237 protein-coding genes, 3 tRNA genes and 2 pseudogenes (2 of these 242 only partly in view) are annotated in these 224,763 nt (G+C 54.3%); 116 read left to right on the top strand and 126 right to left on the bottom strand.

The window, feature by feature from the left end; genetic code table 11:
• From OGY07_RS19350 to OGY07_RS19250, 21 genes are all read right to left on the bottom strand, one after another.
• A protein-coding gene (locus tag OGY07_RS19350) for a hypothetical protein (RefSeq protein WP_286602577.1) crosses the window boundary here: on the bottom strand, positions 1-26 show its 5' portion. 148 nt of this gene lie to the left of the window's left edge; only the first 26 of its 174 coding nucleotides appear in the window; it begins with the start codon at positions 24-26; the stop codon falls past the left edge of the window.
• A gap of 86 nt (positions 27-112) precedes the next feature.
• Complete coding sequence (locus OGY07_RS19345) at positions 113-370, bottom strand: DNA polymerase III subunit theta (protein ID WP_205612840.1); 258 nt, start codon at positions 368-370, stop codon at positions 113-115.
• 315 nt (positions 371-685) lie between these two features.
• Entirely contained in the window at positions 686-889 is a 204-nt protein-coding gene (locus OGY07_RS19340) for a hypothetical protein (protein ID WP_286602574.1), read from the bottom strand.
• A 168-nt stretch (positions 890-1,057) separates the two neighbouring features.
• Entirely contained in the window at positions 1,058-1,876 is an 819-nt protein-coding gene (locus tag OGY07_RS19335) for a DUF551 domain-containing protein (protein ID WP_286602572.1), read from the bottom strand.
• Entirely contained in the window at positions 1,873-2,292 is a 420-nt protein-coding gene (locus OGY07_RS19330; RefSeq protein WP_286602570.1) for an HNH endonuclease, read from the bottom strand. Before OGY07_RS19330 ends, OGY07_RS19335 begins: the two co-directional genes overlap by 4 nt.
• Entirely contained in the window at positions 2,292-2,942 is a 651-nt protein-coding gene (locus OGY07_RS19325) for an ead/Ea22-like family protein (protein WP_286602568.1), read from the bottom strand. The genes OGY07_RS19330 and OGY07_RS19325 overlap by 1 nt, the downstream gene beginning before the upstream one ends.
• Complete coding sequence (locus OGY07_RS19320) at positions 2,939-3,091, bottom strand: hypothetical protein (protein WP_286602566.1); 153 nt, start codon at positions 3,089-3,091, stop codon at positions 2,939-2,941. The genes OGY07_RS19325 and OGY07_RS19320 overlap by 4 nt, the downstream gene beginning before the upstream one ends.
• Positions 3,088-3,258: a DUF2737 family protein gene (locus OGY07_RS19315; protein WP_286602563.1), complete on the bottom strand. Its 171-nt coding sequence runs from the start codon at positions 3,256-3,258 to the stop codon at positions 3,088-3,090. The genes OGY07_RS19320 and OGY07_RS19315 overlap by 4 nt, the downstream gene beginning before the upstream one ends.
• The gene (locus OGY07_RS19310) at positions 3,239-3,544 is read right to left on the bottom strand and encodes a hypothetical protein (protein ID WP_286602561.1); all 306 of its coding nucleotides are present in this window, start codon (positions 3,542-3,544) and stop codon (positions 3,239-3,241) included. The genes OGY07_RS19315 and OGY07_RS19310 overlap by 20 nt, the downstream gene beginning before the upstream one ends.
• Entirely contained in the window at positions 3,544-4,113 is a 570-nt protein-coding gene (locus OGY07_RS19305; protein WP_286602559.1) for a hypothetical protein, read from the bottom strand. The genes OGY07_RS19310 and OGY07_RS19305 overlap by 1 nt, the downstream gene beginning before the upstream one ends.
• Positions 4,113-4,934, bottom strand: a complete 822-nt coding sequence (locus tag OGY07_RS19300) for a PD-(D/E)XK nuclease-like domain-containing protein (RefSeq protein WP_286602556.1) — start codon at positions 4,932-4,934, stop codon at positions 4,113-4,115. Before OGY07_RS19300 ends, OGY07_RS19305 begins: the two co-directional genes overlap by 1 nt.
• On the bottom strand, positions 4,931-5,239 hold the full coding sequence (locus OGY07_RS19295) for a hypothetical protein (RefSeq protein WP_286602554.1): 309 nt from the start codon (positions 5,237-5,239) through the stop codon (positions 4,931-4,933). Before OGY07_RS19295 ends, OGY07_RS19300 begins: the two co-directional genes overlap by 4 nt.
• Before the next feature lie 81 nt (positions 5,240-5,320).
• A complete protein-coding gene (gene kil, locus OGY07_RS19290; protein ID WP_286602552.1) occupies positions 5,321-5,467 on the bottom strand; it encodes a host cell division inhibitory peptide Kil in 147 nt (48 codons plus the stop codon).
• Entirely contained in the window at positions 5,452-5,580 is a 129-nt protein-coding gene (locus OGY07_RS19285) for a protease FtsH-inhibitory lysogeny factor CIII (protein WP_286602550.1), read from the bottom strand. The genes kil and OGY07_RS19285 overlap by 16 nt, the downstream gene beginning before the upstream one ends.
• Positions 5,581-5,663: 83 nt before the next feature.
• Complete coding sequence (locus OGY07_RS19280; protein ID WP_286602548.1) at positions 5,664-5,936, bottom strand: hypothetical protein; 273 nt, start codon at positions 5,934-5,936, stop codon at positions 5,664-5,666.
• A gap of 313 nt (positions 5,937-6,249) precedes the next feature.
• Positions 6,250-6,588: an XkdD/Y8K6 family phage-associated protein gene (locus tag OGY07_RS19275; RefSeq protein WP_286602546.1), complete on the bottom strand. Its 339-nt coding sequence runs from the start codon at positions 6,586-6,588 to the stop codon at positions 6,250-6,252.
• Between the two features lie 36 nt (positions 6,589-6,624).
• Entirely contained in the window at positions 6,625-6,825 is a 201-nt protein-coding gene (locus tag OGY07_RS19270) for a hypothetical protein (RefSeq protein ID WP_286602544.1), read from the bottom strand.
• A 42-nt stretch (positions 6,826-6,867) separates the two neighbouring features.
• On the bottom strand, positions 6,868-7,113 hold the full coding sequence (locus OGY07_RS19265; protein ID WP_286602542.1) for a DUF7446 family protein: 246 nt from the start codon (positions 7,111-7,113) through the stop codon (positions 6,868-6,870).
• Between the two features lie 42 nt (positions 7,114-7,155).
• Complete coding sequence (locus OGY07_RS19260; RefSeq protein WP_286602541.1) at positions 7,156-7,347, bottom strand: hypothetical protein; 192 nt, start codon at positions 7,345-7,347, stop codon at positions 7,156-7,158.
• Positions 7,348-7,355: 8 nt separating this feature from the next.
• Entirely contained in the window at positions 7,356-7,631 is a 276-nt protein-coding gene (locus OGY07_RS19255) for a transcriptional regulator (RefSeq protein WP_286602540.1), read from the bottom strand.
• A gap of 382 nt (positions 7,632-8,013) precedes the next feature.
• Positions 8,014-8,676, bottom strand: coding sequence for a LexA family protein (locus OGY07_RS19250; protein ID WP_060569013.1), 663 nt, complete (start codon positions 8,674-8,676; stop codon positions 8,014-8,016).
• A 118-nt stretch (positions 8,677-8,794) separates the two neighbouring features.
• Here OGY07_RS19250 and OGY07_RS19245 point away from each other — a divergent pair, with 118 nt between their 5' ends.
• The 41 genes and pseudogenes from OGY07_RS19245 to OGY07_RS19050 all read left to right on the top strand — a co-directional run bounded on the left by OGY07_RS19245 (position 8,795) and on the right by OGY07_RS19050 (position 33,896).
• The gene (locus tag OGY07_RS19245) at positions 8,795-9,010 is read left to right on the top strand and encodes a helix-turn-helix transcriptional regulator (RefSeq protein WP_060569012.1); all 216 of its coding nucleotides are present in this window, start codon (positions 8,795-8,797) and stop codon (positions 9,008-9,010) included.
• Positions 9,011-9,112: 102 nt separating this feature from the next.
• Entirely contained in the window at positions 9,113-9,394 is a 282-nt protein-coding gene (locus tag OGY07_RS19240) for a CII family transcriptional regulator (RefSeq protein WP_080067749.1), read from the top strand.
• A gap of 34 nt (positions 9,395-9,428) precedes the next feature.
• Positions 9,429-10,067, top strand: a complete 639-nt coding sequence (locus OGY07_RS19235) for a GIY-YIG nuclease family protein (protein ID WP_286602535.1) — start codon at positions 9,429-9,431, stop codon at positions 10,065-10,067.
• 534 nt (positions 10,068-10,601) lie between these two features.
• Positions 10,602-10,957, top strand: a pseudogene (locus tag OGY07_RS23515) (phage replication initiator YdaU family protein); the annotation flags it as partial.
• Positions 10,954-11,646 carry a replication protein P gene (locus OGY07_RS19225; RefSeq protein WP_286602533.1) on the top strand — a complete coding sequence of 231 codons (693 nt, stop codon included), beginning with the start codon at positions 10,954-10,956 and terminating at the stop codon, positions 11,644-11,646. The pseudogene OGY07_RS23515 and the gene OGY07_RS19225, both read left to right, overlap by 4 nt.
• A 138-nt stretch (positions 11,647-11,784) precedes the next feature.
• Entirely contained in the window at positions 11,785-12,477 is a 693-nt protein-coding gene (locus tag OGY07_RS19220) for a helix-turn-helix domain-containing protein (RefSeq protein WP_286602531.1), read from the top strand.
• Complete coding sequence (locus OGY07_RS19215; protein ID WP_286602528.1) at positions 12,474-12,770, top strand: hypothetical protein; 297 nt, start codon at positions 12,474-12,476, stop codon at positions 12,768-12,770. Before OGY07_RS19220 ends, OGY07_RS19215 begins: the two co-directional genes overlap by 4 nt.
• 28 nt (positions 12,771-12,798) lie before the next feature.
• Positions 12,799-13,008, top strand: coding sequence for a hypothetical protein (locus OGY07_RS19210; RefSeq protein WP_286602527.1), 210 nt, complete (start codon positions 12,799-12,801; stop codon positions 13,006-13,008).
• A gap of 11 nt (positions 13,009-13,019) precedes the next feature.
• Complete coding sequence (locus OGY07_RS19205; protein WP_286602525.1) at positions 13,020-13,193, top strand: phiTE_015 family protein; 174 nt, start codon at positions 13,020-13,022, stop codon at positions 13,191-13,193.
• Between the two features lie 2 nt (positions 13,194-13,195).
• Positions 13,196-13,381 carry a Lar family restriction alleviation protein gene (locus OGY07_RS23405; RefSeq protein ID WP_192502473.1) on the top strand — a complete coding sequence of 62 codons (186 nt, stop codon included), beginning with the start codon at positions 13,196-13,198 and terminating at the stop codon, positions 13,379-13,381.
• Positions 13,362-13,799: a recombination protein NinB gene (locus OGY07_RS19200; protein ID WP_286602523.1), complete on the top strand. Its 438-nt coding sequence runs from the start codon at positions 13,362-13,364 to the stop codon at positions 13,797-13,799. Before OGY07_RS23405 ends, OGY07_RS19200 begins: the two co-directional genes overlap by 20 nt.
• A complete protein-coding gene (ninD, locus tag OGY07_RS19195) occupies positions 13,796-13,960 on the top strand; it encodes a protein NinD (RefSeq protein ID WP_286602521.1) in 165 nt (54 codons plus the stop codon). Before OGY07_RS19200 ends, ninD begins: the two co-directional genes overlap by 4 nt.
• Positions 13,936-14,112 (top strand): NinE family protein, encoded by a 177-nt coding sequence (locus OGY07_RS19190; RefSeq protein ID WP_286602519.1) that lies wholly within the window; start codon positions 13,936-13,938, stop codon positions 14,110-14,112. The genes ninD and OGY07_RS19190 overlap by 25 nt, the downstream gene beginning before the upstream one ends.
• 2 nt (positions 14,113-14,114) lie before the next feature.
• On the top strand, positions 14,115-14,513 hold the full coding sequence (locus OGY07_RS19185; protein ID WP_286602517.1) for a phage protein NinX family protein: 399 nt from the start codon (positions 14,115-14,117) through the stop codon (positions 14,511-14,513).
• Positions 14,506-14,691 (top strand): protein NinF, encoded by a 186-nt coding sequence (locus tag OGY07_RS19180; protein WP_286602515.1) that lies wholly within the window; start codon positions 14,506-14,508, stop codon positions 14,689-14,691. Before OGY07_RS19185 ends, OGY07_RS19180 begins: the two co-directional genes overlap by 8 nt.
• Positions 14,666-15,274, top strand: coding sequence for a recombination protein NinG (locus OGY07_RS19175; protein WP_286602513.1), 609 nt, complete (start codon positions 14,666-14,668; stop codon positions 15,272-15,274). Before OGY07_RS19180 ends, OGY07_RS19175 begins: the two co-directional genes overlap by 26 nt.
• Entirely contained in the window at positions 15,271-15,537 is a 267-nt protein-coding gene (locus OGY07_RS19170; protein WP_286602512.1) for a DUF7740 domain-containing protein, read from the top strand. Before OGY07_RS19175 ends, OGY07_RS19170 begins: the two co-directional genes overlap by 4 nt.
• Before the next feature lie 170 nt (positions 15,538-15,707).
• The gene (locus tag OGY07_RS19165) at positions 15,708-16,835 is read left to right on the top strand and encodes an HNH endonuclease signature motif containing protein (protein ID WP_286602509.1); all 1,128 of its coding nucleotides are present in this window, start codon (positions 15,708-15,710) and stop codon (positions 16,833-16,835) included.
• Between the two features lie 854 nt (positions 16,836-17,689).
• A complete protein-coding gene (locus OGY07_RS19160; RefSeq protein WP_060568996.1) occupies positions 17,690-17,983 on the top strand; it encodes a hypothetical protein in 294 nt (97 codons plus the stop codon).
• Complete coding sequence (locus OGY07_RS19155; protein WP_286602507.1) at positions 17,970-18,311, top strand: hypothetical protein; 342 nt, start codon at positions 17,970-17,972, stop codon at positions 18,309-18,311. The genes OGY07_RS19160 and OGY07_RS19155 overlap by 14 nt, the downstream gene beginning before the upstream one ends.
• Before the next feature lie 11 nt (positions 18,312-18,322).
• Positions 18,323-18,790 carry a glycoside hydrolase family protein gene (locus OGY07_RS19150; RefSeq protein ID WP_286602503.1) on the top strand — a complete coding sequence of 156 codons (468 nt, stop codon included), beginning with the start codon at positions 18,323-18,325 and terminating at the stop codon, positions 18,788-18,790.
• Positions 18,790-19,128 (top strand): DUF7940 domain-containing protein, encoded by a 339-nt coding sequence (locus tag OGY07_RS19145; protein ID WP_060568993.1) that lies wholly within the window; start codon positions 18,790-18,792, stop codon positions 19,126-19,128. Before OGY07_RS19150 ends, OGY07_RS19145 begins: the two co-directional genes overlap by 1 nt.
• Positions 19,125-19,412 carry a hypothetical protein gene (locus tag OGY07_RS19140; protein WP_060568992.1) on the top strand — a complete coding sequence of 96 codons (288 nt, stop codon included), beginning with the start codon at positions 19,125-19,127 and terminating at the stop codon, positions 19,410-19,412. Before OGY07_RS19145 ends, OGY07_RS19140 begins: the two co-directional genes overlap by 4 nt.
• Before the next feature lie 269 nt (positions 19,413-19,681).
• Positions 19,682-19,891 carry a head fiber protein gene (locus OGY07_RS19135; RefSeq protein WP_286602495.1) on the top strand — a complete coding sequence of 70 codons (210 nt, stop codon included), beginning with the start codon at positions 19,682-19,684 and terminating at the stop codon, positions 19,889-19,891.
• Between the two features lie 58 nt (positions 19,892-19,949).
• Complete coding sequence (locus OGY07_RS19130) at positions 19,950-20,159, top strand: hypothetical protein (RefSeq protein ID WP_286602492.1); 210 nt, start codon at positions 19,950-19,952, stop codon at positions 20,157-20,159.
• Position 20,160: 1 nt separating this feature from the next.
• On the top strand, positions 20,161-20,751 hold the full coding sequence (locus OGY07_RS19125; protein ID WP_286602490.1) for a terminase small subunit: 591 nt from the start codon (positions 20,161-20,163) through the stop codon (positions 20,749-20,751).
• Positions 20,705-22,225, top strand: a complete 1,521-nt coding sequence (terL, locus tag OGY07_RS19120; protein ID WP_286602488.1) for a phage terminase large subunit — start codon at positions 20,705-20,707, stop codon at positions 22,223-22,225. Before OGY07_RS19125 ends, terL begins: the two co-directional genes overlap by 47 nt.
• 59 nt (positions 22,226-22,284) lie before the next feature.
• Positions 22,285-23,760, top strand: coding sequence for a DUF1073 domain-containing protein (locus OGY07_RS19115; RefSeq protein WP_286602729.1), 1,476 nt, complete (start codon positions 22,285-22,287; stop codon positions 23,758-23,760).
• A 52-nt stretch (positions 23,761-23,812) separates the two neighbouring features.
• The gene (locus tag OGY07_RS19110; RefSeq protein WP_286602486.1) at positions 23,813-24,499 is read left to right on the top strand and encodes a phage head morphogenesis protein; all 687 of its coding nucleotides are present in this window, start codon (positions 23,813-23,815) and stop codon (positions 24,497-24,499) included.
• 133 nt (positions 24,500-24,632) lie between these two features.
• Positions 24,633-25,937, top strand: coding sequence for a DUF2213 domain-containing protein (locus OGY07_RS19105; protein WP_286602484.1), 1,305 nt, complete (start codon positions 24,633-24,635; stop codon positions 25,935-25,937).
• Between the two features lie 3 nt (positions 25,938-25,940).
• Positions 25,941-26,420 carry a structural cement protein Gp24 gene (locus OGY07_RS19100; protein WP_286602482.1) on the top strand — a complete coding sequence of 160 codons (480 nt, stop codon included), beginning with the start codon at positions 25,941-25,943 and terminating at the stop codon, positions 26,418-26,420.
• A 3-nt stretch (positions 26,421-26,423) separates the two neighbouring features.
• Positions 26,424-27,464 carry a major capsid family protein gene (locus OGY07_RS19095; RefSeq protein ID WP_060568986.1) on the top strand — a complete coding sequence of 347 codons (1,041 nt, stop codon included), beginning with the start codon at positions 26,424-26,426 and terminating at the stop codon, positions 27,462-27,464.
• A 3-nt stretch (positions 27,465-27,467) separates the two neighbouring features.
• Complete coding sequence (locus OGY07_RS19090; protein WP_072197050.1) at positions 27,468-27,815, top strand: hypothetical protein; 348 nt, start codon at positions 27,468-27,470, stop codon at positions 27,813-27,815.
• A gap of 12 nt (positions 27,816-27,827) precedes the next feature.
• Positions 27,828-28,259: a DUF4054 domain-containing protein gene (locus tag OGY07_RS19085; RefSeq protein WP_060568985.1), complete on the top strand. Its 432-nt coding sequence runs from the start codon at positions 27,828-27,830 to the stop codon at positions 28,257-28,259.
• Positions 28,259-28,690 (top strand): hypothetical protein, encoded by a 432-nt coding sequence (locus OGY07_RS19080; RefSeq protein ID WP_286602478.1) that lies wholly within the window; start codon positions 28,259-28,261, stop codon positions 28,688-28,690. Before OGY07_RS19085 ends, OGY07_RS19080 begins: the two co-directional genes overlap by 1 nt.
• Positions 28,680-29,051 carry a hypothetical protein gene (locus OGY07_RS19075; protein ID WP_060568983.1) on the top strand — a complete coding sequence of 124 codons (372 nt, stop codon included), beginning with the start codon at positions 28,680-28,682 and terminating at the stop codon, positions 29,049-29,051. The genes OGY07_RS19080 and OGY07_RS19075 overlap by 11 nt, the downstream gene beginning before the upstream one ends.
• The gene (locus OGY07_RS19070) at positions 29,048-29,563 is read left to right on the top strand and encodes a phage neck terminator protein (protein WP_286602475.1); all 516 of its coding nucleotides are present in this window, start codon (positions 29,048-29,050) and stop codon (positions 29,561-29,563) included. Before OGY07_RS19075 ends, OGY07_RS19070 begins: the two co-directional genes overlap by 4 nt.
• Positions 29,560-31,050, top strand: a complete 1,491-nt coding sequence (locus tag OGY07_RS19065; RefSeq protein ID WP_286602473.1) for a DUF3383 domain-containing protein — start codon at positions 29,560-29,562, stop codon at positions 31,048-31,050. The genes OGY07_RS19070 and OGY07_RS19065 overlap by 4 nt, the downstream gene beginning before the upstream one ends.
• An 11-nt stretch (positions 31,051-31,061) precedes the next feature.
• Positions 31,062-31,496 carry a phage tail fiber protein gene (locus OGY07_RS19060; protein ID WP_200120049.1) on the top strand — a complete coding sequence of 145 codons (435 nt, stop codon included), beginning with the start codon at positions 31,062-31,064 and terminating at the stop codon, positions 31,494-31,496.
• Complete coding sequence (locus tag OGY07_RS19055) at positions 31,496-31,906, top strand: hypothetical protein (RefSeq protein WP_286602464.1); 411 nt, start codon at positions 31,496-31,498, stop codon at positions 31,904-31,906. Before OGY07_RS19060 ends, OGY07_RS19055 begins: the two co-directional genes overlap by 1 nt.
• Positions 31,907-32,117: 211 nt before the next feature.
• Positions 32,118-33,896, top strand: coding sequence for a lytic transglycosylase domain-containing protein (locus OGY07_RS19050; RefSeq protein WP_502872444.1), 1,779 nt, complete (start codon positions 32,118-32,120; stop codon positions 33,894-33,896).
• Here OGY07_RS19050 and OGY07_RS19045 read toward each other — a convergent pair whose 3' ends face one another.
• On the bottom strand, positions 33,897-34,343 hold the full coding sequence (locus tag OGY07_RS19045) for a hypothetical protein (RefSeq protein WP_286602457.1): 447 nt from the start codon (positions 34,341-34,343) through the stop codon (positions 33,897-33,899).
• An 89-nt stretch (positions 34,344-34,432) separates the two neighbouring features.
• On the opposite strand from OGY07_RS19045, the gene OGY07_RS19040 reads away from it, so the two are divergent.
• The 9 genes from OGY07_RS19040 to OGY07_RS19000 are packed head-to-tail and all read left to right on the top strand — an operon-like array spanning position 34,433 to position 40,513.
• Positions 34,433-35,248 carry a hypothetical protein gene (locus OGY07_RS19040; protein WP_286602454.1) on the top strand — a complete coding sequence of 272 codons (816 nt, stop codon included), beginning with the start codon at positions 34,433-34,435 and terminating at the stop codon, positions 35,246-35,248.
• A complete protein-coding gene (locus OGY07_RS23510) occupies positions 35,245-35,547 on the top strand; it encodes a phage baseplate plug family protein (protein WP_286602452.1) in 303 nt (100 codons plus the stop codon). The genes OGY07_RS19040 and OGY07_RS23510 overlap by 4 nt, the downstream gene beginning before the upstream one ends.
• Positions 35,540-36,406 carry a hypothetical protein gene (locus OGY07_RS19030; protein WP_286602450.1) on the top strand — a complete coding sequence of 289 codons (867 nt, stop codon included), beginning with the start codon at positions 35,540-35,542 and terminating at the stop codon, positions 36,404-36,406. The genes OGY07_RS23510 and OGY07_RS19030 overlap by 8 nt, the downstream gene beginning before the upstream one ends.
• Positions 36,396-37,088 (top strand): phage baseplate protein, encoded by a 693-nt coding sequence (locus OGY07_RS19025; RefSeq protein WP_060568973.1) that lies wholly within the window; start codon positions 36,396-36,398, stop codon positions 37,086-37,088. Before OGY07_RS19030 ends, OGY07_RS19025 begins: the two co-directional genes overlap by 11 nt.
• The gene (locus tag OGY07_RS19020; protein ID WP_286602446.1) at positions 37,085-37,444 is read left to right on the top strand and encodes a contractile injection system sheath initiator; all 360 of its coding nucleotides are present in this window, start codon (positions 37,085-37,087) and stop codon (positions 37,442-37,444) included. The genes OGY07_RS19025 and OGY07_RS19020 overlap by 4 nt, the downstream gene beginning before the upstream one ends.
• Positions 37,441-38,670, top strand: a complete 1,230-nt coding sequence (locus tag OGY07_RS19015) for a baseplate J/gp47 family protein (protein WP_286602444.1) — start codon at positions 37,441-37,443, stop codon at positions 38,668-38,670. Before OGY07_RS19020 ends, OGY07_RS19015 begins: the two co-directional genes overlap by 4 nt.
• A gap of 9 nt (positions 38,671-38,679) precedes the next feature.
• The gene (locus OGY07_RS19010) at positions 38,680-39,318 is read left to right on the top strand and encodes a baseplate wedge 1 family protein (RefSeq protein ID WP_286602442.1); all 639 of its coding nucleotides are present in this window, start codon (positions 38,680-38,682) and stop codon (positions 39,316-39,318) included.
• Positions 39,319-39,320: 2 nt separating this feature from the next.
• Positions 39,321-40,079: a gp53-like domain-containing protein gene (locus OGY07_RS19005; protein WP_286602440.1), complete on the top strand. Its 759-nt coding sequence runs from the start codon at positions 39,321-39,323 to the stop codon at positions 40,077-40,079.
• A gap of 2 nt (positions 40,080-40,081) precedes the next feature.
• Positions 40,082-40,513: a tail fiber assembly protein gene (locus OGY07_RS19000; protein WP_286602437.1), complete on the top strand. Its 432-nt coding sequence runs from the start codon at positions 40,082-40,084 to the stop codon at positions 40,511-40,513.
• Between the two features lie 50 nt (positions 40,514-40,563).
• Here OGY07_RS19000 and OGY07_RS18995 read toward each other — a convergent pair whose 3' ends face one another.
• A complete protein-coding gene (locus OGY07_RS18995) occupies positions 40,564-41,679 on the bottom strand; it encodes an acyltransferase family protein (RefSeq protein ID WP_286602435.1) in 1,116 nt (371 codons plus the stop codon).
• Positions 41,680-41,822: 143 nt separating this feature from the next.
• Here OGY07_RS18995 and OGY07_RS18990 point away from each other — a divergent pair, with 143 nt between their 5' ends.
• Positions 41,823-42,212 carry a HumD family translesion DNA polymerase gene (locus OGY07_RS18990; RefSeq protein ID WP_286602433.1) on the top strand — a complete coding sequence of 130 codons (390 nt, stop codon included), beginning with the start codon at positions 41,823-41,825 and terminating at the stop codon, positions 42,210-42,212.
• Positions 42,213-42,454: 242 nt separating this feature from the next.
• Here OGY07_RS18990 and OGY07_RS18985 read toward each other — a convergent pair whose 3' ends face one another.
• From OGY07_RS18985 to cusR, 3 genes are all read right to left on the bottom strand, one after another.
• A complete protein-coding gene (locus tag OGY07_RS18985) occupies positions 42,455-43,000 on the bottom strand; it encodes a bactofilin family protein (protein ID WP_157845128.1) in 546 nt (181 codons plus the stop codon).
• A gap of 715 nt (positions 43,001-43,715) precedes the next feature.
• A complete protein-coding gene (locus tag OGY07_RS18980) occupies positions 43,716-45,146 on the bottom strand; it encodes a Cu(+)/Ag(+) sensor histidine kinase (protein ID WP_205611723.1) in 1,431 nt (476 codons plus the stop codon).
• A complete protein-coding gene (cusR, locus tag OGY07_RS18975; RefSeq protein ID WP_042285734.1) occupies positions 45,136-45,819 on the bottom strand; it encodes a copper response regulator transcription factor CusR in 684 nt (227 codons plus the stop codon). Before cusR ends, OGY07_RS18980 begins: the two co-directional genes overlap by 11 nt.
• Positions 45,820-45,989: 170 nt before the next feature.
• On the opposite strand from cusR, the gene OGY07_RS18970 reads away from it, so the two are divergent.
• From OGY07_RS18970 to OGY07_RS18940, 7 genes are all read left to right on the top strand, one after another.
• On the top strand, positions 45,990-47,372 hold the full coding sequence (locus OGY07_RS18970) for an efflux transporter outer membrane subunit (protein ID WP_286602423.1): 1,383 nt from the start codon (positions 45,990-45,992) through the stop codon (positions 47,370-47,372).
• Positions 47,373-47,459: 87 nt separating this feature from the next.
• Positions 47,460-47,792: a cation efflux system protein CusF gene (cusF, locus tag OGY07_RS18965; RefSeq protein WP_286602421.1), complete on the top strand. Its 333-nt coding sequence runs from the start codon at positions 47,460-47,462 to the stop codon at positions 47,790-47,792.
• Between the two features lie 32 nt (positions 47,793-47,824).
• A complete protein-coding gene (locus OGY07_RS18960) occupies positions 47,825-49,087 on the top strand; it encodes an efflux RND transporter periplasmic adaptor subunit (RefSeq protein WP_286602419.1) in 1,263 nt (420 codons plus the stop codon).
• An 11-nt stretch (positions 49,088-49,098) separates the two neighbouring features.
• Positions 49,099-52,248 (top strand): CusA/CzcA family heavy metal efflux RND transporter, encoded by a 3,150-nt coding sequence (locus tag OGY07_RS18955; protein WP_286602417.1) that lies wholly within the window; start codon positions 49,099-49,101, stop codon positions 52,246-52,248.
• Between the two features lie 526 nt (positions 52,249-52,774).
• Positions 52,775-53,470: a flagellar brake protein gene (locus OGY07_RS18950; RefSeq protein ID WP_060568958.1), complete on the top strand. Its 696-nt coding sequence runs from the start codon at positions 52,775-52,777 to the stop codon at positions 53,468-53,470.
• Positions 53,471-53,496: 26 nt separating this feature from the next.
• On the top strand, positions 53,497-54,084 hold the full coding sequence (locus tag OGY07_RS18945; protein WP_060568957.1) for a helix-turn-helix transcriptional regulator: 588 nt from the start codon (positions 53,497-53,499) through the stop codon (positions 54,082-54,084).
• Between the two features lie 93 nt (positions 54,085-54,177).
• Complete coding sequence (locus OGY07_RS18940) at positions 54,178-54,942, top strand: EAL domain-containing protein (RefSeq protein ID WP_060568956.1); 765 nt, start codon at positions 54,178-54,180, stop codon at positions 54,940-54,942.
• Positions 54,943-55,131: 189 nt separating this feature from the next.
• Here OGY07_RS18940 and OGY07_RS18935 read toward each other — a convergent pair whose 3' ends face one another.
• Complete coding sequence (locus OGY07_RS18935; RefSeq protein WP_286602415.1) at positions 55,132-56,307, bottom strand: coiled-coil domain-containing protein; 1,176 nt, start codon at positions 56,305-56,307, stop codon at positions 55,132-55,134.
• A gap of 300 nt (positions 56,308-56,607) precedes the next feature.
• Here OGY07_RS18935 and OGY07_RS18930 point away from each other — a divergent pair, with 300 nt between their 5' ends.
• From OGY07_RS18930 to OGY07_RS18895, 8 genes are all read left to right on the top strand, one after another.
• A complete protein-coding gene (locus OGY07_RS18930) occupies positions 56,608-57,693 on the top strand; it encodes a YncE family protein (RefSeq protein ID WP_060568954.1) in 1,086 nt (361 codons plus the stop codon).
• A 59-nt stretch (positions 57,694-57,752) separates the two neighbouring features.
• The gene (locus OGY07_RS18925; RefSeq protein WP_286602410.1) at positions 57,753-59,936 is read left to right on the top strand and encodes a TonB-dependent receptor; all 2,184 of its coding nucleotides are present in this window, start codon (positions 57,753-57,755) and stop codon (positions 59,934-59,936) included.
• Positions 59,937-60,058: 122 nt separating this feature from the next.
• A complete protein-coding gene (locus OGY07_RS18920; RefSeq protein WP_286602407.1) occupies positions 60,059-62,032 on the top strand; it encodes a PhoX family protein in 1,974 nt (657 codons plus the stop codon).
• Between the two features lie 102 nt (positions 62,033-62,134).
• Positions 62,135-63,523, top strand: coding sequence for a phenylalanine transporter (pheP, locus tag OGY07_RS18915; protein WP_199956479.1), 1,389 nt, complete (start codon positions 62,135-62,137; stop codon positions 63,521-63,523).
• A 227-nt stretch (positions 63,524-63,750) separates the two neighbouring features.
• Positions 63,751-64,986, top strand: a complete 1,236-nt coding sequence (locus OGY07_RS18910) for an MFS transporter (protein ID WP_286602405.1) — start codon at positions 63,751-63,753, stop codon at positions 64,984-64,986.
• A 15-nt stretch (positions 64,987-65,001) separates the two neighbouring features.
• Complete coding sequence (locus OGY07_RS18905; RefSeq protein WP_286602401.1) at positions 65,002-66,027, top strand: sugar phosphate isomerase/epimerase family protein; 1,026 nt, start codon at positions 65,002-65,004, stop codon at positions 66,025-66,027.
• Positions 66,020-67,162 carry a Gfo/Idh/MocA family protein gene (locus tag OGY07_RS18900; RefSeq protein WP_286602399.1) on the top strand — a complete coding sequence of 381 codons (1,143 nt, stop codon included), beginning with the start codon at positions 66,020-66,022 and terminating at the stop codon, positions 67,160-67,162. Before OGY07_RS18905 ends, OGY07_RS18900 begins: the two co-directional genes overlap by 8 nt.
• Positions 67,163-67,237: 75 nt before the next feature.
• Entirely contained in the window at positions 67,238-68,209 is a 972-nt protein-coding gene (locus OGY07_RS18895; protein ID WP_286602396.1) for a LacI family DNA-binding transcriptional regulator, read from the top strand.
• Position 68,210: 1 nt separating this feature from the next.
• On the opposite strand, the gene OGY07_RS18890 is transcribed toward OGY07_RS18895, so the two are convergent.
• From OGY07_RS18890 to OGY07_RS18870, 5 genes are all read right to left on the bottom strand, one after another.
• Positions 68,211-69,458: a mechanosensitive ion channel family protein gene (locus tag OGY07_RS18890; protein WP_286602394.1), complete on the bottom strand. Its 1,248-nt coding sequence runs from the start codon at positions 69,456-69,458 to the stop codon at positions 68,211-68,213.
• Positions 69,459-69,559: 101 nt separating this feature from the next.
• Positions 69,560-71,131: a PglL family O-oligosaccharyltransferase gene (locus OGY07_RS18885; RefSeq protein WP_286602392.1), complete on the bottom strand. Its 1,572-nt coding sequence runs from the start codon at positions 71,129-71,131 to the stop codon at positions 69,560-69,562.
• A gap of 290 nt (positions 71,132-71,421) precedes the next feature.
• Positions 71,422-72,075 (bottom strand): oxygen-insensitive NAD(P)H nitroreductase, encoded by a 654-nt coding sequence (nfsB, locus tag OGY07_RS18880; RefSeq protein ID WP_042285692.1) that lies wholly within the window; start codon positions 72,073-72,075, stop codon positions 71,422-71,424.
• Between the two features lie 99 nt (positions 72,076-72,174).
• Positions 72,175-72,543 carry an MmcQ/YjbR family DNA-binding protein gene (locus tag OGY07_RS18875; protein ID WP_042285689.1) on the bottom strand — a complete coding sequence of 123 codons (369 nt, stop codon included), beginning with the start codon at positions 72,541-72,543 and terminating at the stop codon, positions 72,175-72,177.
• The gene (locus OGY07_RS18870) at positions 72,543-73,124 is read right to left on the bottom strand and encodes a TetR/AcrR family transcriptional regulator (protein WP_200033616.1); all 582 of its coding nucleotides are present in this window, start codon (positions 73,122-73,124) and stop codon (positions 72,543-72,545) included. The genes OGY07_RS18875 and OGY07_RS18870 overlap by 1 nt, the downstream gene beginning before the upstream one ends.
• A 189-nt stretch (positions 73,125-73,313) precedes the next feature.
• Between OGY07_RS18870 and OGY07_RS18865 the strand changes: the two genes are divergently transcribed.
• From OGY07_RS18865 to OGY07_RS18855, 3 genes are all read left to right on the top strand, one after another.
• Complete coding sequence (locus OGY07_RS18865) at positions 73,314-74,447, top strand: MBL fold metallo-hydrolase (RefSeq protein WP_042285686.1); 1,134 nt, start codon at positions 73,314-73,316, stop codon at positions 74,445-74,447.
• Positions 74,444-74,791 (top strand): RamA family antibiotic efflux transcriptional regulator, encoded by a 348-nt coding sequence (locus OGY07_RS18860; protein WP_042285684.1) that lies wholly within the window; start codon positions 74,444-74,446, stop codon positions 74,789-74,791. Before OGY07_RS18865 ends, OGY07_RS18860 begins: the two co-directional genes overlap by 4 nt.
• A gap of 109 nt (positions 74,792-74,900) precedes the next feature.
• Positions 74,901-76,526 (top strand): alpha/beta hydrolase-fold protein, encoded by a 1,626-nt coding sequence (locus tag OGY07_RS18855; RefSeq protein ID WP_200033618.1) that lies wholly within the window; start codon positions 74,901-74,903, stop codon positions 76,524-76,526.
• Here the strand turns inward: OGY07_RS18855 and OGY07_RS18850 are convergent.
• From OGY07_RS18850 to betI, 5 genes are all read right to left on the bottom strand, one after another.
• Positions 76,455-76,703: a DUF1158 domain-containing protein gene (locus OGY07_RS18850; RefSeq protein WP_042285680.1), complete on the bottom strand. Its 249-nt coding sequence runs from the start codon at positions 76,701-76,703 to the stop codon at positions 76,455-76,457. The genes OGY07_RS18855 and OGY07_RS18850 overlap by 72 nt on opposite strands.
• Positions 76,704-76,772: 69 nt before the next feature.
• The gene (locus OGY07_RS18845) at positions 76,773-77,888 is read right to left on the bottom strand and encodes a YbdK family carboxylate-amine ligase (protein WP_042285676.1); all 1,116 of its coding nucleotides are present in this window, start codon (positions 77,886-77,888) and stop codon (positions 76,773-76,775) included.
• A 97-nt stretch (positions 77,889-77,985) separates the two neighbouring features.
• Positions 77,986-79,662 (bottom strand): choline dehydrogenase, encoded by a 1,677-nt coding sequence (gene betA, locus OGY07_RS18840; RefSeq protein ID WP_286602384.1) that lies wholly within the window; start codon positions 79,660-79,662, stop codon positions 77,986-77,988.
• Positions 79,663-79,675: 13 nt separating this feature from the next.
• Positions 79,676-81,148, bottom strand: a complete 1,473-nt coding sequence (gene betB / locus OGY07_RS18835) for a betaine-aldehyde dehydrogenase (protein WP_042285671.1) — start codon at positions 81,146-81,148, stop codon at positions 79,676-79,678.
• A 13-nt stretch (positions 81,149-81,161) separates the two neighbouring features.
• Positions 81,162-81,755 (bottom strand): transcriptional regulator BetI, encoded by a 594-nt coding sequence (betI, locus tag OGY07_RS18830; protein ID WP_042285669.1) that lies wholly within the window; start codon positions 81,753-81,755, stop codon positions 81,162-81,164.
• A 126-nt stretch (positions 81,756-81,881) separates the two neighbouring features.
• Here betI and OGY07_RS18825 point away from each other — a divergent pair, with 126 nt between their 5' ends.
• Positions 81,882-83,915: a choline transporter gene (locus OGY07_RS18825; protein WP_286602381.1), complete on the top strand. Its 2,034-nt coding sequence runs from the start codon at positions 81,882-81,884 to the stop codon at positions 83,913-83,915.
• 163 nt (positions 83,916-84,078) lie between these two features.
• On the opposite strand, the gene OGY07_RS18820 is transcribed toward OGY07_RS18825, so the two are convergent.
• The 8 genes from OGY07_RS18820 to OGY07_RS18785 all read right to left on the bottom strand — a co-directional run bounded on the left by OGY07_RS18820 (position 84,079) and on the right by OGY07_RS18785 (position 92,919).
• Complete coding sequence (locus OGY07_RS18820; protein WP_042285664.1) at positions 84,079-84,864, bottom strand: SDR family oxidoreductase; 786 nt, start codon at positions 84,862-84,864, stop codon at positions 84,079-84,081.
• A 33-nt stretch (positions 84,865-84,897) separates the two neighbouring features.
• On the bottom strand, positions 84,898-85,695 hold the full coding sequence (locus OGY07_RS18815) for a glucose 1-dehydrogenase (protein ID WP_200033623.1): 798 nt from the start codon (positions 85,693-85,695) through the stop codon (positions 84,898-84,900).
• Positions 85,696-85,747: 52 nt separating this feature from the next.
• Entirely contained in the window at positions 85,748-86,815 is a 1,068-nt protein-coding gene (locus OGY07_RS18810; RefSeq protein ID WP_042285659.1) for an ABC transporter permease, read from the bottom strand.
• A 17-nt stretch (positions 86,816-86,832) separates the two neighbouring features.
• Positions 86,833-88,377 (bottom strand): sugar ABC transporter ATP-binding protein, encoded by a 1,545-nt coding sequence (locus tag OGY07_RS18805; RefSeq protein ID WP_042285657.1) that lies wholly within the window; start codon positions 88,375-88,377, stop codon positions 86,833-86,835.
• A gap of 1 nt (position 88,378) precedes the next feature.
• Entirely contained in the window at positions 88,379-88,999 is a 621-nt protein-coding gene (locus OGY07_RS18800; protein WP_286602374.1) for a DUF2291 family protein, read from the bottom strand.
• A gap of 43 nt (positions 89,000-89,042) precedes the next feature.
• A complete protein-coding gene (locus OGY07_RS18795; protein ID WP_286602371.1) occupies positions 89,043-89,978 on the bottom strand; it encodes a D-ribose ABC transporter substrate-binding protein in 936 nt (311 codons plus the stop codon).
• Between the two features lie 127 nt (positions 89,979-90,105).
• The gene (locus OGY07_RS18790) at positions 90,106-91,626 is read right to left on the bottom strand and encodes an FGGY family carbohydrate kinase (RefSeq protein WP_286602369.1); all 1,521 of its coding nucleotides are present in this window, start codon (positions 91,624-91,626) and stop codon (positions 90,106-90,108) included.
• A 342-nt stretch (positions 91,627-91,968) separates the two neighbouring features.
• Positions 91,969-92,919 carry a sugar-binding transcriptional regulator gene (locus tag OGY07_RS18785; RefSeq protein WP_181821818.1) on the bottom strand — a complete coding sequence of 317 codons (951 nt, stop codon included), beginning with the start codon at positions 92,917-92,919 and terminating at the stop codon, positions 91,969-91,971.
• A 382-nt stretch (positions 92,920-93,301) separates the two neighbouring features.
• Here OGY07_RS18785 and OGY07_RS18780 point away from each other — a divergent pair, with 382 nt between their 5' ends.
• A complete protein-coding gene (locus OGY07_RS18780; protein ID WP_042285644.1) occupies positions 93,302-94,132 on the top strand; it encodes a transketolase in 831 nt (276 codons plus the stop codon).
• Positions 94,125-95,066, top strand: a complete 942-nt coding sequence (locus OGY07_RS18775; RefSeq protein ID WP_042285642.1) for a transketolase family protein — start codon at positions 94,125-94,127, stop codon at positions 95,064-95,066. The genes OGY07_RS18780 and OGY07_RS18775 overlap by 8 nt, the downstream gene beginning before the upstream one ends.
• Here the strand turns inward: OGY07_RS18775 and entD are convergent.
• Both entD and OGY07_RS18765 read right to left on the bottom strand, forming a co-directional pair.
• A complete protein-coding gene (gene entD / locus OGY07_RS18770) occupies positions 95,063-95,686 on the bottom strand; it encodes an enterobactin synthase subunit EntD (RefSeq protein ID WP_181821817.1) in 624 nt (207 codons plus the stop codon). The genes OGY07_RS18775 and entD overlap by 4 nt on opposite strands.
• Before the next feature lie 47 nt (positions 95,687-95,733).
• Complete coding sequence (locus OGY07_RS18765; protein ID WP_286602361.1) at positions 95,734-98,007, bottom strand: TonB-dependent siderophore receptor; 2,274 nt, start codon at positions 98,005-98,007, stop codon at positions 95,734-95,736.
• Positions 98,008-98,250: 243 nt separating this feature from the next.
• Here OGY07_RS18765 and fes point away from each other — a divergent pair, with 243 nt between their 5' ends.
• The 3 genes from fes to entF are packed head-to-tail and all read left to right on the top strand — an operon-like array spanning position 98,251 to position 103,598.
• Positions 98,251-99,453, top strand: coding sequence for an enterochelin esterase (fes, locus tag OGY07_RS18760; RefSeq protein ID WP_286602359.1), 1,203 nt, complete (start codon positions 98,251-98,253; stop codon positions 99,451-99,453).
• 30 nt (positions 99,454-99,483) lie between these two features.
• Positions 99,484-99,702, top strand: coding sequence for an MbtH family protein (locus tag OGY07_RS18755; RefSeq protein ID WP_042285631.1), 219 nt, complete (start codon positions 99,484-99,486; stop codon positions 99,700-99,702).
• Positions 99,699-103,598 carry an enterobactin non-ribosomal peptide synthetase EntF gene (gene entF, locus OGY07_RS18750; protein ID WP_286602355.1) on the top strand — a complete coding sequence of 1,300 codons (3,900 nt, stop codon included), beginning with the start codon at positions 99,699-99,701 and terminating at the stop codon, positions 103,596-103,598. The genes OGY07_RS18755 and entF overlap by 4 nt, the downstream gene beginning before the upstream one ends.
• Positions 103,599-103,655: 57 nt before the next feature.
• Here the strand turns inward: entF and fepC are convergent, their stop codons facing one another.
• From fepC to fepD, 3 genes are read right to left on the bottom strand one after another with little or no spacing between them, the layout of a single operon-like run.
• Positions 103,656-104,459: an iron-enterobactin ABC transporter ATP-binding protein gene (fepC, locus tag OGY07_RS18745; RefSeq protein ID WP_286602353.1), complete on the bottom strand. Its 804-nt coding sequence runs from the start codon at positions 104,457-104,459 to the stop codon at positions 103,656-103,658.
• Positions 104,456-105,448, bottom strand: coding sequence for an iron-enterobactin ABC transporter permease (gene fepG / locus OGY07_RS18740; RefSeq protein WP_042285627.1), 993 nt, complete (start codon positions 105,446-105,448; stop codon positions 104,456-104,458). The genes fepC and fepG overlap by 4 nt, the downstream gene beginning before the upstream one ends.
• Positions 105,445-106,449: a Fe(3+)-siderophore ABC transporter permease gene (gene fepD / locus OGY07_RS18735; RefSeq protein ID WP_042285624.1), complete on the bottom strand. Its 1,005-nt coding sequence runs from the start codon at positions 106,447-106,449 to the stop codon at positions 105,445-105,447. The genes fepG and fepD overlap by 4 nt, the downstream gene beginning before the upstream one ends.
• Before the next feature lie 107 nt (positions 106,450-106,556).
• On the opposite strand from fepD, the gene entS reads away from it, so the two are divergent.
• Positions 106,557-107,792 carry an enterobactin transporter EntS gene (gene entS / locus OGY07_RS18730; RefSeq protein ID WP_042285620.1) on the top strand — a complete coding sequence of 412 codons (1,236 nt, stop codon included), beginning with the start codon at positions 106,557-106,559 and terminating at the stop codon, positions 107,790-107,792.
• Positions 107,793-107,823: 31 nt separating this feature from the next.
• Here the strand turns inward: entS and fepB are convergent, their stop codons facing one another.
• A complete protein-coding gene (gene fepB, locus OGY07_RS18725) occupies positions 107,824-108,795 on the bottom strand; it encodes a Fe2+-enterobactin ABC transporter substrate-binding protein (protein WP_373322620.1) in 972 nt (323 codons plus the stop codon).
• Between the two features lie 159 nt (positions 108,796-108,954).
• On the opposite strand from fepB, the gene entC reads away from it, so the two are divergent.
• From entC to entH, 5 genes are read left to right on the top strand one after another with little or no spacing between them, the layout of a single operon-like run.
• Positions 108,955-110,130 carry an isochorismate synthase EntC gene (gene entC / locus OGY07_RS18720; RefSeq protein WP_286602349.1) on the top strand — a complete coding sequence of 392 codons (1,176 nt, stop codon included), beginning with the start codon at positions 108,955-108,957 and terminating at the stop codon, positions 110,128-110,130.
• Positions 110,131-110,139: 9 nt separating this feature from the next.
• Complete coding sequence (gene entE, locus OGY07_RS18715) at positions 110,140-111,747, top strand: (2,3-dihydroxybenzoyl)adenylate synthase EntE (RefSeq protein ID WP_042285617.1); 1,608 nt, start codon at positions 110,140-110,142, stop codon at positions 111,745-111,747.
• Positions 111,748-111,760: 13 nt separating this feature from the next.
• On the top strand, positions 111,761-112,618 hold the full coding sequence (locus tag OGY07_RS18710; protein WP_286602347.1) for an isochorismatase: 858 nt from the start codon (positions 111,761-111,763) through the stop codon (positions 112,616-112,618).
• On the top strand, positions 112,618-113,373 hold the full coding sequence (entA, locus tag OGY07_RS18705) for a 2,3-dihydro-2,3-dihydroxybenzoate dehydrogenase EntA (RefSeq protein WP_042285615.1): 756 nt from the start codon (positions 112,618-112,620) through the stop codon (positions 113,371-113,373). Before OGY07_RS18710 ends, entA begins: the two co-directional genes overlap by 1 nt.
• A gap of 2 nt (positions 113,374-113,375) precedes the next feature.
• On the top strand, positions 113,376-113,789 hold the full coding sequence (gene entH, locus OGY07_RS18700) for a proofreading thioesterase EntH (protein ID WP_060568928.1): 414 nt from the start codon (positions 113,376-113,378) through the stop codon (positions 113,787-113,789).
• 37 nt (positions 113,790-113,826) lie between these two features.
• On the opposite strand, the gene OGY07_RS18695 is transcribed toward entH, so the two are convergent.
• The 3 genes from OGY07_RS18695 to OGY07_RS18685 are packed head-to-tail and all read right to left on the bottom strand — an operon-like array spanning position 113,827 to position 116,137.
• A complete protein-coding gene (locus OGY07_RS18695; RefSeq protein ID WP_286602342.1) occupies positions 113,827-114,939 on the bottom strand; it encodes a M20 family metallopeptidase in 1,113 nt (370 codons plus the stop codon).
• A 14-nt stretch (positions 114,940-114,953) separates the two neighbouring features.
• Positions 114,954-115,418 carry a YjiG family protein gene (locus tag OGY07_RS18690; RefSeq protein WP_060568926.1) on the bottom strand — a complete coding sequence of 155 codons (465 nt, stop codon included), beginning with the start codon at positions 115,416-115,418 and terminating at the stop codon, positions 114,954-114,956.
• The gene (locus tag OGY07_RS18685; protein WP_042285602.1) at positions 115,418-116,137 is read right to left on the bottom strand and encodes a nucleoside recognition domain-containing protein; all 720 of its coding nucleotides are present in this window, start codon (positions 116,135-116,137) and stop codon (positions 115,418-115,420) included. The genes OGY07_RS18690 and OGY07_RS18685 overlap by 1 nt, the downstream gene beginning before the upstream one ends.
• A gap of 301 nt (positions 116,138-116,438) precedes the next feature.
• On the opposite strand from OGY07_RS18685, the gene cstA reads away from it, so the two are divergent.
• Both cstA and OGY07_RS18675 read left to right on the top strand, forming a co-directional pair.
• Entirely contained in the window at positions 116,439-118,544 is a 2,106-nt protein-coding gene (cstA, locus tag OGY07_RS18680; RefSeq protein WP_060568925.1) for a pyruvate/proton symporter CstA, read from the top strand.
• A 55-nt stretch (positions 118,545-118,599) separates the two neighbouring features.
• Positions 118,600-118,797, top strand: a complete 198-nt coding sequence (locus OGY07_RS18675; RefSeq protein WP_042285592.1) for a YbdD/YjiX family protein — start codon at positions 118,600-118,602, stop codon at positions 118,795-118,797.
• A gap of 74 nt (positions 118,798-118,871) precedes the next feature.
• Here the strand turns inward: OGY07_RS18675 and OGY07_RS18670 are convergent, their stop codons facing one another.
• The 4 genes from OGY07_RS18670 to dsbG form a co-directional block, all read right to left on the bottom strand.
• Positions 118,872-119,489, bottom strand: coding sequence for an IbrB-like domain-containing protein (locus tag OGY07_RS18670; protein ID WP_042285588.1), 618 nt, complete (start codon positions 119,487-119,489; stop codon positions 118,872-118,874).
• Entirely contained in the window at positions 119,474-120,697 is a 1,224-nt protein-coding gene (locus OGY07_RS18665) for a phosphoadenosine phosphosulfate reductase (RefSeq protein WP_042285585.1), read from the bottom strand. Before OGY07_RS18665 ends, OGY07_RS18670 begins: the two co-directional genes overlap by 16 nt.
• 151 nt (positions 120,698-120,848) lie before the next feature.
• Positions 120,849-121,751, bottom strand: coding sequence for a DNA-binding transcriptional repressor CitR (gene citR / locus OGY07_RS18660; protein ID WP_060568923.1), 903 nt, complete (start codon positions 121,749-121,751; stop codon positions 120,849-120,851).
• Between the two features lie 203 nt (positions 121,752-121,954).
• Positions 121,955-122,701, bottom strand: coding sequence for a thiol:disulfide interchange protein DsbG (gene dsbG / locus OGY07_RS18655; protein WP_060568922.1), 747 nt, complete (start codon positions 122,699-122,701; stop codon positions 121,955-121,957).
• Between the two features lie 375 nt (positions 122,702-123,076).
• On the opposite strand from dsbG, the gene ahpC reads away from it, so the two are divergent.
• Positions 123,077-123,640 (top strand): alkyl hydroperoxide reductase subunit C, encoded by a 564-nt coding sequence (gene ahpC / locus OGY07_RS18650; protein WP_000052802.1) that lies wholly within the window; start codon positions 123,077-123,079, stop codon positions 123,638-123,640.
• 240 nt (positions 123,641-123,880) lie between these two features.
• On the top strand, positions 123,881-125,446 hold the full coding sequence (ahpF, locus tag OGY07_RS18645; RefSeq protein WP_042286200.1) for an alkyl hydroperoxide reductase subunit F: 1,566 nt from the start codon (positions 123,881-123,883) through the stop codon (positions 125,444-125,446).
• A gap of 76 nt (positions 125,447-125,522) precedes the next feature.
• On the opposite strand, the gene uspG is transcribed toward ahpF, so the two are convergent.
• Positions 125,523-125,951 carry a universal stress protein UspG gene (gene uspG, locus OGY07_RS18640; protein ID WP_042285573.1) on the bottom strand — a complete coding sequence of 143 codons (429 nt, stop codon included), beginning with the start codon at positions 125,949-125,951 and terminating at the stop codon, positions 125,523-125,525.
• Between the two features lie 224 nt (positions 125,952-126,175).
• On the opposite strand from uspG, the gene OGY07_RS18635 reads away from it, so the two are divergent.
• The gene (locus OGY07_RS18635) at positions 126,176-127,414 is read left to right on the top strand and encodes a zinc-dependent alcohol dehydrogenase (RefSeq protein ID WP_060568921.1); all 1,239 of its coding nucleotides are present in this window, start codon (positions 126,176-126,178) and stop codon (positions 127,412-127,414) included.
• A gap of 3 nt (positions 127,415-127,417) precedes the next feature.
• Here OGY07_RS18635 and yldA read toward each other — a convergent pair whose 3' ends face one another.
• From yldA to citC, 10 genes are all read right to left on the bottom strand, one after another.
• A complete protein-coding gene (gene yldA / locus OGY07_RS18630; protein ID WP_275477531.1) occupies positions 127,418-127,507 on the bottom strand; it encodes a small membrane protein YldA in 90 nt (29 codons plus the stop codon).
• Between the two features lie 230 nt (positions 127,508-127,737).
• Complete coding sequence (gene rnk / locus OGY07_RS18625) at positions 127,738-128,148, bottom strand: nucleoside diphosphate kinase regulator (RefSeq protein ID WP_060568920.1); 411 nt, start codon at positions 128,146-128,148, stop codon at positions 127,738-127,740.
• A gap of 182 nt (positions 128,149-128,330) precedes the next feature.
• Complete coding sequence (gene rna, locus OGY07_RS18620) at positions 128,331-129,137, bottom strand: ribonuclease I (RefSeq protein WP_269535033.1); 807 nt, start codon at positions 129,135-129,137, stop codon at positions 128,331-128,333.
• 115 nt (positions 129,138-129,252) lie between these two features.
• Positions 129,253-130,716, bottom strand: coding sequence for a citrate/succinate antiporter CitT (citT, locus tag OGY07_RS18615; RefSeq protein ID WP_042285563.1), 1,464 nt, complete (start codon positions 130,714-130,716; stop codon positions 129,253-129,255).
• Positions 130,717-130,740: 24 nt separating this feature from the next.
• Positions 130,741-131,649, bottom strand: a complete 909-nt coding sequence (gene citG, locus OGY07_RS18610; RefSeq protein WP_286602318.1) for a triphosphoribosyl-dephospho-CoA synthase CitG — start codon at positions 131,647-131,649, stop codon at positions 130,741-130,743.
• A complete protein-coding gene (gene citX / locus OGY07_RS18605) occupies positions 131,621-132,172 on the bottom strand; it encodes a citrate lyase holo-[acyl-carrier protein] synthase (protein WP_042285557.1) in 552 nt (183 codons plus the stop codon). Before citX ends, citG begins: the two co-directional genes overlap by 29 nt.
• Before the next feature lie 3 nt (positions 132,173-132,175).
• Positions 132,176-133,708, bottom strand: coding sequence for a citrate lyase subunit alpha (citF, locus tag OGY07_RS18600; protein ID WP_042285554.1), 1,533 nt, complete (start codon positions 133,706-133,708; stop codon positions 132,176-132,178).
• Positions 133,709-133,718: 10 nt separating this feature from the next.
• Positions 133,719-134,627, bottom strand: a complete 909-nt coding sequence (citE, locus tag OGY07_RS18595) for a citrate (pro-3S)-lyase subunit beta (protein ID WP_042285551.1) — start codon at positions 134,625-134,627, stop codon at positions 133,719-133,721.
• Positions 134,624-134,920: a citrate lyase acyl carrier protein gene (citD, locus tag OGY07_RS18590; RefSeq protein WP_042285548.1), complete on the bottom strand. Its 297-nt coding sequence runs from the start codon at positions 134,918-134,920 to the stop codon at positions 134,624-134,626. The genes citE and citD overlap by 4 nt, the downstream gene beginning before the upstream one ends.
• Complete coding sequence (gene citC / locus OGY07_RS18585; protein WP_286602305.1) at positions 134,917-135,993, bottom strand: [citrate (pro-3S)-lyase] ligase; 1,077 nt, start codon at positions 135,991-135,993, stop codon at positions 134,917-134,919. Before citC ends, citD begins: the two co-directional genes overlap by 4 nt.
• Positions 135,994-136,381: 388 nt before the next feature.
• Between citC and dpiB the strand changes: the two genes are divergently transcribed.
• Entirely contained in the window at positions 136,382-138,043 is a 1,662-nt protein-coding gene (gene dpiB / locus OGY07_RS18580) for a sensor histidine kinase DpiB (protein WP_286602303.1), read from the top strand.
• Positions 138,012-138,689 (top strand): two-component response regulator DpiA, encoded by a 678-nt coding sequence (gene dpiA, locus OGY07_RS18575; RefSeq protein WP_042285538.1) that lies wholly within the window; start codon positions 138,012-138,014, stop codon positions 138,687-138,689. Before dpiB ends, dpiA begins: the two co-directional genes overlap by 32 nt.
• Before the next feature lie 120 nt (positions 138,690-138,809).
• Here the strand turns inward: dpiA and dcuC are convergent, their stop codons facing one another.
• Positions 138,810-140,195, bottom strand: coding sequence for an anaerobic C4-dicarboxylate transporter DcuC (dcuC, locus tag OGY07_RS18570; RefSeq protein WP_042285536.1), 1,386 nt, complete (start codon positions 140,193-140,195; stop codon positions 138,810-138,812).
• A 461-nt stretch (positions 140,196-140,656) separates the two neighbouring features.
• On the opposite strand from dcuC, the gene pagP reads away from it, so the two are divergent.
• Positions 140,657-141,223 carry a lipid IV(A) palmitoyltransferase PagP gene (pagP, locus tag OGY07_RS18565; protein ID WP_286602300.1) on the top strand — a complete coding sequence of 189 codons (567 nt, stop codon included), beginning with the start codon at positions 140,657-140,659 and terminating at the stop codon, positions 141,221-141,223.
• A 173-nt stretch (positions 141,224-141,396) separates the two neighbouring features.
• Positions 141,397-141,606, top strand: coding sequence for a transcription antiterminator/RNA stability regulator CspE (cspE, locus tag OGY07_RS18560; protein WP_000034826.1), 210 nt, complete (start codon positions 141,397-141,399; stop codon positions 141,604-141,606).
• Between the two features lie 54 nt (positions 141,607-141,660).
• On the opposite strand, the gene crcB is transcribed toward cspE, so the two are convergent.
• Positions 141,661-142,044, bottom strand: a complete 384-nt coding sequence (crcB, locus tag OGY07_RS18555; RefSeq protein ID WP_042285528.1) for a fluoride efflux transporter CrcB — start codon at positions 142,042-142,044, stop codon at positions 141,661-141,663.
• Positions 142,045-142,135: 91 nt separating this feature from the next.
• Here crcB and OGY07_RS18550 point away from each other — a divergent pair, with 91 nt between their 5' ends.
• A complete protein-coding gene (locus OGY07_RS18550; RefSeq protein WP_286602298.1) occupies positions 142,136-142,924 on the top strand; it encodes a deaminated glutathione amidase in 789 nt (262 codons plus the stop codon).
• 128 nt (positions 142,925-143,052) lie between these two features.
• A complete protein-coding gene (tatE, locus tag OGY07_RS18545) occupies positions 143,053-143,256 on the top strand; it encodes a twin-arginine translocase subunit TatE (RefSeq protein WP_042285523.1) in 204 nt (67 codons plus the stop codon).
• Between the two features lie 98 nt (positions 143,257-143,354).
• On the opposite strand, the gene lipA is transcribed toward tatE, so the two are convergent.
• The 11 genes from lipA to OGY07_RS18490 form a co-directional block, all read right to left on the bottom strand.
• On the bottom strand, positions 143,355-144,320 hold the full coding sequence (gene lipA / locus OGY07_RS18540) for a lipoyl synthase (protein WP_286602295.1): 966 nt from the start codon (positions 144,318-144,320) through the stop codon (positions 143,355-143,357).
• A gap of 207 nt (positions 144,321-144,527) precedes the next feature.
• On the bottom strand, positions 144,528-145,481 hold the full coding sequence (locus OGY07_RS18535; RefSeq protein WP_286602293.1) for a YbeF family transcriptional regulator: 954 nt from the start codon (positions 145,479-145,481) through the stop codon (positions 144,528-144,530).
• 294 nt (positions 145,482-145,775) lie between these two features.
• Positions 145,776-146,417, bottom strand: coding sequence for a lipoyl(octanoyl) transferase LipB (lipB, locus tag OGY07_RS18530; RefSeq protein ID WP_042285513.1), 642 nt, complete (start codon positions 146,415-146,417; stop codon positions 145,776-145,778).
• Between the two features lie 97 nt (positions 146,418-146,514).
• On the bottom strand, positions 146,515-146,778 hold the full coding sequence (gene ybeD / locus OGY07_RS18525; RefSeq protein ID WP_004100153.1) for a DUF493 family protein YbeD: 264 nt from the start codon (positions 146,776-146,778) through the stop codon (positions 146,515-146,517).
• A 107-nt stretch (positions 146,779-146,885) separates the two neighbouring features.
• Entirely contained in the window at positions 146,886-148,097 is a 1,212-nt protein-coding gene (gene dacA / locus OGY07_RS18520) for a D-alanyl-D-alanine carboxypeptidase DacA (protein ID WP_042285511.1), read from the bottom strand.
• 149 nt (positions 148,098-148,246) lie between these two features.
• Entirely contained in the window at positions 148,247-149,353 is a 1,107-nt protein-coding gene (rlpA, locus tag OGY07_RS18515) for an endolytic peptidoglycan transglycosylase RlpA (protein ID WP_286602287.1), read from the bottom strand.
• A 10-nt stretch (positions 149,354-149,363) separates the two neighbouring features.
• Positions 149,364-150,476, bottom strand: a complete 1,113-nt coding sequence (mrdB, locus tag OGY07_RS18510; RefSeq protein WP_042285504.1) for a peptidoglycan glycosyltransferase MrdB — start codon at positions 150,474-150,476, stop codon at positions 149,364-149,366.
• Positions 150,477-150,478: 2 nt separating this feature from the next.
• The gene (gene mrdA, locus OGY07_RS18505; protein ID WP_286602285.1) at positions 150,479-152,380 is read right to left on the bottom strand and encodes a peptidoglycan DD-transpeptidase MrdA; all 1,902 of its coding nucleotides are present in this window, start codon (positions 152,378-152,380) and stop codon (positions 150,479-150,481) included.
• A gap of 29 nt (positions 152,381-152,409) precedes the next feature.
• A complete protein-coding gene (gene rlmH, locus OGY07_RS18500; protein WP_042285498.1) occupies positions 152,410-152,877 on the bottom strand; it encodes a 23S rRNA (pseudouridine(1915)-N(3))-methyltransferase RlmH in 468 nt (155 codons plus the stop codon).
• A 3-nt stretch (positions 152,878-152,880) separates the two neighbouring features.
• A complete protein-coding gene (gene rsfS, locus OGY07_RS18495; protein WP_012904988.1) occupies positions 152,881-153,198 on the bottom strand; it encodes a ribosome silencing factor in 318 nt (105 codons plus the stop codon).
• Between the two features lie 260 nt (positions 153,199-153,458).
• A complete protein-coding gene (locus OGY07_RS18490; RefSeq protein WP_042285494.1) occupies positions 153,459-154,070 on the bottom strand; it encodes an adenosylcobalamin/alpha-ribazole phosphatase in 612 nt (203 codons plus the stop codon).
• A gap of 96 nt (positions 154,071-154,166) precedes the next feature.
• Here OGY07_RS18490 and cobD point away from each other — a divergent pair, with 96 nt between their 5' ends.
• Positions 154,167-155,252 carry a threonine-phosphate decarboxylase CobD gene (gene cobD, locus OGY07_RS18485; protein ID WP_286602282.1) on the top strand — a complete coding sequence of 362 codons (1,086 nt, stop codon included), beginning with the start codon at positions 154,167-154,169 and terminating at the stop codon, positions 155,250-155,252.
• On the opposite strand, the gene nadD is transcribed toward cobD, so the two are convergent.
• The 4 genes from nadD to leuS are packed head-to-tail and all read right to left on the bottom strand — an operon-like array spanning position 155,227 to position 160,088.
• Positions 155,227-155,868 (bottom strand): nicotinate-nucleotide adenylyltransferase, encoded by a 642-nt coding sequence (gene nadD, locus OGY07_RS18480; RefSeq protein WP_286602280.1) that lies wholly within the window; start codon positions 155,866-155,868, stop codon positions 155,227-155,229. The genes cobD and nadD overlap by 26 nt on opposite strands.
• A 1-nt stretch (position 155,869) precedes the next feature.
• A complete protein-coding gene (gene holA, locus OGY07_RS18475) occupies positions 155,870-156,901 on the bottom strand; it encodes a DNA polymerase III subunit delta (RefSeq protein WP_042285484.1) in 1,032 nt (343 codons plus the stop codon).
• Positions 156,901-157,491 carry an LPS assembly lipoprotein LptE gene (gene lptE, locus OGY07_RS18470; RefSeq protein ID WP_060568908.1) on the bottom strand — a complete coding sequence of 197 codons (591 nt, stop codon included), beginning with the start codon at positions 157,489-157,491 and terminating at the stop codon, positions 156,901-156,903. Before lptE ends, holA begins: the two co-directional genes overlap by 1 nt.
• 14 nt (positions 157,492-157,505) lie before the next feature.
• On the bottom strand, positions 157,506-160,088 hold the full coding sequence (gene leuS, locus OGY07_RS18465) for a leucine--tRNA ligase (RefSeq protein ID WP_060568907.1): 2,583 nt from the start codon (positions 160,086-160,088) through the stop codon (positions 157,506-157,508).
• Positions 160,089-160,301: 213 nt separating this feature from the next.
• On the opposite strand from leuS, the gene OGY07_RS18460 reads away from it, so the two are divergent.
• Entirely contained in the window at positions 160,302-160,784 is a 483-nt protein-coding gene (locus OGY07_RS18460; RefSeq protein ID WP_042285476.1) for a zinc ribbon-containing protein, read from the top strand.
• A gap of 39 nt (positions 160,785-160,823) precedes the next feature.
• On the opposite strand, the gene rihA is transcribed toward OGY07_RS18460, so the two are convergent.
• From rihA to miaB, 10 genes are all read right to left on the bottom strand, one after another.
• Positions 160,824-161,759: a pyrimidine-specific ribonucleoside hydrolase RihA gene (gene rihA, locus OGY07_RS18455; RefSeq protein ID WP_286602275.1), complete on the bottom strand. Its 936-nt coding sequence runs from the start codon at positions 161,757-161,759 to the stop codon at positions 160,824-160,826.
• Between the two features lie 117 nt (positions 161,760-161,876).
• Positions 161,877-162,602, bottom strand: coding sequence for a glutamate/aspartate ABC transporter ATP-binding protein GltL (gene gltL, locus OGY07_RS18450; RefSeq protein WP_042285471.1), 726 nt, complete (start codon positions 162,600-162,602; stop codon positions 161,877-161,879).
• The gene (gene gltK, locus OGY07_RS18445; RefSeq protein ID WP_042285468.1) at positions 162,602-163,276 is read right to left on the bottom strand and encodes a glutamate/aspartate ABC transporter permease GltK; all 675 of its coding nucleotides are present in this window, start codon (positions 163,274-163,276) and stop codon (positions 162,602-162,604) included. The genes gltL and gltK overlap by 1 nt, the downstream gene beginning before the upstream one ends.
• A complete protein-coding gene (gene gltJ, locus OGY07_RS18440) occupies positions 163,276-164,016 on the bottom strand; it encodes a glutamate/aspartate ABC transporter permease GltJ (protein ID WP_042285465.1) in 741 nt (246 codons plus the stop codon). The genes gltK and gltJ overlap by 1 nt, the downstream gene beginning before the upstream one ends.
• 162 nt (positions 164,017-164,178) lie before the next feature.
• On the bottom strand, positions 164,179-165,087 hold the full coding sequence (locus OGY07_RS18435) for an amino acid ABC transporter substrate-binding protein (RefSeq protein ID WP_286602270.1): 909 nt from the start codon (positions 165,085-165,087) through the stop codon (positions 164,179-164,181).
• Between the two features lie 364 nt (positions 165,088-165,451).
• The gene (gene lnt, locus OGY07_RS18430; RefSeq protein WP_286602267.1) at positions 165,452-166,990 is read right to left on the bottom strand and encodes an apolipoprotein N-acyltransferase; all 1,539 of its coding nucleotides are present in this window, start codon (positions 166,988-166,990) and stop codon (positions 165,452-165,454) included.
• Between the two features lie 23 nt (positions 166,991-167,013).
• Entirely contained in the window at positions 167,014-167,892 is an 879-nt protein-coding gene (gene corC / locus OGY07_RS18425) for a CNNM family magnesium/cobalt transport protein CorC (protein ID WP_042285457.1), read from the bottom strand.
• 118 nt (positions 167,893-168,010) lie between these two features.
• Entirely contained in the window at positions 168,011-168,478 is a 468-nt protein-coding gene (ybeY, locus tag OGY07_RS18420) for an rRNA maturation RNase YbeY (protein ID WP_060568904.1), read from the bottom strand.
• Positions 168,475-169,521, bottom strand: coding sequence for a PhoH family protein (locus tag OGY07_RS18415; protein WP_042285455.1), 1,047 nt, complete (start codon positions 169,519-169,521; stop codon positions 168,475-168,477). The genes ybeY and OGY07_RS18415 overlap by 4 nt, the downstream gene beginning before the upstream one ends.
• Positions 169,522-169,675: 154 nt before the next feature.
• Positions 169,676-171,100 carry a tRNA (N6-isopentenyl adenosine(37)-C2)-methylthiotransferase MiaB gene (gene miaB / locus OGY07_RS18410; protein ID WP_042285454.1) on the bottom strand — a complete coding sequence of 475 codons (1,425 nt, stop codon included), beginning with the start codon at positions 171,098-171,100 and terminating at the stop codon, positions 169,676-169,678.
• A 145-nt stretch (positions 171,101-171,245) separates the two neighbouring features.
• Here miaB and ubiF point away from each other — a divergent pair, with 145 nt between their 5' ends.
• Entirely contained in the window at positions 171,246-172,421 is a 1,176-nt protein-coding gene (gene ubiF / locus OGY07_RS18405; protein WP_286602262.1) for a 3-demethoxyubiquinol 3-hydroxylase, read from the top strand.
• A gap of 7 nt (positions 172,422-172,428) precedes the next feature.
• Here ubiF and OGY07_RS18400 read toward each other — a convergent pair whose 3' ends face one another.
• The 9 genes from OGY07_RS18400 to nagB form a co-directional block, all read right to left on the bottom strand.
• Positions 172,429-173,013, bottom strand: coding sequence for a hypothetical protein (locus OGY07_RS18400; RefSeq protein WP_286602259.1), 585 nt, complete (start codon positions 173,011-173,013; stop codon positions 172,429-172,431).
• A 121-nt stretch (positions 173,014-173,134) separates the two neighbouring features.
• Positions 173,135-173,209, bottom strand: a tRNA-Gln gene (locus OGY07_RS18395).
• Between the two features lie 44 nt (positions 173,210-173,253).
• Positions 173,254-173,328, bottom strand: a tRNA-Gln gene (locus tag OGY07_RS18390).
• A gap of 44 nt (positions 173,329-173,372) precedes the next feature.
• Positions 173,373-173,449: transfer RNA gene (locus OGY07_RS18385), tRNA-Met, on the bottom strand.
• Between the two features lie 221 nt (positions 173,450-173,670).
• Positions 173,671-175,335: an asparagine synthase B gene (asnB, locus tag OGY07_RS18380; protein WP_181821787.1), complete on the bottom strand. Its 1,665-nt coding sequence runs from the start codon at positions 175,333-175,335 to the stop codon at positions 173,671-173,673.
• A gap of 252 nt (positions 175,336-175,587) precedes the next feature.
• Positions 175,588-176,340, bottom strand: a complete 753-nt coding sequence (gene nagD / locus OGY07_RS18375; RefSeq protein ID WP_286602256.1) for a ribonucleotide monophosphatase NagD — start codon at positions 176,338-176,340, stop codon at positions 175,588-175,590.
• 46 nt (positions 176,341-176,386) lie between these two features.
• Positions 176,387-177,607 (bottom strand): DNA-binding transcriptional regulator NagC, encoded by a 1,221-nt coding sequence (gene nagC / locus OGY07_RS18370; RefSeq protein ID WP_286602254.1) that lies wholly within the window; start codon positions 177,605-177,607, stop codon positions 176,387-176,389.
• A gap of 8 nt (positions 177,608-177,615) precedes the next feature.
• Complete coding sequence (gene nagA, locus OGY07_RS18365; RefSeq protein WP_042285443.1) at positions 177,616-178,764, bottom strand: N-acetylglucosamine-6-phosphate deacetylase; 1,149 nt, start codon at positions 178,762-178,764, stop codon at positions 177,616-177,618.
• 59 nt (positions 178,765-178,823) lie between these two features.
• Entirely contained in the window at positions 178,824-179,624 is an 801-nt protein-coding gene (gene nagB, locus OGY07_RS18360; protein WP_042285441.1) for a glucosamine-6-phosphate deaminase, read from the bottom strand.
• A 341-nt stretch (positions 179,625-179,965) separates the two neighbouring features.
• Between nagB and nagE the strand changes: the two genes are divergently transcribed.
• The 4 genes from nagE to OGY07_RS18340 all read left to right on the top strand — a co-directional run bounded on the left by nagE (position 179,966) and on the right by OGY07_RS18340 (position 186,009).
• A complete protein-coding gene (nagE, locus tag OGY07_RS18355) occupies positions 179,966-181,918 on the top strand; it encodes a PTS N-acetyl glucosamine transporter subunit IIABC (protein ID WP_181821784.1) in 1,953 nt (650 codons plus the stop codon).
• A 210-nt stretch (positions 181,919-182,128) separates the two neighbouring features.
• Complete coding sequence (gene glnS, locus OGY07_RS18350) at positions 182,129-183,796, top strand: glutamine--tRNA ligase (RefSeq protein ID WP_286602249.1); 1,668 nt, start codon at positions 182,129-182,131, stop codon at positions 183,794-183,796.
• 423 nt (positions 183,797-184,219) lie between these two features.
• Entirely contained in the window at positions 184,220-185,626 is a 1,407-nt protein-coding gene (chiP, locus tag OGY07_RS18345; protein WP_042285435.1) for a chitoporin ChiP, read from the top strand.
• A gap of 50 nt (positions 185,627-185,676) precedes the next feature.
• Entirely contained in the window at positions 185,677-186,009 is a 333-nt protein-coding gene (locus tag OGY07_RS18340) for a ChiQ/YbfN family lipoprotein (protein ID WP_042285432.1), read from the top strand.
• A gap of 39 nt (positions 186,010-186,048) precedes the next feature.
• Here the strand turns inward: OGY07_RS18340 and tcuC are convergent, their stop codons facing one another.
• The 9 genes and pseudogenes from tcuC to ybfF form a co-directional block, all read right to left on the bottom strand.
• The gene (tcuC, locus tag OGY07_RS18335; RefSeq protein ID WP_042285430.1) at positions 186,049-187,338 is read right to left on the bottom strand and encodes a tricarballylate/proton symporter TcuC; all 1,290 of its coding nucleotides are present in this window, start codon (positions 187,336-187,338) and stop codon (positions 186,049-186,051) included.
• 54 nt (positions 187,339-187,392) lie between these two features.
• Positions 187,393-188,532 (bottom strand): tricarballylate utilization 4Fe-4S protein TcuB, encoded by a 1,140-nt coding sequence (gene tcuB / locus OGY07_RS18330; RefSeq protein WP_286602244.1) that lies wholly within the window; start codon positions 188,530-188,532, stop codon positions 187,393-187,395.
• Positions 188,519-189,922 (bottom strand): FAD-dependent tricarballylate dehydrogenase TcuA, encoded by a 1,404-nt coding sequence (tcuA, locus tag OGY07_RS18325; RefSeq protein WP_199956445.1) that lies wholly within the window; start codon positions 189,920-189,922, stop codon positions 188,519-188,521. Before tcuA ends, tcuB begins: the two co-directional genes overlap by 14 nt.
• 96 nt (positions 189,923-190,018) lie before the next feature.
• Positions 190,019-190,945: a tricarballylate utilization LysR family transcriptional regulator TcuR gene (gene tcuR, locus OGY07_RS18320; protein WP_042285423.1), complete on the bottom strand. Its 927-nt coding sequence runs from the start codon at positions 190,943-190,945 to the stop codon at positions 190,019-190,021.
• 130 nt (positions 190,946-191,075) lie between these two features.
• Positions 191,076-191,522 carry a ferric iron uptake transcriptional regulator gene (gene fur, locus OGY07_RS18315; protein WP_042285420.1) on the bottom strand — a complete coding sequence of 149 codons (447 nt, stop codon included), beginning with the start codon at positions 191,520-191,522 and terminating at the stop codon, positions 191,076-191,078.
• Positions 191,515-191,600, bottom strand: a pseudogene (locus OGY07_RS23505) (fur leader peptide). Before OGY07_RS23505 ends, fur begins: the two are co-directional and overlap by 8 nt.
• A 203-nt stretch (positions 191,601-191,803) precedes the next feature.
• Positions 191,804-192,334 carry a flavodoxin FldA gene (gene fldA / locus OGY07_RS18310; RefSeq protein ID WP_042285419.1) on the bottom strand — a complete coding sequence of 177 codons (531 nt, stop codon included), beginning with the start codon at positions 192,332-192,334 and terminating at the stop codon, positions 191,804-191,806.
• A 150-nt stretch (positions 192,335-192,484) separates the two neighbouring features.
• Complete coding sequence (ybfE, locus tag OGY07_RS18305; RefSeq protein WP_042285416.1) at positions 192,485-192,778, bottom strand: LexA regulated protein; 294 nt, start codon at positions 192,776-192,778, stop codon at positions 192,485-192,487.
• 128 nt (positions 192,779-192,906) lie between these two features.
• Positions 192,907-193,680, bottom strand: a complete 774-nt coding sequence (ybfF, locus tag OGY07_RS18300) for an esterase (RefSeq protein ID WP_200033707.1) — start codon at positions 193,678-193,680, stop codon at positions 192,907-192,909.
• A gap of 189 nt (positions 193,681-193,869) precedes the next feature.
• Between ybfF and seqA the strand changes: the two genes are divergently transcribed.
• The gene (gene seqA, locus OGY07_RS18295; RefSeq protein ID WP_042285411.1) at positions 193,870-194,415 is read left to right on the top strand and encodes a replication initiation negative regulator SeqA; all 546 of its coding nucleotides are present in this window, start codon (positions 193,870-193,872) and stop codon (positions 194,413-194,415) included.
• Positions 194,416-194,438: 23 nt separating this feature from the next.
• Complete coding sequence (pgm, locus tag OGY07_RS18290) at positions 194,439-196,079, top strand: phosphoglucomutase (alpha-D-glucose-1,6-bisphosphate-dependent) (RefSeq protein WP_286602224.1); 1,641 nt, start codon at positions 194,439-194,441, stop codon at positions 196,077-196,079.
• Positions 196,080-196,149: 70 nt separating this feature from the next.
• On the opposite strand, the gene potE is transcribed toward pgm, so the two are convergent.
• The 9 genes from potE to kdpF form a co-directional block, all read right to left on the bottom strand.
• Positions 196,150-197,469 (bottom strand): putrescine-ornithine antiporter, encoded by a 1,320-nt coding sequence (potE, locus tag OGY07_RS18285; RefSeq protein ID WP_042285407.1) that lies wholly within the window; start codon positions 197,467-197,469, stop codon positions 196,150-196,152.
• On the bottom strand, positions 197,466-199,664 hold the full coding sequence (speF, locus tag OGY07_RS18280) for an ornithine decarboxylase SpeF (RefSeq protein ID WP_286602223.1): 2,199 nt from the start codon (positions 199,662-199,664) through the stop codon (positions 197,466-197,468). The genes potE and speF overlap by 4 nt, the downstream gene beginning before the upstream one ends.
• 256 nt (positions 199,665-199,920) lie before the next feature.
• Positions 199,921-200,025, bottom strand: coding sequence for a leader peptide SpeFL (speFL, locus tag OGY07_RS18275; protein ID WP_106875989.1), 105 nt, complete (start codon positions 200,023-200,025; stop codon positions 199,921-199,923).
• A gap of 278 nt (positions 200,026-200,303) precedes the next feature.
• Complete coding sequence (gene kdpE / locus OGY07_RS18270) at positions 200,304-200,981, bottom strand: two-component system response regulator KdpE (RefSeq protein ID WP_042285405.1); 678 nt, start codon at positions 200,979-200,981, stop codon at positions 200,304-200,306.
• Entirely contained in the window at positions 200,978-203,665 is a 2,688-nt protein-coding gene (kdpD, locus tag OGY07_RS18265; RefSeq protein WP_286602219.1) for a two-component system sensor histidine kinase KdpD, read from the bottom strand. The genes kdpE and kdpD overlap by 4 nt, the downstream gene beginning before the upstream one ends.
• Positions 203,665-204,231 carry a potassium-transporting ATPase subunit KdpC gene (gene kdpC / locus OGY07_RS18260; protein WP_042285401.1) on the bottom strand — a complete coding sequence of 189 codons (567 nt, stop codon included), beginning with the start codon at positions 204,229-204,231 and terminating at the stop codon, positions 203,665-203,667. Before kdpC ends, kdpD begins: the two co-directional genes overlap by 1 nt.
• 7 nt (positions 204,232-204,238) lie before the next feature.
• Positions 204,239-206,287, bottom strand: coding sequence for a potassium-transporting ATPase subunit KdpB (gene kdpB, locus OGY07_RS18255; RefSeq protein ID WP_042285398.1), 2,049 nt, complete (start codon positions 206,285-206,287; stop codon positions 204,239-204,241).
• A gap of 17 nt (positions 206,288-206,304) precedes the next feature.
• The gene (gene kdpA, locus OGY07_RS18250) at positions 206,305-207,984 is read right to left on the bottom strand and encodes a potassium-transporting ATPase subunit KdpA (RefSeq protein WP_286602216.1); all 1,680 of its coding nucleotides are present in this window, start codon (positions 207,982-207,984) and stop codon (positions 206,305-206,307) included.
• Positions 207,984-208,073: a K(+)-transporting ATPase subunit F gene (kdpF, locus tag OGY07_RS18245; RefSeq protein WP_042285393.1), complete on the bottom strand. Its 90-nt coding sequence runs from the start codon at positions 208,071-208,073 to the stop codon at positions 207,984-207,986. The genes kdpA and kdpF overlap by 1 nt, the downstream gene beginning before the upstream one ends.
• A gap of 308 nt (positions 208,074-208,381) precedes the next feature.
• On the opposite strand from kdpF, the gene OGY07_RS18240 reads away from it, so the two are divergent.
• The 3 genes from OGY07_RS18240 to OGY07_RS23500 all read left to right on the top strand — a co-directional run bounded on the left by OGY07_RS18240 (position 208,382) and on the right by OGY07_RS23500 (position 210,420).
• Complete coding sequence (locus tag OGY07_RS18240) at positions 208,382-208,588, top strand: YbfA family protein (RefSeq protein ID WP_042285391.1); 207 nt, start codon at positions 208,382-208,384, stop codon at positions 208,586-208,588.
• Between the two features lie 142 nt (positions 208,589-208,730).
• Positions 208,731-210,152: a deoxyribodipyrimidine photo-lyase gene (gene phrB / locus OGY07_RS18235; protein WP_286602214.1), complete on the top strand. Its 1,422-nt coding sequence runs from the start codon at positions 208,731-208,733 to the stop codon at positions 210,150-210,152.
• A gap of 124 nt (positions 210,153-210,276) precedes the next feature.
• Positions 210,277-210,420 (top strand): hypothetical protein, encoded by a 144-nt coding sequence (locus OGY07_RS23500; protein WP_500861408.1) that lies wholly within the window; start codon positions 210,277-210,279, stop codon positions 210,418-210,420.
• Here OGY07_RS23500 and OGY07_RS18230 read toward each other — a convergent pair.
• The gene (locus OGY07_RS18230; protein ID WP_181821774.1) at positions 210,375-211,856 is read right to left on the bottom strand and encodes an MFS transporter; all 1,482 of its coding nucleotides are present in this window, start codon (positions 211,854-211,856) and stop codon (positions 210,375-210,377) included. The genes OGY07_RS23500 and OGY07_RS18230 overlap by 46 nt on opposite strands.
• Before the next feature lie 266 nt (positions 211,857-212,122).
• On the opposite strand from OGY07_RS18230, the gene ybgI reads away from it, so the two are divergent.
• From ybgI to nei, 8 genes are all read left to right on the top strand, one after another.
• Positions 212,123-212,866: a radiation resistance protein YbgI gene (gene ybgI, locus OGY07_RS18225; RefSeq protein ID WP_286602726.1), complete on the top strand. Its 744-nt coding sequence runs from the start codon at positions 212,123-212,125 to the stop codon at positions 212,864-212,866.
• Between the two features lie 21 nt (positions 212,867-212,887).
• On the top strand, positions 212,888-213,544 hold the full coding sequence (gene pxpB, locus OGY07_RS18220) for a 5-oxoprolinase subunit PxpB (protein WP_042285380.1): 657 nt from the start codon (positions 212,888-212,890) through the stop codon (positions 213,542-213,544).
• On the top strand, positions 213,538-214,470 hold the full coding sequence (pxpC, locus tag OGY07_RS18215; protein ID WP_286602212.1) for a 5-oxoprolinase subunit PxpC: 933 nt from the start codon (positions 213,538-213,540) through the stop codon (positions 214,468-214,470). Before pxpB ends, pxpC begins: the two co-directional genes overlap by 7 nt.
• Positions 214,460-215,194, top strand: coding sequence for a 5-oxoprolinase subunit PxpA (gene pxpA, locus OGY07_RS18210; protein ID WP_042285375.1), 735 nt, complete (start codon positions 214,460-214,462; stop codon positions 215,192-215,194). The genes pxpC and pxpA overlap by 11 nt, the downstream gene beginning before the upstream one ends.
• Positions 215,195-215,269: 75 nt before the next feature.
• Positions 215,270-215,998, top strand: a complete 729-nt coding sequence (locus tag OGY07_RS18205; RefSeq protein ID WP_042285372.1) for a DUF969 domain-containing protein — start codon at positions 215,270-215,272, stop codon at positions 215,996-215,998.
• Positions 215,995-216,990: a DUF979 domain-containing protein gene (locus tag OGY07_RS18200; RefSeq protein WP_042285370.1), complete on the top strand. Its 996-nt coding sequence runs from the start codon at positions 215,995-215,997 to the stop codon at positions 216,988-216,990. The genes OGY07_RS18205 and OGY07_RS18200 overlap by 4 nt, the downstream gene beginning before the upstream one ends.
• A gap of 9 nt (positions 216,991-216,999) precedes the next feature.
• Positions 217,000-217,644, top strand: a complete 645-nt coding sequence (gene pcp, locus OGY07_RS18195) for a pyroglutamyl-peptidase I (RefSeq protein ID WP_181821771.1) — start codon at positions 217,000-217,002, stop codon at positions 217,642-217,644.
• Positions 217,645-217,666: 22 nt separating this feature from the next.
• On the top strand, positions 217,667-218,458 hold the full coding sequence (gene nei, locus OGY07_RS18190; RefSeq protein ID WP_181821770.1) for an endonuclease VIII: 792 nt from the start codon (positions 217,667-217,669) through the stop codon (positions 218,456-218,458).
• 26 nt (positions 218,459-218,484) lie between these two features.
• Here the strand turns inward: nei and OGY07_RS18185 are convergent, their stop codons facing one another.
• Together OGY07_RS18185 and OGY07_RS18180 are read right to left on the bottom strand one after the other, a co-directional pair.
• Positions 218,485-219,537 (bottom strand): AbrB family transcriptional regulator, encoded by a 1,053-nt coding sequence (locus OGY07_RS18185; RefSeq protein WP_200033734.1) that lies wholly within the window; start codon positions 219,535-219,537, stop codon positions 218,485-218,487.
• 181 nt (positions 219,538-219,718) lie between these two features.
• On the bottom strand, positions 219,719-221,002 hold the full coding sequence (locus OGY07_RS18180) for a citrate synthase (RefSeq protein ID WP_042285358.1): 1,284 nt from the start codon (positions 221,000-221,002) through the stop codon (positions 219,719-219,721).
• Positions 221,003-221,751: 749 nt separating this feature from the next.
• Between OGY07_RS18180 and sdhC the strand changes: the two genes are divergently transcribed.
• The 4 genes in view from sdhC to sdhB are tightly spaced (at most 15 nt apart) and all read left to right on the top strand, a layout consistent with a single transcriptional unit that may run on beyond the window.
• Positions 221,752-222,156 carry a succinate dehydrogenase cytochrome b556 subunit gene (gene sdhC, locus OGY07_RS18175; protein ID WP_042286197.1) on the top strand — a complete coding sequence of 135 codons (405 nt, stop codon included), beginning with the start codon at positions 221,752-221,754 and terminating at the stop codon, positions 222,154-222,156.
• Positions 222,150-222,497 (top strand): succinate dehydrogenase membrane anchor subunit, encoded by a 348-nt coding sequence (gene sdhD, locus OGY07_RS18170; RefSeq protein WP_042285355.1) that lies wholly within the window; start codon positions 222,150-222,152, stop codon positions 222,495-222,497. Before sdhC ends, sdhD begins: the two co-directional genes overlap by 7 nt.
• Positions 222,497-224,263 carry a succinate dehydrogenase flavoprotein subunit gene (gene sdhA / locus OGY07_RS18165; protein WP_042285351.1) on the top strand — a complete coding sequence of 589 codons (1,767 nt, stop codon included), beginning with the start codon at positions 222,497-222,499 and terminating at the stop codon, positions 224,261-224,263. Before sdhD ends, sdhA begins: the two co-directional genes overlap by 1 nt.
• Positions 224,264-224,278: 15 nt before the next feature.
• Positions 224,279-224,763 carry the 5' portion of a succinate dehydrogenase iron-sulfur subunit SdhB gene (gene sdhB / locus OGY07_RS18160; protein WP_042285348.1) on the top strand. 232 nt of this gene lie beyond the right edge of the window, so 485 of the gene's 717 nt are visible here — the first part of the coding sequence; the start codon lies at positions 224,279-224,281; its stop codon lies off the right edge, out of view.

The following is a 224,763-nucleotide window of genomic DNA, read 5'->3' as shown; positions in this document are numbered from 1 at the left end:
TCTTCCTGGTCATGATTGGCCTTCATTATCTATCTCCATAAAACAAAACCCGCCGTAGCGAGTTCAGATAAAAGAAAACCCGCACTCGGCGGGTTCGTGTTTCTTCAAGTGCTTACTTCTTGGCGTTCTGCTCAGCCATCTCGATATATCGCGGGTCGCTTGCCTTTGGCAGACTTAACGACTGCTCGCGATAGTATCGGACTCTTTCCATGAAATACTCGCGCAGGTGCTCAGGCTGTTCTCTCGCCACCTGCTCAGCGATAACAGGCATGTTCAGGCGCTCTTTGTACGCAACGCCAGAAGCGGCAAGGTCAACATTAACCTTGTCACGATCTTCCTGGCTCTTTGCTGCTATGTTGAACCTTGACATAAATTAACCTTAAGGTTGCCATCCCATGCCGCAATTTCCAGTTTCATGCATCCATTTATGTCCGCACTCTCTACAAACATAGTAGCTTTCCTGGGTTGCACGGCCATTCCGACTCATGTACTCGCCTTGCTCTTCAGGGATATACTCCATGCATTCTAGAGGGGGGTGACGGCGCCCTCTGGGCTGTTTTTCACATACCTTACATGTCATAAAAACCTCCACACAAAAAAGCGAAGGCCATACAGTAGCATGGCCTTATACATTTATCTTTGTATAACATCACTTATATGCGCAGCTTTGCGCTCTGCTGCGGTCTTAGCCATTACCTACCACCGAAGTAATTGTATTGAACGGGCAGGCAACGCCGATTGGGTGGCGACCGTTACAGATAAAGCAACGGATAGTGTTTAGCGGCTCATAAGTGCTTACCACCTGCTCACGTTCTTCATGTTCGCTTAGCGCATCACGAAACGCTACGGAAACGACCTTTCCTCCGAAAGCCTCCATGTGAGCATGCACAGGAGGCTCCTTTCCATCTTCGAACTCAACGACGAATGTCATTTTTGACATCACTTCACCTCCTGCGCCCGTTTGCTATAAACACAGCAATAGCCAAATCCTGGATTGCGGTGAGCATTAACATCCAGCCATAAATTCCGTCACTGAAGTGATATGCGATGGCAGTTATCACGGATTCACCTCCTGCTGCGGTGCTGCTGGCAGTGGCATCCAGTGGGTTACACGTCCGCCATTGTCACTATCGACCAACCACCGCTCACCATTCCATGAACAGTTCCACTGATAGTGGCTTTTACCAAGGTCATTTTGTTCTTCGACATAACACCAATAGCGACCGCAAAAATCCGGCAGCCGCTCGCTTACCGGAATCCAAATATCCGCACTTGCCGAAGAGTTGACAGCCTCATAAGCAACGCGCAACCAGTGGAAAAACACCTCCGTCATCACGCATCCACATTCGACGTCAATGGTTCCTGTCTGCTGCGAGAGCCACTGCTCGAATGGCAGCTTTTTAGACGTCGTAACAGGTTGGCTACCCTGAAGCATGGCGGCGCGGCAGGCGTTCCACATATCTGCTGCAATACAGCAGGAATATTCATCAGGGTTGGCGGTAGGGAGAATGCCATTGATAACCTCGTAATCTGGCTCTATTACTGGCGGTACAAAAGCAGGTACTGGAGCGGAGTAAACAGGCATAACGTCGCTTTGCCCTTTATTTCTCTCGTCAATCAAAGACCAGAACAGCCTGCCTGCCGGATGCTTGAAAATGTACGCCACCGGCTCAGCCTCCAGCGATGCCAGCGCGATACGTGCCAGATCTCGCACAACTTCTGGTGGTGCGTATCTGTCGTTCAGGTCGTCCAACAGGTCACACATCTTCCTGCTGTTGTCTGGGTGAACATCATCGTTAGTGCCAGCCAGCGCGGTAATCACCTCGTCGGCTGCATCAATAATTTTGTGTGCCTGTTCTCTGGTAATAGTGGTCATGCTGTCGCTCCTTCCTGATATTGTTCAAACCAGAAAACAACTGGCTTATCGACTACCTCAACCAGGCCAAAACGCTCTGCCGTTCGGAAATTGACGCTGTAGGCGCGCGCACGCTCTGCCTGAGCGGTTATCTGTTTACGGAAATCTTCAACGGTGAATGTCGCTTTAAACAGATTGCATGGAGCGCAAGCCGGGAAAAGGTTTTCGATAGCGTCATTCTCCGGCCTCCAGAACTCACCAGTTGCGACAGTGCGGCGTACCCCATTTGACTGTCGTTCACCAAACGACCACTTGCGCAGAGCGGCTTCAACGTGGTCGGCATGCCAACCCTTTTCAGGTAGCTCGCAGCCGCAGTAAGCACAGCGACCGCCGAACTTCATGCGCAACTCGGCGCGCTGTTTTTTCGTCAATGCCATCACTCCCCCTTACCGATGCCAGCGGCGGCGAACGCCTGAAGCAACACGCTTTCACAATGAACTACTGCGCTGTTGTATCCGGCACCAAACATGTACGGGTGCTTTTTCCCGTCGCTTTTATTTCCTAACTCATCCATAGGGATTGGGTCGAATTTCACCGATTTCGCGAGCGCCTCCAGTTCTGCTATGCGCTTCTCTGCTGCCTCCATCTGCGATTTATGCAATAGCGCCTGATGTTTGAGCGCGTCCTGCGCTTTTTGAAATTTCATGCCGTAATCGGTCGCGATTTCTTCAATCTCTGCTATGCGCTTCTCGGCTCTGTCTGCCCGCTCACCCTCAGACTCTGCCAGTCCGTGGTAATGCCATTTTTCAGCCTCGTATGCGCTGGCGTAACCGTTGGCGCTGTCCAACTCATCCAGCAGCGCCAGCACTACGTCAGGCACACACAGCCTGAAGAACAACTCATCAGCACTACCGTTTTCACCGATGAAGCCATATTCCATGTTTTTGTGATCTGTGCGCAAAACCAAGGAGCCATCGTAACCACGGCATTCGTATTTGATACTTCCACTTCCGTCGATACGGTCGCCGATACGACCTGGAGTTGCCTTCTCTGCCGCCTCACGCAGCGCCTGTTTGTCGATAGTCATGCTGCACGCTCCAGTAAACTAGCGCAGCGCTCTGCAAATTCTTTGGTTGAACTAAAGTACTTGTATGCTTGATGCCAGCGCTTAAGAGATTCTTTTCCTTGAGCCATTAATTCTTCATCGCTAAGTTTCATTGCCTCTTGCACTGTCATTTCCCACCTCTCAACATCGCATTCAGCCACTTGTTGTTCTGGAGTCGTGTTTTCGTATCGAAAGAGTCACGCTTGAGTAGCTCCTGCTTATCTGGCATTGGCTTGAATTTGTGTCTGGCTATTAATTCGTGAGGTGAAATACCTGGGTCATAAGTTAATCCGTTCATTTTTGAGCCTCGTTAATTTGTATCTCATGGACCTGACGGAATAGATGGAGCGGCAGGTTGCGATTGCTATTTCTTCTGAGGAGAATTTTTCGAAGAGTGATACCTCTGCGCGAGTCCAGCGCTTACCTCGCAAGCGGCTAACCATTTCAGCGCCGATACGTGTCGCCTTAGCCATAACAGCTTTTTCGGTCCGCTCAAGTTTTTCGGCGATAACTTCAACTGGCATGGTTGCCGCTACTTCGCGCAAGAAATCCTCTTCCCATTTCTCCCATGGGATGCATTTCATTAGGCGGTCTCCAAGTCCTTTTTGCGGAGTTGGTAAATTTCGTCGAGCTTTTGATTCAGGTTTGAATCATTACCTATCACGCCTTTAGCTCTGCTGTATGCTGTTTCTAGCTTTGCTGAATCCATATTTAATGCATTCTCTGAAAACCAAGACAATGCAGATTCAGGAGTCGCCTGTTGTTTTACATCCAGCTTTTTGACGCGGTGTTCTGCTCGTTTACCTCGCGATACCGAAAGCATCATTGAGAAATCTGATTCAATATCACTCATTGCATAAATCTTTATACCGCCAACAGCCACACCGCCGAATTTAACCGATGGGTCGCCTACAAGCATAAGAGAGCGTCCAACCCAAGAATGACCATCAGCACCCCAACCACCAATTAACACGCGACGCATTGATTTAGAAGGCTTGTAAGGACGTCCTTCAAATCCTTCAAGGTCTATGAATACTGGTTGCTCTGAGTTACCCGCTCGAACTGCTTTAATAACCGCTGTGATGCTCTGTGTCTGAACATCCTCGAAGTTAATTTGGTCTGACTTTGGAATGATTGTGCGTGAAAGGTCCATTAGAGAATAACCTCATCTGAATATTCATCATCCAGCAGATATGCCGGGACGTTAATTTCATTGGATGGAAGTACAATTCCTTCGTACTTCAGCGAGTCGTTTTCTTTACAGGCAACGAGCTTGTCTAATGCTGCGTACATTTCGCGATAGCCAAGCTCCAGAGATTCTTCACCGATGTAGTACATGCAGTTGCGATATGGCGGTGAGTTTTCGATAGCGAAGAATGCGAACTGGTTGTATTCGATGCCAGTTGCCAACTTGAGAACGTAGAGATAAAAGGCTGCCTGAATGTGGTATTTATACTGACCGAAAGCGTTACTGAATCCGCGCTCAGATGCGTCTCTACAGCTCTTAACGTCGAGAGGGTAGGCGAGGGTGTCAGATAGCCTGTCAAATCTGCATTTGAGCATCAGTCCTGTTTCAGGACACTCTGCAAACATGGATACCTCAGAACATCCTGTGGTGTTCATGTAATCCATGAAATCATTATTCATCCGTGATGATTCGTACATCTTCTGGACAGTATCCACCTCGCTGCCAACCAGAATAAAATCAGCCGGAAATTGCTTTGCGACCTCCTTATACTCCTTGCTCGCCCGAGAGGTTATTTCACAGTGTTTTGCATACTTGTACCGGTACACATCAGGCTCAAGCAAAGCCGCATGAATCGCACTTCCAATGTGCGCTGATTTACTTCCAGTGAATTTGTTGAAGAAGAGATTTGCCGGACTAACGCTAATAGCCTTAACAGATGTTGAACCTATAGCCTCATCAGCATGGTAATCCTCGTTAGGCATTCCATAATAAACTCCAGGCTTCATGCCGCCTCTCCATAAACATGTCTACGCTTGAATATGCCGAATGCATATTCAGCTTTGACCCTTTCCGTAATTGCATCCCAGAACCACTCAGCGGCCTTCTCCTGATAATTGCAGTCGTCATCCTCTAACCAGTCGATGGCTTCCTTTGTGTGCTCGTCAGGTTTATAGGAGCGAAGCATTTCGCTTATTGGGTCGCAACGTTTGCAAAGTCGATCAACTTCACTGTTAATTCGTTCGTAATCTTCGTCAGTAAAATTTGCGATGATTTGCGATATTTCACGTTTATCATTCAGAGTCAGAATCATTATCGTTCTCCTGTTTCTGCTCAGCAGGAAATATGTCTTTCATCAATTCATAAAACTGAGCGTCTGTTAAATCTCTGATGCTCATGATTTGCGGTACCACGGAAGATTGATTGCTGATTTCATTTCTTCGTTAGCTTGTTTCCACATGCGACCATCACCAAGGAATCGAGCGATAACTGCTTTGCTTTGCGCTGCCTTGAGTTTGTTGTGATTTATACTGAGCGACATACATCCTCCAGGCGCTTCCATCCGGCGCGTAATTTGCGAGTGATACGGTCAAGCAGTGATTCTGTTAGTTGGAAGGCACCCATGCGAGCACCTCCCGCGATTGCGTAAATCATGGGTGGTTCCTTATGTTGTGTGTGATTTGCATAGCGCTGCGTTCGTTGAGCGCACTGATATGCAGATATGAAAAAGCCGCTGGTTAGGCGGCTCTTAGTTTCTTGATGTAATTCATGCATGCTGTAGGACTGCAAGTTCGCCATGTGGTTTTATGTTGCATCCGCTTACTTGGTGGGTAATAAGCAACGGTCCCTTGCGGTGTGCGAAAAATGAGAGTGTTTTCTCCCTCTTCGAAATCAACACCATTACGCTGAAAGAATGCCTTCATTCCTTCATGCGCTGCGTTCCTCGCAATCCTTCGTCTCTCTTTAAGCTCTGGCTTCCAGTCTCGCCAGAATTCACCCATATCACCCATACTTTCCTCCAGGCAAAAAAGAGCCGCCCATATAGAGCGGCAAGACTATCAAGGGATGATTTCTCTTTTTAACCAGACAGTTCTTCGTCTCCTGTCATGGTTACGAGCGATATTGCTCCGTGTATTCACTCACTGGAATGAATACACAGTGCTTATTCGCATCGCATTACTACAGCAAATCTTTCGAGATTACTTTGACGCAATAAACCTTCTTCTGTGCGGTCTGCTTTCCGATAGTTATCGAATTCGAAATGCTTAATTACCTATTTAGTTTCTCGTTCGATAACTTCAACTATGTATTTCTTATTATCCATCACTCCACCCCCAGAGCCTTGCTGATGGCTGCGCGAGCTTTGTCAAACGCTGGAGTTAGCTCATCAACTTTGCTTTGTTCTGCCAAATCGTGAAAGTTTAAGATATCGCCCATCTCGTTCATGGCGTTAAGTGACAGTTGCAGAGCTTCGAGCAAATCAGGAGCTGCTGCTATCAGGTTCATGTCATCAGCTTTTACAGATAGTGAAGTGGCACCGTCACTCATGCCAAATGAGTCAATAACATCACCATCCCTGCCTGTTGTTTTGCTGGATAATCTAAGAAACGAGTTGCTTGTCCACCACTCCCACGGTCCTGGAGTCCCCATAAATCTTTTCATATTCACCTCTGTGGCTTGCTGCCAAAAGAAGGCCGACTATGCGGCCTGTTCGACATCTTTCACCAATTTGAAAACGCTTTGCCCGTTAATGCAGTCTTCCCTACCAGAACGTGAGCCATTTAAATGCTTCATCATTGAGCTGCCGTCTTTCCATGCGTAAGTGACCTCAAGAAGAGTGCCATCGAGTGGGCATTCGTAAACCTGTCCAACCTTTTTCATTGGGTATGCGCTTTTCATATCTCACCTCAAATAAGTGGCTTACTGCCAAAAGAAGGCCGACTATGCTTTGTCGGCGAACTCCGCTGGTAATTCATCAACTATCTGATGACTGAGGATTAAGTACTTTCCATCTTTAACCCCATATGCATATTTCTGTTTTTTAATCATCAGATGTTCAGCCACTGCTTTAACTGCTTGCTCAGTAACATCCTCCTTTTTCCCCACCCACATTCCTTTTTCAGTATTCAAGGTTCCCTGAAAAATCTGCCCCGTTAACGGACTGGCACCCATGGTTTTTATTTTCACATTTACCTCGTCATAAGCTGTTTAGCATTTAAGAATGATTATCTAACATGCGGATATAAGCTCATCATCAAATGCATGCTCAGTAGAACCATCCTGAAGCTTGACCAAATACATTGGCCCTGTTTCATCCTGATTATTTGCTTCTTCCTCAGTTAACTGACGTACAATCTCTACAAGAACCGGTCCACGAAATTTTTTATCGCTGTCAGTAGAAGTAAAAATCATAGTTTTCATAAATCACCTCAAATAAGTGGCTTACTGCCTAATTTCATTTTCTGCCGTCCTACACAAGTCACTCCCATTTCACGGGTTGGCTTGCTGTAGTACAGGCGATTTGTTTTCTGTGGTGCTTCCTGCTCTTTCTTATCGCGCAGACTTCCGAGCGAAGTGGCGCGGAGTACGCGATTGCTGCAGTCTTCTGATAACCGTGAAAATGCACGGTCAATTCTTTGTGAATACTGCTTAATTTCTTTGTGCTGGCGAGCACGTTCGAGTTTACGAATCTCTCTGGCTTTCATTGGATACCTCCAGTGGTTGCTTTGGCTGATTGGTGAATGTGACGTTGTGGCTCGCATCGCAGCAGCGCCTACCGCCATCCCGGCTCGCTCATGAGCTGCGCCTCATTCCGCGTTACTTTTGGGCCCGGTCACCAATCACCAAAGCAACATCCTTTGGCGGGGACGAATCATCCCCATGTCATCTTGTTAAAGAGCCTGCCAATCAGTTCCGTTTGGCTACCAGCGTCCTGCTGATGGCTTAACAATACAAAATGTACTGAGTATCGTCAATACAATATGTACTTAAAATTTTCGAGAATGTACGAAGTGTATGAATGTGAAGGGAAAATAAATTTTGTGTATTAAAAAACCCGCCGAAGCGGGTTGAAGGGATGAGTCTAAATTACAGGCCTTGCCATTTGGCTTCTATCACTACGCCAATGATGCGGCAGTTACCATCAATAGGGAACATGTGGTAGCTGGGGTTAAGCGGTTTGAGGTATTTCTGCCCTGCGTCTACTACGTATTTCTTGAAGGTCGCCTCGTTCTCTGAATCCAACTTTGCAACTACAAGTCGTCCGTTCGTTGCCTCGATTGCTGGATCAACCAGTATCTGCATTCCTTCCGGTATGCTTAGGCCGGTGGGCGAAGTCATCGAATCACCCCTTACCGTCAGCCAGAACGACCGTTCGCTCGCATGTGCTGTTGTTTCAGGCCATACCTCAATCTCCTGAAGTTGATAAGGCTCAACAGCTTCACACCAATTTCCTGCGCTAACCCAGCTAATCAGGGGGAATCTCCTTACCTCAGTGTTAGGACGTGGATTGGTGACATTACCCATATCAGAATCTGGATAGTCAACCATCCCATCAGAACTCAGCACCAACTCCTTCAGACCTAGCTGTTTCATGATTGAGGCGATGTCCTCAATGCTGGGTTCGCGCCGACCATTCAGCCAATGCCCTATCGCCCCCTGAGTCTTTCCGAGAGCCTCGGCAAGCTTATCCTGGGTAATGCCAATCTGTTTCATCCTGGCCTTAGCCAGTTCATTCCACGGTGTTTTCATACCACGATTATTACGTGTTGTATTAACTGTCACAATGCACAAAATGTATTAATCCTCTTGCATTATCTCAGTACAGTTTGTATTATTGTTTTACGTACCATCCTGAGGAGATGAACCGATGAGTAATCTTCGGAAAATCCGGGAAACCATGAAGGTTTCTCAAGCCGTTCTGGCTGAAAAGGTTGGGTGTACACAGGGAGCAATTGGGCACTACGAATCGGGTCGACGACATCCAGATTTGAAAATGTGCCGCCAGCTCGTTGATGCCCTCAACAGTTTTGGCGCAAAAGTTCAGTTGGATGATGTGTTTCCACCTGAATTGAACGCAGCTTAAGCAGTACCGCTCTTTAACACTACGGGTCAGGGATGTTTCGTCCCTACAACCAACGCATCAACCGATGCGTATTCAACTATTTAACTATGGAAATAATACGTAATGGAAAACGCAAGTTACAGCAAACCCTCTCAGCGCGATATCGACCGTGCTGAAACTGATTTACTCATCAACCTCTCTACAGTCACACAGCGTGGCTTAGCGAAGATGGTGGGATGTCACGAGTCGAAGATAAGCCGTACTGACTGGCGCTTTATTGCAGCCGTTCTGTGCGCGTTTGGGATGGATTCAGACATCAGTCCGATCAGTCGTGCATTCAGGCATGCACTGGAAGGAATCACAAAAGAAAAACGTCCAGTTGTTGGTAGCAATCTGGACGCTTAAACACACTGTGTTATGTCAAGTAACAGGAGTAATTATGACATACCCGCAAAGCGAATACCAAGTAGTAACTAAGCTTAGTGTGCCGGCTGAATATAAAAGCTCTGGATTTGTTTACGTTATGGAAAACGAAAACATGCCAGGGATTTATAAGATAGGCATGACAACTAACTCACCAGAAGCTCGCGCCAAGGAACTTTCAAGCGCGACAGGAGTTCCTTCCCCGTTCTCAGTGTTAGCTGCATTTCATTCTCAAAACCCAAGGGTTGATGAAAAGCTTGTTCATCAGGTTTTTTCTGACCACAGAGTGAGTGATAGCAGGGAGTTTTTTTCCTTTCCAACATGGGCGGACATCAATGGAGCTCTTTCAGAGATTGAAATCATGGTTGGCCCAGAAAGAAATGCAGACGCTGCTGTTATAGCCATGAACGAGGCCTTCATTTCATTTTCTAATGAACCAGAAATTGATCTCGCAGAAGAGCTTTGTGAGCAGGGAATAGGAGGAGTTGTAGGAAATATGTCAGCAGTAAAAAACTTCCTCTACAGGGCCGGTATCGACTATGTGAAAGGACTAATTAGTCAGCATAACGCCTCGCTTGCATTTCTCCCTGGAGGAGAGGTGGTGCTGGTTAAATCAATAGAGGCTCAGCTCTTTGAGAAAGGAGGGAAGGAATGAATACGGCAGAAATCATTAAATATCCTGGCCCAGAGCCATGCATCACCAGGAGCAACAGAATGGAGAACAAAAAGTTTGGTCATTTCTCTCTATTCAGAAGCCTGCTAAGCGTTGATTGGGCCAAAGATACTGCCAAGTTAGCGTTATGGGTTAGGTTGCTGGGAGAGGCCTCATATCGCAACAGAGTTGTGGAATTTGCTGGCAAAGACTGGAACCTGAGTCATGGTCAATTAGTAACTACGACAGCAATTCTTGCACGCAAACTTCGCGATCAGGATGGCAAAGAAAAGAGCCCTCAGGCAGTAACTAGAATGCTCAATTTCTTCACCAGGGAAGGGATGATAATTACCGAAGGAAACCGCTTCGGGACGGTGATTACCATCACAAATTACACCGCTTATCAGGCGATTTTACCCGATGAACCATCCGATGAACCATCCGATAAAGCCAAAGCCAGTAATGGCGCGCCTTTAAGGTTGGTACCCGATGAACCATCCGATGAACTAAGCGATGAACAGAACAAGAAGGTAACTAACAAGAATAAAAACAGTAAACCCCCTAAATCCCCCAAGGGGGAATCGAATGGGTTTGACCCACTCAGTATTTCCATCCCTGATTGGCTCGACAGAATGGCCTGGGAGGAATGGGTAAAAAACAGGGCTGAAACCAAGAAGCCGATGAAGACTGAACGGACGGTAAGGGCAGCCTTCAAACTCCTGAAAGAATGCCTTGATGATGGTCATAATCCAGCAGACATAATCAACACAAGCATCGCAAACGGATATCAGGGTCTGTTCAAGCCTAAATACCCTGCAAGGAAAAACCTACCTCAGCAGATGCCAACCCAACACTGGAACGACAAAGACGAGTGGGAGAACAACTTCCTATGAAAAACCTTGTCCATGCGATTCACAATCGCGACAGCAACGCACTGGCTAGCCTTGCTGGAGAAAACAAAGAGCCAGATCGCGGAGTCAACAACGAAGCTGAGAGGCAGGTAGATATCCTATTCGACAACCTCAAGCAGCTTTTCCCGGCATCAGTTAGCACAACCCTGAAAGACCCGCGTGACGAAGCGGCTGCAAAGCGGCAGTGGATAGCCGCTTTCGCAGAGAACAACATCCGCACCAAGGAACAACTCAAGGCTGGCATGCAACACGCCAGAGCCAGTGAATCGCCATTCTGGCCCTCTCCCGGGCAATTCATTACGTGGTGTAAAGATGCTGATTATCGCGCAGGGGGACTGCCTGATGCTAATGAACTTCATGACATGGTGATGAAGTATTGCTCACGAAAATCACAGTACGACTCTGCTGAAAGTTATCCCTGGAAGAGTAACCCCTGCTATTGGATGGTAACCAAGCTGTATGACCTTATGCGCTCTTTAAACCTGACTGATGCAGAGTTGAGAAAGCGGTGTTCTGAGGAGCTAAATAAAATGGCCCGTCGTATTGAATCGGGAGAGGATATTCCTGCACCAGTTGCGCAAATCCCTAAGCTACATATCCCGCTTAGCAATGAAAAAGGCCTGGCGAAAATAGCAGAACTGCGGGCAAAGCACAGGCTGGGGGCGAGGTGAAATGGAAAAAGAAAGAACGAGATTTGAAGCGCTTTTCAAAAGTGTATTCAGAAATAAATTCAAGCTGATAAGAACATACACTGGATATGAAGATGCTTTTGTGAATAGCTGTTTTTTCTTCTGGCAGGAGGGGAAGCAGTGAAAGATAAATCATCATCCATCAAATCCTTCATAAAAAACCGACCAGTAACCATCCGTAAAGACATTTTCAAAGCACTTAACATCCCTCAGCGAACTTTGACATGGCATTTAAAAAAGCTTGTCGATTCAGGTGAGGTAATAAAAATCCAGGATGGTTATTACTTCGCAGATGAGGATTCGCTTACAGCATGGCTTGAATCAAAGAAGCCAGGAGAAGAAACTCCGGGAGCAATCATGAACGCAAGAGAAAAAATACTTCACCACCTTGAAACCAACTACCCAACCTCAGCAGCAGAATTCCAGAAGCTCACCAAAGTACCAAAATCCCGAATCACTCAGTTAGTCCGTGAACTCACCGCATCAGGACAGCTAGAAAGCTATAACGCCAAAGGCGGCATTAAGCGATACCGGCTTACTGAGCTTCACCACAATCGAATTGAGTCAATTCTCGGATGGTTCGAGTCAGAGAGGTCCGGCACATCGTCTGACGTTTCTGCGGATTTGGGGCTGGATATCACCACCGTATCGCAAATCCTAGCGTCGCTCAGTAAGCAGGGTGAGCTGTACCGTGAATGGTTAGGCCGCGAGAAGGTGTGGGTGTATAGGAAGTCAGCACCGTTTACTTTTGGATGCGCCAATCAACTTACTGCATTTATCAACCAGAGATTGAGAGAGGTGCGAGCATCATGACGAGCTACCTGATTTATTCCGGATTTTTGTTTAACGCTCTGATAGCGATTGCAGCTATTACCATCGTGTTTGTCTGGTTCATATGGCCGGCTGTAGAAGCTGCAAGCATAACAAGATGTCTGCGAAAAGTTTCTAAGATGTATGGCGGTAAGCCAAGCGCAAAAGACACCTGGAAAACATTCAAACACTGGTACTCAGACCTTCTGTTCGGCCGTAGTTGGGATCGAATCAGCAACCGAAAATTCGAATGGGAAGGCGTAGGTAACTGGAATATTTATAGCGGACAAGATTGATTACACCCCAGCACACTGATGGAGAGGAATGATGACAACCATTGGCGTTCTTTGCGACGAGTGGACAAAAGAACGGTTCAGGCGCCATTACAAGATGGCAAAAGTTATCCGCAACAAGCCCTATCGCAATGACTATCGAAAGTTGATGGCAAGAAACATGCAGAAGAATATCGACAAGATATTTCCGCGCGGTAAAGCGGTCTGGCGCTTACTTAAAATAAGTAAAACCATCTGGTGATGGAGAGGAATATGGACGAATCAAGAAAGGCTTTCGAGCAATGGTGGGAGGAATGGTTTGGCGAAGCACCTCTTACACTATGGGATGAGCTTTGGTGCGGTAATGGATATTCGGCAGAGGATATTGACCACATGTGGGATGCTTGGAAAGGGTCTCGCGCCGCTGGAATTAAAGTGAAGGAGTGAGTATGAGCTTACCAAAACCATGTCCATTCTGCGGAAGCGGAGACGTCAGTATTGATAGTTACAGCGATGAGGCTTGGTTCTACGTCTGCTGTCGCGAGTGTGCTGCAAGTGGACCCGAAGATTCAACGGAAGTTAAAGCGGCTTTAGCTTGGAATCGGAGAGCGGGAGATGAAGAAACAAACGTTTGAACTAAGAAGCCCCATTCATCAGCAGAACGCCATCCAAGCTATTCAGCAAATTTTACCCTCCTACGACAAACCAATCATCGTGACCATCCAGGACAGAAACAGAAGTATCCAGCAAAACAAAATGCTCTGGGCTTGCCTGGGTGATGTCTCGCGTCAGGTTAACTGGCATGGCCGATGGTTGGATGCTGAAAGTTGGAAGTGCATCTTCACCGCAGCACTCAAGAAACAGGATGTTGTTCCTAATCTGAACGGTGATGGATTCGTAGTGTTAGGCCAGTCAACCAGCAAGATGCGCGTCGATGAATTTGCAGAGCTTCTTGAGCTTATCCAGGCATTTGGTGCAGAGAAGAATGTTAAGTGGTCTGATGAAGCCAGATTGGCGCTGGAGTGGAAAGCCAGATTCGGAGACGCGGCATGATTCGATGCGACAGATGCGGAGAGCAGAAAGACGATAAGCGATTCCGTCCAGATCAACCTTACTGGAATCGGTGGTGCATACGGTGCGAAAGGTCACCGGTAGGCGACTTTCCACTACCTGAGACAAAGGAGGATGTGTGGCAAGACAGCGACGAAGCATAACCCAAATCGCAATGGACAATCTGATATTCATCCCCACCAAACGCTCCAGAAACAAACCAAAGCCAGTACCTACCGAATCAGACGTAACAACCTATGACCCTATATGGCCTCTCTTGTCAAAGAGATGGCTGCGCCAACGTGCGAGGAAATAACAATGGACTATTCACAGTTATCAGATTTTGAGATTAACAAGCGCGTTGCACTAGCGGTAGGACTGAGTGAATACATGTTTTTTGATGTTGATGAAGCATGCGCAAGCGGACCCGTATGGACGGTTCCTTCTGGAAATTACTATTTGGGGCTGAAGAGCTCGAAAGGAAATCCATTCGACCCATGCAGCAACGCAGAAGATGCATTCCCAATTATTCATGAACATGGAATCAGTCTTGCCTTCGACAAGAATGAGGATGAATGGGTTGCATGGGGAGACTTTGCTTTTGACTTGGCTGGCTGGGATATGAAAGAGCAGCCAGCAGAATATCAGCATGACCAAAATCCTCTTCGTGCAGCCATGTGCGTTTTTCTGATGCAAAAGGAAGAAGAGCATGCTTAGCCAATCAGAAGCCCAATCCTACGAGCAGCAGAGCATACGTCGAACTTTGTGCGCAGGCTGCATGAAAGAGCTATCGACAGAGGAAACCTACGCATGTGAAGAGTGCGTTAGCGAATGGCTGGTATATCGCGATCCGAATGGAGATATGTCGAATGAGGAAGGTAAGGCGACGCTGTAAGAACGAAGAGTGCAGGGAATGGTTTCACCCTCAACACTCGAACATATGGTGGTGCTCACCGGAATGCGGAACAAAGATAGCACTAGAGCGACGAAGCAAGGAGAGAGAAAAAGCAGAGAAAGCAGCAGACAAGAAACGACGACGAGAATATCAGCAGCAGAAAGACAAGTTAAAGATACGAAAACTCGCCTTAAAGCCCCGCAGTTACTGGATTAAACAAGCCCAACAAGCAGTAAACGCCTTCATCAGAGAAAGAGACCGCGACTTACCATGTATCTCGTGCGGAACGTTCACGTCTGCTCAGTGGGATGCCGGGCACTACCGGACAACTGCTGCGGCACCTCAACTCCGATTTGATGAACGCAATATCCATAAGCAATGCGTCGTATGCAATCAGCACAAGAGCGGGAACCTGGTTCCTTATCGCGTGATGCTTATCGAACGCATCGGGCATGCAGCTGTAGACGAAATCGAATCAAACCACAAGCGCCATCGCTGGACTATAGAAGAGTGCAAAGCGATTAAGGCGGAGTATCAGCAGAAGCTTAAAGACCTGCGTGAAAGCAGAAGCGAGGCAGCATGACAGACATAAGCAGAGAGGTCTGTGAAGAATATCTGGATGCCTTGATCACAGTGGAGTTATCCGTTCGATTCGCACAACTCGAAGACCGCAAGATTAACGCCACCATCCGCGCAACAGTGACCGAGTTACTCAAGCGTATCCGCGACAAGAAAATTCGCGCCATCTTCGCAGGTTTAGCCCGTCAGCCATTCCCTGATGGAGCACTTAAGATGATGCGTCGCCAGTTAGACAGCTTAGTAGGAGAACCCGTATGTGCTCAGTAACTAACATCCAGCAAGTCAAATGGCAGCGTCACGCAGACATGGAGAAGCTCAAGGATATTGATGCGCAGATTGCAGATGCGGAACGTGCTGTGAGCTTATTGGCTGAGCGTCGTAGGGAGCTGGTCAACAGGCTCGGGTTGAATAAACCAGACGGTCCGGAGGTAGCGTAGATGATTACAACCAAACTGATAGAAATCGATGATGAGCAAAAGCTTGAATTGGCTAAGGTCAGAGAGGCTTTATACTACAACCCTGAGACTGGAAATTTCAGTTCGAGACAGCATAACGGAATCCGTACCAGATGCATGATCGGCGATAATGGATATATCTATGTAAGCATCAGGGGAAAGAAATACGCCGCTCATCGGCTGGCATGGTTTTACTTCCATGGGCGATGGCCTAAAGATGAAATTGACCATATCAACGGCAACCCATCAGATAACAGCATACTTAACCTTCGCGAAGCAACACGGACGCAGAACGCGCGAAATAGGCGCTTGGGTAAAAATAACACCTCTGGAATGCGTTGTGTTAGCAAGAACCGAGTCAACGGAAAGTATGCAGTAAAAATATGGCGCTTTGGGCAATGTTTCTCGCTTGGTGAGTATTCGGAGAAATTAGATGCTGCGAAAGTGGCAAACGATTTTCTCAGGAAAACCGACGAAGAATTCTTCAGTGATGTAAGAGCCAAGCATGACCTGCCTGATGATCAGCTTGCACTTCTCGCCACCATTAAGCGAGCAAAAGACCTCGGCTTAAAACCAAGGCTTTTACCTGAAAATAGAGTGTGGGTGTCTCACATGCTTAATGCGTGGGGGCGTTGGGCATATGATGGAATGAGCGAGAAGTCTCAAATAAGTCCAATTGCCAGATTCATGGAGTCGGTGTCAGGTCGGGGGGCCTTAACATCTGATGGAATCGTGGCAATCATGGAGAGTCTTCACAATCGCGGCTACAACGGTGAAGAGCTTATCAAGAAACTAGCGCAAGTCATCGCAAATCTTAAGCACTCGAACACGGATCGCTGCACTGACGAGGAAGGCATGTTTATGGACAGACTCATCCTCAATGTGCTTGGAAGTAAGACGGTGCTTACGAAAGTTGCTGTTAACTATTACGTCTATGGACATCCTGTAGAAACCATAGCGCAGTACCTACAGCGACTAACAAGGGGAGCGCTAACGATGCCACAATCACGTGACCGAGTAAGATGGTGCATTAGTTTAATTGAGGCTAAGATTTACCATGCAGCCATGAGGGAGTTGGAGAAGCATGAAAATGCAAAACTTGTCGCATAAATAAAATTTATCCGAAAAAGCTTGCAAAAAAATTATATCCTGGTAAATTCTCTGTATGCTCGGAGCAAAAGCGAACAGAGCAGCGAAATTGAAATCCTGATTTACCCGGTCGTCGATAATATTTAGGGTCGACATACTGGCTAGATTAGGTAAGAGCCTCGGCAGAAATGTCGGGGCTTTTTTATTGGCGAAATCCGGTAAGGGCATTAGGCAGAACGGCAATCCATATCTTCGGAATAGCGACCGTGAAACGCCGGTATGGAATTGTGACGACGCTCGTCAGTGCTCTTTCCAGTTTTCGTCACGTTAGCGACTTTGCGGTGTTTTTAGAAACCGACCACAAAGATAAATGCAAACGATGATCAATTCCTGGCAGTAGCCTAACGGCTAAACACCAGTGAGGTCTTCCGACTCCTCATCAAAGAATTCGGCGCACTGGCCCGGTGTGATTAATAATGGGCGCACGACATTTCTGAAAGCGCCCTCATCACCAAGCACCAGAACACATACAGATACCCTCTAACTTTCGTGGTTACGGGGATAAGGGCGTTTTGCACAAATAGAAAACCCCGCATCGGCGGGGCTTCGTGAAAATGGGCGACCGTAAGTTGGTGGAACAACCTACAGTCATCTTGCTCATGACGCTAATCACGAACAAAGACCGAGGCCCATATCGTCTGATCAGACGGATGAAACTTAGATCGGATTTGTTCATTACACAAGAACCACATTAATAAATGTGAACAAGTCCCTCACTTTGAGGGTCGCATCTTAGCGGCCTGGCTAGTCTCTTCCCGCGCCGTTTAACGGCCAGGCGCATTTTAAGCAGCCACCTGAGTGGTGGAGACTACGCAATGGCAAACGGAATCGAATTCATTCCGGCTCTGCTTCTCGCGGTCATCATGAATCTGGTTGGCTCACTGGCAAAATATGCTTACAGCTCTCCCGATCAAAGGGTTCCTCTCCTTAATCATGTGCTCGTGTCGCTCTTTGCCGGAATGATGATGTTTTTATTTTCAATGACGAACGGGTGGTCGTTATACGTTATGGGTATTGGTTGTGGTGCTGCCGGCTGGCAGGGCGCATCAATTATAAGGCGTATCCATCCACCTGGATTCGGACCAGATGGTGACAATGATGACAAATAACGTTGAGCTGAAGGTTGGGCGTTATGTTATCGGGATTATGCCTGTGCTTTTTTTCCTCATAACTGCATTCGCCTGTTACAACATCCAGGCGGTTATTGACAATGGTCAGAAGACAATCGCCCAGATGCAAAAAGAAAACAGCAGCCTCTCAAAGCGGTTGGCTGCTTCAGATTTAAAAAGACGAGATGCCGAGCAAGAACTGGCGTCTCAGCAATCAAAGGGTGGTCAGTCACCAGGCGTGGTGATCATCTCTCCTGAAGGTTCAAAAGTTCACACCTTTGATGCACCCAGAGCTTATCCAAGCGTACAGAAAGACCTCATCTTCTGAAGGAACTAATAATGAGCAACATTGTGAAAATCCTCAATTATGAAGAGGGGTATAAAGAGCGCCCGTACATCGATACAGAAGGTTATCCAACTGTGGCCTGCGGTGTGAAGATTGGTCCAAAGGGCGCACCTCTGAGCAATTACACATTCACAGTTCCACGTGAAGTTGGCGATGTATGGCTGGAGTCATTCGTTGCATCAACACTCAAAAAGATGAACGAAAATCCACTCATCATTTCCGCAATGAAAGCATGCAATCAGGAGCGCAAAGACATCCTTGTCAGCATGGCTTATCAGATGGGTGTGCAGGGTCTAGCCGGGTTCAAGAACACACTTGCTATGGTAGCTGCCGGAAACTTCTCTGGTGCTGCATCCGGAATGCTGTCCAGCAAATGGGCAAAGCAAACGCCAAGCCGTGCGAGTCGCCACGCAGAGGTAATGCGAACCGGAACGCTTGAAGCGTATAAGGGGATTATCTGATGAAAATATTCATCGCTTTCTGCCTGGTGGCTATCGTTTTTCTGTTAATGGCGCAGAGATATACCCGTCTTGAATTCGTTGCTCATGCAAAGTTGCTATTTAAAACATGGTCGGTATGGCTTGCATCATTGGGTGCAATGCTTGGAGCGTGGATTCAAAGTTTCCCGGAAGCTGCTATTCAGGCATGGACATTTCTCCCTGAAGACATCAAGGGCTACATTCCTCACGACATCCTCGGTTATATCAGTCAGGGGATGGTGGTGCTGGCAGTTCTTGCTCAGTTTGTTCGCCAGTCAAAGCTGAAGGATAAAGCCGCTGAGCTGAGGGAAGTGAAATGAGTTCGTTAATGGCTGTCGGATGGGAATACATACTTGGTGCCATCGGGATTGTTGGCGCTATTGCTCTCACCTGGTTCACAGCGAAAAGCAAAGGGCAGACAGAGGCAAAAGCCGAGGCTGATGTTAAGAGTGCTAACGCCGAAAAAGAGTCAGCACAGAACATCACCACTAAGCAGGAAGTCACCATCAAGGCGGTGAAAGATGTCGCACAAGCAAATCAATCTCTGTCTGATAGCGCTGCTCGTGAGCGCATGCGGACTTCAAAATACCACTCCGCAGATTAAGTATGTGTATGTAGACAACGCATGCACTGCATTCCTGCCAATCATCACCCATGGTAAAGACCCTGATGTGATGGATAGCAGAACGGTAAAAGCGATAAACACCCATAACGAAACATGGGACAGGCTGTGCGCTAAATGATTTGTGTGACCCTCAAAGGAGCGTGATCCACATCTTGGCAAGCCGGAACTGACGGAAGTGACCAATCACTACTGAGAAGCAGAGAAACCGTTGCGCTAATGGCAACCAACATAATGCTCAGGAGCAAACAATGACACAACGAGTAATCTCCACTGGCGGTGTGCCTGTAAGCGTACCAAGCACCAGTGATGTACCAGGTGCTGCAACCACTACAACAGCAGGCACTGCGAAACAAGCAGCAGCACAGGCAGATTCAGTTGCTACTGATGTGGCTGGTCTGGTGACTGACTTCAATGCGCTGTTAGCAAAGCTTCGTGCTGCCGGAGTTCTCGCTTCCTGATATTTAATTCTGTGAAATGCGATTCGCTCATGTGAGTGGAAAGCAGGAAATGCTGATTATGATAATTGATATCGGATGGCTTCAACTATGGCTATGGTTTGAAGATGATCAAGAGCAACAGCACGTAGGTTATATCAGGGGATTCAGGCCCGAAATGGATGATGACTTTATTTACTTCTACCCGAAGAAAGACTCCCCTAGCATCACAGCAATTAAGAAAGCTTCTGTTGGCGGATTTACAGTGATTCCCATCGAAAAGAGTAAATAACATGGCAAAGCTCACAGACAAACAAGAGCTGTTTGCCCGTGAGTACCTGAAAGACCTCAATGCCACTCAGGCAGCTATCAGGGCGGGATACAGCGAGAAAACTGCCCGCGCCACTGGTAGTGAAAACCTGTCAAAACCTGACATCGCAGATCGCATTGCAGAGTTAAAGGCTGATCGTAATGAACAGGTAGGCGTGGATGCTGCTTATGTGCTCAGACGACTCACTGAAATTGATCAGATGGATGTTCTGGACATCCTCCTTCAAAACGGTGAGCTAAAGCCAATTAAAGACTGGCCTAAAGTATGGCGCACAACGCTATCAGGAATGGATGTCGTAGAGATGGCATCAGCAGATAGTGCTGCTCTCCTGAAGAAAATCAAATGGCCTGACAAGGTGAAGAACCTTGAGCTACTCGGCAAGCATGTAAACGTCCAGGCATTCAGAGAACAAACTGCAACAGAGATTACCGGTGCTAACGGTGGTCCGGTTCGTTATGCGGATATGTCAGAAGAATTACTTGAAGAGAAACTGAAGGAGCTGGGAAATGGCAGACGCTCCAATCAGCTTGAATCGAAACGCTCAGATTTATGAGTTGCACAAAGAACTGGCGATTCGCTCAGCACGTAAAAAACTTCTCGCCTTCACTCTGTACACCAATCCGCAATACGAAACTGGATGGTTTAACGAGCTACTTTGCGCAGAGTTAGATCACTTTCTGGATGAAGTTAAAGCCGGGAACATGCCCCGTCTGATGGTGTTTGCTCCGCCGCGTTCTGGAAAGAGCGAGCTGTGTTCGCGTCGCTTCCCTGCATACGTGTTAGGCCAGCATCCATCATGGAATATCATCTCGTGCTCCTATTCTTCTGACCTGTCAGACCGAATGAGCCGGGACGTTAAGCGCATCATCACATCTGATAAGTATGCTGACGTTTTTCCTGATGTGAAAATACCTTCAGGTCGCAGCCTGGCGGGTGGCATCAACAAAACCGAACTATGGGAGCCAGTGGACGCTAAAGGCGAACTACACGGCGGCTCATATCGTTCTGCGGGCGTTAACGGCGGTATCACCGGTCAGGGTATGAATATCGGGGTAATTGATGATCCCGCGAAAGATTACAAAACCGCATCGTCTCCAACCTATCAGGAAGCGGTGATGGACTGGTACGACACGACATTCTTCACGCGTGTTGATCCAAAGATAAACGGCATCGTCATCATTCTGACGCGCTGGCATCAAAACGACCTGGCAGGCCAATTACTCAAACTAGCAGAAGAGGGCGGTGAAAACTGGCGTGTGGTTAGCTTCCCAATGGAGGCTGAGAAGGAAGAGATTCACGAGCTAAACGGCAACGTGTATCACCTTCGCAATCCCGGTGAAATTCTTTTCCCTGAGCGCATGCCGCAAGAATTCGTCGAGAAATGTAAGCAACGCGGATCACTTGTATGGAACGCCCTGTATCAGCAGCGCCCAACCGCTAAGGGCGGCGGACTGATTAAATCTGAATGGTTCGGTGAATACTCCGTGCTTCCTCCTATGCAGTGGCGAGCCGTCTATGGCGACACGGCGCAGAAAACTAAAGAGGTTAATGACTTCTCCGTATTCGAGCACTGGGGACTAGGCACTGACGGATATATCTACCTGATAGACATGATTCGCGGTAAGTGGGAAGCAGATGAACTACAGCGCCGCGCGGTAGCATTCTGGGATAAATGCAAAACACTCAAGAATGGACCGCTACGCCACATGGCGATAGAGGATAAGTCATCCGGCACCGGCCTGATACAGAACATCCGTAAAAAGGCGATATGCCCAATAAAGGCCATCCAGCGCGATAAAGATAAATACACTCGCCTGATGGACGTGCAGGGCTATATCGAGTCTGGTTACATAAAGTTACCCAGCAACGCACCATTCATTAACGACTTCCTCGTCGAGATGGAAGCCATCAACCCTGATTTCAATACGCACGACGACCAGTTAGATCCGATGATGGATGCCATCGATGAAATGAAAAATGGCAACGGTCCGTTACGCATATCTGAAGAACTTTTGAGGCTCGCATAGTGTTTGAACGCTGGAAAAAGAAAAAAGCTGAGCCTCCAAAGGAAGAGGCAAAGCAGCCCATGTCGTTGGCTAATGCGCTGGCGATGATGAACGAGCAGGAACGCATCAAATCTGAAGGTGAAGTGCTTTGCAAGATTGAGCGATACACGCCGCCGCCGGGAGTTATCCCTGAGCATATTGGCGATGCTGCGCTGGCGATGGACTCCACACCTTACAGTTACCTGAATTCAGCCAATATCACCGCATATGGCTACGGTGGCTTCCCCGGTTATCCATACCTGTCACAGCTCGCTCAGTTGCCCGAGTATCGCAAGATTACCGGAACGATAGCGGAGGAGATGACACGCAAGTGGATTGAGCTGAAGCACATCGGCAAAGATGACGGTGATGATAAGGCCGATAAGATTCGTCAGTTGGATGACGCGTTAAGACGGTTTCAGGTGCGAGAAAAGTTCCGTGAAGCAGCAGAGCATGACGGATACTTCGGGCGAGGCCAGATTTACATCGATGTGAAGACGCCAAGCGGTAACTCTGCCTGGCTGGTTCCTGACGAACTGGACAAGAAGCTCTACATCAGCCCACGCAAGATAACCAAAGGCAGCCTGAACGGTTTCCGAGTTATCGAGGCAATGTGGACATACCCGGGTGTGTATAACGCCGACAACCCACTCAGCCCTGATTTCTTCAACCCGGCTGAATGGTACGTCATGGGGCGCACAGTTCACGCCAGCCGTATGCTGACGATGATTTCCCGACAAGTGCCGGACATTCTCAAGGCGGCTTACAACTTCGGCGGCCTGTCTCTTAGCCAGATGGCAGAACCATACGTGCAGAACTGGCTGAGAACACGTGACAGCGTGAGCGACCTGGTTCACTCGTTTGTGGTGTACGGCCTGAAGACGAACATGCAAAACGTCTTGTCCGGTGTTGCAGACCCCAACCTGTTTATGCGTGCTGAGCTCTTCAATAAGGTCCGCGATAACCGTGGAATGTTCATGGTTGATAAGGAATCTGAAGAATTCTTCCAGTTCGTGACAAGCCTGTCCGGTGTCGATGCTCTTCAGGCGCAAGCACAAGAGCAGATGGCATCGGTATCAAGTATTCCACTGGTTAAGTTGCTTGGCATCACTCCAAACGGCCTCAACGCTTCGTCTGATGGTGAGATTCGCGTCTTCTACGACTCAATTCACGCCATGCAGGAGAATCTATTCAGAAGCCCACTGAAAACCGTGCTGGATGTCATCCAGTTAAACGAATTCGGCGAGATTGACCCTGATATAGATTTCGAGTTCCTGCCGCTGTACGAGCTTACAGAATCCGAGAAAGCCGAGGTCATGAAGCATCAATCTGAGGCAGACAAGAACTATGCCGAAGCCGGAGTATTCGACCTTGACGCAATCAGAAGTATGCGCCAGTCCGACAAGGCCAGCCCATACCACATGATGGAATCCGAAGATGACGAAGAAGAGTACGAAAACGAGTCCATCGAAGAAGGATTCGAGGACCCAGACAACCCTTCGTCCAGTCAGGGCTAACGCAGGCGTTCACGAATGGTATCGTGCTGAGCTTATCAAACTGGTACGGGAGATGAACAAGTCTTACCGTTACTGGCTTGAGGCAGGCTACAAAAACAGCATGGCGATGGATGCCAGCCCGGCGAATGAGTTAAAGCGCAGGCTGGCTAAACTCGGCAAGCAGTGGGAAAGCAAGTTCAATGAGCTTGCGAAGAAACTGGCAGATCGCTTCGTCGATAAGACCCTGCGAAATACTGATGTCTCTCTTCACTCTGCGCTAAAGGCTGGCGGCTTTACTGTTAAGTTCACGATGAATGATGAGCTTAAAACCGCGATGCAGGCCGTCATCAACGAGAACGTCAACCTGATTAAGTCGATACCTGAGCAATATCACACGCAGGTAGAGACTATGGTTATGCAGTCAGTAAGCCGTGGTCGTGATCTTGGTTATCTCACTGATGAACTGGTGAAGCGCTACGGCATCACACGCAGACGCGCAGAGACCATCGCTCGCGACCAGAACAACAAGGCGACGGCGGTCATTCAGTCTGAGCGACAGAAGAAACTCGGCATCACCAAAGGAATATGGCGACACTCTCACGCCGGGAAGCAGCCAAGGCCATCCCACGTGAAAGCAGACGGAAAAGAGTTCGATCTCGATAAAGGCCTGTATCTCGATGGTGAATGGGTGTTACCAGGTGAAGCTATCAACTGCAGGTGCACATGGTCACCAATCATCCCGGGACTGGAGCGAAAATGATTGAGGTGTTCAAGGCATTAGGCCTGACATTGATATTTGGCAGCGTGGTTATAGCGCTTCTTACAATAACCGCATTGAAGAAAAACAACGGTCGCTGAGGCGACTTTTTAATTGCCTGAAGAAAGGTAAATCCATGCCCGTACGCAAAGTTGACGGCGGCTGGCAATGGGGAAATCACGGTAAGGTTTATCCAACCAAAGAAGAGGCAGAAGAGCAGGAGCAGGCGGCTTACGCCAATGGCTACACTGGCGACTCCGCTTTGGCATTCGACAGGGCAACGGTGCGCTCCTTTGACAAGGACGGTCGCCTGCACATCGAAGTGACGCCAATCAGCAAGGCTAACATCTGCCCCTACTATGGCCGCGAAATCCCCAATTCCAGATCGCTAGGCCTACAGCCTGACAAAGTTTACTACCTGCTTCGCGACCCGAAAGAGTTAGCCAAAGCAGCATCGACATTCAACAACATCCCGCTCCTTAACGAACACATCCCGGTTACTGCCGCAGAACCTCAGAAGATGGCTGTGGTTGGCTCTACTGGTACTGATGCTGAGTTTGACGGGACTTACCTCAAAAACTCTCTTGTCGTCTGGGATGCAGATTCTATCGCAGGAATCGAGACGGACGAGAAGAAAGAGCTTTCGTCGGCCTACAGATATGTAGCTGACATGACCCCCGGCGTGCATGAAGGCCAGAAATACGATGGCGTAATGCGCGATATCGTCGGGAACCACGTTGCTCTCGTAATAGAGGGCAGAGCCGGATCCGACGTCGTTGTCGGGGATTCAATACCTACAGGAATGAAATCAATGTCAGAACTTACCAAAAAGTTGATGGCAATTATCACGCCCATGCTGGCAAGTGATGAGAAGCCAGAAGACGTGGAAAAGAAAGTACAAAAGGTTGTCGAGGACGAAGCCACACAGGCAGAGAAAGACAACGAATCAGAGGCTGAACGTCTGAAACGCGAAGAGAAAGAACTCAAAGAGCGTGAAGAACGTGAACGTAAAGACCGTGATCGCGACCGCAAAGAAGCGGAAGACGAGAATGATGACGGCAAAGAGAAAAAGAAAGCCGAAGATGAAGATGACGAAGAGGACAAAGCAGCTATGGATGCCGCATTAATCCGCAAAGCTGAAGAAAACGTGATGGGCCGCATCCGTCAGGCCAATGAAGCGCGTGAGTGTGTTCGCTCTCTGGTAGGCGATGTGAGTCTGGTAGCAATGGATTCAGCAGAGTCTATTTATCGATTCGCTCTTGATTCCATCGGCGCAGACCATAAAGGCGTCCATCCTTCAGCACTGAAATCGATGGTTGAGTTTGCCATCAACCAGAAATCAGAGGTTCGCAAGCCAACCAATGTCATCGGCATGGATTCAGCGGCAACCACTTCCTTCGCCAAAGCATTCCCTGGCGCAACAAAAATGAAACGGAGCTAAGCAATGAGCGGCTTTCAAAGTGTAATTAATCAGCAGCAGGCACCGGGCGTTGAAGGTGATTTCGCGTCTGCTAACCCGAAAGCAAGCCTGCTGGCGGGCGAAGGTGCTCTGGTAGCTGGCACCAATGGTGTAATCGTCGGTCGCTTCGCATGGGTAACCAATGGCGTTGTCAGCAACACCGGCACTGGTGTTCCTGATGGCTTCGTACATCGTGAGGGGCAGGCTTCTATCACTGACTGGTTGGCTGAATCTTCAATGACCATTCAACCTGGATTCCAGATGACTCTGATGACCGCTGGTGACTTCTTGGTGAAAACTGCCGGAGCTGCAACCGTCAAACAGAAAATCTTCGCCAAACTGTCGGATGGTTCCATTACCACTGGCGCAGCTGGTGCAACGATTTCCGGTTATGTAGAAACCAAATTTGTTGTTGGTAGCGCTGGCGCTGCTGGCGAACTGATTCAGATGGGCACCTGGAGCTAATCAATGAATAACGCAGAATTTTTACAACACAAAGCGATGGCTGAACGGGATTACGGTGTAATCCTTCCGGAAGCCAAAGCATATCTGACTGACGCGGAAGCGCGTAGCTATTCCTACGCAATGGATGCCCAGCCAACGCTGGTTACTGCCAGTAACGCCGGTATTCCGTGGTATTTCACCAACTACGTCGATCCGGAACTGATTCGTATCCTGGTTACCCCGATGAAAGCGGTGGAAATCATGGGCGAAACCAAGAAAGGCGACTGGACCACTATGACCGCGCAATTCCCGGTCGTAGAATCCACTGGTCAGGTATCCAGCTATGGTGACTACAACAACAACGGTCAGGTAAGCGCGAACGTAAACTGGGTTGCTCGTGAATCCTACCTGTACCAGACCATCACTCAGTGGGGTGAGTTGGAACTGGACCGCTACGGTGAGGGTCGTATCGCATGGGCTCAGCAACTGAACACCGCTTCCGCTCTGACCCTGAATAAGTTCCAGAACAAATCCTACTTCTTCGGTGTTGCTGGACTGAAGAACTACGGGCTGTTGAATGACCCTAACCTTCCAGCGTCAATCACCCCGGGGGCTACTGGTACTGGTAGCGGCACCACATGGTCAACCAAAGATGGTCAGGCTGTGTACGACGATATTCAGGCGCTGTACACGCAACTTATCACTCAGACCAAAGGTTATGTTGAACGCGATAGCAAAATGACGCTGGCAATGTCTCCGGAGTCTGAAGCCAATCTGACTAAAACGAACATGTACAACGTGAACGTGTCAGATCAGCTGAAGAAAAACTTCCCTAACCTGCGAGTTGTTACTGCTGTTGAGTACAACACCGCATCCGGTCAGCTTGTTCAGCTTATTGCTGACGATCTGGATGGTCAGGATACTGGCTACTGTGCATTCACTGAAAAAATGCGTGCGCATCCAGTGGTTGTTGACCTGTCAGCGTACAAACAAAAGAAAACCGGTGGCACCTGGGGCGCAATCATTCGTCAGCCTCTGGCAATTGCAAGCATGTTGGGAGTTTAATACATGGCAGAAATGGTAAGTGTTGGCTGCAAATTGCCAAACGGCCTTCAGGTAACTATTGATGGCGTAACTGTAATCCTGAAAGGGGCGGCTAGTACCGCCCTTCGTCAGCTTGATGGAGCAATTCCTGAAGGTGCTTTCGGTGTCACTCAGGTTGAAAAAGACTTCATGGACAAATTCATGAAGATGTATCAGGACGCACCCTACATCCAGAACAATGCCATCTTCATCCAGAAAGACGAACGCAGCGTAAAGGCTCAGGGTAAAGAACTGGAAAAAGCCAAAACTGGCCTTGAAGGTCTTGATCCGGAAAAACCGGCTCCTGGCGTTAAAAAGGCTGACACCAAATAGCGGGAGTTGTGAATGGGCGTCGTAATATTTGACCCCGCCGCATTTAAGCTACGCTACCCTGAATTCTCATCTGTCGACGACGCACTCCTTCAGCAGTATTTCACGCAGGCAACCATCTATCTCGATAACACCGACTTTAGTCGCGTGTCGGATTTGGCTGTCCGCGCAATGCTGCTGAATATGCTGGTTGCCCATATCGCCTTTCTGTATTCAGGCGCTAATGGGCAGTCCCCATCCGGATTGGTGGGGAGAATCGACAGTGCTTCAGAGGGTTCAGTTAGCGTTCATGCGGAAATGCCAGGGGTAACAGCAAACTCAGCATGGTACATGCAAACAAAGTATGGCGCTGATTACTGGAATGCTACGGCACCATTCCGCACCTTCCAGTACATAAGCGGGCATTCACCATCCAACTATCCATACGGATATTACCGGAGGTACTGATGGATGAGGTAATGGACGCACTGGATAAGGCAGCAAGCTCGTTTGAAAACCTGCAACTAAAAGTTGGATTCCTTGAAGGTGCAACATATCCGGACGGGACACCAGTCCCTATGGTTGCTGCAACGAACGAATTCGGTAACCCGGCAAACAATCAACCTCCAAGACCATTCTTCAGAAATGCGATTGCAAACCATGAATCTGAATGGCAGGAAGCGACAGCAAAACTGATTGAAAATGGTGGCGAGATAAGAGATGTCCTTTCGTTGCTTGGTGAAATCATCGTTGATGACATCAAAGAGTCGATTCGCACCCTTGATTCTCCTCCATTATCTCCTGTGACGATTGCAAGAAAGGGATTTGATAAGCCGCTGATTGAAACGTCAAACATGTTAAACAGCGTTAGTTATGAGGTGGGCGAAATTGAATCTTAGACAAATAGCCAATAACGCGATCACCAGTATCAACCCCAACATCTCTGCAATTCTGAAGAAGTACGCCGGTGAAACCATCGGCCCCGGACGCAAACCAGTTCCATCTTATCTTCCTGACCAGAACGTCACTATTCAACTACAGCCAATCAGTCGTGGCGATATGCAGCACGTAGACGGCCTTAACTTGCAAGGGCTAGCGAAGGTTATTTACGTCAATGGCAACTACTTCAGCGTGCAGCGTGAAATGGAGCAGGGCGGCGATATATTCGTGATTAACGGTGAGCAGTGGCTTGTCGTCGAACCGGTAGAGCTTTGGCCTGACTGGTGTCGTCTGATTGCTGTGTTGCAGGTGAGCACATGAATGATTTCACTGTAGATGATGTTATCGATGTGTTGGCTGGGTACATTGAGCCGATCGCCGGCACATGCCAGCAAGCTCAGGCTAACCGCGTACCAATGCCAAAAGGCCAGTTCTGCATCCTGACCCCTTTGCGATTCATTCGGTTGTCCACGACGAGAGATATCAAGCAGGACACAGGCTCTCCGTCCACTAGTGCCATGGGGTACACCGAAGTTCGCCAGGCTGATATTCAGGTGGATATCTACGGTCAGGGTGCAGGGGATAGGGCTATTGCACTGGAAACAACATCCACCAGCGGATATGGCTACGACGTCATCAAAGCCATCGATGCCCGGCTTGCTCCGCTTTACTCATCACCTGCCATTCAAGCGCCGATGATCGACGCTGAGAGTCAATGGCAGGAGCGCTACACACTCACGCTATCCCTGCAAGCACACATAACCGTGTCGTTCCCGCAGGATTACTTCGACAAAGCAGAAATTACAACCCAACAGGTGGATGGACGCCAATGAGCACAATCCCTTTATCCGTAGATTTCAATATCACGCCCAATGTCGTTACACCTGCCGGTTCTGCGGTTGATGCTAACGGCCTGATGCTGACCGATAACGAGCTTATCCCAGTAGGTGCAGTGCAATCTTATTTTTCATCATCTGATGTCTCTGCTCTGATGGGCAGTGAATCGAAAGAATTCCTCGCCGCTCAGCAGTATTTCAACGGCTACGAAAACTCATCCGTTATTCCTGGTGAGTTGCTGATGTACCGCATCGTTACTGCTGACGTAGCCGGATATTTGCTGTCAGGCAATCTGAAAGGTGTGGCTCTGGCAACTCTGAAAGCTATTCCTGCAGGAACTATCACACTGTCTGTTGGTGGTGTATCTACTACCAGTGCATCGATTGACCTTTCCACAGCAACAAGCTTCTCTGATATCGCTGACAAACTGGAAACAGGAATCGGAGCAAGCAAAGTATCCGTAGAATGGTTGCCAATTGCTAACCGATTCATCATTCGCTCAGCTACAACAGGCGCAGACAGCGAGGTTTCATTTGCATCAGATGGCGCTCTTGCTACCGGACTGCTGTTAACCGCTGCAACCGCTGCAACGGTTTCTCCTGGCTCTGATGCGATCACCCTGACCGATACGATGAATAACATCATCAACACCAACCAGAACTGGATTTTGTTTAACTCTCTTGTTGAGTTAACTGATGACCAGAAAGGTGAGTTGTGTGCGTGGGCGAACAGCAGCAAAAACCGCTATGGCTACGTTGTGCATGACACGACTCAGGCTGGAACAATTGCCAATAACGCTAACTGTTTCGTTCAGAAGGTAGTTGTGGCTAACGGATACGAGAACATCTTCCCGGTGTACGGCACATATCTGTACAGCGTAACAGCGCTGGCATATGCCGCATCAATTGACTTTGCCCGAACTAACGGGCGCATCTCGTTCAAGTTCCGTGGATTCTCAGGCTTAGCTCCTAACGTGAGCGACCTTGCTACCGCGCAGGCTCTGAAGTCTAACGGTTACAACTTCTACGGCTCCTATAGCCTGAATAAAACAATGGCGCAGTATGCGTCTGATGGCGCGATTACTGGCAAGTTTGTCTGGCTTGATAGCTTCATCGACCAGGTCTGGATTAACGCCAATCTGGTAGGGGCATTTGCTAACCTGTTCACCAATAACCAGTCATATCCGTTCAATGCAACTGGCTATGGTGCGGTATCTGCTGCTGTGATTGACGTTGCCGAGCAAGCTTTAAACTTCGGCGCAATTCAGCGCGGAGTAACTCTGGACAACGCTCAAATTCGCATTGTGAACAACACGGTAGGCAAAGATATCTCTGCGACGCTGTACTCTCAGGGGTGGTTCTTGTACATCCCGACTCAACCAGGTTCGGCGCGTATCGAGCGCGATCTGCAGGGTGTCATTTTCTATTATGTTGATGGACAGCTTATCCAGTCCATTACAATGTCCTCAACCGCTATTTTATAAGGGAATAAACCATGCCTATCGACATTACATCGGCTAACAGTAAGCTGCGAATCGTCGTACCTGCTTACTACCCTGGCGGTTTTGACGTTGACGATTACGCAGCAGACAACATGTTTGAGACTGGTGCGCTTCAGAACAAAGAAGACATGATGTCAGCGGATGGTAAATACCACGCCGGCTTCATCTTCAACCCGACAGAGTTCACCATTAACCTCATGGCGACATCGAACGCCAGTAGCTTGCTTGATGACTGGCTGGCGGCAGAGCGAACAGCAATCTCAGCGTTTGCCTGTAACGCTGTCCTGACTGTTCCGGCATTGAGTGCGAAATGGAACTTTGTTAACGGCGTGCTCTATACCTGGACTCCAACCCCTCCGGGGCGTCGGGTTCTGCAACCTCGTCCGGCAGTATTCCACTTCGAATCAGTAACACGGAGCGCTATCTGATGGCACGTAAAGAGATTCCCTTTATCGTTGAGGATGAAAACCGCGACAAAGGGAAGGAATTTATCATTACTGAAATGTCGGCATGGGATGCCGACTCTCTGGCTCAGGATATTTTCCGGGCAATGGGAGAGTCGAACTATACAAGCATTCCTGCTGATGTGATTGCAATGGGGTGTGCTGGGCTGGCTACGGTCGGCCTTAGTGTAATTTCCGCATCCTCTCCTGATGTAGCCCACACTCTGCGTGACCGTCTGATGTCTACAGTTGAAATCGTCATCACTCACGATGGTCAGCGTAATCGTCGCAAGGTTAATGGTGCTATCGACTTTGAAGAGGTTTCAACTATCCGCTCAGTGCTGGATAAAGTGTTTGAGGTTAATTTCGATTTTTTAACCATCGCCGAAGGGTGAAGTACCCGTTTTTAGAAGAGGAAACCCTTCCGGCAAAATTAGTTTCACCCGTCAATATCTCACCGACTATCAACGCCATTATCTGTTCAGGAAAAGCCACATACACCGAGCTTCAGGAGAAACTATCCGTGCTGGATATGTATAACCTGCTGGAGATTATTTCTGTGGAAAACTTCAATCAGCGCGTATGGCATAAACACCAGGAGCAATGATGATCGTTAACGAGTTGGCCTATAAGGTCACAATTAAGACCGACGAGTTCCTGAACGGCAAGCGCAAGCTGAAGAATGAAGTTAAGGAAATAGAGGGCGATTTTGACCGTTCAAGCCGTAACATCAGCCAGACATTAAAATCCACGACTGGTGAGATGGGTAAATTTGGAACAGCTGCGGTATCGTCATTCAGAGGTGCTTACACGGCTGCTGCTGGCTTTCTTGGTATCAGTGCAGGTCTGTACGGTATCAAGCAGTTATTTACCTCAACAGCGAATGAGATTGTCCGGGCAAGTCAGCAAGCTAAGTTCTTCGGTTCTGACGTGAATAAGATGTTCGGAGTACGCCGTGGATTCCAGCAGGCAGGACTGAATGGTGATGCATTCATTTCTGCTGCTGGCAGTGCAAGAATGGCTCTGGCGAATATTGCTGACCCAACTATCTTTGGTGGCCTTACTGGTGCGGCACAGAACCTGATGGTGCTGGGCGCTCGCACAGGCCTGAATATCAATAAGCTTGGCGACCCGAACAAAGCACTATCCGAGTTTACACGTTACGGTAAAACGCACTCCCAGGAAAACCTGATGCAGGTAATGGCGGCAGCTGGGTTCGATCCGACTGACGCAGCCAAAATTAAATCTGGTGAGTTGAAGTCACTTGTCGATTCAGAGACCAAGAAATCAAATATTACCGCTGCGCAAGTGAAAGAGCAGGAGGCGCTTGTAGCTACTCTTGGTCAGCTTGATTCTGAATTAGACAGGATAAAGCAAGATTTGGCACTGGCATTTGCTCCAGATGTTATGAGTGCAATAAAAGCTTTTGGTGATTGGATACGCGAACACCACGGTGACATCATCGGATTCTTCAAGGACTCAGGAGATAAAATCAAATCATTCACCGATGCAGTTGGAGGGGCTGAGAACGCTCTCAAGATACTAGCCGGACTTTATGTTGGAAATAAAGCGCTTAGTATGACTGGAGGCGGTGGAGGCAAAGGTGCGGGTGGAATACTCGGACTACTGGCTGGAATCTTCTACAGTGGAGATATTGCTGACGCCACAACGCCTGACTCCATCCTAAACATGAGGGATGAGGACAAGCCACTAATTTACCAGAAGCACTGGTTTGAGAGGTTGTTCGGGCTTGATTATGAAGAGACTGTGCCAGGCAGCGCTAAGAATCCATCGGGTAAAACATTAGCTGATAAAAACAACAACCCAGGGAATATTAGGGGAGATTCTGGAGTTGGTGGTTTTAAAGGATTTTCTACTGAGAAGGAAGGTTGGGATGCAATGTCTAACCAGTTGATGCGCTACTACAACGGCCTGACAACTGGTAGGAAATTACGGACAGTTAAGGATATTGTTAGCACATGGGCTCCATCATCAGAAAATGATACTGGTTCATATATCAAGCAGGTTGCTGGGTATATGGGTGTTGGTGCTAACGATGAATTAAATCTGGCTGACCCGAATGTGATGGCTAAGTTGCGAACCGCAATGGCGAAGCATGAAGGATTCGGTAACTGGCAAAATGGACTGAAAATTGGTGGAACTAACCAGTTTCAGAATGAGTATTACCTTCAACAGCAAAAGCTTGCCAATTCACAATCCAGAAACACCACATCAAGCATAGACAACAGCAAGAGCAGCGTGACCAAAATTGATAAGGTTATCGTACAGACAAACCCTCAAACTGTAGATGCCTTGACCCAAAGCGTAAACCAACAGGCACAACGTGCATCAACCAACGTCTCTTACGCCTCAGCTGTAAGATGATCAATGATGACCGTTAGCAGCGGACTTACCAAATAAGACCATTTCATTCAGGTAATCATGGTTTTCCGCTGCCTTCTGTGCTCCTGACATTAGATTTTCATGGAACTCTCCATAAAAACTGTATTCCTCGTCTGTAACATCATAATAGGTAGTGGCCCATTCGCTTTCTATATTATCAAGAATGTCTTTACCTGTTGTTTTGTTAACCAGAGAGAAAGATAACAGACGAACGCAATCATCCACCTGAGATGATATGAAAGTTTTGACATTTTCATAGTCAAAGCGCCTTCCATCAGAACCATATTTGTGAGCCATGCCAACGCATGCAAATGCCGACTCTTTAACGATGTCATTTGAAGGTTGTTGGGTGGCTGCTTTAGTGCAGAACGGTATCGAAAGTGAAGCCGTCACTAAGCAATGAACAAGAAATGATTTATTCATTTTCATACTGATATCTCGCTGTTTATTTAGTTGAGCATATCTCTATTAAAGAGCAAATAATAGCCCGTTATCCGGGTTTTTAACTGGCGGGTAATATGAGCATTATCGACCTGAACACAGCAGATATATTCAACGCTATCGGCGGTGGCTCTCCGCTTTCTATCATCGATAGCGTTCTGCATCCTCAGTATGTGATCCGCAATAGCAAGACCAATGCTGTAGCACTGGAGTTCAGTGGCATGGCATCAATACAGCCCAGCGGAAGGGCTCAGATAACAAACGCTCCTGTTGAGGGTGGCAAGTATCAGTCCATCAACAAGGTGAAAGAGCCGTCAGTGGTGCGGTGTGAAATCATCGTTACTGGCCTTACCGGATTCTCAGGGAATATTCCCAACATTTTTGACCTGACGTTTACCAGCCAGAGCAACACGCTCGACACCATCAAGACGATGCTGGAAACTGCGAACACCTACGACATTGAGACCCCAAAAGAAACACTACAGAGCTATGACCTTGTTGATCACTCATACGAAGTCAATTCTCAGCGCGGTGTAAGCATGCTGACTATCTACCTGTACTTTCAGGAAGTGATGCAGCAAATGGAGGTCATTCTTTCCGGTGCGCAGACAGAGAATAAGCCTACAAACGACAACGTTAGCCAGGGCGTAACCGGAATGGGTGAGGCAACAAAGGATGCCGGCTCATCTCCATCGACTTTAGACGAATTGGGGAAATCGTGGTCGTCTCTGAAGTCATCTGTAAGCGGAATAGTAACTACGACATCAGGCGCTGTTACAGCAGGCTTTCAGAGCGCACTTGATACGGTTTCGAGGCCAGTTCTTGAGGTTGCTAATAGCGCCACTCAGAAAGCAGCAGAACTCGCCAAAGAGATCAACGAGAATATCACATGAGAACAATACCTCTAGAACCAAAGAAATCTCAGTCGATATCCGTTGACCTTGCAGGGCAGCGTTGCACTATCAGGCTGATTCAGCGTGAAAGCTTCATGTATATGGACCTCACAGTTAACGGTAACCCCATTATGCAGGGTGTTGCATGTCTGTATGGGAACAGAATGGTCAGATACAGGTATCTGGGATTTTCTGGCGATCTGGTTTTTCTGGATAACGCAGGTCAACTTGACCCGTCTTATGAAGGTCTTGGTGGTCGCTTTGTGCTGTACTACATAGAGGAGAGCGAGCTTGTATAACCAGCGTTCTCTCAGGTTTGAGTTTACTAACGAAACATCTTCCTTTGATGAGAAAGGGAATAACACAATCTCCATCAGCGAGGTTCGTTCAACAGTATCGTTTCAGTCTGCTGGAAACTTATTTGGCACTCAGGTAAACGTCAGCCTTTTCGGGTTGAGCATGGAGCTTCTGGCATCGTTGTCATCAAAGGCTATGGGGTTGTTCGGTTCTGATACTGAACGCATCAGCATGAAGATTTATGTTGGCGATACTGCGATTTTTGTGGGTTATATGACGTCTTCCATTGCGAACATGAATACCTCGCCCAATTCAGCGCTGATGATAACTGCAACAGCAAACGCTGACCTGCAAAACAAGCCATCGCCGCCATTCTCGTTCAATGGATCTACTCCAGTAACAAGCGTAATCACTGCAATCTGCAAGGCTGCAGGATATAGCCCATACATCACCGGGCTTGATGGATTAGTTGCAACAAACCCTCACTATGAGGGGAGCATATTCAACCAGCTTGAGAAGCTGTGTGACGACTTTGAAATAGCCATGTCGGTAGCATCACCAACAATCACATTCTGGCCTCAGAATGAGAAGAAAGATGATGTTATGCCGCTTATTTCGCCTGAATACGGGCTGATAGGTTATCCGATATTTTCAAATGGTGGAGTGATGTTCCAGACGCAGTTCTCAACACTGTTGACTACCGGTCGCAATGTCAGACTCATCACATCTCTTCCTCACGCAAGCGGCACATACAAGCTAACCAGCGTTAGCCATGAGCTTTCTTCATGGATGCCAGACGGACCATGGCACTCAGTGTGCATCGCGAACAGAATACTAAACGAGGGCGATAATGGCGGATAACCTGTTTACGCCAACCAGTGCGCAGACAAGCGAAGCGGAATCCTTCTCATACATCTTCAAAAGCCTCCTTTCGGGGGCTTTTTTTATTGAACTTGTCCAGGTGGAGGCCATTCGTGGAATTGCGCCAAATCTGGTTGTCGATGTGCTTCCACTGGTAACCAGGACAGACCCTAGTGGGGCGATGATTCAGAATTCACAGATATTCAACGTTCCAGTTTTCCGGCTTCAGCGTGGTGACAGCGCAGTCATCATGAACCCCGTTCCCGGAGATATCGGGATGATTGCTGTGTGCGATCGTGATAACTCAATAGCCAGAGCAAACCGAAAGCAATCCATACCTGGCAGCAAAAGAACGCACAGCAAATCAGATGCTCTTTATCTTGGTGGGTTCCTGAACGGCGAGCCGGCACAGTTTATTGAGTTTGCTGATGGGGCGATAAATATCACCACGCCTAACCCGGTAAACATCATCTGTTCATCAGTGAATATCACCGCACCCGATGGAGTGAATATGACTACTCCTTTGTTAAAGGTTAGTGGAGATATTCAGGACAACTCCGGAACTCAGTCATCTACGGTTAAAAATCTCAGAGACAACTACAACATTCACAAACACCCGGTATCAGGCGTACAAACCGGAAGTTCAACAGTTGACTCAAACACAACGGACAAGCCTACATGACATACAGAACCATGCAGTTAGACACGTCTACGTGGGACTTAACACTGGATGGAAACGGGAACATTGCCATTGCTGATGAAGTGTATTCAGTAGCTCAGGATGTTGCCAGTGCATGCCTGGTATTTTCTGAAGAATGCTATTACGACAACACTCTTGGAATTCCGTGGAAATCCGATGTGCTAGGCAAGCGTCCAACACCTGGTTATGTAGCGCAAAAACTCCAGACTGAGGCCAAAAAACTCCCCATCGTTGACCAGGCACTGGCTACGGTCTTCTTCGATAAAAACACTCGTCGTATGCGCGGCACTATTCGCGTTACGGACATCAACGGTAATACAGCGACGGCAACGATATGACGACTTTAGAAACTGCTGTACCTGATGTAACCATCACTGAGAATGGTCTATCCGTTCCTGACATCTCTGATGTTCTTGCTGGTCGCCTGACTGATATGACAACCGCTCTTGGTGGTGGTGCCAGTCAGTCATTAAGCTCTCCGCAAGGGCAGATCGCACAATCGGACACTGAAATCATAGCGCAGGTATACGATAAGCTTCTTTGCCTTTTTAACCAGGTCAATCCCGATTACTCAACAGGAAGAATGCAGGATGGAATTGGCCGTATTTACTTCATGGATCGCATCTCTGCGCAGGGAACGGTGGTCACTGCAACCTGTATTGGTCAGGTAGGTACAACAATCCCTGCTGGCAGTTCTGCGGTAGACACGAGTGGATATATTTATCAGTCAATCGACAATGCAATAATCCCATCGACTGGCTCGGTTGATGTGCAGTTTGTTAATACTACTACCGGTCCTATTCCATGCGCAGCGGGGGCGCTTAGCCAGATTTACCGCGCAGTATCTGGATGGGATTCTATAACTAACGCTAACCCGGGGGTTGTAGGGGTTGATGTTGAATCACGCATTGCATTTGAAACGCGTCGAAAACAGTCTGTTGCCAGAAATAGTCGTAACCAGGATGCATCAACTCTGGCGGCATTACTAGCCACTAATGGTGTTCTCGATGCATACGTTTGGTCAAACAGAACCGCATCCACGATAATCAAGGGAACAACTAACTTCCCGGTACTGGCGCATTCGATCTACATCTGTGTCTATGGCGGAACTGATGAGGATGTTGCTGAATCAATTTTCCAGACGTACAACCCAGGCGCAAACCTGAACGGAAGTACTCATCACTCCGTTTACGATAACGTTAATTATCTGCCACCCTATCCTGAATATGATATGCAATGGCAGAAAGCAACACCTACTCGGGTTTATTTTAATGTTGAATTAGACAGCTCACTTAATCCTCCAAGCGACATAACATCGCAGGTGAAAGCCATGATTGCTAACGTTTTCAATGGTAGTTACGAAGGAATAGGGAAGGCAAGGATAGGTTCAACCATTAATGCCGGTAAATATTACGCACCTGTGATTTCCATTTCTCCAGATACGGTAGGAATACTGAGTCTTGAAGTATCTCTCAATGGAACAACTTTTGGGCCCGCATCAACCATGGGGATAGATCAGGTACCAACCATTCAGGAATCAGACATCACTGTAACGTTGTCTTAAGAGGTATTCATGTGGGAAGAAACCATTCTCACCCAATATTCCGCAAGTAAAAAACTACTTTCCATTATTGATACGTTCAATCAAGCGGTAAGCCTTGATAACTTTACCGATGAATTTATTTCTAAAGTATGGGACCTGACAACTTGCGAAACATTCGGGCTTGATATGTGGGGTAAGATAGCTGGAATCAGTCGCTACATTAACGCACCGATAGAAAGCAGCTCCTTCGGTTTCAATGAAGCAGATGATGCAGATCCAGATTACCCCACACCATTTAACGACTCACCTTTCTTTGGCGGGATCCAGGAAACGACAAATGTCAGACTTGGCGACGATGCTTACAGAACTCTTATATTCTGTAAGGCATTTACAAATATCAGCATCGCAACAATTCCTGAAATAAATAGATTCCTTAAAATACTCTTCTTCCAGCGAGGAAGGGCCTATTGCGTTAATTATAGAGATATGACTATTGGTCTCACCTTTGAATTTGAACTTGCACCTTATGAAGAATCAATCCTCATGAATTATGACGTAACTCCCGTTCCAAGTGGAGTTCTGGTAAACATTAATCAGATAGTTAGTCCATATTTCGGATTTGCATCTGACGCCTATCCATTCAACGATGGCATATTCTACCGAGATTAAACATGAATCGCACAGACGCACCAGAGAAGCAACCTAAACCTTTTGGCATAAATGGTCAGAGAGATGCAATTCTTCCCACCACTCCATCTGGAGATAACGCAGCATCATATGAGTCTGGTTTCCCACCTATCACGATGACATTGAAGACTGCTGGAGGGAAACCACCCAAAGGGCAGAACATGAATCAGATCCTCTATGAGCTTTCTGCTCTAGGAAGATGGTCAAGCACAGGCGCATTAAACACTTTCGATTCTGCGTTTGCTGCTTCTATTGGTGGATACCCTTCAGGAGCATTCGTTCTTGGCAATGATTTAAAAACAATTTATCGCTGCACGATAGATGGAAACACAGCCGACCCAAACAGCATCACGACAGGATGGGTTAAAGTAGCTAAAGATATTGCTGATATTTTAAGCCTGGGAACGGCAGCATACAAAGATGTTGGAACAGGGACAAATCAAATACCAGACATGACCTCATTTACTGCAGGTCCTGGTTGGATGGAATTTCCATCTGGTAAAATTATCCAGTATGGATATCATCCATCAAGCACTAGTGGCCCAGTAATTATTAACTTCCCCATTCCTTTTCCAACGCAATGTTATGGAGTTACCGGAGGTGGAACTGATTCTAATGCAGCGAACATTGCAGGTTGTCAGGTGATTGATAATGCAGGGTTTTATCTATCTGCGTGGCTTGTCGGTTCTGGGATATTTAACCGAACAGCGACAAACATTGCATGGATATCGGTGGGGATATAATAATGAAATATGCTTTTAGTGCTATCAGTAATGCCTTCTATCCCCTGGAGCTAAAGAGTTCTTATGAGGATGCGGGAAGCTGGCCTGTTGATGGGGTTGGGGTTGACGAAACTGTATTTGCAACATACACCGGAACACCCCCACCAGGAAAGATGAGAGGGAGCGACGAAAACGGTTATCCTATCTGGGTTTCAACGCCACCACTTACTCACGAGCAGCAGATTGCAGTTGCTGAAAACGAAAAAGCGTCACGTATCGATGAAACAAACAGCTATATAAATAGCAAGCAGTGGCCAGGAAAAGCATCTATTGGTCGGCTGAAAGGGGATGAATTAGCACAATACAATTTGTGGCTTGATTATCTTGATGAGCTTGATGCAGTTGATACATCTACTGCACCAAACATTACTTGGCCTGAGCCTCCAATTAAATAATAATTAAATGCTTTTATTTTAGTGCCGCCAAATAAAAGGCGGCACTGTTATTATATTTTCTTGGATAGATTATGACCTATATCTATAAACTTTTTCTCTACCAGATAGTACATTGGTATAGATAGGCTTATTGACACTGAAATTGACATCAAATACATCATTACCGATGACTCTTGTGGGATAAATGGAATATCCTTTCCATAAATCTCTATTATTTTTTTAATCGGGACGTGGATGAGGTAAATAGAGTATGAGCAAGTTCCCATCAATAGCATAAACTTTGGGTACTCAATTTTTGTAGATGTTTCTATGCATATTGCGCAAAAGACTATCAAGCAAGCGATAAACCCAGTATTAGTTATACCTTGGCCTGATTTAAATCCTGTAAGCCACATCATAAAGCATAAAGTTATAACTGGAATAGATAGATATCCAATTATTTTATTTTCGAACACTTCCTTATGAAAGCGCATATAGCACTCAGCAATTAACATACCTAGAACAAAGTCAAATATTATTGGATTTCCAGTAAACCCTAGATAGCTATGATATCCATAGAAAGGAACATGGAATGTATTGGCATTAAAATCTATTGGGTTACCAAAGGAAATAGATAGACACAAATATACAGCCATCAACATGACTATTGAAATATAGCTTCTGTATTTCGTGGAAATTAATAAAGCAAATGAAAAAACTAGATAGAAATACATCTCATAGCCAAGAGTCCATGAGACAATGAGAGTCCCCCATCCATAAAAAGGAGGGCTTATGTTTGGATCAAGCGGTATAAGCAAGAAAGATTTAATGATATTACTTAAGGTAAATTCATAAAGAGTGAAGTGCCCTTCGTTAAAATTATAGCAAAACAAAGAAACATATATACTTAATACAATAAAATATATTGGGTATATTCTAAATATGCGCTTAATCAGAAATGAATAAAACCTAGAGAGTGAATCCCCTGAAGCATTTCTTGTGGAGTAAGTGATTATGAATCCACTTATTATGAAAAATATCTCAACACCAAACGTTGCCTGCATTGTCAGATAGTCTATAAAAGAACCACTCTCTATGTGCCCATACAGAGATCTGTTATGTCCTAAAACGACGATTAAGGCTGCGACACCACGCAAAACCTGTATTCCATTAAGTTGTCTGGTCATGTGTGTAGTTATGAACTTTAAAGTTGTCACTATGAAAATCAGTGTGCCAGGAAAGATTCTAAGTGTAGCACCACAAACGCTATTGATCGACACTAACGATCAGTAATACTGTACATAATCACAGTATTTATCGGAGGTGCATCATGGGATTCCCATCGCCAGCAGCAGACTACGTTGAACAGCGCATATCGCTCGACGAGACGTTAATCAGCAAACCATCGGCTACGTACTTCATGCGGGCAGGGCAAACGTACTGGAGAGAAGGCATCATGTCTGGTGCTTTGCTCGTCGTTGACAGTTCACTGACGCCGTTTGATGGCTCGTTACTGGTGTGTTCAGTTGACAATGAGTTCAGGGTGAAGCGATACAAGCGTTACCCTAAACCACATCTGATTAATCTGGAGACAGGAGTGGCAGAGGAGATACCAAAGCCGACCAGCCTGTTTGATGATGAGTCGCATCTGTTTGGGGTGATCACGTACATCATCAACGATGCGCGTTCTGGTGAGTTTGATGATTGCCCGGTGATGTGAGACAGAAATGAGACACGTAAAGCTTTGCATCGGTTTGCAAGGCTTTACATGTTTTGCGAAGGTGGGACGTGTGAGCGCAGTGGTGATGGAGTAAGTTGTTGTTATCCTAGATAGTCCGAGGAACTTCTAAGCCGTCGGTCGCAGGTTCGAATCCTGCAGGGGGCGCCATTTCCTGGCGCGTTTACCTGTCGGTATTCAGGCCGGACAGCACAAAGCCGCCATCCGGCGCGAATATCTTCCTGTCACTCTTTATAAAAACTGGCCAGGTCGATGGTATTTTCTTTTACCGCATCCATGGCGCTGATAAATTCATTTTTTTGCGCTTCTTCGTCGCTGCGCGGTAAAGAGTTACCGTAAAAACGGCCATTTTTATGAATGGCCAGTGAGTCACTTTTTACCTGACCATTTACCATTCCCTGCGCATTAATGCTGACTTCGCCGCCGATACAATTGCCATTCAGAACGCCGTCGACGGCAATGGCATAGGCTATAATATCCCCTTCAACGTGACCGCTTTTCAGAATATGAACGGTTTTTTCAGAGCGAATAACACCGTCAATGCGGCCATTTACGTGAATATCGCTGGTGGAGTTAAGCTCGCCCTTAATAATACAGGTTTCCGGGATAACGGCGACCGACGGTTCCAGCGGGCTTTGCTGCGTCGGTTTTACCGTCAATTCCACATCGTCGCCGAGGTAAGAAACCTGAGAAGGGTTAAGAGAAGAGGCGATGTTGATGTCTGCATGAGTGTCGGCAAACGTGGTGTTTTGCTCTTTACGTTTGAACATGGTTCTGATCCCCGTCGATGATAAAATTAAATAAACAGCATAAAATAAACCACAGGTTAAAATAATTATGGCAATCACTTTCCATCGCGATTTTATCGTCAGGTAAAAATGTTGATCACCCACGCCATAATGAATAATGAGATACAGCCAAAGCCCCCAAATAAGCCACAGGAGGTTATAATGCATAGACCTTCACCGAACCTCCCTGATTATCCTGATCGCTGTTCATCGGTGTCAGGACGGTAACATTCAGTGAATTAATGCACAATAAAAAATAAGAATGACCTTTTTTGCTTTGCAATAATTTGAATTCTATCGATTTAAAAAATGACAACGTGCGATTAACAATAATGACCGTGATCGGACACGCACAAAATTCTGACGGTAATAACGCTATTCTGTTAATAATTTGCCGGATAAATAGTCAGCGGCCAGACATGCCTTTTTTTTCGGATTTTTTGTTTCAAAGAAGAATAAAAATTGTGCGCCAGGTGGAATTATTTAGCGTAACCGCATTGGCGTGGTCATAGGTTGACGAAAAGGCGGGCGGAGGAAAAACCGTGACGTCAGGAGCCGTGACGTGTTGGACATCGTCCGCCGGGCAATATCATTATGTGTATGAAGTGTTAAAATTTTGTGTGGGTTAAAAATTCACCGCCATTGCCTCCTTTGATTTAGGAGGATTCTTAGCGCTGACGCCACCGGTAGCGACCTGTCAGCGCAGCGCTTTCGGCAAACTCAGCGTAAAGCGGGTCGCGCGGGCGTCAGACGTCACCGACACTTTTCCGTGATGCGCCGTTACAATCGACTTGACGATCGCCAGGCCTATGCCGCTGCCTTCGCCCTTGCGCTGGCGGGAGGGGTCCACGCGATAGAAACGATCAAACAGACGCGGCAGATGTTCCGCCGCAACCGGCGTTCCCGGGTTTTCAACCTCAATGCGCACCCGATCGTCAATCTCTTTTAGCCTGACGATGACGGTTTCGCCGCCAGGCGTATGACGCAACGCGTTTGATAATAAATTGCTCAGCGCTCTGCGCAACATTCCCGGATCGCCGAAAACATGGCACGGGCAGCCCTCAAGGCGCAGCGTGACGCCACGCTCCTCTGCCAGCGCTTCAAAAAAGTCGAACACCTTACTGACTTCCTCGGCCAGATTAAGCGCTTTTTTCTCTGGAATAAGCTGGTGGTTGTCCGCCTGGGCCAGGAACAGCATGTCGCTGACCATTTTTGCCATATGGCTCAGTTCCTCAAGGCTGGAATAGAGCACCTCTTCCAGTTCCTTTTGAGTTCGCGGCTGGCTAAGAACAATCTCCGTCTGCGTCACCAGGTTGGTGATGGGCGTGCGGATCTCATGCGCGATGTCGGCAGAAAAATTAGACTGGCGGGTAAAGACATCTTCAATACGTTCCAGCATGTGGTTGAAAGAGAGCACCAGTCGTTCCAGCTCAATGGGGACATTTTGCGGGTCAAGGCGAACGTCGAGATCTTTCGAGGTAATGTTCTGGATCTGTCGGCTAACGCGGCGAATCGGCGCGTGTCCTTTATAGACCGCGAATAAAACCAGAAAGACGATCACCAGGCTAATGATCGACGCGGTCATGATCAGCTTGTTTTTCAGATCGTTAATGTAATGGAGGTGAAAGTCGATCGACAACGCCATGTACAGAGTATATGCCGGTTTACCGTCAATCTGCGGACCGACCGGCAGGCGGATCATGCGCCAGCTGGCGTGGGTGCCGTGTCCGGTCATTTGCTTCGCTGGCTCGTTGATCAGCCACACGTTGCCGCCGGGAACGGTGGTGTCCGGCTCGGCGGTGGCGAGAAATTGCCGGATGTCCGGCGCGCCAGGCGAATGCAGAAGCGCCCGCCCGCGGGTGTCCTCCAGCGCAATGAGGACGTTTGAATAACCAGCAACCACATTTTGCACAATCTCCAGCCGCCGGGATTCCGGTTCATCGGAATGGCTGAGTATGCGCTCCAGCGTGGCGCTAATTTCATTGAGATCGTTCACGTCCTGTTCGGCAAAATGGACTTTTACCGACTGGATCATGATCCAGGCGAAGGCAAAGAAAGCGGCGACTGTGGCAAGGCTGATAAAAAAAGTCAGGCGTGTCGCCAGGGAAAAAGGTCGCTTACTGCGCATCCGGCACCTCAAGCACGTAGCCCACGCCGCGCACGGTCTGAATCAGTTTGGGTTCGAAGTCATTATCAATCTTGCCGCGCAGACGTTTCACGGCGACATCGATGGCATTGGTGTCGCTGTCGAAATTCATATCCCACACCTGGGAGGCGATCAGCGAGCGCGGCAGTACCTCGCCCTGGTGACGGAGAAAGAACTCAAGCAGGGTAAACTCTTTGCTGGTGAGAGTGATCCGCATTCCGCTCCGGCTGACTTTGCGACTGACCAGATCGACATTCAGGTCCGCCACCTGAAACTGACTTTCAACAATCACCGCGGCGCCGCGCCGCAGCAGCGTTCTGACGCGCGCCAGCAGCTCGGCGAAGGCGAACGGCTTAACCAGATAATCGTCCGCGCCTAATTCCAGTCCCTTCACCCGGTGTTCAATGGTGCCGAGCGCCGTGAGTAACAGAATCGGCATCCCTTTTCCGCCAGCGCGCAGCATACGCACAATATCCCAGCCGTTAACGTCGGGCAGCATAATGTCGAGAATGAGCAGGTCGTAGTCGCCGGTCATCGCCAGGTGATAGCCATTCAGGCCGTTATCCGCAAGATCGACCACAAAGCCCGCTTCCGTCAGCCCTTTGGTCAGATACTCCCCGGTTTTTTTCTCATCTTCGACGATCAGTATCTTCAACGCATCCTCCTTCCGCCGCCTGTTTACGTGGCGTCTCCCAATTCTAGAGAAGTCAGATCGGATAGCAATCGCCTTCCGGGAAAATGACAGCTTTGTCATTTTGCTGTCACCGCCTGAACAGAGAGCGCCAGGTAAAGTTACCCGCATCTTTCCTTATGTTAATCAGGCTTATGTGCACATTCAGGTTTTTTACCCTCAGCACGGCGCTGCTGCTGACAGGATGCTCGCTGGCGCCGGACTACCAGCGCCCGGCCTTACCGGTGCCGCAGCAGTTTTCGCTGAGCCACAACCGTCTGATGACCGCGCCTGCGAACTATCAGGACAGCGGCTGGCGGCAGTTTTTCGTTGATCCTCAAGTCAAAACGTTTATTAGCGAGGCATTGCGTAATAACCGGGATTTACGCATGGCGACGCTGAAAGTGCAGGAGGCGAGGGCGCAGTACCGGGTCACCGACGCCGACCGCTACCCGCAGTTGAACGCAGAAGGCAGCGGAAGCTGGAGCGGAAATCTCAAGGGCGACAGCGGAACCAGCCGCGAATACGACGCGGGACTGAATCTCAGTGTTGATCTGGATTTCTTTGGTCGGCTGAAAAACATGAGCGAAGCCGACCGACAGAACTTTTTTGCCAGCGAAGAAGCCCGTCGGGCGGTCCATATTTTGCTGGTTTCGAACGTGGCGCAAAGCTATTTCAGTCAGCGACTTGCGGCGGCTCAACTTCGGGTTGCCGAAGAAACGTTAGGCAATTATCAGCGTTCTTATGCGCTGGTGGAAAAGCAACTGGTCACCGGTACCAGTAATGTGCTGGCGCTGGAACAGGCGCGCGGCGTTATTGAAAGCACCCGCAGCGACATCGCCAAACGTCAGGGGGAACTGGCGCAGGCCAATAACGCGTTACAGCTTCTGCTGGGCGCCTATGCCCGGCTACCGGAGGAAAACGCCGCTGGCGAGGGCGATCTCCATGCTGTAACCCTGCCGCCTGCGCTGTCGTCGCACATCTTATTGCAACGACCGGACATTATGGAGGCAGAGCATACGCTGATGGCGGCGAACGCCAATATTGGCGCGGCGCGGGCGGCGTTTTTCCCCTCCATTAGCCTGACCAGCGGCATTTCCGGCAGCAGCAGCGCTCTGACGAACTTATTCAGCGCGGCGGGCGGCATGTGGAGCTTCATCCCCAAGGTGGAGCTGCCGATTTTCAATGCCGGTCGTAATCAGGCCAGTCTCGATCTGGCCGAGATCCGTCAACAGCAGTCGGTGGTCAATTACGAGCAAAAAATCCAGAACGCGTTTAAAGAGGTCGCTGACGCGCTGGCGCTGCGCCAGAGTCTGGCCGGGCAGATTCGCGGCCAGCAACGCTACCTCGCGTCGCTGCACATTACCCTGCAACGCGCCAGAGCGCTCTATCGCCACGGTGCGGTGAGTTACATCGACGTGCTGGACGCGGAGCGTTCGTTGTTTTCAACCCAACAAACGTTGCTGGACCTCAATTACGCCCGCCAGGTTAACGAAATCAAACTGTATACCGCCCTCGGCGGCGGCTGGGTGGAATAAATCCCCCGGCAGCGGGCCAGGCCTCCTGTAGCCGGTTCAGGCGCCAGTCGCCGTCCGGCAAAATTCACTCCTTCTGAAAGGTGACTTATGAACAATCTCTTTAAAGCAGTCGTAGTAACGGTTTTCTCTGTGCTGGCAGCCCATGTCCAGGCCAGTGAACATCATCATGACGGGATGATTGCCGCTGAACACAGCCCGGTGGTGAGCGCAACGGGAGTCGTCAAAGCCATAGACGGGGAAAGCAAGAAGGTCACCATTGCGCACGAGCCGATCCCGGCGCTGAACTGGCCGGCCATGACCATGCGCTTTACCCTCACGCCGCAAACGCAGCTTAACGGGATCACGCCTGGCGATAGCGTCACCTTTCATTTTGTCCAGCAGGGGAATATTTCGTTATTGCAGGACATTAAGCGTCAGTAATTTTTCTTTATTTCAACGTTGGGCATGACCTCATGAAAAATATCGCGCTGATTATCGGCAGCATGCTGGCTGGCGGACTTATCGCCGTGGGCGGTTACGCGTATTTCACAGCCGATCGCGGGCCTGACGATGCGTCGTCTACCGCACAAAACGACGCCCGCAAGGTGCTGTTCTGGTACGACCCGATGTACCCGAATACCCGCTTCGACAAGCCGGGGAAATCGCCCTTTATGGATATGGACCTGGTGCCGAAATACGCCGATGAAGAAAGCGCAAACGCCGTCGCGCCGGGCGTGCGGATTGACCCCACACAGACGCAAAACCTCGGCGTGAAAACCGGGGTCGTTCGCCGGGGGGCGCTGACCTTTGCGCAGACTTTCCCGGCGAACGTCAGCTACAACGAATATCAGTATGCGATTATGCAGGCGCGCGCCGCCGGGTTTATCGAAAAAGTCTGGCCGTTGACCGTCGGCGATAAAGTGAAAAAGGGCGCGCCGCTGCTTGAGCTGACCATTCCTGACTGGGTGGAAGCGCAAAGTGAATATCTGCTGCTGAAGGAGACAGGCGGAACCGCCAGCCAGGTTGAGGGGATCCTTGAACGCCTGCGCCTGGCCGGCATGCCGGAAGCGGATCTTCGCCGCCTGATTACCACCCGCAAGATTCAGACCCGCTTCACCCTCACCGCGCCGATCGACGGCGTGATTACCGCCTTTGATTTACGCGCCGGAATGAACATCAGCAAAGATAATGTGGTGGCGAAGATTCAGGGAATGAATCCGGTCTGGGTAACGGCTGCCGTGCCGGAGTCCATTGCGTGGCTGATTAAAGACGCCTCGCAGTTTTCACTGACCATACCGGCCCGTCCCGACATGCATTTCACCTTCCGCAAATGGACGCTGTTGCCGAGTGCGGATGCCTCAACCCGTACCCTGCAACTGCGTCTGGAAGTGGACAACCCCGACGAAGCGCTGAAGCCAGGCATGAACGCTTTTCTTAGCCTCAACAGCCAAAGCGAGCCAATGCTGCTGATCCCGACAAAAGCGCTGATCGACACCGGCAGCGAACAGCGGGTGATTACGGTTGATAATGAAGGGCGCTTTGTGCCGAAACGGGTGTCGGTATTCCAGTCATCGCAGGGATTAACGGCAATCCGTTCCGGCTTGCAAGAAGGGGAAAACGTGGTTTCCAGCGGTCTGTTTTTGATTGACTCCGAAGCGAATATCGCTGGCGCGCTGGATCGAATGCGAGCGGCGTCCACTCCTGACACATCCACGCCCGCCGCGCATGCGCACTGAGGAGAACGCAGATGATTGAATGGATAATCCGCCGCTCGGTCGCCAACCGTTTTCTGATCGTCATTGGCGCGCTTTTCCTTGGCGTCTGGGGAACCTGGACCATTGTGAATACGCCAGTGGACGCGCTACCCGATCTCTCCGACGTGCAGGTGATTGTCAAAACGCGTTACCCAGGGCAGGCGCCGCAAATCGTGGAAAATCAGGTCACGTATCCGTTAACGACCACGATGCTGTCCGTGCCGGGCGCCAAAACGGTGCGAGGCTTCTCGCAGTTTGGCGATTCGTATGTGTACGTCATTTTTGAAGACGGCACCGATCCGTACTGGGCGCGTTCGCGAGTGCTTGAATATCTTAATCAGGTGCAGGGAAAACTTCCCACCGGAGTGAGCGCGGAAATGGGACCGGACGCCACAGGCGTTGGCTGGATCTTTGAATATGCGCTGGTCGACCGCAGCGGTAAGCACGATCTGGCCGAATTGCGTTCGTTACAAGACTGGTTTCTGAAATATGAACTTAAAACGATTCCCGACGTGTCGGAGGTGGCTTCGGTCGGCGGGGTGGTGAAAGAATATCAGGTGGTCATTGATCCGATGAAACTTGCCCAGTACGGCATCAGCCTGGCGGAGGTAAAGGCCGCGCTGAGCACGTCAAATCAAGAGGCGGGCGGGTCGTCGGTCGAACTGGCGGAAGCGGAATACATGGTGCGCGCCAGCGGCTATCTGCAATCGCTGGAGGATTTCAATCATATCGTCCTGAAGACGAATGAAAACGGCGTGCCGGTGTATCTGCGCGATGTGGCGAGGGTGCAAATCGGTCCTGAAATGCGCCGGGGGATCGCCGAACTGAACGGCGACGGCGAAGTGGCGGGCGGGGTGGTGATCCTGCGCTCCGGGAAAAATGCGCGCGAGGTTATCTCCGCCGTGAAGAACAAGCTGGACACCCTGAAACGCAGTTTGCCGGAAGGGGTGGAGATCGTAACAACCTACGATCGCAGCGGGCTGATTGACCGCGCCATCGACAATCTTAGCGATAAGCTGCTGGAAGAGTTCATTGTCGTGGCGCTGGTCTGCGCGCTGTTTCTCTGGCACCTGCGTTCCGCGCTGGTGGCGATCATTTCTTTGCCGCTGGGATTGTGTATTGCATTTATTGTGATGCATTTTCAGGGGCTTAACGCCAATATCATGTCGCTTGGCGGTATCGCTATCGCCGTTGGCGCAATGGTCGACGCTGCGATTGTGATGATCGAAAACGCCCATAAACGGCTGGAGGAGTGGGCGCATCAGCATCCGGGGAAAAACATCGATAACGAGACGCGCTGGCAGGTGATTACGCAGGCCTCCGTCGAGGTGGGACCTGCGTTGTTCATCAGTCTGTTAATTATTACCCTTTCTTTCATCCCTATCTTTACCCTGGAAGGCCAGGAAGGGCGTCTGTTCGGGCCGCTGGCGTTCACAAAAACCTGGGCAATGGCCGGTGCGGCGCTGCTGGCGATTGTGGTGATTCCTGTGCTGATGGGGCTGTGGATCCGCGGCAATATTCCGGCAGAAAGCCGCAATCCCCTGAACCGCTTGTTGATCCGTCTTTACCATCCGCTGCTGCTGAACGTGCTGCGCTGGCCGAAAACCACGCTGCTGTTGGCGCTACTTTCTGTCCTGACGGTTGCCTGGCCGCTCGGCAAAGTGGGCGGCGAGTTCTTACCGCAGATTAACGAAGGCGACTTGCTGTATATGCCTTCCACGCTACCGGGGATCTCGGCGGCGGAAGCGGCCAGCATGTTGCAGAAAACCGATAAGCTGATTATGAGCGTGCCGGAAGTGGCGCGGGTTTTCGGCAAAACCGGCAAAGCAGAAACCGCAACGGATTCCGCACCGCTGGAAATGGTGGAAACCACCATTCAGCTTAAGCCGCAGGATCAGTGGCGTACGGGGATGACGATGGAAAAAATCATTGAGCAACTGGACCAGACCGTTCGTCTGCCGGGGCTGGCAAACCTGTGGGTGCCGCCGATTCGTAACCGCATCGATATGCTTTCCACCGGCATCAAAAGTCCCATTGGCATCAAAGTGTCCGGCAACGTGCTGGCGGATATTGACGCGATGGCCGAACAGATCGAGAACGTCGCGAGAACTGTACCGGGGGTAACCTCTGCGCTGGCGGAACGTCTGGAAGGCGGACGTTATCTCCATATCGACATTGATCGGGAAAAAGCGGCGCGCTACGGGATGACGGTCGGCGACGTACAGCTGTTCGTCTCCTCTGCGATCGGCGGGGCGATGGTGGGGGAGACCGTGGAGGGCATCGCCCGCTATCCGATTAATCTGCGTTATCCGCAGAACTATCGCGACAGCCCGCAGGCGCTACGGCAGTTGCCGATTTTGACGCCGTTAAAACAGCAAATCACGCTGGCTGATGTGGCGGAGGTCAACATCACGTCCGGCCCGTCGATGTTAAAAACGGAAAATGCGCGCCCCACCAGTTGGATCTACATCGACGCCCGCGACAGGGATATGGTTTCCGTGGTGAACGATCTCAAGCAGGCGATTGCGAAAAACGTGCAGATGAAGCCCGGCACCAGCGTCGCGTTTTCCGGACAGTTTGAACTGCTGGAGCGGGCGAATCATAAGCTTAAAATGATGGTGCCGATGACGCTGATGATCATTTTTGTTCTGCTGTACCTGGCGTTCCGTCGCGTTGGCGAGGCGCTGTTAATCATTACCAGCGTGCCGTTTGCGCTGGTGGGCGGGATCTGGTTTCTTTACGGGATGGGGTTCCATTTGTCGGTGGCGACGGGAACCGGGTTTATCGCCCTTGCCGGCGTCGCCGCTGAGTTTGGCGTGGTGATGTTGATGTACCTGCGTCATGCCATAGAGGCCGAGCCAGCGCTGAATAATCCGCAGACCTTCACGGCAGAGAAACTCGACGATGCGCTTTATCACGGCGCGGTACTCCGGGTGCGGCCGAAAGCGATGACCGTGGCGGTTATCATTGCCGGTCTGCTGCCTGTTTTATGGGGCACAGGGACCGGGTCAGAGGTGATGAGCCGCATCGCCGCGCCAATGATTGGTGGGATGATTACCGCGCCGCTATTGTCGCTGTTTATTATTCCCGCCGCCTATAAGCTGATGTGGTTGCGCAGGCATCACGCCGCAGGGAGGAGATAATCTTATTCACATTATCCGGCCCGGTGTCACCGCACCGGTCGGATACCTTCATTTCGTTTGAATGAAATCCCTCGCTGTTTTTCCTCTCCTGTAAGCGTTTTTTTCATCATTTTTTGTATTTATTTTCTCCTGAAAGAGCGGATTAATTCCGCTCGACGTGACTGAGGACATATTCACCAGCGTGTTGCGCAGAAAAACAGCGATGTTTATCGCGTACTGAAAGCCGTTCCCCTCGTCCATTTTTTTATTTCATGGTGCTTCGTTTTTTAGCCGAATTATCCCTTTTTGTAATGAAATTTTCGTTAAGTTGGGATTTTTGCACGCATAAAGTGGGCCAGTTTTACACTTCACTGAATGTTTTTACAAATCAATTAATCAATAAAAATAGCTAAAAACTTAATATCGTGCGAAATATCTGAAAGAGAATCCCTTATGGTAAACAAAAACTATCAGTCAGGAAAATTCTCCTTCTTTTTTATTTTAATTAAATGAGAAGTATCTGGATTACGAAAAATAAGGATTGACTATGGGATTTGGAATGGCAAAGGAAAATAAATTTGAAATCGTGGCCATTATTCGTGAAGAACTTCTCAGAAAAACCAAACTGGAGTTGAAATTCAAGGAAAACAGTGTGGTCACGCAGCTGGAAAAGGTGGACTTTGATTATTTCGTTATTGTTGAACGCAGCGAGGTTATTCCTTCTTCGATCCAGCATTTCATTCTGCATAGCGAAAGAGGCATTATTAAGTTTAACGCCAGGTTTAGTCCCTCGCTGACGGCTAACATGAAGGGCGGGCTAGCGTATTACATTCCTGACGTTATTTTTTTTGTGCAACGTCGGCAACATCAGCGCTTTTCCTTTCTGAAAGGCCAGCATTTTTATTGTCTGGGTCGTTATAAAAACGGCGAAAATTACAGTCTACAAATCAAAAATATCTCCCGCGGCGGCTGTGCGCTAATGTCACCGAGTGTGAATACGCGATTTCTGTATAAAGACGCGCTAATCAAAGGGGCATTGCTTGAATTTGAACAGTTCGGTTCGCTCCACCTGGATCTCCGAGTGGTCAACGTCGTACCCATACAAGAATTTGACGAAAATAATCAGCTTTATGCCAGTCAACAAATCTCCTGCAAATTTCAATTCAAACATCCTCGTGAGGAGTCCGGGGTCGAAAAAGTCATCATTAATATTTTGTTGAGCAATAAGCTTAAAACTTTATAAAAATTTAAACCAGAAGGGAGGCTTTCATGTTAATGAGTGGATGTGGAGATTTTGTGGGTCAGGGCATCTCTGACTATTTAAAAAGTAAACATGTTGAAGTCACGCCTGTCCCCTGGCGGGTTATGGTCAATAACGCCGCGCGTTATCGCCATCGTACGATGATTTTTAATCTCACCAGCCATAAACACGCCTGTGCGGACTTTGTGAATTATTTAAATAAAAACAGATTTAACGTTCACGACAATACGGTGGTGGTTATCGCTGACAGTCGTCTGGCAAAACTGTGCACCGAGTTATTGTATGTTGAAAAGGCCATCGTATTGACGGATAAATCACCGCTACGGGATTACCGACGACTGGCCACACTGGCGAGCGAGTACTGGAGCCCACAGCTATTTCGTTCACAAAAAAGACTCACCGACCGCGAGCAGCAGGTTCTCCGTTTACTGGTGGGCGGTTATTCACCGCAGGAGATCTCAAGCCTGGTCAGCCTGAGTTACAAAACCATCCAGACGCATAAGATGAAAATTATTGTGAAGCTGGGTTTGGCAAACTCTGCGGAACTGAATAAATTGATAGTCAGATTCAACCATCGCTTATCCTTTCTGTCGTAAGTTTGCCTGTAATATTTCTGGTTCAGGTACGACTTCGCGAGGGCGATGCGCGCGGCGTGGTACCCAATGGAAGGATAACATCAGGAGGGAAAAGTGGCAGATTCCGGCGCCGTGCTGAAAGCCTTAAAAGGCGCGAAACAGACTCAGCAGCTTTATATGGTATATCAGCCGATCTTTAATTTGCGCACCGGACGCATTTGCGCATTCGAGGCGTTGATGCGCTGGAACAGCCCGGAAATGGGAATGGTGCCGCCGGATATGTTTATTTCACTGTTAGAAAACAGCGGTCAGTTCCTGGCCGTGGAAGAGATGGTGACGAAAACGCCGTGGGAGACGGCGGCAGGCTGGCCTGAATACCTGTCATTGTCGATCAATTTCTCGGCCCTTGAACTATGTGACCCGCAATTACCCGCGCGGGTCCAGCATAATCTTGCGAAATACGGTCTGGACCCGCGGCGCTGTGAAATTGAGGTCACGGAAACACAGCCTCTGTACGAATGCCAGATCGCGGCGAAAAATATGCGTGAGCTGAAGGCGCTGGGGATCACCTTCGCGCTGGATGACTTTGGCACCGGACACGCCAATCTTGACTATTTGCTGCGCTATCCCTTTGACACCTTAAAGATGGATAAATCGTTTCTTGCGGCGGTGCCGGAAGGGGCGAGATCGGCGCAACTGGTGGAGGGGATAATTTCGCTGGCACATAACGTTGGGGTTGAGGCTCTGGCGGAAGGCGTCGAAGAGGAAGCGCAAAACGATTGGCTGATTGGGATGGGCTGCGATAAAGCTCAGGGATTTTATTTTTCACCGCCGATCCCGCCGGAGGCGATCCCAGCTTTATTAAAACGTTATTCATAGTACAGAGTAAATGGCTGTGCGTTCAGATGACTCCACGGAAAAAAATCCCTCTGCATCACTGAGGGATTCTGCGTAGAGTTGCGCTAAGCCGTATGCCGCTTAAAACGTTTTCTTAAAGCCAATTAAGGCGCTTATCGGGGCTTCAACCCAACAGCAGGGATTTTGTAACACACCGACAAAACGTTGCGGTTAACCTGCCAGCAGTTCCTGCTCGACGTGTTTTACCTGCACTTCCAGCGTATCGCGAAGCGCAGCTAATGCGCGCTCCTGCTCAGCGAAATACGCTTCTTTGTCCTGTACCGATGTCGCCAGACGCCAGGCGTTTTCCGCTTCCAGTTCCGCAATCTCTTTCAGTAACGCTTCTATCTGGCTGCGCAACTGGCGAATTTTTTTCTGCAAATGTTCCAGATTATTCAGCCTGTCGCTGGCCATCATCGGCTCCAGACCGCTTTGCAATTGCGAAAGCAGCGAACGAATTGCCGCCAGATCGGCATTCTGCCGCGCGAGGTTAAGCTTCACCATCATCTGATGCGCCTTCTCTTTAAGATCATCGGCGACCACGTCAGGATGACACAGGCGGCTGGCTTGTCGCCACAGGCGCTTAAGCTCATTGCGTTCGTCCGCGGAAAGACGCTGGTCGCGGGCAAAACGGTGCAGGGCGTCCTGCTGCTGTTCCTGGTATTCCTGATATTCATTGGCCGCGTCTTCCTGCGCCTGACGGGCCGCGCCGTCATCATGGTGGGTAGCGTCGCTTTCCAGCTCGCGGATTTCAGCGAGCAGATCGGCAATCAGTTCCGTTTGCTGCTGAATACGCTCTCGCACTGTTACGGCTTCGCGGGAGGTTGAACTTATCGCCATCCATTGCAGTTTGAGCAGCGCTAACCTTTCGATAGCCAGCGAAATATACTGCTGGCAGGCACGATAATCCTTTTCACGCCGTTGACGTTCCACTTCCTGTTTGCGCCGGGCGCTGGCCGCCAGTTGTTGGCGCAACGCCAGAATCCGGCTCATCAAGGGGCCAAGACGCAGGTGATACTGGTCATTAAATTCGTCGAGGATCTGAATGCGGGTATTACGGGTGTCGATCAGCTCGCGCAACTGGGCTTCCAGCGCCTTAAGCTCCAGCTTGCTGGCGGCAATGGCCGGGTCCTGCCAATGGGTGAGGGCACGTTGATTTTGCAGCCAGGCGGCGATGTCGCGCATGGCATCGCTGAATCGACCCGATTCAATGGCGAGGGCAATGGCGTAAAGAGCAGGATCGCCAGCCTCTTGTTTTAAATGCACAAGCTGCTGCTGGATAATCTGCTGATCTTCAAGTTCGATAGCGCTTTTAACGATTTCGAGTCGTTTAATGATCTTATTCATGACACCCGTAGCCTGGCGTAACCATCCCAAGAATGACGCGATTTAGGTTAAGTCATACTTTTGATATTTATGGAAAAAACAGCAATCTGCATTTTGTGGTCTGTCATGCCTTTTCGTCCAGAATAATTCGCAGAAATTCTCGATTCGCCCATTTTTCGGTGGGCCTCCTCGCGTTCCGAACCCCTGTTTCAAAAAGGGTCTTTTTTAAGCGAAATTTGCTTGCGATGAAAAAGAGAATAAGTATAGTTCTCATTCTCTTTATTATTTTAATGCATTGCCTCTTTCGGTAAGGAACCCGGCATGAAAAAGACCACCACCGTCCTCGCGCTGCTGATCGCGGCGGCGTTAACCGGCTGCGCCACGACGCCGTCGGCCACCGCGACCCCGGCAACGACAGAACATGTGGCCGCGTCAGCGGCTGCGACGGATCTTATTAAGCGCGATCTGGCGGATGGCCTGTACGAAATGGCGCTAAACCCGGCAGGCGATGCGCTGTACGTCGCCAGCGCAGAAGGCTTTAAGGACGTGCAGGGCGGCGTGGTCTATAAGCTGGATGCTAACACTCTGCAAACTCTGGGTCGCAGCCATACCGATCTGAAAAACTTCGGTATGGCGATGTCAGCGGAGGGGAAAACGGTTTATGTCACAAATTCGCTGGACGGCGGGCTGAGCGCAATCAATACCGCAGACGGCAAAGTCAAAAATCGGATTCTGTTCCCGGAGCGTAACCCGGAAGGCTTCCCTTACGGCGCCCGTCAGGTGCTACTGCATAACGGGCTGCTGTATGTGGGCGCGGTTGCCGATCCGGCAGTGATTTGGGTGGTGGACGCCGGTACGCTGAAGCTGAAAACCCGCATCAAAAATACCGGTAAATGGATGACCGGACTGCACTACTCAGACACCACGCAGCGTATTTATGCCGCGAACGGCGGCGGCGAGATCCTGGTGATCAACCCACGCAATCAGCGCGTCGAGAAGCGCTGGAAGCCACTGGGCGACAAACCGGCTCTGCTGCTGAATATGGCGGAAGATCCGCAAACCGGTCGTCTGTTCGTTACCGACAACTCGAAAGCCAAAACCACGTTGGTGCTGGATATCCACAGCGGCAAAGTGCTGAAGCAACTGGACGTGGGGGATTCCTTAGCCGTGACGTTCAACCCGAAACGTAACGAGATCTACATTACCCAGCGTGAATCCGGAAAATTGCTTAGCCTCAACGCGACCGATTACCGCCTGAAAAAAAGCTGGGATCTGCCGCCGAATCCCAACAGCCTGCTGCTTTCTGCGGATGGTCAGACCCTCTACGTCACCGTAAAGCAAAAATTCAATAAAGACCATTCCACCGACGCGCCGGACAGCGTGGTGCGCATTGCGCTGAACAAATAATAACAAGGCCGGGCAGGATGCTGTCCGGCACCGTTTTTTCTTATTTCTATGGCATTCACATGAACAACACCAAAACAGCTCTGGCGCTGACGGTCAGCGCGCTCTCAGTCTCCGCATGGGCGGCAGAAAAGGCGGTTAACCCGGAAGACACCATCGTAGTGCAGGCGGCCACGCGCGGCGACTTCGTTCCCGGCGGCGACACGCCGATGCCTGCGTTTCTTGACGGTCAGGTTGCTAACGGCGGCAGGCTGGGGATGCTCGGTCAGCAGAACGCCATGGACGTGCCGTTCAGCATCATCAGCTACACCGCGAAGCTGGTGGAGGATCAGCAGGCAAAAACCATTGCTGACGTGGTGGCTAACGACGCGGGCGTGCAGTTCGTTCAGGGGTACGGCAACAGCGCCGAAACCTTCCGCATCCGCGGCCTGAAGTTTGACGGCGATGACATGACCTTTGGCGGACTGTCCGGCGTGCTGCCGCGTCAGGTAGTGGATGCCCAGATGGTCGAGCGCATTGAAATTTTCAAAGGGGCAAACGCCCTGATGAACGGCGCGGCAAGCTCCGGCGTGGGCGGGATGATCAACCTTGAGCCAAAGCATGCGGGCGACGCGTCGCAGGCGAAAGTGGGCGTGGACTACACCTCCGATTCACAGATTGGCGCCACGCTCGATGCAGGCCGTCGCTTTGGCGACAACGACCAGTTTGGCGCGCGCGTGAACCTGGTTCACCGCGAAGGTGAAACGACCATTACTGATGACCGCCGCCGTACCACGCTGCTCTCCACCGGTCTGGATTACAAAGGCGACAATTTCCGCACCTCGCTGGATCTGGGCTATCAGAAAAAAACCTTCCACGGCAGCCCGACCAGCGTCAATATCTCCGTGGTCGATTTCATTCCTGCCCCCCCGGACAATAACCGCAATTTCTCGCAGAAGTGGGCCTACAGCGATATCGACAACACGTTCGGGATGTGGCGCAGCGAGTACGACATCACCGACAGCTGGACGGCGTATACCGGTCTCGGCGCGCAGCACGCGCACGAAGAAGGCATCTACAGCGCGCCGAAGCTGTTGGACAAGAGCGGCAGGGCCATGGTCAGCCGACTCGACACCAATCGCATTAGCGACACAGTGAGCGGAATGGCTGGCCTTCGCGGGCAGTTCGACACTGGCTTTGTTTCGCACAAGGTGAACGTTGGTTATTCGGCGCAAAGCAAAAACGAAAAGATCGCGTGGAAAATGTCGAAAACGGCGGAGAATCCGTACACCAATATTTATCACAACGGCGGGGTGGCCGCTCCGGACAGCACAAACTCGAACGGGAAGGGGGGAGATTATAGCGACCCCCGAACCAGCGGGCGTACCCGCACACAAGGCTGGTTGCTGAGCGATACGCTGGGCGTATTCGACGACAAACTGTTGTTCACCGTCGGTGCCCGCCATCAGAAGGTGGTGATTCGCGGCTATGACAAAATGACAGGGGCGGAAAACCCCGCTGACGGTTTTGACGGCAGCCGCTGGATGCCAACCTATGGCGTGGTTTATAAACCGTGGGAGGAAATCTCGCTCTACGCCAACCATACCGAAGCGCTACAGCCGGGAAAAACTGCGCCCAACACCGCCGTTAACTACGGTCAGAGCACCGGCATCGTTCATTCTAAGCAAAATGAGGTCGGCGTGAAGGCGGACTTTGGCCGCGTGGGCGGCTCGCTGGCGCTGTTTGAGATAAAAATGCCGACGGCCATCCTCGACAGTGAAACCAAACATTACGGGCTGGATGCAGAACAGCGTAACCGCGGCGTGGAGCTGAACGTATTCGGCGAACCGACGCTGGGGCTGCGTCTGAACGCCAGCGCCACCTGGCTGCAGGCAACGCTGACCAAAACCAACAACGGGGTGAATCAGGGGAATGAGGCGATTGGTGTTCCGAACTTCTATGCGGTACTCGGCGCGGAGTATGACATTAAACCGGTTGAAGGGCTTACCGCCACCGCGCGGGTGAATCATTCCGGTTCGCAGTATGCCGATCTGGCCAACAGCAAAAAGCTTAATGACTACACCACGCTGGATCTCGGTATGCGCTATCGTTTTGCTGTCAACCAGAGACAGAATCAAATGGTGGTTCGTGCCGGTATTGATAACGTCACCAACGAGAACTACTGGGCGAGCGTGGACGATTCCGGCACCTATATCACGCAGGGCGAACCGCGAACCTTTAAGGTTTCGGTGGGCTACGAGTTCTGAGGTTCCACCTCGTTATCCGGGGCAGGGATGCCCCAACTCCTCTCATTGTTATAAAAATGTAACAAAAGCTTCTTACACTGGTCGCCAACTCCTTACCTCTTGGCCAATGACAGGAAGCCGCTATGGGCAGACCCCTCAAATCCGTTTTTAAAAAAGAACATCGTGACGATATCAACAACCGCAGCGCTAACCCGGTATTCTCTGAGGTGGCGGAGGTATTTCTCTCCCGTCGCCGTTTTTTACAGGCGGGCGCCGTTGCGGGGGCTGCCGTTTCATTCCCCTTTCTGATCAAACCCGAAAATGCCGTTGCCGCGGTATCGAAGCCTTCCGCGCTGGCCAAAGCCGTGTCGCTTGGGTTTACCAGTATCGCTATTTCAACGGAAGACACGGTAAGGGTGCCGGAAGGCTATATTGCCCGCCCGTTCTATCGCTGGGGTGACCCGACGGGGATCAAAAACAGTATGCCGGCATTTAAGCCGGATGCCAGCAACACCACGGACGAACAGGCCGTGCAGGCGGGCATGCACCACGACGGCATGGCGTGGTTCAGCCTGCCGCAGGGGGAACAAAACCCGGAGCATGGCCTGCTGGCGATGAACCATGAATACATCGACAACGGAATGCTGTTTACCGACGGTACGGCGAACTGGAGTCTCGACAAGGCCCGCAAAGGGCAGAACGCGATGGGCGTGTCGGTGGTGGAAGTGAAAAAAACGGGCGGCGAATGGCAGGTGGTTCGTCCGTCTTCGTTCGCGCGCCGTATTACCGTCAATACGCCAATGCAGCTTACCGGCCCGGCGCGGCATCAGGACTTAATGAAAACTGCTGCCGACCCGCAGGGGGAACGCGTGCTGGGCACGATGCAAAACTGCGCCAACGGCCATACGCCGTGGGGCACCTATCTCACCTGCGAGGAGAACTGGTCGGATATTTTTGTCAAAAAAGCCGACCTCAACCCGCTGGAAAAACGCTACGGCATCAGCGACAGCGATGAATCCTACCGCTGGAACGAGGTGGATGACCGCTTCAGCGTCGATAAAACCCCCAACGAGCCCAACCGTTTCGGCTGGGTGGTAGAAATTGATCCCTACGATCCCACCTCCACGCCGCGCAAGCATACCGCTTTGGGCCGCTTCAAGCATGAGGGTGCCGCCGTCACGCTCGCCGCCGATAACCGCGTGGTGGTCTACATGGGGGACGACCAGAAATTTGAGTACATCTATAAATTTGTCTCGGACAAAAAATACGATCCCGCGAACCGTGAAGCCAATATGAACCTGCTGACGTCCGGCACGCTGTACGTTGCCCGGTTCAACGAGGAGGGGAGCGGCGACTGGCTGCCGCTGGTCTTCGGGCAAAATGGGCTGGATAAAAGCAACGGCTTCGAAAGCCAGGGCGATCTGCTGATAAAAACCCGCCTGGCGGCCGACGTGGTGGGGGCGACGAAGATGGATCGCCCCGAGTGGATAGCCGTCGATCCGCACGCCAGCGGCAGCGTCTACTGTACGCTCACCAACAACAGCGATCGCGGGAAGGAGGGCAAGGCGCCGGTCGATGCCGCCAACCCGCGCGCCAACAACGTGTTTGGTCATATTATGCACTGGCACGAAGACGGCGCCGACCCTGCTGCCGACCGCTTCAAGTGGGATATTCTGGTCATGGCAGGACGCACCGACGGCGACGATCCTAAGTCTAAAGGCTCCATGCAGGGCGCGGCGTTCGGCAGCCCGGATGGGCTGTCGTTCGATCACCAGGGCGTCCTGTGGATCCAGACCGACGTCTCCTCCAGCACCATCAATAAGAAAGCGTACGAGGGGATGGGCAATAACCAGATGGTGGCAACCATTCCGGGCACCAATGAGTATCGCCGCTTCCTGACCGGCCCGCGCGGGTGCGAAATCACCGGCATTGCATTTACGCCGGACAACCGCACGCTGTTTATTAACATTCAGCATCCGGGAGAGGGCGGGGATGATATTACCGATCCGGCCAATCCGCGCGCCGTTTCTAACTGGCCTGACGCCAGCTCGAACGGCCGCCCACGATCGTCAACGGTGGTGATTACCAAAGCGGACGGTGGGATCATCGGGTCGTAACGTTTATCCGCCGGGCGCATGCGGTAGCCCGGCGTTAAACTTGCTACCTCCAGCATGAAGTGTTAAAACGTGCCCCTTCTAAAAAAGAGACAGGGGTAGGGCGTGAAAGACGCGTCATCCGCTTCAGGCCGTGGTTGCGCTGAAGCCGCGTCGGATCAGAATCCGACGCTGCAACGTGGTTTGCAAAATCGACATATTCAGTTAATTGCCCTTGGCGGCGCGATCGGTACCGGGCTGTTTCTCGGTATCGGCCCCGCCATTCAGATGGCCGGCCCGGCGGTTCTGCTGGGTTACGGTATCGCCGGGATCATCGCCTTCCTGATCATGCGCCAGCTCGGCGAGATGGTCGTCGAAGAGCCGGTGTCAGGCTCCTTCGCACACTTTGCCTATAAATACTGGGGCCCGTTCGCAGGCTTCCTTTCTGGCTGGAACTACTGGGTAATGTTTGTGCTGGTGGGCATGGCCGAGCTGACTGCCGCAGGCATCTATATGCAGTACTGGCTGCCGGACGTGCCGACATGGATTTGGGCCGCGGCTTTCTTCATCATTATTAACGCCGTTAACCTCGTGAACGTGCGCCTGTATGGCGAAACCGAGTTCTGGTTCGCGTTGATCAAGGTGCTGGCGATTATCGGCATGATCGGCTTTGGCCTGTGGCTGCTGTTCTCCGGCCACGGCGGCGAGCGGGCGACCCTCGACAATCTGTGGCAGCACGGCGGCTTCCTGGCGACCGGCTGGAAAGGGCTGATCCTCTCGCTGGCGGTGATCATGTTCTCCTTCGGCGGGCTGGAGCTGATTGGCATCACCGCAGCCGAAGCGCGCGACCCGCACAAAAGCATACCGAAAGCGGTCAACCAGGTGGTGTACCGTATTCTGCTGTTCTACATCGGCTCGCTGGTGGTGCTGTTGGCGCTCTACCCGTGGGTGGAAGTGAAATCCGACAGCAGTCCGTTCGTGATGATTTTCCACGATCTGAACAGCAACGTGGTGGCGTCGGCGCTGAACTTCGTTATCCTGGTGGCGTCGCTGTCGGTGTATAACAGCGGGGTGTACTCCAACAGCCGCATGCTGTTTGGTCTTTCGGTGCAAGGTAACGCGCCGAAATTTCTCACCCGCGTCAGCCGTCGCGGCGTGCCGGTCAATTCGCTGTTCCTTTCCGGCGCGATTACCTCGCTGGTGGTGTTGATCAACTACCTGCTGCCGAAAGAGGCCTTTGGTCTGCTGATGGCGCTGGTTGTCGCCACGCTGCTGCTGAACTGGATCATGATCTGCCTGGCGCACCTGCGCTTTCGCGCCGCCATGCGCCGCAAGGGACGCGAGACGCAGTTTAAAGCGCTGCTCTATCCGGCGGGGAACTATATCTGTATTGCGTTCCTGGCGCTGATCCTGGTGCTGATGTGCACCATGGATGAGATGCGTCTGTCAGCGATGCTGCTGCCGGTGTGGGTGGTGTTCCTGTTTGTGGCGTTTAAATTATCCCGAAAAAAGTGATCTGCTTTTCTCCCTCTCCCTCAGGGAGAGGGCCGGGGTGAGGACACCCAGCCGCACCCGTTTTAAGCCTGGCGGCACTGCGCCTGCCGGGCCCTTAATGTACCGCTCCACCTTTATCGTGACCCCCCTCCCAATTCTGTTTCGATCCGCAGGATCTTTAATTTGTAATCGATTACTTTTTACTTGATGCATTTTGTAATCGATTACTTTTAAGGGTGAGGCTTATCATGGTGTCAACTGAAAGTAGTGAAAAGGCAATAACACAGCACCGGCTGCTGGTGCCGCGTCTGTCGCTAATGATGTTTCTGCAGTTTTTCATCTGGGGGAGCTGGTCGGTCACGCTCGGCCTGGTGATGACCCGGCACAACATGTCTTTGCTGATTGGCGATGCGTTCTCCGCCGGGCCAATCGCCTCCATTCTTTCGCCGTTCGTGCTCGGGATGCTGGTGGATCGCTTCTTCGCCTCGCAGAAGGTGATGGCGGTGATGCACCTGGCGGGCGCGGCAATCCTGTGGTTCGTGCCGGGCGCGCTGATTGCCGAAAACGGCGCCCTGCTGATTGGCCTGCTGTTTGGCTACACGCTCTGCTACATGCCGACGCTGGCGCTGACCAACAATATCGCCTTTCACAGCCTGGCGAACGTGGATAAAACCTTCCCGGTGGTGCGCGTGTTCGGCACCATCGGCTGGATCGTAGCGGGCATTTTTATCGGCGTCACCGGCGTGGCGTCCAGCGTCACCATTTTCCAGGTGGCGGCAGCAAGCTCCGTGCTGCTGGCGATCTATAGCCTGACGCTGCCGCACACGCCAGCCCCGGCGAAAGGCCTGCCGGTCAGGGTGCGGGATCTCTTCTGCGCGGATGCCTTCGCGCTGCTCAAAACCCGCCACTTTTTCGTCTTCTCCGTTTGCGCGATGCTGATCTCCGTCCCGCTGGGAACCTACTACGCCTACACCGCCTCGTATCTGGCGGATGCCGGCATTGCCGACGTCAGCACCGCCATGTCCTTCGGGCAGATGTCCGAAATCTTCTTTATGCTGGTCATCCCGCTGCTGTTCCGCCGCCTGGGCGTGAAGGTGATGCTGCTGATCGGCATGCTGGCGTGGTTCGTGCGTTATGCCATGTTCGCGCTGGGCGTCAGCGAGGAGGGGCGCATCCTGCTCTATCTCGGCATTCTGCTGCACGGCGTCTGCTACGATTTCTTCTTTGTCGTCGGCTTTATCTATACCGACCGGGTCGCCGGTGAAAAGGTCAAAGGTCAGGCCCAGAGCATGATCGTAATGTTTACCTACGGCATCGGCATGTTGCTCGGCTCGCAGATTTCCGGCGCGCTCTATAACCGCCTGGTGTCCGGGCAGGCCGTGCCGCAGGCGTGGGTGACATTCTGGTGGATCCCGGCGGTGGCTGCCGCGGCGATCGCGCTGATTTTCCTTCTCACGTTTAGGTATGACGATGACAAGGCGTAATGTTCAGGAGGGGGTATGAAAACGATTAAGGGACCGGGTATTTTTCTGTCGCAGTTTATTGGTGAGAAAGCGCCGTTCAACACGCTCGACGGGCTGGCCGAATGGGCAGCGGCGAAGGGCTACAGGGCGGTGCAGATCCCCTGCAATCATCCGCACATTTTTGATGTCGAGAAAGCCGCAGAGAGCCAGGCCTACTGCGATGAAGTTACCGCCAGGCTGGCCGCTCACGGACTGGTCATCAGCGAGCTGTCGACCCATCTGGAAGGGCAGCTCGTGGCGGTGAACCCGGTTTACAGCGACGCGTTTGACCACTTCGCCCCCGCGTCCGTGCGCGGTGACGATGCGGCGCGCCGGGCGTGGGCAACGGAAAAGCTGATGCAGGCGGCGGTGGCGTCCGCCCGGCTAGGCCTGAAGGCCCATGCCACCTTCTCCGGCTCGCTGGCGTGGCCGTTTTTCTACCCGTGGCCGCCGCATAACGAGCAGCGTTTTCAGGAAGCGTTTCAGGAACTGGCAAACCGCTGGCTTCCGATTCTGGACGCCTTCGACGAGCAGGGCGTTGACGTCTGCTTTGAGCTGCATCCGGGGGAAGATCTGCATGACGGCGTGACCTTCGAGCGTTTTCTGGCGCTGGTGGATAACCATCCGCGCTGCAACATACTCTACGACCCAAGCCATATGCTGTTGCAGCAGATGGATTATCTGGCTTTTATCGACATCTACCATACGCGTATAAAAGCGTTTCACGTTAAGGACGCCGAGTTCCGCCCCAGCGGGCGCAGCGGCGTGTACGGCGGCTATCAGCCGTGGATCGGCCGTGCCGGTCGCTTCCGGTCGCTCGGCGACGGGCAGATCGACTTCCGGGGCATCTTCAGCAAGCTGACCCAGTACGACTACGACGGCTGGGCGGTGCTGGAGTGGGAGTGCTGCCTGAAGGAGGGCGATACCGGCGCGAGGGAGGGCAGCGCGTTTATCCGCCGCCACATTATTCCCGTTTCCGGACGCGCGTTTGATGATTTTGCCGCAGGGGGCAACGATGATTAACGTTGGCATTATCGGCAGCGGGTTTATCGGCCCGGCGCATATCGAGGCGCTCAGGCGTCTTGGGTTTGTGCAGGTGGTGGCGATCTGCGACGGTGTGTTTGCCGGGGCGCAGGAGAAAGCGCGCCAGCTTAACGTGCCGCACGCCTGCGCCAGCGTGGAGGAACTGCTCGCGCACCCTGATTTGCACGTGGTGCACAACTGCACGCCGAACCATCTGCACGCGGAGATCAACCGCAAGATCCTGCGTGCGGGTAAGCACGTATTTTCAGAAAAACCGCTGTGCATGACCCCGGACGAGGCGCGCGAGCTGGTGGCGCTGGCGGAGCAGGCGGGCGTGGTGCACGGCGTGAGCTTCGTCTATCGCCAGTTTGCGATGGTGCGCCAGGCGGCGAGTATGATGCGCGCGGGCAGCATCGGGCGGCTGTTTGCCTCGCACGGCAGCTATTTGCAGGACTGGATGCTGCTGGAAACCGACGACAACTGGCGGGTGGATGCGGCGCTGGGCGGCGCATCGCGGGCGGTGGCGGATATCGGCTCCCACTGGTGCGACACGGTGCAGTTTGTCACCGGCAGGCGCATTACGGAGGTGATGGCCGACTTATCCATCGTCTGGCCGACGCGCAAGGCCAGCGTGGGGGGAAACCAGACCTTCTCCCACGACGAGCGGGCGGAGTATGAAGATAAACCGGTCACCACCGAAGATTTTGGTTCGGTGCTGTTCCGCTTTGACGACGGCAGCAAGGGCAGCTTTAGCGTCTCGCAGGTGAGCGCCGGGCGCAAAAACCGCCTGACGTTTGAGGTAAATGGCAGCGAGCGGTCAGTGGCGTGGGATCAGGAAATCCCGCAGCAGTTGTGGATCGGCCATCGCGCGCAGGCCAATCAGACGCTGAGCGACGATCCAGGGCTGATGAACCCTGACGTGGCCGACAGCGCCCACTTTCCCGGTGGACACATTGAAGGCTGGCCGGATGCCTTCAAAAATATGCTGGCGCAGTTCTACCGGGCAGTGCAGACGGGAGCGATGCCGGAGGCGCCGCAGTTCGCAACCTTCCATGACGGCGCTAACGTGATGTATATCATTGACGCCATTGTGAAAAGCCATCAGCAGCAGCGCTGGGTGCGCGTTGAACAATGACACGTCGCCCGGTTCGCCGGGCAACAAATTTATGATAGCCTGCACAAAACGCTAACCGCAGGATGTGTCGTCGTTATGTCTATTCAGAAAATCGCCAGGCTGGCTGGCGTGTCGGTGGCTACGGTGTCGCGCGTGCTCAATAACAGCGATACGGTGAAGGCGAAAAACCGCGAGCGGGTGCTGCAGGCGATCAAAGAGAGTAACTATCAGCCAAACCTGCTGGCGCGGCAGTTACGCACCGCACGAAGCTATATGATTCTGGTGATGGTCTCTAATATCGCGAATCCGTTTTGCGCTGAAGTGGTCAAAGGCATTGAAGCAGAGGCGGAGAAAAATGGCTACCGGATTCTGTTGTGCAATTCCGGTTCCGATATCGAACGTTCCCGTTCGGGCCTGAGCCTGCTGTCCGGCAAAATCGTCGACGGCATTATCACCATGGATGCCTTCTCGAAACTGCCGGAACTCGCGGAACTGATTGGCAACGCGCCGTGGGTACAGTGTGCGGAATACGCCGATGCGGGCGCGGTTTCCTGCGTGGGAATTAACGACGTCGATGCCTCGCAGCATGTGGTCAGTCAGCTTGCCGACAGCGGACGGCAGCGTATTGCGCTTATCAACCATGACCTGAGCTATAAATACGCCCGCCTGCGTGAGCGTGGCTATAAGAGCGTTATTCACCTTCGCGATCTTGATTACCAGGCGGTGGAATACGCCAGCGATCTCAGTTCCGGCGCGGGCAGGAAGGCGATGCAAACGTTACTCCAGAATACCCCGCCGGATGCGGTATTTGCTGTTTCCGACACGCTGGCGGCAGGGGCGCTACGCGCCATTGAACAGGCCGGGCTGCGGGTGCCGGAGGATATCGCCGTGGTAGGGTTTGACGGCACGGAAGTGGCGGAAATGGTTTCACTGACCACCATCGAACAACCGTCGCGGGATATCGGGCGCAAGGCGGTCGAGCTGCTCTTAAATAAGATCGATAATCCGGATGCGCCGACGGAAAGGGTGATGATGAACTGGCGCTATGTTTCGCGCGCCAGTACCTGAGTTATTTCGGCAATGCGCTGGCCAGCGAGCGAATATCGTTGCCGGTCGGCGACTGATGAATGCGTAAACCAAACTCTTCCACCACCGAAAAAATGTGGTCGAAAATATCGGCCTGAATACTTTCATATTCCAGCCAGACCACGGTATTGGTGAAAGCATAAATTTCCATCGGCAGTCCGTGATCGTCCGGGGCGAGCTGGCGCACCATTAACGTCATATCCTGGCGAATGCGCGGATGGTTACGTAAATACTCGTTCAGATAGGCGCGGAAGGTGCCGATATTGGTCATCCGGCGATGGTTTAATACGGATTCCGGCGCATTGCGCTGCTGGTTCCAGGCGTCAATTTCCTGATGACGGGTATCTAAATAGGGTTTCAGCAGTTGCGCTTTATACAGGCGCGCTTTTTCATCTTCATCAAGAAAATGAATGCTGGTGGCGTCAATGTTGATGCTGCGCTTAATACGCCGACCACCGGAAGCCGACATGCCGCTCCAGTTTTTGAACGAGTCAGAGACAAGCGACCAGGTCGGAATGGTGGTGATGGTGTTATCCCAGTTACGCACTTTTACGGTCGTCAGTCCGATGTCGATCACCGCGCCGTCCGCGCCGTATTTCGGCATCTCCAGCCAGTCGCCCAGCTTAAGCATGTCGTTGGCGGACAGTTGGATCCCGGCGACCAGCCCCAGGATTGGATCTTTAAACACCAGCATTAACACCGCCGCCATCGCGCCCAGGCCGCTTATTAAAATCGCTGGCGACTGGCCTATTAACAGCGAAATCATCAGAATGCCAACGATAATCGCGCTAATCAGTTTGATTCCCTGAAAGATGCCTTTGAGCGGAAGCTGAGATGCCGCCGGTAATTTCTGCGACAAATTAAAAATCACGTCCAGCAGGGAGAACAGCGACAGCAGGGCATACATCATGATCCACAGCTGCGCGCAGGTGGTTAACATTTCTGCCGCCTCGCTGCCTTTTTGCAGCCACAGCGCCGCCTGGATATTGACGATGATCCCCTGAAGGGTAAACGCCAGGCGGTGGAATAATTTATTTTGCGTAATAATTTGCAGCCACAGGCGCGAACTGGCGGTGGCGCGTTTTTCGAATGTGCGTAGAACCACCCAGTGCAAAATGATATGCACAATCACGGCGGTGAGGAAAATAATGCCAAAAATCACCACCAGCGACGTGGTGTGATTCATCTCTATACCCGCTAAATCTTCGACCTGGGTAATTAAATCCTGCATAACGTCTCCTTTATAAAACAGCGGCCTATGATGACCGCTGTACGGAGTTTATGCAAATTTTGCCAGCTTCAGGTTCCCGCGACTGGAAGGATGGAACCCTGTTACGACCTGAATCTTTTGTCCCACGGCATCAGACGCTGCGCATATTCTTTTAACGTTTGCGCTTCCTGGTCGCGGCGCAGAAACGCTAAAATAGCAATCTGATCGTTATAGGCGTCTTCTTCCATATGCAGTGTTATCCATTGCGCATTTTCTCCGGCATACCGCTTGAGTTCCGCAAGATCCCCTGATTGATTGTAATGCAGCAGATGTAACTGCGAGAGGGCGCGTTGCCAGCGCAGCTGCATCAGCCAGGGGACATCCAACTGTGCGATACTGTCCGGTGCTTCCAGTCTGCCGGTTTCAAAATTACCCAGCGTTATGCTGGTACGAAAGAGCTGTAGTGAGAGCACGATGCCATACACCGAGAGGGCGGCGAGAACGGGGCGCAGGGGACGAAGAGGTACCTGACAGCGTGAATGACGTCCGTCCGCTGCGGACATAAGCAGTAAAATGGCAAAAAAATGCGCTACTGAATAATAAAGCGGAAATTCGACCTGCGTATGCAGCAAAATTGGCAATGTCGTCAGCAACGCTGCCCACTGCCATACGTTTTTGCGTCGACGAAATAAACTGATCCATCCCATAAAAACAGATAGCCCGCCCATCAGTGCTACCGCGCCACCTTCCCACCAAATAAATAGCGTTTCGTTATGGGGATGCTGCATCATTTCCCTGTTGGGGTTAGCGAAAGGTAGCGTGGCCATAAAATGCTGGTACGTGGATTCAAACATTCCCATTCCCCAGCCTTGCCAGGGATGTATCAGTATCATTCGCAGTGTATATTCCAGCGTTAAGTATCGCTGATGGGTTGAGCTTTCGTGGATTAACGAATCCGATACGGACTGATTAAGCAACTTGCTACCCATAATACAGCCAGCTATGGGCAAAATTACGATCAGAAAACGGCGATATAACGTCGTGCGGTCGCGGAAGGAGTGATGACCGAACAGGAGCGAGGCGCAAATCATTCCGCATACACCGCCAAGCCAGCCGATCCGGGAATGAAACAGTACCAGCGTAGCGGATATTACGAGCAACGATGTACTGAGCACGGCTAAACGTACGAGTTCAGTACGCGGATTAAGCAACGTGCGGCGCTTATCGGCCAGCAAAAAAAGAAGCGCCAGTAATCCCGTTGCCAGAAATGAGGCGGTAACGTTCAACTGCTGGAAAATGCCGGGGGCATAGCCTTTATAATTAACCGCCAGGTCTTTAAGCGGGAAAGGTAATATTTCCGGACAGTAAAACCCGGCCAGTGAAATAGCGGTTTCAATAATTGCTGCGGACGCTAACAGATAAAAAAGCGCGACGATATCTTTTTCGCGTACAGGTTGTTGCACCAGGGCGAGATAAATCAGTACGCCGCCCCATATGCCGACGATGCGGGGGAGGGCAATGGATAATCCGGCATGGGGTGACCAAAGCAGAGGGAGGGTGAACAGGATCGCGCCAGCCAGTAACAGCAGAAATGTTGGAGTAAGCCGCAGTTTATCCGCTTTCAGTAGCAACCAGATGATGAGCGCCTGAAGGCAAATTGCCGACCAGCGCAGCAGATTCATCGGCAGGTTCATGCCGTAATCACCCCTGTTTGGCCAGGGGATGTGAACGATCAAAAGCCAGTACAGGCAGCCCAACCCCAGTGTTACCAGTCTGAGTGAGGGCGGCGCACTCAGGCGAAAAAGAGAGTGAGTGGGGAACATGATAAAACCCGGGAATAAATCATAAGTGTATTTATTCGCCATTGCGGGTGCGAGTAAACTCTGATCCAGTTCAGGACTTATGGCGCGGGGAAGTAATGAGGAATGTCCTGATAATTTGCCAGCCAGCAACGGACTGCTGCCTGGCATTCTTATCTCAATAGTTACACTTCCGTCAGGGTAGTGGATAACGGCAGGCGGGATTTCGGCAGTGAAGCATTGAAATCTTCGACGCTGTGATGACCGACAGGGACCACGACCACGCTGGTGAACCCTTTATCTTTCAGGCCAAATTCGGCGTCAAGGATCTCAGCGTCAAAGCCTTCGATAGGTACGGCGTCCAGCCCCAGCGCGGCGACGCCGAGCAGGAAGTTCCCCACGTTCAGGTAAACCTGTTTTGCCATCCAGTGCGCATCATCGTGAAGGGTTTTACGGTGCATATCGGCGAAGAAGGTGCGGCCTTTGTGGTTAGCCGCTTTTGCTTCGGCGTTCGGGAAGCGACCATCCGCCTCCTCCTGATCGACCACGCGCTCCAGCCAGGCGTCGTCCATCGCCGTTTTGGCGCAGAACACCACCACGTGTGAAGCGTCGAGCATTTTGCGTTCATTAAACACATAGTTTCCGGCGGCAGACTTCGCGACACGCGCCTTGCCTTCGTCGGTGCTGGCGATAATAAAGTGCCACGGCTGAGAGTTGGTGCTGGACGGGCTGTATTGCAGCAGCGTTTTTATCTTTTCTGCCTGTTCAGCGGTCAGTTTTTTGCTGGGGTCGAAGGCCTTGGTGGAATGACGTTTTAAGGCAACTGATACGATATCCATAACTACTCCCGGTTTGTTTTATTACCCCGCAGGGTACAAGGTTCTCCGGCAGATGATAAGTGAGAAAATGCGAAAACAGTTATCGTCTGTCACGACCAATCAGCGCGGGCGGATCCGTTTTTGGTCGCGCTTCGTCAGACCGTCCACCACCAGATTCCACGAATCGTTGACCAGTTCTTCCAGCAGCGACTCGCTGATATCGTCGCCGGGCGTGACGGAAATCCAGTGCTTTTTGTTCATGTGGTAACCAGGCGTGATGCTCGGGTATATCTGCTGATTTAACAGCGATTTTTGCGGATCGGACTTCAGATTAATCACTCTGCGATTGTTCACGTCGGTGGCAATCATGAAGATCTTACCGCCCACTTTAAAGACGTCATATTCCGGGCCAAACGGCCAGCAATGTTCGGTAAACGGAAAAGCCAGCGCCAGACGGCGCGCGCAATCATACAGCGTTTTATCATTCATCAGGACTCCTCGCGGGTGAGGGCGCGCCACATCGCTTCAAAACCGAGAGAGATAAACTCACTGGCGCGAGCCGGTTCGCGAGTGGCAAACTCCATGGTGGTTTCGGCCAGGGTTAAAAACAGCGCGTCGCCGAAGGCGCGATATTCGTCTGACATAAAGACCGGCAGGACCGCACGGTGGCAAAGATCGTGCAGCTCAGGAAACATGGCGTCGGCCTTTTGTTCTGTCTCTTTGGTGATTTTCTCGCTGACCGCCAGTTGGCGTATCGCGCGGTGCCCGTGCGTCTGTTCCAGCCCCCAGCGGATATAGCTGCTCCAGATATAAAAGGTCATCGCTTTGGCATCGGTCAGCGAACGATCCAGCCTGGCGATCATTGACTGACACAGGCTGTGCTTAAGATGGAGGTAAAGTTCGTTAATTAACTCGTCTTTGGTCGCGAAATAGCGAAACAATGTTCCTTCCGCCACGCCTGCATTGCGGGCAATCACGGCGGTAGAAGCCGCGATCCCGGACTGCGCGATTGCCGTGGTTGCTGCCTCCAGTAATGCCAGTTTTTTGTCTTCACTCTTCGGACGAGCCACTACATTTTACCCTTATCAGTCTAAAACCCGAATTGAAACACGGCCTTTGCAGCGCCGCAACGGGGAATGTCAAAGATTGAAAAACGTCTTGACGCGAAATTTCCGATTTCTATAATGAGTGCTTACTCACTCATAATCAAGAGTCAGCCGCGCAGACTACCGGACGGGAGCGCGTTTTCAGGTCAGGATATGAAGCGTCTCACAGTTTGTGTGGTTGTTATGATGATCATTGCCAGTGCCGCAACGTTACCGTTTGTCCTCAATGCTGGCTTCGGTCAGGCGCCGCAAGGGGCTCAGCTCAGCCAGTTTGAACAGTCCGTCAATTATCGTGATGGGCAATTCCATAATCAGGTGCCAGGGCCGGGCTATACCGGAAATAAAAGTCTGCTGGCGGCCTGGTGGGAATTCCTGGTCGCAAAGCGAGAGAACGCGCGACCGGCGCAGCCGTTGCCGCTGGTAGCGACCGATATTGCAGCTCTGCCCGCGGACAGGGACACGCTGATCTGGCTCGGCCACTCGTCGTGGTATTTGCAGCTCGGCGGAAAACGCATTCTGATCGACCCGGTCTTCAGCCGTTATGCGGCGCCGTTTTCTTTTCTCAACAAAGCGTTTGTCGGCGATTACCCCTGGACCGCCCAGGCAATGCCGGCGATCGATCTGCTGATCATTTCTCACGATCATTATGACCATCTGGATTACGCCACCATCAAGGCGTTGATGCCAAAAGTGAAGCGAGTGATTACGCCGCTCGGCGTCGGTTCGCATTTGCGGTACTGGGGTATGAACGGCGACATCATTGAGGAGCGTGACTGGCACCAGTCTGTGCGGGTGGATGACGGGCTCTATATTCACGTACTGCCCGCCCGCCATTTTTCCGGACGCGGCATCAAGCGTAACCAGACGCTGTGGGCCAGTTTTCTGTTTGAAACGCCGGAACAGAAAATTTACTACAGCGGCGACTCTGGCTACGGCCCGCACTTTCGGGCGATTGGCGAACAGTTTGGCGCGATCGACCTGGCGATCATGGAAAACGGTCAGTATGACCCGGACTGGAAATACATCCACATGATGCCGGAGGAAACCGCTCAGGCGGCACAGGATCTGCGCGCCAGAGCCATCTTACCGGGGCATGCCGGACGTTTTGTGCTGGCGAAACACACCTGGGATGATCCTTATAAACGGCTGGCGCTGGCCAGCCGTCATAAACCCTACCGCCTGCTCACTCCGACGCTGGGCGAACCGGTGAAGCTCGACGATCCGGCGCAACAGTTCACGGCATGGTGGGAGAACACGAGCAATTTGCAGGAGAGGAGTGCTGAATGACCATTTCTGCTCAGGTAATCGACACCATTGTCGAATGGATTGATGAAAATTTGAATCAACCGTTGCGTATTGACGATATCGCCCGCCACGCGGGGTATTCCAAGTGGCATTTGCAGCGTCTTTTTATGCAGTACAAAGGGGAGAGTCTCGGGCGCTACATCCGCGAGCGCAAGCTGCTGCTGGCGGCGCGGGATTTGCGCGAATCCGACGAAAAAGTATACGATATCTGTTTGCGCTACGGTTTTGATTCGCAGCAGACGTTTACCCGCATCTTTACCCGCACGTTTAATCAGCCGCCGGGCGCCTACCGCAAAGAGAACCACAGCCGGACACACCCGGCATAGTGTTATCAGGCCGCGACAGGCAGAGTAACATTCCGCTTACAAATCTTATTGCAAACCATTCCCATTTACATTAGCGTGGCTGACACATTTCTTCAGGAACGGTTAGCCAATGAAAATGGCGTGGAGTGGTTTGCTCCTGGGGCTGGGAACCCTGTCGGCTCAGGCGATGTCCTGTTCGACTCCCTCGCTCCACGGCGAGCAGCAGGGAAAATTTGATGCCAGCGGCGAAGTCTGTTTTGTCCTTCCTCCGCTAAACGAAAACTATGTTTCCGCAACGCTGTCCGGCGTCACCGATGCCCGTCTGCTCGACGGTCAAAACCGGCGTATCCGCACATTACTGGAAGACGGCCCCGACGATGGCGAGCATCATTTGCTGTTTTCGTTACCCGTACAGCAGACTACCTCGCTGGTGCTGCATGGTAACGAAGGCGCGCGCTGGCAGTTTAGCTGGCAGATGAAAGAGACGACGCCGCTGCCGCGCACGCAGCGAATTTCCCCGGTCAGCCCGACGCTACAGCGGCTGGAAAAAGCGATTGCCGCCGGGGCGGGAACCGCGGATTTCTGGCAGGATCGGCAGCGTTACGGTACGCCGCTGGTCGAACCTGTCGACGCTAACCATAAACGGATCACCTTTCTCTGGCGCGGCGCGAAGCAAAACGTTTTTCTGTTTGGCTCGCCGGCAGGCGAGCACGATCCGCTGTTTCGACTCGGCCATTCCGACGTCTGGTTTCGCAGCTATGTTGTGCCTGCGGATACGGTTATGCAGTACAAACTGGCGCCGGATGTGCCAAAAGTCAGCGGTTCGCCCCGCGATCAGCGACGCGCGATCCTGGTCAGCGCGCAGGCCGATCCTTATAACCCGTTGCGGATCGGCGATAAGCATGCCGATCGCTGGAACCAGTCGTCGTTAATCGATCTTGGCCCGCCGCGTTTTTGTTCGGCGCAGGCCGCTGCACAGCCGTTGACGCACGGCGCGCTAACCCGTCAGATGCTGAAAAGCGAACGGTTAGGCAATCGCCGGGAAATCGCCCTCTACCGTCCGCGAGTGGCGCAGCCGGCGCGTTGGACGTTGATCCTGTTTGACGGTAAAACCTACCTTGATGACTACCATATCGACCGGATAGTTGACGGTCTGATTGCCCGCCATCAGCTTCCGCCGATCAATGTGGTATTTGTGGACTCGCTCGATCATCCGCGTCGTGGAAAAGAGCTGCCGCCAAACCCGGACTTTGCCGATTTCATGGCGCACGAGCTGACGCCCTGGCTGGCGCAGCAGGGCATATCCCTACAGCGGCAGAAAACGGTGCTGGCCGGGTCCAGCTACGGGGGACTGGCGTCGTCGTGGGTGGCGCTGCGCTACCCACGGCTGTTTGGCAATGTGCTGAGTCTTTCCGGCTCCTACTGGTGGGCGCCGCACGGGGAGGCGCCCGCCTGGCTGACGCGGCAGTATCAGAACTCGCCGCGCTACCCGATTACCTTCTGGCTACAAGCCGGGCGTTTTGAACAGGAAGGGCCGAACGGCGGCATCTATCGCAACACGCTGGCGTTTGAAAAGGTACTCAAAGAAAAGGGCTACACGGTCAGTTTTCATCCGTGGTCGAGCGGGCATGACTACACCGCGTGGTGCGAAGCGCTGGTGCACGGCATGCGCGACTTCACGGGCTTAACCGGCCAGCGAAAACCAGCGACGCCAGACGTAGCGGAGCACAAAATATTCGACAGCGCCAAGCGCTAAAAACCACAGGCAGAACAGCAGCGTATAAAGCTGGTTGAGATCCATAAGATGAAAGGCGTCAACCAGCTTTTGCGCCAGCGTCAGTCCCAGAGACGGGGCGGGCAGCAACAGGCAGGACAGAAAAGCCATCAGCAAAATACCGGCGGCAGTCATCAGCGATTCAAGCGGGTGTTTCATGGCATTGTTAAATGTGAGTTTAAAAAGCCATTGTCCGGGATTACGCCGGACAACGCAAACGCCGTCCTGTTACCCCGCCCAGATCTCGCAATGTTTTTTCACCAGACCAATCAACGACCCGCCATCGGCGACAAATTCCCGCATCTTTTGCGCTTCGCTGCCGCCGTTTCTCACCTGACGGGTCAGGGCCTCGATCGCGCTGCCTGCGCCCACTTTATCCGCCGAGGGGGCGACTTTCTCCAGCAGACGCAGGGTGTCCTCTGACAGTTTATGATGATCGCCGGTATGTACGTCGGTCAGAATGCCGTCCAGTCCGTAACGGCAGGCCTGAAAGCGGTTGAACTTATACAGCAGGTAATCGCGTTCCTGGTGTTTAAACGGTCGCTCGGTCAAAAGCCAGTGCGCGGTCGCCTGAATCAGTCCCGCGATGTTGACGGCATGAGACAAGGTGAGCGGCGTATCCATCACCCGCACTTCCACGGTGCCAAAATGCGGACTCGGTCGGATATCCCAGTGCAAATCTTTAATACTTTCGATCATGCTGGTGTAACTGAGCCGACGGAATAGCCCCTCAAATTCCTGCCAGTTACTGACCCACGGCATCGGACCGTTGTCCGGAAAACCGGAGAAAATATTCAGCCGCGATGAGGCGAAACGGGTGTCAGAACCCTGCATATAAGGCGAAGCGGCAGAGAGCGCGATAAAGTGCGGCACGAAGTGTGACAGCCCGTGCAGCAGATAGATCGCGTCGTCACCGCTGGCGCAACCGACGTGTACGTGCTGACCAAACACGGTCGCCTGCTGAATGAGGTAGCCAAAATTCTCCAGCGTCCGCTGATAGCGCTCGTTATCGCACACTTCCTGCCGCTGCCATTTTTGAAACGGATGGGTGCCCCCGCCACAAATCTCAATATGGTGCTCCGCCGCGGCGTGGAGAATCACCTGCTGCATGGCGGAAAACTGTGCGGCGGCCTGGTCGATGTTGTGACACACATCGGTCGCCAGTTCCAGCATGCTTTCGGTGATGTCATGTTTGACTTCACCGGCGGTGACCCGGTCTTTCACGGCGGCAATCAGCCGCGAAGAATCCTGGCTCAGGTCATAGCCCGGTGGATTAACCACCTGCGTTTCCAGCTCAATGCCGAGGGTGTAGGGTTCGGAGACGTGAAAATCGGGTAACGGCATAACGTTCTCTTTTAAAGGAATGTCTTTTCAGTATAGAAGCGTTATGGGTATTCGGAAGCGGCCTGATACGCGCCGCGTTATCAGACCATACAGACCGTTACCGCCGTGGCGCCTGGCGCACCGGCGTGTCGCCCGCCACGTAATAGCTGGCTGTGCTTTTTGCCAGCGGGGCGCGACCGCGAATAGCATCGGCAAGCTTTTCGCCAATCATGATTGTGGTCGCGTTCAGGTTGCCGGTGATGATTTGCGGCATGATTGAAGCGTCCACCACGCGCAGGTTTTCCACGCCGTGAACCCGGCCTTCGCCGTCCACGACCGCCATTTCATCAAAGCCCATTTTGCAGGTGCCGCAGGGATGAAACGCCGTCTCGGCGTGCTCGCGCACAAACGCGTCCAGTTGTTCGTCGCTCTGGCAGTCGCTGCCAGGGCTTATTTCCCGTCCGCGAAAGGGATCCAGCGCGGGCTGGTTGATGATTTCACGGGTAATGCGAATGGCGTCGCGAAACTCCTGCCAGTCCTGGTCGGTCGACATGTAATTAAACAAAATTGCCGGGTGCTCGCGCGGATCGCGTGATTTAAGATGGACGTGGCCGCGGCTTGGCGAGCGCATAGAGCCGACGTGGCACTGGAAGCCATGTTCTTTAACCGCGTTCGAGCCGTTGTAATTGATCGCGACCGGCAGAAAGTGATACTGAATGTTTGGCCAGGTAAACGCGTCCCGGCTGCGGATAAAACCGCCCGCTTCGAAATGGTTGCTCGCGCCAATGCCGGTGCCGCCAAACAGCCATTCGGCGCCGATCTTCGGTTGATTCCACCATTGCAGAGCCGGGTACAGTGAGACCGGTTTTTTACAGGCGTATTGCAGGTACATCTCCAGATGATCCTGCAGATTTTCGCCGACGCCGGGCAGGTGATGAACCAGCGGAATAGCAAACGCTTCCAGCAACGCCGCGTCGCCAACGCCGGAACGCTGCAGAATCTGCGGCGAAGCAATCGCCCCGGCGCATAACAGCACCTCTTTTTCCGCTGTGGCGGTGGTCGGAATGGTGCCGTCGCCTTCCAGCCACTCCACGCCCACCGCCTTTTTGCCATCAAAGATGATGTGATCGGTCAGCGCGTGGGTGATTATCGTCAGGTTAGGACGTTTTCTTGCCTGATCGAGATAGCCGCGCGCGGTGCTGGCGCGACGTCCCTGCGGCGTTACGGTGCGATCCATCGGGCCAAAGCCTTCCTGCTGGTAACCATTAAGATCGTCCGTGCGCGGATAACCGGCCTGTACGCCCGCCTCGATCATCGCGTCGAACAACGGATTCACATGGGGTTTCGAGGTGGTCACGCAGACCGGGCCGTCGCCGCCGTGATAGTCGTTTGCGCCGATATCGCGCGATTCCGCCTTACGGTAGTAGGGCAGGCAGTGGAGATAGCTCCAGTGTTCGAGTCCGGGTTCGTTTGCCCAGTTGTCGAGATCCATCGCGTTGCCGCGAACATAGCACATGCCGTTAATCAACGAGGAACCGCCCAGTCCTTTGCCGCGTCCGCACTCCATCCGGCGATAATTCATGTGCGGTTCCGGCTCGGTTTCATACGCCCAGTTATAGCGTTTCCCCTGAAGGGGATAGGCCAGCGCCGCGGGCATCTGAGTGCGAAAATCCGCACGGTAGTCCGGGCCGCCCGCCTCTAAAAGCAGAACGGTGGTATTGCTGTCTTCTGTCAGTCGTGTTGCCAGTACGTTGCCGGCAGAACCGGCGCCAATAATGATATAGTCAAAATGCAATGAGACCTCCTGGTTAAAAGACGGACTGGAAGGGGGCCATCTCGATCTGGATGGATTTTACCTGGGTGTAGTTTTGCAGCGTCATCACGCCGTTTTCACGACCAATGCCAGAGTGCTTATAGCCGCCGACCGGCATTTCCGCCGGGGATTCCCCCCAGGTGTTGATCCAGCAGATCCCGGCCTCGAGCTGGTGGATAACCCGATGCGCACGGTTGAGATCCTGCGTGACCACGCCTGCCGCCAGACCATAGTCGGTCGCGTTGGCGCGGCGAATTACCTCGTCTTCGCGCTCATAGGTGAGAATTGACATGACCGGGCCAAAGATTTCTTCCCGTACGATGGTCATCTCGTCGCGACAGTCGGTGAACACCGTTGGCGCAACCCACGCGCCATGTTCAACGTCGCGGCCTTTCAGTGCGCCGCCGCCGCACAGTAGCGTTGCGCCTTCGCGCTTGCCGCTTTCGATATAGCGCAGAACGTTTTCCCGATGCGCGAAGCTGACCAGAGGCCCGAAGTTAGTTGCCGGATCAAACAGATCGCCTGCGCGAATTCGCGCCACGCGGGAGAGGATCGTCTGTTCAAAGGCGCTTTTCATCTTTGTCGGGATAAACACGCGGGTGCCGTTGGTACAGACCTGCCCAGCGCTGTAGAAATTCGCCATCATGGCGATGTCGGCGGCCAGATTAACGTTGGCGTCCTCGAAAATAATCAGCGGCGATTTACCGCCCAGCTCCATCGTGACCTCTTTCAGTGAGGAGGCCGCGGAATGCGCCATCACTTTTTTGCCGCTGGCAACCCCGCCGGTAAACGACACTTTGGCAATGCCGGGATGTTCGGTCAGATACTGGCCCGTTTCCGCACCCGCGCCCGGCAACACGTTAAATACGCCGTCCGGCAGACCCGCTTCGCTGTAGATTTCCGCCAGCTTTAACGCGGTGAGCGGCGTCACTTCGCTGGGTTTGAAGATCATCGCATTGCCCGCCGCCAGCGCCGGAGCAGACTTCCACAGCGCGATTTGAATCGGGTAGTTCCATGCGCCGATCCCTGCCACCACGCCCAACGGCTCGCGGCGAGTGTAAACGAAAGCGGACTCGCGCAGCGGGATCTGGCTGCCTTCCAGTGACGGGATCAGCCCGGCGTAATACTCCAGTACGTCCGCGCCGGTCACGATATCCACGCTGGCGGTTTCGCTGAACGGCTTTCCGGTATCCAGCGTTTCCAGTCTGGCCAGCTCGTCATTGCGTTCGCGCAGAATATCCACCGCCCGGCGCAGAATGCGCGAACGTTCCATCGCGGTCATCGCCGCCCAAATTTTTTGTCCGCGTTGGGCGCTTTTTACGGCGCGATCAACATCGTCACGCCCTGCGGCGTGAACCGTCGCCAGAATATCGCCATTGGCAGGATTGATGGTATCGAAGGTGTGACCGCTGGCGGCGGCGGTATAACCACCGTCTATATAAAGCTGTTGTTCTGCCATTCGCGACATGCGTTCTCCTCGTTTAGTCAGTGGCTTTCGGCAAATGCTGACTGATGAAATGGGTGGTCAGCGCCTGGGCGAGACTCAGATTAAACGGTTCGCCGCTCAGCGCGGCGCGTAGCCAGAGCCCGTCAATCAGCGCCGCCAGTCCGTAACCCGCCTGCTGCGCCTGTTCGCGCGGCAGTTCACGCTTAAATTCGTAGACGATATTCGACAGCAGGCGCTTACTGGCAACCTGCTGAAGGCGATACAGCATCGGCTGATGCATACTGCTGGCCCAGAAGGCCAGCCACGCTTTCATCGCCGCGTGGCTTATCTGCGTGTCGTCAAAATTCCCCGCGACGATGGCCCGCAGGCGCAGTTCGGCACGGGCGCCCTGGAGCGCACGCAGCCGATGCAAAACCGCATGGCGGAGCTGGCTGGTGATGTCGCGCATCGTCGCCTCCAGCAATCCATTCTTATCCCTGAAGTAATGGCTGATGATGCCGGTCGAAACCCCGGCGCGACGGGCGATCTGCGCGATCGTCGCATCGTGCATTCCCACCTCATTGATCGCCTCCAGCGTGGCGTTAATCAGCTGCCGTTGCCGAATCGGTTGCATCCCCAGTTTGGGCATTTTCGGACTCCATTCATCAGTTTTGTTTATCTATTAGAACGGTTTTTGATTGAACGTTCAATATAAATGTGTATTAATTGTTACGTTTTTGATTTCAAATAGTTGCAATAAAAGTGAGGATACTGGATGTCAGACCTTCCCTCGTGCAGAGAAAAAGACAAAATCAATCCGGTTGTTTTTTATACGTCCGCCGGGCTGATTTTGTTGTTTTCCCTGACCACGATCTTCTTTAGTGATTTCTCCGCCGCCTGGATCGGCAAGACGTTGAACTGGGTATCGAAAACCTTCGGCTGGTATTATCTGTTGGCCGCCACGCTGTATATCGTCTTCGTCATTTTTATCGCCTGTTCGCGCTTTGGCTCAGTGAAGCTCGGGCCTGAGCAGTCCAAACCAGAATTCAGCCTGTTAAGCTGGGCTGCGATGTTATTTGCCGCCGGGATTGGTATCGACCTGATGTTTTTCTCGGTCGCGGAACCGGTCACGCAGTATATGCAGCCGCCGGAAGGGGCGGGGCAGACAGTCGAAGCGGCTCGCCAGTCGATGGTCTGGACCCTGTTTCACTACGGCCTGACAGGCTGGTCGATGTATGCGCTGATGGGCATGGCGCTGGGCTACTTCAGCTATCGCTATAACCTGCCGTTGACCATTCGTTCGGCGCTCTATCCCATCTTTGGTAAACGAATCAACGGACCGATAGGACACAGCGTGGACATCGCGGCGGTGATTGGCACCATCTTCGGCATCGCCACCACCCTCGGGATTGGCGTGGTGCAACTGAACTACGGGCTTAGCGTGCTGTTTGATATCCCGGACTCAATGGCGGCAAAGGCGGCGCTGATAGTGCTGTCGGTGATTATCGCCACAATTTCTGTCACCTCGGGCGTCGATAAGGGCATTCGCGTGCTGTCCGAACTGAACGTTGCGCTGGCGCTGGGGCTGATTCTGTTTGTGCTGTTTATGGGCGATACGTCATTCCTGCTCAATGCGCTGGTGCTTAACGTGGGTGATTACGTGAATCGCTTTATGGGCATGACGTTGAACAGCTTTGCTTTTGATCGCCCGGTCGAGTGGATGAACAACTGGACGCTGTTCTTCTGGGCGTGGTGGGTGGCGTGGTCACCGTTTGTCGGCCTGTTCCTGGCGCGTATTTCGCGCGGGCGTACGATCCGTCAGTTCGTTTTCGGCACGCTGATTATTCCGTTCACCTTTACCCTGCTGTGGCTGTCGGTGTTTGGCAACAGCGCGCTGTACGAAATTATTCACGGCGATGCAGGCTTTGCATCCGAAGCGATGGCGCATCCGGAGCGTGGATTTTACAGCCTGCTGGCCCAGTATCCGGCGTTCACCTTCAGCGCCTCGGTGGCGACAATCACAGGCCTGCTGTTCTATGTGACCTCCGCAGATTCCGGCGCGCTGGTGTTGGGTAACTTTACTTCAAGGCTAAAAGACATTAACAGCGATGCGCCAAACTGGCTGCGCATTTTCTGGTCTGTCGCCATCGGCCTGCTGACGCTCGGCATGTTGATGACGAACGGTATTTCCGCGCTGCAGAACACCACGGTCATCATGGGGCTACCGTTTAGCTTCGTCATCTTCTTTGTCATGGCCGGGCTGTATAAATCGCTGAAGGTCGAGGATTATCGCCGGGAAAGCGCCAGCCGACACACCGCGCCGCGTCCGATGGGCGTACAGGATCGGCTGAGCTGGAAAAAACGCTTATCGCGGCTGATGAACTATCCGGGCACGCGCTATACCCGCCAGATGATGGAGACGGTATGCTTCCCGGCGATGGAGGAAGTGGCCCAGGAGCTCACACTGCGCGGCGCCAGGGTAGCGCTAAAAAGCCTGCCGCCGGAAGAGGGCGAAAACCTCGGCCATCTGGATCTGCGGGTATACATGGGCGACGAACGGAATTTTATCTACCAGATCTGGCCGCAGCAGTACGCGGTGCCGGGTTTCACCTACCGTGCCCGCAGTGGTAAATCGACCTACTATCGTCTGGAAACTTTCCTGCTGGAAGGCAGTCAGGGTAATGACCTGATGGACTACAGCAAAGAGCAGGTGATTACCGATATTCTCGACCAGTATGAACGCCATCTGAACTTTATTCATCTGGATCGCGAAGCGCCAGGCAACGGCGTACTGTTTCCCGGCATGTAGATCTAAACGTTTTCTGAAAAAAAACGCTTACTGTTTACATACACAGTAAGAAGAGATGTGGAGAGTCGGGTAACCGCGGGTGCCTGACGCTTTCCGGCTTCAGGCCATTGCTGAGATTCAGAAAAATGAAAGCCCGCAGTCTTCACTGGCTGCGGGCGAATGTTTACCAGCAGATAAACCCGCCATCCACCACCAGATCTACCCCCGTGCAAAACGACGCGGCATCGCTGGCGAGAAACAGCGCCGGACCGGCCATCTCTTCCACCTTCGCCATACGTTGAATCGGCGTCTGGCTTTCAAATTCCCGCGTCTGATGCACCATTTCCGGGCGGGTATTCATTGGCGTGGCGGTATAACCCGGGCTGATGGAGTTGACCCGAATCCCTTTCTCAATCCACTCCATCGCCAGACTTTTCGAAAGATGGATGACGCCGGCTTTCGAACTGTTGTAATGCGCCTGATCAAGGCCCCGGTTCACGATGATCCCGGACATAGAGGCGATATTAATAATGGCGCCGCCACCGCTTTTCAGCATCAGTTCCGCTTCGGCTTTGCACGAGTTCCACACGCCCGTCAGGTTGATATCAATCACCCGCTGCCACTGCTCGCTTTCCATTTCCAGCGCCGGGTTAGCGTTCGCGATCCCGGCGGCGTTAACCGCGATATCGAGGCGACCAAAACGTTCGTGGGTGAAAGCGATGGCCGCGCGCAGGTCGCTGAGTTGCCGGACATCGCCCGCGTAGAGGGCGGCCTGCCCGCCGATGGCCTCGATATTCTGTACGGTCTCTTTCAGCCCGCCGTCTTCCCGCAGGTCAAAACCGACCACGCGCGCGCCCGCGCTGGCAAGGGCCCAGGCTATCATCTGGCCGATACCGCTACCCGCGCCGGTAACGAAGGCGACGCGTCCTTCGAGGTTAAATAACTGCCGGGCAAAATCTTTTGCGATCATAGTGATTTCTCTCCACATAGTCCCCGGCGGGGATTACGACATGATCAGGCCGCCATCAATATTAATGGTCTGCCCGGTAAGGTAACGCGCATCGTCAGAGGCAAGGAAAGCCACCAGCCCGGCGACATCCTCGGGTTTCCCGGCCCGTTTCATCGGGATCCCTTTCACCCATTCCGCCATCAGTTCCCCTTTGCCGTAGCGTTTTTCTTCGCTGCTGAGAATCTCGCCCCACACGCGATCGTTGTAATCCCACATTTCGCTTTCGATAATGCCCGGACAGAAGGCGTTGACGGTGATATTCCACGGCGCCAGCTCGTGCGCCAGGCTCTGGGTGATACCGATAACGCCCATCTTGCTGGCGGCGTAATGCGGGGTGTAGATAAAGCCCTGCCGCCCCTGACCTGACGAGGTGTTGATCAGGCAGCCCTGATTCTGTTTAACCATGTATTTTGCCGCTTCACGACAGCACAGCCATACCCCGGTAGTGTTTACCGCCAACACTTTTTCGAAATCCGCCTTCGGCATCCGGTCGAAATAGTCGATGGTGATGACTCCGGCATTCTGGATGGATACATCGACAGTCCCGAAGCGGGCGGCGGCCTGCTCGTACAGCGACTGCACCTGCGCCTCATCGGTCACATCGACCTGCAGTGACAAGATATCCGCCTGATAGCGCTGGCGCAGTTGCTCTGCGGTGTCGTGGACGCGCTCCGCGTTGGACACCATCACCAGATTTGCGCCGTCGCGGGCGAAGCGTTCGGCGATGCCGGCGCCAATTCCCCGACATGCCCCGGTGATAACCACGGTTTTCCCCTGAAAATTGCGTTGCATATTTTTTCTCCTGTTTAAGCCGGGCAGCCTCCGCCCGGCGGAATGATGCGGTTTAGCTTGATGCGGTTTTTGCCGAGGGCGCCGCCGCCAGCTTTTCTTCATGGCGGCGCATCAGAATGACCTTGTTCTGGAGCTTTTGCTGGAACTGATCGACCACCACGGCGGTGACGATAACCACCCCTTTAATGACCATCTGCCAGAAGTCACTGACGCCCATCATGACCATCCCGTCGGCGAGAAAGACGATGACGAAAGCGCCGATAATGGAGCCGGATACCCTGCCGCGCCCACCCGCCAGCGCGGTTCCGCCCAGTACGGTGGCGCCAATGGCGTCCATTTCAAACATATTGCCGGTCATCGGATGCGCGGTTTGCAGCTGCGAGGCGACAATCAGTCCGACAAAGGCCGCGCACAGTCCGGAGAAGGCGTATACAAAGACTTTTGTTTTAACGATCGGCACGCCGGCAAGGCGCGCGGCGGACTCGTTGCCGCCGATGGCGTAGATATAGCGACCAAGCGGCGTTTTGGTGGTGATCCAATAACCCAGCAGCAGGAAGCCAATCATCAGCCAGATAGGTAGATAAATGCCCAACAGGGTGCCGGAGCCCAGCGTGGCGAAACCGGTGTTGCCCAGCGCCTCCATCCCGTTGAGGTTGGGATAGGTGCTGCCGTCGTTAAACAGCAGGGCGGAGCCCCTGGCGACATACATCATGCCGAGGGTGCAGATAAACGGCGCCACGCCGAAGCGGGTAATTACCGCGCCGTTGATGAACCCGACGAGGATGCCGAACAGGGCGACGCAGAGGATCACCTCCGGCACGTTAAAAAAGAGGATATTACCGCCCCAGATGGGCAGGCCGTTGGTCAACAGCGCGCCCGCCACCATGCCGCAGATCCCGGCAACGGCGCCCACGGACAGGTCGATGCCGCCCGTCAGGATCACCAGCGTCATGCCAATGGCCAGAAGCCCGGTGATTGCCACATGCTGCGTCATAATCAGCAGGTTAGACGTGGTCAGGAAATTCGGTACCATCACGCTAAAGAACGCAATCACCAGCAGCAGCGCGATGAATGTTCTGGCCTTTAGCAGGTACATATAAATCATATATTTCTGGTTCATGATGGATTCCAGCCTGATTAATCTTGTGGGGTAGACGCGGCGATTAACGCCTCGCGCGTGACGGCATCGCGGGGGACATCGGCGGTAATGCGGCCATCGGCCATGACCAGAATGCGATCCGCCAGCGCCATCACTTCGTCGAGTTCAGATGACGAAAACATCACTGCCAACCCTTGCTGCGCCATTTTGCCGATAAGGTGATAGACGTCGGTTTTCGCGCCCACGTCGATGCCGCGGGTCGGTTCATCAAGAAACACCACCTGAGGCTGCGTCATCAGCGCCTTGCCCAGTACCACTTTCTGCTGGTTGCCTCCGCTCAGGGAAGTAATGGGCAGTTCGGGATCGCTGACCTTAATTGCCAGTTGCTGGATCATCTCCTTCACGCTGGCCTGCTCTTTATGCGGGTTCAACCATTGCCAGGCCCGACGAAACCCCTTCAGGCTGAAGTCTGACAAGGTCATGTTGGACTGGATCGACATCATCTGCACCACGCCTTCACCCTGTCTGTCCTCTGGCACCAGCGCCAGCCCTTTTTTCAGTCGCGACTGGAAGTGGGCGTTATCAATGCGTTCGCCGTTGAGGTCTATCTTTCCACTCTGGCAGGGCATCAGGCCTACCAGCCCCTTAAACAACTCAGTGCGCCCGGCGCCCAGCAGACCGTAAATGCCGATCACTTCGCCTTTGCGTAAGCGAAACGAAACGTCATTGAGTTTGTAGCCACCGCTGGGGTGAAGCGCGGTCAGGCCCTGTACGGCAAGCACGGTGTCGCCGTGTGGCGCGGCCTGGTAATCGAAATGTTTTTTCTTGTCGCCCACCATCTGTTCGATGATCCACGGAATGCTGGCGTCACGAACGGGACGTTCGCTGATAAACCGACCGTCGCGGAAAATGGTGATGTTGTCGCCAATTTCCATCAGTTCTTCCAGACGGTGGGAGATATAAATAATGGTCACGCCGCGCCGCTTCAGCTGTTCGATCACGTTGAACAGCACTTTCACTTCAGACTGGCTGAGGGCCGAGGTAGGTTCATCCATGATCAGCACTCGCGTGTCTTTAGACAGCGCGCGGGCGATTTCCACCAGTTGCTGGTGGCCGATGCCGAGTTCCCCTAGCGGCGTATAAGGGTCAACGTCCAGCTCCAGTCTTTCCAGTAAAGATTTCGCCAACGCATACTGATATTTTTCGTTGATTCGTCCTTTCTGGAAAAATTCGTTAGCCATGAAAATATTATCCATGACGTTCATATTGGGAAATAAATTCAGCTCCTGAAAAATAATGCTGATCCCCAGTTTCTCCGCCTGATGCGTCGAATTTAGCGAGACAGGTTGACCATCAAGAAACAGTTGCCCGGAGGAGGGCGTTTCCACCCCGGCGAGCATTTTCATCATGGTCGATTTACCCGCGCCATTTTCGCCAATCAGTACATTGACCTTATTCCGGTAGACCCGATAATTCACATTATCTAACGCCACCACCCCGGGATAAACGCGCGACAGCGCACGGGTTTCAATAATCACTTCAGACTCAGCGCAGTCGGGCGCGACGCGATTATGCGGCTGCATATTATTCCCCTCCTGCCAGGTCGATTTTGGCGGGCGTAATCGCAGGCAGTGTTTGGGGAATATCCCAACTGGAAAATACGCCATACACCTCGACGGATTCGCCGGTTTTCAGCGGCGCCGCCTGGATCATGTTGACGGCCTGCTCGTTAATTGCCCGGCCATATTCGCCGAACAACACCTGGTCGTTGAAATCACCGTAGCTGGCCCCTTTATACGCATCGCGCAACTGCGTGCCGCGCAGCGTCGGACCGATCTGGACGACCACATCGCTGCCGCTCTTATCCGCGACCGTCATCTTGCCGCTGCGTGACGCCGTGTCGAGTTGGCTGATCTTTCCTGCTACCTTGACGTAAAAGAGGCAGGGATTCTCATCCTGAGAACGAAGGCCCAGCTTTTGACAGGCGCTGTCAATGTCTTTTTCCGCGCCCAGCGCCGCCATCAGTTCGGCGACGGGACGCGCCTGCCCGACAATCTGCGGGACAATCTGGTTTTGCCACATTTGGTCAATGTTGGCCATATGGGGATTGGGGGGAGATTTAAGGTCCGCCAGTTCCTGTTGCGAGACGATGCGGCACCCTCCCATGGTCAATACGGCCAGCGCCAGCCAGGCTTTTTTAGACATAATGTTCTCCTCTGCGCCTCGTGAGAGGCGCAACTCCCCGGGATCAGGACTTGATGTTGAAATCCTGGACTTTATCTGCGTTATCTTTAGTGATGAGAATGCCGCGGAACATCACGCGCTGTTTATCGGGTTTCACGCCGTTTTGCAGGTAGTTATCCAGATCGGTCACCCCCTGCGCCGCGATGGCCTGAGCCTGAAGCATCACGGTAGCCTGCAGCGAACCCGCTTTCACCGCGTCGCGTTCGTCGTTGCTGCCGTCAATACCGACGACAATGACGTCGCTGCGGTTAGCGGCTTTCAGGGCGGCGATAGCGCCAAGCGCGACGGGGCCGTTTCCGCAGATAACGCCTTTCACGTCAGGGTGCGCTTGCAGAATGCTGTCCATGATGCGTTTGCCGTCAATCAGCGTGCCTTTAGCATCCTGTTTCGCGACGCTGACCATATCCGGGAACTGGTCGATGACCTGGTGGAATGATTTGGAACGGGTGACGCAGTTATTATCCGCGAGGTTACAGGTCAGCTCAGCGTATTTGCCTTTTTCACCCATTTTTTCCACAAATACGTTGGCGACTTCCGAACCGGCCTGGAAGTTATTATGGGTAATCTGCACCAGCGCCACATCATCTACCGGAATTTCACGGTTGATTAAGACAATCGGTATTCCCGCTTTTTTCGCTTTTTCAATTGCCGCAACGCTGGCCGTTGAGTCAGCGTTATCAAGGATAATGCCCTGAACTTTTTTACCGATGGCGGTATCGATGAGCTCATTTTGTTTTTTCACATCTTCGCTGTGCGAAAGAATTGTGGTCTTGTAACCTAATTCTTGCGCTTTTTCGCTGGCGCCTTTCGCTTCAGAGGCGTAATACGGATTATCCAGCGAGTTGACCATAATCATAATTGTCCCTTTGTCGACGGCATGCGCGGCAAAGGACAACGCGGTCAGGGTAGCAGCGGTTAACAGCGTTAAACGTAATTTCATGACAATGTTCTCTCTGTGTTGTTATTGTCGGGTACGGTGAAACAACGTAAAGCCAGATTTGTTATGGGCCGGAGTCCTCCTTTGTTGAGTGAATGTATTCAGTCAGCCGTTATTCCCTGGTATGGCGTCAGACCGACGAGGCCGGTTTCCATAATGTTCTGTTCACCGCATGGCGCCACGCCTGCCATCGTTGTTGCAGTCGACGGTGGCGCGCCATGTCGGGCTGAAAAGTACTGTGCTCGGTTAAGAGGTCTTTAAGATCGCTTAGCGAGCCGGGGTGAAGCGCTTTGCGCGCCAGCAACGCGGCGCCGATGGCGGAAAGTTCCGGCACATCGCTGCGCATCACCGGACAGCCCAACAGATCCGCCTGGTATTGCATCAACCAGTCATTTTTTGTTGGACCGCCGTCAACCATGAGCGCCGTTAAGCTGAAATCGTCGTGCTGTTGCATGGCAACGACCACGTCTGCTATCTGATAGGTAATAGACTCGAGGGCGGCGCGGATCAGATGCGCTCGCTTTACCCCGCGGCTGAGTCCGCAGATCACGCCCCGCGCGCTGTCATCCCACCAGGGCGCGCCTAGCCCGGTCAGCGCCGGGACAAAGTAAACGCCGAGGGTCGATTCAACGGAAGCGGGAAGGGTGTTAAGTTCATGCGCCAGCTCGTCGTCAGGCAGCTCGCTCAGTCCGGTGCTGTCCGCCATCCAGGCAACCGCGTCGCCGGTGTGCGGAATGTTGCCTTCCAGACCGTAAACAATGCGTTCGCCATCATGCCAGGCGATGGTGGTCGCCAGCGCGTGGATAGTGCACTGCGCCGACTTCACTGGCGCCATGACTGAGGAACCCGTGCCGTAGGTAGCTTTAACACACCCCAGTTCGCCAAGCGCATGACCAAACAGGGCGGCGTGAGAATCGCCAACCATCGACATCACCGGAATACCATCCGGGATCCCGGCCAGCCCACGGGTATGACCAAACAGGCCGCTGGAGGGTTTGATTTCCGGCAGCGCGACGCGGGGGATCGCGAACAGCGCCAGCATCGCCTCATCCCATTGCCCGGTTTGCAGGTTAAGCAGTTGGGTGCGGGCGGCGTTGGAGTAGTCGCAGGAGAAGGCCTCGCCGCCGGTTAAGTTCCACAGCAGCCAACTGTCGATGGTGCCCAGGCAAATTTTTCCCTGTTCCGCCAGTCGCGCACCGTCAGGTATCGATTCCAGCAGCCAGCGCATTTTAGAGGCCGAAAACAGCGGGGCGATGGGCAAGCCGGTTGTGGCTTTAATCAACGGCTCCTGGTTATCCTGGCGCAGCGCCTCACACCAGGCCGCGCTGCGCGTGCACTGCCAGGTGATCGCGGCATTCAGCGGCTTACCGCTGTCGCGATACCAGCCGATGGCGGTTTCACGCTGATTACTGATCGCCAGCGCAACGACGTTGTCTGCGCCGACATGCTGAATGGCCCTGGCGATCACGTCCAGGGATGCCTCAATCAATACCTCGCCGGATTGTTCCACCCAGCCTTCCCGCGGCGTTTGAATCGCCAGCGGCTGAGAGTATTTCGCGACCACGTTGCCCCTGTCGTCTAGCGCGACCGCTTTCGCGTTGGTGGTGCCTTCATCCAGCGCGATAATGAACCCTTTCTTCGCTGTACACATAGATTGTCTCCTGAGTCACATTGCGTCCCGGCGTAGAAGGCAGAATGGCATCCCTCGTTGTCGCGTTTTACTTCATCAGGCTGGCTGTGACGTCGCGTATTTTTGTTTGTGAATATATATTCGGTATTGATTATTTATTTAATACCTTAGCCACAATCGTTGGGCTGAGCTACCGAAAAAATCATCAATTGTGCTGAGAATCACACTTAGAGAGTGAGCAGAATAGCAAAGACCGGTGAAAATTACGTGGAGGTGAATCCTTTCAGTTTATTGAAATTTAAAGATTTTTAATGCCTTTGCGCACAAGGATCGCAACGCAAAGGCAGTACAGTGAGGCGGAATTCAGGCGGTGACCAACTGGCGAGCGGTGGGATAGTCGGTGATCAAAACGTCAATATAGCCGCCGTTCAGCGCCCCCTTAATGGCCGCGACTTTGTCGGTACCGCCAGCCAGCGCCACGACGTTTGGGCATTTTTTCACTTTGTCGAGCGCCATGCCGATCACCGGATCTTCGTCGTCCTGTAAAACAGGTTGACCGCTTTTGTCATAGTAGTGCAGACAGATATCCCCTACGGCACCGCGATCGGCCAGCACCTGGAGCATATCTTCGTGATAATAGTTCCCGGAGGTTTTAAGGAGCTGCGACGGTTCGAGAATGCCGATGCCGACAATGGCGATATCAACGTTATCGAAGCGTGAGATCACATCGGCGACGTCTTTGCTGGCGATAAGCCGGTTTTTCTCTGCCACCGAACCTTCGATACTTTGCGAGGGCAGAAGCCAGGCATCGCAGTTCAGGTGCTGCGCCAGCGTTTGGGTGAGGATGGTAGCCTGCACATTGCCGTTTGGTCCGACGCCGCCGAGAAGTTGAATGACGCCGCCCGCCTTCAGATTTTGTGTATGGACTTCGTCGACCATTGCGCGGATGGTTGAACTCCACGACGAGACGCCAACCAGATCTTTAGGCCGCAGACGGGTTTCAAGATAGTGGGCCGCGGCGGAGCCTATGGCGCGTTTAAGGGCGTGATCGCTGGCATCTTCTTCCGTATCCACCACGATGGCTTGTTTCAACCCGTAGCGTTCTTCGATGCCTTTCTCAAGATTAAGAAAAATATTGGACGGTTGAACGACGCTGATTTTCACCACGCCCTCTTTTTGACAGCGGGTGATTGCGCGGGAGATAAACGACTGAGAAAGCGAGAGAAGCTGAGCAATATCGGACTGTTTGCGACCCTCGAGATAGTAAAGGGTTGCGATTTTAACCAATAGCCGTTGTTCATCCTGCTTTGCCATAGTATTCCCCAAAAAAATTCATCATAGCCAGACACATACGTTCCGTACCGCCATTATCTTAGAGGGTATTATCATACGCGAAAAGACAAAGCTGGTAAGTGTGACAAAGCTCTAAGTTTAACCAATCCTCAAAAACAGCATTGGACAAAGCTGAGAAAAAGGTCGCATAATTGAATAAAGAATCAAGTGTGAATATATATTCAATGTAGCGTTAAGTCAATTGAATATGTCGTTCGTTAATCCAGTTGCGGTAAGGAGACAGAATGTTCCTGAGTATCCTGCAGCGGCACAAGCCATGTCATGCAACGCCTGGGGATGTCTGGTTTTTTTAGTTCCTGGTGGAATAAATATTCCATATTGAAAATAAATTCAGAGGTATTAAATGAATCCCTATAATTACGATATCCAGACGCTTGAGCGCAAGGCGCGAGCCGTGCGCCGCCACATTGTCAGACTCAACGCCAACAGTCCCGCAGGCGGCCACACCGGTGCCGACTTGTCTCAGGTTGAACTGCTGACCGCGCTCTACTTCCGTATTCTCAACGTCGCGCCGGATCGCCTGGACGATGACCAGCGCGACATCTACATCCAGTCTAAAGGGCACGCGGTGGGGTGCTATTACTGCGTGCTGGCAGAAGCGGGATTTTTCCCCGTCGACTGGCTGGAAACCTACCAGCATGCCAACTCCCATCTTCCCGGACACCCGGTTCGCCAGAAAACCCCCGGCATTGAGTTGAACACGGGCGCGCTGGGCCACGGTTTGCCTGTTGCGGTGGGACTGGCGCTGGCAGCCAAAAAAAGCAACAGCGCCCGCCGCATTTTTTTGATTACCGGCGACGGCGAGCTGGCAGAAGGCAGTAACTGGGAAGCCGCGCTGGCGGCAGCGCATTACGGGCTGGATAACCTGATCATCATTAACGATAAAAACAATCTTCAGCTTGCCGGGCCGACCCGCGAAATCCTGAATACGGACCCGCTGGCCGATAAATGGCGGGCGTTTGGTATGGCGGTAACGGAGTGTGAAGGCAATGAGATGGCGTCGGTGGTTGCCGCGCTGGAAGGGCTGAAACAGGCGGGTAAACCCAATGTCATTATCGCCAACACCACCAAAGGCGCAGGGATCTCCTTTATTCAGGGACGTCCGGAATGGCACCACCGCGTACCGAAAGGCGAAGAAATCGCACTGGCACTGGAGGAACTGAAAGATGAGTAATGCAGAACACCTCGCGAACGTGATGGTTCAGGCGTTTATTGATGCCGTGGAAAAGGGCGTCGACCTGGTGCCGGTGGTGGCGGACTCCACCTCGACGGCGAAGATTGCCCCGTTTATCAAACAGTTTCCCGGCAGGCTGGTTAACGTGGGGATCGCCGAGCAAAGCATGGTCGGTACGGCGGCAGGGCTGGCGCTGGGCGGGAAAGTCGCCGTCACGTGTAACGCCGCACCGTTCCTGATTTCCCGGGCTAACGAGCAAATCAAAGTCGATGTTTGTTACAACAACACGAACGTGAAGCTGTTTGGCCTGAACGCCGGGGCCAGCTATGGGCCGTTGGCCAGTACCCACCATTCGATCGACGATCTCGCTGTTATGCGGGGGTTTGGCAATATCCAGATATTCGCCCCTTCGTCTCCGCGCGAATGCCGTCAGATCATCGACTATGCCCTCGGTTATGTCGGTCCGGTGTATATCCGTATGGACGGCAAAGCGCTGCCGGAGTTGTATGGTGAGGACTATCGCTTTGCGCCTGGCGCGGTTGTGACGTTACGCGAAGGTGACGATCTGGCGCTGGTGGCGACAGGGTCGACGGTGCATGAAGTGGTGGATGCCGCCTCGCTGTTAGCCGACGCCGGTATCCATGCGACGGTAATCGGCGTGCCGTCAATCCGCCCTTGTGATACACAGGCCCTGTTGGCTGCGCTGAAAGGGTGCAAGGCGGTAATAACCGTTGAAGAACATAACGTTAACGGCGGGCTGGGCAGTCTGGTGGCGGAGGCGCTGGCAGAAGCGGGCAGCGGCGCGGTACTGAAACGGTTGGGTATTCCGGACGGTGAATACGCTGCGGCGGCGGATCGGCGCTGGATGCGACAACACCATGGCTTTGACGCGCAGTCTGTGGCGAATCAGGCGCGAGAGTTGCTCAACGGTTAACCGCGGGCCAGCGTGATCAGATGCTGTTGGGTGAAATGCCACTGCACGCGCCAACGCAGCGCGCGGTGGCGCAGACGCAGCAGGTTTGCCTGCACGTCGACAATCTCATAGTGGTGAAACCCGGCGTGATGCTGCTCTGACGCTGGCGTGGCTTTAAAGGCGCTCTCTTTGGCGGAAAAGGCCAGCGTCAGCGCCTGTTCAAAGGGCAGGCGACACGCTTTCAGACGTTCCTGCTCAGTCTCCGAAACGAGACTTCTTACCAGTTCTTCCGCCGTCTGCGGCGAAAGCAAGGCTTCTGTATCAACCCCCACTGGCTCTCTGGCGACTACCGCCAGCGCGGTATTGCCGCAGTGGCTGATGCTGCCGAACAGCCCTTCCGGCCATAGCGGCTGACGCCGATCGCCGATGCCCGGTACGCTTTTGACGCCATACTCCCTTAACGCATGTACGGCGGCAATCCGGCCTGCCAGATGCTCGCTTTTACGCTTGCGTCCGGCGTTCATCAGACGCGTGTAGTGAGGGAGCCACAGCAGGTCGCTTTCCTGAAAGCTGGCGGGATCGAAAGTGACGACGTGCAGCGTAAGGTCGGCGAAGGGGAGACGAGAATGGGTGATTTGCATGGGATGATAATAACACCCTTCCGCCCGCGCGGAAGGGTGTGCTGATATCAGAAGTGGGTGTTTACGCTCATATACCACGTACGACCCGGTTCGTTATACGTGTACGCGCCTGCGCCACGCATATACGAGACGTCAGTCGTGCTGCCGGTAGTCTGGGCATTCCCCTCACGCCACAAACGCTTGTCGAAGACGTTATCCACGCCGCCGGTCAGGCTGACGTTCTTGGTCACGTCCCAGGTGGCGCTCAGGCCAACGATGCTGTACGGGCTGACGGACTGTTTGTCTGAACCCGTCACCGGTTTACCCTGGTAGTCGTATTTCTTCGGCTCTTGTTTGCCGTACCAGGTGAAGGTGGACTGCAGCGAGACGTCCTGATGCACCTGCCAGCTCAGCGTTGAGTTCAGCGTGTACTCTGGAATAATCGACAGGCGCTCGCCGGTCTCTTTGTTCTTACTCTGCAGCATGTACGTGATGTTGTTAGTCCAGTTCACCGTTTCACTGACCGGCACGTTTAACGTTCCTTCCAGACCTTCAACCACGGCTTTGGGTACGTTCTCCCACTGGTAAATATCGGTGTAAGTGGTTTTCCCTTTGCTGGTGATGGACGTGCGGTTCATCGGCGCGGTACCCGCCTCAATCTTATTGCGGTAATCATTGCGGAACCAGGTAATGCCCGCCAGCCAGCCGTCGCGTTTGAACTCAAGGCCGATCTCTTTGTTAATGCTGGTTTCAGCTTTCAGGTCATCGTTACCCATCATGTAACAGCCGATGCCGGACGCCGCGCCCGTGGCGTAACAGCCCTGGCCTTTGCTGTACAGAATGTAGTTCGGGTTGGTCTGGTACAGGCTCGGTGCTTTATAGGCGCGGGCGATCCCCATTTTCAGGGTAAAATCGTCGCCGAGGCCCTGTGACAGGTTCAGGGACGGACTCCAGTTGTTGCCGACGATGCTGTGATGATCGAAACGCAGCCCCGGCGTCAGCATGGTGGTGTTGGTCAACTCCATGTTGTTCTCAGCGAACAGCGAGAAGATTTCCGCTTTTGAATACGGGCTGCGATCGGTACTGCTATAGCCCGGAATATCGCCGCCCATAAAGGTTTGCGAGTTGGAAAGCATGTCCTTCATGCGCTGTTGGGTCCACTCGGTGCCCAGCGTCAGGTTCTGGTTTACCAACAGATCCAGTGGAATACTGACTTCACTGTGCAGGGTCACGTCGTTCAGGTCGGCATCAACATATTTCTGTGCGGCCTTCGGATCGAAGATCCCTTCGGTACCGCCCGCCAGACCTTCCGGTGTTCGGGAGTTACGGGTATGTTCATACTGCACCCAGTTGCTGGTGGTGACGCCGTTGTCCCAGCCGCCGTTCCAGGTCAGCGAGTAGTTTTGACGGTACAGACGGTTAGTCTCTTTGCCGTAATTATCTTTCACCAACTGGTTCGTGTTGGTATTTTGCGTATCCCCGGCGTACAGGTTGCCCTGACGACTGTAGCCCGCTTCCAGTTCGAGGGACTGCATCGGCGCGAAGTCCCAGCGCACCACGCCGTTAATATCTTTGTTGATGACCCCTTCGCGTCCGGCGGGCAGGGTATCTGCATAGGTGCCGGTACGCTCTGATTGATGCCCCTGGTTAATGTTGCGCGCGTCGGCCTGGGTTTTATCGAGGTTACCGTACAGACGGAAGCTGAAATCCCCGCCGAGCGGGCCGTTCAGGCTGAAGTTGGTGCGCTTGGTCGCGCCTTCGTCTTTGTGCTCCGGCGCGTTGAAATAGGTGTTCCACGAGCCGTGCCACTCGCTGCTGCTTTTCTTGGTGATAATATTCACCACGCCCCCGGCGGCGCCATTGCCGTAGCGCGCTGCGGCAGGACCGCGCAGCACTTCAATGCGTTCAATCATTTCCGGCGGTACCCAGGCCGTATCGCCACGGGTGTCACGTTCGCCGCGCCAGCCAAGTCGCACTGAGTTACGGCTGGTGACGGGCTTACCGTCGATCAGAATCAGGGTGTTTTCCGGCCCCATACCGCGAATGTCGATCTGGCGGTTGTTGCCGCGCTGACCGCTGGTCGAGTTACCGGTCAGGTTAACGCCTGGCATCGTACGGATAATTTCCGCGACGTCGCGAGCGGGCGGGTTTTTGCGAATTTCATCGGCGGTAATGGTCGACACGCCGGGGGCCTGCAGGTTTTGCTGGGCGGCGGTCACGACGATGGTGTCTTCATGAGAGGCGGTTGTGCTGTCGGTTGTCTCTTCTGCCATGGCGGGCAGCGCGACCCCGTAAATCCCTAAATTGACCAATAAGGCCAGTGAATGAATCTTCTTGTTCATTGTTTATCCTGCTTTTCTTTAGCCACGTGTACCAGTTGCCGGAAAGACGCATCTGGCCCGATATCGCCCGCGTCTGCGAAAACCCTCCATTCCAGAAAAGCACGCAGTGCGGTTGGTTAAAACGTGTTCGCGCTTCCCACAGCGCGACAATACGCTATTGCAAATGCAAATAGTTATCAATAATATTATCAATATATTTCATCAATCAATGAAAAATTTCACAATAAACATGGGGTTAAGACGGTGACGGCGTTAACGGTTGGGAGCGAGGCCTGGTGGCAGTCAAAAAACGGTCCTGAATGGACACGCGATGCCAACGGCAATTACCAGGTCACCTTCTGGTGGCGCGATCCGCAGGGCGATGAAACCTGCTCCCCCATTCAGCGCGTGTGGGTCTATATCACCGGCGTGACCGACCATCATCAGAACCAGTTGCCTCAGTCGATGCAGCGCATTGCCGGAACGGATGTCTGGCAATGGCGAACAGTTCTTAGCGCTCACTGGCGCGGCAGCTACTGTTTTATTCCTACCGCGCGTGACGATGTGTTTGCCGGTCTGGCGGCAGGTGAAACGCCCGATCGGACCATGTTGCGCGAAGGCTGGCGGCAGTTGTTGCCCCAGGCGATTGCCGACCCGCTCAACCCGGTAAGTTGGCAGGGCGGGCGAGGACATGGCGTGTCGGCGCTGGAAATGCCCCAGGCGCCAGCGCAGCCCGGCTGGGATCGCCCGCAGCCGCCCCGTTCTCTGCCAGCTGTGGTGCAATGGCGCAGCAAACGCCTCGGCAATACGCGACGGGTGTGGGTTTTTACTACCGGCGACGATCGGCCGCAAACGCGTCCGTTGGCTGTGTTGCTCGACGGCCAGTTCTGGGCGCAAAGTCTGCCGGTCTGGCCTGCGCTGACGTCACTCACGCAGCAAGGGCTGCTTCCGCAGGCGGTGTACGTGCTGATTGATGCGATCGATACCGCTCACCGCAGCCGCGAGCTTCCCTGTAATCCCGACTTCTGGCTGGCCGTGCAGGAAGAATTATTGCCGCAGGTTTACGCCGTTGCGCCGTTCAGCGACCGCGCCGATCGCACGCTGGTGGCCGGACAGAGCTTCGGCGGCTTGTCATCGCTCTACGCCGGACTGCACTGGCCCGGGCGCTTCGGCTGCGTCCTCAGTCAGTCCGGTTCGTACTGGTGGCCCCATCGCGGCGGCCATCAGGACGGGTTTATCACAGAACAACTCAAAGCCGGGCTTCTTCAGGCCAACGGTTTGCGCATTGTGCTGGAGGCCGGGGTCCGGGAGCCGGTGATTTTCCGGGCGAACCAGGCGCTTTATGCACAACTAAAGACAACACAGCAGTCGGTTTTCTGGCGTCAGGTTGACGGCGGACATGATGCGCTTTGCTGGCGCGGCGGACTAATGCAGGGGCTTATCGACCTCTGGCAGCCGCTGCGTTAAGCAGGCGATTTTCCACGACAGGAGTTGAGTATGGAATTCACGAATCCCTTCGATAACCCGCAGGGACTGTTTTACATTCTGCAAAATGGTCAGCATCAGTTTAGCCTCTGGCCGCAGCAGTGCGCGCTGCCCGCTGGCTGGCAGGTGGTAGCCGGGCCTCAGTCCCAGGCGGCGTGTCAGCAGTGGCTGGAAACACACTGGCGTACTTTGCTTCCTCACCATTATGCCGTTTCGCAGGAGGCGCTATGAGCCAACGTTTACCGCTGGTCGCCGCTCAGCCCGGCATCTGGATGGCAGAAAAACTGTCAACGCTGCCGTCGGCCTGGAGCGTCGCCCACTATGTGGAGCTTACTGGCCATCTGGACGCGCCGTTGCTGGCGCGCGCGGTGGTTGCCGGAATGGAGCAGGCCGACACGCTGCGGATGCGCTTTACGGAAGATAACGGCGACGTCTGGCAGTGGGTGGATGATTCTCTGCGCTTTGCCGGGCCGCAGATAACCGATCTGCGTGATGCCGTCCATCCTCATGACGCTGCGCTGGCGCTGATGCAGGCGGATCTGCAACAAAATCTGCGCGTGGACAGCGGTAAACCGCTGGCGTTTCATCAGTTAATTCGGGTAGCGGATAACCGCTGGTACTGGTATCAGCGCTATCATCATTTGCTGGTCGATGGCTTTAGTTTCCCGGCCATTACCCGTCAGATCGCGGCGATATACCGCGCGTGGCAGCGTGATGAACCCACGCCCGCCTCGCCGTTTACGCCGTTTGCTGAGGTTGTAGAGGAATATCAGCAGTATCGCCAGAGCGACGGCTGGCAGCGCGACGGCGCGTTCTGGACTCAGCAGCGCCGGGAACTGCCGCCGCCCGCGTCGCTGTCTTCCGCGCCGTTGCCGGGACGCGCGACAACGGCAGAGATCGTCCGCATGAAGCTGAACGCGCCGGAAGGGGCGTTTCGCCAGCTGTCGGCGCAGTTCCCTGACGTGCAGCGCACCGATCTGGCGCTGGCGCTGGTGGCGCTGTGGCTCGGCAGGCTGTGCAGCCGAATGGAGTACGCCGCGGGCTTTATCTTTATGCGTCGGATGGGCTCGGCAGCTCTGACGGCGACCGGACCGGTGCTTAACGTGTTACCGCTTGGGGTACGCATTGATGCCGCAGAAAGTCTGGCGGATCTGGCGAAACGACTCTCGGCGCAGTTGAAAAAAATGCGCCGTCATCAGCGCTACGACGCAGAGCAGATCGTTCGCGACAGCGGGCGCGCCGCCGGAGAAGAACCGCTGTTTGGCCCGGTACTCAATGTTAAAGTTTTTGATTATCAACTGGATATTCCGGGCATTCAGGCACAGACCCATACGCTGGCGACCGGTCCGGTCAACGATCTTGAACTGGCGTTGTTCCCCGATGAAGACGGCGGCCTGAGCATCGAGCTGCTGGCTAACAGCCAGCGTTATGATGAAGCGACCCTGACGAAGCACGCCGCGCGTCTGACGGCGATAATTGAACAGTTTGCAGAAAATCCTGCGCTACGCTGCGGCGATGCCGACATGCTGCTGCCGTCAGAGTGGCGGCATCTGGAGAGCGTCAACGCCACGGAGGTCGCGATCCCTCGGACGACCCTCAGCGCGCTGGTGGCGGAGCAGGCGAAAAGAACGCCGAATGCCCCGGCGCTGGCGGATGCGCGTTATCAGTTCAGCTACCGTGAAATGCGCAAGCAAGTGGTGGCGCTGGCGACGCTGCTGCGCGAGCGCGGCGTGAAACCGGGGGACAGCGTCGCGGTGGCGTTACCGCGCTCTGTTTTCCTGACTCTCGCTCTGCATGGCATTGTCGAAGCCGGTGCGGCCTGGCTGCCGCTGGATACCGGCTATCCGGACGATCGTCTGCGGATGATGCTCGAAGATGCCCGACCTAAACTGCTAATCACCAGTGAAGAACAGCGTGCTCGCTTTAACGACCTGCCGGGGCTGGAAAGCCTTTGCTACAGCGAACCGCTGGCAGGCGGGGACGGCCAGCCGCTCGGTTTATCTCAGCCGCACCATACCGCCTATATCATTTTCACCTCCGGGTCGACGGGCAGGCCGAAAGGCGTGATGGTGGGGCAAACCGCCATCGTCAATCGTCTGCTGTGGATGCAAAACCATTATGGGCTGACGGCGAGCGACGTGGTGGCGCAAAAAACGCCGTGCAGTTTTGACGTCTCGGTCTGGGAATTCTTCTGGCCGTTTATCGCCGGCGCGAAGCTGGTGATGGCCGAGCCGGAGGCACACCGCGATCCGCTCGCCATGCAGCGCTTCTTTGCCCATTATGGGGTGACGACTACCCACTTTGTGCCGTCGATGCTGGCGGCGTTTGTGGCGTCGCTAACGCCGGAAAGCGCCCGCGAAAGCTGCGCCACGTTGCAACACGTCTTCTGTAGCGGCGAAGCGCTGCCCGCCGAGCTGTGCCGGGAGTGGGAGCAACTGACCCATGCGCCGCTGCATAACCTGTACGGGCCGACGGAAGCGGCGGTAGATGTCAGCTGGTATCCCGCCTGGGGTGACGAACTGGCAGCGGTCACCGGCAGTAGCGTACCGATTGGCTTCCCGGTCTGGAACACAGGGCTGCGCATTCTGGATGCGATGATGCATCCGGTTCCGCCTGGCGTGGCGGGCGATCTCTACCTGACCGGTATTCAACTGGCACAGGGATATCTTGGGCGACCGGATCTCACCGCGAGCCGGTTTATCGCCGATCCGTTTGCCCCCGGCGAGCGCATGTATCGTACTGGCGACGTTGCGCGCTGGCTGGATAACGGCGCGGTGGAGTACCTTGGGCGCAGTGACGATCAGCTCAAGATCCGCGGACAGCGCATTGAACTGGGTGAGATCGACCGCGTGATGCAGGCGCTGCCTGATGTTGAGCAGGCGGTGGTACATGCCTGCGTCTTTAATCAGGCGGCGGCGACCGGCGGCGACGCCCGTCAACTGGTGGGGTATCTGGTTTCACAGTCCGGCCTGCCGCTGGATATTGCGGCGCTACAGGCGCAACTGCGCGAGACATTGCCGCCGCACATGGTGCCAGTGGTGCTGCTACAACTGGCGCAGTTGCCGCTCAGCGCCAACGGCAAGCTCGACAGAAAAGCGTTGCCGATGCCGGAACTGGCCCCGCGCGCCAAAGGCCGTGCGCCGCTGGCGGGGGTTGAGACGCAGGTGGCGCGGGCGTTCAGCCAACTGCTGGGCTGTGAAGTTAACGACATTGATGCCGACTTCTTTGCTCTCGGCGGTCATTCGCTGCTGGCGATGAAGCTGGCGGCGCAGCTCAGCCGTATTTTCGCGCGTCAGGTGACGCCGGGGCAGGTGATGGTGGCGTCGACGGTTGGCCAACTGGCCGCGTTACTGGAGGCCGAAGACGACGTACAGAGCCAGCGTCTGGGTTTTGAAACGCTGCTGCCGCTGCGTAAAGGCAGGGGACCAACGCTGTTCTGTTTCCATCCGGCGTCGGGATTTGCCTGGCAGTTTAGCGTTCTGTCACGCTATCTCGGTTCGCAGTGGTCGATTACCGGCATTCAGTCTCCCCGTCCACAGGGGCCGATGCAGACCTGTGCCGATCTGGACGCGGTCTGCGAACGCCATCTGGCGACACTGTTGGCGCAACAGCCGCACGGCCCGTATTACTTACTCGGCTATTCGCTCGGCGGCACGTTAGCGCAGGGCATTGCGTCGCGCCTGCGCGCGCGTGGTGAAGCGGTCGCTTTCCTGGGCCTGCTCGATACCTGGCCGCCGGAAACGCAAAACTGGTCGGAAAAAGAGGCCAACGGGCTGGATCCGGAAGTGCTGGCGGAAATCGATCGCGAGCGGGAAGCGTTTCTGGCCGCCCAGCAGGGGAAGGCTTCCCGTGAATTGTTCAGCACCATCGAAGGCAACTATGCTGATGCTGTACGGTTACTGAGCACCGCGCACAGCGTCCCGTTTGACGGGCGAGCGACCCTGTTTGTGGCAGAAAAAACGCTGCCCGCAGGGATGAGTCCGACAGGCAGTTGGGCGCCGTGGATCGCTGAACTGGAGGTGTATGGTCAGGACTGCGCGCATGTGGAGATCATTTCTCCTGCGGCGTTTGAGAAGATTGGTCCGGTTATCGCCGGGAAGCTGAACGGCATTGAGGCGGGTGAATAAATAAACCCGCCAGCCGGACAGGGCATATGCACCTTGTCCGGCTAAGCCATTTCGTCGTTAACCTCTGTTTGAACGTCCAAGCGGCACGACCAGCGGCGTACCCGCGACCGGATCGTCAATGATGGTGCAGCGCAACCCGTAGATTTCCTCAATCAACCCGGCGTTGACAATCTCGCTAGGGGCGCCCTCGGCGACAATTTTTCCGTCCCGCAGGGCAATCAAATGCGTAGCGTAACGGCAGGCCTGGTTCAAATCGTGCAACACCGCCGCAAGGGTATAGCCTTTCTCGCGATTCAGTTCGCTCAACAACTCCAGCAGATCGATTTGATGGCTGATATCCAGCCAGGTGGTGGGTTCGTCCAGCAGCATAATCGACGTCTCCTGCGCCAACACCATCGCAATCCATGCGCGCTGGCGCTGCCCGCCGGAAAGCGTGTCCACGCTCTGGTTGGCCAGATGGGTAATACCGGTGGCGCGCATCGCCTGCGAAACGGCTTCCTCATCCTCTTTGCGCCAGCGGGTAAACAGCGGCTGGTGCGGGTAGCGACCCCGCGCCACCAGTTCCTGAACGGTAATATCACCGGGGGTGGTGGCGTTTTGCGCCAGCAGGCCGATGCGTCGCGCGACCTCTTTACTGGCGTAACGCTGGATGTGCTCGCCATCCAGCCAGACGTGTCCGTGTACGGGCGTCATCAGGCGGCTCAGGGTACGCAGCAACGTCGATTTGCCGCAGCCGTTTGGCCCGATAATCGCGGTGAAATGCCCGTCCGGAATGGCGACGCTAAGATTGTCGGCAACGGTGAATTTTCCATAACCCAGCGTTAACTGGTCGCCACGCAAACGGGCTACTGATTCGGTCATTTTTTGCGGGACTCCTGAATTAACAAGGCGATAAGGTAAATACCGCCGAGGCTCACGGTGACAACGCCCACCGGAAGCTGGTAAGGCATAAACAGTTGCTGTGCGCCGAGATCCGCCGCCAGCAGCAGCAGCGCCCCGCAGAGCGCGGACTGGGTTAATCCCCAGCGGGCGGTACCGCTAAGTCGGCGGGCGATGTGCGGCGCGACGAGCGCAACAAACGAAATCGGTCCGGCCAGCGCGGTGGCTGCGGCGGTTAATACCACGGCCACCAGCATCATCATCAGGCGGGAACGCTCGACACTGACGCCCAGCGCACAGGCGCTGTCATCGCCCATTTCCAGCAGACGCATTCGGCGTACCAGCAGGGCGGCGCAGATCAGCATGAGAATAATCAGCGGCGCGGACGGCCAGGTTTTTGCCCACGTCAGACCGTTCAGCGACCCGGCGTTCCACAGTCCGGCGGTCAGCGCCGTCTCCAGCGAGGCTTTCAACAGCAGCCAGGTGTTGAACGCCACCAGCATCGCGCGTACGCCGATACCGATGATGATCAGGCGGAAGGTCTCGATGCCGTTGCGCCAGGCGAGCAGCCAGACCAGCAGCGAGGTAAGAATACCGCCCGCCATTGCCGCCAGCGCGATGGCGGTCAGATGCTGGCCAAACAGCACCATTGCCACCAGCACGCCGCTCCAGGCGCCGGTGTTAAAGCCCATCACGTCGGGGCTACCTAAGGGGTTTCGCATCAGCGACTGAAAAATCGCCCCGCTGACCCCGAGCGCTGCGCCGATCAGCAACGCCATCAATACCCGCGGCAATCGCCATTCGGTGACGACCATCGTGATACTGCGCGGCGCATCGCCGAGCAGGGCGGCGATAATCTGCGAGGTTTCGAGCGTTACGGCGCCGCTGCGCAGACTCCACATACCGACTAACAGGCAGGCAAGCAACAGTAGCAGGCAACTGATAAACAGACGACGGGAGATATGCCTCATGCGGCACCTCGCGGGCGTCGACGAACCAGAAAAATCAGCACCGGCGCGCCGATAAAGGCGCTGACGACCGAGACCCGCAGTTCGCCGGGAACAATCAGCCGTCCGATGATATCCGCAAACAGCAACAGGGCAGGGGTGGCGATCAGCGTGACAGGCAATGACCAGCGGTGGTCGGCGCCCACCAGCCAGCGCGCCATGTGCGGCATCATCAGGCCGATAAAGGCGACAGGCCCGACGATCGCCGTGGCGCTGCCGCAGAGCACGGTGATGGCCAGCAGGCCGATAAGCTGTGTGCGCGCGACTTTGCTGCCCAGCGCCGTAGCGGTATCACTGCCAAGACTTAGACTGTTGAGCGCCCGGCTCAGCATCAGCGCCGTCGCTCCCGCGATCAGTACCGGTACAATGACCACCTTGAGCGTTTGCAGGCTGCGGATATCCAGCGAACCGGCCTGCCAGAAGCGCAGTTGATCGTAGACGTCCGGGTTAAGCAGCGCGATCCCGCTGGTGAGGCCTTCCAGCACCGCCGCCAGTGCGACGCCGGCGAGCGTCAGGCGCACCGGACTGAGCTGTCCGCCGCCCTGGCTACCGGTAAACGCCACGATCAGCGACGCCACCAGCGCGCCCGCAAAAGCCATTACCAGTTGCTCCTGCGGTGTGGAAAAGCCAAACAGCGCCGCCCCCAGCACGATGGCGAAACTGGCGCCGGAATTGACGCCAAGCAGGCCGGGATCGGCCAGTGGGTTACGGGTGAGCGTTTGCATGAGCGCCCCGGCAAGGCCGAGCGCGCCCCCCGCCAGCAGACCCGCCAGCGTGCGCGGCAGACGGGCGTCGAGCACGATCGTGCAGTCGGCGCTGTGGCAACTGCCGCGAAGCGCATCCAGCACCACGACCGCGGGGAGGGGCTTGGCCCCGATGATGAGACTTAATGCCGTGGCGACAATCAGTAATAACAACAATCCGGGCACGGCAATGGCGCGCGTCACGGAAACAGAGCATGACATATCCACTTCCCTGATAATGATAGTAATTATCGTTATCGATCTTATTTGAATATGTTACCATGTGCAGCCACGGAATTGATAATAAAAGTACCCATCAAGGTTTTGTAATGAATCGACAATCCTGGCTCCTCAACCTCAGTCTGTTGAGGACGCATCCTGCTTTTCGCGCGGTCTTCCTCGCCCGTTTTATCTCGATCGTCTCGCTGGGTTTGCTCGGCGTGGCGGTACCTGTTCAGATCCAGATGATGACTCATTCCACCTGGCAGGTCGGTCTTTCGGTGACGTTGACCGGCAGCGCGATGTTTATCGGGCTGATGGTTGGCGGCGTGCTGGCGGACCGCTACGAGCGGAAAAAAGTGATCCTGCTGGCGCGCGGCACCTGCGGCATTGGCTTTATCGGCCTGTGCCTGAATGCCATGCTGCCGGAGCCGTCACTGATGGCGATTTATCTGCTCGGTTTGTGGGACGGTTTCTTTGCCTCGCTCGGCGTGACCGCATTGCTGGCGGCAACGCCTGCGCTGGTCGGGCGCGAAAACCTGATGCAGGCCGGGGCGATCACTATGCTGACCGTACGTCTGGGCTCGGTGATTTCGCCGATGCTCGGCGGGCTGCTTCTTGCCTCTGGCGGCGTGGCGTGGAACTACGGGCTGGCGGCGGCCGGAACATTTATAACTTTGCTGCCGTTGCTGAGTTTACCCGCTCTGCCGCCTCCGCCGCAGCCGCGTGAGCATCCATTGACGTCGCTGCTCGCGGCATTTCGCTTTTTGCTTGCCAGCCCGCTAATCGGGGGGATCGCGCTGCTCGGCGGATTGCTGACAATGGCCAGCGCCGTGCGCGTGCTGTATCCGGCGTTGGCGATCGGCTGGCAGATGTCAGCGGCACAGATTGGCTTGTTGTACGCCGCCATTCCGCTCGGCGCGGCGGTTGGCGCGTTGACCAGCGGACAGCTGGCGCACAGCGTGCGGCCGGGGTGGATTATGCTGCTTTCTACCGTGGGATCGTTTCTGGCGATCGGTCTGTTCGCCCTGATGCCCATCTGGGCGCTGGGCGTTGTCTGCCTGGCGCTGTTTGGCTGGCTGAGCGCAATAAGTTCGCTGTTGCAGTACACCCTGCTGCAAACCCAGACGCCGGAACAGATGTTAGGACGGATTAACGGTTTGTGGACCGCGCAGAACGTGACCGGGGACGCCATTGGCGCGGCCTTATTAGGCGGACTGGGCGCTGTGATGACGCCCGTGGCGTCGGCCAGCGTCAGCGGGTTTGGTCTGGTGATGATTGGCGTACTGTTGATGCTGTTGTTAAGCGAGCTGCGGCGGTTTCGCCAGCAGCCAGCCAGTGCCTGAGTCGCGACGCGCCGTCAGGCACAATAACACGTTAAAACAGGTCGGCGAGGCGGTCTAAAACCCGCATTGCGCTGTAATAGTCCAGACGGAAGGATTCGGTGCCCATCGCATAAACGCGTTTGTTCTGAACCGCAGGCAGGTGCGCCAGCAGCGGGTTGGCATAAATCGCTTTCTCGTCCTTTTCGTCACCGGCAAACAGGAACAGCGCCTGGCCATTCAGCCCGGCGGCGAGATTTTCTCCGCCAAGCTGGATGATGTCGTGACGTTTGCCCTGGCTCTGGCTGGCCTGTAACCCGGCAGGCAGTGTCGCCAGCGTAAAGCCAAGCTGTTCCAGCATCTTGCCCTGTGCCGAGTCCGGAGTCCACAGGTTGGCGGTGTGGGCGGCGGCGGTGTAAACCAGCGCGCTCACCGGCTGCGGCGGCAGGGTTAACTGCTGTTTCACGCTCGCCAGCTTCTTATCGAACTCGGCGATGCGCGCGGCGGCCTGTTTTTCCTGACCGGTGATCGCGCCTAGCTGGGTCAGCAGCGTCTGCCAGCTTTTATCGTCGTAATTGATGATAAGCGTCGGGGCGATGGTTGACAGCTGATCGTACAGCGCCAGCGCCGAATCGCCGCCGGTGGCGCTGATCAAAATCAGGTCAGGCATCTGCGCCGCGACGGCTTCTGCGCTCGGCTCGCCAATGTACAGTCGCGTCAGTTTGCGTGCTTTCGCCACGTCGCTCCACTGGCGCAGAAAGCCCTGACTGTCCGCCACACGGTTGTTCGGGGTGGTGGCGCCACTGGCAATGACCGGGGCGTCTATCGCCAACAGCGAACCGGTGAGCGTGACGCTGGTGGAAACGATGCGTTCGGGCTTGCGCTCCAGCGTGTGGCTTCCGCGGCTGTCCGTGACCTGGCGCGGCCAGTCAGCGGCCTGGGCTGAGGAGAATCCGAAAACGGCAAGCGTAATAAGCAGGGTGGGGAGAGAAGACAGTCTCACTAATCGGTTCCTGTACTGAGTGATTAATGCTTCTCATTTTCATTATTAAGGGTAAGGGATGCAAGCCTTAGTCGCACATTGTGCTACCCCAGGAGTTGACATACTGCCTGTTTGCTTTTAGGTTAGCGCCCGAAAATATAAATGATAATCATTATTAAAACCTTTATCATTTTGGAGGATGATATGGATACGTCACTGGCCGAGGAAGTACAGCAGACCATGGCAACACTTGCGCCCGATCGCTTTTTCTTTATGTCGCCGTACCGCAGTTTTACGACGTCAGGATGCTTCGCCCGTTTCAATGAACCTGCCGTCAACGGCGATTCGCCAGACAGTCCTTTCCAACAAAAATTACATAATCTGTTCGCCGATGCCAAAGCGCAGGGCATCGCTAACCCGATAATGGTCGGCGCTATTCCGTTTGATACCCGCCAGCCTTCTGCGTTGTTTATCCCGGAGGCCTGGGAAACCTTCTCGCGACAGGAAAAACAGCAGGCCTCGCGTTATTTTACCGGTCATCAGTCGCTGAATGTGACCGAACGCAGGGCGATCCCGGAGCAGGACACCTTTGAAAGTATGGTGGCGCGAGCCGCTGCGCTTACCGCCACGCCGGAGGTTGATAAGGTTGTGCTGTCGCGCCTGATTGATATCACCGCCGACGCGGAGATCGACAGCGGCGCGCTGCTTGAACGTCTGGTGGCGCAAAACCCAGTTAGTTACAACTTCCATGTCCCGCTGGAGGACGGCGGGGTGCTGCTCGGCGCCAGTCCGGAGCTGCTGCTGCGCAAAGAGGGCGAGCGCTTCAGTTCGCTGCCGTTAGCCGGTTCCGCCCGTCGCCAGCCGGATGACGTGCTGGACAGGGAGGCGGGTAACCGTCTGCTGGCATCCGAGAAGGATCGCCATGAACACGATCTGGTGACCCAGGCGATGAAAACCGTTCTGCGCGATCGCAGCAGTGAACTGCACCTGCCGTCTTCGCCGCAATTGATTTCCACCCCGACGCTGTGGCACCTCGGCACGCCCTTTGAAGGTAAGGCGAACGCCGGAGAAAACGCCCTGACGCTGGCGTGTCTGCTGCATCCGACGCCGGCGCTGAGCGGCTTCCCGCATCAGGCGGCGATTAAGCTTATCGCTGAACTGGAACCGTTCGACCGTGACCTGTTTGGCGGCATTGTCGGCTGGTGCGACGCCGACGGAAACGGTGAGTGGGTGGTGACGATCCGCTGTGCGAAGCTGCATAAAAACCAGGTTCGCCTGTTTGCGGGCGCAGGAATTGTCCCGGCCTCTTCGCCGGTGGGGGAATGGCGTGAAACTGGCGTCAAGCTCTCCACCATGTTGAACGTTTTTGGATTGCATTAAGGAGCGATGATGAGCATTCCTTTCACCCGGTGGCCTGACGAGTTTGCCCGGCGTTACCGTGAAAAAGGGTACTGGCAGGATCTGCCGCTGACGGACATTCTGACCCGCCATGCGCAAAACGACAGTACGGCGGTGATCGACGGCGAGCGCCATTTGAGCTATCGCCAGTTGAATCAGGCGGCGGCGAATCTCGCCAGCAGTTTACGCCGTCAGGGCATCAAGCCGGGCGAAACCGCGCTGGTGCAACTGGGCAACGTGGCCGAACTGTATATCACTTTCTTTGCCCTGCTGGAGCTGGGCGTGGCGCCGGTCCTCGCCCTGTTCAGCCATCAGCGTACCGAACTGAACGCTTACGCGAAGCAGATAGAACCCGCGCTGTTGATTGCTGACCGCCAACACGCGCTGTTTGCGGGCGATGATTTCCTGAATACCTTTGTGGCGGAGCACAACACTATTCGCGTGGTGCATCTGCTTAATGATCACGGCGAACATTGCCTGCAGGCAGCGATTGACACCCCGGCGGAGGCGTTTACCGCCACGCCGTCCCCTGCCGACGAGGTGGCTTATTTTCAGCTTTCCGGCGGCACCACCGGGACGCCGAAGCTGATCCCGCGAACCCATAATGACTACTACTACAGCGTGCGCCGCAGCAACGAAATTTGCCGCTTCACCGCGCAGACGCGTTTTTTATGCGCGATTCCGGCGGCGCACAATTATGCGATGAGTTCGCCGGGGTCGCTGGGCGTGTTTCTCGCCGGGGGAACCGTGGTGCTGGCGGATGATCCGAGCGCCACGCTGTGCTTTCCGCTGATCGAAAAACACCAGATTAACGCCACGGCGCTGGTGCCGCCTGCGGTCAGCCTGTGGCTTCAGGCGATTAACGAATGGGGCAGCAACGCGCAGTTGGCCTCGCTGCAACTGTTGCAGGTGGGCGGCGCGCGTCTGTCCGCGTCGCTGGCGGCCCGTATTCCGGCGGAGATCGGCTGTCAGCTCCAGCAGGTGTTTGGCATGGCGGAAGGGCTGGTGAATTACACCCGCCTTGACGACAGCCCGGAGCGAATCATCAACACCCAGGGACGTCCGATGTGTCCGGATGACGAAGTGTGGGTAGCGGACGCCGACGGTAATCCGCTGCCGCAGGGCGAGACCGGACGGCTGATGACCCGCGGTCCGTATACCTTCCGCGGTTACTTTAAAAGCCCTGAGCACAACGCCAGCGCATTTGACGCCAACGGGTTTTACTGTTCGGGCGACCTGATTTCCATCGATAAAGACGGATACATCACCGTTCAGGGACGTGAAAAAGATCAGATCAACCGCGGCGGCGAGAAGATCGCCGCTGAAGAGATCGAAAACCTGTTGCTGCGCCATCCGGCGGTAATCCATGCGGCGCTGGTCAGCATGGAAGATGAGCTAATGGGCGAGAAAAGCTGTGCGTATCTGGTGGTGAAAGAACCCCTGCGCGCCGTCCAGGTGCGTCGATTCCTGCGCGAGCAGGGCGTCGCGGAATTTAAGCTGCCGGACCGTGTAGAGACCGTCGAGGCGCTGCCTCTGACGCCGGTCGGTAAAGTCGATAAAAAACAATTACGTCAGTGGCTGGCTACGCGCACGGCCTGAAGGAGAACACGCAATGGCAATCCCAAAATTACAGGCATACGCGCTGCCGGGCGCGCAGGATATTCCGACCAACAAGGTGAACTGGGCCTTTGAACCCGAGCGCGCGGCGCTGTTGATTCACGATATGCAGGATTACTTTGTCAGCTTCTGGGGGGAAAACTGCCCGATGATGGCGCAGGTTATCGCCAATATCTTCGCCCTGCGGGAATACTGTAAAGCACATCACATTCCGGTCTATTACACCGCCCAGCCGAAAGAGCAGAGCGATGAAGACCGCGCGTTGCTCAATGATATGTGGGGGCCGGGCCTGACCCGTTCACCGGAGCAGCAAAAGGTGGTGGATCTGTTGACGCCGGATGAGGCTGACACGGTGCTGGTGAAATGGCGATACAGCGCGTTTCACCGTTCACCGCTTGAACAAATGTTGAAAGAGACGGGGCGTAACCAGTTGATTATCACCGGCGTGTACGCGCATATCGGCTGCATGACCACCGCCACCGACGCCTTTATGCGTGACATCAAGCCGTTTATGGTGGCGGACGCGCTGGCGGACTTTAGCCGCGAAGAGCACCTGATGTCGCTGAAGTACGTCGCAGGACGTTCCGGCCGGGTGGTGATGACGCAGGATCTGCTGCCCGCGCCAGTCCCAGCCAGCAAAGATGCGCTGCGCGCCCTGATCCTGCCGCTGCTGGATGAGTCCGATACGCCGATGGATGATGAGAACCTCATTGATTATGGTCTGGATTCGGTGCGGATGATGGCGCTGGCGGCGCGCTGGCGCAAAGTACATGGCGATATCGACTTCGTGATGCTGGCGAAAAATCCGACGATTGACGCCTGGTGGACACTGCTTTCACGCGAGGTGAAGTAATGGCCGGGTTTGACTTTCAGGGCAAAACGGTGTGGATTACCGGCGCCGGTAAGGGCATTGGTTACACGACCGCGCTGGCGTTTGCGAAAGCGGGCGCACAGGTCACCGGTTTCGACCGTGAATTCGCGCTGGACGACTACCCGTTCGTCACCGAAACGCTGGACGTGGCGAATGCAGGGCAAGTGGCCGAGGTGTGCCAGCGTTTACTGGCGCAAACCGAACGACTGGACGTGCTGGTGAACGCCGCCGGGATCCTGCGTATGGGGGCCACCGATGCGCTGAGCGCCGACGACTGGCAGCAAACCTTTGCCGTCAACGTCGGTGGGGCGTTTAATCTTTTTCAACAGACGATGGCGCAGTTTCGCCGCCAGCAGGGGGGAGCGATTGTCACCGTGGCGTCCGACGCCGCGCACACCCCGCGTATCGGCATGAGCGCCTACGGCGCGTCAAAAGCAGCGCTGAAAAGCCTGGCGCTGACCGTTGGGCTGGAGCTGTCGGGTAACGGTGTGCGCTGTAACGTGGTGTCGCCTGGCTCCACTGATACCGATATGCAGCGCACGTTATGGATTAGCGACGATGCTGAACAACAGCGCATTCGCGGCTTTGGCGAGCAGTTTAAGCTCGGTATTCCGCTGGGCAAAATCGCTCGTCCGCAGGAGATCGCTAATACCATTTTGTTCCTTGCTTCCGATCTGGCGAGCCATATCACGCTGCAGGACATCGTGGTGGACGGCGGTTCGACGCTGGGAGCATAACGATGATCTGGAAACGTCACTTAACGCTGGATGAACTGAATGCCACCAGCCAGAACACGATGGTGGCGCATCTGGGGATCCTCTACACCCGCCTGGGCGATGAGGTGCTGGAAGCGGAAATGCCAGTCGATGCCCGCACTCATCAGCCGTTTGGCCTGCTGCACGGCGGCGCGTCAGCGGCACTGGCGGAGACGCTGGGCTCGATGGCGGGCTATCTGATGACCCGGGACGGTCAGTGCGTAGTGGGGACCGAGCTGAATGCCACCCATCATCGTCCGGTCTCTCAGGGAAAAGTACGCGGCGTCTGTCAGCCGCTGCACCTGGGGCGCCAAAGTCAAAGCTGGGAGATTGTGGTGTTTGATGAGCAAGGGCGGCGTTGCTGCACTTGCCGGCTGGGAACCGCGGTGCTCGGTTAAGGTAAATACCCCTCCCTGTGCAGAGAGGGGTTGACGCTTACAACTGCGACACGATGCGGCGTAATAAGCGGATCCGCGGCGCGATCGAGGCGATATCCAGCCATTCTGCCGGGCTGTGGAAACCCGCCCCTACCGGACCAAGACCGTCCAGCGTCGGAATGCCTAACGCGGCGGTATGGTTGGCGTCGCTGCCTCCACCGACGGCCTGCCAGGTAATCGCAATACCTTCTTCTTTACCCGCCTGCTCCACGAGGGCCATCAGCTCGGCCGTCGCTTCACTTGCCGCCATCGCCGGTTTGTGATTGACCTGAACGAGCGTGGTGGTGACTCCGTCAAGGAAGCCGCGCTCGCACATCTCCTGCAACGCCTGATGGACGCGGGCATCTTCGTCGTTTTGCCAGAAGCGTACGTCGAGTTCGGCAAAGGCGCTATCCGGCACCACGTTAGCAGCGCTGCCGCCGCGAATGACCCCTACGTTAAGCGTCGTTCCGGCGCGGCTGTCGGCGAGGGCATTGATCGCGACAATACTGTTCGCCAGAGCGGTAATCGCCGAGCGTCCTTTTTCCGGTTCGTTACCTGCATGGGCGGCAACGCCGGTGAAGGTCAGGTGATAACCTGCCATTCCCTTACGCGCCTTCACCAGCGAGCCGTCGGCGCGCGCTGCTTCGCAGACCAGCACGCAGCGTGATTTTTTCGCCAGTTCGCCAATCCATTCGTGAGAATAGACGCTGCCGGTTTCTTCATCGGGATTCATGGCGACCGCGATGCTCAGGCGTTCGCGATGTTCCGGCGCCAGCGTGCGCATTGCCCAGAGGATGTTTAGCAGGCCGCTTTTCATGTCAGAGACGCCAGGACCATACAGTCGGTTTTCATCGGGGCTCATCGGGCGTTCGGCCACGGTGCCAGCCGGGAAAACGGTGTCCATATGCCCGACCATCAGCACGTCGAATTTTTCGGCGCCCGGTTTATTGGTGACAAACAGGCCGGGACCGACCTTATCGCCCAGATCGACGGACTCAACGTGCCAGCCCTCCTGCTGCCAGAGCTGGCGGATGATGCCGGCAACCTGCGCGACACCTTCAAGGGTGGCGGTGCCGCAGTCCACGTTGACCAGGGTTTCCAGTTCGGCAAAATACGTTTCAAGATCCATACATCGTCCTTAATTCAGAGAATGATGCGCATCAGCAGCATCGCGATAAAGGCGTTGACGATCGAAATGACGATCATCAGCGGAATGCGTTTGGCCTGGGTGCCAATCACCCCGAGGATACGGCCCAGATATTGCACCTGCGAGCCCATCAGATAGATAGCCGGGGCGAGGATCGCCAGATGTTCGCCGCTGATGATCCCCTTATCGAACAAACCGATAGCGACGCCAATGCCGCCGCCCATCGACATCCAGCCGCCGATCAGTACGGCGGCGGCTTCGCCGGGTAAACCAAACAGCCCCATCAGCGGAGCGAAGATCATGCCCATGCCTTTCAGCGCGCCGGTGATCTCCAGCGCCTTGATGATAATGAAGGCCATCACGACATTGGGCAATGTGCTGCTGGTGGCGATGTTCCAGCCTTTACGCGCGCCTTCAACGAAGACATCGGTAATAACCGGTTTAGCATTTTGGGCGCTCATCAGGCTTCTCCTTTTTCCGCGGTGACGGCAGGGGCTTTTTTCCCGCTGAACGTCAGAATCAGGCGCATCAGGTTGGCGCCGAAAATTTTCATCACGAACATCACCATGATGCAAACGCCGATAGACGTTGGGACCGCGGGCGTACCGTCCATCGCCATCAGCGTGAACAGGATCGCGCCGGAGGAGAAGAAGTTGGTGATCATTGCGCCGGCGGAAAACTGGAACATCGCGAAGATATCTTTCTCTTTTTCCGTAATCTGTCCTTCATCGGACAAATTGCGGGTCAGTGAAGCTCCTACGTCAGTGCTTTGCAGGCTGCCGATCATCGCCAGTCCGGTGTTGCCAGGGATCCCCAGCAGCGGGCGCAGCAAGGGCGTTAACAGGCGGCGCGCGGCGCGCAACGCGCCATAATGCTCCAGTACGTTGATCATGCCGAGGGCGAACATCACCGCCGGAATGAGGCCCAATGCAAATAAAAAGCCGTCCATCGCGCCGTTCCCCCCCACGCCGCGAAAGGCGCTGGTGGTGGTGGTGATCGCGTCGCCTTGCTGACTCACGCCGCTCACGACGCGTCCGAACGCGCCGTTGAGCGTGGTGAAGTCAAAGACCCCATACCACTCTTTTCCACCCAATAACCCGGAAAAAAAGACGGCGGCAAACGCCAGGGCGAAATACGCGCCGGGTCCTGTTCTTTGCTCCTTTACCTCTGTACTACTCATTTCCTTCTCCTTGTAGATATGCGTTTAGCCCACTTATTCTGACGATGTAAGCAATTAAAAAGATGATTCAAATCATTTCATTGGCGGCTACAACGGTGAGGAAACAAAAATTGTGAGCTGTAAAAAAAGTTTCACATTTTGTGCGGTTTTCCTGCGGATAGTGATCCGCTTAACAATGCAATGTAAATATCAGGTGATGGTTCAGGTTTATTAGGTTGTCAGGTTGTTAAAACTGAAAAAGATGTTATAGAAACAAAATGTAACATCTCACTTCTCTGGAACATGCAAACGGATAACAACCATGAATAAATCAGGGAAATACCTCGTCTGGACAGTGCTCTCGGTTATGGGGGCGTTCGCTCTGGGCTACATTGCATTAAACCGTGGGGAACAGATCAACGCGCTATGGATCGTGGTGGCGTCGGTCTGCGTCTATCTCATTGCCTACCGTTTTTACGGCCTGTACATTGCCAAAAATGTGCTGGCGGTTGACCCGACGCGCATGACGCCCGCCGTGCGTCATAACGACGGGCTGGACTATGTGCCGACCGACAAAAAAGTGCTGTTCGGTCACCATTTTGCGGCGATTGCCGGGGCAGGGCCGCTGGTGGGGCCGGTGCTGGCGGCGCAGATGGGTTATCTACCGGGAATGATCTGGCTGCTGGCCGGGGTGGTACTCGCCGGGGCGGTACAGGACTTTATGGTGCTGTTTGTCTCGACCCGGCGCGACGGGCGTTCGCTCGGCGAACTGGTGAAAGAGGAAATGGGGCCGACCGCCGGGGTCATTGCGCTGGTGGCCTGTTTTATGATCATGGTGATCATCCTCGCGGTGCTGGCGATGATTGTGGTGAAAGCGCTGACTCACAGCCCGTGGGGGACGTATACCGTGGCGTTCACCATTCCGCTGGCTATCTTCATGGGGATTTATCTGCGCTATCTCCGGCCGGGACGCATTGGCGAAGTGTCGGTGATTGGGCTGGTATTCCTGGTGTTTGCCATTATCTCCGGCGGCTGGGTCGCGGAAAGCCCAACCTGGGCGCCATACTTTGACTTTACCGGCGTACAGTTGACATGGATGCTGGTGGGGTACGGCTTCGTGGCGGCGGTGCTGCCGGTGTGGCTGCTGCTGGCGCCGCGTGATTATCTCTCCACCTTCCTGAAGATCGGCACCATTGTTGGCCTGGCGGTAGGGATTTTGATCATGCGCCCAACCCTGACCATGCCTGCGCTGACCAAATTTGTCGACGGTACGGGGCCAGTCTGGACCGGTAACCTGTTCCCGTTCCTGTTTATTACCATTGCCTGCGGCGCGGTGTCCGGGTTCCATGCGCTGATCTCCTCGGGCACCACGCCGAAGATGTTGGCGAATGAAGGACAGGCCTGCTTTATCGGCTATGGTGGGATGCTGATGGAATCCTTTGTGGCCATCATGGCGCTGGTTTCCGCCTGCATCATCGATCCGGGCGTCTACTTCGCAATGAACAGCCCGATGGCGGTTCTGGCCCCAGCCGGAACCACGGACGTGGTAGCGTCTGCCGCGCAGGTGGTCAGTAGTTGGGGCTTTGTGATTACGCCGGATACGCTGAACCAGATCGCGAACGAGGTCGGCGAGCAGTCGATCATTTCCCGTGCGGGCGGCGCCCCGACGCTGGCGGTGGGGATGGCGTACATTCTCCACGGTGCGCTGGGCGGGATGATGGATGTCGCCTTCTGGTATCACTTCGCGATTCTGTTTGAAGCGCTGTTTATTCTCACTGCGGTGGACGCCGGGACGCGCGCTGCACGCTTTATGTTGCAGGATCTGCTGGGCGTGATCTCGCCCGGGCTGAAGCGTACCGATTCACTGCCCGCTAACCTGCTGGCGACGGCGCTGTGCGTGCTGGCCTGGGGTTACTTCCTGCATCAGGGGGTCGTCGACCCGCTCGGCGGCATTAACACCCTGTGGCCGCTATTTGGTATCGCCAACCAGATGCTGGCGGGCATGGCGCTGATGCTTTGTGCGGTGGTGTTGTTCAAGATGAAGCGCCAGCGTTATGCATGGGTGGCGCTGGTGCCTACCGCGTGGCTGCTGATTTGTACTCTGACCGCCGGCTGGCAGAAAGCCTTCAGTCCGGATGCGAAAGTGGGCTTCCTGGCGATCGCCAATAAGTTCCAGGCGATGATCGACAGCGGCAATATTCCGGCGCAGTACACCGAATCGCAGCTGGCGCAGTTGGTTTTTAATAACCGTCTGGATGCCGGGTTGACGATCTTCTTTATGGTGGTGGTTGTGGTACTGGCGCTGTTCTCCATCAAGACCGCGCTGGCGGCGCTGAAGGTGGACACGCCGACGGCGAAAGAAACGCCGTACGAGCCGATGCCGGAAAACGTGGATGAGATCGTCGCGCAGGCGAAAGGCGCGCACTAAGTTATGCATCACCCTCTCCCGCACCGGGGGAGGGTGTGTCTGTTAAGGGGGAATGATGTTTGATACGCTTTCGAAAGCCGGTAAATATCTGGGCCAGGCGGCGAAGCTGATGATTGGCGTACCGGATTATGACAACTATGTTGAGCATATGCGGGTGACGCATCCTGAGCAGACGCCGATGACCTATGAAGAGTTTTTCCGCGAGCGTCAGGATGCGCGATACGGCGGGAAGGGCGGCGCGCGCTGCTGCTGATGCTCATCCTGATTTCTGTGGCTGGGGCTGTGACTTCCTGCGCCTTGTAGGATGCTGAGCATCAGTCGTTCTGCTTATTTCACCGTCCAGGCCTTCGAGAATCGACGATTGGCGAACAGTTCCTGCAGACCGTTGATCTGTTTCAGGCGCAGCACTTCATCGTCGTCCATGCCCAGCTCTTTGCCTATTTTAGCGTCATCCCAACCCAGTAACGCCAGTTCGCGGACAATTTCTGACATCGCGTGGATCTGATGCCGCCCCCTTGCCCGGTTATGGCGAATGGTGGCCGCCATCCGATCGTGGCGTTCGCCTTCCAGGCAGGTAATGGGTAAATACCCTTTCAGCCGCGTTTTTAGCGCCGCCCGGCCTTTGCCCAGCTCGTGACGGTGAAAGCCATCGACAATTTCATACTCTTCTTCACTGGCCTGCGACACCACAATGGGTTGGGTGAAACCATCCTCTTCAATGGATTTCAGCAGCAGTTTCTTTTCCGGTGGCGCGACGGTATTGGGATTGTAATCATTGGGCGCGATATGCTCGTTTTTGATCCATAAAACGCAGTCTACCGGTTGGTCGCGAAACGGGCTGACGCGATGAATGGCCATTCTGAATTCGTTGATGGCTTTAATGCGCTCTTCTTCGGACAACGCAGAAAGAAAGTGCGTGAGTTCCTGTGTTAGTCGTTGTTGCATAAAATTCCCCACTCTTTACGTTTTGCTTTCATGCGATCGCTGTAACGTTGGTAACTCTTTGGCTTCGTCGGACTGAAAGAGAGCGCCCGACACCAGTAATCATTATTCAGTAAAACCTTACAGATGCGCCGCCAGGACGGAATGTCTTTCGCGCCAATATCACCCGCCTGGGTTTCCGGGATCTCCCCGTCGCCTTTTTTCTTATACCACTGCAAATAGACGGCAATTTTGTTTCGGTAATGCTCTGCCGTTTTCTCCGGCATACTTTGCAAGAGCAGCATGGCGTACTGCTGCCAGCTTAAATGGTCGGGCTTGAGGATCTTCCGATGCCCGTAAAAATGATTGTTTTGTCCGGCGTATATTCCGCCGCTTCTGACGCCGCTGACGCGTTCGCACATAAGCGCCCATCTTTCAGGTTCAATAACATGGTACAGCCACAGCCCCTGGCGTTGTTCAGGGCCAAACGGTTCGCAAATGCGCATATAGCGAGCCGGAACGCCAGCCTGATACATCAGGTTATAAAGCGGATTGCAGGGCAGTTTTGTTTGTGCGAACCAGGTCCAGATATCCGCGGTTTTCCAGTCATATATCGGGTAGATATACCAGGTGTGTCCGCCCGGCGCGGCGGTGGTCCAGGGTTTATCATCGGCAAAACGTTGCTTACTCAGGCTGGCGATGGCGACAAAACGGTTATAAGACTCATCTGCACGAATACCGACCATCATGGCGGCCGGGCGTTTATTAGAAAACCAGTCGGCGAATTCGCGTACGAATTGTTCAAACGTCATCCCGGACTGATAGAAGGAAAAATAGCCCGGGTCGGTAATCGCATCCGGCGGCGGCTGGCGCACCCAGCGGGTATTGGGTTCCCAGCATTGCCATTCTGGCTGGAATTGTGAGAGTGAATTTTGCGTTGTCAGGGGCAACGCCACCCAATAGAAATGCTCAATGACGTCGGAATATGTCTGGCGCAGTGCGTCAATATAGTCGATGGTGCAGGAAAACTGCGCCTCCCAGTCAATAAACAGTATACTAATTTTTTTGTTTAACTTGCGTGCAAGCTGTGCAGTTAAATGCAGCATGAGCCCGGAGTCTTTCCCGCCTGAAAATGAGACACAGACGCGTGGAAGATTCTCAAGGGTCCATGATATTCGTTCTTCTGCGGCTTCAAGAACGTTTTGATCTAAAGGAATCTTATAAACAGACATATAAAGCCTATCCCTGAACGGTAATATCATTAATATAATACAATAAGTAATTATATACGATAGGCCGTTTGAGGGATTGTGCAAAATTCATATTTATTATGAATGTGTTGGCGCTAAGTATTTATATAACAAATGCTTAGCGCTCAAAATCTTAACCGTCATTATTCATCCGTGAAATCATCTCCGAAAACATCTTATTATTCATGGAGGAACGGTTGTATAAGTAATAAAGCTGAACAGGTGGGATCGCAAATGGATAATTGATTCGTTTGAATTGTAATAATGGTTGATAGAAATCGAATATGACTCTGGGTATAAAACCAATAATGTCCGTTGAAGAAATAACGTTTGCAATAGCAATTAGCGACTGGCTACGAAAACCAATTTTTCTCCCCTTAATAATATTCTCGGGATGTAGTTGATATTCTTTCACACCTGGATCATCATGGAGAAACAGCGTGAATTGTTCTTCTAAAATGTCCTCCAGGGAGGAGTGTTCATTAATGCGAGGATGATCTTTGCTGCATACCAGAATACAATCTACAGGATTAAAAGGCTTGCAAATAACTGAACGATTATTCACTGGATATAAAGAAATGACCAGATCAGCTTTTCGATAAGCTAACAAATCTTCAGCCGACTCTTTGCTGGTGAGAATATCATGGTGTTCAATTTCTATGTTCGTATTCTGACGAACTTTCTTTATTAAATCCATAATACTTTCAGAAATAAGGAGTTGGGGGCCATAAATTATAAATCTTTTCCTGATTTCTGTCTCATGCATGATATTTATCGTCTGTTCAAGACTGTTCAGATTATTTTCCAGGTGGTGATGCAAGTTAATCCCCATTGTTGTGGGGGTAATGCCTTTACCAGCACGGATAAATAACGGATCGTTTAACTGCGTCCGCAACCGCTGTAGCGACTGGCTCACCGCTGAGGGTGTGATGTAAAGCGTTTCAGCCGCCTTACTGATGCTGAGATGCTGGTAAATACATTCAAAAATAACCAACAGGTTAAGGTCGAATTTTTTGAGATCGTAAAGGTTAGCCATGTTTTTTTCCTGTTTCCATTTCTAAGATGAAATTATCAATTGCATGTATATATCAGGTGTTGTCACTGATGAAAATTTAAGGATGTAAACTTAAAGGTACATTTAGTATGGCTAAAATAACACATTAAATTTTTTTTGGTGAAGAAATTAAGAAGTATTGAGGGCGATTATGGTCAATTTAATTTTAATCACCCCACAAAATGTTAATGACTTTTCATCATGGTTTCCAGTTGCGCGTTATCAGGTAAACCGACGACCTGCTGCAGCACATTGTCCTTATTCATATAATAGATAGCAGGCGTCACATTTGCGCCCAGATCGTCCATAATTTTTTGATGCATATTCAGGATCTTCATTTGTTCAGGCGGGACGGAGGCCGGCACGTTAAGTGGCATTTTGCCCCCCGAGGCTTCATAGTCATGCCAGACTTTAGCCGGATCTTTTTCCGCCAGAATGGCGGCGGCGGTCGCCGGGCTTTCCGGCTTAATGACCCCGACAAGCAAAGTACGTAGCTGCACTTTTCCGGATTCCACCCACGGGCGGGCCTGCTGCCAGAACTGTTTACAGTACGGGCAGAAGGGATCGGCAAAGACGTACAGCACCACCGGCGCATCTTTTTTGCCATCCAGCAGCCACGTGGCTTTTTCCATCCGCTGCCAGATTTCCCGGCCAGCCGGGGCATAAATCTCTTTCTCGATCAGTTGATTGCTCAGATTGTCGCCTTTTTCATTGTACATATAACCCGAAATCGCCTGTTTTCCGTCCGGCGTCAGGTAGATAGTCACCCCCATGTCCTGGTATTTTCCCAGATACCCTTTCATCCCACCCGGCGCGTCGAAAGACTTGATGATAGTAATGCCTTGTTTTTCGATGGCTTTAACCGGCGCCGGAAGCTCTTCGCCATGAGCGAGAAAGGGCAGCAGGGTGAGCAGAAGCGTGCGTTTAAACATTTTTATTCCTTATAAATCCAATGCGTTACGAGCATGATGGGCAAACCTATCACAGCCATAGGCAACATCTCGGAGGGAATGATTGCCCTTTTCCCGGCAGGGTGTTGTAATCCTTTTCGCTGTTACAGCCTTTGTTAAGGTAATGTAGAGCGCAACACTTAGCCAGTTTCACTGGCGCTGAAGTTACCTACGGGTAGTTCAGGTAACGGGGCCGCCTGCGAAGGTGGCCCTTTTTACGTTGGATTGTTCAGGTTCACCACGTTGGTGAGAGAAGGTTGTTAGCTAACGCTTATTGATTTGATAAAGGAAACGCATTAGCCCTGTCAGTCATTTTTCGTTACCTTACAACTCAACGAAAACACGGAGGAAGTACAGATGTCCTTGATTAACACTAAAATTAAACCTTTTAAAAACCAGGCGTTCAAAAACGGTGAATTCATCGAAGTTACCGAAAAAGATACCGAAGGCCGCTGGAGCGTGTTCTTCTTCTACCCGGCTGACTTTACTTTCGTATGCCCGACTGAACTGGGTGACGTTGCAGACCATTATGAAGAACTGCAGAAGCTGGGCGTAGACGTTTACTCTGTGTCTACTGACACCCACTTCACCCACAAAGCATGGCACAGCAGCTCTGAAACCATCGCGAAAATCAAATATGCGATGATCGGTGACCCGACTGGCGCCCTGACCCGTAACTTCGACAACATGCGTGAAGACGAAGGTCTGGCAGACCGCGCGACGTTTGTTGTTGACCCGCAGGGTATCATCCAGGCGATCGAAGTTACCGCTGAAGGTATCGGCCGTGACGCATCTGACCTGCTGCGCAAAATCAAAGCTGCCCAGTACGTTGCTGCTCACCCAGGCGAAGTGTGCCCGGCGAAATGGAAAGAAGGCGAAGCGACGCTGGCTCCATCCCTGGACCTGGTGGGTAAAATCTAAATTTCCGTCGTCTTTTCCGCCATAGCTGCGTTGGCGTCGCCTGTTCACCCCGGTCACTGACTTCCGTAAGCTCCGGGGATTCTCAGGCTAGCCGCCTTGCTGTGACGCGAAATACTTTGGAAATTGTTTCAGTCATGGGCGCGCCTGCGCCCATTTCATTCCAGCACCATGACGCAAGTTGCATTCAGGCGGCCCGTTTAAGGCAGCTTGCATGATGATGTTTTCAGAGAGGGAAGAATGATGCTCGACACAAATATGAAAACCCAGCTCAAGGCTTACCTTGAGAAACTCACTAAACCTGTTGAGCTGATTGCCACGCTGGATGACAGCGCTAAATCGGCAGAAATCAGGGAACTACTGGCTGAAATCGCCGAACTGTCGCCGAAGGTGACGTTCAAAGAAGAGAACAGTCTGCCGGTGCGTAAGCCGTCTTTCCTGATTACCAACCCAGGTTCTGACCAGGGACCTCGTTTCGCAGGTTCTCCGCTGGGCCACGAATTTACTTCTCTGGTACTGGCGCTGCTGTGGACTGGCGGCCATCCGTCGAAGGAAACGCAGTCTCTGCTGGAGCAGATCCGCGATATCGACGGCGAGTTTGAATTCGAAACCTATTATTCGCTTTCCTGCCATAACTGCCCGGACGTGGTGCAGGCGCTGAACCTGATGGCGGTGCTGAACCCGCGTATTAAGCACACGGCGATTGACGGCGGCACCTTCCAGAACGAGATCACCGATCGCAACGTGATGGGCGTACCGGCGGTCTTTGTTAATGGTAAAGAGTTCGGTCAGGGGCGTATGACGCTGGCGGAAATCGTCGCTAAAGTGGATACCGGCGCAGAAAAACGCGCAGCCGAAGAACTGAACAAGCGCGACGCTTACGATGTGTTGATTGTCGGCTCCGGCCCGGCGGGCGCGGCAGCAGCGGTTTATTCCGCGCGTAAAGGTATTCGTACCGGCCTGATGGGCGAACGTTTCGGTGGTCAGGTGCTCGACACGGTAGACATTGAAAACTACATCTCCGTACCGAAAACCGAAGGCCAGAAACTGGCGGGCGCGCTGAAGGCGCACGTCAGCGATTACGATGTTGATGTGATCGACAGTCAGAGCGCCAGCAAACTGGTTCCGGCAGCCGTTGAAGGCGGGTTACACCAGATCGAAACGGCGTCTGGCGCGGTGCTGAAAGCGCGCAGTATCATCATTGCGACGGGTGCGAAATGGCGCAACATGAATGTGCCGGGTGAAGATCAGTATCGCACTAAAGGCGTCACTTACTGCCCGCACTGTGACGGCCCGCTGTTTAAAGGCAAGCGCGTCGCGGTGATTGGCGGCGGTAACTCCGGCGTTGAAGCGGCGATTGACCTCGCGGGCATCGTTGAACATGTTACGTTGCTTGAGTTTGCGCCTGAAATGAAGGCAGACCAGGTGTTGCAGGATAAAGTCCGCAGCCTGAAAAATGTCGACATTATTCTGAACGCGCAGACCACGGAAGTAAAAGGCGACGGTTCGAAAGTGGTTGGTCTGGAATACCGCGACCGCGTCAGCGGTGATGTTCACAGCGTTGAGCTGGCGGGGATTTTCGTACAGATTGGTCTGCTGCCGAACACCAACTGGCTGGAAGGCGCCATCGAGCGTAACCGTATGGGTGAAATCATCATTGATGCGAAATGCGAAACAAACGTGAAAGGCGTGTTCGCTGCCGGCGACTGCACCACGGTGCCGTACAAGCAGATCATCATCGCGACCGGCGAAGGGGCAAAAGCGTCACTGAGTTCCTTTGACTACCTGATCCGCACGAAAACGGCATAAAAAGAAAGTAAGACGATACCTGCAATAAGAAAGCCCTGCCGAAAGGCAGGGCTTTATCGTTTATGAAGCGGTGAGTTTAACGTACGACCAGCACCGGCAGCGTTGCATGGCGCACGACGCTGGAAGCGTTAGATCCCAGCAGGTGCGTGGTGATCGACGGGTTACGTGAACCAATCACCACCACATCCGCATCCAGTTCTTCACCCAGCTCATTGACCACGTCGCGGACGCTGCCGAAGCGGACGTGCTGTTTAATACGTGACGGATCAATGCTGAAGTGCCCAACCATGGTTTGCAGTCGGGTCTCGGCTTCGTGCTGCAGATGTTCTTCGAAGCGACGAACGTCGGCGGCAAAACGATGCAGGCTCAGGCTGGCAGAGCCTGGCAATACATGTAACAAATGAATCACGCCATCCTGCTGCGCCAGAAACTCAGCGTGGCGGATCGCCTTGTCGCTTAGCTCCATTTCAAAAACATCAACCGGCATAATGATCGTCTTATACATACCCGTTTCTCCCTGTTAATGAATACTCAAATCATTCAAGCATATAATAATATTTCTTTCTGCTCTTTGTCTGGCACTTTTTCACTTCGTCCTGTTTCTTTAGCGAAAATGCCCCGCGCGTGCAGCCAGGAATAATCCCAAAGGCGCGCTGCGTGACGGCTTTTCCCCGCTGATGGCTACCCTTTAGAGATGCGCCGATTTTAAAACCCTGTACCGGAGGTTATATGAAAGCACTGACGTACCACGGTCCGCATCATGTTCAGGTTGAAAATGTTCCCGATCCCATTATTGAGCAACCTGACGATATCATCCTGCGAATTACCGCGACCGCCATCTGCGGTTCCGATCTCCACCTGTATCGCGGGAAGATACCTCAGGTTAAGCATGGCGATATTTTTGGCCATGAGTTCATGGGAGAAGTGGTTGAGACCGGTCGCGACGTAAAGACCCTGAAGAAGGGCGAACGGGTCGTGATCCCTTTTGTGATCGCCTGCGGCGACTGTTTTTTTTGCCGTTTGCAGCAATATGCCGCCTGTGAAAACACCAACGCCGGCAAGGGCGCGGCGCTGAATAAAAAACAGATCCCGCCGCCGGCCGCGCTGTTTGGCTACAGCCACCTTTACGGCGGCGTGCCGGGCGGACAGGCGGAGTATGTTCGCGTACCGAAAGGCAACGTAGGGCCGTTTAAGGTTCCGCCTTTGCTGTCTGACGACAAAGCGCTGTTTCTGTCGGATATCCTGCCTACCGCCTGGCAGGCGGCGAAGAATGCGCAAATCCAGAAAGGCTCGAGCGTGGCGGTCTTTGGCGCTGGCCCCGTCGGGCTACTGACCATCGCCTGTGCGCGGCTGCTGGGCGCCGAGCAAATTTTTATCGTCGATCATCATCCCTACCGACTGCGTTTCGCCGAAGCGCGTTACGGCGCGATCCCGATTAATTTTGACGATCATAACGATGCGGCGGAGCTGATTATTGAGCAAACCGCGGGGCATCGCGGCGTGGATGCGGTGATTGACGCCGTGGGGTTTGAAGCCAAAGGCAGCGCCACGGAAACGCTGCTGACCAACCTGAAGCTCGAGGGCAGCAGCGGGAAAGCATTGCGCCAGTGTATTGCTGCGGTAAGGCGTGGCGGGATTGTCAGCGTGCCGGGCGTTTACGCCGGATTCATCCACGGCTTCTTGTTTGGCGATGCGTTTGATAAAGGGCTGAGCTTTAAAATGGGGCAAACTCACGTCCATGCCTGGCTGGGCGAGCTGCTGCCCTTAGTGGAAAAAGGACTGCTCAAGCCGGAAGAAATCGTCACTCACTATATGCCGTTTGAAGACGCAGCTCGCGGGTATGAGATCTTCGAAAAACGTCAGGAAGAGTGCCGAAAAGTCATCCTGGTGCCGGGCGCGCAAAGCGCAGAGTCGGCGCAGAAAACGGTGAAAGGGCTGGTGAATGCGATGCCAGGCGGCGTTATCTGACCCTTACCAGCGCTTTTCCAGATACAGGACTGCTGCGATGACGATTGCCGCCATCACGAAAAACCCCAGCAGTATCGCAAAAGTCTCGTTCATGACTGTACCTGCCGGTGAAACCGATTAATAGCCTGTCCTGTCAGGCTATTTCATTTGCCCTTTGGAACCGGGCAGTGCGCAAACTGGCGGCGATAAAGACGCCGACTGAAACCGGCTCTAAGTATGGAACGGGCGGTGAAAGGATGAACCAGGAAGAAGGGATGATTTTCGGAAAGAGGATGCAGGGCATCCTCTGGGTAAAGCGGAAAATCGCTTATGCAGATGAGGGATTAACGCAAATAGTCGCCTGCGGCTTCTGGCTGGTATTCCAGTTCGAGCACTTCAAGGTGCGTGGAGGCGCCGCCCGGCAGTTCCCAGTGAATGCTGTCGCCGACGCGCAGGCCAAGCAGCGCCGCGCCCACCGGCGCCATCACCGAAAGCTGGGTATTACTGTCGGTCATTGCCGCAGGATAAACCAGCGTGCGCACGCGAATTTCGCCATTGCTCAGATCGCGGAATTTCACCCGACTGTTCATGGTGACGACGTCAGGCGGCATAGTTTCTGGCGAACACATCTGGGCACGATCCAGCTCGGCATTTAACGCGTCAGCAATGGGTAAGTCAGCATACGCGGGCTGCTCCAGCAGGCGATCGATGCGTTCTGCGTCAAGGTCGTTAATGATGATAGTTGGTCTGGACATTTTTACTCCATGTCGTCAGTACTGCGTTTTGCCGCAGATATAGATTCCCAAAAGAAAACCCTCACCGTCAGGCGGCGAGGGTTTAACTCTCCTGATGATACTGAGACTTCCGTGCACTTTGAAGTGATTTAGCTCACATTCAGGCAATTACCTGGTTGCTTACGGCTTCACGGAATTCTCGGCTAATACCCCACCTTGTCGAGAATAAAGTCTTTGCCGCAGTTTCCCGGATGCGGTTGCGGGGCGAAAGAGTCTGCCGTCAGCGGCGCGTTGATGGCACTGGCTTTCAGTGAAAACTGGATTTCGGTTAAATACGCAGGATTGCCCTGACAGCTTAGCTTCACTGCTTTGCTATTTTCTTTACCCCAGCGTCTGGCAAACGCCGCGTCGAACTCGCTGCGGCTGACACGTTGACCATAATGGTCGGCGAGGAAGGTTCCCAGCTCGCTGCTTTTGATCTCTTTATTCAGACGCACCATTGTGCCGAAGTAAGCATCCGGATCAAAGCCGAAGCAGGCGCCGTGTTTGGCGTACTCGTAGCGCTCAAGGCAGGAGCGTCCACCAGCGCCCGGCATCACTTCGCTCAGTTTGGCGGCGCTTTCCAGCGACAGGCCGGTTTCCGGCGCCGCGCATTTGCGGCTGGCGCGCGCTTCTGGCAGGTTAGGGATTGGACGCGTGGCGCAGCCAAATCGCATCCAGCGCCGTTCATCCACCCCGCGCGAGGCAACGGACTTCGGCAACCCTGGCCATAAACCGTGTACCGTCAGGAAATCAGCCTTATTGGCGGTCTCTTTTTGCAGGCGGCACTCGTCAGGTTCGTGGCGGTTGCGCTCATGCTGGCTCTGGCAAAATCCGGTTTGCCAGGAGAGGGCCAGCACGTAGCGATCAAAATCGCCATACTGTTTTGCCTGAAGCGGTTCGGCGAACGCCGATGAAAAAGGAAGCAGGGTTGCAGCCAGAAGAACAGATTTTTGCCAGATTGGTTTCATGGTGAGCGTGGGACTTATATAAAAACTGAATAGTCTCTATTTAACCATAAAAAAGCCCGCCGGGTATGATTACCGGGCGGGCGGTGGGGTTATTCCGTTTTCTCGCGTGGAAAAATCAGTTCCACATAGCCAGTATCGGCCAGCCAACCAGCAGCAGCATCGCGATGTAAATCACCCCGAAGATTGCGCCAAGACGCCAGTAATCTTTAGATTTCACGTAGCCACAGCCGTAGATGATGACGCCAGGGCCCGTAGCATACGGGGTCAGGCAGCCCATGATACCGATGGACAGCACCAGCAGAAGACACAACTGCTCCATAGGAACGCCCGGAATGCCTTTACCAATCGCCAGGATCACGGGCAGCATGGTGGCAGTGTGCGCCGACAGGCTGGCAAACAGGTAGTGAGCAAAATAGAACACCAGTACCAGCACAATGACTGTCGCATTAGGCGAGAAGCCTTCCAGATGCGCGCTCATGGTGTTAGCAAACCAGTCGATGAAGCCAGAACGGGTCAGGCCGTTTGCCATCACCACCAGGGTGGCGAGGTTAACCAGGGTGTTCCACGCGCTATTATATTTGGTGATATCTTTCCACGGCACTACGTGCAGCGCCAGCATCAGCGATACCGCCAGCAGACCGACCGCGGTGGCGTCAATCAGTTCACCGCCAAACACCCACAGGCCTAAGCTCAGCAGAACCAGGCCGATCAGCGTCCACTCTTTGCGGGTCAGACGGCCCATGGTTTTCAGTTCATCGCCCGCCCAGGCAGCAACTTCCGCACTGTGCGTCACTTCCGGCTTGTACAGAACGTAAGAGAGCCATGGCGCAACGATCAGTAAAATGATGCCGACTGGCAGGAAGCCGAGGAACCACTGCAACCAGCTGATCTGCACGCCCGCGATTTTACTCACGAACTCCAGACCCAGCACGTTTGGCGCCGCGCCGGTGACAAACATAGAGGAGCTCAGGCTGGTACTGATCACCATCATCCACATCAAATAGCCGCCAATACGACGCGCTGACGGATCGTTCGGGAACGATTTAAACAGCGGCGGCAGGTTTTTGATCACCGGGAACACGGTGCCGCCGGTACGGGCGGTATTGGACGGCGTAAATGGCGCCAGCAGGATGTCGATGATGACAATCGCATAGCCCAGGGTCAGGGTGCGTTTACCCATGAACTTCACCAGGAACAGCGCGATCCGGCGACCGAGGCCGGTCACTTCGTAGCCCAGCGCGAAGATAAACGCGCCGAACACCAGCCAGACGGTGGTACTGGAGAAGCCCGCCAGCCCCCATTTCAGCGCCTGTTTGCCGGCGTTAAAGGAAGGATCGGCCAGTTCTGTGGCATCAAACAGCAGGTAATGGCTGCCAATGACGCAGATGGTGACGGCAATAAAGCTGATCGCGGTAGCCGGAATAGGCTCCAGGATCATCCCGACAATCATCGCCACGAAGACGGCGAAGTAGTGCCATGCCTGAGGGGGCATACCGTCCGGAACAGGGATAAGAAACATGACGCCCATGACGATAAGAGGCGCCAATAATTTCCATATATTATCTTTAGATAAAGACATAAATGCTTCTCCGAAAAGGAAATTTTAATAAGTGTTTAAATGGTTAACCTGAGAAAGTTGAGCTAAAAACCACGTCACGATCAGCAGATCGGCGCTACCGCCGGGGCTGAGATTGCGTTCAATACACGCCTGATCGAACTGGTGAAGACGGTCGAGATCGTCGGCGCTACGAATGCCGCCGCTTTGCAGTAAGGCTGTGGCCTGCTGCTTGATCCAACGCAAACCTGCCGCCCCGCCGCGCGAGGCGACGTTGGTATCGCCATTGCGCGCGATCAGCACAAGCAGCGTGTCGAGCAGCGCCAGTTCCGGGTCGCGTCCCGTGGCGAGCAGGGTGCGGTAATGCGGCAGTGCGTGGCGGATCACTAAGGGGTATCCCGCCTCGGCTTCGCCGCGCGCGCCGGTTAAGCCCAACTGGAAATAAAGACGCTGACCTGCGGTTTTTTGGTGATTGTTATTGCGCAGTTCGCGTGTCGTCAGGCCGCGGCAAAAGCTGGCGGCGGCGGCGCAGATCGTTTCAGGCGTAATGGGGCGCTGCAGCTGATGTAAGCGGCCAATGGCGGCGCACAGCAAACCCAGCGAAAAAATGCTGCCCTTGTGGGTGTTGACCCCAGCGGTGGCGCGGAACATATCCGCTTCGCAGGCCATACCTAATGGACGCAGCCCGCTTAACACCGAGTTTGCCGGTAGCTGTGCGCAGCAGGCGCCGTATTCGATAAAACGCGGCAGCCAGCCCTGAATGGCCAGCGCGCTACGATGAAAATCGGCGAGCGCCATATCTTTATGCGCGCCGCAGTTCAGGCGATCGACCAGTCCTGGCTTCGGCGACAGATTCACTTCCGTCAGCATGGCGCGCCAGGCGAGATGCGCGTAAGCGTCAAACAGCGTGCGCGGCAGGGCGGTGGTTTCACCGTGCGTATCGGGAATCGGCAGCATGTAATAGCGCCTCCATGTGGTTAAGAAGATCGGAGAGCGTATGGGTTTTCCCGCGCGCGCACGCTGCGGCGCTTTGCCCGCACAGCAGGCAGCGGCGGGCAGGCAGCGCAAAATGGCGACGGGAGAGAATTTCGCCTCCGGGCGTCAGGACGTCGATGTCCCACAGGCGTCCCAGAGGATGGTTATGTTCAAGCTCTATCGTCGCGAGCTTGATGTCACGGGCCGGCGCTTCTATGGAGATCATGCCTTCCGGCCCGCTTGCAGAGGCCAGTGCAGCCTGCTCCCTGATTAACCAGCCCGCTGTCTCCGCCAGCGCGTACAGGGCAGTCACGCCGTGATTAAAGAGGCGACGGGTGAGCGCGCTGTCTTTGATCGGGCCGGGCGCCACCACGGTAAAGGAGACCAGTGGAATGGGATGGCGCTTAAGCCAGGCGTGTTGCCTTGCCTGTCTCTCATCCCGGCTGGCGAGCAGCTCGGGAATAGAAACCGCGTGGCGGGTGGCCTGTTCAGGAAGCAGGTGCATGGCTTATTCCTTCACCTGATGAACAACGTCAATCACGGAACCGTCGCGATAACGCACCACGGCGATCACGCGGTCAGTGAACGCGATGGGACGCGGTTCGCCAGTGAGCTGTTGCGCGCGCTCGCGCAGCCACGCAATCGGCACCACTTTCATACCGGCTTCTTTCAGGCGTTCCGCCAGTTCCGGTCGTGCCGGGTTAACGGCAATGCCGTGGTCGGTCACCAGAATGTCGACGCTGGAGCCCGGGGTGACGCAGGTCAGCACGTTATCGACCAGCGTGGGAATGCGACCGCGTACCAGCGGCGCGACGATGATGGACAGCGCAGCAGCGACCGCGGTGTCGCAGTGACCGCCGGACGCGCCGCGAATCACGCCGTCGGAGCCGGTCAGCACGTTGACGTTAAACTGGGTGTCCACTTCCAGCGCGCTCAGCACCACCACGTCCAGGCGGTCAACGGAGGCGCCTTTGGAACCCCAGTTTGCGTACTGGTTCGCGCTGATTTCGATGTGGTTCGGGTTGCGCGCCAGCGACTGAGCGGCGTTGCGATCGAAGCTCTGGACATCCAACAGTTTGCGAATCAGCCCCTTTTCATGCAGGTCGACGATGGTGGCGGTGATGCCGCCCAACGCAAAGTCCGCACAAATGTTGCGGCTGCGCATTTTGTCTTCAAGGAAGCGGGTGACCGCCAGCGACGCGCCGCCGGTGCCGGTTTGCAGCGAGAAACCTTCTTTGAAGTAGCCGGAGTTAACAATCACGTCCGCCGCGCTGCGGGCAATCAGCAGCTCGCGGGGGTTGGTGGTCATACGGGTGGCGTCTGCGCCGATTTTATCGGCATCACCGACCTGATCGATCTGAACGATAAGATCGACCTGATCCTGGGCGATGCTGGCCGGATTATGCGGATACGGCAGCAGTTGTTCCGTCAACAGCACCACCTGATTGGCGCTTTCGGCGTCGACCCGGGCATAGCCGAGCGAACCACAGCAGGCTTTCCCGGTATAGCCGTTGGCATTACCAAACGGGTCGCAGGACGGCACGCCGAGAAAAGCGACGTCAATATTCAGTTCGCCGCTTTGCACCAGATTGACGCGCCCGCCGTGGGAGTGGATCTGTACAGGCTCGGCCAGCAGGCCACGCGAGATCTCTTCTGCCAGCGGCCCGCGCAGGCCGGAAGTATAGATGCGGCTGACTACGCCTTTACGAATATGGTCAACCAGCGGCGCGTGGCAGTCGCTCAAGGAGCTGGAGGCCAGGGTCAGGTTTTTAAAGCCCATGCTGGCGATAGTGTCCATCACCAGGTTAATGGTCAGATCGCCGCCGCGAAACGCATGGTGGAAGGAGATGGTCATCCCGTCCTGTAAACCGGAACGGCGGATGGCTTCTTCCAGGTTTGCGCACAGCTTTTGGTTGCGCGGTTTCTGCGCCTGCAGGTTCTGTTTAGACGCGTTTTTATAGCTGGACAGGTTGCTTTCAGCGCGGCGGCTCCAGGCCGTTACCCGTTCCTGTCGTTGAGACTGTTCGTTTTTCTGGGTCATTATTTTTGCCTTATTCTTCGCGGATGCCGGAAAGTTCTGCGCGGGAGAGCACCAGACGCGCGCGCTCGATCACCGGGCTGTCGACCATCTTGCCGTTCAGAGAGACCACCCCAAGTCCCTCGCGGGCGGCGGCTTCAGCGGCTTCCACGACCAGACGCGCATGGTTGACTTCTTTTTGCGTCGGGGCGTACAGGTTATGCAGCAGTTCAATCTGGCGTGGGTTGATCAGCGATTTGCCGTCAAAGCCCAACTGTTTGATGTGCGCGGCTTCATGCAGAAAACCCGCTTCGTTGTTGGCATCGGAATACACGGTGTCGAACGCCTGGATACCGGCGGAACGTGCGGCCTGCAAAATAGCGCAGCGGGCGAACAGCAGTTCGGTGCCTTCCGGCGAGCGCTCGGTGCGCAGGTTGCGCACATAGTCTTCCGCGCCCAGGGCGATACCGATTAGGCGTTCAGAGGCGTGGGCGATCTCTACCGCGCGGGTAATGCCCAGCGGTGACTCAATGGCCGCCAGCAGGCCGGTGCTGCCTGGTTCGCGGCCGCAGGCTTTTTCAATGCGCAGGATTTCGTTTTCAATATCAATAACGTCCTGCGCCGTGTCGGTTTTCGGCAAACGAACCACGTCAGCGCCGCCGCGAACGACAGCCTCCAGATCGTTGACGCCAAACTCGGAGTCCAGCGCGTTGACACGCACGATGGTCTCTACATCGCGATACAGTGGATGCTGCAGCGCGTGGTAAACCATGCGACGAGCCGTGTCTTTCTCACGCAGCGCAACGGAATCTTCCAGGTCGAACATCAGCGCATCGGCGGGGTAAATAAAGGCGTTGCTGACCATGGCGGCGTTGGCGCCCGGAACAAACAGCATGCTGCGGCGCGTGCGGGTTTTACGTTGTTGTAAAGACGCGGAAATCATTGGCGATCCTCCCATGGCAGGGCCGGGATGCCGCTGGCGCGAGCCAGTAACGCTTCCAGTCGTGCGCGTAAAATACAGTCCAGCGCGCCTTTATCATCGACATTCACTTGCACGCCGCGTACGTCATATTGCGCAAGAACCGCCAGAATGGTGGCGCGAATGGCCTCGCCAAACTGTTTCTCAACGCTGCTATTGATTTGCAGGTCAATCTCCTGCGTATCGAGAGGGGCGATGCGGATCATCACATCACCCGACTCAAGTGTGCCTGCGACGGCAGCCTGGTTTATTTTCATTTTTCACCTGTTACTAATGCGGGGGTCTTTTGGCGGACTGTCGCACCGTTTGCGGGACGTTCAGCCATTTGTTGCAGATAGTGCAACGTGGCAGGCGGCACCAGCGGCGCGATAGCCGTGAGATCTTTTTTAACCAGCAGCTTGCGGACCAGCGAGGCCGAGATGGGCGTCTCCTGGTAACACAGGCGCTCTATTTCCACCAGTTCAATCGGTGGGGCGGGAAGGGTGGGCGTCTCCAGCCAGAAACGCATGTCGTGGTTATACTGGGCGGTGACGGTACAGAACGGTTCCGTTCCGACGAAACGATGGGTGATTCCCAGGGCGGGCGCCAGATACTGACGGAAAATTTTCAGGTCAATTTCCGTATAGCAGTGATTAATGACGCTCTGTTCTTTAATGAAGTAACACGGGAATGTGGCGCGGGAAATAATGTATTCGGAACCGCGATGCACAGTGAGACGCGGGATATCCGCCGAGCCTTTGATCACCAGATCGAACCGGTCTTCATAAGGAAAGCGCGAGGTGTCTTCTTTCACCAGAAACAGATGCAGCCAGTCGCACTGCGCCGCCGCCTGCTGGATCAGATAGCGGTGTCCGTTGGTGAATGGGTTGGCGTTCATTACGATGCAGCCGATTTTTTTACCGTCGTGACGCAGACGGGTTAACGATTCTGCATAGCGTTTCAGGCGGGTTGCGCTGTTTTCCATCAGCACCATGATGCCGGGAACATTGGCGAGGGTCGAAAAACCGCACTGTCGGAACAGGGCTTCGTATTCCGTTTTGGTGTAAATGAACAGATGCGTGCAATGTCTTTCGTAAGCGAGATTGATCAACTCTGTCGCCAGCGTGAGCGCTAATCCTTCGCCGCGTACCGATTCGCTGATGGCCACGCACTTAATGATATTTCCGGCAATGCCGCCGCAGGCGATAAGGCGGTCATCACGGGTCACCGTAATAAACACCTCCACGGTGGTATCGATGCTTAAATCATTCTCTTTCAGGAATTGTGTGATCGCCGCCATTTTTATATTTTCTGAGCGTTTGACCCGTGTAAACACATTATTACTAAACATAGTAAAGGCATCCTGAGAAGCTATATTGTTGCCGTTTTGAGGCGAATGTTGTACGAAAAAGCAATTTAATAACGTTTTGTTTTCATTTGGAGGAAAAGAAAATTTTGCGACGAGATATTTCTTTTTCTCCTGAACACATACATCGTAAGGAGTATTTAGGGGGTAAATTTTGATTTATTTCACAAACACTTAGATGGTTTTTATGGGTTTAATGGTTTTAAGTTTTTTAATTATTCTAATCACAATTTGAGATGTGGTTTTAAGTTGTTTAATTGATTTAAGGTGATGAATCTGTAACGATCACTCTTATTCCGCTTGCGTGGGAGTAAAACATTTTTATTACATTTAGCGTGCGTGCTCTGTTTATAATGCCGGTAAAGGAACAGCAATGTTGGTTCAAAAAAATAAAAAGCCGTTTTCTTTTTTTCGACAACTGGCATTTCCGTTGCGTATTTTTCTGCTTATTCTGGTTTTCTCGGTGTTCATTATCGCCGCGCTGGCGCAATATTTTTCCGCCAGCTTTGAAGACTATTTGACCCGCCACGTTCGTGATATGGCGATGAACCAGGCGAAGATCATCGCCGCGAACGACAGCATCATTGCGGCGGTGAAAACCCGTGATTACAAGCGACTGGCAACCATTGCCGATAAGCTGCAAATCGACACGGACTTTGACTACGTGGTGATTGGCGATCGCAACTCTGTTCGCCTATATCACCCGAACCCGGAAAAAATCGGCTACCCGATGCAGTTCATCAAGCCAGGCGCGCTGGAGAAAGGGGAAAGCTATTTCATCTCTGGTACCGGCTCAATCGGCAATGCCATGCGCGCCAAAACGCCGATCTTTGATAATGAAGGCAATGTTATCGGCGTCGTCTCCATCGGTTATCTGGTCAGTAAAATAGATAGCTGGCGGCTGGACTTTATTCTGCCGATGGCGGGCGTGTTTGTGCTGTTGCTGGTGGTTCTGATGCTACTTTCGTGGCTGTTCGCCACCCATATTCGTCGTCAGATGATGGGCATGGAACCCCGGCAGATCGCCCGGGTGGTGCGCCAGCAGGAGGCGCTGTTTAGCTCGGTGTATGAAGGGCTGATTGCGGTGGATCCTGACGGTTTTATCACGGCGATTAACCGTAGCGCGAGAAAAATGCTTGGTCTGCGCTCGCCAGGACGACAGTGGTTAGGCAGGCGTATTGAGGACGTGGTGTCGCCGTCCGATTTCTTTACCGATCGCATTGCTGAAAAACGCGTTGACGTCATGATGAATTTCAACGGCCTGAGCGTGATTGCTAATCGCGAAGCAATCCGTTCCGGCGAGGAACTGCTGGGGGCGATTATCAGCTTTCGCAGTAAAGACGAAATCGCCACCCTGAACGCCCAGTTAACCCAGATCAAGCAATACGTAGAGAGTCTCAGAACGTTACGCCACGAACATCTTAACTGGATGTCGACGCTCAATGGCCTTTTACAGATGAAGGAGTACGATCGGGTCAGGGAGATGGTGCAGGGCGAGTCCCAGGCGCAGCAGCAGCTTATCGACAGTCTGCGCGACGCCTTTGCCGACCGCCAGGTAGCGGGATTGCTGTTTGGTAAGGTACAGCGCGCGCGTGAACTGGGGCTTAAAATGACGATTGTCCCTGGCAGCCAACTGCATCAACTGCCGCAAGGGCTGGACAGCACTGAATTTGCGGCGATTGTCGGCAATCTGCTGGATAATGCCTTCGAAGCGAGTTTACGCACAGTGGGAGGCAATAACGTGGTGGAACTGTATCTGAGCGACGAAGGTGACGAGGTGGTGATAGAAGTCGCCGACCAGGGCTGCGGCGTGCCAGAGGAGCTTCGCGACAAAATATTTGAACAGGGTGTCAGCACCCGTACCGATGAGCCGGGTGAGCACGGCATTGGCCTGTATCTGATTGCCAGCTATGTGAGACGCTGTGGCGGGATGATAACGCTGGAAGACAATTCCCCCTGCGGCACTCTATTTTCTCTCTTTATTCCGAAAGTGAAAAAGAACAATGACGGAACCATTAACCCTATTAATCGTTGAGGATGAAATGCTGCTTGCGGAAATGCATGCAGAATACATCCGCCATATTCCCGGTTTTAACCAGATCTGGTTAGCGGGCAACCTGGCGCAGGCAAGAATGATGATCGAACGCTTCAGACCGGGACTCATTCTGTTGGATAATTACCTGCCGGACGGGAAAGGGATCACCCTGCTGCACGAGCTGACCGAGTCGCACTATCCTGGCGGCGTAGTGTTTACCACGGCCGCCAGCGATATGGAAACGGTATCGGAAGCGGTGCGCAGCGGGGCGTTTGACTATTTGATCAAGCCCATCGCTTATGAGCGACTGGGACAGACTCTGACGCGCTACCAGCAGCGCAAACGGATGCTGGAAGGTAATGACAGCGCCAGCCAGCGACAAATTGATGAGATGTTTAATGCTTATGCCCGTGGGGAGCCGAAAGACGATCTGCCAACCGGAATTGATGCGCTGACCCTAAACGCGGTGAAGAAGCTGTTCGCCGACCCACAGGTACAGCACACCGCCGAAACCGTCGCTCAGGCGCTGACCATCAGCCGAACCACCGCCAGACGGTACCTTGAGTATTGCGCCAGTCGGCATCTGATTACAGCGGAAATAGTGCATGGAAAGGTAGGACGGCCGCAGCGCATTTACCACGGGTGATACACGTCAACCTTCACGCTGCCTCACTGTTCGCTACGCTCAAAAACCCCAGTCACATCGTTATTATGCGCCTGGGGATTTCCCCGCGTCTTATCCGGCGCTGATCTCCCCCGGATAATATCAGCCGCCAGTGACGGCGGAAGACGTGCCTGGCACCATCACTTCGGTGGCGATAATCACGATTAACAGCCCCACCATGACCGGTACGGAAGTGCGTTTTACCACTTCAAACGGCGAAATTTTCGCCATTCCGGCTACCGCGACCACCACGCCGGAAACCGGAGAAATCGTCCGTCCCAGGTTGGAGGCTTGCAGCATCGGAATCGACAGGTACGCCGGGTTGATGCCGGACGAATGCGCCAGCTTGGGAATCATTTCGACAAACGCATAAAACGGCGCGTTACCGGAGCCGGTGGTCATCGCTGCCAGCATGGTCAGAATGACCAGCACCAGCATCAGAATGATGCTCGCCGAACCAAACGACGTGGCGATGGAGATCAGGCTCTGGATAAAGCCAATCGTGCTCAGACCCTGCGCGAAAACGCCTGCGGCCACCAGCAGCATCACCACGTTGGCGAAAGCATCCGCCATGCCGCGATACGCGACTTCCAGCCCGGAGAAGACTTTCTGGGTATTAAAGCCACGAACAAACTCCAGTACTGCCGCAATTAGCATACACAGCACGAGAATGGTGATGATGTGCAACTGCGGTCCCCACTTACCGTCAAAAATCAGTACCCCAATAATCGGTGTAAACGGCAGGATGGCATACAATGCCGGGGCTGTGGTGGTGATCTCATTCACGTCCAGTATTTCATGGGCGATGTTTTCTTTTTTATCCAGATAACGCTGCCAGAAAAAGTGCGCTACCGCCATACCGATAATGGCGGCTATGGAGATCGGCAACGTCGTTTTAAAGGCAAAGTCGATGAGCGGCATTTCGGCGGCTTTCGCTGCCAGAACCACGTCGCCGGAGGTAGGCGAAAGGATAATTGCGGCAGGGGACGCACAAATTGCCGCTGCGGCGCCGCGGCTGATCCCGACGTTAACCATGACCGGGAACAGCGTCGCCATCAACAATACGCCGAGGCCGGTAGCAGAAGACACCGCCAGCGACATCAGACAGGCCACGAAATAGGCGGCAATCATCAGCAGGTAAGGCGAGTTAATGTACTGCAGCGGCCTGGATGCCAGCTTCACCACCATATCATTTGCGCCGATATGGGTCATATAGGCGGCGAAACCGCAGAGCATCATGATCATCATGCCGAGATCGCCGCCGCGGCTCATTAGCAGGATCTTGATGTACTCGACAATATCGGTCGCCGTGTAACCCGTTGTCGATTCACTGGCAGGCAGAACCTTATGTCCCATCAACGCGCTGATAATCAACAGCGCCAGACCGCCGACAAAGAGTACGCCGGTCGCGGAATATCCCTTAATTATGTAGCGGGCGACGCCCACGATAACCACTACTCCAATAAGGAGTTCAATCACTGTTAACATTGTTTCCCCTGTCGTATGGACACCCAGATTTGAAAATAAGAAAATACCAATTAAGTGGTGTAAAAATGTGCCGAATAACCCTGCGACACTCGCTGATTAAAATCAAGAAACAGACGAATTAAATCTGAGTTATCGGCTTTTTTTACAATAATGCTACCGGTTCAATATATCTTAGCCGGCTTTACCCCTGTTATGGGTGTTTGTTTTTTATTTGTGCAAATTATGATGCATCAATGTTAATAATTTGCGGAGCAGGAGAACAACGCGCGAAGCAGAACAAAAAAACAGCGATATCTCGCTGATAACACAGCAATAAATATACCCAAATATAATAAGGTTATTTGGGTGAAAATAAATCTTAGAACAATCTGATTCTGGTTTAAATCACCACTGTTAAGGTCCCATTAAACTTTTTTTTGGTACAATTTAAGCTGTACTTAAGCAGGGTAATAAATATTGTGATGGTGGCTAAAAAATTCTTTTTCCTTTTCCTTATTGTTTTTCTTTTTATTCAATCCGGCCTGCAACAGCAGGCATTGGCTGAAGAGAAAGGATGGTTTACGACGTTTACCGACAATGTCGCGGAGACCTGGCGGGAGCCGGAACATTATGATTTATATATTCCTGCGATCACCTGGCATGCGCGTTTCGCTTACGATAAAGAAAAAACCGATCGTTATAATGAGCGTCCGTGGGGCGGCGGTTTTGGTCAGTCACGTTGGGATGAAAAAGGAAACTGGCATGGCCTGTATATCATGGCCTTTAAAGACTCCTGGAATAAATGGGAGCCCATTGGCGGCTATGGTTGGGAAAGCACATGGCGCCCTCTGCCGGACGATAACTTCCGACTGGGGCTGGGCTTTACCGCAGGCGTTACGGCGCGCGATAACTGGAATTACATTCCTGTCCCGGTGCTGCTGCCGCTGGCGTCCATTGGGTACGGACCGGCAACGTTTCAGATGACCTACATCCCCGGTACCTACAATAATGGTAACGTCTATTTTGCCTGGATGCGCTTTCAGTTCTGAAGCGATAAGTGATTAAAAAGAGTAGATAAAACAATAAGCTATATGCTTATGCTAAAAAATAACGCGATATTTATCACTTTTTACCAAAGTTCGACTGGACAAAGCGTACCACAATTGGTGTACTGGTACCCGACACAGCATTTGTGTCTATTTTTCATGTAAAGGTAATTTTGATGTCTAAGATTAAAGGTAACGTTAAGTGGTTTAATGAGTCCAAAGGATTCGGTTTCATTACTCCGGAAGATGGCAGCAAAGACGTGTTCGTACACTTCTCTGCAATCCAGACCAATGGTTTTAAAACTCTGGCTGAAGGTCAGCGCGTAGAGTTCGAAATCACTAACGGTGCCAAAGGCCCTTCTGCTGCAAACGTAACCGCTCTGTAAGCCTACGTCAGCAAGAATTCAAAACCCGCTTAATCAGCGGGTTTTTTTTGATCTTTAGTGGCTGCTGGCGGCGGTAACTAACCAGAACGCCAGCGCGGTCATGGCAAACGAGCCGAGCAGGTTGACCAGCACATTCAGCATTGCCCAGGCAACACGTCCTTCCTGAAGCAGAAACACCACTTCCGCGGAAAAGGTTGAGAAGGTCGTTAGCCCGCCGCAAAACCCCGTGGTGATAAGCACTTTCCACACAGGATCGATGTGGGTCATCCGACTAAACCACGCCAGTCCCATGCCAATGATAAATGCCCCCAGTAAATTCGCGGTCAGGGTACCCACAGGGATCGCCTGATGTACCGGATTAAACCGCATACTGAGCATCCATCTCGCTACACTTCCTGTACCACCGCCAATAAAAACTGCTAAAAGAAGTTGTAACACTGCGTAATCCTGTTATTTGATGAGTAATGGGTATGAGTGTAACGCTGAATAAACAGGGTTGGCGAGTGTAACCAACCTGACTGGAGGGTGTATGTTCGCTGCTGCCGGGCAATTTGCCGTCAGTCCCGTATGGGAAGAAAACGCAGAAACCTGCGTATCGTTGATGTCGCAAGCGGTCAAACGCGGCGTCTCGCTGCTCGTTCTGCCAGAAGCGCTGCTGGCGCGCGATGATGCGGATCCCGATTTATCGGTTAAATCCGCCCAGCGACTGGAAGGGGAGTTCCTGCAGCGGCTTTTGCAGGAAAGCGCAAACAATACCCTGACCACTATCCTGACTATCCACGTTCCTTCGCTTCCCGGACGCGCGGTGAATACGTTGGTGGCGCTGCGCGCCGGGAAAATCGTGGCGAGCTACGCTAAGCTGCATCTTTACGATGCGTTTTCGATACAGGAATCGCGAAACGTCGACGCCGGAAAGACGATTGCGCCGCTGATTGAGGTGGAAGGGTTTAAGGTCGGGCTGATGACCTGCTACGATCTGCGCTTTCCTGAGTTGTCGATCGCCCAGGCGCTACAAGGGGCGGACGTACTGGTACTTCCGGCTGCCTGGGTACGTGGGCCGCTGAAAGAGCACCACTGGTCAACGCTGTTGGCGGCCCGGGCGCTGGACACGACCTGTTATATGGTCGCTGCCGGTGAGTGCGGAAATAAAAATATTGGTCAGAGCCGGATTATCGACCCGTTTGGCGTAACCGTCGCGGCGGCGGCAGAGTGCCCGGCGCTGATCATGGCAGAGATTTCTGCCGCGCGGATCCGCCAGGTGCGCGCGCAGTTGCCGGTGTTACGTAATCGCAGATTTGCGCCACCGCAATTATTATGACGTTTTTTTAAACACTGCTTGATTCACCTTGTTACAGATTGCTATTGTGTGCGCGCGTCAAATGACCGTTAATGTTATCCGGTTATCAAGGCACGCTTTGCTGCCTGTTTTAATTCGAGAAGGTATTTATGGGTGAGATTAGTATTACCAAACTGCTGGTGGTTGCCGCACTGGTTGTTCTGCTGTTTGGTACCAAGAAGTTACGCACGCTGGGTGGAGACCTGGGCACGGCAATCAAGGGCTTTAAAAAAGCCATGAACGATGACGATGCGACTGCAAAAAGAGACGTAGACGGTAACGTTCAGGCTGAAAAACTCTCTCATAAAGAGTAATGCCCGGAGCAGGATGCTCATCCGTTTTATGCTGACGAGAAAAAACCCGCACGCTGGCGGGTTTTTTTATGGCTGAAATGTAACGATTCGTTACTGAATCACTTCACTTCCATTCCTTTCGCCTGCAGGTCAGCATGGTAAGAGGAACGCACGAACGGACCGCAGGCGGCGTGGGTAAAGCCCATTGCCAATGCTTCCGCTTTCATCTCGTCAAACTCTTCCGGGCTGACGTAGCGCTGTACCGGCAAATGGTGGCGACTCGGCTGCAGATACTGACCCAGAGTGAGCATGGTAACGCCGTGACGGCGCAGATCACGCATCACCTCAATGATTTCAGCATTCGTTTCGCCCAGACCCACCATCAGGCCTGACTTGGTCGGGATCTCCGGGTGCGCTTCTTTAAAGCGTTCCAGTAACTTCAGCGACCAGTTGTAGTCCGCGCCCGGACGAACCTGACGATAGATACGCGGTACGTTTTCAAGATTATGGTTGAACACATCCGGCGGGGTGGCGGTCAGAATATCCAATGCGCGATCCATACGGCCACGGAAGTCAGGCACCAGTGTTTCAATTTTTATGTTCGGGCTCTTTTCACGGATTGCGGTAATGCAGTCTGCAAAATGCTGCGCGCCGCCGTCACGCAGATCGTCACGATCCACGGAGGTGATCACCACATAGCGCAGCGCCATATCAGCAATGGTTTGCGCCAGTTTCACCGGCTCATTGGCGTCAGGGGCAACAGGGCGACCGTGAGCAACATCACAGAACGGGCAGCGACGGGTGCAAATTGCGCCGAGGATCATAAAGGTGGCGGTGCCGTGATTGAAACATTCCGCCAGGTTCGGGCAGGAGGCTTCCTCACAGACGGAATGCAGGCCGTTTTTGCGCATGGCGGCTTTAATGCCCTGGATACGCGTGGAGTCCGCTGGAAGCTTAATTTTCATCCATTCCGGTTTGCGCAGCAGGGCTTCGCGCTCTGTCGCCACATTTTTGACCGGGATAAGGGCCATCTTATCGGCATCGCGGTATTTAACACCGCGTTCCATCACAATGGGTTTACTCATAGCGTGCGTGTTCCAGTTGCGAATACGAAGGAAAGCGTTTTAATTCAATGAAATGTTGTATTTATCAACTATTTTTGAATTCACTACAGGCAGTATATCATTGAAACGGCCCTTAAAGCAGCCTGAGTGGTCGGTAAAATGTAAAATAGTTGTTGTTTTGTGCCATATGCCCAACCTCAGTTGTGACCCGACAGCAACATTTCCTTTTCAAAAAGCATCACCAATAACCGTAATCACGTTTTCCAGAATGGGATCGCGCAGGCTCAGTCGATTGTAATGGAGCGAGTAGTCGACCTGCTCGCGGTTCAGGGCGGGGTGCGGCAGCCGCTGTAGCGACCAGCACTGGTTGAACAGCGTGAAAAAGCGGGCTGGCATAATGCCGACAAGATCGCTGTGTGCGATCAGCGAGGCAAGGGTGAATATGTTATAGCTGCTGAAGCTGATTTTCCGGTTCGGGAAAATCTCCTGGATCCGCTGGCGCAGCAGCGTGAAGCTTTGCCCTTCTATCATCAACAGGCTGTGTTCCGCATTGTCGACGTGCTCAGGGCTGGACGCGCCGGTCAGGAGTGGATGGTTCTGCCGGCAAACCAGTTCAATGTTGTCGGAAAAGAGAACCTGATGCTGGACCACGCGATTGCTGTATACGTGGTTATCAATAATCAAATCGGTCTGGAACTGGCTGAGTTGGGCTTCGGCGTCATGCACGGGAATATTACGCAACAGCAGTTGCGGAAAGCGGGTTTTGATCGCCTGGTAGAGGGTGGGCATCACCAGCGCGCCGACGGACGGCGAGGTGCCAATGGTAATGGTTCGCTGTTTGTCATAACAGCCGGTAAGATCGAGAGCGCCGAGAATCGACTCAAGACCCTGGCTGATATATTCGTGCAAATGAGTGGCATAGGCGGTTGGCGTAACACCTTGTCCTTTGCGAATAAACAGCGGGTCGGGAAAAATAGTGCGCAGTTTCTGAATAGACTGGCTGATGGCCGAAGGCGTCAGATTGAGTATTTTGGCGGCGTTAACGATACCTTTATGAACATAAACAGCCTCAAAGATAGTCAACAGATTCAGGTCGATATTTCTTAGCGTTCTGAAAATTTGCGGTTTATCTTCGGGCCGGTGTTCGTAACAATGGCCTTTCGGCTGACTATTCTCACTCACGCTCACACTCCAGATTTATTTGTTTTATGAATAATTGCGTGAGTTATATTTATGAGCTGCATATATTTTCTCCACCCTTACTCATCTTGCCATTGCGAAAAATGATTGCAAAAAGAATGACGATTGAATAATTAACGCGCGTCGATGAAAAATAGAATGACGACGAAACGAAATATTTCGTTAACGATTCAAACACAGAGATAATGAAAATATAGAAACCAGGCGGTTTTGTAAAGCCTTCAAGGGATCTGGATTAATGACCCAGCTAATTTGTGGGTCATTATTATCAATTGGTTAAGCAGTAATATATTCGTGAGGAGGATTATTTAGCAGGGCTAAAATATTTGCCAATAAACGTGGTCGAATATTTTCCGTGGTGGCTTGTTTATCCCACTGCGATATTTTTGTCATCTCCATTCCCGCATAACCACATGGGTTAATACGCAAAAATGGCGAAAGGTCCATATTTACGTTCAGGGCCAGGCCATGGAACGAGCAGCCGCGGCGAATACGTAATCCGAGGGAGCAGATTTTCTTTTCACCGACGTAGACGCCTGGGGCATCGGCGCGGGGATGTGCGTCTATACCGACTTCCGCCAGCGTATTCACGACGGTTTGTTCCAGCAGGGTGACCAGTTCCCGGACGCCCAGCTTGCGGCGTTTGAGATTGAACAGGACGTACATCACCTGTTGGCCAGGGCCATGATAGGTCACTTGTCCACCGCGATCGCTTTGAATCACCGGGATATCGCCGGGCATCAGGACATGTTCCGCTTTTCCCGCCTGGCCCTGGGTAAAGACCGGGTGATGTTCTACCAGCCAGATTTCGTCGGCGGTGTGCTCATCGCGGGTGTCTGTAAATTCGTGCATGGCCTGGGAGACGGGCTCGTAGGGTTGAAGGCCGAGCTGGCGGACCAGTATTTTATCCTGAGACAAAACAGCATCTCCGTAGAGAAAACAAAAGAGGGAAAAAGTATATCACAGCGAGAGAGGAGAGGGGTTACCCGGACAATGCCGGGTAACGTTAACAGATTTACAGCACCATACGGACGATCTCAATGTTGCCGAGCTCTTCGTACAATGTTTCAACTTGTTCAATATGCGTGGCGTTGATGGTAATAGAAACCGAGTGGTAATTGCCTTTGCTGCTTGGTTTTACCGTCGGAGAGTAATCACCTGGCGCATGGCGCTGTACCACTTCAACCACCTGATCGACCAGCTCAGGTAACGCCTGCCCCATAACTTTGTAAGTAAAAGGCGTAGGGAATTCAAGCAGTTCGTTAAGTTTGGTTTTCATGTCAGCTCCGGCGTAACGTAAAAAAATGACAACTCCCGCGGCAAGGCGGGAGTTTTACTGATGCTTAGTATATGGGGATGGAAATCACACTTTCAAGTGTTCGATTTTTAACCAAACCAGTGATGGAACATTAATTTAATGTAATCAATGATCTTACCGAAGAAGTTGCCTTCCGGGATTTCCTGCAGCACAACCAGCGGACGTTGCTCAATGGTTTTGCCGTCGAGCTGGAAGTTAATGGTGCCGACCACCTGATTTTTCTGCAACGGCGCGTGGAGTTCCGCGTTGTTCAGAACATAGCTGGCCTTCAGATCTTTCATGCGTCCGCGCGGGATGGTCAGATACACATCTTTATCCACGCCTAAGGAGGCGCGATCGGTATCGCCAAACCAGGCGGGTTCAGAGGCGAACTCTTTACCGGCTTTCAGCGGGTTGACGGTTTCGAAGAAACGGAAGCCCCAGGTCAGTAGCTTTTTACTTTCGGTTTCACGACCTTTATAGGTGCGTCCCCCCATCACTGCGGAGATCAAACGCATCTGCCCTTCGGTCGCGGAGGCGACAAGGTTATAGCCCGCTTTTGCCGTATGTCCGGTTTTGATACCGTCCACATTCAGGCTGTTATCCCATAACAGGCCGTTGCGGTTCATCTGGCGAATGCCGTTAAAGGTGAACTCTTTTTCTTTGTACACCGAGTATTCGTTCGGCACATCGCGGATCAGCGCCTGGCCAATCAACGCCATGTCGCGAGCGGAGCTGTACTGACCTTCCGCATCCAGACCATGTACCGTCTGGAAGTGGGTGTTTTTCAGTCCCAGCGCGTTCACATAGCTGTTCATCAGACCTACAAACGCGTCCTGGCTCCCTGCGGCAAAATCCGCCATCGCCACGCAGGCGTCGTTACCGGACTGCAGGTTGATGCCGCGAATCAGCTGTGAAACCGGCACCTGCATTCCTGGCTTCAGGAACATCAGAGAAGAGCCTTTGAAGACCGGATTACCGGTCGCCCAGGCATCGTTGCCAATCGTGACCAGATCGGTTTCTTTGAATTTTCCCGCTTTCATTGCCTGACCGATAACATAGCTGGTCATCATTTTGGTCAGACTGGCCGGATCGCGACGGGTGTCGGCATTTTGTTCAGCCAGCACCTTGCCGGAGTTGTAATCAATAAGGATGTAAGACTCCGCATCGATCTGCGGAACACCCGGGATCATGGTTTTAATATTCAGGTCATCGGCATGCGCGCCTGAGATAGCGGCTGTGAAGAGAGCCGTGGTGAGCGCCATGCGCTGCATGAAACGAGCGGAAAAAGTGGTCTTCATGGTCTGAACTACGACATCCGTGATGGAATTGAAAAAAGTGCCTTACTATAGCAAATGCACTACCGGCAGGCATCTGACTTTCCGGGTGACTTTTGTTAACGTTGTTAACGTCACTTACAGAAATTGACAAATCAGATGCCGCTTTTACGTTATTGCGCGCCGGTGATGAATGACTGCAGCTGGGCTTCGGATTGTAAACGCTGCTGTAGCGCGCTGGCTTCCGCTTTACTGGCGAAAGGACCGAGCTGAATTCGCCACACGGCGCCGTTCTGGGTCACGCGTCCAGACACGTTAAACTGCTGTGCTAACCGCGTCTGATACTGTTGCGCGCGCCCCTGGTCGCTGACTGCCCCGACCTGAACAACATAATGACCGGATGCTGCAGCAGGCGCTGCGGCAGGTACCGTTGCAGTTGGCGCGCTCACAGGAGCGGTTACCGGCGCGGCAGTGGTGGGTTGCGCAGCCGGTGTCGGTTCACTGCCTTCCAGAACGCCTGACGCTAAGGTCGTTGGCGCGCCGAGGAAACCGCTACTGTTTACCGGCGCGCCAGCGCTGTCTTCGCTTTTCAGCGTGGCGTTACTGATCGCGCGAACATCGCCCTGAGGCTGGATAGCCTGTGGTGCGGAGGAGGCGCTTCCCATGCCGCCGCTCAGGTCTGGCCGCGCGGGCAGGGCATAGGTTTGTTTTGCCACAGTGGTACACGCCATGCCGGGACCCGACAGGGAACCGTCCTGGGCGACCACGATCGGATCGATGCGCACTTTGGTGTTATTCGAGGTGTTCAGACGGTCGGCGGCGGCGCGCGACAGCGAAATCACCCGATCGTTGCCGTAAGGGCCACGATCGTTAATGCGTACGACGATCATCCGGCCATTGGCGAGGTTAGTAATTCGCGCATAGCCAGGGATCGGCAATGTAGGATGCGCAGCCGTCAGCTGCATCGGATCAAACATCTCGCCCGAAGCGGTGAGATTGCTGCCCGGTTCGGCATCGTAAATCGCAGCAAGCCCGGCCTGACTGAAGCGCGACGGATCCTGCACAATCTTATAATGCTTACCGTCTCGCTGGTAATCCTGATTAGCGGTCGGGCTGAGCGGCTCGTAACGCGGCTCCGCTCCGCCGATCTCCACCACCGGTCCATTACATACCGCTGGCTGCGGCGCAACGATGGTCGCTTGCTGACCATCATCGCTCGTACATGCCGCGAGCAGCATAATTCCTGCTGCGACGCAGACTCCAGGCAACTGCTTACGCATTGCGCACCCCTTACACGCTTTTCGATAACATTTTTCTGTGGGTATGGATCGACATGACAATCCCGAACCCGGCCATCAGCACAATCAGCGCCGAGCCTCCGTAACTGACCAGTGGCAGCGGAACGCCTACAACAGGCAGAATACCACTCACCATACCAATATTAACGAAGACATAAACGAATAATATCAACATTAAACCACCGGCCATGACGCGACCAAAGGTGGTTTGCGCGTGGGCGGCAATCCACAGGCCACGCATGATCAGCAGGATGTACAGCGCCAGCAGGATAAGGATCCCCACCAGGCCCAGTTCTTCGGCCAGTACCGCGAAGATAAAGTCGGTATGACGTTCCGGAAGAAATTCCAGCTGCGACTGCGTCCCGTGCAGCCAGCCTTTACCGCTCAGGCCGCCTGAGCCAATCGCGATCTTAGACTGAATAATATGGTAGCCCGCGCCTAACGGATCGGTTTCCGGGTCGAGAAGCATCATGACGCGCTGGCGTTGATAATCATGCATCAGGAAGAACCAGAGGATCGGAATAAACGCGGCAAGCAGCAGCGCCGCCACGCCAATCAGACGCCAGCTCAGGCCCGAAAGGAACAGCACAAACAGGCCGGAAAGGGCGACCAGAATTGAGGTGCCCAGGTCAGGCTGCGCCGCCACCAGCAGGGTCGGCATAAAAATCAGCACCAGTGCAATGGCGGTATTCTTCAGCGATGGCGGGCAAACGTCGCGGTTGATAAAGCGCGCGACCATTAGCGGAACGGCGATCTTGGCGATTTCGGATGGCTGAAAGCGCACGATGCCGAGATCCAGCCAGCGCTGTGCTCCTTTTGATATTGCCCCGAAGGCATCGACCGCCACCAGCAATATGATGCAGACAATGTAAAGATAGGGCGCCCAGCCTTCATAAACGCGAGGCGGAATTTGCGCCATTACCACCATGATCACCAGACCAATGGCGATCTGCCCGACCTTACGCTCCATCATGCCAATATCCTGGCCGCTGGCGCTCCAGATCACCAGCGAGCTGTACACCAGCAGCGCCAGCAGAATCAGCAACATGGTGGGATCGATATGAATTTTATCCCAGAATGTTTTTTTGTTCGGATTATCCGTCATCGTTATTGATCCTCCGCCGCCGCAACCGCCGGGTTTTCAGCTGGCAGACTGGTGTTATTGTCACCCAACATAATGTGGTCAAGTATCTGACGCATAATTGTCCCCACCGCCGGGCCAGCGCCGCCGTTTTCGAGGATCATGGCGACCGCAACCTGCGGGTTATCATAAGGCGCGAAGGCCGTCATCAGCTTGTGATCGCGCAGGCGTTCGGCAATTTTATGCGCGTTATAGGTTTCGTTGGCTTTCAGGCCAAAGACCTGGGCCGTACCGGATTTGGCCGCGATTTTATACGGCGCGCTGGCAAAGTATTTATGCGCAGTACCGTTACCGCGGTTTGCCACGCCGTACATACCGTCTTTCGCCAGTTCCCAGTAACCAGAGTGAATGTCGCCAACCGGCGGTTCGTGAGGCTGTACCCACGGAACCTGCTTGCCGTTTTCGGAAGTGCTCATCAGCAGATGTGGCACTTTTACTACGCCGTCGTTAATCAGGATCATCAGCGCTTTGCTCATCTGAATCGGCGTGGCCGTCCAGTAACCTTGTCCGATACCCACCGGAATGGTATCGCCCTGATACCACGGCTTCTTAAAGCGCTTCATTTTCCATTCGCGGGTCGGCATGTTACCGGAGCGCTCTTCCGCGAGATCGATACCGGTATAGTGCCCATAGCCAAATTTACCCATCCACTCGGACAGGCGGTCAATTCCCATGTCATACGCGACCTGATAGAAGAAGGTATCGGCGGATTCTTCCAGCGATTTGGTGACGTTCAGATGTCCGTGGCCCCACTTTTTCCAGTCGCGGTAGCGTTTTTCAGACCCCGGCAACTGCCACCACCCCGGGTCGAACAGGCTGGTATTGCGGGTAATCACGCCTGCGCTTAACGCGGAGACGGCGACATACGGTTTTACCGTCGAGGCCGGTGGATAAACCCCTTGCGTGGCGCGGTTGACCAGCGGCGTGTTCGGATCGTTAAGCAAACCGGAATAGTCTTTACTGGAAATGCCGTCGACAAACAGGTTCGGGTCATAGCTGGGCATTGACACCAGCGACAGCACGCCGCCGGTGCGTGGGTCGGTCACGATCACCGCCGCGCGGCTGCCTGCGAGTAGCGTCTCAATATACTGCTGCAGTTTTAAATCTATGGTGAGGTGGATGTCGTGCCCGGCCTGCGGCGGCACTTCTTTAAGCTGGCGGATGACGCGGCCCCGGTTATTGACTTCAACTTCTTCGTAGCCGGTCTGGCCGTGAAGCACGTCTTCATAGTAGCGCTCAATGCCCAGCTTACCGATGTCATGGGTGGCGGCATAGTTCGCCAGCTTGCCGTCTTTATCCAGCCGTTCGACATCTTTATCATTGATCTTCGACACGTAGCCGATAACGTGAGTGAGTGCGGAGCCGTAAGGGTAGTAGCGGCGCTTATAGCCTTTCACTTCGACGCCAGGGAAACGGTACTGGTTTACAGCAAAACGCGCGACCTGCACTTCTGTCAGGTTGGTTTTCACGGGAATGGAGGTGAAACGGTGTGAACGGGCGCGTTCTTTCTTAAAGGCCGCGATATCGTCGTCGGTGAGATCCACGACGTCGCGCAGGGCGTCTAACGTTTGCTGCACGTTGTCTACCTTTTCCGGCATCATTTCGATCTGGTAAATCGTGCGGTTCAGGGCCAGCGGAATGCCGTTACGGTCGTATATAATGCCGCGGCTGGGGGCAATGGGCACCAGCTTGATGCGGTTTTCATTTGAGCGGGTCTGGTAGTCGGTATACCGGACGATTTGCAGATTATACAGGTTGGCGATAAGCACGCCGGTGAGCAGTAATATACCCAAAAAGGCGACCAGCGCCCGGCGCACAAACAGCGCGGACTCAGCCGTATAGTCGCGAAAAGAATTCTGTAGTTTCATCCGCTGCGTAGTCTACTCAAGCTCAACGATCACTCACGGTGATAGGGGTGATTAGTGGTAATGCTCCATGCCCGATACAGGCTCTCGGCGACCAACACCCGAACCAGCGGGTGGGGAAGGGTCAGCGCGGAGAGCGACCAGCTTTGTTCCGCCGCTGCTTTACAGGCGGGAGAGAGGCCCTCCGGCCCGCCGATGAGCAAGCTGACGTCACGCCCGTCCAGCTTCCAGCGTTCCAGTTCCGTTGCCAGCTGCGGCGTGTCCCAGGGTTTACCCGGAATATCCAGGGTGACGATGCGGTTTTTGCCTGCGGCGGCCAGCATCAGTTCACCCTCTTTGTCGAGAATACGCTTAATATCCGCGTTCTTGCCGCGTTTGCCCGCTGGAATTTCGATAAGCTCAAAAGGCATATCTTTTGGAAAACGCCGCAGGTACTCGGTAAAACCGGTTTGTACCCAGTCGGGCATTTTCGTGCCTACCGCGACAAGTTGAAGCTTCACGCATTAACTCCAGAGTTTTTCCAGTTCATACAGGCGACGGCTTTCTTCCTGCATCACGTGGACAATCACTTCACCCAGGTCAACGACGATCCAGTCGGCAACGCTTTCGCCTTCCACGCCCAGCGGCAGCATGCCCGCCGCGCGGGATTCCTGCACAACGTGATCGGCGATAGACATCACATGGCGGCTGGAGGTGCCGGTACAGATAATCATACAGTCAGTGATGCTGGATTTGCCCTGAACGTCTAAGGCGATGATGTCCTGACCTTTAAGGTCATCAATTTTGTCGATAACAAAATCCTGGAGTGCTTTACCCTGCAAGTTTTCCTCCTGGGGCATGAATGCATAAAACAAATAAGTCTGTCAGTATACCTGAACCCACACGGGTACGGGACAAATGTCACCGGCTCAGGTGCGGAAAGTGGGCTATCATCCCACCCCATGCAACAGAATGCATCGCCATTTTTGTAAAACAATTTCTGCAAAGGGCTGAAGGGCGGGAAAAGTCTGGCAGCGGAGAATAGCAGCCTGTCAGGGGGTGTCACTGGTCGAAGCGTGTCTGGCGCTAAAAAACAGACCTTTCATTCTCCCGGCTGCCATACCGCTCTGCTGTTCAGTACCCGCAGTGTGGCAAAATCGTCGTGGAAATCAATGGCGCTCCAGCAGCCTTGCTCAACGCGAAAGCGCCACATGGCGGTCGCGGGCATAGAAAGCAGCTTTGCAATCAGCAGGCTAAGTACGCCCTGATGGCTGACCATCAGCACATGTGTATGATGCTGGTAGTCGGCAAGCTGGCTTATCAGCCGATCCACCCGGCCTGAAAACGCCTGAAATCCTTCACCGTTGGTGGGGATCGCATTTTGCCAGTCGTTGCACCACGCCGCGTAATTGCTCGCATCTTCTTCGCAAAGATCCCGGTGATGGCGCATTTCCCAGTCGCCGAAAAACATTTCATTCAGCTCGGGGCGGGTCAGGAGAGGAAGATCTCGCCCGGCTAAGACTAAGCGCGCCGTATGCTGCGCCCGCTCCAGCTCGCTGCACAGTACCTGCTCAAAGGGAACCTGCTTGAGCAGTGTGTTCAGCGTCTGCGCTTGAGTAATACCTCGCGCCGTCAGCGGCGTGGGAGCATGGCCGCTGTACAGACCGGCTACATTGGCTTCGGTTTCACCATGACGAACTAACCAGAGTCGCATTTTTTCCTCGTGAACGTATTCGCGCAAAACATGATATTGGCCCTGATTGCGCGCGCTGTTTTCTTTAAAATAACGTCTTTTGCCAGGAGCGGCACGATGTCTCTGTTTTCAAGCGCACACGGCGGGAATACCCGCGAGGCCGCCGAGCTACTCGGTATTTCAGCCGATCGGCTGCTGGATTTTAGCGCGAATATTAACCCGCTGGGTATGCCGGCGTCGGTAAAACGCGCCATCGTCGACAATCTTCATCTTGCCGAGCGCTATCCGGACGTTGAATACCGCCATCTTCATCAGGCGCTGGCGAAACATCATCAGATCCCCGCATCCTGGATCCTGGCGACAAACGGCGAGACGGAGGCGATTTTCGCGTTGGTGGACGGCCTTAAACCGCGACGGGCGATGATTGTCACGCCCGGCTTTGCCGAATACGGTCGCGCCTTACGCCGCGGCGAATGCCAGATTGACCTGTTCGCCCTGCGTGAGGCGGACGGCTGGCAGCTCACCGACGCTATCCTTGGCGCGCTACGCGCTGAGCATGACTGCCTGTTTCTCTGTACGCCTAATAATCCTACCGGCCTGCTGCCGGAGCGGTCGCTGCTCGAGGCCATTGCGCGACGCTGTAAAGCGCTGAATATCGCACTGATTCTGGATGAAGCCTTTCTCGATTTCATCCCCGACGAGCCGGGGTTTATTCCCACCTTGCAGGCTAACCCGCATATCTGGGTGCTGCGTTCGTTGACCAAGTTTTATGCCATTCCGGGGCTGCGTCTGGGGTATCTGGTCAACAGCGACGAGCAGGCGGTCGCCAGAGTACGCGCCCGGCAGATGCCCTGGTCGATCAATGCGTTTGCGGCGCTTGCCGGAGAACATCTGCTGGATGACATCGCCTGGCAGCGGGCGACCTGGCAGTGGCTGAAAGAGGAAGGGGAACGCGTTTATCAGCAGTTGAGCGCGCTGCCGGGTTTGAGCGTCTATCCTGCCCGGGCAAATTATCTGCTGCTGAAATGCGAAAGGGATCTGCAGCGCGCGCTCCTCGAACGGCATATTTTGATCCGTAGCTGCGCCAATTATCCAGGGCTTGATGCGCGTTATTTTCGGGTGGCGATACGCAGTAGCGGAGAAAACGACCGTCTGCTGGCGGCGTTAGCGGATGTGCTTAACGATACAAACCGTGCAGATTAATATAGTCCAATACTGCTTTCGGCATCAGGTCGTCGCAGGATTCGCCGTTTTCCAGACGCTCGCGAATAAGGGTGGCGGAGATATTAAACCACGGTGTTTCGGCAAGATAGATTTTGCCCGCGGGCAGCCGGTGCAGATCGTCCGGAGTATGCGTCAGATGCTTTTCCAGCCAGCGCTGATGCTGCTCCTGCGCCATCTCCAGTGGGTAACCTGGACGGCGGCAGACGATCAGATGGGTGTTATCAAGGATGGTTTCGTAGTCATGCCATGTGGGAAAGGTTAGCAGTGAATCCTGGCCGATGATAAACGCCAGCGGCGCATCCGGACCTTGCTCCTCTCGCCATTCTTTCAGCGTTTGCGCGGTATAAGAAGGCGTATCGCGCAGCAGTTCACGCTCATCAAGGGTGAACAGCGGTTTATCGGCTATGGCCAGCTCGAGCATCGTTTTCCGCTGGGCGCTGGTGGCCTCCGGCTGTGGACGATGCGGGGGAACATTGTTCGGCATCACAATCACCCGTGACAGGCCAATCAGGTTGGCCAGGGTTTCCACGGGCTTGAGGTGACCATAATGCACCGGATCAAAGGTGCCGCCAAAAAGTGCCTGTAACGATTTCATATCAACCATCAATAAAAACGTCTGCCAGCGCCTTATGGCAAATCAGCAGCGAAAGACCTTCGAGTTCCGCCCAGACTGACTGGCCATAATCCTGCTTCAGCGTTATTTCTGTACGTGTCAGTAGCTGCACCGCCTGGCGCAGTTGCGTCAGGCTTAGTCGGTTCAGGGCTTCGCTCGTCATGGCACGGCGGTTTTGCCAGACGCGGTGTTTATCAAACAGCGCGCGCAGGGGCGTATGGGCGGCCTGGCGCTTGAGGTTGACCAGCAGTAAAAGTTCACGCTGCAGGGTGCGCAATAAAATGACCGGCTCGCTGCCTTCCAGGCGTAATTGCTGAAGAATATGCAGTGCGCGTTTGCTCTTGCCCATCACCAGCGCATCGACCCAATGAAACGGGGTAAAGTGCGCGGCATCGTTCACCGCCTGTTCGACACGGGGTAGCGTGAGTTTTCCGTCCGGCCACAGCAATGACAGGCGTTCCAGCGCCTGCGCCAGCGCCAGCAGGTTGCCTTCATAGCAATAGCACAGCAGCTGATTTGCCGCGTCATCCAGTTGCAGATTCTTTTGTTTTGCCCGGGCGGCCACCCAGCGCGGAAGCTGAGCCTGCTCCGGCGTCTGGCAACTGACCTGTACGCTCCGATCGGCCAGCGCGCTGAGCCACGCGGCATTTTCCTGGGCTTTTGTGAGCTTATTACCGCGCACCAAAAGCAGGAGATCGTCATGCAGTAACTGAGTGAGGTGGGCCAGCTGCTCGTTGATGGCGGCGTTTGGACCGTTTTCCGGCAGCAACAGCAACAGCGTCTGTCGACTGGCGAACAGACTCATCGCCTGACACTGTGAAAACAGCGCATTCCAGTCGGTGCTGTTGTCGAGCGAAAAGGTATGGTGTTCTTCGAACCCCTGCGCTGCCGCTGCCTGACGAATGGCGTCCTGGCTTTCCTGCAACAAAAGAGGGTCGTTACCGAGTAATAAATACGCCGCGCGCAGCCCTTCGGAGAGCTGCGCGCGGAGTTGTTCAGGGTACAACCGAATCATCAGTTACCCAGCGTGGTTGAAACGCGTGAGGAAGAAGCCGCAGGTGTGGCCGCGGTATTTTCAGTTTTTTCTTCTTCCTGAACAGAGCGGACATCAGCGATTTTTACGCTGGACAGCTTACGAATCAGCTGTTCAGCCGCTTTGTCATACATTTCGTTGATGATCATCTGCTGTTCGTTATCCTTCGCCAGCGCCATCTGCGGGTTGTCGAAGAATGAACGGTACACTTTGGTGTTGATCGGGTAAATACCGTGTTCCGGGATCAGCACCGAGGCGTTAACGTTCATGACCATCTGATACTCAGCCGTCTGACCGTCCTGGAAGACCGACGCCGTATCCTGAGAAATACTGACGGCGCCCAGACGTAACGATGGGACATCTTTACGCATTGAGCCTTTTTCCAGCAGCTCAACATCGTTCAGGCGCAACTGATTACGCACCGCACGACTCAGTGGGCCGTTAGGATCACCGGAGTCGAGGATCATGGTTTTCATGGTGTCCGGAACCTGCGTAGTGCTACGCAGATGCCAGCCACACCCGGCGGTGGTTAACACCGCCAGAGATAACAACACTGTTGCCAGATATCGCACGCTTCCTCCCGCGCTTAGCCAACGACCAGATTGAGAAGTTTACCCGGTACGTAAATCACTTTACGCACGGTCACGCCCTCAAGATATTTTGCGACCAGATGTTCCTGACCCGCACGTTCACGAACCTGTTCTTCGGTCGCATCCACCGGAACGGTGATTTTGCCACGCACTTTGCCGTTGACCTGCACCACGACGAGGGTGGAGTCTTCAACCATCGCGGCGTCGTCAGCCACCGGCCACGGCGCATTGTCGATATCGCCTTCGCCTTTCAGCGACTGCCACAGCGTAAAGCAGACGTGCGGAGTGAACGGGTTAAGCATACGCACAACCGCCAACAGCGCTTCCTGCATCAGGGCGCGGTCCTGTTCGTCTTCCTGCGGCGCTTTCGCCAGCTTATTCATCAGTTCCATGATCGCGGCGATAGCGGTGTTGAAGGTCTGACGACGACCAATATCATCGGTCACTTTGGCGATCGTTTTGTGTACGTCGCGACGCAATGCTTTTTGATCTTCACTCAGCGCGGCAACGTTCAGCGGCGCAGCGTCGCCACGTGAAGTATGCTCGTAAACCAGTTTCCAGACGCGTTTCAGGAAGCGGTTTGCCCCTTCAACGCCGGATTCCTGCCATTCGAGGGTCATATCCGCCGGGGAGGCGAACATCATGAACAGACGTACGGTGTCGGCGCCGTAACGCTCAACCATCACCTGCGGGTCGATACCGTTGTTTTTCGACTTCGACATTTTGCTCATGCCGGTGTACACCAGTTCATGGCCTGCCGCGTCTTTCGCTTTCACGATACGGCCTTTCTCGTCACGCTCAACAATGGCATCTACCGGAGAAACCCAGTTACGCTCGCCGTTTTCGCCGACATAATAGAACGCATCCGCCAGCACCATGCCCTGACACAGCAACTGTTTCGCCGGTTCGTCAGAGTTCACCATGCCCGCGTCGCGCATCAGCTTATGGAAGAAGCGGAAGTAGAGCAGATGCATGATGGCGTGTTCAATACCGCCGATGTAAATATCCACAGGCAGCCAGTAGTTGGCGGCTTTGGAATCCAGCATGCCTTCCTGATACTGCGGGCAGGTGTAGCGCGCGTAATACCAGGAGGACTCCATAAAGGTGTCGAAGGTGTCGGTTTCACGCAGCGCTGGCTGACCGTTAACGGTGGTTTTCGCCCACTGAGGATCGGCTTTGATCGGGCTGGTGATGCCGTCCATGACCACGTCTTCCGGCAGGATCACCGGCAGTTGATCTTCCGGGGTTGGCATGACGGTGCCGTCTTCCAGGGTGACCATTGGGATCGGCGCGCCCCAGTAGCGCTGACGGGAAACGCCCCAGTCGCGCAGACGGTAGTTCACTTTGCGCTCGCCCACGCCTTGCGCCGCCAGTTTGTCGGCAATCGCGTTGAAGGCGTCTTCAAAGGCCAGACCGTCGAATTCGCCGGAGTTAAACAGCACGCCTTTTTCGGTCAGCGCCTGTTCGGACAGATCCGGTTCGGAACCGTCGGCGGCAAGAATGACGGGTTTGATGGTTAAACCGTATTTGGTGGCAAATTCGTAGTCGCGCTGATCGTGACCCGGAACCGCCATGACCGCGCCGGTGCCGTATTCCATCAGCACGAAGTTCGCCGCCCAGACCGGGATCGCTTCGCCGGTTAACGGATGTACCGCTTTAAAGCCGGTATCGACGCCTTTCTTCTCCATGGTCGCCATGTCGGCTTCCGCGACTTTGGTATTGCGGCATTCGTCGATAAAGGCAGCCAGTTCCGGGTTGTTCGCCGCGGCTTTCTGCGCCAGCGGGTGACCGGCGGCAACGGCCAGGTAAGTGGCGCCCATAAAGGTATCCGGGCGGGTGGTGTAAACGGTCAGCGTATCTTCATAACCGGTCACATCAAAGGTGATTTCCACGCCTTCAGAACGGCCAATCCAGTTGCGCTGCATCGTTTTGACGGTGTCAGGCCAGTGATCGAGCTTGTCCAGATCGTTCAGCAGTTCGTCCGCATAAGCGGTAATTTTGATAAACCACTGCGGGATCTCTTTACGCTCAACTTTGGTGTCGCAGCGCCAGCAGCAGCCGTCGATCACCTGTTCGTTAGCGAGCACGGTCTGATCGTTCGGGCACCAGTTCACCGCAGAGGTCTTTTTGTAAACCAGACCTTTTTTATACAGCTCGGTAAAGAATTTCTGTTCCCAGCGATAGTATTCGGGGGTGCAGGTCGCCAGTTCACGGCTCCAGTCGTAGCCGAAGCCCAGCATTTTAAGCTGGTTTTTCATATAGGCGATGTTGTCGTAAGTCCACGGTGCCGGCGCGGTGTTGTTTTTCACCGCTGCGCCTTCCGCAGGCAGGCCGAAAGCGTCCCAACCGATAGGCTGCAACACGTTTTTGCCGAGCATGCGCTGGTAACGGGCGATCACGTCACCGATGGTGTAGTTACGCACGTGGCCCATGTGTAGTCGGCCAGAAGGATAGGGAAGCATAGACAGGCAGTAATACTTCTCTTTGCTCTCGTCTTCGGTTACTTCAAATGTGCGCTTCTCATCCCAGTGAAGCTGTACTTTGGATTCTATCTCTTCCGGGCGGTATTGCTCTTGCATGGCAGCCAGTGGTCCTGTTTTCAATACAGCTACAAACGTAGCTTTAGAGGTGGTGTTTTAGATCCGCATAGCATAGCCCAAACGCCCGCGTCAAAACAGTCTTTCGCAGGGTTAATCCGCGCATTGATTTACTCACTCTGCGGGCGATCTTACAAAGCAGTGTGCAAATAACGTCTATTATTATAGACAGTTAACGACCCAGGAGGCGAAACGATGAACAAGGTTGCTCAATATTACCGTGAACTGGTGGCGTCATTAAGCGAACGCCTGCGTAACGGCGAACGCGATATCGACCTGCTGGTGGAACAGGCGCGGCAGCGGGTATTGCAGGCAGGGGAGTTAACGCGAACCGAGGCGGACGAACTGATCCGCGCGGTCAGACGCGACCTGGAAGAGTTCGCCATGAGCTACGAAGAGAGCCTCGAGGAGGAGTCCGACAGCGTCTTTATGCGGGTAATTAAAGAGAGCCTGTGGCAGGAACTGGCGGATATTACCGACAAAACCCAGCTGGAATGGCGTGAGGTGTTCCAGGATCTCAGCCATCACGGGGTTTATCACAGCGGCGAGGTGGTGGGGTTAGGCAACCTGGTGTGTGAAAAATGCCATTTCCATTTAGCCGTGTATACGCCAGACGTACTGCCGCTGTGTCCAAAATGCGGTCACGATCAGTTTCAGCGCAGACCGTTCGAGCCGTGATTCGCACTGCCGGATGGCGGTGTCGCCATCCGGCAAATATTACGCGTAAGCCGTCAGGCGTTCAGCCAGAAGATCCACAAACCCTTCGCGATCGACATCCACCATCACGGTGGCGTTCGGTCTATTGCCCGTCAGGAAATAGTAATCCACGACTGTCATTCCCTGCGTGTACTTACCCTGCGTTTCGACGCCGACCCAGCGCTCCACGGTGGTAAACAGCTCCGGCTTCAGCAGCCAGGCGATGGTACAGGGGTCATGCAGCGGCGCGCCGGTGAATCCCCATTTTTCATCTTTATGATACTCGAGGAAGAAATCGAGTAGTTCAGCGACGATGGTCGCGATCGGGTTGCCGATGGCGCGAAAACGTTCGGTATCATCAGCATGGATCTGCGCTTTGTGCGTGACGTCCAGTCCCGCCATCACGACCGGAATGCCCGACTGGAAGACGATTTCCGCCGCTTCCGGGTCGACAAAAATATTAAACTCGGCGGCGGGCGTCCAGTTACCCAGCGCCATCGCGCCGCCCATGATCACTATTCGCGCAATGTTGGCGTGCAGTTCCGGGTGGCTATTCAGTAATAGCGCAACGTTGGTCTGCGGACCGGTCGAGACGATGGTGACCGGTTGTGGACTTTCGCGCAGGGTTTTCGCCATTAACTCGACGGCGGTGCAGGGCTGCGGCGCAAAAGCCGGTTCCGGCAGCGCCGGACCGTCCAGCCCGCTTTCGCCATGAACGTTATCGGCGATGATCAGCTCGCGCATTAATGGCTTCACCGCCCCGCCCGCGACCGGAATATCGGTACGCTTCAGCAACGTCAGCATACGCAGCACGTTACGCAGCGTTTTCTCTGGCGTCTGGTTGCCGGCGGAGGCGGTAATGGCTTTAACATCAAGTTCTGGTGAGGCGAGGGCGAAAACCATTGCGATAGCGTCGTCATGACCCGGATCGCAATCAAACAAAATCGGAAGTGCCATTGTTGCTCCTTGTAAGCGCTACTTTTGCGGCAAGGGTAACGCCGGGTTGAAAAGGATTCGAGGAGCGAAACAAGAAAGCGTGAGATGGCGCGCACTCTGCCGTGCGCGCCGTCAGGATCAATGCAGGATTTTCGCAAGGAAGTCTTTTGCGCGTTCGGATTGCGGGTTAGCGAAGAACGCTTCTTTTGGCGAGTCTTCGACAATTTTCCCTTCGTCCATAAAAATCACCCGGTTCGCCACTTTACGCGCAAAGCCCATTTCGTGCGTGACCACCATCATGGTCATCCCTTCGTTGGCCAGCTCAACCATGACGTCCAGCACTTCGTTGATCATCTCCGGGTCGAGTGCCGACGTGGGTTCGTCAAACAGCATCGCGATCGGATCCATGCACAGCGCGCGGGCAATCGCCACACGCTGCTGTTGGCCGCCGGAAAGCTGCGCCGGATACTTGTTGGCGTGGGCGGCAAGGCCGACGCGCTCCAGCAGTTTCTGCGCTTTTTCACGGGCAGGGGCTTTATCGCGCTTAAGCACTTTGACCTGCGCCAGCGTCAGGTTTTCGATGATCGACAGATGTGGAAATAACTCAAAGTGCTGGAACACCATGCCGACGCGCGAGCGCAGCTTCGCCAGATCCGTTTTCTTGTCGTTGACCATTATACCGTTGACGGTAATTTCGCCTTTTTGCACGGGTTCCAGGCCGTTAACGGTTTTAATCAGCGTTGACTTACCGGAACCCGAGGGACCGCAGACCACCACCACTTCGCCTTTTTTTACTTCCGTGGAGCAGTCGGTCAACACCTGAAAGTGACCATACCATTTCGAAACATTTTTCAGGGTAATCATTAAACTGTCCTTTTCTTCAAATAGCTGACCAACAACGACGCGCTCAGGCTGATAACAAAGTAGACGGCGCCAGCAAACAGGATCATTTCAACCTGCGTGCCGTCACGCTCGCCAATCGTGGACGCGGTGCGGAAGAAGTCCGCAAGGCTTAAAACGTAAACAAGGGAGGTGTCCTGGAAGAGGACGATGCCCTGCGTGAGCAGCAGCGGTACCATCGCGCGAAACGCCTGCGGCAGAATGATGAGCTTCATCGACTGCCAGTGGGTCATCCCCAGCGCCAGCGCAGCGCTTGACTGTCCGCGGGAAATACTCTGGATACCGGCGCGGATAATCTCGGAGTAATACGCCGCTTCGAACATCGAAAAAGCCACCATCGCCGAGATCAGACGGATATCGGTTTTCGGCGACAGGCCCAGCACATCCTGCAGTAGCCCCGGCACAATCAGGTAGAACCACAGCAGTACCATCACCAGCGGGATGGAGCGGAAAACGTTAACGTAGGCTTTGGCAAACCAGGCGATCGGCGCAAAGCTTGAGAGGCGCATTACCGCGAGCAGCGTGCCCCAGACAATCCCCACAACCACCGCTGTCAGGGTGATTTTCAGCGTAATCAGCAGGCCGTCCAGCAGATACGGCAGGGAAGGGACAATGGAACTCCAGTCAAATTCGTACATTATTTGCCTCCCATATTGCCAGGCAGGCGGACTTTCCGTTCCACCAGGTTCATCACCAGCATGATGAAGGCATTAATTAATACGTATGCCAGGGTAATGGCGGTAAAGGATTCCCAGGCGTGGGCGGAGTAATCGAGCAGCTTGCCCGCCTGCGCCGCCATATCGACCAGACCGATGGTGGAGGCGATGGCCGAGTTTTTCACCAGGTTCATCATCTCTGAGGTCATCGGCGGTACGATCACCCGGTAAGCGTTAGGCAGCAGCACGTAACGATACGCCTGCGGCAGCGTCAGTCCCATGGCCAGCGCCGCATTCTTTTGCCCGCGCGGCAGCGACTGAATTGCCGCGCGTACCTGCTCACAAACGCGGGCGGCGGTAAACAGCCCCAGACAGATCATTGACGACAGGAAGAACTGAATGTTGGGATCCAGTTCTGCCTTAAACCACATGCCGAGATCTTCCGGCAGCAGTTCCGGCACGACCAGATACCAGGTAAAGAACTGCACGATCAGCGGAACGTTACGGAACAGTTCCACGTAAAGCGTGCCGATACCGGAAAGAAAACGGTTTGGCACAGTGCGAAGAATGCCGAATAACGAGCCGACGAGAAAAGCAATGATCCAGGCGGTGATGGATAACGCCACGGTGACCTGAAAGCCACTCCAGAGCCAGCCGAGATAGGTGGTGTTGCCGAAGGGGGCTTCCTGTAAAAAAATACCCCAGTTCCAGTCTATTGACATACATCTACTCCGAAAAAAAAGGGTAGCAGCGCTACCCTCGAAGATTGTTGATCAGCGTGTTTCGGTTTTCAGGCCTGATGGGGAACGACCATCAGGCGTATAGTCTGTCCGTGCTGACCAGCAATCGAGAGGGCAAGGAGATCTCGCCCTATTTCATTGTTGTTAGTTAAGTGCTTTGTCGTTTGGCTCTTTGAACAGGGCCTTCATTTCGTCAGAGAGTTCGAAATTCATGTTCAGGTTCTTGGGCGGGATAGGGTTTTTAAACCATTTATCAAACCATTTTGCCGCTTCGCCAGAGGTTTGCGCCTGGGCGATGGTCTCATCCATCAATTTTTTGAAATCCGGATCGTTTTTACGCAGCATGCAGCCGTAAGCTTCTTCGGACTGCGCTGTGCCGACGATTTCCCAGTTGTCCGGTTTCTTCGCCTTCGCGCGTTCGCCCGCCAGCAGGGCATCATCCATCATGAACGCGACTGCGCGACCGCTTTCCAGCGTGCGGAAGGAGTCACCGTGGTCTTTGGCGCTGATGATGCGCATATTCATTTTTTGCTCGTCGTTCAGCTTGTGCAGCAGAATCTCCGAGGTGGTACCGGAAGTCACCACCACCGCTTTGCCCTTCAGATCCGGGAAGTCTTTAATGTCGCCGCCTTTTTTCGCCAGCAAGCGGGTACCGACGACAAAGATGGTGTTAGAGAATGCGGCCTGCTTCTGGCGCTCAACGTTGTTGGTGGTAGAGCCGCACTCAAAATCGAAAGTGCCGTTTTGCAGCAGCGGAATACGGTTCTGGGAGGTAATCGGAATCAGCTTCACCTGCAGGTCAGGCTTATTCAGCTTCTTCTTCACCGCTTCAACGATGGCGTTGGAGTAGTCCTGAGAATAACCCACCACTTTCTGCTGATTGTCATAATACGAGAACGGTACGGATGACTCACGGTGACCCACGACAATGACGCCGTTTTTGGCGATCTTGTCCAGCGTGCTGCCCGCAGCAGGCGCGGCGTCTTCCGCGTGCGCCACACTGGCAGACAGCCCCATAACCAGCATTGCTGTGGCTAGCTTACGTAATTGCATATCCAACTCCTTTATCGTCTGCGCCATCGGCGCATTGATACCCATTGTGATGTTGTTATCGTCTGCAACTTGCGCGTGCAGTGTTGTACCTGTTTGTTAACATTTAGTTTGGCTGAATGTAAAGATATTGCTGCGTTATTGTTTATTTTTGCGAAGTGCGCCGCACCATCCGGAGGCAAAAATCTTTCATTGCACTGTTTCGGTGCTACCGATGAACCGCGTTGGTGCGTCCCGGTTGCACGTTGGGCTTAAAACAGGTTTGCCTTGTATTACAAAGCAATAGACGTGCCAGAATGGAATAGCAGGAGAAAGGAAACGCCGGAGACGGGCCAGGGCCGCCATCCGGCGAGATTACGCGGGAGGGTTACTTCCGGCGTTGACGCAAGCTCATTAGCAGTGCGCCAAAACCAAACAGGGCGGTTATCGCCCACAGCGGCCAGTTGCCGGTACGGGCATACGGCGTTAAGCCTGTGGTCGGCGTCACGGTGGTGGTCAGCACCTGACGCGTAAACTGAGGGATCATCGCCTGGACATCGCCCTGCGGGCCAATTACCGCGGTTATCCCGTTGTTGGTGCTACGCAGCAGCGGTCTTGCCAGCTCCAGCGAACGCATCCGCGCCATCTGGAAGTGCTGCCACGGGCCAATCGACTTGCCGAACCATGCGTCGTTAGAGATGGTCAGCAGGTAGTCGGTGTCCGGACGGAAGTTATCCCGCACCTGTTCGCCCAGAATGATCTCGTAGCAAATGGCCGCCGTCAGGGCGAAGCCATGGGCGTGCAACTGCGGCTGGATATACGGACCGCGGCTGAATGAGGACATCGGCAGATCAAAAAAGGGCGCTAACGGACGCAGGATCGACTCCAGCGGCACAAATTCGCCAAACGGCACGAGGTGGTTTTTGTTGTAGCGATTGCCTGAGTCGTAGCTGTAAGGATTGTCTTTACCCAGCGTAATAATCGTGTTGTAGGTGTCGTAACGGTTTTGCTTGTTCAGGCGCGCGTCAACGATGCCGGTAATGAGCGTACTGTTTTTTGAACGTAACAAATCGTCCATCATGCCGAGAAAGCGCTGCTGGTTAATTTCCAGATCCGGAATTGCGGATTCCGGCCAGATGATCAGCTGCGATTTCCCCATCAGCGGTTGGGTGGCATCAAGGTAGATTTTCAGCGTATTGATCAGTTGGCTTTCGTCCCACTTCAGCGACTGCGGGATATCCCCCTGCACCAGAGAAACCCGGGTCGCCCTTTCGGGTTCCGGCGTATACCACTGGATGTATCGCAGCGGGAAAGGCAGCGCAAACAGTACCGCCGCCACCGCCAGCGGGCGCCAGTTTCGGCTGACGAGGGCCAGCACCAGCAGGCCGCTCGTCATCATCAGCATAAAATTGATCGCCTCGACGCCCATTACCGGCGCCAGCCCCTTCAGCGGGCCGTCAATCTGGCTGTAGCCAAACTGCAGCCACGGGAAGCCGGTCAGAACCCAGCCGCGCAGGAACTCGGTGATTTGCCAGACCACTGGCGCGGCAATCGCCACGCGCAGCCAGCGGGTTTCCGGCCACAGGCGCGCCAGGATCCCGGCAAACAGGCCGGTATACAAAGAAAGGTAAGCGGCGAGCAGCACCACGAGAAAGACGTTGACCGGACCAGGCATCCCGCCAAACTGCGCGATGCTGACGTACACCCAGTTGATACCGGTGCCGAACAATCCCAGCCCCCAGAAGTAGCCGACAGCGGCGGACTGGAGCGGACGTCGGTTTAAGGTTAACGCCTGCAGGCCCATAAGCGAAATTATCGCCGCGGGCCAGATGTCATACGGAGAAAATGCCAGCGTCCCGCTGGCCCCGAATAATAACGCCAGCAGCAGGCGAATGCGCTGGCGTTCAAGTAAAGAGGCAAATGCCATTGAGTTCTTCTTCCCGTTCGGTTTTATTCGTCCAGTTTTGGCTGGGGGGAGTCATCCGGAATTCTGACATGAACCTGAATAATACGGCGGCTGTCGGCCATGGCCACTTTGAACTGGTAACCATCAATGTCAATGGTTTCACCGCGGGCGGGCAGGTGACCAAACGCCTGCATCACCAGGCCGCCGATGGTATCGACCTCTTCATCGCTAAAGTGGGTGCCGAAAGCTTCATTAAAATCTTCAATCGGCGCGAGCGCGCGGACGGTCCAGGTGTGGCGGCTGAGTTGGCGGAAGTCGATATCGTCTTCTTCGTCATACTCGTCTTCGATTTCACCTACGATCAGTTCAAGGATGTCTTCAATGGTCACCAGACCAGAGACGCCGCCGAACTCGTCGATGACGATAGCCATATGATAACGCTGTGAGCGGAACTCCTTGAGCATCCGGTCAACGCGTTTGCTCTCCGGGACGACAACGGCCTGGCGTAACACTTTTTCCATGCTGAAGGCTTCGGCGTCGCTGCGCATAAACGGCAGCAAATCCTTCGCCATCAGAATCCCTTCAATGTGATCTTTGTCTTCGCTGATCACCGGAAAACGCGAGTGGGCGGACTCGATAATGACATCGAGGCATTCGTCCAGCGTCTGGTTGCGTTTCAGGGTAATCATCTGGGAGCGGGGGATCATGATGTCGCGAACGCGCTGGTCCGCAATATCCATTACCCCTTCGAGCATGTCGCGCGTATCTTCATCGATCAGCTCGTTTTGCCCGGAATCACGGATCAGCGCCAGCAGTTCATCACGGTTTTTCGGTTCACCATGGAAAAGTTGGCTCAGTAACAGGGAGAAAAATCCCTTCTTGTTGCTTAACGTGTCACTACTGTGTGAATTGTCGTCGCTCATGGCGTCGTATGGGTTCTCATGTTAGTTAATCGAACGCGCGTCAGGCGTAAACTCAGCCGCTGACGGCATTTATCGCCTGATGGCGCTACGCGTCTCAGGCCTGCAAAATGAAGGAGTGCTACTCCTTCTCGGCAATGTACGGATCCTCATAGCCCAGAGCAAGCATAATCTCTGTTTCGAGGGCTTCCATTTCCTCGGCCTCATCGTCTTCGATGTGGTCGTAGCCGAGTAAATGCAAACTGCCGTGTACCACCATATGCGCCCAATGGGCTTCCAGCGGCTTGCCCTGTTCCTGCGCTTCCTGTTCAACCACCTGACGGCAGATAACCAGATCGCCCAGCAACGGCATCTCAATACCCGGCGGCGCGTCAAACGGAAAGGAGAGCACATTGGTCGGCTTATCTTTTCCTCGGTAGGTCAGGTTGAGATCGTGGCTTTCCGCGGTATCGACCAGGCGAATCGTCACTTCTGATTCTTCCTGAAACTGCGGGATTACCGCATTCAGCCATGTCTGAAACTGGACTTCGTCCGGCAGGCCCGCGTTGTTTTCACACGCCAGCTGTAAATCAAGGATCACCGGATTCATTTCTGCTCTTGCTCCTGCGCTTCACGCTTGCGCTCCGCCGCCAGTTCGGCTTTGCGTTTTTGTTCCGCTTCTTCCCAGGCCTCATAAGCGTTCACGATGCGCGCGACCACCGGATGGCGCACTACGTCTTCGCTGTGGAAGAAGTTGAAGCTGATCTCTTCGACGTTCGCCAGCACTTCAATCGCGTGACGCAGCCCGGACTTCGTGTTGCGCGGCAGGTCAATCTGTGTGATATCGCCAGTGATCACCGCTTTTGAGTTAAAGCCGATACGGGTCAGAAACATCTTCATCTGTTCGATGGTGGTGTTCTGGCTTTCATCAAGAATAATGAACGCGTCATTCAGGGTGCGTCCGCGCATATAGGCCAGCGGCGCGACTTCAATCACGTTGCGCTCGATCAGCTTTTCCACTTTCTCAAAGCCGAGCATTTCAAACAGCGCGTCATACAGCGGGCGCAGATACGGATCGACCTTCTGACTGAGATCGCCCGGCAGGAAGCCGAGTTTCTCACCCGCTTCAACCGCTGGGCGGGTCAACAGAATGCGACGAATTTCCTGACGTTCCAGCGCATCGACCGCCGCCGCGACCGCCAGATAGGTTTTACCGGTACCCGCCGGACCGACGCCGAAGGTGATGTCGTGGTCGAGAATATTGGCGATGTACTGCGCCTGGTTCGGCGTGCGAGGTTTAATGACGCCGCGTTTGGTTTTAATGTTCACCGCTTTGCCGTATTCCGGCACGCTTTCGGCGCTCTGCTCAAGCACGCGCGCCTCTTTAATGGCGAGATGAATCTGTTCCGGTTCGATGTCCTGAATCTGGCCGCGCATCGGCGCGGTATCAACATACAGACTGCGCAAAATATCTGCCGCAGCGGTAACGCAAATTGGGCGACCGGTCAGTTTAAAGTGGTTGTCACGGCGGTTAATCTCGATGCCGAGACGGCGTTCCAGCTGTTTGATGTTGTCGTCAAACGGGCCGCAAAGGCTCAGCAGGCGGGCATTGTCTGCGGGCTCAAGGGTAATTTCGCGAGTGTCTGTGTTCAAACTGTTCCTCTTATGCATAGGTAGCCGGAAGATGAACGTTCACCGGCTGATAAGGAAATTATTCACGCCAGTGGATAAAGGCGCAAGCATTGCAGTAGAAATGGGGGCGGCGAGAAGAATTACAAGGCCCGCCAGCGTAGCGGGCCTGAAGGCGTTAAGGCTGGTAGAACCCGACGCCAATATCGTTTTCTTTACGGGTGCGGGCAATGACCGATTCCGGCGTTTCGGCGATACGCAGGCCCATTTCGTCTTCGGTACGTACCACTTTACCGCGCAGGGAGTTGGTCCAGACGTCGGTGATTTCCACGTCGACAAACTTACCGATCATATCCGGCGTGCCTTCAAAGTTGACCACGCGGTTATTTTCAGTACGACCGGACAGTTCCATGATGCTCTTACGCGACGTGCCTTCGACCAGAATGCGCTGAACGGTGCCGAGCATACGGCGGCTCCAGGCCATTGCCTGCTGGTTAATGCGATCCTGAAGAATATACAGTCGTTGCTTTTTCTCTTCTTCCGGCACGTCATCCACCATGTCGGCTGCCGGGGTACCCGGACGCGCAGAGAAGATAAAGCTGTAGCTCATGTCAAAATTGACGTCGGCAATCAGTTTCATGGTCTGCTCGAAATCCTGAGTGGTTTCCCCCGGGAAGCCGACGATAAAATCGGAGCTGATTTGAATATCCGGGCGCGCCGCGCGCAGTTTACGGATAATCGCTTTGTATTCCAGCGCCGTGTGGGTGCGTCCCATCAGGTTAAGTACGCGATCCGCGCCGCTCTGCACCGGCAGGTGCAGGAAGCTCACCAGTTCCGGCGTATCACGGTAAACCTCAATGATGTCGTCGGTAAACTCGATCGGATGGCTGGTCGTAAAACGAATGCGATCGATACCGTCGATGGCGGCGACCAGACGCAGCAGGTCGGCGAAAGATCCGGTTGTGCCGTCGTAGTTCTCACCGCGCCAGGCGTTAACGTTCTGACCGAGCAGGTTCACTTCACGCACGCCCTGAGCCGCCAGTTGGGCAATTTCGAACAGGATGTCATCGCACGGACGGCTGACCTCTTCACCACGGGTGTACGGCACCACGCAGTAGGTACAATATTTGTTGCAGCCTTCCATAATAGAAACGAAAGCGGTCGGCCCTTCCGCGCGCGGTTCCGGCAGACGGTCAAATTTCTCGATTTCCGGGAAGCTGATGTCCACCACCGGGCTGCGATCGCCACGAACGGAGTTGATCATCTCCGGCAGACGGTGCAGCGTCTGCGGGCCAAAAATAATGTCGACATAGTGAGCGCGTTGACGGATATGTTCGCCTTCCTGAGACGCTACGCAGCCGCCGACGCCGATAATCAGATCGGGGTTTTTCTCTTTCAGCAGCTTCCAGCGGCCTAACTGGTGGAAGACTTTTTCCTGAGCCTTCTCGCGGATAGAGCAGGTATTCAGCAGCAGCACATCCGCTTCTTCCGCCACGTCGGTCAGTTGATACCCGTGAGTGGCATCCAGCAGATCGGCCATCTTCGATGAATCGTATTCGTTCATCTGACAGCCCCAGGTTTTAATATGGAGTTTTTTGGTCATCGACTTGCTCTTGCGAAATAGTGGCTGAATTGCAGGGCGCATAGTGTAATGCTTTGCCGCGGTTGTGACCAGTATGACCGTTATCAGCCTCAAGGGGTAAAAAATCCTGTAAACTTATCTGATTCACGTAACAGGATGAATGACCATGACAAATCAACCAACGGAAGTGGCCATTGTCGGCGGAGGAATGGTCGGCGGCGCGCTGGCGCTGGGACTGGCGCAGAACGGATTTACGGTCACGGTGATTGAACACGCCGCGCCAGCGCCCTTTGCGGCGGACAGCCGGCCCGACGTGCGTATTTCCGCGATCAGCGCCGCGTCTGTTTCGCTGTTGAAAAGCCTGGGCGTCTGGGATGCGGTACAAGGGATGCGCAGCCATCCTTATCGTCGGCTGGAAACCTGGGAATGGGAAAATGCCCACGTTGTTTTTGACGCTGCGGAACTGAAGCTTCCGCTGCTGGGCTATATGGTCGAGAACACTGTTTTGCAGCAGGCGCTGTGGCAGGCGCTGGAGGCGCATCCGAACGTTACCCTGCGAGTCCCTGCGTCGCTTGCGGCGCTACATCGTCATCACGACAGTCAGGTACTGGAGCTGGCAGATGGCGAGCAGATTATGGCGAAGCTGGTGGTCGGCGCTGACGGCGCGAATTCACAGGTGCGCCAACTGGCTGGCATTGGCATTCACGCCTGGCAGTATGCGCAGTCGTGCATGCTGATCAGCGTTCAGTGCGAACAGGCGCCGGGGGACAGCACCTGGCAGCAGTTTACGCCGGATGGCCCGCGCGCCTTTCTGCCGCTCTTTGATCGCTGGGCGTCGCTGGTGTGGTATGACGCGCCAGCGCGTATTCGCCAGTTGCAGACCCTGAGCATGCCGCAGTTGCAGGCGGAAATCGTAAAACATTTCCCGGCGCGGCTGGGGCCGGTGACGCCGCTGGCCGCAGGTGCGTTCCCGCTGACCCGTCGACACGCGTTGCAGTATGTTCAGCCGGGCCTGGCGCTGGTGGGCGATGCGGCACATACCATTCATCCGCTGGCCGGGCAGGGGGTGAACCTCGGCTATCGCGATGTCGATGCGCTGATCGATGTGCTGGTAAATGCGCGCAGCTATGGGGAACGTTGGGCCAGCCAGCCGGTGTTGAAGCGCTACCAAATGCGGCGCATGGCGGATAACTTTATGATGCAGAGTGGCATGGATCTGTTTTACGCTGGATTCAGTAATAACCTGCCGCCGCTGCGTATGCTGCGCAACCTCGGCCTGATGGCTGCTGAACGTGCGGGTGTCGTTAAACGCCAGGCGCTGAAGTATGCGTTAGGGTTGTAACACGCGCTTAAAGTAGCCGCTCGAACAGCGTTACTCTGTTGTTTCCTTCGAATAAAAATCCCTGATACCAGACGCTTCCGCTGCTGGTCGTCAGGGGTTCACAGCGCCAACGATGGGTGGCGATGCGATATAGCATATAGGCGCTTCTCCCTGACATCGATAGCATATACACAAGTATGAGCAGGGCGACGATGTCTGTTGCGGCATTTTCTGCTGTCAGGAGATATTCGCGTGCCAATATCGCGATACAGACCCCCTGTAAAATTAGCTTCCCAAGAAAGCTGAAGGTATAAAATTGCTGAATACGTTTTTTCGACCAGAAACAGGGGTTTTTAATAACCACCCGCTGTTCATGCGCCGGTAAGCCATGAATGTAGGTGATATTGTGGGTCTTCTCCGTCAGCGTGAGCGCTACTCCCGTTTCGTTGAGCTGGTGCAGGCGCATTGATATGCCGATGGGAAAGAGTAAACCGACCAGAATGAGGTAGGTTAGCAACGCGGAAAGGTCAAAGAAAGTTAGCACGACGGCGAAAACAAAAAGGAACAGCGTTGCCGTCCGGGTAAATATAAACGGAAAAATCTGGTAGTTCATCGTAACGTCCCTTTATCTGCCGCGGCTTAATCTAGCGACAGAGGCAGAACATGTATACGGCTGGCTGGGACTTTCGGAATTCATAAAAGCAAAAAGCTCGCCGAAGCGAGCTTTTTTAACGTGGCTGGGGTACGAGGATTCGAACCTCGGAATGCCGGAATCAGAATCCGGTGCCTTACCGCTTGGCGATACCCCAATTGGCGTACTTCTTACGTTCGTTAGCGGAACGTCTGAAAAATGTGGCTGGGGTACGAGGATTCGAACCTCGGAATGCCGGAATCAGAATCCGGTGCCTTACCGCTTGGCGATACCCCAACAAATTTTTCTGAATCTGCCGAATCAATCGACATTTCGTAAGATGGTGGCTACGACGGGATTCGAACCTGTGACCCCATCATTATGAGTGATGTGCTCTAACCAACTGAGCTACGTAGCCCTCTTTTTTCGCGTTACCTTATCGGCGTTGCGGGGCGCATTATGCGTATTGAGCCTTGAAGCGTCAACCTCTTTTTCATCGAAAACAGCGTGAATGTGACTGTTTGGTTAGGTTGCGAACAGCGTGACGCAATAATCGGCAATTATTGGTTATGAAACACTTTATGGGCAAGATTTTAGAACAAAAAAAGGGCCCTTGCGGACCCATTTCATCATGCAGATTTATTTGTATGCCGACTGATGTACGCCGACCGCGCGTCCGGAAGGATCGTTCATGGTTTTGAACGCTTCATCCCATTCGATCGCTTTGGCGGAAGAGCAGGCGACAGACGGGCCGCCCGGCACGCATTCCGCGGCGCTCGGGAGCGGGAACAGTTCTTCAAAGATCTCACGATACAGATACGCTTCTTTCGAGCCTGGCGTGTTGTAAGGGAAGCGGAAGCTGGCGGTTTCCAGTTGCTGGTCGGTTACCTGCTGCGCCGCCACTTCTTTCAGGGTGTCGATCCAGCTGTAGCCCACGCCATCGGAGAATTGCTCTTTCTGACGCCATGCGACGCTTGCCGGCAGGTAAGATTCGAAACATTCACGCAGGATATGTTTTTCCATCTTGCCGTTGCCGCACATCTTATCTTCCGGATTGATACGCATGGCCACATCGAGAAATTTCTTGTCGAGGAACGGGACGCGGGCTTCCACGCCCCAGGCTGACATCGCTTTGTTGGCGCGCGCGCAGTCAAACATATGTAGCGCCTGCAGTTTACGTACCGTTTCTTCGTGCAGTTCTTTGGCGTTTGGCGCTTTATGGAAGTAAAGATAGCCGCCGAACACTTCGTCAGATCCCTCGCCGGACAGCACCATTTTGATGCCCATCGCTTTGATTTTACGCGACATTAAGTACATTGGCGTTGACGCGCGAATCGTGGTCACATCGTACGTTTCGATGTGATAAATTACATCGCGGATCGCATCTAACCCTTCCTGCACGGTGAAGTGAATCTCATGGTGCACCGTGCCCAGATGGTTCGCGACTTCCTGCGCGGCTTTCAGATCCGGAGAACCTTCCAGACCGACAGCGAAGGAGTGTAGCTGCGGCCACCAGGCTTCGGATCTTTCCTGATCTTCCACGCGACGCGCGGCGAACTTTTTGGTGATAGCGGAAATCACTGAAGAATCCAGACCGCCGGAGAGCAACACGCCGTACGGCACATCTGACATCAGATGGCTTTTTACCGAGTCTTCCAGCGCCTGGCGCAGTTCCGCTTTGTCGGTAACGTTATCTTTTACCGCATCGTACTCGAACCAGTCGCGCTGATAGTACTGACGAATCTCACCGTCCTGGCTCCATAAATAGCTGCCCGCCGGAAACTCTTTAATCGTGCGGCAAACCGGCACCAACGCTTTCATTTCCGAAGCAACATACAGGTTACCGTGTTCGTCATAACCCATATACAGCGGGATAATCCCGATGTGGTCGCGACCAATCAGATACGCGTCTTTCTCGGTATCGTACAGGGCGAAAGCGAACATTCCTTGCAGATCGTCAAGAAATTCAGGGCCTTTTTCCTGGTACAGCGCGAGGATAACTTCGCAGTCGGAGCCGGTCTGGAACGCATAGCGATCGCCATATTCCGCACGCAGCGCCTGATGGTTGTAGATTTCGCCGTTGACAGCCAATACGTGGGTTTTCTTTTCGTTATACAGTGGCTGAGCGCCCGCGTTGACGTCGACAATGGACAGACGTTCATGCGCGAGGATGGCCTTGTCGCAGGCAAAAATACCGGACCAGTCCGGGCCGCGATGGCGCATCAGGCGTGACAGCTCGAGCGCCTTTTTCCGCAGTTCCCCTGCATCTGACTTAATATCGAATACGCCAAAAATTGAACACATAACCTTCTCCGTTACCCTGTCTGAATACATTTTGTGTGTGCTTGATTTAAAAAATGCCGCAAAGGAGAGCAGGGCGCAATACTTTTGCCGGGTAAAAAAGAAAAAACGCAACAGCGATTATGGAATGATGAAAAAAGAGTACGTAATGAACGGATTTATTAATGAATCGACAATTTTTAGGTGATTTTATTAGATGCGGCGTGGCTTGACCGTAGGCCTGATAAGCGAAACGTCATCAGGCAACGGTTGGCGTTAAATAACGTCGATCTCGGCGACGGAGGGGTAAATCCAGCTCGGACGGAACGGCATACTGTCAATATCATCAAGCGTAGAAACGCCGGAAAGCACCAGGATGGTTTCAAGTCCCGCCTGGAATCCGGCAAGAATGTCGGTGCGCAGATTGTCACCGACAATCACCGTCTCTTCCGAGTGCGCCTGCATTTTGTTCAGCGCGGCGCGAATGATCCACGGGCTGGGTTTGCCGACGTAGAACGGCTTACGTCCGGAAATTTTCTCAATACCGGCGCACAGGGCGCCGCAGGCCGGGTAAAAACCGCGACCGTGGGTGTCCGGATTGGTGGCGATAAAGCGTGCGCCGTTCGCCACAAAGTATGCCGCTTTATGCATCATGTCCCAGTTATAGGAACGGGTTTCGCCCACAATCACAAAATCCGGGTTGACGTCGGTGATGGTGAACCCGGCTTTATACAGTTCATGGATCAGCGCCCCTTCGCCCACCACGTAAGCCTTTTTCCCTTCCTGACGACGCAGGAAGTCGGCGGTGGCCATGGCTGAGGTATAAAACACGCTGTCAGGGACATTGACGCCGGCGGTGGCGAAGCGGTTCGCCAGATCCTGCCCGGTTTGCGACGGGTAATTGGTCAACAGCACCAGCGGCAGACCTTTTCCAATAATGCCGGTCAGAAATTCTGCTGCGCCGGGGACGGCGACGTTATCGTGCATCAGCACGCCATCGATATCACAAATGACATTTTTAATGGTCATGAACTACCCAGGGAAATGGTTATGAATCCGATACTATAAAAGCGCATCAGTTTTCCAGCAAATGCTGGAGCAAAATGCCGTTCAGCATGGCGCGCTTCACAAGGGCGAATGCGCCGATAGCGGAGCGGTGATCCAGCGTAGAGCGCACCACTGGCAGATTCTGGCGAAACGCCTTCAGCGCCTGCGTATTGATGCAACTTTCGATTGCGGGCAACAGGACTTTATCCGCTTCGGTAATTTCACCGGCAATCACAATCTTCTGCGGATTAAACAGGTTAATGGCAATGGCGATAGTTTTGCCCAAATGTCGCCCTACGTGCTCGATCACTTCCGAGGCCAGGCTGTCGCCTTTATTTGCCGCTTTACAGATGGTTTTGATGTTGCAGTCATTTAGCGAAACACGGCTCTGATAGCCCTGTTTGAGCAGGTTTTGCACACGGTGTTCGATCGCGGCGTTAGCCGCAATGGTCTCCAGACAGCCGAAGTTGCCGCAGTGGCAACGCTCGCCCAGCGGCTCAACCTGAATGTGGCCGATCTCGCCGACGTTGCCGTTACGGCCAATGAAAATTCGGCCATTAGAGATGATCCCGGCGCCGGTGCCGCGGTGCACGCGCACCAGAATGGAGTCTTCACAGTCCTGGCTTGCGCCGAAATAGTGCTCTGCCAGCGCGAGGCTGCGGATGTCGTGACCGACAAAACAGGTAACGCGAAAAAGGGTTTCCAGCGCATCGACCAGTCCCCAGTTTTCAACCTGAATATGCGGCATGTAATGAATCATGCCGCTTTCCGGATCGACAAGGCCCGGCAGGATCACCGAAATGGCGATCAGTTCGCGAATTTTGCGCTGGTTGCCGTCAATAAAGGCTGAAATTGCATTGAGCAACGCATGTTCCAGCGTCTCCTGAGTACGTTCGGGCAGCGGGTAATGCTCCTCCGCCAACACTTTACTGCTGAGATCGAACAGGGTAATGGTCGCGTCATGGCGTCCCAGACGTACGCCGATGGCGTGGAAACCGCGGGTTTCGGTAACAATAGAGATCGCGCGGCGGCCCCCGGTGGAGGCCTGCTGATCGACTTCTTTGATCAGCCCGCGTTCAATCAGTTGACGCGTAATTTTGGTTACGCTGGCGGGAGCAAGCTGGCTTTGTTCGGCAATCTGAATCCGCGAGATTGGTCCATGCTGGTCAATCAGGCGGTAAACGGCCGCGCTGTTAAGCTGTTTTACGAGATCAACATTACCTATTTGAGCTTGTCCGCCTGGTGTCATACTTTCTCTTACTCAGTAACGACCTCGTTACCATTAACGATGGTCTTGATGATTTTAAAGTCGTGGGTAAACGCGGTCAGGTTCGCCACTTTACCCGGCGCGATGCTGCCGAGCTGTTTTTCTACGCCAATCGCGCGCGCCGGATAGAGCGTCGCCATGCGCAGCACTTCGTCGAGCGCAATGCCGCAGTGCTCAACCAGGTTACGCACGCCTTCGATCATGGTTAACGATGAACCGCTTAGCGTACCGTTTTCATCCACACACAATCCATTGCGGTAGTATATTGTTTTACCAGCAAAAATGAACTGTTCAATATTCGCACCTGCGGGCGCTGTCGCATCCGTTACCAGACACAGCTTATCGCCTTTAAGACGTTTGGCGTTGCGGATATTGGCGTAGTCAACGTGCAGGCCGTCGGCAATCACGCCGCAATAAATGTCCGCATCGTCGAGAACAGCCCCCGCCAGACCCGGTTCACGGCCGGTAATGTACGGCATAGCGTTAAACAGGTGCGTGGCAAAGCGGATACCTGCGCGGAAACCGGCTTTGGCTTCTTTAAGCGTGGCGTTAGAGTGTCCGGCAGAAACCACGATGCCGGCATTCGCCAGTTTGCTGATGACTTCAGCAGGCACCATTTCCGGCGCCAGCGTAACTTTGGTGATGACGTCGGCATTATCGCACAGGTAGTCCACCAGCGCAGCGTCCGGCTGACGAACAAAGTTCGGGTTGTGGGTGCCTTTTTTAACCAGATTCAGCCACGGGCCTTCCAGATGAAGACCCAGCGCCTGGTTCGGGTGTTTCGCCAGGTATTCACGCATAACGCGAATGCCTTGCTTCATCAGTTCGTCGCTGGTGGTGATCAGCGTTGGCAGATAGTTAGTGCAGCCCGATTTCTCGTTGGCTTTCTGCATGATTTCCAGCGTTTCAACGGTAACGGCGTCTGCGGTATCGTTGAACTGTACGCCGCCGCAGCCATTAAGCTGAACGTCGATAAAACCGGGGGAAAGAATGGCCCCGTTCAGTGAACGTTGTTCGATCCCGTGCGGCAGTTCCGCCACCGGACAAACGCTGTCAATCAGGCCATTGGCGACAACAATCGCATGGTCATCAAGAATTTCGTGGCCGGTAAAGATCCGACCCTGGGTTAAAGCATACATTCCGACCCCCGATTTCAAAAATATGCCGCCCTGAACGCAGTGGCAGGGCGGAGACAACATTACAGACCTTTAATATTTTCGGCTTCTAACTCGTTGAAATATTTCAGCGTCTTAACTTTCAGTTCCATCGTTGACGGCTCATCGCAGACCACCACGGCTTTCGGGTGCAGCTGCAGGCAACTGATGGTCCACATGTGGTTGACGTTGCCTTCAACGGCGGCCTGCAGAGCCTGGGCTTTCTGATGGCCCAGCACCAGAATCATCACTTCTTCGGCATCCAGCAAAGTCCCCACGCCAACGGTCAGCGCATATTTAGGCACCTGATCCACATCACCGTCGAAGAAACGGGAGTTTGCCACGCGCGTATCGTGGGTCAGGGTTTTAATGCGGGTACGGGAAGCCAGGGAAGAAGCCGGTTCGTTAAATGCGATATGACCGTCGTTACCGACGCCGCCCATAAACAGGTGGATTTTACCGTAAGAACGGATTTTTTCTTCATATTGACGGCATTCCGCGTCAATATCTGGCGCGTTACCATTGAGCAGGTTGATGTTTTCTGCTGGAATATCAACGTGATCAAAGAAATTACGGTGCATGAAGCTGTGGTAGCTTTCCGGATGTTCCTTTGGCAGGCCGACATATTCGTCCATATTGAACGTCACCACATGTTTGAAGCTGACCTGGCCCGCTTTGTGCATTTCCACTAAGGCTTTGTAAGCGGTCATTGGCGTGCCGCCCGTCGGCAGACCCAGCACAAACGGACGATCGGCTGTCGGTTTGAACGCATTGATACGGTTAACGATATGGCGGGCAGCCCATTTGCCGACTTGTTCAGCGGTAGTCAGGGGAATCAGTCTCATTCTTCACCTCAGAAAGTAAATGTAAGCCGTTGGCGGATTGCGCGTCTGTGCACCTTAAAGCGTAACCTGGTCTGTCGCGATTGGAGTCAATCCGTCTTGATTTTTTGAATGATAAAATAAGTTTTCAAAGTTAGCCAGTGACAGGGAGAGATAATAACGATATTTGGTGACTGTACTCACAAAAAACACGCTTTTAATTTGCGATACGAATTAAATTTTCACACACTCTTGCAGGAGATGATCTAACAACGTATTTGCCGGAACATCACGCTGAGAAGTTGAGCTACACACATAAAAATACGGCCTGAATGGCCATATCGGGGTCTCGTAGGGGGAATAAGATGAACATTCTAGGTTTTTTCCAGCGACTGGGTAGGGCGTTACAGCTCCCTATCGCGGTGCTGCCGGTGGCGGCGCTGTTGCTGCGATTCGGCCAACCAGATTTACTGAACGTCGCCTTTATCGCGCAGGCGGGTGGGGCGATTTTTGATAACCTCGCGCTGATCTTCGCCATCGGTGTGGCATCCAGTTGGTCCAAAGACAGCGCGGGTGCGGCAGCGCTGGCAGGGGCGGTCGGTTATTTCGTACTGACTAAAGCGATGGTCACCATCAACCCGGAAATCAACATGGGTGTGCTGGCGGGTATCATTACCGGCCTGGTGGGCGGCGCTGTCTACAACCGTTGGGCGGATATCAAGCTGCCTGATTTCCTGAGCTTCTTCGGCGGCAAACGCTTTGTGCCGATTGCTACGGGCTTTTTCTGCCTGGTGCTGGCGGCGATTTTCGGCTACGTCTGGCCGCCGGTTCAGCATGCTATTCATGCTGGCGGTGAATGGATCGTGTCCGCAGGCGCGCTCGGCTCCGGTATTTTTGGTTTCATCAACCGTCTGCTGATCCCAACCGGTCTGCATCAGGTGCTGAACACCATCGCCTGGTTCCAGATTGGTGAATTCACCAACGCTGCCGGTACCGTTTTCCACGGCGATATCAACCGCTTCTACGCGGGTGACGGCACTGCCGGGATGTTCATGTCCGGCTTCTTCCCGATCATGATGTTTGGTCTGCCGGGCGCGGCACTGGCGATGTACTTCGCTGCCCCGAAAGCGCGTCGTCCGATGGTAGGCGGTATGCTGCTGTCCGTCGCCATCACCGCGTTCCTGACCGGCGTGACTGAGCCGCTGGAATTCCTGTTTATGTTCCTTGCGCCGCTGCTGTATCTCCTGCACGCGATTCTGACCGGCATCAGCCTGTTTATCGCCACGCTATTGGGGATCCACGCGGGCTTCTCGTTCTCTGCGGGCGCTATCGACTACGTGTTGATGTACAGCCTGCCCGCGGCGAGCCAGAACGTCTGGATGCTGCTGGTTATGGGGCTGGCGTTCTTCGTCATTTACTTCCTGTTGTTCAGCGCGGTTATTCGTATGTTTAACCTGAAAACGCCGGGCCGCGAAGATAAAGAAGACGAGGTGGTGACTGAAGAAGCGAACAGCAATACGGAAGAAGGTCTGACGCAACTGGCGACCAGCTACATCGCAGCGGTCGGCGGTACGGATAACCTGAAAGCCATTGATGCCTGTATCACCCGTCTGCGTCTGACCGTTGGCGACTCCGCCAGGGTGAGCGATGCAATGTGTAAACGCCTGGGCGCGTCCGGCGTGGTGAAACTGAACAAACAAACCATTCAGGTTATTGTCGGGGCGAAAGCAGAATCCATTGGCGACGCGATGAAAAAAGTCGTTGCGCGTGGTCCGGTTGCCGCAGCTTCGGCGGATGCCGCGCCTGCTGCAACAGCAACCCCGGCCCAGAAGCCGCAGGCGGTACCCAATGCGGTGACCATTGCTGAACTGGTTTCCCCGATTACCGGTGACGTGGTGGCGTTAGATCAGGTGCCTGACGAGGCGTTCGCCAGCAAAGCGGTCGGTGACGGCGTGGCGGTTAAACCAACGGATAAAATCGTGGTTTCTCCGGCAGCGGGAACCATCGTGAAAATCTTCAATACCAACCACGCATTCTGCCTGGAAACAGAGAAAGGCGCGGAAATCGTGGTCCACATGGGGATCGATACCGTTGCGCTGAACGGCCAGGGCTTTAAACGCCTGGTTGAAGAAGGGGCTGAAGTGACCGCAGGCCAGCCGATCCTGGAAATGGATCTGGACTATCTGAACGCGAACGCGCGCTCCATGATAAGTCCGGTGGTGTGCAGCAACATCGACGACTTCAGCGCGCTGGTGGTGAAAGCCGAAGGTCACGTCGTGGCGGGTCAAACCCCACTGTATGAAATCAAAGGTAAATAAAAAGGTCCGGGTCGGATAAGGCGAAAACCGGGTTCCGACAACATCACAGCGACCTTAAGCGGCGAAGGCAAACCTTCGCCGCTTTTTTTTGCAGCAAATGGTCCCCATATTTTCGTTTGAGACGTATTTTGCGTAACTAAAGGTTGTCAGTCTGTCCGGCTTATAAGATCATATGCCGTTATACGTTGTTTACGCTTTGAGGAATCCACGATGAGTGAGGCTGAAGCCCGCCCGAGTAACTTTATTCGTCAGATCATCGATGAAGATCTGGCCAGTGGTAAGCACACCACGGTACATACCCGTTTTCCGCCGGAGCCAAATGGCTATCTGCACATTGGCCACGCGAAATCCATTTGCCTGAACTTTGGCATCGCGCAAGATTATCAGGGCCAGTGCAACCTGCGTTTCGATGACACTAACCCGGTAAAAGAAGATATCGAGTACGTTGATTCGATCAAAAACGACGTTGAGTGGTTAGGTTTTCACTGGTCTGGCGAGGTTCGCTACTCCTCCGATTACTTCGATCAGCTGCATGCCTACGCGGTTGAGCTGATCACCAAAGGTCTGGCTTACGTTGATGAACTGACGCCAGAGCAGATCCGCGAATACCGCGGCACCCTGACTCAGCCGGGTAAGAACAGCCCGTTCCGCGATCGCAGCGTGGACGAAAACCTCGCGCTGTTCGAAAAAATGCGTACCGGTGGTTTCGAAGAAGGCAAAGCTTGCCTGCGCGCGAAAATCGACATGGCGTCGCCGTTCATCGTGATGCGCGATCCGGTGCTGTACCGTATTAAGTTCGCGGAGCATCACCAGACCGGCACCAAGTGGTGCATCTATCCGATGTACGACTTCACCCACTGCATCAGCGATGCGCTGGAAGGTATTACCCACTCGCTGTGTACGCTGGAATTCCAGGACAACCGTCGCCTGTACGACTGGGTGCTGGACAACATCACGATTCCGGTTCACCCGCGTCAGTATGAATTCTCGCGCCTGAATCTGGAATACACCGTGATGTCCAAGCGTAAGCTGAACCTGCTGGTGACCGACAAGCATGTGGAAGGTTGGGACGACCCGCGTATGCCGACCATTTCCGGTCTTCGCCGCCGTGGTTATACCGCCGCCGCGATTCGCGAGTTTTGCAAACGTATCGGCGTGACCAAGCAGGACAACACCATTGAGATGGCGTCGCTCGAATCCTGCATTCGCGAAGATCTTAATGAAAACGCGCCGCGCGCGATGGCGGTAATCGATCCGGTGAAACTGGTGATCGAAAACTACCCGCAGGGCGAGAGCGAACAGGTCACGATGCCGAATCATCCGAACAAACCGGAAATGGGCAGTCGTCAAGTGCCGTTCAGCGGCGAGATCTGGATTGACCGCGCGGACTTCCGTGAAGAAGCGAACAAGCAGTACAAGCGTCTGGTCATGGGGAAAGAAGTACGCCTGCGTAACGCCTACGTCATCAAAGCCGAGCGCGTGGAAAAAGACGCCGAAGGCACTATCACCACCATCTTCTGTACCTACGACGCCGACACCCTTAGCAAAGATCCGGCAGATGGCCGTAAAGTGAAGGGCGTGATTCACTGGGTGAGCGCGGCGCACGCGCTGCCGGTTGAAATTCGTCTCTACGATCGTCTGTTCAGCGTGCCGAACCCTGGCGCGGCGGAAGATTTCCTGTCCGTAATGAACCCGGAATCGCTGGTCATCAAACAGGGTTATGCCGAACCATCGCTGAAAGAGGCGGTCGCCGGTAAAGCGTTCCAGTTTGAGCGCGAAGGGTACTTCTGTCTGGACAGCCGTTATGCTACCGCCGAGAAACTGGTCTTTAACCGTACCGTCGGCCTGCGTGACACCTGGGCGAAAGTCGGCGAATAAGTCGCAACTTGTCTCTCAAACGCCGCGTTCAGCGGCGTTTTTTTTGCCCTCAACTCTCTTTTTTCGAAGCGAATTAATTATCGTTTCTTAAATATTCTGCTTAACAAATCTTTTTACATAACAAATTGATTTCATCAATGCTTATCGTGATGTAACCGATTTCATCTTTCTGGAAAACAAGTAATTTTTTCTGATCTTCCGCTTTTTTGATCAAATGAATGAAATGTAACAGAACGCGATGAAATATGTGCGGTTGCTCATACTCTTACATTCTCGTTACAGAAAGGTATTGATAATTCGCGTCGCGAAAAATAGTCTATTCATTGTAGTCAGCGAGGTCTTTCTCAATGCTACTTTTCACTTTTATTTTTTGGCTGTTTGCCGTTGGCGACAGCACTTTAAAACGTCAAAGAGGATTAACACATGCGTACGTTCAGTGGCAAACGTAGTGCGCTGGCGCTGGCTATCGCCGGTATCACAGCAATGTCGGGCTTGGTTGTTGTTCCACACGCTCATGCCGAAGGTTTTTTTGATGACTCCACCCTGACGGGCGGGATCTATTACTGGCAGCGCGAGCGCGATCGTAAAGACGTTACCGACGAAGACAAATATAAAACGAACCTTTCTCATGCGACCTGGAACGCCAACCTGGATTTCCAGTCCGGCTACGCGGCTGATATGTTTGGACTCGATATCGCGGCCTTCACCGCTATCGAAATGGCGGAAAACGGCGACAGCGGTCACCCCAACGAAATTGCCTTCTCGAAAAAGAATAAAGGCTACGACGAAGATTACTCGGGCGATAAAAGCGGAGTAAGCCTGTATAAAGCGGCGGCGAAATTTAAGTATGGCCCCGCCTGGGCGCGCGCGGGGTATATTCAGCCAACCGGACAAACGCTGTTAGCACCGCACTGGAGCTTTATGCCGGGCACCTATCAGGGTGCCGAAGCCGGGGCGAACTTTGACTACGGCGATGCGGGCGCGCTGAGCTTCTCCTATATGTGGGCCAACGAATACAAAGCGCCGTGGCACACCGAGGTCGACAAATTCTATCAGGCCGATAAAAAGACTAAGGTCGATTACCTCCATTCCGTCGGCGCGAAATATGATTTCAAAAACGACCTGGTGCTGGAAGCGGCATTTGGACAGTCTGAAGGCTATGTCGATCAGTACTTCGCGAAAGCCAGCTATAAGTTTGATTTAGGCGGCAACCCGCTGACTACCAGCTACCAGTTCTACGGTGCGCGTGACAAAGTGGATGACCGTAGCACAAACGATATTTACGACGGTACGGCCTGGCTGCAGGCGTTAACCTTCGGCTACAAGGTCGCGGAAGTGGTTGACCTGCGTCTGGAAGGCACCTGGGTGAAAGCGGAAGGGCAGCAGGGTTACTTCCTGCAGCGTATGACCCCGACTTATGCCTCCTCCAACGGTCGTCTGGATATCTGGTGGGATAACCGTTCTGACTTCAACGCCAACGGCGAAAAAGCGGTCTTCTTCGGCGCGATGTATGACCTGAAAAACTGGAACCTGCCAGGTTGGGCAGTGGGGGCGTCTTATGTGTATGCCTGGGATGCGAAGCCGTCCACCTGGCAGAGCAATCCTGATGCGTACTACGACAAAAACCGCACTATCGAGGAATCATCTTACAGCCTGGATGCGGTCTATACCCTGCAGGACGGACGCGCCAAAGGCACCATGTTTAAACTGCACTTCACTGAGTATGACAACCACTCCAACATCCCAAGCTGGGGCGGTGGTTACGGCAACATCTTCCAGGATGAGCGTGACGTGAAATTTATCGTCATTGCCCCGTTCACCATCTTCTAATGCCCATACGCGGCGGGCCATGCGCCTGCCGCACCGTTGAGGACTGTGCTATGAAAAAACTGATACTCATCGCCGTGATGGCTTCGGGACTGGTGGCCTGCACAACGACGACGGCGCCAAAAGAAGACAGCCGTCTGAAAGAGGCTTACAGCGCCTGCATCAATACGGCGCAGGGATCGCCAGAAAAAATCGAAGCCTGCCAGAGCGTTTTAGCGGTGCTGAAGAAAGAGAAACAGCACGAGCAGTTTACCCGTCAGGAAAGCGTTCGCGTACTGGATTACCAGCAGTGCATACAGGCGACGCGTACCGGTAACGATCAGGCGGTAAAAGCCGATTGTGATAAGATCTGGCAGGAAATCCGCAGCAACAATAGCGCCAAATAACCCAGGGGGCGGAGAGGGTCTCCGCCCCTGTTTTCTGGCTTAATTCTCCACGGGGTGGTAACTGCGGCTCAGGCGAACAAACAGCATAGCCGTCGCGGCGAAACCACATAGCGCTGCGCACATCAGCCACCATCCTGGCGAACTTTTATCACCGGTCATCTCAACCAACGCGGTAGAAATTGCGGGAGTCAGCCCCCCAAAAATGGCCGTCGCAAGGCTGAACGCCAGCGAAAACCCCACCGTTCGTACGTAGACCGGCATCACTTCGGTCAGCGCGGCGACCATCGCGCCGTTATACATGCCAAAAAAGAACGAGAACCACAGTAGCACCAGGGTCATACGGGTGAAATCCGGCGCGGCGGTCAGCCAGTGCATCACCGGCCAGGTCGTGATGAGCGCAAGCAGAGTAATCCCCATCAACACCGGACGACGGCCGATTTTATCGGAGATCGCGCCGCCAATAGGCAGCCAGATAAAGTTAGAAATCCCGACCAGCATGGTGACTATCAGGCTGTCACGCGCGCTCAGATGCAGAACGGCACGGCCGTAGGTGGGCGTATAAACGGTAATAAAATAAAAAGTGGTGGTGGTCATTGCCACCAACAGCGTACCAGCGGTGACGATGCGCCAGTTTTTCGCAATGGTGGTCAGTATTTCCCGGGTATCGGGGCGGTGCTTACGCTGGATAAAGGCTTCGGTTTCTTGTAGCGAACGGCGCAGTACAAAAATGAGCGGAATGATCATGCAGCCAATAAAGAACGGAATGCGCCAGCCCCATTCAGAGATTTCATCGTGCCCGAGCGTGACGTTCAGACCGTAGCCGATCAGCGCAGCCACCACAATCGCCACCTGTTGGCTGGCCGACTGCCAGCTGGTATAGAAACCTTTATTGCCCGGCGTGGCGATCTCTGAAAGATAAACGGAAACGCCGCCCAGCTCCACGCCGGCGGAAAATCCCTGCAACAGTCGGCCCAGCAGCACCAGCACTGGCGCCAGTACGCCAATGGTCTGGTAGCCAGGCACGAGGGCGATCAGCAGCGTACCGCAACCCATGATCGCCAGCGTTACCATTAACCCTTTACGGCGGCCAATTCTGTCGATATACGAACCCAGCACAATCGCCCCGACGGGACGCATCAAAAAGCCGGAGCCGAAGACGGCAAACGTGAGCATTAAAGAGGCGAATTCACTTTCTGCCGGGAAAAACGTTTTCGCAATATAAGTGGCGTAAAAACCAAACAGAAAAAAGTCGAACTGCTCAAGAAAATTACCGCTGGTTACCCGCAGTATTGCGCCGAACGTGCCGGCGCGCGATGGTTGTTGGCTCATGGGATTGCTCTCCACTGTCTTATCGTAATAGTTATTGAGGTAAGATGTTGCGGGTCAGTCGCCTGCGACCCCCGCCTGTTTTCCGCGCCGCTTCTCGATAGCCCATTTGAGTAACGAAGCGCAGCGGTAAAATCCGTGGGCAAATTTTCCGTACGGGAGGGTTAAAAAGAGCGCCATTACCACGCCAAGATGGACAGCAAGCAGAACGCCCATCCACGTGGAATCCCTCCCTGCCAGCAGTCCCAACCCTGTCAGGCTGGTCAACAGCAACAGCAAAATAAAACCGCGATCCATCGGTTTTTGTCGCGCGTCACCGTGCAGCGGCGAGCGCTTTACGTTCAGCCACAGCAAACCCGCAGGACCGATAATCAGACCTACCCCCCCGAGGGTGCCGAGAAGCACCGGCACGCTGAAAAACGGATAAGGGGCTTCCCACCCGGCAAAATAGTGATAGCCGGTCGCCACCACGGTGGCGGCGAAGCAGAGCATAAAACCGTAGAAGGTCAAGTGATGGAAGCGACGGCGCAGCAATGTAAAGGCATCATCGGCTTCGTTACACCCTTTGCCGTGTCCGCCGTCGAGGTACTTCAGCGTCAGGGCATTGTGCGTCGCTTCGGCAATTTCCACGGGCTGCGGCGCGCCGGGGGAGATCTCACGCCAGAAGCGGATCACGCCAGCCATCAACAACCCCATCGCCAGAATAAAGACGGAACCAAACATCCAGGCCAGCAGGTTATGCGGGAATATCTGGTAGAAGTCGCCAGCCAGCGGCGGGTGCAGCAAGGAGCCTTTCAGACTCATCGCCAACAACAGGAAGAAAATCAGCGCAAAGACCAGCGTTAGCGCGACGGTCATGCCCGCCCGGCGATACAACGCGCCAAACGCGGCGGGCCGGGCATAATGCTGATAGGTTTCGAGGCGCACTTCCGCCATCGCTTTCGGTACGTTAATGGCGAACTCATGAGGGGGCGCGTACTGACAGGCGTGCAGACAGGCGCCGCAGTTATGGCACAGGTTAGCCAGGTAGTTGATGTCCGCTTTGCCGAACTCAAGACGGTGAGTCATCGCCGGAAAGACGGCGCAAAAGCCTTCGCAGTAGCGGCAGGCGTTACAAACCTGCATCACCCGTTCCACTTCGGCTTCCGGTTCGGTAATGATTTGTGCCTCAATAATTAATTTCTCAAGCTGCTTCATGGTGCGCCTCCTTACGTGCGGCCTGGGCGGCTTCTTTACCAGCAATGCAGCCAAACGTGGTGCCAATCGACATGCCAACGCCAGCGGTATAGCCTTTGCCCAGCACATTGCCCGCCATCATTTCTCCGGCGACAAACAGGGTACGGCTGGGTTTTCCGGCGAAATGCACCGCCGCGCGTTCGTTCACTTTCAGGCCGAGGTAGGTAAACGTGATCCCTGGCCGCAGGGCGTAGCCGTAATAAGGCGGCGTATCGAGAGGGCGTGCCCAGTGCGTTTTCGGCGGCGTTAACCCGCTGGTGGCGCAGTTATCCAGGACGGTGTGATCAAAGTGTCCAGGCTGGCAGGCCTGGTTGTATTGCCTGACGGTAGCGCTAAAACGTTGTGCATCCAGCCCCAGTTGGCAGGCCAGCTCTTCCAGCGTATTGGCCTGCGCGCCGGGGAATACCGGTGGCATAAAGTGACCAATGGCTTTGCTGTCGATAATGGAATAACCAATTTGCCCCGGCTGTTGGGCGACCAGGCGCCCCCAGATGGCATAGCGTTTCGGCCAGAAATCTTCGCCTTCGTCATAAAAACGCGCTGCGTCGCGGTTGACCACCACGCCTAAAGAGACGCAGTCCACTCGCGTGCAGATCCCGCCGTCATACAGTGGCGCGCGGGCATCAATCGCCACGCAGTGCGACTGGGATGGATCGCCAATGATGTCGGCGCCGGCATCGATCATAAATTTAAGCAGGACACCCTGATTAAAGCGGGTGCCGCGGATGAGAAAATTATCGGCGGGCCATTCCCCACGCGCGTTTTGTCCCCAGGCTTCACGTAGCCATTCGCGATTGGACTCGAAACCGCCAGCGGCGAGTACACAGGTTCTGGCCTCGATGCGTTCATCGCCCGCCAGCGCGGCGACAAACTCGCCGTCATGTAACTCCAGCGCCTGTACCGGCGTGTTATAGCGGATGGTGACGCCGAGCGCCTCCGCGCTGCGATAATAGGCGTTGACCAGCGCCTTGCCGCCGCCCATGAAAAAGGCGTTCGTACGCGCAACGTGCAGTGCGCCTGATAACGGTGGCTGAAAATTCACACCGTGTTTGCGCATCCAGTCACGGCACTGCGAAGAGGTGCGGATCACCAGCCGAGCCAGCGCTTCGTTGGTATTGCCTTCCGTTACCCGCCAGAGATCCTGCCAGTACTCCTCTTCGGGATAACGGTCGACCAGCACATCCTGCGGCGCATCATGCATACAGCGCAAATTACGGGTGTGCTGTGAATTGCCACCGCGCCATTCGCGCGGCGCCGCTTCCAGCAGCAGCACCGACGCACCGGCCTCCCGGGCGGTTAAGGCGGCACACAGCGCGGCATTGCCGCCGCCAATCACCAGAACATCAACCATCGTAGACTCCATTACGCTTTAACAAATGTTAAATTTGTAATGAAAATGTATACGCATGGGTTGTGTGGGCGCTATGAGGTACTGCTAAAACCTTCTTTAGTTAACGTAAAGGGTGGCGCCTGGCCAGCGGTCAGCCTCAACCAGTTCACGCATCACTTTACCCAGCACGACGCGAGCTGCCAGCCCCGCCGGGGTCAGCTCGTCATCCGATAAACTGACCAAAAAGTTGGGACGGCTGAGGACCGGATTATGGACGCCGATCACGCGCAGGTCGTCCTGGTCCAGTCGGGAAATCGCCGCGCCAGGTTGTAGGGTGGCGCCCAGACCGTCGCGGACCGCCCGCATCAGTAGCGTCAGACCGTCAATTTCCGCAACGATATCAACCTGCAGCGCGTGCTCTTGTGCGATAGCCTCCAGTCTGCCGCGCAGACCGTGGCCCTGACTGGGCATTACGAGGGGAATATTCGCCAGTTGAGCAGGCATGATGTTGTCTTCAGGGAATATAGCCAGCAGGGGGTGGGGGCCGATCAGAAACAGCCGCTCTTCCAGAACCGGCTTCGCGCTCCAGCGCAGGATCTTCTCTTTCTGAAAGACGACCGCTAAATCAAGCTGGCGGGTGTTAATCATCCGCTCAAGATTGCCGGAGAGACTCTCCACGACGTGCAGCCGCACGTCAGCGTAGCTTTCCCGCATGGCGTTAATAAACGGAATGCCCAACACCGATGCCGTACTGGGCGCCATACCGACGCTAACGTGGCCGGATAACCGCGCCTCACGCGCAGCAAGAATGGCGTCGTCGGCATGCCGTAGCGCCAGTTGCGCCTGAGAATAAAAGGCCAACCCCGCGTTAGTGGGCGTGACGCCGCGCGACGTTCGTTGCAGCAGGCGGATGGCGAGTTCGCTTTCCAGACGTGTCATTTGTTGGCTCAGCGCCGAGACGCCAATGTCGAGATCCAGCGCGGCGCTACCCATGCTGCCGGTTTCAACAATACGAACAAAATAACGTAACTGGCGAAGTTCCATTTCGATTCTCCGGACAGGTCAGGGAAGGGAATTTTTACATTAAAGCAACACGGGCGGGGAGGGAAGGAAAACGGCGGGATCGCGCCCACAAAAAAGCCAGCCCGCAGGCTGGCTTTCATCAAGCGTAAAATTATTTGCCGTCGTGCGCGTGTTCGTCTTCGCGGCAGTCGCCTTCGGCGCAATGGCCATAGAGATAGAGGCTGTGGTTCGTTAAACGAATACCGTGCTTCGCCGCAATCTCACGCTGACGGGCTTCAATCGAATCATCACTAAATTCAATCACTTTGCCACAATCGAGGCAAATAAGGTGATCGTGATGATGCTGCTGGGTCAGCTCAAAAACGGATTTGCCGCCTTCAAAATTGTGGCGGGTTACGATACCGGCGTCATCAAACTGGTTCAGCACGCGATAGACGGTCGCCAGACCAATTTCTTCACCCATGTCGATCAGTCGTTTGTATAAATCTTCCGCACTGACGTGATGGTTATCCGGTTCCTGAAGCACTTCCAGAATCTTTAAACGTGGAAGCGTTACTTTCAGGCCAGCCTTCTTTAATGCGGTATTGTTGTCAGTCATGCGGAATCTGTCCTGTTGCTAAACGATTCACTTCATACGAGAAGTGACAGAAATTGCATTCGAGATAATGCCTCTCATTATAGGACTGCCATCCTTAAATGAAAACTGCAAGCCTCGGGCAAATGTTAATAAAAACGTGGTATTGCCTGGAAATGAGAGCGCCACCTAATAACTCCCGCACATTGTACAGGGATGGGCAAGAAAGTTACAAATTTGTAGCAATTATTTTGATTGGTTTTGTCTATTGATGCGGCGCAAATGGTCTTTGCGCCGCACGGTCATCAGGCGTTGATGATTTCATCCAGGTGCAGTTCTTCAGAAATCTGCTTAACCCATTTCTCAACGCGCTCGGCGGTCAGTTCTGGCTGGCGATCTTCGTCAATGGCCAGACCGACAAAGTGATCGTCATCGGCCAGGCCTTTCGACGCTTCAAAATGATAACCCGCGGTCGGCCAGTGACCGACGATGGTCGCGCCACGCGGCTCAATGATGTCGCGGATAGTGCCTAACGCGTCGCAGAAATATTCCGCGTAATCTTCCTGGTCGCCGCAGCCGAACAGCGCCACCAGCTTACCGTTGAAATCAATCTCTTCCAGAGTCGGGAAGAAGTCGTCCCAGTCACACTGCGCTTCGCCATAGTACCAGGTCGGGATACCAAGCAGCAGGATGTCATAGCCTTCAAGATCTTCTTTGCTGCTTTTTGCAATGTCATGCACGTCGGCAACATCTTTACCAAGCTGTTTTTGAATCATTTTTGCGATATTTTCGGTGTTCCCGGTGTCGCTGCCGAAAAAAATGCCAGTGATTGCCATGAGTAAAGTAACCTCTTGAAACTTATTGAAATGGTGGGGGCAAATTGCCCACAGATAAGGGCAATCATAGCAGAACAGTCAGGTATGCGGAAATAGCAAACGCACGCGAGTGCACTCCCTGCTACATGATAGTGATAAATTGTGCGGGTTTCAGACTGAACCCTGGCGTCGCAACGTCGCCAGTTGGCTCATCAGGATTTCTTCGATCAGCTCGCTGCGGCTGATGTCGCGCGATTCCGCCAGTTCATTCAGGGCGTCGACGGCTTCCGCGTTGAGCTTAAGTTCAACACGTTTCAGGCCACGAACTTTGTCGCGTTTAAGCTGGTTGCGCTTGTTAATGCGCAGCTGTTCATCGCGTGAAAGCGGATTGGTTTTAGGTCGTCCCGGGCGACGCTCGTGCGCGAACAGATCTAATGTCGTACGGTCCGTTTGTTCTTTGGCCATGATTTTGGTGACTTCGGGGAAACAATCAGCCAGGCCTCTGCCCGGATGGATAGCGCGCCATCATACATCAGCGGATGGGGCACGCCAACGTTCGCGCGCGCAATCGCGCGCGGACGCTGAGTTTTTAATCAGTTTGCGCTGTCGTTCAGATAACGACGAATGGCGCGCAGCACTGCGTCAGGTTTTTCGGCATGAACCCAGTGGCCTGCGCCCGCGATGACATGCGCGCGCGCCTGTGGGAATTGCGCGAGCAGGTCGTCGCGATACGCCTCGGTGACGTAAGGGGAGTTGCCGCCAGGGATAAACAGCGCCGGGCGATCCCAGGCTGGAATCGGCTCCCAGCCGACAATATGCGGATACTGATCCCACAGCGCCGGCACGTTAAAGCGCCATTCGCCGTCAACGTACGACTTCAGCAGAAACTGAATCACGCCCTCTTCTCTGAGATGGTCGCGCATGACGGCAGCCGCCTCCTTGCGCGTCGTGGCCTGAGACGCCGTCACGGCGTTGATCGCCGCGAAAATCTCATCGTGGCGTCGTACCTTATAATCTACCGGGGCGATGTCGATCGCCACCAGACGATCGATGCGTTCCGGGGCCAGCGCGGTCAGGGCCATCACCGCCTTGCCGCCCATCGAGTGGCCAATAAACGTGGCTTTTTCGATCTGCTGCGCATCCAGAGTGTCGAGCAGATCCTGCGCCATCGCCGGATATGTCATCAGCGGATCGCGGGGCGAGAGGCCGTGGTTACGCATATCGACCTGGAGGATATCGTGATCGCTGACCAGCTCGCGGGCCAGCACGCCGAGATTGTCCAGGCTGCCAAACAGACCGTGAACGAGGACGATGGGAGAATTATTGTGCAGGTTTTGTGCAGTTTGCGCTCGGATATTCAATTTCATGGCAAAGTTCTTTTTTTCGCTCTGTCGGGTTAGGGTATTATGTTGACCATTCTGCCACTGGGCTGCAACTGATACGGTTTACTCCGAGTTTTTTGTTCAGCCAGGTTTGACGCTATCCGCTGTTGGGATTTGCTCCTATAATTCCAACGATTTGTATTCAGATCAGTTATGACACCGCACTGGATTAAGATGAAAACGATTGAAGTTGATGATGAACTCTACAGCTATATTGCCAGCCACACCAAGCATATCGGCGAGAGCGCGTCCGACATTTTACGGCGTATGTTGAAGTTTTCCGCCGCATCGCAGCCCGTCGCGTCGGCGACAAAAGAGGCACGCGCCGCGCAGCCTGTGAGCGCAGAAGTGAAACCCGTCAATCCCGTCAAAGACAAAGTGCGCGCTATGCGTGAGCTGCTGCTGTCCGATGAATATGCGGAACAGAAAAAAGCGGTGAATCGCTTTATGCTGGTGCTGTCTACACTTTACTCACTGGATCACCAGGCGTTTGCCGATGCCACCGACTCGCTGCATGGCCGCACTCGCGTCTATTTCGCGGCGGATGAACAGACGCTGCTGAAAAACGGCAATCAGACCAAGCCGAAACATGTGCCTGGCACGCCGTACTGGGTGATCACGAACACCAACACCGGCCGTAAATGCAGCATGGTCGAACACATCATGCAGTCAATGCAATTCCCGGCGGAATTGATTGAGAAGGTTTGCGGAACAATTTAATGCTTGCATAAAAGGACCAGGCAATGGCAATCCACAACCGTGCAGGTCAACCTGCGCAACAAAGTGATTTGATTAACGTCGCCCAACTGACGGCGCAATATTATGTACTGAAACCCGAGGCAGGGAATGCCGAGCACGCGGTGAAGTTCGGTACCTCCGGACACCGCGGCAGTGCAGGTCGCCATAGCTTCAACGAGCCGCACATTCTGGCGATTGCCCAGGCTATCGCCGAAGAACGTGCGAAAAACGGTATCACCGGCCCTTGCTATGTGGGGAAAGATACCCACGCGCTGTCCGAACCGGCGTTTATCTCGGTGCTGGAAGTGCTGGCGGCCAACGGTGTCGACGTGATTGTTCAGGAGAACAACGGTTTTACCCCGACGCCTGCGGTGTCGAACGCTATCCTGGTTCACAATAAAAAAGGGGGGGCGCTGGCGGACGGTATTGTCATCACGCCGTCTCACAACCCGCCGGAAGACGGCGGCATCAAATACAACCCGCCGAACGGCGGCCCGGCAGATACCAACGTCACGAAAGTGGTGGAAGACCGCGCAAATGCGCTGCTGGCCGACGGTCTGAAGGGCGTGAAGCGCATTTCTCTCGATGCGGCGATGGCGTCTGGTCACGTCAAAGAGCAGGATCTGGTGCAGCCGTTTGTGGAAGGGCTGGCGGAAATTGTTGATATGGCCGCCATTCAGAAAGCGCGCCTGACGCTGGGCGTCGATCCGCTGGGCGGTTCCGGTATTGAATACTGGAAGCGTATTGCGGAGCACTACAAGCTCAACCTGACCCTCGTGAACGATCAGGTGGATCAGACCTTCCGCTTTATGCACCTGGACAAAGACGGCGCGATCCGCATGGACTGCTCCTCAGAGTGCGCGATGGCTGGCCTGCTGGCGCTACGTGATAAGTTTGATCTGGCGTTTGCCAACGACCCGGACTATGACCGTCACGGTATCGTCACACCGGCGGGGCTGATGAACCCGAACCACTATCTGGCGGTCGCTATCAATTATCTGTTCCAGCACCGTCCGCAGTGGGGCAAAGAGGTGGCGGTGGGTAAAACCCTGGTTTCCTCGGCAATGATTGACCGCGTGGTCAACGATCTGGGCCGCAAACTGGTCGAAGTGCCGGTGGGCTTCAAATGGTTTGTTGATGGCCTGTTTGACGGTAGCTTTGGCTTTGGCGGTGAAGAAAGCGCGGGCGCATCGTTCCTGCGTTTCGACGGTACGCCGTGGTCCACCGATAAAGACGGGATCATCATGTGCCTGCTGGCGGCGGAAATTACCGCCGTCACCGGTAAAAACCCGCAGGAACACTACAACGAACTGGCGGCGCGTTTCGGCGCGCCAAGCTATAACCGCCTGCAGGCGGGCGCAACCTCTGCGCAAAAAGCTGCGTTGTCGAAGCTGTCGCCGGAAATGGTCAGCGCCAGCACGCTGGCAGGTGATCCGATCACCGCGCGCCTGACCGCGGCGCCGGGCAACGGCGCGGCGATCGGCGGTCTGAAAGTGATGACGGAAAACGGCTGGTTTGCCGCGCGTCCATCCGGTACGGAAGACGCCTATAAAATCTATTGCGAAAGTTTCCTCGGCGAAGAACATCGCAAGCAGATCGAAAAAGAAGCGGTTGAAATCGTCAGCGAAGTGCTGAAAAACGCCTGATGCGTCAGGCGTTACCGACAAATGAAAAGGCGCCGTAAGGCGCCTTTTTTGTCTCAGGATGGGGGCTAACTTACCCGTGCTTATTCTTCAGCTCAAAGCGCGGCGATACCAGTCCGTATAGCGTCCAGCCGAGGAAGGTGACAATCGAGCCATACAGCATCGCTTCCTCCCCCGACGAGTAGAGCGCGTAGAAGCTGTACATCGCGCCAACAAACGCCACGAAGTTTGCCATTTTCGCTTTCGCTGGCGGGACGTTCGCCACCCGCTGAATAATCACCAGCGCGGCCATCGACAGGATATACGGAATAATATTGGTGACCACCGCCAGGTTGACCAGCACATTAAACTGGCTGTTCAGCGACGGGCTAATGGTCATCAGCGAGAGTCCGCTCTGAATAATCACGATAGTCAGCATCCCTTGTACCGGCGCATCGACCTTAGTCACCCGCGAGAAAATTTTCGGGAAATAGCCTTCATCGGCAGAGGATTTAAACACCTGAGCGATGGTGAACTGCCAGCCCAACAGGGAACCGCAGCAGGACATGATCATCAGCGCCATGATCACTTTCCCCACTTCCGGCGTGAACATCTGGGCAAACGCCAGACCAAACGGGGCCGTGGAGTTGGCCAGGTCCATGTTCGGCACAATCCCGGCAATCACGTTGGTGGAGACGATGTAAATCACCGCTGCGCCAAGCGTACCGCCAAGAACCGCTATCGGCACGTTGCGTTCAGGGTTATCCACCACTTCCGCGTTAGCACAGGCGGACTCCAGGCCGAGGAAAGCCCACAGCGTCATGGCGATAGACGACCCGACGGCGGTAAAGAACGGCACGTGATGCGGGTTCCATGAGTTCGCGTACAGCGTCGGACTGAACCAGAACCAGCCGATGATGCACAGGCCAACCACCGGAATGATCACCCCCCAGACGGTAATACTGCTGATCTGCCCGGTAATCCGCGCGCCGCCGAAGTTGGCAACCGTACAGATCCACAGAACGCCGATGGTGGCGAGGCCAATCTGCACCGGCGTGAGCGTCGCGCCGAACAGCTCGGTCCCGTAGCCCACCGCGGAAATGGCAATCGCCACGTTGGCGATTAACAGCGACACCCCATAGGTATAGTTGGCCATAAAGTTACCGGACTTGCCAAATGCATACTCCGCGTAGCCGCCCATGCCGCCAGATTTGCGGCTGAACATCCCGCACTTGGCGAACGCCCAGGCCAGCGCCATGGATCCGACAGCGGTGACCAGCCAGGAGATAATCGAGATGGTGCCGACCTCCGCCAGCTTGGTCGGCAGCATGATGATCCCGGAGCCCATCATGTTGACCATCGTCAGAATGGTAAGCTGCATCACGCCCATTTTGTTGGCTTTGGCTTTACTCATAATGTTTCTCCTTTCAGCAGACCGTCATGCTCTTGTCGCGCTTTGATCACGTAGCACCACACCTGCTTACGACCATCACATTCTTCGATGTAGACCCCCTGCAGCTCCGGCGCAAAGCCCGGCAGCAGGTTGATCCCTTCTTTCAGCGCGCTGAAATAGCGCAGCACCGCGCCGCCCCAGACTTCGCCGGGCACGACGCACAGCACCCCCGGCGGGTAAGGCAACGCGCCTTCCGCGGCAATACGGCCTTCGGCTTCCGGCAGCGGCACCAGTTCCACCTCGCCGCGCAGATAGGCGTAATTTGCCTCCTGCGGATTCATGCTGACGCGTGGGAAATGCGCTTTACGGAACATCTCTTTTTGCAACTGCTTAACGTTGTGGCGCGCGTACAGGTCGTGCATCTCCTGACACAGCTGGCGCAGGCTGTATCCGGCATAGCGTGCTTCATGCTGCTTGTAGATGGAGGGCAGCACGTCGGCCAGCGGCGCGTCGGACGTCAGCAGTTTTTCGAAACGCACCAGCAGTGCGACAAGCTGCTGCAATTTCGCCATGTCTTCTGCCGGGGTCAGCAGAAACAGGATCGAGTTGAGATCGCATTTTTCAGGTACGACGCCGTTTTCGCGCAGGAAGTTGGCGAGAATGGTGGCCGGAACGCCAAAGTCGTCATATTCGCCGGTCCGCGCATTAATGCCCGGGGTGGTTAACAGTAGCTTGCAGGGGTCGACAAAATACTGATGCTCTGCGTAGCCTTCGAACGCGTGCCAGCTTTCGCCGGGTACAAAGTGGAAGAAACGCAGATCGCTGGCGATGGTCGCCGTTGGCCAGGCATGCCACGGTTTCCCGTCCACCGTTTCCGGGACAAACGGACGGATATACTGACAGTTCTCAAGGATCAGCTTGCGGGCGTCGATGCCGTTCGCCACGCAGTCCATCCACATATTGCGGCCGCTGGCGCCCTCGTGCATTTTGGCGTTGATATCCAGCGCTGCGAACAGCGGATAAAACGGGCTGGTGGAGGCATGCATCATAAAGGCGTTATTCATGCGCTTATGCGGCACGTAACGTGACTGCCCCTTGATATGACTGTCTTTTTTATGGATCTGCGAGGTCTGGGAGAAGCCAGCCTGTTGTTTATGCACCGACTGGGTCACCAGAATGCCCGGATCGTTTTCGTTCAGTTCCAGCAGCAGCGGTGAGCAGTCCGCCATCATCGGAATAAACTGTTCATAGCCGACCCACGCGGAGTCAAACAGAATGTAGTCGCACAGATGACCAATCTTATCCACCACCTGACGGGCGTTATAAATGGTGCCGTCGTAGGTACCCAACTGAATCACCGCCAGGCGGAACGGACGCGCATCGCGGGCGCGCTGAGGCGCGACTTCGCCGATCAGTTCCCGCAGATAACGCTCTTCAAAGCAGTGGGCGTCGATCCCACCGATAAAACCATACGGGTTACGCGCGGTCTCCAGATATACCGGGGTGGCGCCCGCCTGCAATAATGCGCCGTGATGGTTTGACTTGTGGTTGTTACGATCGAACAACACCAGGTCACCCGGCGTCAGCAGCGCGTTGAGCACCACTTTGTTCGATGATGACGTTCCATTCAGCACAAAATAAGTTTTATCGGCGTTAAACACTTTTGCCGCGTGCTGCTGGGCGACGCACGGCGCGCCTTCGTGGATCAGCAGGTCGCCCATCGCCACGTCAGCGTTGCACAGATCGGCGCGGAAAAGCGTTTCGCCAAAATACTCAACGAACTGGTTGCCAGCAGGATGGCGACGGAAAAACTCGCCGCCCTGGTGTCCGGGGCAGTCAAAGGCGCTGTTACCCTGGTTAACGTAATCGACCAGCGCACGGAAGAACGGCGGACGTAACTGCGTTTCATAGTGGCTCGCCGCGGTTTCCAGTTGCCGACCATAATAGGCGCTACGGGCTTCATGGCACTCGAAAACACCCGAGATACGCGGCAGGAATTCCGCCGGGACGCGCTCTTCATTTTCGGTCGCGACAAACACCGGGATACCGTAGCCGGTGGCGTCAATTTCTTCGAGTTTACCTCGTTCAATATCATTGACCGATAACACGACCGCCGCCACGTCAATAAAATGGGTTTCATCCACATTTACAATATTACGCTGCGTTGAGAAGCAGTCGGGGCAGGAACGGCTTACGGCAATTTTTAATTCAGACATGTTCATCTCTTTATTTCAGGTAATAGCAGGTCCTCAATTTCTCAAATGAGAAACTGATAGCGCCGGAATAAAAGCAAAGTCCATCCCCTGATAAATAAAATCAGTGAATTGCTTTTTTTAGGATGCAAAAAACCTTACCTGTCCGGTTACAGGCAAATTCAGGTTTACGCAGTGTGAGCACTTGGAGATACAGGCGCAGGCCTGTGATACAGCGAGTCAGGAAGACCTGTATGCTGACGTGCCCATAGTCGAACGACTAACGGGCGTTAAAGAAATGAAAGTCAAAACTATTACGGTGGGCAAACATCATAATATGTGTTGTTCGCCTGATATGGGGCATTAAGCGGTTATTGTTTTCCATTTTGGTTACCTTTCCTTTATCAGTAGAAGGTGAGGGTATTTTATCCAGGAAAACAGTCCGATCCGTGAAGGAGATCAACAAAAAACGATCATTCGCAAAATATTTAGTCGTTTTTTATGCATGATGGCAGATAAGATATCAAAATGTGTTTTATATGTTATATATTTGTATTTTGTTATTTTTGTGAGAATAAACTTATGCCGCCATAATTATTATTATGGCAGTGCGGTATATTAAAAATTAATTTTTAGAATTATTTAAAAATAATGAATAACCATTCATGGCATAAAACGATAGCCAATGCCGGTTTCGGTGATGAAATGCCGGGGACGGGCCGGATCCTGCTCCAGCTTTTGCCGCAGGTGACCCATATAAATACGCAGATAGTGGCTATGTTCGACCGCGTTCGGCCCCCAAACCTGATTCAATAGCTGCCGTTGCGTTAACACTTTTCCCGGATTGTTGAGCATGACGGCCAGCAGGCGGAACTCAATCGGCGTAAGGTGAATTTCACTTTCGCCGCGATGAATCAGATGCGCGGCGAGATCCACCACGATGTCGGAAAAGCGGACAACCGGATCAGGGGAAGGGGTTGCGGCATGACGGCGCAGGGCCACGCGCAGACGCGCCTGCAGTTCGCCAATACCAAAAGGTTTACTCAGATAGTCATCCGCGCCCGCGTCAAGGGCGGCAATTTTATCGTTCTCTTCGCTGCGGGCAGAAAGTACGATCACCGGGACGGCGCTCCACTGCCGCAGATCGCGGATGAAATCGATGCCGTCGCCATCCGGCAGGCCAAGATCGAGAATAATAAGATCCGGTTTCCGCGTGGCTGCCTCCAGCAGTCCACGCTGCAGGGTTTCCGCTTCGAATACACGCAGTCCGTCGCCTTCCAGCGCGCTGCGCAGAAAACGGCGGATGGCCTGTTCATCTTCTACAATCAGAACGTTTGTCACATATCCTCATGAAAATCATCAAGTTCTGGTGGGGCTTCTTGCTTCAGTGTAACACGAAAACAGGCGCCGCCCTGCGGGCGATTATAGACGGCAATGGCGCCGCCGTGCACTTCAACAATCGCCCGACAGATCGCCAGTCCCAGCCCGACGCCGGGTACCGCGGTCTCTTTATTACCTCTGGCGAATTTGTCGAAGATCGGCTGCTGCTGTTCCTCGGGGATCCCCGGTCCGTTGTCCCACACGTCAAGCAGCAGTTGGTCGCCTTCGACATGGGCGTCAATGCCGATCTCCGCTTGCGGTCCGGCATACTTAATGGCGTTTTCCAGCAGATTGATCAGGACCCGTTCAAACAGCGGGCCATCAACATGGATCAACGTCAGCGGGGCTGGCAGGGAGAGATTGATCGGGTGAAGTAACCCCGGCTCCAGCATTTTCAGCGCGCTGCCCACCACTTCTTCCAGCGTCAGCCACTCTTTTTTCAGGTTAAAGCCGCCTGACTGAATGCGCGCCATATCCAGCAGATTATTCACCAACCGGGTAGTATTCAGCACATGCTGGCGAATTTCACTGGCCTGCTTCGCGTGCGCGGAGCCTTCGCTGGCCAGATCGAGGGTGAGAATTTCCGCCTGGCCAAACAGCACCGTCAGCGGAGTGCGCAGATCGTGAGAGAGCGCAGCGAGCAGGGCGTTACGCAGGCTTTCCCGCTCGCTGGTCAGACGCGCCTGTTCTTCACTGGCGGTGAGCGTCAGGCGCTCAAGGGCGTTCGCCACCAGCAGCGTAAAGGTTTCCAGCAGGCGCTGTTGTTCAGGGATCATCAGTTGTCGCAGGTTTCCCGGCTCGACGATCGCCAGCCCGTACGTTTTGTCCGCGCTGCGCAATGGCAGGATCTGGTACGGCACGCCGGGAAGGGTATCGGTGCCCGCGCCAGCCGGTTGGCCCTTGTCAAAGCTCCAGCGGGCGATCGCATCGTCCCAGGGCGTCATGCCCCTGGCGTGGGTCAGCGGCGTCAGACTGCCTTGCGCATCCGGTAACAGAATCTGGCTGCGGGCGTGAAACGTGGAAGCGATAAATTGCTCGCTGGTGACGGCAATATCTTTCTCGCTGCGATCCATCGCCAGCGCTTTCGACATTTCATACAGATGACGGGTGCGTTGTTCCCGATAACGCGCCACGCGCGCCTGGTAGCGCACCCCAGCGGTGAGATTCCCCACCACCAGACCCACCGTGAGCATCACCCCGAAGGTCAACAGATACTGAACGTCGGATACTGCGAGCGTGCCGCGCGGGGCAATAAAGAACAGGTCAAAGCTGACCACGCTGATCACGGTAGAAAATACCGACGGCCAGCGGCCATAAAAAAGAGAGATCACCACCACGCCCAGCAGATACAGCATCACCAGGTTGGCGGCGTCGAAGGCCGCCAGCCACTGGCTGGCAATGAATGTCGTCAGCGCGCAAAGGGCGACGGCGACCAGACAGCCCTGAATTTGCACCCGCCATTTGTCCTTAAAACTGCGGGTATCCGGCAGGGCGGAGAGTGGGCGTAGCGGCGACTCGTCCAGCGCGACAATCATAACGTCCAGTTCCGGCGCGCGTTTCGCCAGCCGGTCCGCGAAAGACGCTTTGTGCCACCAGCGCCGTCCGGGGGGGCGTCCCAGCACGATTTTGCCCAGGTTATGCTCGCGGGCATAGCGAACCACCGCTTTCTCTTCACGGGGATCGGAAAGGGTGGCCGTTTCCGCCCCCAGCTCCTGCGCCAGCCTCAGAGCGCTGAGAATGTCCCGCCGCTGCTTTTCCGGTAAACGGTGCAGGGCGGGCGTCTCGACGTACACCGCATGCCAGACGCTGCCCAGCCGGGACGCCAGACGCGCGGCGGTGCGCACCAGCTTTTCGCTGCCGGTATTGTGTCCAATGCACAGCAGAATGGCGTCGCGTGTGTGCCAGACTTTTTCCTCGCCGGGGCGTCCCCGCCAGGCGCGCATTTGATCGTCCACCCGGTCGGCGGTGCGCCGCAGGGCCAGTTCGCGCAGGGCGATGAGATTGCCTTTGCGGAAGAAATGTTCAATGGCGCGTTCGGCCTGACCGGCGATATACACTTTGCCTTCCTTCAGGCGCTGGCGAAGATCGTCAGGCGGCAGGTCGACCAGCACCACTTCGTCGGCGGCGTCAAAGAAAGGATCCGGAACGGTTTCGCGCACCTGGATACCGGTGACACCGCTGACGACATCATTGAGACTTTCCAGGTGCTGGACATTCACGGTGGTGAACACATCGATACCGGCTTCAAGCAGTTCTTCAATGTCCTGCCAGCGTCGCGGATGACGTGAGCCAGGCGCGTTGCTGTGCGCCAGTTCGTCCATCAGTATCAGCGCCGGACGGCGGGCGAGGGCGGCGTCGAGATCGAACTCGCTGATGTGACGCCCGCGATGCGCCTGGCGTTTCAGCGGTAGAATCGCCAGCCCCTCCAGCAGGGCGGCGGTCTCTTTGCGTCCGTGGGTTTCCACCACCCCAATCAGAACATCCAGCCCCTGGGCGCGCAAACGTTGCGCTTCGGCCAGCATTGCCCAGGTTTTCCCGACGCCCGCGCAGGCGCCGAAGAAAATTTTCAGTTTTCCCCGGTGCGGCGCCGCCGTCTGCTCCAGCAGACGATCGGGATCCGGGCGGAGCGGTTCTTCATTAACCATCAGAGCTTATCCAGCGCTAAATTCAGTTCCACGAGATTGACCACTGGCTGGCCGAGGTAGCCAATCGGCGGCGTTTGGGTATAGTTTGCGACCAGTTGCCTCACCGTTTCAACGCGCAAATTGCGCGCGTTGGCGACGCGCGGGATCTGCCAGGCGACGGCGGCCGGACTCAGGTTGTTATCCAGACCGCTGGCGGACGCCGTGACCAGTTCAACCGGCACCGTAGCGCTGGCCTGCGGGTTGGCGGCGCGCAGGGCGGCTATCCGTTGCTGGATCTGCTGATCCAGCTCAGGGTTGCTGACGGCAAGGTTGCTGCCGCCAGACGCCATCGGATTATAAGGCATGTCGGCGGTAGCGGAAGGGCGACCGTGGAAATATCCTTCCGCCGTAAAGTTTTGCCCGATAAGCCTGGAGCCGCGCACAATGTTATTGTCAATAATCAGCGAGCCGTTGGCCTGCGGCGCAAACCACCACTGTCCCAGTGTGGTGGTCAGCAGCGGGTAAACCCCGCCGGTCAACAGCATCAGAAAAATCAGCGTCGACAAGAATGGACGTAGTTGATTCATATATCCCTCACACCAGACCCAGCAGGGTCAGCAGAACATCAATGATTTTGATTCCGATAAACGGCACCAGCAGACCGCCGAGGCCGTAAATCCACAGGTTGCGGCGCAGCATCGCAGAGGCGGAGAGCGGTTTGTAGCGCACGCCTCTAAGCGCCAGGGGGATCAAAAAGACAATGATCAACGCATTAAAAATGACCGCGCTAAGAATCGCGGAATCCGGCGAATGCAAACGCATAATATTCAGTGCATTAAGCTGCGGGTACGTTGCGGCAAAGGCAGCCGGAATAATCGCGAAGTATTTCGCCACGTCGTTAGCGATACTGAAAGTTGTCAGGGAACCGCGTGTCATCAGCATCTGTTTGCCGATATGCACCACTTCAATCAGCTTGGTGGGGTTAGAATCGAGATCGACCATATTACCCGCTTCTTTCGCCGCCTGGGTGCCGGAGTTCATCGCCACCGCGACGTCAGCCTGAGCCAGCGCTGGCGCGTCGTTGGTGCCGTCCCCGGTCATCGCCACCAGGCGTCCTTCCGCCTGATACTGGCGAATCAGCGCCAGCTTGGCTTCCGGCGTGGCTTCGGCGAGGAAGTCATCCACCCCCGCCTCGGCGGCGATGGCGGCGGCGGTCAGACGGTTGTCGCCGGTGATCATCACCGTTTTAATGCCCATTTTGCGCAGTTGGGCGAAACGTTCTTTTATGCCGCCTTTGACAATATCTTTAAGCGCGATAACCCCCAGTACGCGTGCGCCTTCCACGACCACCAGCGGCGTGGCGCCCAGGCGGGCGACGCTGTCCACTTTTTGCTCGACATCAGGCGGGAACTGCCCGCCGTTAGCCTCGACGTGGCGGCGAATCGCATCCACCGATCCTTTACGGATCATCCGGTTATCGATGTTAATACCGCTCATCCTGCTCTGGGCAGTGAACGGGACGAAAGTGGCATGCAGCGACTGCACGTCGCGCTCGCGCAGATTAAAACGCTGCTTGGCGAGGATAACGATACTGCGGCCTTCCGGCGTTTCGTCCGCTAACGAAGAAAGCTGCGCCGCGTCCGCCAGCGTGCGTTCATCCACGCCGCTGGCGGGCAGAAACTGTGACGCCTGACGGTTGCCGAGGGTGATGGTGCCGGTTTTATCCAGCAACAAGACATCCACATCGCCCGCTGCTTCCACTGCACGTCCGCTGGTGGCGATAACGTTCGCGCCGAGCATCCGGCTCATGCCGGCCACGCCGATCGCGGAGAGCAATCCGCCGATGGTGGTCGGGATCAGGCACACCAGCAGCGCCACCAGTACGGTCACGCTCACCGGATGGCCGCCCCAGGCGGAAAACGGCCACAGCGTTGCCGTTGCCAGCAAAAAGACGAGGGTAAGGGCAATCAGCAGGATGGTCAGGGCGATTTCGTTTGGCGTCTTACGACGCTGCGCGCCTTCGACCATGGCGATCATCCGGTCGAGGAAGGTTTCGCCTGGATTGACGCTGCATTCGATTACCAGCCAGTCGGAGAGGATACGCGTCCCGCCCGTGACCGAGGCGAAGTCGCCGCCGGATTCACGGATCACCGGCGCAGACTCGCCGGTAATGGCGCTCTCATCCACCGACGCGCCGCCTTCAATGACTTCGCCATCGCAGGGAATGATATCGCCGGCTTCCACGAGGACGATATCGCCTTTACGCAGTTGGTCCGCCGCCACACGATCGCTTTGCGCGCCGTATTTCGGCTCGCGCAGTTTGCGGGCGAAGGCGGTTTTTTTCACCCCTTTCAGGCTGTTGGCTTGGGCTTTACTGCGTCCTTCCGCCAGCGCTTCGGCAAAATTAGCGAACAGCACGGTGATCCATAACCACAGGGCGATCGCGCCGGTAAACCGCGCGCTGCCAGGCATCTGCCCGCCAGCCATCGCGATGGCTATCAGGGTAGTCAGCAGGCTGCCGATCCAGACGATAAACATCACCGGATTGCGCCACTGGGTATGGGGGCTTAATTTTTTCACGGCGTCCATCAGCGCCTGAGCGACCAATGACGGTTCGAAAAGCGCCTGTTGTTTGCGACTCATAGTCATGTGCTCCGTGCTCAGCGTAAGGAAAGGTGTTCAGCCACTGGGCCAAGCGCCAGTGCAGGAATAAAGGTCAGCGCGCCGACTAACAGTACGGTGCCAATCAGCAGCCCGACAAACAGCGCGTCGTGAGTCGCCAGCGTACCCGGGCTGGCAGGCTGGCGCTGTTTCACCGCCAGCGAACCGGCAATCGCCAGGACCGGAATAATCACCCCGAAGCGACCGACAAACATGCAGAAGGCCAGCAGACAGTTCCAGAACGGTGAGTTCGCGCTCAGACCGGCAAAGGCGCTGCCGTTGTTATTGGCTGCCGAGGAGACCGCATACAACACTTCGCTAAAGCCGTGAGGGCCGGGGTTAAGCATGCCGCTGCGTCCCGCCTCGGTCATCATCGCCAGCGCGCTGCCGAGCAGGACCAGCGCGGGGGTAACGAGAATCGCCAGCGCGGTCATTTTCATTTCGCGCACGTCGATCTTTTTACCGAGATACTCCGGCGTGCGGCCAATCATCAGGCCGGCAATGAATACCGCCAGCATCACGAACAGCAGCATACCGTAGAGGCCTGAGCCGACGCCGCCGAACACCACTTCACCGATCTGCATCAACCACATGGGCACCATCCCGCCCAGCGCAGTAAAGGAGTCATGCATGGCAATGACCGCTCCGCAGGACGCGGCGGTGGTGACCACGGCAAACAGACTGCTGACCAGAATGCCAAAGCGGCTCTCTTTCCCCTCCATATTCAGGCTGCTGTCGGCGCCGTATTGCAGCAGATGCGGGTTACCCTGCACCTCCGCCCACATCACTACCGCCACGCAGACGATAAAAATCAGCGACATTGCCCACAGCAGCATTCGCCCCTGGCGGCGATCGCCTGCCGCGTCGCCAAACGCAAAGCACAGGGCCGCCGGAATCAAAAAGATCGCCAGCATCTGCACCAGATTGGTCAGCGCGGTCGGGTTTTCAAACGGATGCGCCGAGTTAGCGTTAAAGAAGCCGCCGCCGTTGGTACCCAGCATTTTTATCGCTTCCTGAGAGGCGACGGGTCCCATTGGCAGGGACTGTTGCACCCCTTCGAGGGTGGTGAACGGCTGATACGGCAGCAGGTTTTGCAGCGCCCCTTGCTGAATAAAGAACAGCGCGATGAGTAACGCGAGGGGGAACAGGATCCACACGGTAATACGTACCAGATCGACCCAGGCATTACCCAGGGTGCTGGCGCTCTGACGGACAAATCCGCGTATCAGCGCGAACACGACGGCAATCCCGGTGGCCGCTGACAAGAAGTTTTGCACTGTCAGGCCGACCATCTGGCTGAAATAGCTAAGGGTCGTTTCTCCGCCGTAAGCCTGCCAGTTGGTATTGGTGACAAAACTTACTGCCGTATTGAGCGCCAGATGCCATGAAAGGCCCGGCAACTGCTGCGGATTTAACGGCAAGCGCTGTTGACACATCAGCATGACGAACAGCGCCGCCAGCCCCAACACATTCAGCGCGAGAATAGCCAGCACATACTGCCGGGCGTTCATTTCCCGTTGGGAAATCCCCAGCGCCCGCCAGAGCAGGCGCTCAATGCCTGCTGTGCCCGGAAGCGGCGTATCGTTAATCAAACGCGCCAGTCCGACTCCCAGGGGTCTGGCAAGTAAGAACAGCATCGCTAAGAACGTGGCAATAAGTAGAAATCCCTGCGCAGCCATCAGAATGCCTCCGCGTTGATTAACGCATAAACCAGATAACCTAATAATAAGAAAATCAGTACGATACCGATTATCACGCCTGCACTCACAGTGCACCTCCAGTGGCATAATGGTGATAATCAAAGGGTAAATATCTGCCTGCAAAGATTTCGCAAAAATTGGCGGGTAAGGTGTAAAAAAAGTATAAAAATGGCAGAGACCATTATTTAACTAATGATTAGTATTAATTTAACTTTTATGTAACTTAATTACGTAATGAACGTAAATAAAGCCTAAACCGCTAAAAATAAGTGGTCGGATGAGTAGTAAAATTACAGGCAAGGCGGTACAATTTTCATCAGATAACCAAATTCATTTTCACGGTGCAATTCACCGAAGATATAAAAGGGGAGAAAGTATGGGACTCTATAAAGATTATCCCGCGCATGTTGTGTTCTTACGCCGTACTTTCGCCGTGTTGGCGGGAGTCCTGGCGCTGCCGGTCATGCTGTTCTGGAAAGATCGCGCCCGTTTTTACAGCTACCTGCACCGCGTCTGGTCGAAAACCAGCGACAAGCCGGTGTGGATGGACCAGGCAGAAAAAGCGACCTGCGATTTTTACTGATCATTGACCGACAAAAAAACCGCCAACAGTCATGTGGCGGTTTTTTTATGTCTGCGACTACACTTAGCGCCTAAAGGACCCGGCTGTAAGGACATAAAAATCATTATCGTGAAACGTACCGCGTTATTTTAACAGGAGTTCTATGCCCACCCATCTGGTCTGGTTCCGCCGCGATCTCCGTCTGCATGACAATCTCGCGCTTGCCGCCGCCTGTCGCCATCGTAATGCGCACGTGCTGGCGCTCTTTATCTCCACGCCCCGCCAATGGGCAGATCACACTCTGTCGCCGCGTCAGGCGGGGGTGATCCGTGCGCAACTCGAAGGGTTGCAGGCCTCCCTCGCGGAGAAGGGCATCCCGCTGCTCACCGCCGAAGCGGACGACTTTACCGCCAGCGTCGAAACGGTAAAAGCGGTCTGCAGGCAGCATGATGTCAGCCATCTTTTTTACAACTATCAGTATGAGGTCAACGAACGCGAACGGGATGCGGCGGTAGAAAAAGCGCTGCCTGAGGTGGTATGTGAAGGGTTTGACGACAGCGTGATTCTGCCGCCGGGATCGGTGATGACCGGCAATCAGGAAATGTATAAAGTTTTTACCCCGTTTAAAAATGCCTGGCTTAAGCGCTTGAAAGAGGCCATGCCTGAATGTGTGGCGGCGCCAGCCGCGCGAGAAAATTCGCCCCTGGCGCAGCGGCGTCAAAAAATCGTGTTTACCTATCCGCAGCAGGAGGCAGACACCACGCTTTTCCCGGTGGACGAAAAAACGGTGATAGCCCGACTGCGCCAGTTTTGCCAGCAGGGGGCGGGTGAATACGCACAGCAGCGGGATTTTCCCGCTATCGACGGCACCAGCCGTTTATCTGCCGCTCTGGCGACGGGAGGGTTATCGCCGCGCCAGTGTCTGCACCGCCTGCTCGCCGAACAGCCTGACGCACTGGACGGCGGGCCGGGCAGCGTCTGGCTGAACGAGCTTATCTGGCGAGAGTTTTATCGGCATCTGATGACCTGGAACCCTGCGCTGTGTAAATACCGCCCATTTATCGGCTGGACGGAAAAGGTAGCCTGGCAGGATAACGCGGCGCATTTCAGCGCCTGGCAGACGGGGCAAACCGGCTTTCCGATTGTTGATGCGGCTATGCGCCAGCTTAATGCTACCGGCTGGATGCATAACCGTCTGCGAATGATTACCGCCAGTTTCCTGGTGAAAGACCTGCTGATCGACTGGCGCAAGGGCGAGCGCTATTTCATGTCGCAGCTTATTGATGGCGATCTCGCCGCCAATAACGGCGGCTGGCAGTGGGCGGCCTCCACAGGTACTGACGCCGCACCCTATTTTCGTATTTTTAACCCAACAACGCAGGGGGAAAAATTCGATCGCGACGGTAGGTTTATTCGTCAGTGGCTCCCGGAACTGCGCGACGTGCCTGGAAACGCGATTCACGAACCGTGGAAATGGGCAAAAAAAGCAGGCGTCACGCTTAACTACCCGCAGCCCATCGTCGATCATAAACAGGCCCGCGTGGCGACGCTTGCCGCCTATGAAGCGGCAAGAAAAGGCGCGTAAGGTCATTTATGTCACCCGGTAGCCTGGAAGGACATAGCCAGGGGCTACAGGATGGTTTATTGCAGGGACGTCAGCAGGGAAAAAAGAAGGTCAGCGGGAGGCGGCGCTACGCATTGCCCACACCATGCAGGCACAGGGAAGCGAGCGTGGCTGGGTGCTGCGGGTAACCGGCCTTAACGAAGACGATCGGGTCACGGCGCCCAGCCACTCATGTCCGTTAACTCAGGACTCAATCGCCAGCGGGCGGTTTCTGAATTTAAGCGACTGATACAGCCAGATCAACAGTACCAGCCCGACGCAGGCCAGCGCACCCCAGGTGATGTCACTGAACACATCGATATAAGCATTGATGGAATAGTTGATCGCGCCGCTGGCGTCAAACGCGCTCTGGGACGTTTGATCGGCAATGACGCCCGCCAGATAGTTGGCAATCGCGCCGGAAAGCAGCATATATATGCCGGTTAATACGCCAGTTACCCCAGGGATTTCAATACGTGTAATCTGCGACATCGCCACCGGGTCGATAAACAGTTCTGCAAAGCCCATCACCGCCAGACCGAGGATCATCAGCGGCATGGAAGAGTGGCCATAGGCTGCGGACCAACGGGCGCTGAGGGTCAGAATGCAGAATCCGGCGCTCATCAGACCGAGGCCGAGAGCGAATTTGCCCCAGATGCGTACGCTGCGGCGACCCCCCATACTCTCTTTTACCCGCCAGGCCAGCACCACGCCGCAGAGCATCACGGCAAAGGCGTTTACCGACTGGAACATGGCGGTAGGAACCGAATAGCCGAAAATATCGCGGTTTACGAAGCGATCGATATACAGGCTGATGGAGCTGCCGCCCTGCTGGGCAAAGGCCCAGAACAGCAGGCTAAAGACGGTGAGGGTCACGATCAGGCCCAGCTCTTTACGCTGCTTCTGGTTTTCTGCCTGACGATAAATTTTACTCAGCACCGCCAGACCGATGACGGTGGCGGCAATCAGCGCGTAAACCGACCAGTCCTGCCAGAACAGAACGGTAATGACCAGCGGCGCGGCAACCAACAGGACCAGCAGCCAGCCCCAGTTGGGCAGGAGAAACGGCCGGGCGCACAGCGCGGCTTTGTTCACCCCTTTGGTGTGCGCGAAGTGGCGATTGCCGCAAAGGAAGATGATCAACCCGGCGATCATGCCGATGGCCGCCAGCGCGAAGCCCATCGCCCAACTGTATTCTTCCTGGACATACCCGCAGGCGATCGGTGCGACGATCGAACCCACATTGCCCGCCGCGTATAGCAGCGAAAACCCACCGTCACGGCGTGGATCGTCCGGCTGGTACAACTCACCCAGCAGACAACTGATGTTCGACTTGAACAAGCCATAGCCGCAAACAATGATTGCCAGCGACAAATAAAGGAAGGTGGGGGCAATTTCGCTGGCGCCGAGGACCAGATGCCCGACCGCCATCAGAAAAGCGCCAAGCATTACCGCCATGCGGTTACCGAGCACTTTATCAGCGAGATAACCGCCAAGAATCGGCGTGACATAGACCAGCGAACAATAAGCGCTGAATAACGCATAGGCGTGGGTATCGTCGTATTTAAGCTGGTTGGTGAGATAGAGGATCAGCAGGGCGCGCATGCCGTAAAAACTGAAGTATTCCCAGATTTGCAGCGCGACGACGTAGTAAATCGCCCGCGGTTGAGATGATGCTTTATTCATTGTGATACCAGAATAGCTTGCGCGCCCAGCGGATAAAACGCCGCGCGGCGGGGGTTCCTTAACGTTACAATGTCGATACAGAGAGGATTATTTTTGCAATATGCTGTCTGATTGCATAAATATACATGAATTCGCTCACGGAAGGGCGCGCTTTTCTCGCTAAAAAACGACGGGATTGTTTCTTAATGTGTCAGTGAATTGGCTATCGACGAACGGACGCCCGAAGGCTATTTTAACGTATCGCATAGACGAACAAGGGAGCGATGATGAAAAACACCGAACTGGAACAACTGATCAACGAGAAACTCAACAGCGCGGCGATAAGCGATTACGCGCCTAACGGTTTACAGGTTGAAGGCAAAGCGACGGTGCAAACAATCGTCACCGGCGTCACGGCCAGCCAGGCATTGCTGGATGAAGCGGTACGCCTGCAGGCTGATGCGGTCATCGTTCACCATGGCTACTTCTGGAAAGGCGAATCCCCGGTGATTCGCGGCATGAAGCGTAACCGCCTGAAAACGCTGCTGGCAAATGATATCAACCTCTACGGCTGGCACCTGCCGCTGGACGCGCATCCTGAACTGGGCAACAACGCGCAGCTTGCCGCCCTGCTTGGCATCAACGTGATGGGGGAGATCGAACTCTTGGTGCCCTGGGGCGAACTGTCGATGCCAGTGCCTGGACTGGAACTGGCCTCATGGATTGAAGCGCGTCTTGGGCGTAAACCGTTATGGTGCGGCGATACCGGGCCGGAGACGGTCACCCGCGTCGCCTGGTGCACCGGCGGCGGACAAAGTTTTATCGACAGCGCCGCCCGCTTTGGCGTAGACGCGTTCATTACGGGCGAAGTCTCTGAACAAACCATTCATTCGGCGCGCGAGCAGGGGCTGCATTTTTACGCCGCCGGGCATCATGCCACCGAACGCGGCGGTATTCGCGCCCTCAGCGACTGGTTGAATGAAAATACCGATCTGGATGTGACGTTTATTGACATACCGAATCCCGCGTAAAAAAGACGAAGAGGAACGCAAGTGCAACGAGCGCGCTGTTATCTGTTAGGCGAAACGGCGGTGGTACTGGAGCTGGAACCCCCCGTGACACTGGCGAGCCAGAAACGTATCTGGCGACTGACCCAGCGTCTGGTCGACATGCCAAATGTGGTTGAAGCTATCCCAGGGATGAACAATATCACGGTGATCCTACGGGAGCCGCAAACCCTGGCGCTGGATGCCATTGAGCGTTTGCAGCGCTGGTGGGAAGAAAGCGAGGCGCTGGAGCCCGACTCGCGCAATATTGATATCCCGGTGGTTTACGGCGGCGCGGGCGGTCCCGATCTCGCTCTGGTGGCTCGTCACAGTGGGCTGAGCGAAAAGCAGGTGGTCGAACTACACGCGTCGGTTGAGTACGTGGTCTGGTTTTTAGGTTTTCAACCCGGTTTTCCCTATCTTGGAAGCTTACCGGAACCGTTGCATACGCCCAGACGCGCCGAACCGCGCCTGATCGTTCCGGCAGGTTCTGTCGGGATCGGTGGATCGCAGACGGGCATTTATCCGCTCGCGACGCCGGGCGGCTGGCAGCTCATCGGACACACGCCGCGGAAACTGTTCGACCCGACGCAGGATGAACCGGTCCTGCTGCGTCCCGGCGACAACGTGCGCTTTATCCCGCAGAAGGAGGGGGTATGTTGAAGATTATTCGCGCGGGAATGTACGCTTCGGTACAGGATGGTGGCCGTCACGGTTTTCGCCAGTCCGGTATCAGCCACTGCGGCGCGCTGGATCGACCCGCCATGCATATCGCCAATTTGCTGGTCGGCAACGACGCCAACGCGCCCCTGCTGGAAATTACGCTCGGACAGTTGGTGGTCGAATTTGAGGCCGACGGCTGGTTTGCCCTGACCGGCGCAGGATGCGAAGCGAAACTGGATGAGCACCCGGTCTGGACAGGCTGGCGACTGCCGGTAAAAGCGGGTCAGCGTCTGGCGTTAAAGCGTCCGCAACACGGTATGCGCAGCTACCTGGCGGTGGCCGGAGGCATTGCCGTACCTGAAGTCATGGGGTCGTGCAGTACGGACCTGAAAGTCGGGATTGGCGGTTTCGAAGGGCGTCTGCTCCGGGACGGCGACCGCCTCGCCATTGGCGCACCGGCGCGGCAATTCCTCGGCGCCCAGGGGGTAAAACAGCTGCTGTGGGGAAACCGGCTTCGCGCACTGCCGGGGCCGGAATATCACGAGTTTGATACGGCATCGCAGGCGTCGTTCTGGCGTTCGCCGTGGTACCTCAGTCCGCAAAGTAACCGGATGGGCTACCGGCTGCAGGGACAGCCGCTAAAACGCACCACCGAACGTGAACTGCTGTCCCACGGTTTGCTGCCCGGGGTGGTGCAGGTGCCGCACAACGGTCAGCCGATTGTATTAATGAACGACGCCCAGACCACCGGCGGCTATCCGCGAATCGCCTGTATTATCGAAGCGGATATGTACCATCTGGCGCAGATCCCGCTCGGTCAGCCGATTCATTTTGTCCAGTGTTCGCTGGAAGACGCGCTGAAAGCGCGCCAGGACCAGCGGCGCTATCTTGAACAACTGACATGGCGGTTGAGCAATGAACATTGATTTGAATGCGGACCTCGGCGAAGGCTGCGCAAGCGATGCGGAACTGTTAACGCTGGTCTCTTCGGCCAATATTGCCTGCGGGTTTCATGCCGGGGATGCGCAAACCATGCTGTCGAGTGTGCGAAATGCGCTGAAAAACGGCGTCGCCATTGGCGCGCACCCCAGCTTTCCCGACCGGGAAAACTTTGGCCGTACGGCAATGACCCTGCCGCCGGAAACCGTCTACGCGCAGACGCTGTATCAGGTCGGCGCGCTGGCGGCGATCGCGAAAGCGGAGGGCGGCGTTCTGCGTCACGTCAAGCCGCATGGGATGCTCTACAACCAGGCGGCGAAAGACCCGCAGCTTGCGGACGCGATCGCGAAAGCGGTACATGCCTGCGACCCCGCGCTGGTTCTGGTCGGACTGGCGGGCAGCGAACTGATCCGTGCGGGTGAGCGTTACGGACTTGTCACCCGTCAGGAAGTATTCGCCGACCGCGGCTACCAGCCTGACGGTTCGCTGGTGCCGCGTAGCCAGCCGGGAGCGCTGATCGACGACGAGGAACAGTCGCTGGCGCAAACGCTGGGGATGGTGGAAAGCGGCCGCGTGCAGAGTGTGACCGGCGCGTGGGCCAGCGTGGTCGCCCAGACAGTGTGCATTCATGGTGACGGCGAGCACGCACTCGCTTTTGCCCGACGTCTGCGCGAAGCGTTTACGACGCGCGGTATTCACATTACAGCTTAAACAATGACGTCGTCCCAAAGAGGACGACGCGCTGACGTACGACACAACAAAAACACAACAGACAAGGAATGGATTATGGGAGATGCTATCACTCTCTGGCCACTGATGGGCATTGCCGTCATTGTGGTCGGGTTTCTTTTACGCTTTAACCCGGTGCTGGTGGTCATTGTGGCCGGGATCGTCACCGGACTGGCGGCGCAGATGCCGATCGCCACGATCCTCGAAAAACTGGGAGAAGGCTTTCTCAATACCCGCAATCTGCCGTTTATTCTGTTGATCCCGCTTGCGGTGATCGGTCTGCTGGAGCGTCACGGTCTCAAAGAACGCGCCCAGACGTGGATCGCGAAAATTCGCAGCGCCACCGCGGGTCGTCTGTTGGTGGTGTACCTCTTTATCCGTGAAGTGACGGCGGCGCTGGGGCTGACCAGCCTCGGCGGCCATCCGCAGATGGTGCGTCCTCTGCTGGCGCCGATGGCGGAAGGCGCGGCGGAGAAGAATTACGGCCAGTTGCCTGGCGCGGTACGCTATCGCCTGCGGGCGATGTCGGCGGCGACCGATAACGTTGGGTTGTTCTTTGGCGAAGATATCTTCGTTGCGTTCGGCGCGATCATCTTCATGCACAACTTTATGCTGGAATCCGGCGGGATCCAGACCGAACCGCTGCACATTGCGCTGTGGGGGATCCCCACGGCGATCTGCGCGTTTCTGATCCACGGCGCGCGCCTGTGGCGGCTCGATAACTATCTGCAACGTGAGATGGCGAAAGCCAGTGCGGCGAACGCGGGTAAAGGAGATGCGCAATGAATTTTCAGCAAAGCTACCTCTACTGGCTGGCAGGCGTTATTCTGTTGATTGTCGCTCTGATGTCCTGGCGGGACAAAGCCAACCCGCGACGGCTGACGACGGGATTATTCTGGGGCGTCTACGGTCTGCTGTTTTTACTGGGCGACTGGACCTATCAGTTAGTGGGCGACAAGCGCGCGGTGAATATCGCCGTTGGCATTGCCGTGGTGTTGATGGCGCTGATTGCCGGATTTGGCGGCGTAAAGCTCGGCAGCTATCATCAGCGTACCCGTGAGCAACGTGAAGAGAGCGCGACGCGTCTCGGCAACCGCCTGTTTTATCCGGCGCTGGCGATTCCGGTAGTGACGGTGATCGGCGTGCTGATGTTCAACCATATTCCCGGTTTACAGGAAGGGCTGTTCGGGCCAGGTAACCACGCTACCCTGGTCACGCTGTTTTCCATGACCGCAGGTTCGCTGATCGGCCTCGGCATGGCGATCAAAATGACGCACGAGAAGGTCCATCAGCCGATTCAGGAAGCGCGGCGTTTGCTCGACTCCATCGGCTGGGCGTTTATTCTGCCGCAGATCCTCGCGACGCTGGGACTGTTGTTCACCGCCGCAGGCGTGGGCAGCGGCATTTCGTATCTGACTCAGGAATACCTCGCCGTTGACAGCCGCTTTATCGCGGTGGCGGTGTATACCCTCGGGATGGCGCTGTTGACGATGGTGATGGGCAACGCCTTTGCCGCTTTCCCGATCGTGACGGCAGGGATTGGCATTCCGATTCTGGTGCTCCAGCACGGCGGCAATCCGGCGGTGATGGCGGCGATTGGCATGTTTTCCGGCTACTGCGGTACGCTTATGACGCCGATGGCGGCAAACTTCAACATTGTTCCTGCCGCGTTGCTGGAGCTGCCGGATAAAAACGCGGTGATTAAAGCGCAGGTGCCGACCGGCGTGTTGCTGCTTATCGTCAACGTGTTCCTGATGTATTTCCTGATGTTCCTGTAAGGAGGAAGGATGAAAACGGTATTGATCACCGGTTTTGAGCCGTTTGGCGGCGAACAGATTAACCCCTCCTGGGAAGTGGTGTCGCGCCTCGACAACGCAATTATCCGCGGATGTCGCGTGGTTGCGCGCCAGTTACCCTGCGTATTTGGCGAATCGCTCAGCGTACTGAATGCGGCGATTGACGCGCTCTCTCCGGCGCTAGTGCTGGCGGTAGGTCAGGCCGGGGGGCGTTCGGATATCACCGTTGAGCGCGTGGCGATCAACGTCGATGATGCCCGCATTGCGGATAATAAAGGCCAGCAGCCAGTGGATATGCCGATAGTGATCGACGGTCCGGCGGCCTGGTTTAGCACGCTGCCGATCAAAGCGATGGTGAGCGCGATGCGTGAGGCGGGCGTGCCGGCGTCGGTATCGCAAACTGCCGGCACCTTTGTCTGCAACCATGTCATGTACGGGCTGCTGCATAAATTAAGCGGCCTGTCGGAGGTGAAGGGCGGATTTATTCATATCCCTTATCTACCGCAGCAGGCGGCGGCGCATCCGGGCGCGCCCAGCATGGCGGCGGAAACGGTGCGTCAGGCACTGGAAATCGCCATTGAGACCGCACTACAGGTCGAAAAGGATCTTGTGGTGACGGGCGGCGCAACCCACTAACACTATCGATAAGGACAGTATCATGCCTGAAGGCCCGGAGATCCGCCGCGCGGCGGATACCCTGGAGGCGGCGATCAAAGGTAAACCGTTGACGGACGTCTGGTTTGCCTTTGCGCAGTTAAAACCCTTTGAATCACAGCTACAAGGGCAGCGAGTGACGGAAATGGAAACGCGCGGTAAAGCGCTGTTGACCCATTTTTCCGACGGCCTGACGTTGTACAGCCACAATCAGCTTTACGGCGTGTGGCGAGTGGTGGACAGCGGTGAAGCGCCGCAGACCACCCGCGTGCTGCGCGTGCGGCTGCAAACGGCGGATAAAGCCATTCTGCTCTACAGCGCCTCGGATATTGAGATGCTGACGCCGGAGCAACTTACTACCCATCCCTTTTTACAGCGCGTTGGCCCGGATGTGCTCGATCCGCGTCTGACGGCTGAAGCGGTAAAAGAACGTCTGCTTTCGCCCCGTTTTCGCAATCGACAATTTGCCGGGCTGCTACTGGATCAGGCATTTCTCGCCGGGCTGGGTAACTACCTGCGCGTCGAGATCCTCTGGCAGGTGGGACTAAACGGCAGTCACAAAGCGAACGCGTTGAATGCGAAACAACTCGACGCGTTATCCCACGCGCTGCTGGATATTCCGCGCCTGTCCTATACCACGCGTGGGCGGGTGGATGAGAATAAACACCATGGCGCGCTGTTTCGCTTTCATGTGTTCCACCGTGACGGTGAAACGTGCGAGCGCTGTGGCGGGATCATTGAAAAAACCACGCTTTCGTCGCGCCCATTTTACTGGTGTCCGCACTGTCAAAAATAGCGAGCAGTCTGGCCACGCGACGTTTTTCAGCGCTGTGATGGCCGTTTTGGCGCGTAGGTGGAAATAAAACGCGCCACCGCCGGGCCGGTCAGCAAGATGCTGAACAGGCGCAGGGTTTGCATCGCCATGATCAGCGCCATATCGGCGTTGCTGCCAGCGGCGATCACCGCCACGGTGTCCAGCCCGCCGGGGCTGGTGGCGAGATAGGCGGTCATAAAATCAATTTGCATGTAGTGCGCGAGGCCCCATGCCATTGCCGCGCAAATCGCCATCAGGGAAAAGATGGAGGCGAGTATTTGCGGCAGGGGGCGCAGCGCCATGAAAAACACCTGTTTATCGAAGCCCAGACCGATGCGCCAGCCAATCGCCATATAGGCAATCGCCAGCAGCCACTCCGGCAGTTCAATCACCATCGTCCCGCTGGTATGCAGCAACGCGCCTGCCAGCATCGGCAGCAACATCGTACCGGACGGGATCCGCAACAGCCGTCCGGCAAGACCCGCAATGGCCGCCAACAGCAGGGTAGACAGTAAGTTAACGCTCAGCGGCGGAAACCATTCCACCTGCTGGCTGACGGCCTCTGCGCTGTCGCCCAGAATCAGGCGGGTGACCAGCACCGCCGCCCCCGCAACGAACAGCACGCGTAAATACTGCATAAATGCCACCAGACGGATGTCCGCGCCATAGTCCTGCGCCATGGCGACCATCGCCGCCGCGCCGCCGGGCGAAGAGCCCCACGCGCCGGTGTTGCCCGGCAGCGAACTGTAGCGGACCAGCAGCCAGCCCACTACCGCGCTGGAAAGCAGCGTAACCAACAGCACCGCCAGGACCATCGGCCAGTGAAGGGCAAGCGTGGTGAGGATGGAGCCGGTAAGGTTTTGCGCAATCATGCAGCCGAGGATCGCCTGGGCGGCGAGGAAGGCGCTACGGGGCAGTTTCAGGGGCATCCCGCGCAGACTAAACACAATGCCTGCCAGCATCGGGCCGAGCAACAGCGCCGCCGGGAGATGAACGTACAGGAACAGCAGGGAAAGAAGTAACGACAAGACAAATAAGGCGCCCCACTGCAAAGATGGCATTCCCTGCTCCTGAATAACGTTTAGCGAAATCTCAGGAAATCATAGAGAAAGTGTGAGCAGATTAAAATAACGCGGGTCAATAAAAGAGGGGATGGTGCGGTTAACAGGCCATCCGGCAGGGAGGGAGAGCCGGAGCGCGCTGGCACGCATCCGGCGTGGGGGACGCCGGATGCGTAAAGCATTAACGCTTAATGTCAGACTTAAAATCACGCTGATCGTAGCCGGTATACAGCTGACGAGGACGGGCGATTTTCATGCCTTCGCTGTGCATTTCATTCCAGTGCGCAATCCAGCCGACGGTACGTGCCATCGCGAAGATCACGGTGAACATAGAGGACGGAATCCCCATCGCTTTCAGAATGATACCGGAGTAGAAGTCCACGTTCGGGTAGAGCTTCTTCTCAATGAAGTACGGGTCGTTCAGCGCGATGTGTTCCAGCTCCATGGCCACTTCCAGCAGGTCATCTTTCGTGCCCAGCTCTTTCAGCACTTCATGGCAGGTTTCACGCATTACGGTGGCGCGCGGGTCGTAGTTTTTGTACACGCGGTGGCCGAAGCCCATCAGGCGGAAAGAGTCGTTTTTATCTTTCGCGCGACGAACAAATTCCGGAATGTGTTTAACTGAGCTGATTTCTTCCAGCATTTTCAGGGCCGCTTCGTTTGCGCCGCCGTGTGCCGGTCCCCACAGGGAAGCGATGCCCGCCGCGATACAGGCAAAGGGGTTGGCGCCGGAAGAACCTGCGGTACGAACGGTGGAGGTGGACGCGTTCTGCTCGTGGTCAGCGTGCAGGATCAGGATACGGTCCATTGCACGTTCCAGCACCGGGTTCACTTCATACGTTTCGCACGGCGTAGAGAACATCATATTCAGGAAGTTACCGGAATAGGAGAGGTCGTTACGCGGGTAAACGAATGGCTGACCGATCGAATACTTGTAACACATCGCTGCCATCGTCGGCATTTTGGAGAGCAAACGGAAGGCCGCGATTTCGCGGTGGCGCGGATTGTTCACGTCCAGCGAGTCGTGATAGAACGCCGCCAGCGCGCCGGTGATCCCGCACATTACCGCCATGGGATGTGAGTCGCGGCGGAAGGCGTGGAACAGGCGGGTGATCTGCTCGTGGATCATGGTATGACGGGTCACCGTGGTTCTGAACTCGTCGTATTCAGCCTGCGTTGGTTTTTCGCCGTACAGCAGGATGTAGCACACTTCCAGGTAGGTGGAGTCGGTGGCCAGCTGATCGATCGGGAAGCCGCGGTGTAACAAAATCCCTTCATCGCCGTCGATGAACGTAATTTTGGATTCGCAGGATGCGGTAGAGGTGAAACCCGGATCAAAAGTGAACATGCCTTTTGAACCCAGACTACGAATATCAATAACGTCCTGACCCAGCGTGCCCTTCAGCACGTCCAGTTCGATAGCAGCATCACCATTGAGGGTGAGTTTTGCCTTTGTATCAGCCATTTACGGTCTCCTTAGCGCCTTATTGCTTGAGACTGCACAGGTGAGATCTGTCTTCTACACATCGTCCTTCACGCGTGCCGCGTTGACGCAGCGGGAATGAGTTTGTGTAAACATAAAATTAACTGTTACCGGTTTGTTATTCGGCTCGCCGCTCTGCGTGAGAGGAGAAAACCAGGGTACAGAGCAATGGGCGCTTGCAGGTAAATCAGTTAACTCATGGTGAAATAGCAACAAATCAACAACTTAGCAATCCGAATTATTCAACCTGTCTATCACTATTAACTGTACTGAAGGGATCGGTCAATATCTTCTTACTGTTACATAACTTATTTGCAGGTTAAAGAGTGACCCCATAACTTTTACGCATTATATGCTTTTTCTGGTGTTGTTTGTAACAACTTTGTTTAATGATTGTCAAATCAGATGATTAAAAATTAAAAAAATGTTGTTATCGTGACGTAGGTCACTGTTCGCGATAAAACCCGACAAACTATATGTAGGTTAATTGTAATGATTTTGTGAACGTCCTATACTGCCGCCAGGTCTCCGGAATACCCTGCAATCCCGAGCCACCCAGCGTTGTAACGTGTCGTTTTAGCATCTGGAAGCAGTGTTTTACATGACGCGCAGTTATAGAAAGGACGCTGTCTGACCCGCACGCAGACCGGAGGAAGGAAATCCCGTCGTCTTTCAGGCTACAGGTGGATGAGCCTCTGTACCCGAAGTCTAAAGGGAATAATAAGAACAGCATGTGGGCGTTATTCATGATAAGAAATGTGAAAAAACAAAGACCTGTCAATCTGGATCTGCAAACGATCCGGTTCCCAATCACGGCGATAGCGTCCATTCTCCATCGCGTTTCCGGCGTGATCACCTTCGTGGCGGTCGGGATTCTGTTGTGGTTATTGGGTACCAGCCTCTCTTCCCCGGAAGGATTCCAGCAGGCGTCCGCCATCATGGGGAGCTTCTTCGTTAAATTTATCATGTGGGGCATTCTCACCGCGCTGGCGTACCACGTGGTGGGCGGCGTGCGTCACATGTTAATGGATTTTGGCTATCTGGAAGAAACATTCGAAGCGGGTCAACGCTCGGCCAAAATCTCTTTCGTTATCACTGTCGTGCTTTCACTTCTCGCAGGAGTCCTCGTATGGTAAGCAATGCCTCCGCATTAGGACGCAATGGCGTACATGACTTCATCCTGGTCCGCGCTACCGCTATCGTTCTGACGTTATACATCATCTACATGGTGGGGTTCTTCGCCACGAGCGGCGACCTGACCTGGGAAGTCTGGACCGGTTTCTTCTCATCGGCCTTCACCAAAGTCTTCACTCTGCTGGCCCTTTTTTCCATCTTGATTCATGCCTGGATCGGCATGTGGCAGGTGTTGACCGACTACGTTAAACCGCTGGCCGTTCGTTTAGGTCTGCAACTGGCTATCGTCGTTGCGCTGGTGGTTTACGTCATTTATGGATTTGTTGTGGTGTGGGGTGTGTAATGAAATTGCCAGTCAGAGAATTTGATGCAGTGGTCATAGGCGCAGGCGGCGCGGGTATGCGTGCGGCGCTGCAAATTTCCCAGAGCGGACAAACCTGTGCGCTGCTCTCTAAAGTCTTTCCAACCCGTTCCCATACCGTTTCCGCGCAGGGCGGCATTACCGTCGCGCTCGGTAATACCCATGAGGATAACTGGGAATGGCACATGTACGACACCGTCAAAGGGTCGGACTACATTGGTGACCAGGACGCGATTGAATATATGTGCAAGACCGGACCGGAAGCGATTCTGGAGCTGGAGCACATGGGGCTGCCTTTTTCCCGTCTTGATGACGGTCGTATCTATCAGCGTCCGTTTGGCGGCCAGTCGAAAAACTTCGGCGGCGAGCAGGCGGCACGTACCGCAGCGGCAGCTGACCGTACCGGCCATGCGCTGCTGCACACGCTGTATCAGCAGAACCTGAAAAACCACACCACCATTTTCTCCGAGTGGTATGCGCTGGATCTGGTGAAGAACGCCGACGGCGCGATCGTGGGTTGTACCGCGCTGTGCATTGAAACCGGTGAAGTGGTTTACTTCAAAGCCCGCGCCACGGTGCTGGCGACCGGCGGCGCAGGCCGTATTTATCAATCCACCACCAACGCCCATATTAATACCGGCGACGGCGTGGGCATGGCGATTCGCGCAGGCGTGCCGGTGCAGGACATGGAAATGTGGCAGTTCCACCCGACCGGTATCGCCGGTGCGGGCGTACTGGTCACCGAAGGTTGCCGCGGCGAAGGCGGCTATCTGCTGAACAAACACGGCGAACGCTTCATGGAGCGTTATGCGCCGAATGCGAAAGACCTGGCGGGTCGCGACGTGGTGGCGCGTTCCATCATGATTGAAATTCGCGAAGGTCGCGGCTGCGACGGTCCGTGGGGGCCGCATGCCAAGCTGAAACTTGATCATCTGGGGAAAGAGGTTCTGGAGTCCCGTCTGCCGGGTATTCTCGAACTTTCCCGTACCTTTGCCCACGTCGACCCGGTGAAAGAGCCGATTCCGGTTATCCCGACTTGCCACTACATGATGGGCGGAATCCCGACCAAAGTGACCGGCCAGGCGCTGACCGTAAACGAGCAGGGCGAAGACGTGGTGATTCCGGGCCTGTTTGCGGTGGGCGAAATCGCCTGCGTCTCCGTACACGGCGCCAACCGTCTGGGCGGCAACTCGCTGCTGGATCTGGTGGTGTTTGGCCGTGCGGCGGGTCTGCATCTGCAGGAGTCTATCGCGGAGCAGGGCGCACTGCGCGATGCGACCGACGACGAAATCGACGCCTCACTGGCGCGCCTGAACCGCTGGAACAATAACCGCGACGGTGAAGATCCGGTCGTGATTCGCAAAGCGCTGCAGGAATGTATGCAGCACAACTTCTCGGTATTCCGTGAAGGCGACGCGATGGCGAAAGGGCTGGAACAACTGAAGGCGATCCGCGAGCGGCTGAAAAACGCCCGTCTGGACGATACTTCCAGCGAGTTCAACACTCAGCGCGTTGAGTGCCTGGAGCTGGATAACCTGATGGAAACTGCCTACGCCACGGCGGTTTCAGCAAACTTCCGTACCGAAAGTCGCGGCGCGCATAGCCGCTTCGACTTCCCGGAGCGTGATGATGAAAACTGGCTGTGCCATTCCCTGTATCTGCCAGAGACGGAGTCCATGACGCGACGTCAGGTCAATATGGAACCGAAACTGCGCCCGGCATTCCCGCCGAAGATTCGTACTTACTAATGCGGAGACAGGACAATGAAACTCGAGTTTTCAATTTATCGCTATAACCCGGATGTTGATGACGCTCCGCGCATGCAGGATTACACCCTGGAAGGCGAAGAAGGGCGCGATATGATGCTGCTGGATGCGCTGATGCAGCTGAAAGAAAAAGATCCGAGCCTCTCTTTCCGTCGCTCCTGCCGTGAAGGGGTCTGCGGGTCTGACGGACTGAACATGAACGGCAAAAACGGCCTGGCGTGCATCACGCCCATTTCGGCGCTGAATCAGCCGGGTAAGAAAATTGTCATCCGTCCACTGCCAGGGTTACCGGTGATCCGCGATTTGGTGGTAGACATGGGGCAATTCTACGCACAATATGAGAAGATTAAGCCTTACTTGTTGAATAATGGGCAAAATCCTCCGGCGCGCGAGCATTTGCAGATGCCCGAGCAGCGGGAAAAACTCGATGGGCTGTATGAATGTATTTTGTGTGCGTGCTGCTCAACGTCTTGCCCGTCTTT

The organism is Citrobacter sp. Cs237 (genome assembly GCF_030332325.1).
Taxonomy (GTDB): domain Bacteria; phylum Pseudomonadota; class Gammaproteobacteria; order Enterobacterales; family Enterobacteriaceae; genus Citrobacter_A; species Citrobacter_A sedlakii.
Note: the sequence above shows the minus strand (reverse complement) of the source record. Positions and strands in the feature narration are given on the sequence as shown.

Bases quoted from the DNA above. Each gene is read 5' to 3' on its own strand.
- OGY07_RS19345 (WP_205612840.1), bottom strand. From the start codon at position 370: ATGTCAAGGTTCAACATAGCAGCAAAGAGCCAGGAAGATCGTGACAAG.
- OGY07_RS19335 (WP_286602572.1), bottom strand. From the start codon at position 1,876: ATGACCACTATTACCAGAGAACAGGCACACAAAATTATTGATGCAGCC.
- OGY07_RS19330 (WP_286602570.1), bottom strand. From the start codon at position 2,292: ATGGCATTGACGAAAAAACAGCGCGCCGAGTTGCGCATGAAGTTCGGC.
- OGY07_RS19325 (WP_286602568.1), bottom strand. From the start codon at position 2,942: ATGACTATCGACAAACAGGCGCTGCGTGAGGCGGCAGAGAAGGCAACT.
- OGY07_RS19320 (WP_286602566.1), bottom strand. From the start codon at position 3,091: ATGACAGTGCAAGAGGCAATGAAACTTAGCGATGAAGAATTAATGGCT.
- OGY07_RS19315 (WP_286602563.1), bottom strand. From the start codon at position 3,258: ATGAACGGATTAACTTATGACCCAGGTATTTCACCTCACGAATTAATA.
- OGY07_RS19310 (WP_286602561.1), bottom strand. From the start codon at position 3,544: ATGAAATGCATCCCATGGGAGAAATGGGAAGAGGATTTCTTGCGCGAA.
- OGY07_RS19305 (WP_286602559.1), bottom strand. From the start codon at position 4,113: ATGGACCTTTCACGCACAATCATTCCAAAGTCAGACCAAATTAACTTC.
- OGY07_RS19300 (WP_286602556.1), bottom strand. From the start codon at position 4,934: ATGAAGCCTGGAGTTTATTATGGAATGCCTAACGAGGATTACCATGCT.
- OGY07_RS19295 (WP_286602554.1), bottom strand. From the start codon at position 5,239: ATGATTCTGACTCTGAATGATAAACGTGAAATATCGCAAATCATCGCA.
- kil (WP_286602552.1), bottom strand. From the start codon at position 5,467: ATGTCGCTCAGTATAAATCACAACAAACTCAAGGCAGCGCAAAGCAAA.
- OGY07_RS19285 (WP_286602550.1), bottom strand. From the start codon at position 5,580: ATGATTTACGCAATCGCGGGAGGTGCTCGCATGGGTGCCTTCCAACTA.
- OGY07_RS19280 (WP_286602548.1), bottom strand. From the start codon at position 5,936: ATGGGTGATATGGGTGAATTCTGGCGAGACTGGAAGCCAGAGCTTAAA.
- OGY07_RS19275 (WP_286602546.1), bottom strand. From the start codon at position 6,588: ATGAAAAGATTTATGGGGACTCCAGGACCGTGGGAGTGGTGGACAAGC.
- OGY07_RS19270 (WP_286602544.1), bottom strand. From the start codon at position 6,825: ATGAAAAGCGCATACCCAATGAAAAAGGTTGGACAGGTTTACGAATGC.
- OGY07_RS19260 (WP_286602541.1), bottom strand. From the start codon at position 7,347: ATGAAAACTATGATTTTTACTTCTACTGACAGCGATAAAAAATTTCGT.
- OGY07_RS19255 (WP_286602540.1), bottom strand. From the start codon at position 7,631: ATGAAAGCCAGAGAGATTCGTAAACTCGAACGTGCTCGCCAGCACAAA.
- OGY07_RS19250 (WP_060569013.1), bottom strand. From the start codon at position 8,676: ATGAAAACACCGTGGAATGAACTGGCTAAGGCCAGGATGAAACAGATT.
- OGY07_RS19245 (WP_060569012.1), top strand. From the start codon at position 8,795: ATGAGTAATCTTCGGAAAATCCGGGAAACCATGAAGGTTTCTCAAGCC.
- OGY07_RS19240 (WP_080067749.1), top strand. From the start codon at position 9,113: ATGGAAAACGCAAGTTACAGCAAACCCTCTCAGCGCGATATCGACCGT.
- OGY07_RS19235 (WP_286602535.1), top strand. From the start codon at position 9,429: ATGACATACCCGCAAAGCGAATACCAAGTAGTAACTAAGCTTAGTGTG.
- OGY07_RS19225 (WP_286602533.1), top strand. From the start codon at position 10,954: ATGAAAAACCTTGTCCATGCGATTCACAATCGCGACAGCAACGCACTG.
- OGY07_RS19215 (WP_286602528.1), top strand. From the start codon at position 12,474: ATGACGAGCTACCTGATTTATTCCGGATTTTTGTTTAACGCTCTGATA.
- OGY07_RS19210 (WP_286602527.1), top strand. From the start codon at position 12,799: ATGATGACAACCATTGGCGTTCTTTGCGACGAGTGGACAAAAGAACGG.
- OGY07_RS19205 (WP_286602525.1), top strand. From the start codon at position 13,020: ATGGACGAATCAAGAAAGGCTTTCGAGCAATGGTGGGAGGAATGGTTT.
- OGY07_RS23405 (WP_192502473.1), top strand. From the start codon at position 13,196: ATGAGCTTACCAAAACCATGTCCATTCTGCGGAAGCGGAGACGTCAGT.
- OGY07_RS19200 (WP_286602523.1), top strand. From the start codon at position 13,362: ATGAAGAAACAAACGTTTGAACTAAGAAGCCCCATTCATCAGCAGAAC.
- ninD (WP_286602521.1), top strand. From the start codon at position 13,796: ATGATTCGATGCGACAGATGCGGAGAGCAGAAAGACGATAAGCGATTC.
- OGY07_RS19185 (WP_286602517.1), top strand. From the start codon at position 14,115: ATGGACTATTCACAGTTATCAGATTTTGAGATTAACAAGCGCGTTGCA.
- OGY07_RS19180 (WP_286602515.1), top strand. From the start codon at position 14,506: ATGCTTAGCCAATCAGAAGCCCAATCCTACGAGCAGCAGAGCATACGT.
- OGY07_RS19175 (WP_286602513.1), top strand. From the start codon at position 14,666: ATGAGGAAGGTAAGGCGACGCTGTAAGAACGAAGAGTGCAGGGAATGG.
- OGY07_RS19170 (WP_286602512.1), top strand. From the start codon at position 15,271: ATGACAGACATAAGCAGAGAGGTCTGTGAAGAATATCTGGATGCCTTG.
- OGY07_RS19165 (WP_286602509.1), top strand. From the start codon at position 15,708: ATGATTACAACCAAACTGATAGAAATCGATGATGAGCAAAAGCTTGAA.
- OGY07_RS19160 (WP_060568996.1), top strand. From the start codon at position 17,690: ATGGCAAACGGAATCGAATTCATTCCGGCTCTGCTTCTCGCGGTCATC.
- OGY07_RS19155 (WP_286602507.1), top strand. From the start codon at position 17,970: ATGATGACAAATAACGTTGAGCTGAAGGTTGGGCGTTATGTTATCGGG.
- OGY07_RS19150 (WP_286602503.1), top strand. From the start codon at position 18,323: ATGAGCAACATTGTGAAAATCCTCAATTATGAAGAGGGGTATAAAGAG.
- OGY07_RS19145 (WP_060568993.1), top strand. From the start codon at position 18,790: ATGAAAATATTCATCGCTTTCTGCCTGGTGGCTATCGTTTTTCTGTTA.
- OGY07_RS19140 (WP_060568992.1), top strand. From the start codon at position 19,125: ATGAGTTCGTTAATGGCTGTCGGATGGGAATACATACTTGGTGCCATC.
- OGY07_RS19135 (WP_286602495.1), top strand. From the start codon at position 19,682: ATGACACAACGAGTAATCTCCACTGGCGGTGTGCCTGTAAGCGTACCA.
- OGY07_RS19130 (WP_286602492.1), top strand. From the start codon at position 19,950: ATGATAATTGATATCGGATGGCTTCAACTATGGCTATGGTTTGAAGAT.
- OGY07_RS19125 (WP_286602490.1), top strand. From the start codon at position 20,161: ATGGCAAAGCTCACAGACAAACAAGAGCTGTTTGCCCGTGAGTACCTG.
- terL (WP_286602488.1), top strand. From the start codon at position 20,705: ATGGCAGACGCTCCAATCAGCTTGAATCGAAACGCTCAGATTTATGAG.
- OGY07_RS19115 (WP_286602729.1), top strand. From the start codon at position 22,285: ATGTCGTTGGCTAATGCGCTGGCGATGATGAACGAGCAGGAACGCATC.
- OGY07_RS19110 (WP_286602486.1), top strand. From the start codon at position 23,813: ATGAACAAGTCTTACCGTTACTGGCTTGAGGCAGGCTACAAAAACAGC.
- OGY07_RS19105 (WP_286602484.1), top strand. From the start codon at position 24,633: ATGCCCGTACGCAAAGTTGACGGCGGCTGGCAATGGGGAAATCACGGT.
- OGY07_RS19100 (WP_286602482.1), top strand. From the start codon at position 25,941: ATGAGCGGCTTTCAAAGTGTAATTAATCAGCAGCAGGCACCGGGCGTT.
- OGY07_RS19095 (WP_060568986.1), top strand. From the start codon at position 26,424: ATGAATAACGCAGAATTTTTACAACACAAAGCGATGGCTGAACGGGAT.
- OGY07_RS19090 (WP_072197050.1), top strand. From the start codon at position 27,468: ATGGCAGAAATGGTAAGTGTTGGCTGCAAATTGCCAAACGGCCTTCAG.
- OGY07_RS19085 (WP_060568985.1), top strand. From the start codon at position 27,828: ATGGGCGTCGTAATATTTGACCCCGCCGCATTTAAGCTACGCTACCCT.
- OGY07_RS19080 (WP_286602478.1), top strand. From the start codon at position 28,259: ATGGATGAGGTAATGGACGCACTGGATAAGGCAGCAAGCTCGTTTGAA.
- OGY07_RS19070 (WP_286602475.1), top strand. From the start codon at position 29,048: ATGAATGATTTCACTGTAGATGATGTTATCGATGTGTTGGCTGGGTAC.
- OGY07_RS19065 (WP_286602473.1), top strand. From the start codon at position 29,560: ATGAGCACAATCCCTTTATCCGTAGATTTCAATATCACGCCCAATGTC.
- OGY07_RS19060 (WP_200120049.1), top strand. From the start codon at position 31,062: ATGCCTATCGACATTACATCGGCTAACAGTAAGCTGCGAATCGTCGTA.
- OGY07_RS19055 (WP_286602464.1), top strand. From the start codon at position 31,496: ATGGCACGTAAAGAGATTCCCTTTATCGTTGAGGATGAAAACCGCGAC.
- OGY07_RS19050 (WP_502872444.1), top strand. From the start codon at position 32,118: ATGATCGTTAACGAGTTGGCCTATAAGGTCACAATTAAGACCGACGAG.
- OGY07_RS19045 (WP_286602457.1), bottom strand. From the start codon at position 34,343: ATGAAAATGAATAAATCATTTCTTGTTCATTGCTTAGTGACGGCTTCA.
- OGY07_RS19040 (WP_286602454.1), top strand. From the start codon at position 34,433: ATGAGCATTATCGACCTGAACACAGCAGATATATTCAACGCTATCGGC.
- OGY07_RS23510 (WP_286602452.1), top strand. From the start codon at position 35,245: ATGAGAACAATACCTCTAGAACCAAAGAAATCTCAGTCGATATCCGTT.
- OGY07_RS19025 (WP_060568973.1), top strand. From the start codon at position 36,396: ATGGCGGATAACCTGTTTACGCCAACCAGTGCGCAGACAAGCGAAGCG.
- OGY07_RS19020 (WP_286602446.1), top strand. From the start codon at position 37,085: ATGACATACAGAACCATGCAGTTAGACACGTCTACGTGGGACTTAACA.
- OGY07_RS19015 (WP_286602444.1), top strand. From the start codon at position 37,441: ATGACGACTTTAGAAACTGCTGTACCTGATGTAACCATCACTGAGAAT.
- OGY07_RS19010 (WP_286602442.1), top strand. From the start codon at position 38,680: ATGTGGGAAGAAACCATTCTCACCCAATATTCCGCAAGTAAAAAACTA.
- OGY07_RS19005 (WP_286602440.1), top strand. From the start codon at position 39,321: ATGAATCGCACAGACGCACCAGAGAAGCAACCTAAACCTTTTGGCATA.
- OGY07_RS19000 (WP_286602437.1), top strand. From the start codon at position 40,082: ATGAAATATGCTTTTAGTGCTATCAGTAATGCCTTCTATCCCCTGGAG.
- OGY07_RS18995 (WP_286602435.1), bottom strand. From the start codon at position 41,679: ATGACCAGACAACTTAATGGAATACAGGTTTTGCGTGGTGTCGCAGCC.
- OGY07_RS18990 (WP_286602433.1), top strand. From the start codon at position 41,823: ATGGGATTCCCATCGCCAGCAGCAGACTACGTTGAACAGCGCATATCG.
- OGY07_RS18985 (WP_157845128.1), bottom strand. From the start codon at position 43,000: ATGTTCAAACGTAAAGAGCAAAACACCACGTTTGCCGACACTCATGCA.
- OGY07_RS18980 (WP_205611723.1), bottom strand. From the start codon at position 45,146: ATGCGCAGTAAGCGACCTTTTTCCCTGGCGACACGCCTGACTTTTTTT.
- OGY07_RS18970 (WP_286602423.1), top strand. From the start codon at position 45,990: ATGTGCACATTCAGGTTTTTTACCCTCAGCACGGCGCTGCTGCTGACA.
- cusF (WP_286602421.1), top strand. From the start codon at position 47,460: ATGAACAATCTCTTTAAAGCAGTCGTAGTAACGGTTTTCTCTGTGCTG.
- OGY07_RS18960 (WP_286602419.1), top strand. From the start codon at position 47,825: ATGAAAAATATCGCGCTGATTATCGGCAGCATGCTGGCTGGCGGACTT.
- OGY07_RS18955 (WP_286602417.1), top strand. From the start codon at position 49,099: ATGATTGAATGGATAATCCGCCGCTCGGTCGCCAACCGTTTTCTGATC.
- OGY07_RS18950 (WP_060568958.1), top strand. From the start codon at position 52,775: ATGGGATTTGGAATGGCAAAGGAAAATAAATTTGAAATCGTGGCCATT.
- OGY07_RS18945 (WP_060568957.1), top strand. From the start codon at position 53,497: ATGTTAATGAGTGGATGTGGAGATTTTGTGGGTCAGGGCATCTCTGAC.
- OGY07_RS18935 (WP_286602415.1), bottom strand. From the start codon at position 56,307: ATGAATAAGATCATTAAACGACTCGAAATCGTTAAAAGCGCTATCGAA.
- OGY07_RS18930 (WP_060568954.1), top strand. From the start codon at position 56,608: ATGAAAAAGACCACCACCGTCCTCGCGCTGCTGATCGCGGCGGCGTTA.
- OGY07_RS18925 (WP_286602410.1), top strand. From the start codon at position 57,753: ATGAACAACACCAAAACAGCTCTGGCGCTGACGGTCAGCGCGCTCTCA.
- OGY07_RS18920 (WP_286602407.1), top strand. From the start codon at position 60,059: ATGGGCAGACCCCTCAAATCCGTTTTTAAAAAAGAACATCGTGACGAT.
- OGY07_RS18910 (WP_286602405.1), top strand. From the start codon at position 63,751: ATGGTGTCAACTGAAAGTAGTGAAAAGGCAATAACACAGCACCGGCTG.
- OGY07_RS18905 (WP_286602401.1), top strand. From the start codon at position 65,002: ATGAAAACGATTAAGGGACCGGGTATTTTTCTGTCGCAGTTTATTGGT.
- OGY07_RS18900 (WP_286602399.1), top strand. From the start codon at position 66,020: ATGATTAACGTTGGCATTATCGGCAGCGGGTTTATCGGCCCGGCGCAT.
- OGY07_RS18895 (WP_286602396.1), top strand. From the start codon at position 67,238: ATGTCTATTCAGAAAATCGCCAGGCTGGCTGGCGTGTCGGTGGCTACG.
- OGY07_RS18890 (WP_286602394.1), bottom strand. From the start codon at position 69,458: ATGCAGGATTTAATTACCCAGGTCGAAGATTTAGCGGGTATAGAGATG.
- OGY07_RS18885 (WP_286602392.1), bottom strand. From the start codon at position 71,131: ATGAACCTGCCGATGAATCTGCTGCGCTGGTCGGCAATTTGCCTTCAG.
- nfsB (WP_042285692.1), bottom strand. From the start codon at position 72,075: ATGGATATCGTATCAGTTGCCTTAAAACGTCATTCCACCAAGGCCTTC.
- OGY07_RS18875 (WP_042285689.1), bottom strand. From the start codon at position 72,543: ATGAATGATAAAACGCTGTATGATTGCGCGCGCCGTCTGGCGCTGGCT.
- OGY07_RS18865 (WP_042285686.1), top strand. From the start codon at position 73,314: ATGAAGCGTCTCACAGTTTGTGTGGTTGTTATGATGATCATTGCCAGT.
- OGY07_RS18860 (WP_042285684.1), top strand. From the start codon at position 74,444: ATGACCATTTCTGCTCAGGTAATCGACACCATTGTCGAATGGATTGAT.
- OGY07_RS18855 (WP_200033618.1), top strand. From the start codon at position 74,901: ATGAAAATGGCGTGGAGTGGTTTGCTCCTGGGGCTGGGAACCCTGTCG.
- OGY07_RS18850 (WP_042285680.1), bottom strand. From the start codon at position 76,703: ATGAAACACCCGCTTGAATCGCTGATGACTGCCGCCGGTATTTTGCTG.
- OGY07_RS18845 (WP_042285676.1), bottom strand. From the start codon at position 77,888: ATGCCGTTACCCGATTTTCACGTCTCCGAACCCTACACCCTCGGCATT.
- betB (WP_042285671.1), bottom strand. From the start codon at position 81,148: ATGTCGCGAATGGCAGAACAACAGCTTTATATAGACGGTGGTTATACC.
- betI (WP_042285669.1), bottom strand. From the start codon at position 81,755: ATGCCCAAACTGGGGATGCAACCGATTCGGCAACGGCAGCTGATTAAC.
- OGY07_RS18825 (WP_286602381.1), top strand. From the start codon at position 81,882: ATGTCAGACCTTCCCTCGTGCAGAGAAAAAGACAAAATCAATCCGGTT.
- OGY07_RS18820 (WP_042285664.1), bottom strand. From the start codon at position 84,864: ATGATCGCAAAAGATTTTGCCCGGCAGTTATTTAACCTCGAAGGACGC.
- OGY07_RS18815 (WP_200033623.1), bottom strand. From the start codon at position 85,695: ATGCAACGCAATTTTCAGGGGAAAACCGTGGTTATCACCGGGGCATGT.
- OGY07_RS18810 (WP_042285659.1), bottom strand. From the start codon at position 86,815: ATGAACCAGAAATATATGATTTATATGTACCTGCTAAAGGCCAGAACA.
- OGY07_RS18805 (WP_042285657.1), bottom strand. From the start codon at position 88,377: ATGCAGCCGCATAATCGCGTCGCGCCCGACTGCGCTGAGTCTGAAGTG.
- OGY07_RS18800 (WP_286602374.1), bottom strand. From the start codon at position 88,999: ATGTCTAAAAAAGCCTGGCTGGCGCTGGCCGTATTGACCATGGGAGGG.
- OGY07_RS18795 (WP_286602371.1), bottom strand. From the start codon at position 89,978: ATGAAATTACGTTTAACGCTGTTAACCGCTGCTACCCTGACCGCGTTG.
- OGY07_RS18790 (WP_286602369.1), bottom strand. From the start codon at position 91,626: ATGTGTACAGCGAAGAAAGGGTTCATTATCGCGCTGGATGAAGGCACC.
- OGY07_RS18785 (WP_181821818.1), bottom strand. From the start codon at position 92,919: ATGGCAAAGCAGGATGAACAACGGCTATTGGTTAAAATCGCAACCCTT.
- OGY07_RS18780 (WP_042285644.1), top strand. From the start codon at position 93,302: ATGAATCCCTATAATTACGATATCCAGACGCTTGAGCGCAAGGCGCGA.
- OGY07_RS18775 (WP_042285642.1), top strand. From the start codon at position 94,125: ATGAGTAATGCAGAACACCTCGCGAACGTGATGGTTCAGGCGTTTATT.
- entD (WP_181821817.1), bottom strand. From the start codon at position 95,686: ATGCAAATCACCCATTCTCGTCTCCCCTTCGCCGACCTTACGCTGCAC.
- OGY07_RS18765 (WP_286602361.1), bottom strand. From the start codon at position 98,007: ATGAACAAGAAGATTCATTCACTGGCCTTATTGGTCAATTTAGGGATT.
- OGY07_RS18755 (WP_042285631.1), top strand. From the start codon at position 99,484: ATGGAATTCACGAATCCCTTCGATAACCCGCAGGGACTGTTTTACATT.
- entF (WP_286602355.1), top strand. From the start codon at position 99,699: ATGAGCCAACGTTTACCGCTGGTCGCCGCTCAGCCCGGCATCTGGATG.
- fepC (WP_286602353.1), bottom strand. From the start codon at position 104,459: ATGACCGAATCAGTAGCCCGTTTGCGTGGCGACCAGTTAACGCTGGGT.
- fepG (WP_042285627.1), bottom strand. From the start codon at position 105,448: ATGAGGCATATCTCCCGTCGTCTGTTTATCAGTTGCCTGCTACTGTTG.
- fepD (WP_042285624.1), bottom strand. From the start codon at position 106,449: ATGTCATGCTCTGTTTCCGTGACGCGCGCCATTGCCGTGCCCGGATTG.
- entS (WP_042285620.1), top strand. From the start codon at position 106,557: ATGAATCGACAATCCTGGCTCCTCAACCTCAGTCTGTTGAGGACGCAT.
- entC (WP_286602349.1), top strand. From the start codon at position 108,955: ATGGATACGTCACTGGCCGAGGAAGTACAGCAGACCATGGCAACACTT.
- entE (WP_042285617.1), top strand. From the start codon at position 110,140: ATGAGCATTCCTTTCACCCGGTGGCCTGACGAGTTTGCCCGGCGTTAC.
- OGY07_RS18710 (WP_286602347.1), top strand. From the start codon at position 111,761: ATGGCAATCCCAAAATTACAGGCATACGCGCTGCCGGGCGCGCAGGAT.
- entA (WP_042285615.1), top strand. From the start codon at position 112,618: ATGGCCGGGTTTGACTTTCAGGGCAAAACGGTGTGGATTACCGGCGCC.
- entH (WP_060568928.1), top strand. From the start codon at position 113,376: ATGATCTGGAAACGTCACTTAACGCTGGATGAACTGAATGCCACCAGC.
- OGY07_RS18695 (WP_286602342.1), bottom strand. From the start codon at position 114,939: ATGGATCTTGAAACGTATTTTGCCGAACTGGAAACCCTGGTCAACGTG.
- OGY07_RS18690 (WP_060568926.1), bottom strand. From the start codon at position 115,418: ATGAGCGCCCAAAATGCTAAACCGGTTATTACCGATGTCTTCGTTGAA.
- OGY07_RS18685 (WP_042285602.1), bottom strand. From the start codon at position 116,137: ATGAGTAGTACAGAGGTAAAGGAGCAAAGAACAGGACCCGGCGCGTAT.
- cstA (WP_060568925.1), top strand. From the start codon at position 116,439: ATGAATAAATCAGGGAAATACCTCGTCTGGACAGTGCTCTCGGTTATG.
- OGY07_RS18675 (WP_042285592.1), top strand. From the start codon at position 118,600: ATGTTTGATACGCTTTCGAAAGCCGGTAAATATCTGGGCCAGGCGGCG.
- OGY07_RS18670 (WP_042285588.1), bottom strand. From the start codon at position 119,489: ATGCAACAACGACTAACACAGGAACTCACGCACTTTCTTTCTGCGTTG.
- OGY07_RS18665 (WP_042285585.1), bottom strand. From the start codon at position 120,697: ATGTCTGTTTATAAGATTCCTTTAGATCAAAACGTTCTTGAAGCCGCA.
- citR (WP_060568923.1), bottom strand. From the start codon at position 121,751: ATGGCTAACCTTTACGATCTCAAAAAATTCGACCTTAACCTGTTGGTT.
- dsbG (WP_060568922.1), bottom strand. From the start codon at position 122,701: ATGTTTAAACGCACGCTTCTGCTCACCCTGCTGCCCTTTCTCGCTCAT.
- ahpC (WP_000052802.1), top strand. From the start codon at position 123,077: ATGTCCTTGATTAACACTAAAATTAAACCTTTTAAAAACCAGGCGTTC.
- ahpF (WP_042286200.1), top strand. From the start codon at position 123,881: ATGCTCGACACAAATATGAAAACCCAGCTCAAGGCTTACCTTGAGAAA.
- uspG (WP_042285573.1), bottom strand. From the start codon at position 125,951: ATGTATAAGACGATCATTATGCCGGTTGATGTTTTTGAAATGGAGCTA.
- OGY07_RS18635 (WP_060568921.1), top strand. From the start codon at position 126,176: ATGAAAGCACTGACGTACCACGGTCCGCATCATGTTCAGGTTGAAAAT.
- yldA (WP_275477531.1), bottom strand. From the start codon at position 127,507: ATGAACGAGACTTTTGCGATACTGCTGGGGTTTTTCGTGATGGCGGCA.
- rnk (WP_060568920.1), bottom strand. From the start codon at position 128,148: ATGTCCAGACCAACTATCATCATTAACGACCTTGACGCAGAACGCATC.
- rna (WP_269535033.1), bottom strand. From the start codon at position 129,137: ATGAAACCAATCTGGCAAAAATCTGTTCTTCTGGCTGCAACCCTGCTT.
- citT (WP_042285563.1), bottom strand. From the start codon at position 130,716: ATGTCTTTATCTAAAGATAATATATGGAAATTATTGGCGCCTCTTATC.
- citG (WP_286602318.1), bottom strand. From the start codon at position 131,649: ATGCTGCCGATTCCCGATACGCACGGTGAAACCACCGCCCTGCCGCGC.
- citX (WP_042285557.1), bottom strand. From the start codon at position 132,172: ATGCACCTGCTTCCTGAACAGGCCACCCGCCACGCGGTTTCTATTCCC.
- citF (WP_042285554.1), bottom strand. From the start codon at position 133,708: ATGACCCAGAAAAACGAACAGTCTCAACGACAGGAACGGGTAACGGCC.
- citE (WP_042285551.1), bottom strand. From the start codon at position 134,627: ATGATTTCCGCGTCTTTACAACAACGTAAAACCCGCACGCGCCGCAGC.
- citD (WP_042285548.1), bottom strand. From the start codon at position 134,920: ATGAAAATAAACCAGGCTGCCGTCGCAGGCACACTTGAGTCGGGTGAT.
- citC (WP_286602305.1), bottom strand. From the start codon at position 135,993: ATGTTTAGTAATAATGTGTTTACACGGGTCAAACGCTCAGAAAATATA.
- dpiB (WP_286602303.1), top strand. From the start codon at position 136,382: ATGTTGGTTCAAAAAAATAAAAAGCCGTTTTCTTTTTTTCGACAACTG.
- dpiA (WP_042285538.1), top strand. From the start codon at position 138,012: ATGACGGAACCATTAACCCTATTAATCGTTGAGGATGAAATGCTGCTT.
- dcuC (WP_042285536.1), bottom strand. From the start codon at position 140,195: ATGTTAACAGTGATTGAACTCCTTATTGGAGTAGTGGTTATCGTGGGC.
- pagP (WP_286602300.1), top strand. From the start codon at position 140,657: ATGGTGGCTAAAAAATTCTTTTTCCTTTTCCTTATTGTTTTTCTTTTT.
- cspE (WP_000034826.1), top strand. From the start codon at position 141,397: ATGTCTAAGATTAAAGGTAACGTTAAGTGGTTTAATGAGTCCAAAGGA.
- OGY07_RS18550 (WP_286602298.1), top strand. From the start codon at position 142,136: ATGTTCGCTGCTGCCGGGCAATTTGCCGTCAGTCCCGTATGGGAAGAA.
- tatE (WP_042285523.1), top strand. From the start codon at position 143,053: ATGGGTGAGATTAGTATTACCAAACTGCTGGTGGTTGCCGCACTGGTT.
- lipA (WP_286602295.1), bottom strand. From the start codon at position 144,320: ATGAGTAAACCCATTGTGATGGAACGCGGTGTTAAATACCGCGATGCC.
- ybeD (WP_004100153.1), bottom strand. From the start codon at position 146,778: ATGAAAACCAAACTTAACGAACTGCTTGAATTCCCTACGCCTTTTACT.
- dacA (WP_042285511.1), bottom strand. From the start codon at position 148,097: ATGAAGACCACTTTTTCCGCTCGTTTCATGCAGCGCATGGCGCTCACC.
- rlpA (WP_286602287.1), bottom strand. From the start codon at position 149,353: ATGCGTAAGCAGTTGCCTGGAGTCTGCGTCGCAGCAGGAATTATGCTG.
- mrdB (WP_042285504.1), bottom strand. From the start codon at position 150,476: ATGACGGATAATCCGAACAAAAAAACATTCTGGGATAAAATTCATATC.
- mrdA (WP_286602285.1), bottom strand. From the start codon at position 152,380: ATGAAACTACAGAATTCTTTTCGCGACTATACGGCTGAGTCCGCGCTG.
- OGY07_RS18490 (WP_042285494.1), bottom strand. From the start codon at position 154,070: ATGCGACTCTGGTTAGTTCGTCATGGTGAAACCGAAGCCAATGTAGCC.
- cobD (WP_286602282.1), top strand. From the start codon at position 154,167: ATGTCTCTGTTTTCAAGCGCACACGGCGGGAATACCCGCGAGGCCGCC.
- nadD (WP_286602280.1), bottom strand. From the start codon at position 155,868: ATGAAATCGTTACAGGCACTTTTTGGCGGCACCTTTGATCCGGTGCAT.
- holA (WP_042285484.1), bottom strand. From the start codon at position 156,901: ATGATTCGGTTGTACCCTGAACAACTCCGCGCGCAGCTCTCCGAAGGG.
- leuS (WP_060568907.1), bottom strand. From the start codon at position 160,088: ATGCAAGAGCAATACCGCCCGGAAGAGATAGAATCCAAAGTACAGCTT.
- OGY07_RS18460 (WP_042285476.1), top strand. From the start codon at position 160,302: ATGAACAAGGTTGCTCAATATTACCGTGAACTGGTGGCGTCATTAAGC.
- rihA (WP_286602275.1), bottom strand. From the start codon at position 161,759: ATGGCACTTCCGATTTTGTTTGATTGCGATCCGGGTCATGACGACGCT.
- gltL (WP_042285471.1), bottom strand. From the start codon at position 162,602: ATGATTACCCTGAAAAATGTTTCGAAATGGTATGGTCACTTTCAGGTG.
- gltK (WP_042285468.1), bottom strand. From the start codon at position 163,276: ATGTACGAATTTGACTGGAGTTCCATTGTCCCTTCCCTGCCGTATCTG.
- gltJ (WP_042285465.1), bottom strand. From the start codon at position 164,016: ATGTCAATAGACTGGAACTGGGGTATTTTTTTACAGGAAGCCCCCTTC.
- OGY07_RS18435 (WP_286602270.1), bottom strand. From the start codon at position 165,087: ATGCAATTACGTAAGCTAGCCACAGCAATGCTGGTTATGGGGCTGTCT.
- lnt (WP_286602267.1), bottom strand. From the start codon at position 166,990: ATGGCATTTGCCTCTTTACTTGAACGCCAGCGCATTCGCCTGCTGCTG.
- corC (WP_042285457.1), bottom strand. From the start codon at position 167,892: ATGAGCGACGACAATTCACACAGTAGTGACACGTTAAGCAACAAGAAG.
- ybeY (WP_060568904.1), bottom strand. From the start codon at position 168,478: ATGAATCCGGTGATCCTTGATTTACAGCTGGCGTGTGAAAACAACGCG.
- miaB (WP_042285454.1), bottom strand. From the start codon at position 171,100: ATGACCAAAAAACTCCATATTAAAACCTGGGGCTGTCAGATGAACGAA.
- ubiF (WP_286602262.1), top strand. From the start codon at position 171,246: ATGACAAATCAACCAACGGAAGTGGCCATTGTCGGCGGAGGAATGGTC.
- OGY07_RS18400 (WP_286602259.1), bottom strand. From the start codon at position 173,013: ATGAACTACCAGATTTTTCCGTTTATATTTACCCGGACGGCAACGCTG.
- asnB (WP_181821787.1), bottom strand. From the start codon at position 175,335: ATGTGTTCAATTTTTGGCGTATTCGATATTAAGTCAGATGCAGGGGAA.
- nagD (WP_286602256.1), bottom strand. From the start codon at position 176,340: ATGACCATTAAAAATGTCATTTGTGATATCGATGGCGTGCTGATGCAC.
- nagC (WP_286602254.1), bottom strand. From the start codon at position 177,607: ATGACACCAGGCGGACAAGCTCAAATAGGTAATGTTGATCTCGTAAAA.
- nagA (WP_042285443.1), bottom strand. From the start codon at position 178,764: ATGTATGCTTTAACCCAGGGTCGGATCTTTACCGGCCACGAAATTCTT.
- nagB (WP_042285441.1), bottom strand. From the start codon at position 179,624: ATGAGACTGATTCCCCTGACTACCGCTGAACAAGTCGGCAAATGGGCT.
- nagE (WP_181821784.1), top strand. From the start codon at position 179,966: ATGAACATTCTAGGTTTTTTCCAGCGACTGGGTAGGGCGTTACAGCTC.
- glnS (WP_286602249.1), top strand. From the start codon at position 182,129: ATGAGTGAGGCTGAAGCCCGCCCGAGTAACTTTATTCGTCAGATCATC.
- chiP (WP_042285435.1), top strand. From the start codon at position 184,220: ATGCGTACGTTCAGTGGCAAACGTAGTGCGCTGGCGCTGGCTATCGCC.
- OGY07_RS18340 (WP_042285432.1), top strand. From the start codon at position 185,677: ATGAAAAAACTGATACTCATCGCCGTGATGGCTTCGGGACTGGTGGCC.
- tcuC (WP_042285430.1), bottom strand. From the start codon at position 187,338: ATGAGCCAACAACCATCGCGCGCCGGCACGTTCGGCGCAATACTGCGG.
- tcuB (WP_286602244.1), bottom strand. From the start codon at position 188,532: ATGAAGCAGCTTGAGAAATTAATTATTGAGGCACAAATCATTACCGAA.
- tcuA (WP_199956445.1), bottom strand. From the start codon at position 189,922: ATGGTTGATGTTCTGGTGATTGGCGGCGGCAATGCCGCGCTGTGTGCC.
- tcuR (WP_042285423.1), bottom strand. From the start codon at position 190,945: ATGGAACTTCGCCAGTTACGTTATTTTGTTCGTATTGTTGAAACCGGC.
- fur (WP_042285420.1), bottom strand. From the start codon at position 191,522: ATGACTGACAACAATACCGCATTAAAGAAGGCTGGCCTGAAAGTAACG.
- fldA (WP_042285419.1), bottom strand. From the start codon at position 192,334: ATGGCAATCACTGGCATTTTTTTCGGCAGCGACACCGGGAACACCGAA.
- ybfE (WP_042285416.1), bottom strand. From the start codon at position 192,778: ATGGCCAAAGAACAAACGGACCGTACGACATTAGATCTGTTCGCGCAC.
- ybfF (WP_200033707.1), bottom strand. From the start codon at position 193,680: ATGAAATTGAATATCCGAGCGCAAACTGCACAAAACCTGCACAATAAT.
- seqA (WP_042285411.1), top strand. From the start codon at position 193,870: ATGAAAACGATTGAAGTTGATGATGAACTCTACAGCTATATTGCCAGC.
- pgm (WP_286602224.1), top strand. From the start codon at position 194,439: ATGGCAATCCACAACCGTGCAGGTCAACCTGCGCAACAAAGTGATTTG.
- potE (WP_042285407.1), bottom strand. From the start codon at position 197,469: ATGAGTAAAGCCAAAGCCAACAAAATGGGCGTGATGCAGCTTACCATT.
- speF (WP_286602223.1), bottom strand. From the start codon at position 199,664: ATGTCTGAATTAAAAATTGCCGTAAGCCGTTCCTGCCCCGACTGCTTC.
- speFL (WP_106875989.1), bottom strand. From the start codon at position 200,025: ATGGAAAACAATAACCGCTTAATGCCCCATATCAGGCGAACAACACAT.
- kdpD (WP_286602219.1), bottom strand. From the start codon at position 203,665: ATGGTTAATGAAGAACCGCTCCGCCCGGATCCCGATCGTCTGCTGGAG.
- kdpC (WP_042285401.1), bottom strand. From the start codon at position 204,231: ATGAATCAACTACGTCCATTCTTGTCGACGCTGATTTTTCTGATGCTG.
- kdpB (WP_042285398.1), bottom strand. From the start codon at position 206,287: ATGAGTCGCAAACAACAGGCGCTTTTCGAACCGTCATTGGTCGCTCAG.
- kdpA (WP_286602216.1), bottom strand. From the start codon at position 207,984: ATGGCTGCGCAGGGATTTCTACTTATTGCCACGTTCTTAGCGATGCTG.
- OGY07_RS18240 (WP_042285391.1), top strand. From the start codon at position 208,382: ATGGGACTCTATAAAGATTATCCCGCGCATGTTGTGTTCTTACGCCGT.
- phrB (WP_286602214.1), top strand. From the start codon at position 208,731: ATGCCCACCCATCTGGTCTGGTTCCGCCGCGATCTCCGTCTGCATGAC.
- OGY07_RS23500 (WP_500861408.1), top strand. From the start codon at position 210,277: ATGCAGGCACAGGGAAGCGAGCGTGGCTGGGTGCTGCGGGTAACCGGC.
- OGY07_RS18230 (WP_181821774.1), bottom strand. From the start codon at position 211,856: ATGAATAAAGCATCATCTCAACCGCGGGCGATTTACTACGTCGTCGCG.
- ybgI (WP_286602726.1), top strand. From the start codon at position 212,123: ATGAAAAACACCGAACTGGAACAACTGATCAACGAGAAACTCAACAGC.
- pxpC (WP_286602212.1), top strand. From the start codon at position 213,538: ATGTTGAAGATTATTCGCGCGGGAATGTACGCTTCGGTACAGGATGGT.
- pxpA (WP_042285375.1), top strand. From the start codon at position 214,460: ATGAACATTGATTTGAATGCGGACCTCGGCGAAGGCTGCGCAAGCGAT.
- OGY07_RS18205 (WP_042285372.1), top strand. From the start codon at position 215,270: ATGGGAGATGCTATCACTCTCTGGCCACTGATGGGCATTGCCGTCATT.
- OGY07_RS18200 (WP_042285370.1), top strand. From the start codon at position 215,995: ATGAATTTTCAGCAAAGCTACCTCTACTGGCTGGCAGGCGTTATTCTG.
- pcp (WP_181821771.1), top strand. From the start codon at position 217,000: ATGAAAACGGTATTGATCACCGGTTTTGAGCCGTTTGGCGGCGAACAG.
- nei (WP_181821770.1), top strand. From the start codon at position 217,667: ATGCCTGAAGGCCCGGAGATCCGCCGCGCGGCGGATACCCTGGAGGCG.
- OGY07_RS18185 (WP_200033734.1), bottom strand. From the start codon at position 219,537: ATGCCATCTTTGCAGTGGGGCGCCTTATTTGTCTTGTCGTTACTTCTT.
- OGY07_RS18180 (WP_042285358.1), bottom strand. From the start codon at position 221,002: ATGGCTGATACAAAGGCAAAACTCACCCTCAATGGTGATGCTGCTATC.
- sdhC (WP_042286197.1), top strand. From the start codon at position 221,752: ATGTGGGCGTTATTCATGATAAGAAATGTGAAAAAACAAAGACCTGTC.
- sdhD (WP_042285355.1), top strand. From the start codon at position 222,150: ATGGTAAGCAATGCCTCCGCATTAGGACGCAATGGCGTACATGACTTC.
- sdhA (WP_042285351.1), top strand. From the start codon at position 222,497: ATGAAATTGCCAGTCAGAGAATTTGATGCAGTGGTCATAGGCGCAGGC.